The following is a 230,686-nucleotide window of genomic DNA, read 5'->3' as shown; positions in this document are numbered from 1 at the left end:
GAACGGCGAAAGCGTCGCTTGATGGACGCACTGAGTCTTGACCCCCTCGAGGAAGCGTCTGAAGAAAAGGCGCCGAAACCCGAGGAGAAGGGCGGACTCGATCGCTGGCTGGTGTATGTGAACCCGATTGACCGTGAAATTCTGGTGCTTCGATTTGTCGCAGAGCTGGAATTTCAGGAGATCGCAGACATCATGCACATGGGTTTGAGTGCTACAAAAATGCGGTACAAACGTGCTCTAGATAAATTGCGTGAGAAATTTGCAGGCATTGCTGAAACTTAGTTCAGCGCAAATATCTCTTACGTGTAGGCAAGTTCTGATAGACTTGCCGCCGAGTTGTCCCCCGGTTTGCGGGACTGCTTCACAATCACCAGATGGGGATTTAACGGATGAAACTGAAAAACACCTTGGGCTTGGCCATTGGTTCTTTGATTGCCGCTACTTCGTTCGGCGCACTGGCACAAGGCCAAGGCGCAGTTGAAGGCGAACTGTTCTACAAGAAGCAGTACAACGACAGCGTTAGCCATGTCGAAGACGGCTTCAACCCAGGCGCCTCTATCGGTTACTTCTTGACCGACGACGTATCGTTGAACTTGACCTACGACAAGAACAACCACACCCGTTCGAACGACGGCACCGGCAGCCAGAAGCTGGGTGGCGACAACTTCGGTCTGAACGCTCAGTACCACTTCAACAACGCTGGTGACGCTCTGCGTCCTTACGTTGCTGGCGGTGTGAAGCACGGCAGCCTGACCAACGTAGCTGCTGACGGCCACACCGGTCGCGATCAGTCGACCTACCTGACTGCTGGCGCTGGCGTTAAGTACTACTTCGCTGAAAACTTCTACGCCCGTGCTGGTGTAGACGCTGACTACAAACTGGACAACGGTCGCTGGAACTACGCTCCAGTAATCGGTCTGGGTGTGAACTTCGGTGGCGGCAACAAGCCTGCTGCTGCTCCAGTTCCAGCACCAGCTGAAGTCTGCTCCGACAGCGACAACGATGGCGTTTGCGACAACGTTGACAAGTGCCCAGACACCCCAGCCAACGTAACTGTTGACGCTGATGGCTGCCCGGCAGTTGCTGAAGTTGTTCGTGTTGAGCTGGACGTGAAATTCGACTTCGACAAGTCGGTCGTCAAGCCAAACAGCTACGGCGATATCAAAAACCTGGCTGACTTCATGAAGCAGTACCCATCGACTCGCACCACTGTTGAAGGTCACACTGACAACGTCGGTCCTGACGCTTACAACCAGAAACTGTCCGAGCGTCGTGCAAACGCCGTTAAACAAGTTCTGGTTAACCAGTACGGTGTTGAATCGTCCCGCGTTGGTTCGGTTGGCTACGGCGAATCCCGCCCAGTTGCTGACAACAAAACCGAAGCTGGTCGTGCTGTTAACCGTCGCGTAGAAGCGCAGGTTGAAGCTCAAGCTAAGTAATTAGCTCGCCGCTTTGAGAAAAGCCCGGCTTATGCCGGGCTTTTCTTTGTCTGCGATTTGGTGAAAACCAGATGATCAGGCCGACTGGTCGGCTGGCCACGCCAGTGAAGCGGATTGCTCTGCAGAAGCAGCGACCGCACCAATCACCAGAATGGCAGGGCTCTTGAGCTCAAACCTGCAGGCCGCTTCCTCCATCCCCGTCAGATCGCTCCGGCATTCCCGTTGCTGTGGCAGGGATGCGTTCTCGATCATCGCGACCGGCGTCTCCATCGCCATCCCGCCTGCCAGCAATTGCTCACGAATCTCGCTGAGCTTGGCCACCCCCATGTAGATCACCAACGTCGTGCCGCTTTGCGCCAGCGCCTGCCAGTTCAATTGGCTGTCGTCCTGAGTGTGCGCAGTGACCAGCGTTACGCCCCGCGCTACGCCGCGCAAAGTCAGCGGAATGTCACACTGCGTCGCCCCGGCCAGTCCGGCGGTGATGCCATTGACCAGCTCCACTTCAACCCTGCGCTCACGCAACCACTGCGCTTCCTCGCCACCACGGCCGAAGATGCAGGGATCGCCGCCCTTGAGACGAACGACGCATTTGCCCTGGCGCGCATAACGCAGCATCAGCCGATGGATGAATGCCTGTGGTGTCGAACGACAGCCGCCGCGCTTGCCGACCGGAATGATCCGCGCAGCCGGGCAGTGCTCCAGCACCGCGTCGTTGACCAGATCGTCGATCAGCACCACATCCGCTTCGCGCAAGGCCCGCACGGCTTTGAGCGTCAGCAATTCAGGATCGCCGGGACCCGCGCCCACCAGCCAGACTTTTGCATTCATGGTGTTTTCCTCTTCAGATGACGGCGACCGGCCGCGCTTCGGCGGCCAGCAAACGCTTGATTTCCGGGACGCAGGAACCGCATTGCGTGCCGCAGCCCAGTGTGTTTTTCAAACCCTGCAAATCCAGACCTTCTCGAATGCCGGCGCAGACCGCGCTGTGGCTGACGTTTTTGCAATTGCACAGGGTCTTGTCAGCAACGCTCTGCACACCGGCATTACCCGGCGGCGCACTCATCGGCGCCAGCAGCCAGCGCCGCAGTTGTTCGTCTGCGCGGCCCTCCAGCCACAAGCCTTGCAGCCAATGCTGGGCGAGGGTTTCGCCAGCGAGGCGGATGGCCGTGATTCGCCCGTTCTCGATGCGTACCCGTTTGCCGATGGCCCGGCGTGGATCGTCATAGGCCAGTACCGGACCGTCGATCAGGGCCAGGCACTGGTCGATTTCGCGCAGCAACTGCGGCTCGGGTGCGGCGGCGCTGGCAGCGCGTATCAGCAGCGCCGGACGCTCGCGACCGACGAGGCTGAGGCTGGCGTAGGAAAACGCCTCACACAGCGGTCGAAGCGCCTCAAAGTGCCGTTGAACATCGCCCTCGATCAGTGCGAAAAGCTGCCAGGGCAGATTCACCGGTTCCAGACGTACCCCGCTGTGCTTGAGTTCCGGTTGCTTCGACAAGGGATCGAAGGCGGGCAGGGTCAGGCAGTTCACGCCGCCCTTGAGAAAGCGATCGCCCCAGTGCATCGGCAAAAAGGCCTGGCCCGGACGCACACTGTCATCGCTGCCGACCGCCACGATCACCGCGCCCCGGCGGCTCTTCAGACTCACCAGATCCCCCGGCTGCAAACGGTGCCGACGCAATTCGTCCGGGTGCAGGCTCAGCACAGCTTCGCTGACATGCCCGAACAACTGCGCCGCCGTGCCAGTGCGGCTCATACCGTGCCATTGATCACGCAGGCGACCGGTGATCAGGGTCAGTGGAAAACGCGCGTCCCGTTGCTCTTTTGCAGCGCGATAGGGATCGGCAACAAACTGCGCGCGACCGCTGGCCGTAGGAAATATGCCGTCGCAGTACAGTCGCGGAGTGCCTTGTCGGGCGCCCTCAGGAAACGGCCATTGCTGCGGGCCAATTTCATCGATCAACTCGTGGCTGATGCCGGACACGTCCAGATCGCGGCCACGGGTCAGCGCTTTGAATTCATCGAACAACTGCGCGGGGCGGTCAAACGCAAACAGGCTCGGCTGTTGTGGGCGCAGGCGTTTCTCCAGGCGTTGTGCGAAATCCACCGTGATCACCCAGTCCGATCGTGCTTCACCGGGTGCGACTATGGCTTTGCGCACGTGGGAAATCCGCCGTTCGGAGTTGGTCACCGAACCTTCCTTCTCGCCCCAACTGGCCGCCGGCAGCAGCAGATCGGCAAACGCTGCGGTTTCGGTGGTGCGAAACGCCTCTTGCAACACCACGAACGGACAAGCCTCCAGCGCAGCCCGCACAGCATTCTGGTCCGGCATCGATTGCGCCGGGTTGGTGCAGGCAATCCACAGCGCCTTGATCTTGCCGCTGCGCACGTGTTCAAACAGTTCGATGGCACTGAGCCCGGTGTTTTCCGGCAGCGAATCTACGCCCCAATACGCCGCCACTTCTGCGCGGTGCTCCGGATTGGCAGCCTCACGATGACCGGGCAACAGGTTGGAGAGGCTGCCGGTTTCCCGCCCGCCCATGGCATTCGGCTGACCGGTCAGAGAGAAAGGTCCTGCACCCGGCCGACCAATTTGCCCGGTGGCCAGGTGCAGATTGATCAGCGCGCTGTTCTTCGCGCTGCCAGCGGTGGACTGGTTCAGGCCCATGCACCACAGCGACAGAAAACTCGGTGCGGTGCCGACCCATTCGGCGCATTGCTGCAACTGCTCGACACTGATCCCGCACAACTGCGAAACCATCGCCGGGGTGTAATCGCGCACCAGACTTTTCAGCTCCGCGAGGCCTTCGGTGTGGGCCTTGATGAAGTCACGGTCGATCCAGTCTTCCCACAGCAACAGATGCAAAATCCCATGGAACAAAGCGACATCGGTGCCCGGCAGAATTGCCAGATGCAAGTCGGCGAGGTCGCAAGTGTCGGTGCGCCGAGGGTCGATGACGATGACTTTCATCTGCGGGCGACGGGATTTGGCTTCTTCGAGGCGACGAAACAGTACCGGATGGGCGTAGGCCATGTTGCTGCCGACGATCATCACGCAATCGCTCAGTTCCAGGTCTTCATAGCTGCACGGTGGTGCGTCGGCGCCGAGGCTGCGCTTGTAGCCGACCACTGCCGAAGACATGCAAAGCCGCGAGTTGCTGTCGATGTTATTGGTGCCGACCAGCGCCCGCGCCAGTTTGTTGAAGGCGTAGTAGTCCTCGGTCAGCAACTGCCCGGAGATGTAGAACGCCACGCTGTCCGGGCCATGTTCGGCGATGGTTTCGGCGAATACGTTGGCGGCGTGCTCCAGCGCGGTGTCCCAGTCGCAACGACTGCGCGCCAAACCTTTGCCCAAGCGCAGTTCCGGATACAGCGCGCGCGCTGCCAGATCACCGGTCAGGTGCAGGGTCGAGCCTTTGCTGCACAGTTTGCCGAAGTTGGCCGGGTGCGCCGGATCACCGCTGACGCCGAGAATGCGCTCGCCGTCATGCTCGATCAGCACGCCGCAGCCGACCCCGCAATAGCAGCAGGTCGAGGCGGTCGTCTGGCGGTTCATCAGACGGCGTCCCGCAAGGCCAGTTGCACGCGGCCGTTTTCGACCCGGGCCGGGTGATGGTGCGCGCAGCCGACGTCCGGCGCCTGGGCTTCACCGGATTGCAGGTCGATCTGCCAGTTGTGCAGCGGGCAGGCCACGCGCTTGCCGTAGATCAGACCTTGGGACAACGGGCCACCCTTGTGCGGGCAGCGGTCATCGAGTGCGAAAACCTCATCGTCACTTGTGCGAAAGATCGCGATGTCACCTTTGGGCCCGGCAATGATCCGCGAACCGAGGGCATTGATCTCTTCCAGGGCACAGATATCGAGCCAGTTCATGCCGGCACCTCCAGGTTTTTCACGGGGATCACGTCAAATTCTTTCTTCAGTTGCGGCTGGGCGAGGCGCTCTTTCCACGGGTCCTGTTCGAATGACAGGGAAAATTGCAGGCGTTCGTTCAGGGCCTTGCGGCGCTCGGGGTCTTCCAGCACGGCTTTCTTGATGTGCTCCATGCCGACCCGTTGCAGGTAGTGCACGGTGCGTTCGAGGTAGAAGGCTTCTTCGCGGTACAGCTGCAGGAACGCTCCGTTGTATTCGCGCACTTCCTCGGCGGTCTTGAGCTTGACGAAGAACTCGGCGACTTCGGTCTTGATCCCGCCGTTGCCACCGATGTACATCTCCCAGCCGGAGTCGACACCGATGATTCCTACGTCCTTGATCCCTGCTTCCGAGCAGTTGCGCGGGCATCCGGAGACCGCCAGCTTCACTTTGTGCGGCGACCACATGTTGAACAGGTCATGTTCGAGGTCGATGCCCAACTGGGTCGAATTCTGCGTGCCGAAGCGGCAGAACTCGCTGCCGACGCAGGTTTTCACGGTGCGGATGGATTTGCCGTAGGCGTGGCCGGACGGCATGTCGAGGTCTTTCCAGACCCCCGGCAAGTCCTGCTTCTTGATCCCCAGCAAGTCGATGCGCTGGCCGCCGGTGACCTTGACCATTGGCACCTGATATTTGTCCGCCACGTCGGCGATTCGCCGCAGTTCCGACGGGTTGGTCACGCCGCCCCACATCCGTGGCACCACCGAGTAGGTTCCGTCCTTCTGAATGTTGGCGTGGGCCCGCTCGTTGATCAGGCGCGACTGCGGATCGTCCTTGGCTTCGCCGGGCCAGGTGGAAATCAGGTAGTAGTTGAGGGCGGGGCGGCAAGTGGCGCAGCCATTCGGGGTGCGCCAATTGAGGTAGCTCATGGTGCCGGCGATGGTCAGCAGGTGCTGCTCGCGAATGGCTTGACGGATCTGGCCGTGATTGAGGTCGCTGCAGCCGCAGATGGCTTTTTCGCTTTTCGGTTTGACATCCGCCGCGCCGCCGACGGTGTTGATCAGGATCTGCTCGACCAGACCGGCGCAGGAGCCGCAGGAACTGGCCGCCTTGGTGTGTTTCTTCACTTCGTCGACGCTGAACAGGCCGTGTTCCTGAATCGCCTTGACGATGGTGCCCTTGCACACGCCGTTGCAGCCGCAGACTTCGGCGTTGTCGGCCATGCTCATGGCTTTGTCCTGGCCCTGATGTCCTACGTCGCCGAGGGCGTTTTCACCAAACATCAGATGATCGCGGATCTCGCCGATGGCGTGATTCTCACGAATTTGTCGGAAATACCAACCGCCATCTGCCGTATCGCCGTACAGACAGGCGCCGACCAGCACGTCATCCTTGATCACCAGTTTTTTGTACACCCCGCCGATCGGGTCGGAGAGGGTGATGGTCTCGGTGCCTTCGCCGCCCATGAAATCGCCAGCGGAAAACAGGTCGATGCCGGTGACTTTCAATTTGGTCGAAGTCACCGAGCCCTGATAACGGGCGAAACCCAGTTGCGCCAGGTGGTTGGCGCAGACCTTGGCCTGTTCGAACAGCGGCGCCACCAGACCGTAGGCAATGCCACGGTGGCTGGCGCATTCGCCGATGGCATAGATGCGCGGGTCGTAGGTTTGCAGGGTGTCGTTGACCAGAATCCCGCGATTGCACGGGATGCCGGCCTTTTCTGCCAGTTCGGTATTGGGGCGGATGCCGGCGGCCATCACCACCAGATCGGCGGGGATGATGTCGCCGTTCTTGAATTGCACCGAGCCGACGCGACCGTTGCCGGCGTCGTGCAGGGCCTGGGTCTGTTCGCACAGGCGAAAGTACAGGCCACGGGATTCGAGGGCGGTTTGCAGGAGCTGGCCGCTGGTCTTGTCCAGTTGCCGCTCCAGCAGCCATTCACCGAGGTGCACCACGGTGACGTGCATGCCGCGCAGCATCAGGCCGTTGGCCGCTTCGAGGCCGAGCAGGCCGCCGCCGATCACCACGGCGTGCTTGTGGGTCTTGGCGGTGTCGATCATGGCCTGGGTGTCGGCGATGTCGCGGTAACCGATCACGCCCTGCAAGGTATTGCCGGGGATTGGCAGGATGAACGGGGTCGAGCCGGTGGCGATCAGCAGGCGATCGTATTCGGCCTCGGTGCCGTCTTCGGCGATCACCCGGCGCTTGACCCGGTCGATCTCCACCACTTTGCGGTTGAGCAGCAGTTTGATGTTGTTTTGCAGATACCAGTCGAGATCGTTGAGCACGATCTCTTCGAACGTCTGTTCGCCGGCCAGCACCGGCGACAGCAGGATGCGGTTGTAGTTGGTGTGCGGTTCGGCGCCGAAGACCGTGATGTCGTACAGCTCGTTGCTCAGCTTGAGCAATTCTTCCAGGGTACGGACCCCGGCCATGCCATTGCCGATCATCACCAGTTTGAGTTTTTTCATCAGGTTCTCCGCAAGCTTCGGGTTTGCCTCTTGTGGGCAGTCAGGCCTTGCTCGACAAAAATGGCGCAAACAAAAAAGGCGTCCCGCCAGTTACCTAGCGAGGACGCCTTTGTCCTTGTCCCGTTCTCTCGGGAAGCCTGGCCTTCGTCGTTGAAGGTCGGGCTTTATGTCAGTTGAAAACGTTAATGCAGTGGTTGTGCCAAGTCGCGGTGAGCCGCGAATTCACTGGGGTAGTGCTGGAATTGGCCAGATGTTCATTGTGGTTTTTGCACTGAATGGAAGCGGCACGCCCGTTAATGGAGCGCTGGATTAGCCATGAAACAACAGAAACATCAGCACCAGATTGCCCAGCAGCGCCAGCAGCGCCAAGGTTCGCCAGACCTTCAGCGGTTCCCGTTCGAGCAAGGGGCGAGGGCGTACATTCAGGCTGCGGCGTTCACCCTGTTCCAGCGTCAGCAGCCATTCTTCGGCGGTTTCATAACGTTGCAGAGGATCGGCCGAGACGCCACGTTCCAGACACTGCGCCAGCCATTCCGGCAGATCCGGTCGATAACGCGCTGCACTTACCGGCACCCCGAAACGCGGACGCTGGAAGGCTTCGATCTCCCCGTAGGGAAAATGCCCGGTAAGCAGGAAATACAACGTCACGCCCACCGCATACAGATCCTGACGAGCCTCGGGCGCATCACCCCGAAAGGACTCCGGAGCGATGAAGCTCGGGGTTCCCGGTAGCGTCGACGGTGTGTCCTGCGAAAGACCGGGGCAATACGCCAGACCGAAATCCAGCAAGCGCAATTCGCCGTCATCCCCCAACAGCAGGTTCTCCGGCTTGATGTCGCGGTGCAGAATCTGCCGCCGATGCAGCAAACCGACGGCCCGCAAAAGACGTTCGGCCACATCCTGCCACTGAGCCAGTGGCAGCGGACCGCTTTGCTCGAACAGACGCGCCAGTGTGATCCCCGAATATTCACGCATCACGTAGTACAAATGCTGACGCTGACTGGCGCTATGGACTTCAGGGAAATGTCGCCCGGCCACGCGTTTGAGAAACCATTCTTCCGCCAGTAAGGCCTGACCTGCGTGGGCATCGTCCGCCAGCCGTGTGGGCAAGGTTTTCAACAGCCACGCCTGGCCTTGGCTATCGAGGACGCGATACAGCAACGATTGCTGGCTCTGGCCGACGATGCCTTGCACCTGCCAGCCTTCGAAGGTCTGGCCCGGTTTGAGCACCGGGGGCAGCGGCCATTGCTGCAACTGGATCAGCGCATCGCCGATGCTCGCTTCCCCCACGGCATCCACCCGCACCAGCAAGGCACTGGCGTTGTCCTGGCTGCCGGCCAGATGCGCGGCGTTGACCAGTGTTTGTGCCGCACTGTGCAGATCCGGTTGATCACGCAGGATCCCGGCGATGGTCGTGTCGCCGAGCGCGGCCCAGACACCGTCGCTGAGCAGCACGAAGCTTTCGCCTTCACGCAGTTCGCCGTCGAGAAAATCCAGCACCAGATGCTGGTCCAGGCCTAGTGCGCGTTTGAGCACGTGCTGCATGCCCGGTTGCTCCCAGACGTGATCCTCGGTGATCCGCTGCAGGGTGTCGGCGTGCCAGCGATAGGCCCGGCAATCCCCCACATGCGCCAGCGTGAAGCGTCTGCCGCGCAGGACCAGTGCACTGACGGTGGTGAGCAACGGCTGGCCGCCGCCATTGGCCTGCAACCAGCGGTTTTGCGCGAGCAACAGGCGATCCAGCGCCTGAGCCACGCTCCAGGTCTGCGGGGTGGCGTAGTAGTCCAGCGCCAGCGCCTGCAAGGTCGAGCGCGCAGCCAGACCGCCATCGGCGCACTGGCTGACGCCGTCGGCGATGGCGAACAGAAACCCTTTGCTGGCGGCCAGCGCCGGGGCCGGCGTGACCAGTCGCAGGGCGTCCTGATTCTCCGCGCGTGGTCCGGTGGCGCTGGCTTCAGCGAAGCTCAGTTGCAGGGCCATGCAGGCCTCAGACCCGGGCAGCGGTCACGGCCGCCGAGCCCCAGGTGGTTCTCCAGCGACGCTTGACCCCGTGCAGGCCGAACCACGCCAACACGCCAAGACTGGCGAACAACCACAGCGCCAGTTGATAGCTGCCAGTGCTCTGCTTGATCGCGCCCATACCGGCCGCCAAGGCAAAACCGCCGATGCCGCCGGCCATGCCGATCAGCCCGGTCATCACGCCGATCTCCCGGCGAAAGCGTTGTGGCACCAGTTGGAACACCGCCCCGTTACCGGCGCCGAGACCGAGCATGGTGCAGACGAACAGTGCCAGTGCCGCGTAGGAACTCGGCAGGTTGAAGCCGACCGCTGCGATACAAACTGCGGCCACCGTGTACATCGCCAACAGCGTGCGAATTCCACCGAAACGGTCAGCCAGCGCGCCACCCAGCGGCCGCATCAGGCTGCCGCCGAACACGCAGGCGGCGGTGTAGTAACCGGCGGTGACCGGGCTCAAACCGTATTGATCGTTGAAGTAGCCGGGCAGGGCGCTGGCCAGGCCGATGAAGCCGCCGAAGGTGACGCTGTAGAAAAACATGAACCACCAACTGTCGCGGTCGCCCAAGGCCTTGAAATAGTCGGCCATGGACTTGGCTTTTGGTCGCTCCGGCGCGTTTTTCGCCAGCCACGCAAACAGCACCAGCGTCAGGATCAGCGGAATCAGGGCGAAACCGAACACGTTGCTCCAGCCGAACGACGCGGCCAGTACCGGGGCGATCAACGCAGCGAACACGGTGCCGGAGTTACCGGCGCCGGCGATGCCCATCGCCTTGCCCTGATGCTGCGGCGGATACCACTGCGAGGCCAGCGGCAGCGCCACGGCGAACGAAGCGCCGGCCATGCCGAGGAACAGGCCAAGCAGCAGGGCCTGTTCGTAACTGTGAATGCCGAGTTTCCAGGCGCCGAACAGCGCGCAGATCACGATCACTTGACCGATCAGACCGGCGGTTTTCGGCGACAGGCGATCGGCAAGCATGCCCATCGCAAAGCGCAGTACCGCACCAGCGAGAATCGGCGTGGCCACCACGAGGCCGCGTTGTTGGGTGGTCAGGTGCAGGTCGGCGGCGATCTGCACCGCCAGTGGGCCGAGCAGGTACCAGACCATGAAGCTCAGGTCGAAATACAGGAAGGCCGCGAACAGGGTCGGGGTGTGGCCGGATTTCCAGAAGCTTTTATTCATCGCGCACCTCAGCGGTAGAGAATCTCGAGAAGGAGTCAGAACCAGCACAGTGGAGCGCCGCCACGGCCGCACCACCGGCCCCGGTCAATGGGGCCAAAACGCAAAAACGCCGCTACCCGGATCGCCGAAAGGGGCGAGGAAGGTGAGCGACGTCTTTGTCGTGGGTGGGGCAACCGCCGTTGGTTACCTGTAGGGATTGCTTAGCGAGATCTGTGCCAGCTCAGCCGAGCAGCTCGCTCATGGCGATGATCTGCTCCGCGACCTGGATCAGTTTCTGCTGGCGGCTCATGGCCTGGCGGCGCATCAGGGTGTAGGCCTCTTCTTCATTGCAGTCCTTCATTTTCATCAACAGACCCTTGGCCAGTTCGATGCGTTTGCGCTCGGCCAGTTGCTGGTCGCGAGCCTGAAGCTGGGCGCGCAAGGCCTGATCGCTTTCGAAGCGGGCCATGGCCACGTCGAGTATCGGCTGCAGGCGTTGTGCGTGAATGCCTTCGACGATGTAGGCACTGACCCCGGACTTGATCGCCTGACGCATCACACCGGGGTCATGCTCGTCGGTGAACATCACGATCGGCCGTGGCTGGTCGCGACTGACCAGCACCACTTGCTCCATCACATCGCGGCTCGGTGACTCGGTATCGATCAGGATCACGTCCGGGCGCACCGTTTCGACGCGTGCGGGCAGGTCGATGGTCAGGCCGGACTCGTCGATCACCTCGAAACCAGCCTCGGTCAGCGCAGCTTTCAGGCGCCCGACTTTTTTCGCGGTGTCGTTGATCAGCAGAATGCGCAACATGTTCGCGGTCTCCTGTCAGCGACGGGCGAGAAGAGGGGCGTTGTTGCTCAACGCATGCAGCTTGAAACTCTGCGCGTAAGCGGCCGGGTCGCTGCCGTCCCAGACCTTGCCGTCGATCAACTGGCTGCTGCGCATGTCCTCGGTGCCGACCGGCACATCGACAGCGCTGGCCGCGTCGCGGTACAGCGCCAGTTGCTGCACCTGACGGGCGACAGCGAGGTAGTCCGGGTCGTCGCGCAGCAACCCCCAGCGGCGGAACTGGGTCATGAACCACATGCCGTCCGACAGGTACGGCAGGTTCACCGCGCCATCGCCGTGAAAGCGCAGGGCGTGCGGGTCCTGCCAGCGATTGCCCAGACCGTCGTCGTAATCGCCGAGAAAACGCGGTTCGATGCAGGAAACCGGGGCGTCCAGATACTCGGCGGCGCTGAGCAGCTGCGCGGTGCTGCGGCGGTTTTCCGGGCTCTCTTCGATGAAACGGCTGGCTTCGAGGATCGCCATCACCAGTGCGCGGGCGGTGTTGGGGTATTGCTCGACGAAGGCGCGGGTGCAGCCGAGGACTTTTTCCGGGTGGTCGGGCCAGATGGTCTGGCTGGTCACCAGTGTGAAGCCGAGATTCTGCTGCACCGCGCTGGCCGCCCAAGGCTCGCCCACGCAGAAACCGTCGATGCGACCGGCTTGCAGGTGCGCGACCATTTGCGGCGGCGGTACGACCACGCTGTCGACATCCTGCAACGGATGGATGCCCTGACTGGCGAGCCAGTAATAAAGCCACATGGCGTGGGTGCCGGTGGGGAAGGTCTGGGCAAAGGTCAGCCTTGCGCGGGTTTGGTGCACGTGGCGGTCCAGCGCCTCAGGACCGGTCACGCCCAGGCTCTGCAAACCGTGGGACAGGTTGAGGCTCTGGCCGTTCTGGTTCAGACCCATCAGCACCGCCATGTCGGTCGGCGCAACGCCGCCGATGCCCAAGTGCACCGCGTAGATCAGACCGTACAGACTGTGGGCGGCATCGAGCTCGCCGCTGACCAGATTGTCGCGCAGGTTGGCCCAGGAACTCTGGCGCTTGAGGTTCAGGGTCAGGCCGTAAGGCTGCGCAAAGCCCTGCGTAGCGGCGACCACCACCGAAGCGCAGTCGCTCAGGGCCATGAAGCCGAGGTTGATCGCGCTTTTTTCCGGGGCATCGCTGCCGTTGACCCAGGCCAGTGGCCCGACGGAGGTTTGAGTCATGAAAAGCCATCCTCAAAAAAAACGTCGTCACGGACTTTGTCGAGGCAAAACCCGGTGACGACGCCATTGTCCTTGCCTGCCTGCCTGCCGTCATTGGCCTGCGGGCTGATGCAGGGGAAGGTGCAAGGCATATGCCAGTGCAGGGGATTTGCGTGTGCGCCTCGCGCGGCGGGGTGATGCCCGGCTATAATCGCCGCCTCTTTTCGCCGCCTCGAGTCATAGCCGCCCATGTACACCCTGGCCCGTCAGCTGTTGTTCAAACTTTCCCCGGAAACCTCCCACGATCTGTCGCTGGATCTGATCGGCGCGGGCGGGCGTTTGGGCCTCAACGGCTTGCTGTGCAAGGCGCCGGCGTCGCTGCCGGTGAACGTCATGGGCCTGGACTTCCCGAACCCTGTGGGTCTCGCGGCCGGTCTGGACAAGAACGGCGCGGCCATCGACGGCTTCGCGCAGCTGGGTTTCGGTTTTGTCGAAATTGGCACCGTGACTCCGCGCCCACAGCCGGGCAACCCGAAACCACGGATTTTCCGCCTGCCGGAAGCCGAGGCGATCATCAACCGCATGGGTTTCAACAACCTCGGTGTGGATAACCTGCTGGCGCGGGTCGCGGCGGCCAAATACAAAGGCGTGCTGGGGATCAATATCGGCAAGAACTTCGACACCCCGGTCGAGCGTGCGGTCGATGACTACCTGATCTGCCTGGACAAGGTTTACGCCCACGCCAGCTACATCACGGTCAACGTCAGTTCGCCGAACACCCCGGGCCTGCGCAGCCTGCAATTCGGCGATTCGCTCAAGCAATTGCTGGCGGACCTGGCCACGCGCCGCGCCGAACTGGCCCTGCGCCACGGTAAACATGTACCGCTGGCGATCAAGATCGCGCCGGACATGACCGACGAAGAAACCGCACAAGTCGCGCAAGCACTGATCGAAACCGGGATGGACGCGGTGATCGCCACCAACACCACCCTCAGCCGCGTGGGCGTCGAAGGCATGGAACACGGTGACGAGGCGGGCGGTCTGTCCGGCGCGCCGGTTCGCGAGAAGAGCACCCACACGGTCAAAGTGCTGGCGTCCGAGCTGGGTGGCAAACTGCCGATCATCGCGGCGGGCGGTATCACCGAAGGCAAGCATGCGGCCGAGAAGATCGCTGCCGGCGCGAGCCTGGTGCAGATCTACTCCGGCTTCATCTATAAGGGCCCGGCGCTGATCCGCGAATCCGTGGACGCCATCGCCGCCAAGCGCTGATTGGCAGATATAAAAAGGCAGGCATAAAAAAGGGCTCCTCGAAGGAGCCCCTGGGCCGTAGCCCGCCGTCCGGGAAGGACGTGCATGGTGATCAGGGTGTTGCGAAATCAGATTGTCGTGTCGGAATAAGTGCCCTGTGTCAGCCGACGGCGTGAAGTTCGTTGAGTCTGTGGATTCCCGCAGTGCCGGTCATACCGTCCCAGTTGTCGCCGCGTCCTTCTCGCCAGCCGTTGATCCAGGCTTGACGTACCGACGGTAGAGTAAATGGGCAAAGCTCACGGGATTTGCCACCAACGCCATATTGATATCCGCGCAAAAATGCTCTTTCCAACGGATCACGCTTAAGTCTTCTCATAGGGTGTTTCCCTCACTTGTTGACTGTTTTTGTCGCGTCGACCTCAATTGAGGTCTGGCAGAAAAACTCTGCCGTTGGCGGCTCGCTGCCAGCGTGGCGAGCCAAGGTGTTGACGCCGTTGCGACGTCAACCTGTGTCCAGTTCTAACCAATGAGTCACATCGAGGGAATGACCGTTTTGTCATAAGGACGTAACGAAAAGGATGCTATGGCGATAAGTAACGCCAGGTTTCATGAATGTTTATTCACCAAACCCCGGTATGATCGGCCCTGCACTGTATGACAGGTTTAATTCCTTAGTGAGAATGACCCACGTTTACCGTCGGGTACTTTTCGACGAAGGGTTGCTTTGAGTCATTTTGTTGCATCAACTTTTTTATCTGTCCCGGCATCTAAGCTCTTTTAACCCGAGCAGCGGGGATGGAACGGCACACCTTCGTGCCACGCGGGCGCTCTTGTAGAAAAGCGCCTGATTGAAAACCGGATCGGCAATGCGTTGCCGGTTCATTAGCCAAAGGCTCTGGAAAAACCATGTCCGACCGTTTCGAACTCTTCCTCACTTGCCCCAAAGGCCTTGAAGGCCTGCTCATCGAGGAAGCCGTCGGGCTTGGCCTTGAAGAAGCCCGCGAGCACACCTCCGCCGTGCGTGGCATGGCGACCATGGAAACCGCCTATCGCCTGTGCCTCTGGTCGCGTCTGGCCAACCGCGTGTTGCTGGTGCTCAAGCGCTTCCCGATGAAAGACGCCGAAGACCTGTACCACGGCGTGCTCGACGTCGAGTGGCAGGACCACATGCTGGCCGACGGCACCCTGGCCGTTGAGTTCAGCGGCCACGGCTCGGGCATCGACAACACCCACTTCGGCGCCTTGAAGGTCAAGGACGCCATCGTCGACAAACTGCGCACCCCGCAGGGCGACCGTCCAAGCATCGACAAGCTCAACCCGGATCTGCGCATTCACCTGCGTCTGGATCGCGGCGAAGCGATCCTGTCCCTCGACCTCTCCGGCCACAGCCTGCACCAGCGCGGCTACCGTTTGCAGCAGGGCGCTGCGCCGCTGAAGGAAAACCTCGCGGCGGCGATCCTGATCCGTTCCGGCTGGCCGCGCATTGCCGCCGAAGGTGGCGCGCTGGCTGACCCGATGTGCGGTGTCGGCACGTTCCTGGTCGAAGCCGGCATGATCGCCGCCGACATGGCGCCGAACCTGCGTCGCGAGCAGTGGGGCTTTACCGCCTGGCTCGGTCACGTACCGGCGCTGTGGAAGAAACTGCATGAAGAAGCCGTCGAGCGTGCTGCTGCCGGTCTGGCCAAGCCACCGCTGTGGATTCGTGGTTATGAAGCCGACCCACGGCTGATCCAGCCGGGCCGCAACAACGTCGAGCGCGCCGGTCTGAGCGAATGGATCAAGATCTATCAGGGCGAAGTCGCGACGTTCGAACCGCGCCCGGACCAGAACCAGAAAGGTCTGGTGATCTGCAACCCGCCGTACGGCGAGCGTCTGGGTGACGAAGCCAGCCTGTTGTACCTCTACCAGAACCTCGGCGAGCGTCTGCGTCAGGCCTGCCTGAACTGGGAAGCGGCGGTGTTCACCGGCGCGCCGGACCTGGGCAAGCGCATGGGCATCCGCAGCCACAAACAGTATTCGTTCTGGAACGGCGCGCTGCCGTGCAAGCTGCTGTTGATCAAAGTGCTGCCGGATCAGTTCGTCACCGGCGAGCGTCGCACCCCGGAGCAGCGCCAGGCCGAGCGCGAGCAAGCCGCTTACGATCAGACGCCGGACGAGCCGCAAGAACGCAAGTACAACAAGAACGGTAACCCGATCAAACCGACGCCGGCCCCGGCTCCGGTGATCGAGCAGCCGCGCCTGAGCGAAGGCGGGCAGATGTTTGCCAACCGCCTGCAGAAGAACCTCAAGGCGATGGGCAAGTGGGTCAAGCGCGAAGGCATCGACTGCTACCGCGTCTACGATGCGGACATGCCGGAATACGCCATGGCCATCGACCTGTACCACGACTGGGTGCACGTTCAGGAATATGCCGCGCCTAAATCGATCGACCCGGAAAAGGCCTCGATCCGCATGTTCGACGCCCTGGCTGCCATCCCGCAGGCGCTGAACATCGACAAGAGCCGCGTGGTGGTCAAGCGCCGCGAGCGTCAGAGCGGCACCAAGCAGTACGAACGTCAGGCGGCTCAGGGCAAATTCAACGAAGTCACCGAAGGCGGCGTGAAGCTGCTGGTGAACCTCACCGACTACCTCGACACCGGGTTGTTCCTCGATCACCGGCCAATGCGCATGCGGATCCAGAAAGAGGCGGCCGGCAAGCGCTTCCTCAACCTGTTCTGCTACACCGCGACCGCCAGTGTGCACGCCGCCAAGGGCGGCGCGCGCAGCACCACCAGCGTCGACCTGTCGAAAACCTACCTCGACTGGGCACGCCGCAACCTGTCGCTCAACGGCTTCTCCGACAAGAACCGTCTGGAGCAGGGCGATGTGATGGCGTGGCTGGAAAGCAGCCGGGAAGAGTACGACCTGATCTTCATCGACCCGCCGACTTTCTCCAACTCCAAGCGCATGGAAGGGATCTTCGACGTGCAGCGTGACCAGGTGCAGTTGATCGACCTGGCCATGGCCCGACTGGCAGCGGGCGGGGTGTTGTACTTCTCCAACAACTTCCGCAAGTTCCAGCTGGAAGACAACCTGGCCGAGCGTTATGCGGTCGAGGAAATCACCGCCAGCACCATCGATCCGGATTTCGCCCGCAACGGCAAGATCCACCGCGCCTGGAAAATCACGGCCCGTTGACACTCTGATCAGTTGGATCCACAGAGCCTTGATTTTTAAGGCTCTTGGATCCGATCAGAGCTAGCCAAATTAGTGGCTAATAGCTATAACTCACTCACGGCCAATGGGGTTATCCCGCAAGTACTGGCGTAGTGAGTGGCCCTTATGTCGTTGCACCCCGTGCGCCCAAAGATCCTGGGTTTTATCAGCGAAGAAGTCTCGGCCTGGCTGGTCGCGCTGCTGGTATTGCTCGCCGGCGGGATTCTCACGGGGCTGCTCGCCTGGGCCACCCTCAATCAGTTTCACAGCCAGTTGCGCCAGCGTTTTCAACTGCTGGCCAATGAGCGCTACAGCCGCATCGAAGAACGTTTTCAGGATCAGGAGCAACGCCTCGATGGCCTGCGCCGGTTCTTCGCCAACTCCGAATCGGTGTCCCGCGCCGAATTCGACGGCTACACCCAACCTTTATTGCTGCGCACCCAGGCCTATTCGTTCGCCTTGCGGGTGAGCGGTTCCGAGCGCGCCGCGTTCGAGCAGCGGGTGCGTGACGAAGGCCTGCCCACCTTCAGCGTGCGTGAACTCAATGCCCGCGGCGAGCTGCAACTGGCCGCAGCTCGGGATGAATACGTCGTCGTGGTGTACAGCCAGACCCAGAGCCGGCTCGGTTCACCGCTGGGTTATGACTTGCTGGCCCAGCCGTTGCGTCGCTCGACGCTGGAACGTGCCGATCAGCTCGGCGGCCTGGCGGTGTCGCAGCCGATGCATCTGGTCAGCATCGAGCCGGCCTATGCGCGGGGTGTGCTGCTGGTGGCGCCGGTACTGCGCGAGGGCGAGCCCAAGTCGTTCGGCTATGTGATGGCGGTGATCAGCATGCGCCAGTTGCTCGCCGATGGCCTGCCGGACGCGCTGCATGATTACCTGTCGGTACGGATCCTCGATCTGTCGACCAACGATCAGCATGAGGTGCTTTTCGAGTCGACCAATGAACCGGCGCCGAGTGATCTGTCAGCCACGCGGCTGGTGCGCATGGCCGACCACGACTATCAGGTCGATATCTCGCCCAGCGAGTCCTTCCTGCAGGCCAACCATTCGTCGGTTGGCAGCGTGGTGGTCCTCGGCGGTTTGCTCAGCCTGCTGCTCAGCGCGCTGCTGTACGTGCTGGTCAGTCAGCGCCAGCGGGCCTTGCGCATGGTCGAACTGCGCACCCAGGAACTGCATGAGCGTGAACAGGAACTGCGGGGCACCCACGGCCAGTTGCGCGGGGTGCTCAACGCGGCGACTCAAGTGGCGATCATCGCCACCGACCTGCGCGGCGTGATCAACACCTTCAACCCCGGCGCGGAGCAGATGCTCGGTTACCGCAGCGCCGAGGTGGTCGGCCACATGACCCTGGAAAACCTGCATTTCCCCCGGGAGCTGATCACCCGTGCGGCGGAACTGAGCGCCCGCTATGGCAAGAGCATTCCGACCTGCCAGGCGATGCTGGTGGAGGGCGGCGAAGTCGGCGGGCATGAGGCACGCGAGTGGACGCTGGTGCGCAAGGACGGCAGTCATCTGCCGGTAAACATGCTCGCCACCCCGGTGCTCGATGAGCAGGGGCTGTGGGTCGGGCACCTGGCGATCTGCATCGATATCACCGAACGCAAGCGCGTCCACGAAGCGTTGGCGGCGCGGGATGTGCTGTTGAAGAAACTCAGCGCCCACGTTCCGGGCGGGATCTATCAGTTCAAGATGGAATTCGACGGGCGCTTCAGCGTGATCTACGCCAGCGACGGCATCCGCGAGATCTACGAGCTGGAACCCGATGTGTTGCTGCTCAATGCCGAATCAATCTTTACCCGCATTCATCCGCAGGACGTCAGCCGCGTACGCAAATCGATCCGCGCCTCGGCGGACAACCTCAGCCCGTGGCGCGAGGAATACCGCGTGCAATTGCCCGAGCGCGGCCTGCGCTGGGTGCGCGGCGAAGCGACGCCCGAGGAACTGCCGGGTGGCGGCGTGCTGTGGCATGGCTACATCTCGGACATTTCCGACCTGAAACGGGTGGAAGAAGAGTTGCGCGCACTGTCGGTGACCGATGCGCTGACCGGCATCCACAACCGGCGTTATTTTCAGGAGCGCCTGACCACTGAAATGGCCCGGGTCGAGCGCGGAGGCGGCGAACTGTCGGTGATCATGCTCGATATCGATCACTTTAAACGGATCAACGATCAGTACGGCCATGCGGTCGGCGACCGGGTGTTGCAGGCGGTGTGCGAGCGCATCGGCCATCGCCTGCGGCGTACCGACGTGTTCTGTCGCCTGGGCGGCGAGGAGTTCATGGTGCTGTGCCCGGACATCGACGGTGATCACGCGTACATGCTGGCCGTGGAGTTATGGCAAGGCCTGCGCGGTGCGCCGGTGGATGTGGTGGGCGTGGTGACGGCCAGTTTCGGGATTGCCAGTTGGCGGCCGGGAGAGGGCGCGGATGCGCTGTTGCTGCGGGCGGATTCGGGGGTTTATGCGGCGAAGCAGGGCGGGCGAGATCGGGTCGAGCGGCAGATGAACTGATCCGGTTTGCCATGTGATCGTTCCCACGCACTGCGTGGGAACGATCTTGCCGGGGCGGCTTACAGAACGGAAGCCGTCTGCGGCGCTCGCGGCTGTTTGTAGAGATCCAGCAGCACCTGATCCAGCACCGACGATGCACCGAACGGCGCCTTGTCGTTGAGGATCGCCACCACCGCCCAGGTGTTGCCGTTGACGTCGCGGCTGAAGCCGGCGATGGCGCGCACGGTGTTCAGGGTGCCGGTCTTGACGTGGGCTTCACCGCGCATCGCGGTGGTCTTCAGGCGTTTGCGCATGGTGCCGTCGGTGCCGGCAATCGGCAGCGAGCTGATGTACTCGGCGGCGTACGGGCTATGCCAAGCGGCTTGCAGCATGGCGGCCATTTCCCGGGCGCTGACGCGCTCGGCACGGGACAGGCCGGAGCCGTTCTCCATCACCAGGTGCGGCGCGGTGATGCCTTTTTTCGCCAGCCACTGACGTACCACGCGCTGCGCCGCCTTGGCGTCATCGCCGTCGGCGTCGTTGCGGAATTTCTGGCCCAGGCTCAGGAACAGCTGCTGAGCCATGGTGTTGTTACTGTATTTGTTGATGTCGCGGATGATTTCCGCCAGGTCCGGCGAGAACGCACGGGCCAGCACTTTGGCGTTGCTCGGCGTCGGGGCCAGGCGATCCTTGCCCTGGATGCTGCCGCCCAGTTCCTTCCAGATCGCCCGCACGGCGCCGGCGGTGTAGGTCGCGTGGTCGAGCAGCGACAGATAAGTCTGTGAGCTGCAGCCTTCGCCCAACTGGCCGGCAACGGTCACGGTGACGCTGCCATCGGCCTGCGGCACCGGGTTGTAGCGCACGCCGCCGGTGCACTGTTTGGAGTTGAGCGCTTTGACGGTGTTTTCGATGTTGATGCTGGCAATCGGCGGTTCGACCGAAATCAATACCCGGCCATTGTCATTGCGGGCCACGAAACGCAGGGCCTTGAGGTTGACCAGCAGCGAGTCCGGCTTGACCAGGAACGGCTTGTTCTCATCGTTGCCGTCATCGTTGAATTCCGGCAGTTGCGGCTGCACGAAGAAGCTGCGGTCCAGTACCAGGTCGCCGGTGATCTGGGTCACGCCGTTGGCGCGCAGGTCGCGCATCAGCAGCCAGAGTTTTTCCATGTTCAGCTTCGGATCGCCGCCACCCTTGAGGTAGAGGTTGCCGTTGAGGATGCCGCTGTTCAGGTCGCCGTCGGTGTAGAACTCGGTTTTCCACTGATGGTTGGGGCCGAGCATTTCCAGCGCCGCGTAGGTGGTGACCAGTTTCATGGTCGAGGCCGGGTTGACCGACACGTCGGCGTTGTACACGGTCGGCGTGCCCGGGCCGTCCAGCGGCACCATCACCAGCGACAGGGCGCTGGGTTGCAGCTTGCTGGCCTTGAGGGCTTTTTCGACGTTGGGTGTCAGGGCGGTGTTGATGGTGGCAGCGGAAACAGGCAAGGCCAGGGGCAGAAGAAGGCCGGCCAGGAGCAGAGGACGCAACGATTTGATCATATGAAATAAAACCCTACAGCCGAGGGGAAAAAGACGAGGACATGGATGAAAAGGTCCTCAGTGGTCATGAAAGTGTCGGCATTATGCCCCAAGGTGTAACAGCTTGTGCCTTTCGCAAGGGTGCCAATTCGTTATTTTTTTACGGGCGGTCGCACGCTCGTCCCGGATAGGCGGGCAATCGCCGCCTTAAACTGGTAAAGTGCCGGCCGTTATTACTTAAGAGGATTGTTCCAATGGCGACTAACCGTTCCCAGCGTCTGCGCAAAAAACTGTGCGTCGATGAATTTCAAGAGCTGGGTTTCGAACTGAACCTGGGCTTCAAAGAAGACCTGTCCGAAGAAGCCATTGACGCTTTCCTCGAAGCATTCATCAAAGAAGCCATGGAAGCCAACGGTCTGGGCTATGTCGGCGGCGACGACTTCGGTCTGGTTTGCCTGCAGAAGCGTGGCTCGGTCTCCGAAGAGCAGCGCGCTGCTGTCGAAGCCTGGCTGAAAACCCGCTCCGAGCTGACCACCACTGAAATCAGCCCGCTGCTGGACGTTTGGTATCCGGAAAAGCCGATCAACGCGGCCAAGTGATACTGAAAAAAACGGCGACCCGAGGGTCGCCGTTTTTTTATGCCTGCTTTTTAACGAATCATGCCTTGCGCCAGTTGAGGATCAGCAAGGTCAACACCCCCGCGACAATCCCCCAGAAGGCCGAACCGATGGAAAACAGCGTCAGCCCCGACGCCGTGACCATGAAGGTGATCAGCGCCGCTTCCCGTTCCTTCACCTCGGTCATGGCAATGCTCAAACCGTTGATGATCGAACCGAACAGCGCCAGCGCGGCAATCGACAGCACCAGTTCCTTGGGCAGCGCGGCAAAAAGCGCCGCCAGCGTGGCGCCGAACACCCCGGCAATCCCGTAGAAAATCCCGCACCACACCGCTGCGGTGTAGCGTTTGTTGCGATCTTCGTGGGCATGGGGCCCGGTGCAGATCGCCGCGCTGATCGCTGCCAGGTTGATGCCGTGGGAACCGAACGGCGCCAGCAGCAACGACGCGATGCCGGTGGTGGTGATCAACGGCGAGGCCGGTACGTTGTAGCCGTCGGCCCGAAGGACAGCGACACCGGGCATGTTCTGCGAGGTCATCGCCACCACGAACAGCGGAATGCCGATGCTGATGGTCGCCGCGAGGGAAAAGTGCGGCGTGGTCCAGACCGGTGTCGCCACTTCCAGGTGAAAACCGCTGAAATCCAGCAGCCCCATGAAGCCCGACAGCGCGGTGCCGATCAGCAACGCGGCAAGCACCGCATAACGCGGCGTCAGGCGTTTGACCAGCAGATAAGTGAAGAACATCCCCAGCACCAGCCCGGTGCGGTGCTGCGCGGCGACGAAGATTTCACTGCCGATCTTGAACAGGATCCCCGCCAGCAACGCGGCGGCGAGGGAGGCCGGGATCTTTTTCACCAGCCGTTCGAAGCTGCCGGTCAGGCCGCAGATCGTCACCAGCACCGCACAGGTAATGTAGGCGCCAATGGCTTCGCCGTAGGTGACGCCGCCGAGGCTAGCGATCAGCAAGGCTGCGCCGGGCGTCGACCAGGCAATCGTGATTGGCGTGCGGTAACGCAGCGAAAGGCCGATCGAACACACCGCCATGCCGATGGAAATCGCCCAGATCCACGAGGAAATCTGCCCGCTGCTCAGGCCCGCCGCCTGCCCGGCCTGGAACATCAGCACCAGCGAACTGGTGTAACCGGTCATCATCGCGATGAATCCGGCGACGATGGCGGAGGGCGATGTGTCCGCAAAGGGGCGCAGTCGGGTGTGGGTGATTTCGTTCATGACAGCGGTGTTCCTTGTTCAAGCCACGGATTTCGGGTTTAAGCCTAAACTCAAACGTAACGATGCGTTGCAATACAGCCGAAGTCACAAACAGCCGTACAGTCGTGTTGCCACCTTCCATTGTGTACAATCGCGCTGTTTTTTACGCGATACTTGCCAGCGACCCACTGTGCCGTATTACAGTCACGGTCAATTCGCCGCCGTTCTTCCCGACTCGAGTGCCCATGAACGAACAGTTGCAACCCCTCAAGAAACAACCGCGAGCAGGCAAAGCCGGCCGCAGCGGAACCCAGGACGATATTGTCTATGCGCATATCTTCGAGGCCATCCTCGAACAGCGCCTGGCGCCCGGTACAAAGTTGAGCGAAGAAGCGCTGGGGGAAATTTTCGGGGTAAGCCGCACCATCATTCGCCGCGCACTCTCGCGTCTGGCTCATGAAGGCGTGGTGCTGTTGCGGCCGAACCGTGGCGCGGTGGTGGCGAGCCCGAGCGTCGAAGAGGCGCGTCAGGTGTTCCTCGCCCGGCGTCTGGTGGAGCGCGCGATCACTGAACTGGCGGTGCAGCACGCCACGGCCGAGCAGATCGCCGAATTGCGTCAGATGGTCAACGACGAACGTGACAGCTTCTCCCGTGGTGATCGCGGCGCCGGCATCCGCCTCTCGGGCGAATTCCACCTGAAACTGGCCGAAGCGGCGAAGAACGCTCCGCTGATCAGCTTCCAGCGCAGCCTGGTTTCGCAGACTTCGCTGATCATTGCCCAATATGAAAGCGGCAACCGTTCGCACTGTTCCTACGACGAGCACACCCAGTTGATTGACGCCATCGAAGCGCGTAACGGCGAGCTGGCGGTGGACCTGATGATGCATCACATGGATCACATCGACAGCAAGCTCAACCTCGACGAGGAAAGCGCTTCGGACGATCTGCATGCGGTGTTCTCGCACCTGTTGCAGACCAAGAAGCCGGGGCGTCCGGCGGCCAAGCTCTAAAGCGAATCGACAGGCAATAAAAATCCCCCGGACTGCAAAGTACCGGGGGATTTTTTTTGCCTTCCCGATCATTCCCACGCAGAGCGAGGGAACGATCAAGCGATCAGTTAGCGTTGGTGCACCAGCGCACCCGCCGCATAGGTCTGGGCCACGGTGCGGTCATCGCCCAGCGTCATCAGTACAAACAACGTCTCGGCAATGTTGTTGGCCTGCTTCAGGCGGTAGCTCAGCAGCGGCGTGGCGTTGTAGTCCAGCACCAGGAAGTCGGCGTCGGAGCCCGGTTGCAGGTTGCCGATCTTGTCTTCCAGACGCAGCGCCCGCGCACCGCCGAGGGTGGCGAGGTACAGCGACTTGAACGGGCTCAGGCGCGCACCTTGCAGCTGCATCACCTTGTAGGCTTCGTTCAGGGTTTGCAGCAGCGAGAAACTGGTGCCGCCGCCGACGTCAGTGCCGAGGCCGACATTCAATTTGTGCTTCTCGGCCATCGGCAGGTTGAACAGGCCGCTGCCGAGGAAGAAGTTCGACGTCGGGCAGAACGCGACCGCCGAACCGGTTTCCGCCAGGCGCGCGCATTCGTCGTCGCACAGGTGAACGCCGTGGGCAAACACCGAACGCTCGCCGAGCAATTGATAGTGGTCGTAAACGTCCAGATAGCCCTTGCGCTCCGGGAACAGCGCCTTGACCCACTCGATTTCCTTGAGGTTTTCGCTGATGTGGGTCTGCATGTACAGATCCGGGTATTCACCGAGCAACTGGCCGGCGAGGGTCAGTTGTTCCGGGGTGCTGGTCGGGGCGAAACGCGGGGTCACGGCGTAGTGCAGGCGGCCCTTGCCGTGCCAGCGCTCGATCAGCGCCTTGCTGTCGACGTAGCTCGATTCCGGGGTGTCGGTCAGGTAGTCCGGCGCGTTGCGGTCCATCATCACCTTGCCGGCGATCATCCGCAGATCCAGCTTCTCGGCCGCTTCGAAGAACGAGTTCACCGATTGCGGGTGCACGCTGCCGAACACCAGCGCGGTGGTGGTGCCATTGCGCAGCAGTTCCTTGATGAAGATGTCCGCTACTTCATCGGCGTGGGCCTTGTCGGCGAACTGGCTTTCGCACGGGAAGGTGTAGGTGTTCAGCCAGTCCAGCAGTTGCTCGCCGTAGGCACCGACCATGCCGGTCTGCGGCAGGTGGATGTGGGTGTCGATGAAGCCCGGGGTAATCAGCGCATCCTTGTGATGCGTGATCTCGATGTCCGCCGGCAGGGTCGGCAGCAGTTCGCTGGCGTGGCCGAGGGCGCTGATCTTGCCGTCATCGACCACCAGCAGGCCGTCCTCGAAATACTCGTAGGAGGCTTCGATGCCGACCTCGGCAGGGTCGGCGATGCTGTGCAGGATGGCGGCGCGGTAGGCTTTGCGAGTCAGAGGCATGAGGGTTCTCTAATCAGTTTGAGGCTTTGAGTGTGGCGGCCTGACTGCGGCGGGAAACCGGCAGCAGTTTGGCAATCGGTTCGGCGCTGGCGGTGTGCTGGCCGAAATTGGCGTTATAGGTGGCGATGATTTCGCCGGCGATGGAGATGGCGATTTCCACAGGCAACTTGCCTTTGACTTCGCCGATGCCCATCGGGCAGCGCATGCGTTGCACGACGCCGCTGTCGAAGCCTCGGTCACGCAGGCGGTGTTCGAACTTGGCCCGTTTGGTTTTCGAGCCGATCAGGCCGAAGTAGGCGAAGTCGTTGCGCTTGAGGATCGCGGCAGTGAGTTCCAGGTCCAGCTGATGATTGTGGGTCATGACGATGCAGTAGCTGCCGGCGGGCAGGTCGTCGATTTCATCCACAGGCTCCTCGGCGACGATTTTGCGCACGCCGTGGGGAATCTGTTCAGGAAATTCCTCTTCCCGGGAGTCGATCCAGCGCACCCGGCAGGGCAGGCTGGCGAGCAAGGGTACCAGTGCGCGGCCCACATGACCGGCGCCGAACACGGCAATCTGCGCCTGCACCTGGCCCATCGGTTCGAACAACAGCACCGTGGCGCCGCCGCAGCACTGGCCGAGGCTGGCGCCGAGGCTGAAGCGCTCCAGATGGGTGTCCTGCTTGCCGCTGGCGAGCATCTCGCGGGCGATCTGCATGGCTTTGTATTCCAGGTGCCCGCCACCGATGGTGTCGAACGTCTGGCGGGCGCTGACGACCATCTTCGAGCCGGCATTGCGCGGCGTCGAGCCGAGCTCTTCGATGATCGTCACCAGAACGCAGGGTTCGCCCTGGTTCTGCAGGTCGGCGAGGGCGTCGATCCAGTTGTACATGTTCACCTCGACATTTGTCGTTGTCTGTTCGGGCCTCATCGCTGGCAAGCCAGCGATGGCCGCGCCTCGGTCCTTACAGCGGAGCCAACTCGGTTTCAGCCTCGACGGCCTTCACCGCTTTGAGCTGACGCATCTGCTCGCAACCCCACAACACCCGCTCCGGGGTCGCCGGCGCGTCGATCTTCGGCTGATGCTTGTAGTCGCCGAAGCTGGCCACCGCATCCTTGATCGCACACCACGCGGCGATGCCGAGCATGAACGGCGGCTCACCCACAGCCTTGGAATGGAACACCGTGTCTTCCGGGTTCTTGCGGTTTTCCACCAGCTTCACCCGCAGGTCCAGCGGCATGTCCGCCACGGCCGGGATCTTGTAGCTGGCCGGGCCGTTGGTCATCAGCTTGCCCTTGTTGTTCCACACCAGTTCTTCCATGGTCAGCCAGCCCATGCCCTGGACGAAACCGCCCTCGACCTGGCCGATGTCGATCGCCGGGTTCAGCGAGGCGCCGACGTCGTGGAGGATGTCGGTACGCAGCATCTTGTACTCGCCGGTCAGGGTGTCGACGATCACCTCGCAACACGCCGCGCCGAAGGCGAAGTAGTAGAACGGACGACCACGGGCCTGGCTGCGGTCGTAGTAGATTTTCGGGGTCTTGTAGAACCCGGTGCTCGACAGCGACACCTGATTGAAATACGCCAGCTGGATCAGCGCTTCGAAGGTCAGGATGTGGTCGCGCACACGGACATGGCCGTTGTGGAATTCCACGTCTTCTTCGCTGACCTTGTAGTGCCGCGCGGCGAATTCGACCAGGCGCTGCTTGATGATCTCGGCAGCGTTCTGCGCGGCTTTACCGTTGAGGTCGGCACCGCTGGAGGCCGCCGTCGGCGAAGTGTTCGGCACCTTGTCGGTGTTGGTCGCGGTGATCTGCACGCGGTCCATTTCCACCTGGAACACTTCGGCCACGACCTGCGCGACTTTGGTGTTCAGACCCTGGCCCATTTCCGTGCCGCCGTGGTTCAGGTGGATGCTGCCGTCGGTGTAGACGTGCACCAGGGCACCTGCCTGGTTGAGGAAACTGGCGGTGAAGGAAATGCCGAATTTCACCGGGGTCAGCGCCAGGCCTTTCTTCAGGATCGGGCTGTTGGCGTTGTAGCGACGGATCGCTTCGCGGCGCTCGGCGTACTGGCTGCTTTCTTCCAGCTCGGCGGTCATTTCCTCGAGCATGTTGTGCTCGACGGTCTGGTAGTAATGGGTGACGTTGCGTTCGGTCTTGCCGTAGTAGTTGGCCTTGCGCACGGCCAGCGGATCGAGGTTCAGGTGACGGGCGATGGCGTCCATCACTTCTTCGATCGCGACCATCCCTTGCGGGCCGCCGAAACCACGGTACGCGGTGTTCGACGCGGTGTTGGTCTTGCAGCGGTGACCGTTGATGGTCGCATCACCGAGGTAGTACGAGTTGTCCGAGTGGAACATCGCCCGGTCGACGATCGAGGCCGACAGGTCAGGGGAGCAGCCGCAGTTACCGGCCAGGTCCATCGCAATCCCGTGCAGGCGTCCGGTGCTGTCGAAGCCGACGTCGTACTCGACGTAGAACGGGTGACGTTTGCCGGTCATCAGCATGTCTTCGACGCGCGGCAGGCGCATCTTGGTCGGCTGGCCGGTGAGGTGCGCGATCACCGCACACAGGCAGGCCGGGCTGGCGGCCTGGGTTTCCTTGCCGCCGAAACCACCGCCCATGCGGCGCATGTCGACGACGATTTTGTTCATCGATACGTCGAGGACTTCGGCCACCAGTTTCTGCACTTCGGTGGGGTTCTGCGTCGAGCAGTAGACGATCATGCCGCCATCTTCGGTCGGCATCACCGAGGAGATCTGGGTCTCCAGATAGAAGTGTTCCTGGCCGCCAATGTGCAGCGTGCCTTGAATGCGATGTTCAGCCGTGGCCAGTGCGGTGGTCGAATCGCCGCGCTGATGGGTGTGGCTGTCGAGCACGAAGTGGCGTTTGCGAAGGGCTTCGACCACGTCCAGCACCGGCTCCAGATCTTCGTATTCGATGATCGCGGCCATGGCTGCTTTGCGTGCGGTTTCCAGATCCTTGGCGGCCACGGCTAGCACCGGTTGACCGACGAACTGCACGTCATCGATGGCCAGCAGCGGATCGCCCGGCAGCAGCGGGCCGATATCTTTCAGGCCCGGCACGTCTTCGTGGGTGATGGCGATGCGCACGCCTTCGAAGGCGTAGCAGGGTTTGGTGTCGATGCTGATGATTTTCGCGTGGGCGCGATCCGACAGCCGCGCGTAAACGTGCAACTGGTTCGGGAATTCGAGCCGGTCATCGATGTACTGCGCTTCACCGGACACATGCTTGGCGGCGCTGTCGTGCTTGACGCTGCGGCCAACACCGGTGGTCAGGTCTTTGGCGAACAGTTCAGCCAGTTCAGCTTGAGTTTTCTCTACGCCGTGATGGTTAGACATAAGCGGTCACCCGAGTCTCGATGTGCGGTGTTTGCAGTTCGATGAAGTATTTGCGCAGCAGGTTCTGCGCGCTGAGCAGGCGGTATTCCTTGCTGGCGCGGAAGTCCGAGAGCGGGGTGAAATCCTCGCCCAGCGCGGTGCAGGCACGTTCGACCACAGCGTTGTTGAACGGCTGGCCGATCAGCACGGCTTCGCAGTGAGCGGCGCGTTTCGGGATCGCGGCCATGCCGCCGAAGGCGACGCGGGCGTCGGTGATCACACCGTTTTCGACACGCAGGTTGAATGCAGCGCAGACGGCAGAGATGTCGTCGTCCAGGCGCTTGGAGACTTTGTAGGCGCGGAAACGCTGCTCGGCCGTGGCGCGAGGGACGATGATTTTTTCGATGAACTCGCTTTCCTGACGCGCGGTGACCCGGTAATCGATGAAGTAATCTTCCAGGTTCAGCGTGCGCCGAGTCTCGCCCTTGCACAGCACGATCTGCGCGCCGAGGGCGATCAGCAGCGGTGGCGAATCACCAATCGGCGAAGCGTTGCCGATGTTGCCGCCGAGGGTGCCCTGGTTGCGGATCTGCAGAGAGGCGAAACGGTGCAGCAGTTCGCCGAAGTCCGGGTATTCGGCGTTCAACGCTTCGTAGCAGTCGGAGAGGGCAGTGGCGGCGCCGATTTCGATGCGGTCTTCGAAGGTCTCGATGCGCTTCATTTCAGCGACGTTGCCGACGTAGATCATCACCGGCAGGGTGCGGTGGAACTGCGTGACTTCCAGCGCCAGATCGGTGCCGCCGGCCAGCAGCCGGGCTTGTGGATAAGCGTCATAGAGGTCGGCCAGGTCGGCTACGGTCAGCGGCACCAGGCAGCGTTTATCGCCGCTGTTGAGTTCGCCGATCGATGTCGGGGCAATGGCTTTGAGGCGAGCGATGGTTTCCGCTTCCCGGGCGTCGAACTGATCCGGTTGCTTGCCGCAGCAGGATTGTTCGGCAGCGGCCAGGATCGGCCGGTAGCCGGTGCAGCGGCAGAGATTGCCGGCCAGCGCTTCGTGGGCCTTGGCATGGTCCGGTGCATCGCTGTTCTTTTGCAGGGCGAACAGCGACATCACGAAGCCGGGGGTACAGAAACCGCACTGCGAACCGTGGCACTCGACCATGGCTTTCTGCACGCTGTGCAGTTCGCCCTTGTGCTTGAGGTCTTCGACGCTGATCAATTGCTTGCCGTGCAGCGACGAAACGAACGTCAGGCACGAGTTGAGGCTGCGATAGCGAATGTGTTCGCGGCCATCGTCATCCGTCTGCAACTCGCCGACCACCACCGTACAGGCGCCGCAGTCACCGCTGGCGCAGCCTTCTTTGGTGCCGGATTTGCCCACGTGTTCACGCAGGTAGTTGAGCACAGTCAGGTTCGGGTCCAGGGCGTGCTCGCTACGGAGTTCCTGGTTGAGTAAAAACTGGATCACGGAAGGCCTCGCAGACTCATTATTGTTGTTAAGCGACTTGAGCCGAATTTAGCAGGTCTGACTTTTCGGTCAATGGTTTTCTGACTTAAAGGTCAGGAAAAGCCATTTTGTCGCTCGACAACGTGCCTATTCAGTATTGACCCTCATTGGATCAAGCGCTTTTTTGCGGGATTCGTGCCAAAAACCGCTGTGCGGGCACTCCGCCATGAACGCGCATTGCGCTACACTGCGCCGCTTGTGCAGATCGAAGAGTTTGAAGGACAACCATGACGTTCAAGGCGCCGGACAGCCTCGCCGAGCAAATCGCTCACCACCTCGCCGAACGGATCATTCGCGGCGAAATGAAGCCGGGAGAGCGTATCCAGGAACAGAAGGTCACGCTGGCGCTGAACGTCAGCCGCGGCTCGGTCCGCGAAGCCTTGCTGATCCTCGAGCGCCGTCACCTGATCGCGATCCTGCCGCGTCGCGGCGCCCACGTCACTGAGCTTACGGCGCACAAGGTGCAGAGCCTGTGCACGTTGATGAGCGAGCTGTACATCCTGCTCGGCAACGCAGTGGCCAACGGCTGGCAAGTCCAGGCCGACATGGCGCCGTTCGTGCAGATCCAGCAGCGCTTGAGCGCCAGCTACGAGCGTCAGGACATCCGTACCTTCGTCGACGACAGCTTCAACGTGATGCGTGCCGCGTATCCGTTTGCCAACAACCCGTACCTGCAGGAAACCGTCGAGAACCTGCAACCGGCCATGAGCCGTGCGTACTTCCTCGCGCTGGAACAGCGCAAGGCCGAGATGAGCGAGTTCCTCGAACTGTTCGAACGCTTGCTGGCCGCCGTCCTCGCCCGTGACCTGCCGCAGATCCGCATCGTGCTGACGGCTTACGCCCAGCGCAGCTGCGATCTGGTGGTGTCCGCCCTGACGGTTGCCTGACCTTGCGGCTCAAGTGCATCAAACTGGCGGGGTTCAAATCCTTCGTCGACCCGACCACGGTGAACTTCCCCAGCAACATGGCGGCGGTCGTCGGGCCGAACGGTTGCGGCAAGTCGAACATCATCGATGCCGTGCGCTGGGTGATGGGCGAAAGCTCGGCGAAAAACCTGCGTGGCGAGTCGATGACCGACGTCATCTTCAACGGCTCGACCAGCCGCAAACCGGTGAGTCAGGCGAGCATCGAACTGGTGTTCGACAACTCCGACGGCACGCTGCTGGGCGAGTGGGCTGCTTATGCGGAAATTTCGATCCGTCGCAAAGTGACCCGCGACAGCCAGACGACTTATTACCTCAACGGCGCCAAATGCCGTCGTCGCGACATCACCGACATCTTCCTCGGCACCGGCCTCGGCCCGCGCAGCTACTCGATCATCGAGCAGGGGATGATCTCCAAGCTGATCGAGTCCAAGCCCGAAGACCTGCGCAACTTCATCGAAGAAGCCGCCGGCATCTCCAAGTACAAAGAGCGCCGGCGTGAGACCGAAAACCGCATCCGTCGCACCCACGAAAACCTTGCCCGTCTGACCGACCTGCGCGAAGAACTCGAGCGTCAACTCGAACGCCTGCACCGCCAGGCCGAGGCCGCCAAGAAGTATCAGGAATTCAAGGCTGAAGAGCGCCAGCTCAAGGCGCAACTGTCGGCCCTGCGCTGGCAAGATCTGAACGATCAGGTCGGCCAGCGCGAGTCGATCATCGGCAACCAGGAAATCAGCTTTGAAGCGCTGGTCGCCGAGCAACGCAACGCCGACGCCGCCATTGAACGCCTGCGCGACGGTCACCACGATCTGTCCGAGCGCTTCAATCTGGTGCAGGGGCGCTTCTATTCGGTCGGCGGCGACATCGCCCGGGTCGAGCAGAGCATCCAGCACGGCCAACAGCGCTTGCGCCAATTGCAGGACGACCTGAAAGAAGCCGAGCGCGCGCGCCTCGAAACCGAATCGCACCTGGGTCACGACCGCACCTTGCTGCTGACCCTCGGCGAAGAGCTCGATCAACTGACCCCTGAGCAGGAAATCACTAACGCCGCCGCTGAAGAAGCCGCCGCTGCGCTGGAAGATTCCGAAACCGTGATGCACGGCTGGCAGGAGCAGTGGGACACCTTCAACCTGACCGCCGCCGAACCGCGCCGTCAGGCCGAAGTGCAGCAGTCGCGGATCCAGCAGCTGGAAACCAGCATGGAGCGCCTGGCCGATCGGCAAAAGCGTCTGGGCGAAGAGCGGGCGTTGCTCTCGGCAGACCCTGAGGACGCGGCGATCATGGAACTCAGCGAACAGCTCGCCGAGTCCGAAGCCACCCTTGAAGATTTGCAGACCAGCGAAGAAGCCCAGGTCGAAAAACTCGAACAACTGCGCCAGGAATTGCAGCAAGCGCTGACCGCACAGCAACAGGCGCAGGGCGATTTGCAGCGCCTCAACGGTCGCCTCGCCTCCCTCGAAGCCTTGCAGCAGGCCGCGCTCGATCCGGGCACCGGCACCGCCGAATGGCTGAAGGAACACAACCTCGCCGAGCGTCCGCGTCTGGCCGAAGGCCTGAAGGTAGAGGCCGGTTGGGAACTGGCGGTGGAAACCGTGCTCGGTGCCGACCTGCAAGCGGTGCTGGTGGATGATTTCGACGGTTTCGATCTGTCCGGTTTCGCTCAGGGCGATCTGCGTTTGCTCAGCCCCGGCAGTGACGGCGTGCGCGTGCCCGGCAGTCTGCTGGACAAGGTTGAGGCACAGGTTGATTTGTCGCCCTGGCTGGCTCAGGTCAAACCGGTCGACAGCCTTGAACAGGCGCTGGCCTTGCGCGGCCAACTGGCTGCCGGGCAGAGCCTGATCAGCCGCGACGGTTACTGGGTCGGCCGGCATTTTCTGCGGGTACGCCGCGCCAGCGAAGCCGAAAGCGGCATGCTCGCACGCGGGCAGGAAATCGAATCGTTGCATGCGGAACGCGAAGAGCGTGAAGCCACGGTCGAGGCCATGGAAACCCGTTTACAGACCCTGCGCGCGCAACAGCGTCAGCAGGAAAACGGTCGCGAACATCTGCGTCGTTTGCTGCAGGACGAAGCCCGTCAGCAAGGTGAATTGAAAGCTCAACTGTCCGCCGGCAAAGCCAAGGCCGAACAGTTGACCCTGCGTCGTACCCGTCTCGATGACGAGTTGGTCGAGCTCGCCGAGCAGCGCGAGCTGGAACACGAAAATATCGGCGAAGCGCGGATCCAGTTGCAGGACGCCCTCGACGCCATGGCCCTCGACACCGAGCAGCGCGAGTTGCTGCTGGCCCAGCGCGACAGCCTGCGCGAACGCCTCGACCGGGTGCGTCAGGAAGCGCGTCAGCACAAGGATCACGCCCATCAATTGGCCGTGCGCCTTGGCTCGCTGCGCGCACAACACGATTCGACCCGCCAGGCCCTCGAGCGTCTGGAAATGCAGGCCGAGCGCCTCACTGAAAAACGTGAACAGCTCAGTCTGAATCTGGAGGAGGGCGAGGCACCGCTGGAAGAGCTGCGCCTCAAGCTTGAAGAATTGCTCGACAAGCGCATGAGCGTCGACGATGAACTCAAGACCGCGCAGATCGCCCTGGAAGACGCCGACCGCGAACTGCGCGACGCGGAAAAACGCCGGACCCAGGCCGAGCAGCAATCGCAATTGATCCGTGGCCAGCTCGAACAGCAACGCATGGAATGGCAAGCCCTGACCGTGCGCCGCAAGGCCCTGCAGGATCAACTGCTGGAAGACGGCTACGATTTGCACGGCGTGCTCAATACCCTGACCGCCGAGGCCAGCGAGAAGGAGGCCGAAGAAGAACTTGAGCGCATCGCCGCGCGAATTCAGCGCCTGGGCGCGATCAACCTCGCGGCGATCGACGAATACACGCAACAATCCGAGCGTAAACGTTATCTGGATGCACAGGACGCCGATCTGGTCGAAGCCCTCGAGACGCTGGAAAACGTCATCCGCAAGATCGACAAGGAAACCCGTAACCGTTTCAAAGATACCTTTGATCAGATCAATGGCGGTTTACAGGCGCTTTTCCCGAAAGTTTTCGGTGGCGGGCGCGCGTATTTGGAACTGACGGGCGAAGATCTACTCGATACAGGGGTGACGATCATGGCGCAGCCGCCCGGGAAGAAGAACAGCACCATCCATTTGCTGTCCGGCGGCGAAAAAGCCCTGACCGCACTGGCACTGGTTTTTGCGATCTTCAAGTTGAACCCGGCGCCGTTCTGCATGCTCGATGAGGTTGACGCGCCACTGGATGACGCTAACGTTGGACGCTACGCACGATTGGTCAAAGAGATGTCGCAGACCGTGCAGTTCATCTATATCACCCACAACAAGATCGCCATGGAAATGGCCGAGCAGTTGATGGGTGTAACGATGCACGAGCCGGGGTGTTCGCGACTGGTAGCCGTGGATGTCGAGGAGGCGATGGCGATGGTGGATGCCTGAGCCGGCGCAGTGTCGGAAAGGTATTTGAAGGTTGTAGGACTTTTTTACCAGCTCCGACTTGCTGGCCAATCGACATATTCGCGCAAGCCAATGAGACAGACGGTGTAAAGTTGTCTTTGGTCGTGCTAGTTTAATGTCAATTTTTCGTATACGTGGGCAAAACGCCTGTCAGAACATAGAGTTGGCGCCACGTTTTAAAGCGGTTTGCACAGTGTAAACCCCTTATTTTTCAGCATTTTTTATAGAGGCACGGGATTACATGGAAATCGGTCTGCGCGAGTGGCTGATCGTCATCGGCATCATTGTGATAGCCGGTATTCTTTTCGATGGCTGGCGCCGTATGCGCGGCGGCAAGGGAAAACTGAAATTCCGTCTTGACCGAAGTCTGTCCAACCTGCCGGACGAGGACACCAGCGCTGAGCTGTTGGGCCCGGCCCGCGTACTGGACAACCATAAAGAGCCGCAACTGGACGAACACGACCTGCCATCGGTGAGCATGCCGGCCCGCGAAGCACGCGAGCCTCGCGAATCCGGTTCCAAGCGCGGCAAGCGCGGCAGCAACGGTCCGGCCCAGGGCGACCTGAACCTCGATCTGGATCTGGACGGCGGCCCGAGCTTCAGCAGCCGTGACGATGATTTCATCGAGCCGGTCGCCAAGGCGTCGCCGGCAGTTGCCGATAAAGATCAGCCGCAAGCTGAAGAAGTATTGGTCATCAGCGTGATCTGCCGCGACCCGGCCGGCTTCAAAGGCCCGGCACTGCTGCAGAACATTCTGGAAAGCGGTCTGCGTTTCGGCGAGATGGATATCTTCCACCGTCACGAAAGCATGGCCGGTAACGGCGAAGTGCTGTTCTCCATGGCCAACGCGGTCAAGCCGGGCATCTTCGATCTGGACGACATCGACCATTTCAGCACCCCGGCGGTGAGCTTCTTCCTCGGCCTGCCAGGCCCGCGTCATCCGAAGCAGGCCTTCGACGTGATGGTCGCGGCAGCACGCAAGCTGTCCCAAGAACTGAACGGCGAATTGAAAGATGACCAGCGCAGCGTCCTGACCGCGCAGACCATCGAGCACTACCGTCAGCGCATCGTCGAATTCGAACGTCGCGCCCTGACCCAGAAGCGTTGATTGAAAAGGTTGCCTCGCGATAAAGAGGCAATCGGCAAATAGATTGAGCAGCCTCGGCTGCTCTTTTGCTTTATGAGAGAACACCCATGACTGCCGCCGAAACCCGCATTCTAGAGCTGCGTGCTGAGCTCGATCAGCACAACTACCGTTACCACGTTCTCGATGAACCGAGCATTCCGGATGCCGAGTACGACCGGTTGTTCCACGAGCTCAAGGCGCTGGAAGCGGCCAACCCGGAACTGATCACCAGCGACTCGCCGACCCAGCGCGTCGGCAGCGTGGCGCTGACCGCGTTCACCCAGGTGCGTCACGAAGTGCCGATGCTCAGCCTCGGCAACGCCTTCGAAGAAACCGACATGCGCGAGTTCGACCGCCGGGTGACCGAAGGTCTGGACCTGCCGGCCGGTGACCTGTTCGGCGGTGGTGCGGCGGTGGAATACAGCTGCGAGCCGAAACTCGATGGCCTGGCGGTCAGCCTGCTGTATCAGGACGGCGTGCTGGTGCGCGGCGCCACGCGCGGCGACGGCACCACCGGCGAAGACATCAGCGTCAACGTGCGCACCGTGCGCAACATCCCGCTGAAGCTTCACGGCGAAGGCTGGCCGGCGACGTTGGAAGTGCGCGGTGAAGTGTTCATGTCCAAGGCCGGTTTCGAACGCCTGAACGCCTCGCAACTGGAAGTCGGCGGCAAGACCTTCGCCAACCCGCGCAACGCCGCCGCCGGTAGCTTGCGTCAGCTGGATTCAAAGATCACCGCCAACCGTCCGCTGGAATTCTGCTGCTACGGCATCGGTCAGGTGTCCAACGACATCGCCGACACCCACATTGGCAACCTCAAGCAACTGCAAGCCTGGGGCATGCCGATCAGCCACGAATTGAAACTGGCCAAGGGTATCGGCGAATGCCTGGATTACTACCGCGATATCGGTGAGCGTCGTAACTCGCTGGCTTATGAAATCGACGGCGTGGTGTTCAAGGTCAACAGCATTGCCGACCAGCGCGAACTGGGCTTCCGCGCGCGCGAGCCGCGCTGGGCCATCGCCCACAAATTCCCGGCGATGGAAGAACTCACCGAGCTGCTCGATGTGGAATTCCAGGTCGGTCGCACCGGTGCGGTCACGCCTGTGGCGCGGTTGAAACCGGTCAAGGTTGCCGGCGTCACCGTGGCCAACGCCACGCTGCACAACATGGACGAAGTCGCCCGGCTGGGCCTGATGATCGGCGATACGGTGATCATTCGCCGCGCCGGTGATGTGATTCCGCAAGTGGTGCAAGTGGTCATCGAGCGCCGCCCGGAAGATGCGCGCCCCGTGCAAATCCCTGAGAGCTGCCCGGTCTGCGGCTCCCACGTCGAGCGCACGCAACTGGTCAAACGCAGCAAAGGCAAGGAAACCATCAGCGAAGGTGCGGTGTATCGCTGCGTCGGCCGACTGGCCTGCGGTGCGCAACTGAAGCAGGCGATCATTCACTTCGTTTCGCGACGCGCCATGGATATCGAAGGCCTCGGCGACAAGAGCGTCGAGCAGTTGGTGGACGAAGGTCTGGTCAGTTCGCCGGCCGATCTCTACGCGCTGAAGTTCGACGACATCGTCGATCTGGAAGGCTTTGCCGAGGTGTCGAGCAACAAGTTGCTGGCCGCCATCGAAGACAGCAAGAAGCCGGGTCTGGCGCGGTTCATTTATGCGCTGGGTATCCCGGATGTCGGCGAGGAGACGGCCAAGGTGCTGGCGCGCTCGCTGGGGTCGCTGGAGCGCGTCCAGCAAGCCTTGCCGCAAGTGCTGACGTACTTGCCGGACATCGGCCTGGAAGTGGCGCACGAGATTCACAGCTTCTTTGAAGATGCGCACAACCAGCAAGTAATCACCGAGCTGCTGGGCCACGGCTTGCAGATTCAGGATCAGGGCGAGTTGGGCGCCGAGTTTGCCGCGAGTACAACGCTGGGTGGCTTCCTCGACAAGTTGCACATTCCTTCGGTCGGGCCGGGCGGGGCGCAGAAGCTGGCGGACAAGTTCGAATCGCTGGAAGGGGTGATGAACGCTGACTGGCTGGACATGCGCCAGGCATTGCCGGAGAAACAGGCCAATTCGGTGCGTGAGTTTTTTGAATCGCCTGAACATCGGCAACTGGCTGAAAGCGCCGAGAAGCAACTGCGCGATTTCGGCATGCACTGGCAGAGCGAGAAGAAAGTCGTCGAAGGCCTGCCGCTGGCCGGGGAGACCTGGGTGCTGACCGGCAAGGTCGAGCTGATGAGCCGCGACGTCGCCAAGGAACACCTGGAAAGCCTCGGCGCCAAGGTCGCCGGCTCCGTGTCGGCCAAGACCCACTGCGTGGTCGCGGGGCCGGGTGCCGGGTCGAAACTGACCAAGGCCAACGAGCTGGGCGTGAAGGTGATGGATGAAGAGGCGTTTATCGCGTTCCTGAAAGGGCACGGTATTTCCGCCTGACGAAACGCGCGGGAACGATCAACTCGCGGGAATGATCTAGTCTTGGCAAGCCCCAGGGAGAGATCGCCATGTACCGCTTTTTCGAGCAGCTCAGTTCCCGCATCGTCGCGCCGTTCATGGGCGAATCCTCGCGCAACAGCAAAGTCTGGCCGTGCCGTTGCGGCCAGTCGCTGTTCTTTCGCAACAGTCAGTGCCTGGCCTGTAACGCGGCGCTGGGTTATCAACCGGAACACAGTCGGCTGACGTCGCTGCAACCGGGGCCGTTTGAAGGCACCTGGACGCTGGATGCCGATCCCGAGGCCGGCCTGTTCCGGCGCTGCGCCAACCTCGATACCCCGGCGGCCTGCAACTGGCTGCTGCCCGCCAGCGATCACGACACCCTGTGCGCGGCTTGCGATCTGAATCGCACCATCCCCGATCTGTCCGTCCCGGAAAACCCCGAACGCTGGCGCAAGGTGGAAATCGCCAAGCGGCGACTGGTCGCACAACTGATCAGCCTCGGCCTGCCGGTCGTCCCGAAAGCCGTCGACGAAGACACCGGCCTGGCGTTCGATTTCATCGGTGTCGATCTGGAAGGCAACGCGCCGATGACCGGCCACGCCAACGGCCTGATCACCCTCGATATCGCAGAGGCCGACGACGCCCACCGCGAGCAGGTTCGGGCGCAGATGCACGAACCCTATCGCACGCTGCTCGGGCATTTTCGCCATGAGGTCGGGCATTACTACTGGGATCGGCTGATCGACAACGGCCCTTGGCTGGGTTCGTTCCGCAACCTGTTCGGCGACGAGCGCGCCAGTTATGCCGAGGCGCTGGAGCGGCATTATCAACAGGGCGCGCCGGCGGACTGGTCGCAGCATTACGTCAGTGCCTACGCCACCATGCACCCGTGGGAAGACTGGGCGGAAACGTGGGCGCATTACCTGCACATGATGGACGCGGTGGACACGGCGCTGGGCTTCGGCATGAGCGCCCGGGAGATGGACCTCGATTACCAGCCGTTTCCGTCGAGCACGCTGTACGACCCTGAGCATCCCGGCGGCGCGGCGTTCCTGTCGTTCGTCAACGCGTGGATCGAACTGGCCGGCATGCTCAACGAACTGTCGCGCAGCATGGGCCAGCCGGATTTCTATCCCTTTGTGCTGCCGCCTGCGGCGATCGCCAAGCTGCACTTCATTCATCTGGTGATCCAGCAAGAGGGCGGCCGGGCCGACGAGGTGCTTCAGGCGCAATAGCAAGTGCTTGAAGCCCTTCATATTTTTTATCTACAACCAGCGGTTGTAACTTCGTCTCAGATAGGTACAATGGCGCGGCTCGCCGACAGGTGAGCGTCGTTATGGTGACCCTATCGGTCCCCCCGCAACGATTACCCGTGAACCTGGTCAGAGCCGGAAGGCAGCAGCCACAGCGGGAACATTGTGTGCCGGGGTGTGGCTGGTAGGGTTACCACCTTAACGAGCATCGAACGATTCAACACCGAACTGCATGGGTTTCGCCCACTGCGGTTTTTTTATGCCTGCGATTTGGCGGTTCGTACCCAAACCCCCTGCTCGCGAGGGCGCCGACACGGGGTAATCATTTGCTCTTCAATCCCGCATACTCGCAGCCACCGAAATAAATGAAGAGTCTGGCCGGGATCGACCTTGTAAGGTCTGCACCCTGGCCGCGAGGTTTTATGCTCCCGGAACATTCCGATTTATCCAGCCCCGTGTTTTTGCCCGTCACGGATGAAACCTGCGCGAACCTGCTGCAGGCGAGTGGCGCCAAAGCCCTCGAAGCCCTGAGCGATCCCGAATTGGCGGCCGTGCTGGTCATCCAGAATCTGGTGCAAACGACAGAGCAGGATCTCGGCGCCGTGGCGGCAGAGAAGATTCTGGCCAAGCTCTTGTCTTGGGCTGCCGAAAAGCGGCAGTCAACAACGGCGGGCCTGCTGTCGGAAGCACAGCGACTGTTCGATCCGCGCAAACTGTATTTCGGCCTGAAAGTTCTCAAACCACTGAACCTGCGTTTTCTGCTGGCCGAAGAAGTGTCCGCACGCGACTATTTGTTGCCCGATGGTCAGTGGGATTTCGAATACAAAGTCCGGCGCCACCGTAGCCATGACCCGTTCAGTCAACAGATCGTGACGCCCCGGCAGCGCGAGCGCTGGTTGAGCCCGGCGCAGGACAAACTGGTCAGGACCTTCCGCGCCAACCTGGATGAAGACCTCCACGTTCAAGGTTACGCAGGGATCGGCAAGAGCCATCTGCTGGTGGCCTTGCTGGAGCATCTACGCCCGGAAAAAAACCTGTTGCTGGCGCGCACCCCGGCCAAGCTCGAAGTCCTTCGCCAGCGCATGGTGGGGCCGAGCGAGAAGAAGGCCGGCAAGACCTTCCTGGCGTTTGCCCAGTCGCTGATGCTCGGTCGCAGGCCTGCGGCGGAGGGGGCTCGAATCCCGAGTCGACAGGCGCTGGCGCAGGAACTGAACATCTTCGGTTTCCGCCACCACGACGGGCAGGCGACCCTTGAGCTCTGCCTCAAAGTGATCGAGCGCTACTGCCGTTTCCGTGATCACACTTTTTCGGCGAAGCATCTACCGCATTTCAACCAGCCGCTCTCCAGCGTGGACGCGCAGGTTTTACTGGAGTATTCGAGCCGGGTGTGGGGCTACCTTGAGCTCAACCCGGCGTGGGGCAGTCAGACCGGGTTTGAAGCGCTACTGATGATCAAGCGGGCCTGCATTGCCGGTTGCGTGGTGCCGGCGCGCTACACGCACGTGCTGATCGACGAGAGTCAGGACATTCCCGGCTCGCTGTTGCAGATCATCGAACGTGGCCGCCAGGTGTTGATCACCCTCGGCGACGAGTACCAGCAGGCCAGCGGCGTGCCGGTCAAGCGCCACCGCGAGGTCCGCCAGAGCGATATCAGCTATTCCGTGCGCTCGGGCCGCAACGTCGAAAAGCTGGTCAACCCGCTGATCGCCCGGCACTCGCAGAAGGGCAAGATTCCGTTCGAAGGCGCCAGTGATGCTGATGTCGTCATCAAGGAGTACCCGGAAGGTTTCGTACCGTCCGAAGGTTGCGTGGTGCTGACGGCATCGCCGTGGGACACCATGATCTGGGCCATCCACCTGCACGATTCCAACTGCAAGTTCAGATTCCCGGACAAGCGAACCCAGGATGATCTGAAGCATTTCATGGCTACGGCCATCGAATTGTTCAAACCGGATTTCTATCGCTCCGAATACAGCGAAAACGGCGTGCATCCGTACTTCAGTGACCTGTCTGACTGGCAAACGGTGTGCGACGCCAATCAGTTCGACGAGTCGTTTCTGCGGGTCAAGGCCAAGCTGGAAAACGGCTTCATGATTGCCGACCTGACACGCCTGAACCGAATGATCGACAACGCTGACAACCATTGCATGTTGATGCTGGCGGAAGAGGCGGGGGGCATGGAGTTCGACAAGGTGCTGCTGACCCCCGGCCTGCTGACCAACGAGAAATTCAAGGATGCCTATGCGTTCGATCAGCGGATCTGCGCCGTGTACATCGCCATTTCCCGCGCCAGGCTGAAGCTTTACGTGCCGTACGATGTGGTTGCCTGGGTCGAGTATCACGAGTACCAGAAATTCCGCGATACGGCGGGGCATTGAATATTCGGCTCACTGCGCAGGGTTATGGGGCGCCTTCCGAACCACCGGTATACAACCGGATAATGTCATCAATCTCCCCCGACATTTTCATCTGCAGCAACGTCCTCAATATCCGCTGCACCGGCACTTTCGGGTCGTTGCGAACGTAGCAGCCGACTTGCTGCTCCTGCAACACCGCCACCCCTCGCAGTTGCTGTCCCGGCAGCAGGCGCTGGTTGAACCAGTCCAGTGTCCATTGATTGCTCACGGCGTAGCGGTAGCGACCGGCCAGGAGTTTGTCCAGCACCTGTTCCTGATTGCGCGTGTCTTCGCGCCATAACCGGTCGGCGTCGAACAGCGGTTGCAGCGTGGGGTAGCTGTAGCCGAGCACGGTGCCGATCGATTGGCGGGGCAGGTGGACCGGATCGACGCTGGAGGGTTGATCCTGGCGGCCGATCAGCAGGTCGCGCTGGAAGAATAGCGGGATACTCCAGATGTAATTCCCGGACAGGTTCGGCAGCCACGATTGCGAGGCATAACAGCGCACGTCGACTTCGCCGTGTTCCATGGCGTTTTGCACGCGGGTGCGGGGCAGGACGTGAAACTCCGCCGGCACGCCGACCTGGGTCGCCAGGCTGAGCATCATGTCGTAAAGGATGCCCTGGGTCGGGCGGCCGCGTTCGTATTGCGCCAGCGGCATCGCCCAGCTGTCGGCCATGGCGAAGCGCAGCGGCGGCTGCGCGGCCATCGCGTTCAGGCTGATTCCCAGTATTGCCCCCACGGCCCACCGCATAAATGCTCCGGTAATTCCCGTTCCCGTGCCGACAAAAGCCTCCGCCCATGCAGCTTAGCCAGAATAGAAGAGCGCACCGGATGCAATTTTGCCCTTGCTCCGCTAGCATTAGCCGCTTCTGCTTCCTTTGCCGCGACGGTTTTCGATGAGTTATCAGGTTCTTGCACGTAAATGGCGTCCGCGCTCGTTCCGCGAAATGGTCGGCCAGACCCATGTGCTCAAGGCTCTGATCAATGCCTTGGACAGCCAACGCCTGCACCACGCCTACCTGTTCACCGGGACGCGGGGCGTCGGCAAGACGACGATTGCGCGGATCATCGCCAAATGTCTGAACTGTGAAACAGGTATCACTTCAAGCCCGTGCGGCGAGTGTTCGGTGTGCCGCGAGATCGATGAAGGGCGCTTCGTCGACCTGATCGAGATCGACGCCGCGAGCCGGACCAAGGTCGAGGACACCCGCGAGCTGCTCGACAACGTGCAGTACGCCCCGAGCCGCGGGCGCTTCAAGGTCTACCTGATCGACGAAGTGCACATGCTCTCCAGCCATTCCTTCAATGCGCTGCTGAAAACCCTCGAAGAGCCGCCGCCCTACGTCAAGTTCATCCTGGCGACCACCGACCCGCAGAAACTTCCGGCAACGATTTTGTCGCGATGCCTGCAATTCTCGCTGAAGAACATGACCCCCGAGCGGGTGGTCGAGCATCTGACCCACGTTCTCGGCGCGGAAAACGTGCCGTTTGAAGACGACGCCCTGTGGCTGCTCGGCCGCGCGGCCGACGGTTCGATGCGCGACGCCATGAGCCTGACCGATCAGGCCATTGCCTTCGGTGAAGGCAAGGTGTTGGCCGCCGATGTGCGGGCAATGCTCGGTACGCTGGATCACGGCCAGGTCTATGACGTGTTGCATGCGCTGATCGAAGGTGACGCCAAGGCGTTGCTCGAAGCCGTGCGTCACCTGGCCGAACAAGGGCCGGACTGGAACGGCGTGCTCTCGGAAATTCTCAACGTGCTGCACCGCGTCGCCATCGCCCAGGCCTTGCCGGAAGGCGTCGACAACGGCCACGGCGACCGTGACCGGGTGCTGGCACTGGCCCAGGCCTTGCCGGCCGAAGACGTGCAGTTCTATTACCAGATGGGCCTGATCGGCCGCCGCGACTTGCCACTGGCGCCAGACCCGCGTGGCGGATTCGAAATGGTCCTGCTGCGGATGCTGGCCTTCCGGCCGGCGGATACGGCGGACGCCCCGAGGCAACCGCTAAAGCCAGTGGGGATCAGCCAGGCCACAGTTGATTCCGCAAACTCAGTGGCTGCCGCGCCGAAACCTGCGCCGGTAGTTGCTGCGGCTGTTGCGCCGGCTCCGGTGGTCGCACCTGTACCAGCGCCTGTTCCCGAGCCCGCACCGGTTGCCCCGGTGATTGCGCCTGAACCCGTGCCTGAGCCGGAACCAGAGCCGGTCGCCGTCGAGGAAGTCGTCGATCTGCCGTGGAATGACCCGGTAGAACCGGCGCCTGTGCAACAGCCAGCGGTAGAACCGGTTCTGGAAACCACCGCCGAGCAGCCTGACCTGCCGCCGATGCCGCTGCCGACCCCGGACAGCGTCGTGCCGGATGCGCCGGAGTGGGCCGCCGCGCCGATCCCCGAGCCGTCGGTGGCCGAGGTCGATGCCGCCACGCCGGGCATGGACATGGACGACGAGCCGCCGCTCGACGAAGACTACATCGAGCCGGACATGGATTCGGCCTACAGTTACCTCGACGATCTGGCCAGCGAACACGCGGCCGATCCGGTCCCGGAGCCCGAGCCGGAACCCGCCGCCGCGCCGGCCACCGGTCTGGCCCTGCAATGGCTGGAGCTGTTCCCGAAACTGCCGATCTCCGGCATGACCGGCAGCATCGCCGCCAACTGCACGCTGATCGCGGTCGATGGCGACAACTGGCTGATGCACCTGGACCCGGCTCATAGCGCCTTGTTCAACGCCACCCAGCAGCGTCGGCTGAACGATGCATTGAACCAGTACCACGGCCGCACGCTGAACCTGAGCATGGAGCTGATCAAGCCCGAGCAGGAAACCCCGGCCCAGGCTGCGTCCCGGCGCCGTGCCAACCGTCAGCGCGAGGCGGAGGAGTCGATCCACGGCGATCCGTTCATCCAGCAGATGGTCCAGCAGTTCGGCGCGGTCGTGCGACACGATACTATTGAACCTGTCGACGCCCTGGTCAGTCAGGGCTAATAACTGAAGGCGTTCGGCGCAAATCGCCGGACGCTGTATTGATCCAAGTACTTTTGAGGTGATTACCATGATGAAAGGTGGCATGGCCGGCCTGATGAAGCAGGCGCAGCAGATGCAGGAAAAAATGGCCAAGATGCAGGAAGAGCTGGCCAACGCAGAAGTCACCGGTAAGGCCGGCGGCGATCTGGTCACCGTGGTGATGACCGGTCGTCACGACGTGAAAAAAGTCAGCATCGACCCAAGCGTTCTGCCGGGCCTGGACGAAGACGACCGTGAAGTGGTCGAAGATCTGGTTGCCGCTGCCGTCAACGCTGCCGTGCGTCAGATCGAAGCCAACAGCCAGGCCAAGATGGGCAGCATGACCGCTGGCATGAACCTGCCGGCCGGTATGAAACTGCCGTTCTGATTCGCCTTTGCGGATTGGATGAGCTACAAAAAATGCCAGGCATCGCGCCTGGCATTTTTGTTTCTGGCTGAAGAAGCATCGAACGCGCAAAAGCCACCAAGGTCTGCTCCCTATACCCCGAATTCATTATTCAAAGGAGACGCTGACATGTCCGACCCCCTGACCCTCAATCAACGCATCGTGCTGGCCTCGCGTCCGGTGGGCGCGCCAACACCCGAGAATTTCCGTCTGGAGCGCGAAGCGCTGCCGGCGCTTGAAGACGGCCAGTTGCTGCTCAAGACCCTTTACCTGTCACTCGATCCCTACATGCGCGGGCGCATGAGTGACGCACCGTCCTACGCTGCGCCGGTACAAATCGGCGAGGTGATGACCGGTGGGGCTGTCAGCCGGGTCGAGCAGTCGCGTCATCCAAAATTCCAGGTCGGCGATCTGGTGGTCGGCGCTACGGGTTGGCAAAGCCACAGCATCAGCGACGGGCGCAACATCATCCCGATCCCGTCGGGGCTGCCGAGCCCGTCGATGGCCCTCGGCGTGCTGGGCATGCCGGGCATGACCGCTTACATGGGGCTGATGGACATCGGCCAGCCGAAGGCAGGGGAGACCCTGGTGGTCGCCGCCGCTTCTGGCGCAGTAGGTTCGGTGGTCGGGCAGGTGGCTAAGATCAAAGGCCTGCGCGTCGTCGGCGTGGCCGGCGGTGCAGAGAAGTGCAAATACGTGGTCGAGGAGCTGGGTTTCGACGCCTGTATCGATCACAAGGCGCCGGACTTCGCCGAGCAACTGGCCAAGGCCTGCCCGAAAGGCATCGACGTCTATTACGAAAACGTCGGCGGCCATGTCTTCGATGCGGTCGTCCCGCTGCTCAATCCCAAGGCGCGGATCCCGCTGTGCGGCCTGATTGCCGGCTACAACGCCACTGAAGTACCGAAAGGTCCGGATCGCCTGCCCGCACTGCAACGGACCTTGCTGACCAAGCGCGTACGCATTCAGGGCTTCATCGTGTTCGACGACTATGGCGACCGTCAGCCGGAATTCATCAGCGCCATGGTGCCGTGGGTGCGCGAGGGCAAGGTGAAATTCCGCGAAGATGTGGTCGATGGCCTGGAGCAGGCGCCGCAAGCGTTTATCGGGCTGTTGGAGGGACGTAATTTCGGCAAACTGGTGGTGCGGGTCGCCCAGGACTGAGGATTTGACGCTGGCCGGAGGCGCGGGTATAAACCGCGTCTCGTTGTTTTGTCGGACTTTTTCCCCATGAGCTTCAGCCCTTTGATTCGCCAACTGATCGACGCCCTGCGAATTCTGCCGGGCGTGGGTCAGAAAACTGCCCAGCGTATGGCGTTGCAGTTGCTCGAACGTGACCGTAGCGGCGGTACGCGCCTGGCTCAGGCCTTGAGCCAGGCAATGGAAGGGGTCGGACACTGCCGCCAGTGCCGCACGCTGACCGAAGACGATCTGTGCCCGCAATGCGCCGACACACGCCGTGACGACACGCTGCTGTGCGTGGTGGAAGGTCCGATGGACGTGTACGCGGTCGAGCAGACCGGGTTCCGTGGGCGCTATTTCGTGCTCAAGGGGCATCTGTCGCCGCTGGACGGGCTCGGCCCGGAGGCCATCGGCATTCCGCAGTTGATGACGCGAATCGAAGAGGCGGGCACCTTCACCGAGGTCATCCTTGCCACCAACCCGACCGTGGAAGGTGAAGCGACGGCTCACTACATCGCGCAATTGCTCAACAACAAAGGCCTGATCGCCTCGCGCATCGCTCACGGTGTGCCGTTGGGTGGCGAGCTGGAACTGGTGGACGGCGGCACGCTGGCTCACTCGTTTGCCGGGCGCAAGCCGATTTCCCTCTGAACCACACAATCCTGTTGAAAACCAAGCAAGCGCTCGGTTAAGTTCGGCGAACCCTTCCATGGAGTTCGCCGATGCCCGCCTTCCAGGAATACTTCGACCCCAGCCACCAAATGGTCCGCGACAGCGTCAGACGTTTCGTCGAACGCGAGATCCTGCCGGACATCGATGCGTGGGAAGAAGCCGAAAGCTTTCCCCGTGAGCTGTACCTCAAGGCCGGTGCGGCTGGCGTCCTCGGCATCGGTTACCCCGAAGCACTGGGCGGCAGTCACGAAGGTGATCTGTTCGCCAAGATCGCCGCCAGTGAAGAACTGATGCGCTGTGGCTCCGGCGGGTTGGTGGCCGGGCTCGGTTCGCTCGATATCGGTCTACCGCCAGTCGTCAAATGGGCCCGGCCCGAAGTGCGTGATCGCGTCGTGCCTCAAGTGCTCAGTGGCGAGAAAATCAGCGCATTGGCCGTCACCGAGCCGGGCGGCGGTTCTGACGTCGCCAACCTGCAGACCCGCGCCATCCGCGACGGCGATCATTACCGGGTCAGCGGCAGTAAAACCTTTATCACCAGTGGCGTACGCGCGGATTACTACACCGTCGCGGTGCGTACCGGTGCGCCCGGGTTTGGCGGCATCAGCCTGCTGTTGATCGAGAAGGGTACGCCCGGTTTTACCGTCGGTCGGCAGCTGAAGAAAATGGGCTGGTGGGCGTCGGACACGGCTGAATTGTTCTTCGACGATTGCCGGGTGCCTGTGGGAAACCTGATCGGCGCGGAGAACATGGGGTTCGCCTGCATCATGGGCAACTTTCAGAGCGAGCGTCTGGCCCTGGCGTTGATGGCCAACATGACCGCGCAACTGGCGCTGGAAGAAAGCCTGAAGTGGGCACGGGAGCGGCAGGCGTTCGGTAAGCCCATCGGCAAGTTCCAGGTGATCAAGCATCGCCTCGCCGAAATGGCCACGGCGCTGGAAGTCTCGCGGGAGTTCACCTACCGGCAGGCGGCGAAAATGGCGGCTGGGCAGAGCGTGATCAAGGAAATCTCCATGGCCAAGAACTTCGCCACGGACACCTCGGACCGGATCACCACGGAAGCGGTGCAGATACTCGGCGGGCTGGGTTATATGCGCGAAAGCCTGGTGGAGCGGCTGTATCGGGATAACCGCATCTTGTCGATTGGCGGCGGGACGCGGGAAGTGATGAACGAGATCATCAGCAAACAGATGGGGCTTTAGATTTTGTGACTGATCGTTCCCACGCTCTGCGTGGGAATGCAGCCCGGGACGCTCCGCGTCCCTTCCAAAGCCGAACGCGGAGCGTCCGTTGAGGCATTCCCACGCGGAGCGTGGGAACGATCGGGAGTCGCGGAGCGGGGTTGCTTACTTGTCGGTCAGCGCAAACTGCGTCAGGCAGAACGTAGGAATACCCATGTCCTCAAGACGCTGCGAGCCACCCAGTTCCGGCAGGTCGATGATTGCCGCCGCTTCGTGAACGCGGGCGCCCATGCGGCGGATCAGGTTGGCCGCTGCGATCAGCGTACCGCCGGTGGCGATCAGGTCATCGAACATCACCACCGAATCACCTTCACACAGGCTGTCGGCGTGCACTTCGAGGAACGCTTCGCCGTATTCGGTCGCGTAGCCTTCAGCCAGCACGTCCGCCGGCAGTTTGCCTTGCTTGCGGAACAGCACCAGCGGCTTGTTCAACTGATACGCCAGCACCGAACCGATCAGAAAGCCCCGCGCATCCATCGCGCCGATGTGGGTGAAGTCGGCTTCCACATAGCGGTGGGCGAAGCTGTCCATCACCAGGCGCAGGGCCTTGGGCGACTGGAACAGCGGGGTGATGTCGCGAAAAATCACGCCCGGTTTCGGGAAATCGATCACAGGGCGGATCAGGGATTTGATGTCGAAGGAGTCGAAGACCATCGTCGAGGTGTCCTGGCAGGGCTGCAAACGGCGCAGTATACCCGCGGCTGAAACGATACGCTCGGCCGCGGGTCGAGATCAGACTTCGAGCGAGCCACCGGCCAGGGCGCAGAGCTGGATCGGGTCGAGGATATGGATTTCCTTGCCCTCGGCGGCGATCAGTTCGTTTTGCTGGAAGCGGGTGAAGACCCGGGACACGGTTTCCACCGCCAGCCCCAGGTAGTTGCCGATTTCATTGCGCGACATGCTCAAACGGAACTGGTTGGCCGAGAACCCGCGAGCGCGGAAGCGGGCCGACAGGTTGACCAGGAACGTGGCGATGCGCTCGTCGGCGGTTTTCTTCGACAGCAGCAACATCATTTGCTGGTCGTCGCGGATTTCGCGGCTCATCACGCGCATCAACTGACGACGCAACTGCGGCAGTTGCAGGGCCAGTTCGTCGAGACGCTCGAACGGAATCTCGCAGACCGAGGTGGTTTCCAGAGCCTGGGCGGAGACCGGGTGTTTCTCGGTATCCATGCCGGACAGCCCGACCAGTTCGCTCGGCAGGTGGAAACCCGTGAGTTGTTCTTCGCCGGTATCGCTCAGGCTGAAAGTCTTCAGGGCGCCGGAGCGTACTGCATAAACGGAATCGAAGGTGTCGCCCTGGCGGAACAGGAACTCACCCTTTTTCAGCGGGCGGCCACGTTTAACGATTTCGTCCAGCGCATCCATGTCTTCCAGATTCAGCGAAAGTGGCAGGCAGAGAGGGGCCAGGCTGCAATCCTTGCAATTAGCCTGGTTGTGAGCGCGCAGTTTAACTGGCTCGGACATTTCTTAAATCCTTGTGGGAAAACACACATAAGGCGTAAGGGTAACCCAGGGGAGGACATTCAGGCCAGCCTGTGGCGAGATTGCTCCCACGGCATAAAGCCGCAGGGATGACGGCCGATAAACAGGTATCTGACGGCATGCAAGGAACCGCTTCGATGACTGCTATTGGTACGCTGACCCCCGGTAACAGTGGCGTTGCGTCGTTGCTGGAAAGTGCTGAAACCTCCGTTGACGATGAGTCCGGCACAGACGCGGCATTGTTGGGAACCCCGACCTTGGTCGAGGGCGTCAAAGTGTCGCTGTCCGGTGCCGCCATTGCAAAATCCGCCGGTGTCGGCGGGAAAAACAGCGATATCGATGAAAGCGGCTTGCCGGAAAACGTCCAGCAATTGCTGAAGATGATTCGCAAGTTGCGCCAGCAGATCGCCGAAAAGAACGCCCAGATCAACGCGCTGATGGCCAACAAGACCCTCTCCAACGAAGAGCGATTCGCCAAGATCGCTGCCCTCAAAGGCGCCATTTCTGCCCTCAACAACGGTCTCATTACCGCCAATCTGTCCCTGGCCAAGGTCATCGATCAATCGGGCCTGACCGCGGACCAGAACCTGAAAACCAATACCTTGCTGATGAAAAGCTAGATCACCCGCGAAAACCGCTGGCGATTCTGCTGCTCCAGATACGCGTCGAACACCATGCACACCGAACGCACCAGCAGGCGCCCGGCCGGCAGCACATTGATCCGTTCGCGATCCAGTTCGATCAGCCCATCCTTTGCCATGCCCTGCAACTGTGGCCAGAGCGCGCCGAAGTAACCCTGAAAATCGATGTTGAAGCTGCGCTCGATCTCGGCGAAATCCAGGCTGAAGTTGCAGATCAGTTGCTGAATCACTGCGCGACGCAGGCGATCGTCAGCGTTGCACACCAGGCCACGGCTGGTGGCCAGTTGCGCGCCAGCCAGGGTGTTCTGGTATTGATTGAGGTCGCTGCTGTTCTGGCAGTACAGGTCGCCGATCTGGCTGATGGCCGATACGCCCAGACCGATCAGGTCGCAATGACCGTGGGTGGTGTAGCCCTGGAAGTTGCGTTGCAGGGTCGATTCTTCCTGGGCAATCGCCAGTTCATCGTCGGGCAGGGCGAAGTGGTCCATGCCGATGTAGCGATAGCCGGCGGCAGTCAGTTGTTCGATGGTGCGTTGCAGCATTTCCAGTTTCTGCGTCGGGCTCGGCAGTTCGTTGCCGTTGATCCGTCGCTGCGGCATGAAGCGTTCCGGCAGGTGCGCGTAGTTGAATACTGACAGCCGATCCGGTTGCAGGCTGATGACTTCCTCGACGGTACGGGCGAAGTTGTCCGGGGTCTGCTTGGGCAAACCGTAGATCAGGTCGATGTTGATCGAGCGAAATTGCAGGGTGCGTGCCGCGTCGATCACGGCGCGGGTTTCTTCCAGGCTTTGCAGGCGATTGACCGCGCGTTGCACCGCCGGGTCGAGATCCTGCAGGCCGATGCTGACCCGGTTGAAGCCCAGCTCACGCAGCAGGCCCATGGTCGACCAGTCGGCTTCGCGCGGGTCGATCTCAATGCCGTAATCGCCAGAATCGTCATCCAGCAGATTGAAATGTTTGCGCAGGTGCGCCATCAACTGCCGCAACTCGTCGTGGCTGAGAAAGGTCGGTGTGCCGCCGCCGAAGTGCAGTTGTTCGACTTTCTGCGCCGGGTCGAGGTGGCAGGCGATCAGCTGGATTTCCTGTTCGAGCCGTTGCAGGTACGGCAGGGCGCGGCCGCGATCCTTGGTGATGACCTTGTTGCAGGCGCAGTAGTAGCAAATGTTCGCGCAGAACGGCACGTGCACGTACAGCGACAGCGGGCGCAGGGCCTTGCGGCTGTCGCGCAGGGCGTGGAACAGGTCGAAGGTGCCGACCTGACTGTTGAATTGCACGGCCGTCGGGTACGAGGTGTAGCGCGGCCCCGCCAGGTCGTAGCGGCGGATCAAATCGGTGTCCCAACGAATGGCGTCGAGCATGCGGGCATTCCCCCGGATAGGCTGGCAGTGTGAGCGAGTCTAGGGGAGGGCGCGGCGGGGCATCTTGATTTGCATCAAGCCTGGATCAGTGGCCCATCAGCCAGTGCTGGTGCGGCCCCGGCAGGGTCCAGATGCCGAACAGGATCACCAGCAATCCACCAGCCATGCGCACGCTGCGTTTGCGCAACAGCGCTGTGACCCGCTCGGCCGCGAGGCCGGTCGCCAGCAATACCGGCCAGGTGCCGAGCCCGAAGGCGAGCATCAGCAAGGCACTGTCCAGTGCATTGCCCTGGCTGGCCGACCACAGCAACGTGCTGTAAACCAGCCCGCACGGCAGCCAGCCCCACAGCGCGCCGAGCAGCAGCGCCCGGGGCAGACTCGACACCGGCAGCAGACGATTGGCGACAGGTTGAATGTAACGCCACAGTCCGCGACCCAGGCTTTCGATGCGGGTCAGGCCGCTCCACCAGCCCGCCAGGTACAAGCCCATGGCGACCAGCAGCAACCCGGCGAGCACGCGCATGAACAACGCCGCAGGACTGTTGGCGACGGCCCATCCGGCCAGCCCGATCAGCAATCCAGCCGTGGCATAACTGAGGATTCGCCCGAGGTTGTAGGCCAGCAGCAATCGAAAGCGTCGGCTGCGTTGTTCCTTGGGAATCGCCAGGGTCAGCGCGCCCATCAAGCCGCCGCACATGCCCAGGCAATGCCCGCCGCCGAGCAGGCCGAGAATCAACGCAGACACCAACAGCGGCGCCAGTTCAAGCATGGGGCGGCGCCTTGTCGTCCGGTTTGGCCGGGTTGGCTTCGTCCACCGCAGCGGTGTGGTTCGGGTCCTGGTCGTCGAACAGGATGCTGTGGGCGGGGCCGTCGAGGTCGTCGTACTGGCCGCTGTCCACCGCCCAGAAGAAGATGTACACGGCGATGGCCACGATCAGCAGCGCGGCCGGGATCATCACGTAGAGAGCTGGCATCTGTACTCCATGCCCGCGCGGCTCAGGCCGGCAGCGGGCGGGTTTCTGACGAGGTGCTGACGGCCGGCGCACTCGGCAGGCGAGTCAGGCGCAGGGCGTTGAGCACCACGGTCAGCGAACTGATCGACATGCCGACGGCGGCCCACACCGGAGTGATCCAGCCGAGGGCGGCGAACGGCAACATGAGGCCATTGTACAGCGCGGCCCACAACAGGTTCTCGATGATCACCCGCCGTGTGCGACGGGCGAGCGAGAAGGCTTGTACGAGGGCGTCGAGACGGTTGGACAGCAACACCGCATCGGCACTGGTTTTCGCAAGATCAGTGGCCGAGCCCATCGCCACGCTGATGTCGGCGGCAGCCAATACCGGCACGTCGTTGACCCCGTCGCCAAGCATCAACACCTTGCGGCCGTCCTTGTGCAGTTGTTGCAGCACTTGCAGCTTGTCGTCCGGACGCAGACCGCCCCGGGCCTCGTCGATGCCCAGTTCGGCGGCGACACTGGCGACCATCGGCGAACTGTCGCCCGACAGCAACAGCGTGTGCCAGCCGCGCGCCTTGCACGCGGCGAGCAGGGCCGGGGCGTCGGCGCGCAGGCGATCATCAAGGACGAACCAGGCCAGCGGCCCCTGATCGTCACCGAGCAACAACCATTGGCCCGGTTCATCGGGCATCGACGGCACAGGCGCGCCGCTCAGATCGCAGACAAAATCGGCCTGACCGATACGCAAGCGCTGTGCTCCGACCAATCCTTCAAGCCCCAGCCCCGGCGTGCTGTGAACTTCTTCGGCGGCCAGCGGCGCCCGACCAAAGGCCCGGGCAATCGGGTGTTCGGAGCGGTTTTCCAGCGCGGCAGCCAGGCTCAGGCACTGATCGCTGTCGAGAGCGCCGAGCGGGCGTATCGAACGCAGCACCAGACGCCCCTCGGTGAGGGTGCCGGTCTTGTCGAAGATCACGGTGTCGATCTGGTTCAGGCCTTCCAGCACATGACCGCGCGTGAGCAGCAGGCCGAGTTTGTGCAGGGTGCCGGTGGCGGCGGTGAGGGCGGTCGGCGTCGCCAGCGACAGCGCGCACGGGCAGGTCGCTACCAGCATCGCGAGGACGATCCAGAACGCCCGCGACGAATCCAGCTCCCACCACAGCAGGCCGATGGCGGCTGCTGCGATCAACGACAGCAACAGGAACCACTGCGCGGCACGGTCGGCGATTTCCGCCAGCCGAGGTTTTTCCGCCTGGGCGCGATCCAGCAGGCGGACGATGGCCGACAGCCGCGTGTCCTGACCCAACGCCTGCACTTCGACGGTCAGCGCACCTTCCACATTCAGCGTGCCGGCGGTGACTACATCGCCCAATGTGCGCGGCTGTGGCAGGTATTCGCCGGTCAGCAGCGACTCATCAATACTCGACTGGCCGTCGAGGATCTTGCCGTCCGCCGGCAGCACAGAACCCGGTTGAACCAGCACCCGGTCACCGAGGCGCAGTTCGCTGAGCAGGATGCGTTCGCTCTGGCCGGCGTCGTCGAGGCGCAGGCACGAAGCCGGCAATAGATTGACCAGTTGCGCGGTGGCAGCGGCGGTGCGTTCCCGGGCGCGGCGTTCCAGGTAGCGCCCGGCCAACAGGAACAGCGCGAACATGCCCACCGCGTCGAAATACAGCTCGCCGACCCCGGTGATCGAGGTCCAGATCCCGGCGACATAAGCCGCACCGATCGCCAGCGATACCGAGACGTCCATGGTCAGATGACGGGTGCGCAAGTCGCGCATGGCACCTTTGAAAAACGGCGCGCAGCTGTAGAACACAATCGGCGTGGTGAGGAACAGCGCGACCCAGCGCAGGATGGTGTGCAATTCCGGGCTGAGGTCGATGTTGAATTCCGGCCATGTCGCCATGGTCGCCATCATCGCCTGAAACCACAGCAACCCGGCAACACCGAGCTGACGCAGGGCCAGGCGGTTTTCGCTGGCCAGTTGTTCGCTGGCGCGGTCGGCCTGATACGGGTGCGCGGCGTAACCGATGTGGCGCAGTTCGCCGAGGATCTGGCTCAGCGGCAATTGCCCGTCAGCCCAGCGTACGTGCAAGCGATGGTTGGACAGGTTCAACCGCGCCTCGGCCACGGCGGGCAGGGTGCGCAGGTGTTTCTCGATCAGCCAGCCGCACGCGGCGCAACTGATGCCTTCCATCAACAGCGTGGTTTCGGCCAGTTCGCCTTCGTGGCGGACGAAGGGTTGCTGCACGTCGGCGCGGTCGTACAGCGCCAACTCGTCGACCAGTTGCACCGGCAGTGCTTCAGGGTTGGCCGAGGCTTCGCTGCGGTGCTGGTAATAACTTTCCAGCCCGCCAGCGACGATGGCTTCGGCCACGGCCTGACAGCCGGGGCAGCAGAACTCGCGGGACTCCCCGAGCACGACGGCGGTGAAGCGGCTGCCCGAAGGGACGGGGAGTGCGCAGTGGTAGCAGGGGATGGGGGCGGTCATCAGGAACAGGCTTATTTCTTCAGGTCTTCAGCACCTTGCAGCGGTTCATCACCCAGCAACAGATCCTTGTCATGGCTGACTACTTCTTCTTCAAACATCCGCCACACGTGATCGTCCTGCGAACCCAGCAGTTCCACAAAGCGCCGGCCTTCGATCTTGTCGCTCAACTGGCCAATGTAGCGGCCGGTTTCGGTTTCACTGCGGGTCAGGACAATCTTGCGATCCTTGTCCGGCTGGGTCGGCGAGATCAGGTTCAGCTCAAGGGTTTTCGGCTGGCTGTTGCCGCTCAACCGCAGATCGACTTCACCGGTGACGTCATCCAGATGCACGGCAGCGCGCATCTTCAGGTTCTGCGCCAGCAGTTCGCGATCCAGCGAACGGTTGATGCCTTTGCCGGCCTCGTAGTAGTTGTCGTTGACCAGGTTGTCCGGGTTGTTTACCGCAATGGTCACCATGGACAGCGTCAGGGTCACCGAGCAGGCCAGAATCCCGATGATGATCCATGGCCAGAGATGCTTGTACCAAGGGCTTGCGGCGTTTGCTGCGGGCATGTTCAGTTCTCTCAACGATTTTGTGGGCCGATGAACCGGCTCTTGGCTTCTACGTGGACGCTGTCGTCATCGGCATCCTTGAGGATGAATTTCACCTCGTTGGTGCTCGACGGCAGTTGTTCGGGCGCGCTCGACAGCTCGACCGGCATGCTGAAGATTTCCCCGGCCGGCACCTTGATCTCGCGTTTGCCTTGCAGGCGCAGATCCGGCAATCCGGCGGCTTCCAGCACGTAAGTGTGGTCGCGCTGATCCTTGTTCATGATCTTCAGGCTGTAGACGTTTTCGATCCGGCCTTCTGCGTTTTCACGGTACAGCACGCGGTCCTTGCTGACGTCGAAGCCTACCAGCGAACGCATGAAGAAGGCTGTCACCAGCAGACTGATCATCGCCAGCAGCACCACGGCATAACCGATCAGGCGTGGACGCAGTTTATGGGTCTTCTGGCCGGACAGGTTGTGTTCGGTGGTGTAGCTGATCAGCCCGCGCGGGTAATCCATCTTGTCCATGATGCTGTCACAGGCGTCGATGCACGCGGCGCAGCCGATGCACTCGATCTGCAGGCCGTCGCGGATGTCGATGCCGGTCGGGCAGACCTGGACGCACATGGTGCAGTCGATGCAGTCGCCCAGGCCCTGAGCCTTGTAGTCAACGCCTTTCTTGCGCGGGCCACGGCTTTCGCCGCGACGCGGGTCGTAGGAGACGATCAGGGTGTCCTTGTCGAACATCACGCTCTGGAAGCGCGCATACGGACACATGTAGATGCACACCTGCTCACGCAGCCAGCCGGCGTTGCCGTAGGTGGCGAGGGTGAAGAAACCGACCCAGAAATACGACCAGCCATCGGCTTGCCCGGTGAAGAATTCGAACACCAGTTCGCGGATCGGCGAGAAGTAGCCGACAAAGGTCATGCCGGTGACGAAACCGATCAGCAGCCACAGTGCGTGCTTGGAGAATTTGCGCAGGAACTTGTTGGCGCTCATCGGCGCCTTGTCGAGCTTGATGCGCTGGTTGCGGTCGCCTTCGGTGACCTTCTCGCACCACATGAAAATCCACGTCCACACGCTTTGCGGGCAGGTGTAGCCACACCAGACCCGGCCGGCATACACCGTGATGAAGAACAGGCCGAACGCGGCAATGATCAGCAGGCCCGAGAGCAGAATGAAGTCCTGCGGCCAGAAGGTCGCACCGAAGATGAAGAACTTGCGTTCCGGCAGGTTCCACCACACCGCCTGATGGCCGCCCCAGTTCAGCCAGACCGTTCCGAAATACAGCAGGAACAGCGCCGCGCCGCCCATCATCCGCAGATTGCGGAACAGGCCGGTGAAAGCACGGGTGTAGATTTTTTCTCGAGAGGCGTAAAGGTCGACGCTGTTGTTCGCGTTCTTGTTGGGGGGCGTGACGTCGTGTACCGGAATCTGATTACTCATCATTGCATCCCACGGCAGTGGAAAAATGCCTCGGTCGATACGTGCCGGCCGGGGTCAAAAAGGGGTGTTGCGGTGGCGCAATGATACGCCTGTCATGCCGACGAACGGGTGCGACCTTTGGTCGCGTTGGGGAAAAATCTTGAATGGTGTAGCGAATGTAACAAAGCATGATGCAGATCAATTGACTTGCTAAGTATGGACGGGTTTTCGGAGTGTGTTGTTCGCGAGCCATACGCCTTTGGCTGGCGTAGTGACGAAATCAAAAGGTATCGGCATTTCTGCTATCCCACGGATTGATCAACGCAACACCACTGGATTCAAAGTCGGCGACATTGCGGGTGACCACCGTCAGCCCATGTACCAATGCCGTCGCGGCGATCAAGGCATCGCTTTCATTGGCCTGATCCGGCACATGAAGGCGGGCGCAGCGCAGGGCGACGGCGGCATCGACCGGCAGGATTCGCGCATCGAAGGCCGGCATCACATGACGCTTGAGCCAGGTGCGCAAAACCTTTCCCTGAGCCGGATCGCGACGCTCCATGCGGAGCACCCCGGTCTCCAGTTCCTTCAAGGTAATGGCCGAAATAAACATGCGAGGGGCAATGACAGATCTGGCCCAGGCGACAACGTTCTTGTCGGCCTGGGGTTTGCGCAGTTCAGAAATCACATTGGTGTCGAGCAAATACATTCAGGACAGATCCACGGGGCGGTGAGTGATCACGGCACGCTCGGTTTCGAACTCGATGTCTGCTGCTTCAGGCATGACCAGCAGATCGACGATGCTCGCGTTGAGGCCGGTGAGTTTTTCGTACTCCTCAATGCTTAGCAGTACGTGGGCGGGCTTGCCACGATCAGTGATGATTACCGGCCCGTTGCGCGTGGCTTTTTTGGCACTGCTTGTGTCCTGATTGAATTCGCGGCTGGAAATGGTGGTGATGGCCATCATTGCGACCTCTCCTGAAGAAGATTTGTAGCAACGTTACTACCGCGTGCGATCCCCCACAACCTGGAGAGCCTGTCGAGCGCAACCACTGGTCGGCCCATCAAAGGCCAGAAACAAAAAGGCCCCGCCAATTCTCATTGGCGGGGCCTTTTTTTGCTTCAAGCGTTGGCCTTACTGCGCCTCGGCTTCCGCTGGCTTTTCACCATGAGACAGGCTGTAAACATACGCCGCCAGCAGGTGAACCTTGTCGTTGCCTTGCAGTTGTTCCTGAGCAGGCATCTGGCCCTGACGGCCGTAACGGATGGTCTGCTGCAGTTGCGCGAAGCTCGAACCGTAGATGAACGCGGCCGGGTGGGTCAGGTTGGGTGCGCCCATTGCTGGCGTGCCTTTGCCTTCCGGACCGTGGCAGGCCACGCAGTTGGTCGCGAACAGTTTCTGGCCGGCAACCGGGTCAGCCTTGGTGCCTTCCGGCAGCTTGCGGCCATCGAGGTTGGTCAGCACGAATGCCGCCACGTCGGCTACGCCTTGCTCGCCAATCACTTCAGCCCAGGCCGGCATCACGGCGTGACGACCGCCCATGATGGTGGTCTTGATGGTTTCCGGCTCGCCGCCCCAGCGCCAGTCGGCGTCGGTCAGGTTAGGGAAACCATAAGCGCCCTTGGCGTCGGAACCGTGGCAGACCGAGCAGTTGGAGGCGAACAGACGGCCGCCCATCTTCAGGGCTTGCGGATCCTTCGCTACTTCTTCGATCGGCATGGCGGCGAACTTGGCGAAGATCGGACCGAACTTGGCGTCCGAACGAGCCATTTCCTTTTCCCACTCGTGAACGCCGGTCCAGCCGGTCTGGCCGTTGGCGAACGCGGTCTGCTTGTCGTTATCGAGGTAGTTGTAGCCCGGCAGCAGACCTTTCCAGTTGCCCAGACCCGGGTACAGCACCAGATAACCCAGAGCGAACACGATGGTGCCCACGAACAGCATGAACCACCATTTCGGCAGCGGGTTGTCGTACTCCTCGATCCCGTCGAAGGAGTGGCCGACCGTCTCGTCGGTCTGCTCGGCGCGCTGTCCCTTGCGGGTCGACAGCAACAGCCAGGTCAGGGAAAAGATCGTACCGAGACTGAGGACTGTGACGTACAGACTCCAGAATGTAGTCATTCTTTGTTACTCCTAGAAGCTTGCTCGACGTGCTTGATGGCTTCGGGATCATCCGCGAAGGGCAGCAAGGTCGCGTCTTCAAACTCCGACTTGCGCTTGGGGCTGAACACCCACAACGCCAGACCGATGAAGGCAACCATCACGACAACGGTGCCCAGGCCTCGAATCATCCCGATATCCATCTAGATCACCGTTTGCTTTTGATGATGGTGCCCAGGCCTTGCAGATAGGCCACCAGCGCGTCCATTTCGGTTTTACCCTTCACAGCGTCTTTTGCACCGGCAATGTCTTCGTCGGTGTAAGGGACGCCGAGCGTGCGCAACACTTCCATTTTCTTGGCCGTGTCTTTGCCGTCGAGCTTGTTTTCCACGAGGAACGGGTAAGCCGGCATTTTCGATTCAGGCACAACGTTGCGCGGGTTGTACAAGTGCGCACGCTGCCAGTCGTCGGAGTAACGACCGCCGACACGGGCCAGGTCCGGGCCGGTACGTTTGGAACCCCACAGGAACGGGTGATCCCAGACGCTTTCACCGGCGACCGAGTAGTGGCCGTAGCGTTCGGTTTCGGCACGGAACGGACGGATCATCTGCGAGTGGCAGCCGACACAGCCGTTGGCGATGTAAACGTCGCGGCCTTCCAGTTCAAGGGCGGTGCGCGGCTTCATGCCTTCGACCGGCTTGTTGGTGACGTCCTGGAAAAACAGCGGAACGATTTGGGTCAGGCCACCGACGCTGACGGCGATGACCATGAAGAAGGCCAGCAGGCCAATATTCTTCTCGACAGCTTCATGCTTCATCAGTGAGCTCCAACTACGGCGATCTTGGCGGCGGCTTCAGCTTCAGCCGGGTCCGAGGCGCGAACGGTGCGCCACACGTTGTAGGCCATCAGGAACATGCCGCTGGCGAAGAACGCACCGCCCAGGGCGCGAACGATGTAGCCAGGGTGGCTGGCCTGCAGCGCTTCAACGAACGAGTAGGTGAGGGTGCCGTCGTCGTTGATTGCACGCCACATCAGGCCTTGAGTGATGCCGTTGACCCACATCGAAGCGATGTACAGCACGGTACCGATGGTCGCGAGCCAGAAGTGCGCGTTGATCAGACCGACGCTGTGCATCTGCGCGCGGCCGAACAGTTTCGGGATCATGTGGTAGATCGCGCCGATCGAGATCATCGCCACCCAGCCGAGTGCGCCGGCGTGTACGTGGCCGATGGTCCAGTCGGTGTAGTGCGAGAGCGAGTTGACGGTCTTGATCGCCATCATCGGACCTTCGAAGGTCGACATGCCGTAGAACGCCAGCGATACCACGAGGAAACGCAGGATCGGGTCGGTGCGCAGCTTATGCCAGGCGCCCGACAGGGTCATCATGCCGTTGATCATGCCGCCCCAGCTTGGTGCCAGCAGGATGATCGACATCGCCATGCCCAGCGATTGGGCCCAGTCCGGCAGCGCGGTGTAGTGCAGGTGGTGCGGGCCGGCCCAGATGTACAGGGTGATCAGTGCCCAGAAGTGCACGATCGACAGGCGATAGGAGTAGATCGGACGTTCGGCCTGTTTCGGCACGAAGTAGTACATCATCCCCAGGAAGCCGGTGGTCAGGAAGAAACCCACGGCGTTGTGGCCGTACCACCACTGGATCATCGCGTCGGTCGCACCGGCGTAGGCCGAGTAGGACTTGAAGAAGCTGACCGGCAGCGAGGCGTGGTTGACGATGTGCAGCATCGCGGTCACGACGATGAACGCGCCGTAGAACCAGTTACCCACGTAGATGTGCTTGGTCTTGCGCTTGGTGATGGTGCCGAAGAACACCAGACCGTAGGTGACCCAGACAATGGCCAGCAGAATGGCGAGGGGCCATTCCAGTTCCGCGTATTCCTTGGTGGTGGTGTAACCCAGCGGCAAGGTAATGATCGCGCCGACGATAACCGCTTGCCATCCCCAGAAGGTGAAGGCCGCGAGGCTGTCGGAAATCAGTCGCGTCTGGCAGGTTCGCTGCACGACATAGTAGGAAGTGGCAAACAGTGCACAACCACCGAAGGCGAAAATCACCAGGTTTGTGTGCAACGGGCGCAGGCGTCCAAAGCTCGTCCACGGCAGACCGAAGTTCAACTCCGGCCAGACCAGTTGCGAGGCAATGAAGACACCGAGCCCCATGCCAAGGATCCCCCAGACCACCGTCATGATGGCGAACTGGCGGACTACCTTATAGTTATAAGCAGTCGGACTGATTGCTGTGCTCATTCTAAGGTTCCACGGTTTGGGTGTTTTATTAGGATTAAAATCGGCCGCAAGTATGTAGAAAGCAGGGGGTCAATGCAACGCGCCATGACCTGGGTCAATGCTTTCCAACGCTGATTCTGCGGCCTTTCCATGCGCCGCGTAAGGACAAAATTGCCCTCGGGCAAAATGTCGCAGCGAACGAAAAAAGCGAGGGGTCCCGGTCGGATGTAACGGGGTGTGTTCGAACGCTCGGTTCGGGTGACGGACGGTAATCGGCACGACAGCCGGTATCTACCGGCCTTTGCGGCCATGTCAGTCAGCCGATTCGTTCAACGCCTCGCTCAGGGTCGACCTGGAACCGGCACGGGCCAGTCCGCATCGAGCAAGCGTAGACCCGAATCCGGGTAACCGAAAGGAGAGTGGGTGAAGGGGTGCGACAATGCGTCGCAAAGGGACTGGAAACTGCCGCACTGGAAACGTGCGGCAGTGTTGTACGCAATGATTACTTTTTATTGTCCTCAGTAATCAGTTTTTCTGTATTCAATCCATGGCTCAAGCTGTACACATAAGCCGCCAGCAATTGCACTTTATCGTTACCCAGCAGCTCGTTCTGAGCTGGCATGTGGCCCTGACGACCATGGCGAATGGTCTGTTCAAGTTGGGTCAGGCTGGTGCCATAGATGAATCCGGCCGGGTGCGTCAGATTCGGCGCACCCATGGCTTCAGTGCCCTGGCCGGTTGCCCCATGACAGGCTACGCACATGGTGCTGAACGTTTGCTGTCCCGCTTGCAGGTCGGCCTTGTTGTCCGCCGGCAGTGGCAGCCCGGCCAGCCCGTGACGCACGTACGCTGCGACGTTTTTCACACCCGCCTCACCGAGCGACTCGCCCCAGGCCGGCATCGCCGCGATCCGGCCACCCATGATGGTGGTCTTGATCGTCTCGGCACTGCCGCCCCAGCGCCAGTCCTGGTCGGCGAGGTTAGGGAAGCCGAAGGCGCCCTTGGCATCCGAACCGTGGCACACCGAGCAGTTCGACGCGAACAGACGGCCGCCCATTTTCAGCGCCTGCGGATCCTTCGCCACTTCTTCCACCGGCATCGCGGCGAATTTGGCGAAGATCGGCCCGAACTTGGCGTCAGCCTTGCTCATTTCCTTTTCCCACTCGTGGACGCCGGTCCAGCCGTCCTCGTAGCCGGGCAGGATGCCTTTCCAGTTGCCCAGGCCTGGGTAAAGGATCAGATAGCCCACGGAAAACACCAGCGTGCCGGCGAACAGCATGAACCACCACTGCGGCAGCGGGTTGTCGTACTCCTCGATGCCGTCGAAGCTGTGGCCCATGGTCTGGTCGACGCTGCCCTTGGTCTCGCCCCGACGGGTGCCGACCAGCAGCCAGGTCAGGCCGATCAGGCTGCCGATGGTCAGTACGCAGATCCACGTACTCCAGAAGGTGGTCATGGCCGGGTACTCCTTGTTTCATTAGCTTGGGTAGTGTCGGGTTGCGGCTCGTCGGCAAACGGCAGCAGGCGCGCTTCGGCGAATTCCGGCGTGCGCTTGCGGTTGAACACCCACAGGGTCAGGCCGACGAAGGCCACGAACACCACGACCGTGCCGAGGCCGCGAATCAGCCCCGCGCTCATTTCAAAGACCATGGCTCACCTCTTGCTCTTGATCGCAGTGCCAAGCACTTGCAGGTAGGAGACGAGGGCGTCCATTTCGGTCTTGCCCTTGAGGCTGGCCACCGCGCCGCTGATGTCGTCGTCGGTGTACGGTACGCCGAGGGTGCGCATGACCTTGAGCTTGGTTTCGGTGTGGCTGCTGTCGACCGGTTGCGTAACCAGCCATGGGTAGGCCGGCATCTTCGATTCCGGTACGACGTTGCGCGGGTTGTACAAGTGCGCACGGTGCCAGTCATCCGAGTAACGCGCGCCAACCCGGGCCAGGTCCGGACCGGTACGTTTCGAGCCCCACAGGAACGGGTGATCCCACACGCTTTCGCCGGCCACCGAGTAGTGGCCGTAGCGCTCGGTTTCGGCGCGGAACGGACGGATCATCTGCGAGTGGCAACCGACGCAGCCTTCGCGGATGTAGATGTCGCGGCCTTCCAGTTGCAGCGCGGTGTAGGGCTTCATGCCTTCCACCGGTTTGTTGGTCACGTCCTGGAAGAACAGCGGGACGATCTGGGTCAGGCCGCCGATGCTCACGGCGAACACCATCAGCAGCATCAGCAGGCCGACGTTCTTTTCAATCGTTTCGTGTTTCATGGCGGACTCCTCAGGCCATCTGCGCGGCAGCAACGACGTCAGCAGGCTGCGAGGCCCGCACGGTGCGCCAGGTGTTGTAAGCCATCAGGAACATGCCGCTGAGGAAGATCGCCCCGCCAATCAGCCGCACGACGAAGCCAGGGTGGCTGGCCACCAGGGTTTCGACGAAGGAGTAGGTCAGCGTGCCGTCCTCGTTCACCGCACGCCACATCAGGCCCTGGGCGATGCCGTTGACCCACATCGAAGCGATGTACAAAACGGTGCCGATGGTCGCGAGCCAGAAGTGCGCATTGATCAGGCCGATGCTGTGCATCTGCTCTTTGCCGAAGATTTTCGGGATCATGTGGTACAGCGCGCCGATGGAAATCATCGCCACCCAGCCGAGCGCGCCGGCGTGAACGTGGCCGATGGTCCAGTCGGTGTAGTGGGAGAGGGCGTTGACGGTCTTGATCGCCATCATCGGACCTTCGAAGGTCGACATGCCGTAGAACGCCAGCGACACCACGAGGAAGCGCAGGATCGGGTCGCTGCGCAACTTATGCCAGGCGCCCGAGAGGGTCATCATGCCGTTGATCATGCCGCCCCAGCTCGGGGCCAGCAGTACGAGCGACATCACCATGCCCAGCGACTGCGCCCAGTCCGGCAGCGCGGTGTAGTGCAAGTGGTGCGGACCGGCCCAGATGTACAGGGTGATCAGCGCCCAGAAGTGCACGATCGACAGGCGATACGAATACACCGGACGTTCGGCCTGTTTCGGCACGAAGTAGTACATCATCCCGAGGAAACCGGCGGTGAGGAAAAAGCCTACGGCGTTGTGGCCGTACCACCATTGCACCATCGCGTCGGTTGCACCGGCGTACACCGAGTAGGACTTGGTGAAGCTCACCGGCAACTCAAGGTTGTTGACGATGTGCAGGATCGCCACGGTGATGATGAACGCGCCGAAGAACCAGTTGCCCACATAAATGTGCTTGGTCTTGCGCTGCATGATCGTGCCGAAGAACACGATGGCGTAGGCGACCCAGACGATGGTGATCAGGATGTCGATCGGCCATTCCAGCTCGGCGTACTCCTTGGAACTGGTGTAACCCAGTGGCAGGCTGATGGCCGCCAGCAGAATCACCAGTTGCCAGCCCCAGAAGCAGAAGGCGGCGATTTTCGGCGCAAACAATTGCGTCTGGCAGGTGCGCTGCACCGAGTAGAACGAACTGGCGAACAAGGCACAGCCGCCGAACGCGAAGATCACCGCGTTGGTGTGCAGCGGGCGCAGGCGTCCGAAGCTGGTCCACGGCAGGTTGAAGTTGAGTTCGGGCCAGACCAATTGAGCCGCGAGAAAAACCCCGAGCCCCATGCCGACGATGCCCCACACCACCGTCATAATGGCGAATTGGCGGACCACCTTGTAGTTGTAGGCGGTACTGATAGAAGTGTTCATGGTTCCCCATCCACGGTTCAGCCGAAGTGAGCGCGCGCAGAAAACGCCGCGAATCCTTCGCCTGGAGTTATAGGCAGACTAAAAGCGAGGCAAGCATGGACAAACAGCACAAGGCCAGTATTGACGGGGATCAATGGGCGCAGTGCCTGCGGGATCACGGGTGGCTTTGGGATGCCGCTGTTGGCGAGGCTTCGGCGACTTTGATCCTGGCGCATGGGGCGGGGGCGCCGATGGATAGCGACTGGATGAACGATATGGCTGGGCGCCTTGCTGGGCTGGGGGTGAACGTGTTGCGGTTTGAGTTTCCTTATATGGCGCAGCGGCGGGTTGATGGGGTCAAGCGGCCGCCGAATCCTGCGGGGAAATTGCAGGAGTGCTGGCGTGAGGTTTATGGCTTGGTGCGACTTCATGTCGCTGGGGTTTTGGCGGTTGGCGGGAAGTCGATGGGGGGGCGGATGGCCAGTCTGCTTGCCGATGAGCTTGGCGCGGATGCTTTGGTTTGTCTTGGTTATCCGTTTTATGCGGTGGGGAAACTGGAGAAGCCTCGGGTTGAGCATTTGGCTGCTTTGCGGACTCGGACGTTGATTGTTCAGGGGGAGCGGGATGCGCTTGGCAATAGGGACGCTGTCGGGGCTTACGATCTATCGCCGAGTATTGAGGTGTTCTGGTTGGCTTCTGGGGATCATGATTTGAAGCCGCTCAAGGTTTCCGGGTTTACGCATGAGCAGCATTTGGCTTTGGCGGCGGAGAGGGTTGCCGGGTTTCTTCGTTGAGGTTTGGTTTTGGGGTGTATATCCGTTGCTGCGGTTATGGCTGCTTAGGGTTCCGCCCTTACGGCGGGTCACTTTTGGCAAACGCCCCAAAAGTAACCAAAAGGTCTTGCTCCTACGTCCGGCCCGCTCGCTGAGGCTCGGGGTTCCTTCGCTCCGGGATTCATCCGGGGGGCATCGCCTACGGTTTGCTTCGCTGCACCTCCTCTCGATGTGTTTGGCTTCGCCAAACGGTCGCTGCGCTCCCACCCCCGGATAAATCCCTCCACTCAGCCTTCCGACGTCGCCCGAAGATCAAAAGCGGTACTCGAGCTAACGCTCATCGTGTTGAGTGGTGAGGAGCCATGCGGATTGCAGCAGGGAAAGATCTGCTTGTTTTCTGTGCGTAAACGTAATTCCGAGACGGCGTTTAAAGTACACGAACCGTTACGCCATAAGGGCTACAACACCTTGCGTCGTTGCCTACGCGTACGCCAGAATCCGCCGGCTTACGCGGCTATGGGGCGGGCTATATCGTTTCCCTGTCACTGAAAAACAGTGATCGGGTTTGGTAGCCCGCTTCGAAACCGTCGTATGGCGTCACCATATGCAGTCCCTTGTTTGGGGCTCAGTTTTTTATGGTGGGCATGCGCGGGGCTCCTTTGTGAGCGCCGGGTTTCCCGTTTCGACCGGTCTACCAACCCGCGTATGGCCACCACCCTTCGTTTGGTAGCGAGGGTGATGGCTCCTCAATATTCGAAACTGGAGTTAAATCTATGTTCAAAGCCACACCAAACCCACCAGAAACTGATCCAACCCCTCACGACCCCGAGCTTGAGTCCCAGAAGACAAAAGAAGCCGCCGACCGCGCACTCGACTTTTACCTCGGCCCCGAAATCCCGAAATACTTCCCGCCCAAGGCCCGTCCCATCTACATGGTCGATCCCACACTCGATGACGAAACTCTGCTCGTCGAAGCCTGCGAATCGCTGTCGTCAGCCAACGCCATGGCCGGCAATATCGCCAATTCAGTGAAAGGTCCTGAGCGCAAACCGCTGCTGGCGCTGCAACAGCTGATCATGTTGAACGAGTTGCTGGTGAATCGACTGCTGGACAGGCTGCGTTTGCCTCAGTAACCGCGAATAACGCCAAATAAGTAACAAAAAACCCCGGAAGCTTTCGCTGTCCGGGGTTTTTTATTGCCAGAGCAATCAGCGGTTAAACCGCTCCACCAACGAATACTGCGTATTAGCCGTCTTCGTCAGCTCTTCACTCAGCAACGCCGAGTTATGCGCCTGTTCCGAGGTCTGGTCTGCCAGTTCCGAGATGTTGCTGATGTTGCGGCTGATTTCTTCAGCCACGGCACTTTGCTCTTCGGTCGCGGCGGCGATCTGGGTGGTCATGTCGGTGATGTTGGCCACCGCTTCGCTGATGCCCACCAGTGCCTGATCTGCTTCCAGAACCCGCGCCACACCTTCCTCCGCCTGGCGATGGCCGGCTTCCATGGTTTGTACGGCGCTGGATGCAGTCTGTTGCAACTTGGCGATCAGGGCGTGGATCTGGCCGGTGGATTCGCTGGTGCGTTGCGCCAGTTGGCGAACTTCGTCGGCGACCACGGCAAAACCACGGCCCATCTCGCCGGCACGCGCTGCTTCAATCGCAGCGTTGAGCGCGAGCAGGTTGGTCTGGTCGGCGATGCCTTTGATCACGTCGACCACGCCGCCGATTTCGTCGCTGTCCTTGGCCAGTTGCGTGACGGTCAGGCCGGTTTCACCGACGACGACCGACAGGCGCTGGATGGCTTCGCGGGTTTCACCGGCGATGTCGCGGCCGCGACCGGTCAGGCGATTGGCTTCCTGGGTGGCGTCGGCGGTGCGCTGGACGTGGCTCGCCACTTCCTGGGTGGTGGCGGCCATCTGGTTGACGGCGGTGGCGACCTGTTCGGTTTCCACGCGTTGGCGTTCCAGGCCGATGGAGCTGTTGTGCGCCAGACTGTCGGACTGCTTGGCCTGATCGGTCAGGTGCTCGGCGGTGTCCTGCAGACGGGTCAGGCAGGTTTTCAGGCGCGCTTCCTGGCTGAGGATCGACATTTCCAGACGCGCCTGGGCGCCACGGCTGTCGGTGTACATCTGCGCGATCAGCGGGTCGGACGTGGTCTGCTCGGCCAGACGCAGCAGGCGCTTGAGCCCACGTTGCTGCCATTGCAAGCCCAACAGGCCCAGCGGCACCGACAGGCCGGCGGCGAGGGCGAAGCCCCACTGCGAGTTCAGGGTGGCGCCGATCATGAAGCTCAACTGGCTGACCAGAATGAACGGCAGCCAGTCCTGCACAATCGGCAGCCATTTGTCGCTCGAAGGAATCGCCGACTTGCCCTGGTTGATGCGTTGGTAGAGCGCTTCGGCACGGCGGATCTGTTCGGCGGACGGCTTGACCCGCACCGACTCGTAACCGACCACCTGACTGCCATCGAACACCGGCGTTACGTAGGCGTTCACCCAGTAATGATCACCGGTCTTGCAGCGATTCTTGACAATGCCCATCCATGGCAAGCCTTGTTTCAGTGTGCCCCACATGTGCGAAAACACCGCAGCCGGGACGTCGGGGTGACGAACCAGGTTGTGCGGCGCACGGATCAGCTCCTCACGCGAAAACCCGCTGATTTCGACGAAAGCGTCGTTGCAGTAGGTGATCACGCCCTTGGCGTCGGTTGTGGAGATCAACCGTTGCTGAGCCGGGAAAGTCCGTTCGCGTTGTGTAATGGGCTGGTTATTACGCATGGTTTTTCAATCCGCAAGGCTTTGAAAGGTTGTCGGCGGGGTCGGCGATTTGTTGAAGTTTTTTTTCATTTATAAGTACGGCGTCGCAAAACGGGGCTTGCTTCAACCCGCGAGCATCGGATAGGTGAACAGGCCGAAGTGCAGCAGGTTCAGACCAAAGTGCGTCATGATCGCCGCGCCGAGCCCGCCAAAACGGTAGGCCAGACCATAGCCGACACCTGCCAGGCTCGCCAGCAACACCCATTGCCAGCCGGCGCCCACATGCACCAGGCCGAACAGCAGGGACGCGAGCAGCAGCGCGAGGTTTTCGCCGTAGGGCAAGTGTTTGAAATGCCGGCTGAGGCCGCCCTGTATATAGCCGCGAAACAGCGCTTCTTCGACCAGTGTCACCAGCAGCAGGTTGTTCAGCACCCACAGCCACGCCTGATCCGGCCATTTCGGCGCCCAGGTGATCATGCCCAGCAACACGGCGCCGCCCAGCGCCAGGATCACGCTCAACGTCAGTGCCAGTGCGGTGGCGTAAACGGTCAGGCGCAACGACCGCCGCGCGACAATCCACGGGCAGGCCAGCAGCAACCAGAAACCAATCAGCGGTTTGTCGAGATTCACGAACATCGAGAACGGCACGGCGTTGTCGGTGAAGCGCTGCGCCGGGATGGCCCGGCCATTGTAGAAGCCCGGCAGCCAGTGCATGGCCAGCGCCACGGCCAGCACGATAAACAGGCCATGACCGAGAAAACGCCCGACCGGCACGGTTTGCTGGCGCACGGCATAACCGGCGAAAACCAACAGTGCAATGGAGATCAGCGCCAGCCAGCCGAGCTGGCCAAAGCTCAGCGCCAATCCGTAACCAAGGCTGAGAAGCCCGAGATAGAGCCATGGCAGAGCTGTCATGGAAAGTCCTTGTGCACGATTTGTGGACAGGCTTTCTACACGGGTGAGGGCGAGGGGACAAGTGAAGGTGTAGGGGAAAACCGGGACGCAGGCCCTGTGGGTTGGTCCCCACAGGGCCTGTGCTGCGCACGAATCAGCGCAGATTGAGCTTCGCCGCCGCGCGCTCAGTGATTTCAGTGCGCAGTTTCAGCGAAGGCGCCGCACGTTTGCGCGCCTCATCGACAACAGCACTCGGCGCCGTCTCCGGGCTGCCCGAATCAAACGGCGGCGCCGGCGCATATTCCAGCTGCAACTGCACCAGTTGCGCCGTGTCGACGCCGACCAGTTCTTGCGCCAGTGTCAACGCAAAATCGATCCCGGCCGTGATGCCGCCCCCGGTAAACAGATTGCCGTCACGCACCACCCGATCCTTCACCGCAATTGCGCCCAGTGTCGGCAGTAGATCGTGATAAGCCCAGTGCGTGGTTGCCCGTTTGCCCTGCAACAGACCCGCCGCCCCAAGCACCAGCGAACCGGTGCAGACCGACGTCACGTAGCGCGCCTGCGCCGCTTGCGTCTTGATGAACGACAGCGTCTGCTCATCTTCCATCAACGGCCCGACGCCTGCGCCGCCGGGAACGCAGATCACATCCAGATCCGGGCAATCCTCGAATGTGGTGGTCGGTTTCAGCACCAGCCCGGTGCTGGCGGTGACCGGTACCAGATCCTTCCAGATCAGGTGCACTTGCACGTCCGGCAACGAGGCCAGCACGTCATACGGGCCGGTCAGGTCGAGTTGCTGCACCTGGGGAAACAACAGAAAACCGATCTGCAACGCCATGATTCATCTCCGTGAAAAGGGGTGGACGGCTTCACTGTAGGCGCGTAGGTTTTGGCGCATACGCCAATCAGCCCACGAATTACGCCAAATGCCGAAAACCATCCACGTCCTCGCGTTCGCCAATGTGCAACTGCTCGATGTCACCGGGCCGTTGCAGGTCTTCGCCTCGGCCAACGACATTGCCCGCCAGCAGGGTCTGCCTGCGCCGTACGCACCAACGGTCATCGCCAGCGGCGGTGGGGCGGTGAACTCTTCTGCCGGGTTGGCGATGCTGGCCGAATCGCTGCCGAAACAGCCCAGCGATACGCTGATCATTGCCGGCGGCTGGGGCGTCTACGCCGCTGCGGAAGATGCCGCGTTGGTGAGTTGGGTGCGTGAGCATGCGAACGGCTGCCGGCGCGTGGCCTCGGTCTGCACCGGCGCATTTCTGCTGGCGGCCAGCGGCTGGCTCGACGGTCGCCGAGTCGTCACCCACTGGACCCGCTGCGAACAACTGGCGCAGCAGCACCCACGCTTGCAGGTCGAGCCCAATCCGATCTTCATCAACGACGGCCCGGTCTGGACTTCGGCGGGCGTCACCGCCGGCATCGACCTGGCGCTGGCCATGGTCGAAGACGACCTAGGGCGCGACATGGCCCTGGACGTCGCCCGGCAACTGGTGGTGTTCCTCAAGCGACCGGGCGGGCAGTCGCAATTCAGCGTGACGCTGTCGCTGCAAAAACAGGGCAACCGCTTCGATGATTTGCACGCGTGGATTGCCGAACACCTGACTTGCGATCTGGGCATCCCGACCCTCGCCGAACAGGCCGGCATGAGCGAACGCAGCTTCGTGCGCCACTACCGCGCCGATACCGGCCAGACCCCGGCCCGCGCCATCGAACTGATCCGCGTCGAAACCGCCCGCCGGTTGCTGAGCGATACCGGTCTGCCGGTCAAACGGGTCGCGGCCAATTGTGGATTTGGCAGTGAAGAGACGTTACGCCGCAGTTTTCTGCGGGCCATGGGTGTGACGCCGCAGGCGTATCGGGAGCGGTTTTCGGTCAGCGCTGGAGCAGATCCAGTAATGCCTTGAGCGTTTCACCCGGCGCTTCCTCGGGAATGTTGTGCCCGACGCCCGCCAGAACTCGCCGCTCATAAGGCCCGGTGAAGTGATGGGCATCTTCATCCTCCGCTGGCGCAGGGCCAACGCCATCATCGGCACCGCACAGCGAGATCGTCGGAACGCCGATCGCCGGTTGTTTCTCCAGCGCCTGCTCCATCCATTCCAACGCCGGATCGCCCGGTGCATACATGAACCGATGGCGATAAGAGTGAATCACCACCTCAACGAAATCAGGGTTGTCGAACGCCGGTGCACTCAACGGATAACGCTCGGCGTTCCGCGCCCAGGTCGGTGACCACAACTGCCACAGCAACTCGCACAGCGCCCGACGATTCTGCGTCAGCCCTTCAACGCCACGGGGCGTGTGGAAGTAGTACTGATACCAGTAGCGATGCTCGCTCTGCGGATCCAGCGGCTGGACCGAATTCGGAATGTCCTGCAGGTTGTAACCGTCGCCCGTCACCAAACCGCACACTCGATCAGGAAACAGCGCCGCAACGATACACGCCGCCCGACCACCCCAGTCGTAACCGCACAGCGTCGCTTGCTCGATACCCAGCGCATCCATCAGATCCAGCAGATCCTGAGCCAGCGCCGCTTGCTGGCCCGAACGCAGCGTGTCCGGGCTGTTGAAACGGGTCGGTCCGTAACCGCGAAGGTACGGCACGATCACCCGGTAGCCCTTGGCGGCGAGGGGCGGGGCTATTTCGTCGTAGGCGCGGGGGGAGTAGGGGAAGCCGTGGAGGAGGATGACCGGCGTACCGTTTTCCGGGCCGTGATGCTCATAGGCGATGGTCAGACTTTTGGTCTTGCAAAGTTGCATCACGGCTTGGGTCATACGGGATTCCTCAAGTTTCAGCTTCCGCCACCTGATTGAAATACTTGCTGCGATCCGGCGTAAACGTCACCACCATTTTCGTCCGCGAACAGGTCATGACTCGCTCGGCACCCAGATCAATATCCAGATCCTCCCCACGCAACCCTTGCCACTGGGCGAGGTATTTCAGCGATCCGTACTTTTCATTCTTCTTCAGGCTGCGACTGACTCCGCCTTTCCAGCCCAGCACCGGAAGTTCATCGGCAGTGCAACGTTGGGCGAGGTCGGGGAAGCGGGCGGCGCGCTGGCGGCCGATTTCCCAGCATTTGATCAGGCCCTTGTCGGCGGCTTCCCACAGTTCGTCGCGGGTCAGGCCCGTGCGCAGAGGGGCGTCGATCTGGCGGTGGATGCGTTGGCTCATTCTGGTTCCTTGAATCGGGTTTTTATTGGACAGCTCCGCTGTGCCCGTTGCGGTGGATGGTAGGGGGGGGATGTAACAGCTGGCAACAAGGTATTTCGGGGTGTAAGTGCGAGTTACGGGGGAAGGAATGTTTGGGATTTGTTTAGTGGATGTAGGTGTCAGGTTTTGCGAGTTGTGGCGAGGGAGCTTGCTCCCGCTCGGCTGCGCAGCAGTCGCAAAGCCGGGCTATGCAGTCTCTCAGGAGAAATGTGGGGGCAGGGCCTGGGGCCGTTGCACGACCCGGCGGGAGCAAGCTCCCTCGCCACGGGCGCTGTGATTCTGTTTATTTACGTGTAGGGATTAGCCCCGATCAGAGCGAGTGCGGGGCATATTTCCTACAAACTCTGATGGCTTTACGGCTGCCATTCACTCTTCTCCCCACTCAACTTGCGATCGAGAAAACTCGCCGCACTGATCAGTGCCAGATGGGTCAATGCCTGGGGCGTGTTGCCCAGATGCCGGCCACGGTTGTCGAATTCCTCCGCGTATAGTCCCAACGGATTGGCGTAACGCAACAGTTGTTCAAATTCCAGATGGGCCTTCTCCAGTTGTCCAGCGCGGGCCAGGCATTCGACGTACCAGAACGAGCAGGCGGCGAAGGCGCCCTCGGTGCCGGACAATCCGTCGATGCCGGTATCGTCATTGCGATAGCGGTAAACCATGCCGTCACGCACCAAGTGTTTTTCGATGGCTTCAAGCGTCGCGAGCCAGCGCGGATCCTTTGCGCTGACGAAGCGCACCAGCGGCATCAGCAACATCGAGCCGTCCAGCGCGGTGCCGCCCTGGTACTGCACAAAATGCCCGTGTTCTTCATTCCAGAAGTTGTCCCAGATGTCGGCATGAATCGCCTGGCGGGTCTGGTCCCAGCGGGCGAAAGGCGCCGGCAGCGAACGTTTCGAAGCGAGCCGGATTGCCCGGTCCAGCGCCACCCAGCACATCAGCCGCGAGTGCAGGAAGTGATGTTGCTCACCGCGCATTTCCCAGATGCCTACATCCTTGGTCTGCCAGGTCTCACAGACCTGATCGACCACTTCCATCACATGTTTCCAGCCTTCGTGGGAAATCGCGTCGCCGTACTTGTTGAGCAGATAAACGGCGTCCATCAGTTCGCCGAAGATATCCAGTTGAATCTGATCGTACGCGCCATTGCCGATGCGCACCGGTTTCGCGCCGCCATGTCCGGACAAATGCGTGAGTTCGGTTTCCGGCAGTTCCTGGCGGCCGTCGATGGCGTAGAGGATGTTGAGTTTCATCGGCTGGCCGCTGCAATCGCTGACCCGCCCGCGCAGCCAGCGCATGTAGCCGTTGGCTTCGTCGACAAAGCCCAGGCGCATGAAGGCGTAAACGGTGAAGGAGGCATCGCGGATCCAGGTGTAGCGATAGTCCCAGTTGCGTTCGCCGCCGGGGGTTTCCGGCAGGCCGAACGTGGCGGCGGCGAGGATTGCGCCGTGCTGGCGCGAGGTGAGTAGCTTGAGGGCGAGGGCAGAGCGGTTGACCATTTCCCGCCAGCGACCGCGATAGTTGGACTGGCCGATCCAGTCGCGCCAGAACTTCAGCGTGCGCTCGATGCACAGCTTGGCGGCCCCTTCGGCGAAGCGCGGATCGTCGCTGGCGCCGAGCATGACCGCGGCGGTCTGATCTTGTTTGAGGGTGAATTGCGCGACTGCTGCTTCCTGATCGACGCTCAAGGTTTGATCCGAGGCCAGCCGCAGTGTCGGCTGCCCGGTGGCGCTGAACAGCACATCCTTTTTATCAATGACGGCGTGCGTTTCCGCGCGGGCGTAGTCATGCCGAACGGCGCAGCGCAGGTGAAACGTTGCCTGCCCGCTGACCACCCGAACCCGGCGGATCAAAACCGGTAACGCCTCATCGTTGTCGCCAATGGGCAGCAGATCGGTGATTTCCACCACGGCGTGATCGCTGAGCCAGCGGGTTTGCAGGACGTTGGTGTCCGGCAGGTAAATCTGCTCGCGCCGGGCATCGGGCAGGTCCGGGGCCAACTGGAAAATCCCCGCGTCGGGCGTATCCAGCAGCGAACAGAAGATCGACGGGCTGTCGAATTCCGGCCAGCAGAAGAAATCCACGCTGCCCTTGTCATTGACCAGCGCTGCGCTGCGCAGGTCGCCAATGATGCCGTGGGCGTCGATGGGGCTTTGTCGTTCAGGGTGATGCTCGGCCATGGTCGTCTGGCTCCGAGGCGAAGGCTTACCTAGCTGACTGATGGCCGGCGGCGAGAGTTCATCCGCGGACATGAAATGATCGACAGCTTTGCGCGGCAGCGATTGGCCTTGCACGCCACAGGGACTTCACATTCCACCAACAATTCCTCGCTTTCCCGCCCGTCAGGCTTTGTGGCAAGTTGGCCGCCCCTGATGAGGCTGTATCCGATGGCAAACCCTTACCGAGAACTGTTCAACGCCCCCGGCGCCCGGGCTTTTGTGATGGCCGGGATGATCGCGCGCATGCCGATTTCCATGACCGGCATCGGCGTGATCACCATGCTCTCGCAATTGACCGGCGGCTATGCGCTGGCGGGTGGGGTGGCGGCGACGTTTGCCTTGGCCACGGCGTTCTGCGCACCGCAGGTGTCGCGGCTGGTGGACCGTTACGGTCAGGGGCGGATTCTGCCGGTGTCGGCGCTGATCGGTGGCGGGGCGTTGCTGATGTTGCTGCTGTGCACCCGTTTGCAGGCACCGACCTGGACGCTGTTCATCTGCGCTGCGCTGGCCGGTTGCATGCCGAGCATGTCGGCGATGGTGCGGGCGCGCTGGACGGAAATCTATCGCGGCCAGCCGCAATTGCAGACGGCGTATGCGCTGGAATCGGTGCTCGACGAAGTCTGCTTTATCGTTGGGCCGCCGCTGTCGGTGGGGCTGTGCGTCGGCGTGTTTCCCGAGGCCGGGCCGCTGGCGGCGCTGTTGATGTTGGCGATCGGCGTGACGGCGTTTGTCGCCCAGCGCAGCACCGAGCCGCCGGTGCATCCCCACGAATCAGAGCATCAAGGTTCGATCATTCGTTCGACCGACGTGCAATGGCTGCTGCTGTTGATGGTCGCCATGGGCATGATCGTCGGCGTGGTCGATGTGGTCAGCGTTGCGTTCGCCCAGCAACAAGGGCAGCCGGCGGCGGCGAGCATCGTGTTGTCGGTGTACGCCATCGGTTCCTGTCTGGCGGGCATCGCGTTTGGTGCGATGCGCTCGAAACTGTCGTTGCCGCGCCTGTTTCTGTATGGCGGCCTGGCGACGGCGGTGACCACGCTGCCGCTGTTACTCGCGACCAACATTTTCGGGTTGTCCGTGGCGGTGTTCATCGCCGGGCTGTTCTTCTCGCCAACCCTGATCGTGGCGATGGCGTTGATCGAACGCATCGTGCCGCCGGCCAAACTCACCGAAGGCCTGACCTGGTTGGTGACCGGCCTGAGCATCGGCGTGGCCATCGGTGCCGCTGGTTCCGGTGCATTGGTGGATGCATTCGGTGCTCGCAGCGGCTTCTGGCTGGCGATTGCAGCGGGTGCGGTGGTGTTGTGTTCGGCGGTGCAGAGCTTCCGCCACCTGAAATGAAATGTGCCCGTGGGCGTGAGCCGGGGGGGGAAATTTAACGCCACCGACTAATTTGCCCGGCCGGTGATCCGTACCCTTTGAAGAGACATTTTTCCGAGGGAAGCGTGGTGACCAAGTTGACCCTGCTGTGCCTGCCGTATTCCGGCGCCAGTGCCATGGTCTACAGCCGCTGGCGGCCGAAGCTGCCGCAGTGGCTGCAATTGCAACCGGTGGAATTGCCGGGGCGCGGCGCCCGGTTCGGCGAACCGCTGCACACCGACATGCGCGCGTTGGCCATGCAACTGGCCAGGGAACTGCGCCCGACACTCAAGGCCCCTTACGCACTGTTCGGCCATAGTCTGGGCGCCTTGCTGGCCTGCGAAATCGCTCACGCCTTGCGCGCATTGGGTTGCCCGGAGCCGGTGGCGCTGTTCGCCTCGGGCACCGCGGCGCCGACGTTGCGCGCCGACTACGACCGCGGCTTTGCCGAGCCGAAGACCGACGCCGAGCTGATCGATCAACTGCGCACGCTCAACGGCACCAGCGAGGAAGTGCTGGCCAATCAGGAGCTGATGAGCCTGACGCTGCCGATCCTGCGCGCCGATTTCCTGCTCTGCGGCAAATTCCAGCCGTTGCAGCGGCCGCTGCTCAACTGCCCGGTGCATGTGCTGGGCGGCAAGGCCGACAAGGCGACTACGGAGCAGTTGATCGGCTGGAGCAAGGAAACCCGTGGCAGCTTCTCGGTGGACATGCTGGCCGGCGGGCACTTCTTCATTCATGAACACGAAGCCAAGGTGCTGCGGGTGATCAAGGATCAACTCGACGTGCATCATCGTCGGCACGGCTTGATGGCCGCCGTTTAACCCGAATTCATTGCTGTCCGGAACCCTGAGAGGAGCGAGCCGGCTTGCTCCCGCAGGGTTTTTTATCGCCCGCAAATCCCCGCTGCACCTCCCTTCTGATAGTTCTTCTCAATCGCTAATTTTTCCGCTTTGCATTCGTTTTATAGGGACGACGTGCCTTTGTGCTGCCAGCCTACTGATTCGGATACCAAGAAATGAATGCTGAAGACTCCTTGAAACTTGCTCGCCGGTTTATCGGGTTGCCCCTGGAAAAGCGCCAGATGTTCCTCGCGGCCCTGCACAAGGAGGGCGTGGATTTCGCCCGTTTTCCGATTCCCCAAGGGGTCGAGGCCGATGATCGGCAGGCGCTGTCCTACGCGCAGCAGCGCATGTGGTTCCTCTGGCAACTGGACCCGCACGGCGGCGCCTACAACTTGCCGGGCGCGGTGCGCCTGACGGGGCGCTTGAGCCTGACTGCGCTCGAGGCGGCGTTTGCCAGCCTGGTGGCGCGTCACGAAACCCTGCGCACGGTGTTCCAGCGACAGGCGGACGACAGTCTGCTGCAAGTGCCGGCCGAAGCGCCGCTGGTGATCGAACACGTAGATTTCAGCGGTCTCGCCGCGCCCGAGCGGGAAGCCGCGGTAGCCGACGCCGCTCAGCAACAATCCTTGCAGCCATTCGATCTGGCCGTCGGCCCGCTGCTGCGGGTCAAGTTGCTCAAGCTCGACGAACAGGAGCACGTGCTGCTGCTGACCTTGCACCACATCGTTTCCGATGGCTGGTCGATGAACGTGCTGATCGACGAATTCATCCGTTGCTATGACGCCCATGAAGCCGGGCAGTCGCCGCAACTGGCGCCGTTGCCGATCCAGTACAGCGACTACGCACTGTGGCAGCGCCGCTGGCTGGAAGCGGGCGAACAGGCGCGGCAACTGGAATACTGGCAGGCGCAACTGGGCGATGAGCACCCGGTGCTGGAGCTGCCAACCGATCACCCGCGCCCGGCAATGCCGAGCTATCGCGGTACGCGTTACGAATTCGCCATCGACGGCGCGCTGGCGGAACAACTGCGCAGCAGTGCCCAACAGCACAACATCACCTTGTTCATGTTGCTGCTCGGCGCTTTCAACGTGCTGCTGCATCGCTACACCGGGCAGTCGGACATTCGCGTCGGCGTGCCGATCGCCAACCGCAACCGGGGTGAAATCGAAGGCCTGATCGGCTTCTTCGTCAACACCCAGGTATTGCGTACCGAACTGGACGGGCAGACGCGCGTCGGCGATCTGCTGCGCGCCGTCAAAGAGACCGCACTCGGTGCTCAGGCTCATCAGGACTTGCCGTTCGAGCGGCTGGTCGAAGCGCTGAAACTGGAACGCAGCCTCAGCCACACGCCGCTGTTTCAGGTGATGTACAACCATCAGCCGCAAGTCGCCGACATCAGCACGGTGAGCACCGCGTCCGGGCTGGAACTGGGCGTCATCGAATGGCAGGGGCGCACCACGCAATTCGATCTGACCCTGGACACCTACGAGAAGGGCGGCAGGCTGCACGCCGCGCTGACCTACGCCAACGATCTGTTCGACCCGCAGACCATCGCGCGCATGGCGCAGCACTGGCTGAACCTGCTGCGTGGCATGGTGCAGAACAGCAATCAGCGCATCAGCGATCTGCCGCTGCTGGAAGCGGCCGAATACCAACGCATGGTGTTCGACTGGAACAGCGCGCAGGCCAGCACTGCCGAGGCGTCGAGCATCCATCGCTTGATCGAGCAACAAGTTACCGCCCAGCCGGACGCGCTGGCCGTGACCTTTGGCGAGCAAACCTTCACCTACGCCGAGATCGATGCGCGGGCCAATGCGCTGGCGCACAAACTGATCGAATGCGGCGTCGGCCCGGAAGTCCGGGTCGGCGTTGCCATGCAGCGTTCCGACAGCTTGCTGGTGGCATTGCTGGCCGTGCTCAAGGCCGGCGGCGCCTACGTGCCGCTGGACCCGGATTACCCGGCCGACCGCGTCGCCTACATGCTTGAAGACAGTCGCGCGCTGGTGCTGCTGACCGAGCACGCCGTGGCCGAGACGCTCTCCGTCAGCGCCGACACCCAGGTGCTGTTGCTGGACCGGATCGGCGCAGAACTGGCGGCGTATCCATCCAGTGCGCCCGTCACGGCGGTGACGCCGGACAACCTCGCCTACGTGATCTACACCTCGGGATCCACCGGCAAGCCGAAAGGCGTGGCCATCGCGCACCGCAACGTGCAGGCCTTGATCGACTGGTCGCGCACGGTCTACAGCCGCGATGACATTCAAGGTGTGCTGGCGTCGACGTCGGTGTGTTTCGACCTGTCCGTGTGGGAGCTGTTTGTCACCCTCGCCAACGGCGGCTCGGTGATCATCGCGCGCAATGCCCTGGAGCTGCCGCAACTGCCGGCACGCGATCAGGTGCGGTTGATCAACACCGTGCCTTCGGCGATCAATGCCTTGCAGCGCGACGGTGCGATCCCGTCGAGCGTGCGCATCATCAACCTCGCGGGTGAACCGCTGAAGCAAAGCCTGGTCGAGGCGCTGTATCAACAGGCCAGCGTCGAACATGTCTACGACCTGTACGGGCCGTCGGAAGACACCACGTATTCCACCTGGACCCGTCGTGCAGCGGGCGGTACGCCGAGCATCGGTCGTCCACTGACCGGCACCGCCAGTTACCTGCTGGACGCCGATCTGCAACCAGTGCCGCAAGGCGCAGCTGCCGAACTGTATCTGGCGGGTGCCGGTATTACCCGTGGCTATCTGGGCCGCGCGGCGATGACCGCCGAGAAGTACGTGCCCAATCCATTCGCCAACAACGGCGAGCGGCTGTACCGCACCGGCGACTTGACCCGTTATCAGGCCGATGGCGCGCTGCAATACGTCGGCCGGATCGACCACCAGGTGAAGGTGCGCGGTTTCCGCATCGAGCTCGGCGAAATCGAAGCGCGGTTGTTGCAACAGGACGCGGTGCGTGAGCTGGCGGTGCTGGCTCAGGAGGGCGCCAGCGGCCAACAATTGGTGGCCTACATCGTGCCGACCGACACGGCCGTGCTGGCGGCGGATGCCGATGCCCAGGCGAGCCTGCGCGAAACCCTGAAAGCAGCGTTGCGCCAACATTTGCCGGACTACATGGTGCCGGCGTATCTGCTGTTCCTCGAACAACTGCCGCTGACGCCCAACGGCAAACTCGATCGCAAAGCGCTGCCGGCCGTCGATGGCAGCCAGCAACAACGCGAACACGTGGCGCCACGCAGCGCACTGGAAAAAGCCCTGGCGGCGATCTGGCAGGACGTGTTGTCGATTGAAAACGTCGGCCTCGAAGACAACTTCTTCGAACTGGGCGGCGACTCCATCGTATCGATGCAAGTGGTCAGCCGCGCCCGTCAGGCCGGGATCGTGCTGAGCCCCAAAGAACTGTTCCAGCACCAGACCATCCGCAGCCTCGCGCAAGTCGCCCGTCAGGGTCAGCAGACCTTGATCGAACAAGGCCCGGCCGTGGGCGCCGTGGCGCTGGCGCCAGTGCAGCAGTGGTTCTTCGAGCAAGACATTCCTCAGCGTCAGCACTGGAACCAATCGCTGTTGCTGACGGCGCAACAGCCTGTGGACGCTGGCGCGCTGGATCGCGCGCTGAGCCAGTTGCTCAACCATCACGATGCGCTGCGCTTGCGCTACGAATCGACTGCCGAGGGTTGGCAGCAGGCGTATGCCGCGGCAACCGGCGAGTCGGTGTTGTGGCAGCGCAACGCGCAATCGCTGGAAGACCTCAAGGCCTTGTGCGACGAAGCCCAGCGCAGCCTGGACCTGAGCAACGGCCCTTTGCTGCGCGCAATGCTGGTGAATTTGGCCGATGGCAGCCAGCGTTTGCTGCTGGTCGCGCATCACCTGGTGATCGACGGTGTGTCGTGGCGCGTTTTGCTGGAAGACTTGCAAGCCGCTTACACCCAGTCCCTGAGCGGCGCGGCGAGCGCCTTGCCAGGCAAGACCAGTTCGTATCAGCAGTGGGTTGCACGCCTGCAAGGGCACCTGCCGACTTTCGCCGAAAGCCTCGATTACTGGCAGGCGCAACTGCGTGACGCACCGCATGTCGAACTGCCTTGCGAGCGTCCTGACGGCACACTGGAAAACCGTTTCGAAGACAAGGTCGAGCTCAAGCTCAGCGCCGAGCAAACCCGCAAGTTGCTGCAACAGGCGCCGGCGGCCTATCGCACCCAGGTCAACGACCTGCTGCTGACCGTGCTGGCCCGCGTGGTCTGCCGCTGGAGCGGCCAGGCCAGCACCCTGATTCAACTGGAAGGTCACGGTCGCGAAGACCTGTTCGATGACGTCGACCTGACCCGCACCCTTGGCTGGTTCACCAGCCTGTTCCCGGTCAATCTGCGCCCGGCGGACAACCTGGGCGCTTCGATCAAAGCCATCAAGGAACAACTGCGTGCCGTGCCGGACAAAGGCCTGAGCTACGGCGCACTGCGTTATCTGGCGGACGCGCAAACGGCGGCGTCGCTGAACAGCGACGTCAAACCGCGCATCACCTTCAACTACCTCGGCCAGTTCGACCGTCAGTTCGATGAGGCGGCACTGTTTGTGCCGTCCGGTGAGGGTGGCGGTGCGGCGCAGGATCCATCGGCGCCGCTGGCCAACTGGCTGACCGTTGAAGGCCAGGTTTACGGTGGCGAGCTGGCGCTGAACTGGGGCTTCAGCCGTGAGATGTTCGACGCGGCGACCGTGCAGCAACTGGCGGATCAATACGCCCTTGAACTCAACGCTTTGATCGACCATTGCTGTGCGCTCGAAGCGCCGCAAGCGACACCGTCGGACTTCCCGCTGGCGCGCGTGACGCAGGCGCAACTCGATGCGCTGCCGGTGCCGGCCGGTGAGCTGGACGATCTCTATCCGCTGTCGCCGATGCAACAGGGTCTGCTGTTCCATACCCTGTACGAGCAAGCAGCGGGCGAGTACATCAACCAGATGCGCGTCGACGTTCAAGGCATCGATCCACAGCGTTTCCGCGATGCGTGGCAGGCCACCGTCGATGCCCAGGACATCCTGCGCAGCGGGTTTGTCTGGCAGGGCGAGCTGGCCGAGCCGGTGCAAATCGTCCACAAGCAGGTACAGTTGCCGTTCACTGCGCTGGACTGGCGCTCCCGTGACGATCAGCCACAAGCCCTCGCGGCGCTGGCCGATGCCGAGCGCCAACAAGGCTTCGACCTGACCTGCGCGCCGCTGCTGCGTCTGGTGCTGGTGCAGACCGGCGCCGAGCAGTGGCACCTGATCTACACCCATCACCACATCCTGATGGATGGCTGGAGCAACTCGCAGTTGCTCGGCGAAGTGTTGCAGCGTTACAGCGGGCAGATTCCGGCGAATACCGGCGGACGCTATCGCGACTACATCGCCTGGCTGCAACGTCAGGACGCTCAAGTCAGCGAAAACTTCTGGGGCGAGCAACTGGCCGCCCTGCAAGAGCCGACCCGTCTGGCCCGCGTGGCCTCGACCAGCGACAGCCAGAGCGGTCACGGCGATCACTTCCAGACCCTCGACGTGGCGCAAACCCGTGTGCTGGAAACCTTCGCCCGCCAGCAGAAAGTCACCGTCAACACCTTGATCCAGGCCGCGTGGCTGCTGTTGCTGCAACGCTACACCGGTCACGAAGCCGTGGCGTTCGGAGCCACGGTTGCCGGGCGTCCGGCGGACCTGCCGGGCATCGAGCAGCAAGTTGGATTGTTCATCAATACCTTGCCGGTGATTGGTGCGCCGCGTCCCGATCAGAGCGTGGGCCACTGGCTGCAAGCCGTGCAGGCGCAAAACCTCGGCCTGCGCGATTTCGAGCACACGCCGCTGGCGGACATTCAGCGTTGGGCCGGGCAGGGCGGTGAAGCGCTGTTCGACAACATTCTGGTGTTCGAAAACTACCCGATTGCCCAGGCCCTGAAGCAAGGCGCCGATCAGGGCGTGGTGTTCGGCGAAGTCGCCAACCTGGAACAGACCCACTATGCGTTGAGCGTCGCCGTCACCCTCGGTGAGCAACTGGCGCTGCACTACAGCTTCGACCGTGGCCATTTCGCCCACGCTGCCATCGAAGGCATCAGCGCGCACCTGCTGCAATTGCTTGAGCAGTTTGCTGTGTCCGCCGAGCGCAGCCTCGGTGAAATCGCCCTGGCCGACGCCGGCGAACACGCCCGCCAACACGCCGATAACCACCCGCAGCCGTACCCGGTGGACATCGCTGTACACCAGCGGATCAGCGCCCTGGCCGCCGAGCGTCCGCAGCGCACCGCGGTGATTTTCAACGGTCAGCACTTCAGCTATGGCGAGATCGATCAGCGCGCCAATCAACTGGCCCACGCGCTGATTGCCCGCGGTGTCGGTGCCGAAACCCGGGTCGGCGTGGCCTTGCCGCGCAGCGAAGCGGTGATTGTTGCCTTGCTGGCCGTGCTCAAGGCAGGCGGTGCTTATGTGCCGCTGGACACCAGTTATCCGCGCGAGCGTCTGGCGTACCTGATCGAGGATTCGGGGCTGGCGTTGCTGATCAGCGATTCGTCGGTGTCGGCGCAATTGCCGGTCGCCGAATCGGTGCCGGTGCTGGAACTGGACCGCCTCGACTTGCGCGAGTGGCCGATCAAGGCACCGCAGGTGCAGCTCGATCCGGACAACCTCGCCTACGTGATCTACACCTCCGGTTCCACCGGCAATCCGAAGGGCGTCAGCGTTGCCCACGGCCCGTTGGCGATGCACTGCCAGGCCATCGGTCAGCGTTATGAAATGCGTGACAGCGACTGCGAATTCCACTTCATGTCGTTCGCCTTCGACGGTGCCCACGAGCGCTGGCTGACCAGCCTGACCCACGGTGCCTCGCTGCTGATCCGCGACGACACGCTGTGGACCCCGGAACAGACTTACAACGCGATGCGCGAACACGGTGTGACCGTGGTTGCGTTCCCGCCGGTGTACTTGCAACAACTGGCCGAACACGCCGAGCGCGAGGGCAACCCACCCAAGGTGCGTATCTACTGCTTCGGCGGTGACGCGGTGCCGAGCGCCAGTTTCGAACGGGTCAAACGCGCCCTCGATCCGGACTACATCATCAACGGTTACGGGCCGACCGAAACCGTGGTCACGCCGCTGATCTGGAAGGCCGGTCGCGAAGTGCCGTGCGGTGCGGCCTACGCGCCGATCGGCAGCCGTATCGGCGACCGCAGCGCCTATGTGCTCGACGCCGATCTGAACCTGTTGCCGCAAGGCATGGCCGGTGAGTTGTACCTCGGCGGCACGGGTCTGGCGCGCGGTTACCTCAATCGTCCGGGGCTGACCGCCGAGCGTTTTGTCGCGGATCCGTTCAGCCACACCGGTGGTTTGCTGTACCGCACCGGCGACCTGGTGCGCCAGCGTGCCGACGGCACCTTCGACTACCTGGATCGCATCGACAATCAGGTGAAGATCCGTGGTTTCCGGATCGAACTGGGGGAAATCGAAGCCTGCCTGCAAGCCCTCGACGGCGTGCGTGAAGCGGTGGTCGTGGCGCAGGAAGGCAGCGCCGGCAGCGGCAAGCGTCTGGTGGCCTACGTGGTCGGTGATTCGGCGCGCGAAGATTTCGCCGAAGACCTGCGTGAGCAACTCAAAGCCACACTGCCGGCGCATATGGTGCCGGCCTACGTGCTGCGTCTGGAACGCATGCCACTGACGCCGAACGGCAAACTCGACCGCAAGAACCTGCCGAAACCGGATGTCAGCCAACTGCAACAAGCCTACGTCGCGCCGCAAACCGTGCTGGAGCAACAACTGGCGACGATCTGGCAGGACGTGCTGAAACTTCAGCAGGTGGGTGTCAGCGACAACTTCTTCGAACTGGGTGGCGATTCGATCATCTCGATCCAGGTGGTCAGCCGTGCGCGGCAGGCCGGGATCCGCTTCACGCCGAAAGACTTGTTCCAGCACCAGACCATCGCTGCACTGGCGGCGGTGGCCAAGGTGGGCGAGCAGGCGCAAGCCATCGATCAGGGCCCGGTGACTGGTGCGCTGCCGTTGCTGGCGGTGCAACAGGCCTTCTTCGAACAGGACATCCCTGAGCGTCAGCACTGGAACCAGGCGGTGATGCTCAAGCCGACTCAGCCGTTGCAAGCAGCGGCACTGGAGCAGGCGCTGGAATCGCTGGTCGCGCATCACGATGGTTTGCGCCTGAGTTTCGTCGAGCAGGCCGATGGCTGGCACGCCGAGTACCGTGGCGTCGACAGCCGCAACGATGCTCTTCTGTGGACGGTCGATGTGGCCGATGCCGCCGCGCTGGAAGCGGTGGCCAACGAGGCGCAACGCAGCCTCGATCTGCAAGCCGGGCCGCTGCTGCGTGCGGTGCTGGCAAACCTCGACGACGGCAGCCAGCGGTTGTTGCTGGCGATCCATCACCTGGTGGTGGACGGCGTGTCGTGGCGGATTCTGTTCGATGATCTGCAAAGCGCTTACCGGCAGATCGCAGCGGGCGAACCCCTGCAATTGCCGGCGAAAACCAGCGCCGCCAAGGCTTGGGCCGAACACCTGCAAACCTACGCCCGCAGCAGCGAGCTGCGCTCCGAGCTGGCGTACTGGCAGGACCAGCTTCAAGGTGCCGATGTCGCGCTGCCGCTGGACAACGCCGACGGTGGTCTGCAAAACCGTCATGCGCTGACCGTGCGCACCCGTCTGGACAAGGCCCTGACCCGTCAGTTGCTGCAGGACGCTCCGGCGGCCTATCGCACCCAGGTCAATGACTTGCTGTTGACCGCACTGGCCCGCGTGATGGTGCGCTGGACCGGCGCCGACAGTGCGTTGATTCAACTCGAAGGCCATGGCCGTGAAGAGCTGTTCGACAGCATCGACCTGACCCGCACCGTGGGCTGGTTCACCACGGTGTACCCGGCCAAACTGACGCCGGTTGCAGAGCTGGGTGCGTCGCTGAAACAGATCAAGGAACAACTGCGCGCGATCCCCAACAAGGGCATCGGTTTCGGTGCGCTGGCGTATCTGGGCGAGGACGCTGATCGCGCCTCTCTCGCGCAGCTGCCGGTTCCGCGCCTGACCTTCAACTACCTGGGTCAGTTCGACGGCAGCTTCGACGCAGCCGACGGCGCGCTGTTCGTGCCATCCAGCGAAGCGGCGGGCGATGAGCTGGATGCCAATGCGCCGCTGGCCAACCAGTTGGCGCTCAACGGCCAGGTGTATGGCGGCGAGCTGAACCTGGGCTGGACGTTCAGCCATGAGATGTTCGATGAGGCAACGATTCAGCGTCTGGCCGATGATTACGCCCAGGAGCTGCAAGCGCTGATCGCGCATTGCTGCCAGGCCGATCATCACGGTGTCACGCCGTCGGACTTCCCGCTGGTACGTTTGAGCCAGGCTCAACTGGACGGCTTGCCGCTGGCGCCACAGCTGATCGAAGACGTTTATCCGCTGTCGCCGATGCAGCAGGGCATGCTGTTCCACGCGGTGTATGAAGAATCCACCGGCAACTACATCAACCAGATGCGCCTGGACGTCGAAGGCCTCGACCCCGAGCGTTTCCATCAGGCCTGGCAGGCCGCCGTCGATGCGCACGACATTCTGCGTACGCGGTTCGTCTGGCAGGGCGAGCTGGATGCGCCGGTGCAAGTGGTCAGCAAGCACGCGCAAATGCCTTACAGCCTGCACGACTGGCGCGCGCAGCCGCAGCGAGAAGACGCGTTGCAGACCCTGGCCGACGCCGAGCGTCAGAGCCTGGACCTGAATGCGTCGACCCTGCTGCGTCTGGTGATCGTGCGTATCGATGACCAGCGTCATCACCTGATCTACACCAACCACCACATCCTGATGGACGGCTGGAGCAACTCGCAGTTGCTCGGTGAAGTGCTGCAGCGCTACAGCGGCAAGTTCAGTGCCGCACACGCGGGTCGCTACGGCGATTACATCGGCTGGCTGCAGCGTCAGGACGCGGCGGCGAGCGAAGCGTTCTGGCTGCCGGCGTTGCGCACGCTGGACGAGCCGACGCGACTGGCTCACGCCATCGCCCGGCCGAAAGATGCGCCGGTGGTGCAAGGTTACGGCGACCATTATCGCGTGCTCGACAGCGAGCAGACCGCTCGCCTGGGTGAGTTCGCCCGTGCTTCCAAAGTCACCGTCAACACCCTCGTCCAGGCGGCATGGCTGCTGGTGCTGCAACGCTACACCGGCAAGGCCAGCATCGCGTTCGGCGCCACCGTGGCGGGGCGTCCGGCAGACTTGCCGGGGATCGAGCAACAGATCGGTCTGTTCATCAACACCTTGCCGGTGATCGCCAGCCCACGGCCCGAGCAATCGCTCGGCAGCTGGCTGCAAGCGGTGCAGGCGGAAAACCTCGCGCTGCGCGAGTTCGAACACACCGCGCTGTTCGATATCCAGCGTTGGGCCGGGCAGGGCGGTGAAGCGCTGTTCGACAACATTCTGGTGTTCGAGAACTATCCGATTGCCCAGGCGCTGGAGCAGGGCGCACCGCAAGGCCTGCGCTTCGGCCCGGTGGCCAACCACGAACAGACCAACTACCCGCTGACTCTGGGCGTAAGCCTGGAAGGCACGCTGGAAGTGCATTACAGCTTTGACCGCGAACACTTTGCCGACGCCACCGTCGAGCAACTGGGCGCTCAGTTGAACCACGTGCTGATGCAGATGGCCGGCGGTTCCGATCAACGTTGCCTGGGCGACCTGCAACTGCTCGACGCGGCTGCACGGGAGCTGGCGCTCAATGATTGGGGTTATTGCGCAGGGCACTACCCAACTGCGCTGCACGTGCATCAATTGTTCGAACAGCAAGTGCAACGGGCGCCGGATCAGGTCGCGCTGTACTTTGCCGATCAGCGTCTGACGTACGCCGAACTCAATCAGCAGGCCAACCGTCTGGCGCACACCTTGCGTCAGCGCGGCGTCGGTCCTGACGTACTGGTGGGGATCGCGGTCGAGCGTTCGCTGGAGATGATTGTCAGCCTGCTGGCGGTGCTCAAGGCTGGCGGTGCTTACGTGCCGCTGGACCCGCAATACCCGAGTGATCGCCTGACCTGCATGATCGAAGACAGCGGCCTGCTGCTGTTGCTGAGCCAGAGCCATTTGCTGGAGCGTCTGCCGCAGGTCGCAGGCGTCGAGGTGCTGTGTGTTGATCGTCAACCAGAGCAGCTCGAAAGCGCTGATCTGCCGAACCTGACCCTGGCCGATAACCTCGCGTACGTGATGTTCACCTCGGGCTCGACCGGACGTCCGAAAGGCGTGGGGATCAATCAGGCGTCGCTGACCAAGCACGCCTATGTGACCGTGGACCTGATGGCATTGACCGCGCAGGACTGCGTGCTGCAATTCTCGACGTTCAACTTCGACGGTTTCGTCGAGCAGCTGTACCCGGCGCTGATCACCGGTGCTTCGGTCGTGCTGCGCGGCACCGCGATCTGGGACAGCGAAACCCTTTACACCGAGATGCTCGACAAGCGCATCAGCGTGATCGACCTGACCACCGCCTACTGGGGCATGCTGGCCAAGGACTTCGCCGAAGTCGGCCCGCGTGACTACGGCGTGTTGCGTCAGGTGCATGCCGGCGGTGAAGCGATGCCGCCCGAAGGCATGGCGGCCTGGAACAAGGCCGGTCTGGCCCACGTTCGTTTGCTCAATACCTACGGTCCGACCGAAGCCACCGTGACCGCCACGTCGCTGGATTGCGGTGACTACGTGACCGGTGCCGAGCCGACGCCATCGACCTTGCCGATCGGTTCGGCGTTGCCGGGCCGTTCCATCTACCTGCTGGACATCGCCGGCCAACCAGTGCCGGTGGGCGCGGTGGGCGAGCTGATGATCGGCGGCGAATTGCTCGCTCGCGGTTATTTCAACCGTCCGGACCTGAGCGCCGAGCGCTTCATGCCGGATCCGTTCTCGGTGCAGCCGGGCGCACGTCTGTATCGCACCGGTGACCTGGCGCGGTTCCGTGCCGACGGGGTGATCGAGTACATCGGGCGTGTCGACCATCAGGTGAAGATTCGTGGTTTCCGTATCGAACTCGGTGAAATCGAAGCGCGTCTGCTGGATGCCCAGACCGTCCGCGAAACACTGGTGATGGCAGTGGCCGGGCCAAGCGGTCAGCAACTGGTGGCCTACGTGGTGCCGACCGACGCCGAACCGGTCATGGCCGACAACGATCTGCAAAGCGAACTGCGCCGAGCATTGCGCGAGCAGCTTCAGCAAACCTTGCCGGACTACATGGTGCCGACGCACCTGTTGTTCCTGGCGAAAATGCCGCTGTCACCCAACGGCAAGCTTGATCGCCACGCGTTGCCGAAACCCGATGCAGCGCAGGCGCAGCAGGATTACCTGGCCGCCACCAATGCCGCCGAGCAAACGCTGGTGGACATCTGGCAAGCGGTGCTGGGCCTGGCGCAAATCGGTGTGACCGACAACTTCTTCGAACTGGGCGGTGATTCGATCGTCTCGATTCAAGTGGTCAGCCGCGCCCGTCAGGCGGGTATTCATTTCAGTCCGAAAGACCTGTTCCAGCACCAGACCATTCAAGGTCTGGCCAGTGTCGCGCGGGTCGGCGAGGGCGGATTTGTCATCGACCAGTCGCCGGTCACCGGTGCATCGCTGTTGCTGCCGGCGCAGTTGCAGTTCTTCGAAGAAGACGTGGCCGAGCCGCATCACTGGAACCAGTCGGTGCTGCTCAACACCTCGCAGACCCTGGACGCCGGGCATCTGAAGGCCGCCCTCGACGCGTTGATCGAACACCACGATGCACTGCGCTTGTCGTTTGCGTCTGTCGATGGCCAATGGGTCGCGCAACACTTGGCGGTCGGCGAGCAGCCGGAGGATCTGCTGTGGCAAACCCAGGTCGCAGACGCCGCAGAACTCGAAGCGCTGGGCCTTGAAGCGCAACGCAGTCTCGCCCTCGGCGGGCCGTTGTTGCGCGCCGTACTGGCGACGCTGGCGGACGGCACTCAGCGGCTGTTGCTGGTGATTCATCACCTGGTGGTCGACGGTGTTTCGTGGCGTGTTCTGCTGGAAGACCTGCAAGGGCTTTACCAGCAAATCAGCAGCGCTCAGCCGGTGAAACTGCCGGCCCGGACCAGCGCGTTCAAAACCTGGGCTGAGCGCCTGCATGCTTATGCGAGCAGTGAAGCGCTGCTGGCCGAGCAACCTTACTGGCTCGAACAGCTGCAAAATGTATCCAGCCAGTTGCCGGTGGATCACGCCGACGGCAGCTTGCAGAGCCGTCATGAACACACGGTGCAGACCCGACTCGGTGCGGACCTGACCCGGAAACTGCTGCAAGACGCGCCAGCGGCCTATCGCACCCAGGTCAACGACCTGTTGCTGACCGCACTGGCACGGGTGATCAGCCGTTGGACCGGTGAGGATTCGACGCTGATTCAGCTCGAAGGCCATGGCCGCGAAGACCTGTTCGCCGACATCGACCTGAGCCGCAGTGTCGGCTGGTTCACCAGCCTGTTCCCGGTCAAGCTGACTGCCAGCGCCGAGCTCGGCGCTTCGCTCAAAGCGGTCAAGGAACAACTGCGCGCCATCCCGAACAAAGGCATCGGCTTCGGTGTACTGCGTTATCTGGGCAGCGACGCGGTCCGTGAAACCCTGCGTGCCTTGCCGCAACCGGCGATCACCTTCAACTACCTCGGGCAGTTCGACAGCAGCTTCGATGCTGGGCAGGCAGCCCTGTTTACGCCGTCCAGTGAAGCACGCGGTGCGGAGCAGAGCCTGGACGCCTTGCTCAGCAGCCCGTTGACCCTCAACGGCGGCATTTACGGTGGCGAATTCAGCCTCGGCTGGACCTTCAGTGAGCGCATGTTCGAGCGCGGTACCGTTCAAGCCCTGGCCGACGATTACGCGCAGGAACTGGCGGCACTGATCGAACATTGCTGCCGCGACGGCGTGCACGGTGTGACACCGTCGGACTTCCCGCTGGCACCGCTGAGCCAGACACAACTCGATGGGTTGCCGCTGCCGGCGTCGTTGATCGAAGACATCTACCCGCTGTCGCCGATGCAGCAAGGCATGCTGTTCCACACGCTGTACGAGGAAGAGGCGGGCGATTACATCAATCAGACCCGCGCCGATGTGCAGGGCCTGGATGTCGAGCGCTTCCGTGCCGCCTGGCAGGCAGCGTTGCAGGCGCATGACGTGCTGCGCAGCGGTTTCCTGTGGCAGGGCGAACGCCCGGTGCAGGTGGTGCACAAACAGGTCGAACTGCCGTTCAGCGTGCAGGACTGGCGTGGTCGCCGCGACTATCAGACCGACCTCGACGCACTGGCTGCGCAGGAGCGCAAACAGGGCTTCGAGCTGACTGCCGCGCCGTTGCTGCGCCTGTGTCTGGTGCGCATCGACGATGACACCTATCACCTGATCTACACCAACCATCACATTCTGATGGATGGCTGGGGCAACTCGCAGTTGATGGGCGAAGTGCTGCACCGCTACAGCGGTCAGCCGCTGGCGCAATCGGTGGGGCGTTATCGCGACTACATCGCCTGGCTGCAACGTCAGGACGGCGGCGTCAGCGAGTCCTTCTGGAAAACCCAGTTGGCCGACCTGCAAGAGCCGACCCGCCTGACCCAGGCCATCGCCCGTCGTGATGACCTGATGGCTGTCGCGGGGTATGCCGATCATCAGCGCGTCATGAATGCCGCTGCGACCCGGCAACTGGCCGAGTTCGCCCGCGAGCAGAAAGTCACCCTCAACACCCTGGTGCAAGCGGCGTGGCTGCTGTTGCTGCAACGCTACAGCGGTCAGGACACGGTCGCGTTCGGCGCGACGGTGGCCGGGCGTCCGGCGGATCTCAAAGGCATCGAGCAGCAGATCGGGCTGTTCATCAACACCCTGCCGGTGATCGGCACCCCGCGTGCCGAGCAGAGTGTCGGCCAGTGGCTGCACACCGTGCAGACGCAAAACCTGAGCCTGCGCGAGCACGAACACACGCCGCTGTTCGAGATCCAGCGCTGGGCCGGCAAGGGCGGCGACGCCTTGTTCGACAGCATTCTGGTGTTCGAGAACTACCCGGTGTCCGAGGCCATGCAACAGGGTGCGCCGGCCGGATTGCGCTTCACCGACGTCACCAACCACGAGCAGACCAACTACCCGTTGACCCTCGCCGTGAGCATGGGCGACACCCTGTCGCTGCACTTCAGCTACGGCCGTGCGCATTTTGCCGAAGTCGACATTGCGCGACTGGGCGAACACTTGCACAACCTGCTGACGCAGATGATGCAGGGCGGCGCTCTGGCGTTGGGCCAACTGGAGTTGCTCTCCAGCGACGAGCAACAGCAGCAGGTCGAACAATGGAACGCGACGGTCACCGAGTACCCGCTGTCGCGCAGTGTGCATTCGCTGATTGAGGAACAGGTGCGCGCCACCCCGGACGCCTTGGCGCTGGTGTTTGGTGAACAACGTCTGACTTACGCCCAGCTCAACGCTCGCGCTAATCAGCTGGCAGCGGTGCTGATCGAAAACGGTGTCGGCCCGGAAGTGCTGGTCGGGATCTCGGTCGAGCGCTCGCTGGAAATGGTTGTCGGCCTGCTGGCGATTCTCAAGGCGGGCGGTGCGTATCTGCCGCTGGATCCTGAGTATCCGCAGGATCGTCTGGCCTACATGTTCGAGGACAGCGGGATTGCGCTGTTGCTGACCCAAAGCCATCTGCTGGCGCAACTGCCGGTTCCGGCGGGGCTGCGCAGTCTGGTGCTGGATCAGGAAGGTGACTGGCTGGAAGGCCGCAGCGAGGCCAACCCGGAGCTGAACATCGATCCGGAAAACCTCGCTTACGTGATCTACACCTCCGGCTCGACCGGCAAACCGAAAGGCGCGGGCAATCGTCACTCGGCACTGGTCAACCGCTTGTGCTGGATGCAACAGGCCTATCAGCTGACGGCTGACGACAGCGTGCTGCAAAAGACTCCGTTCAGCTTCGACGTGTCGGTGTGGGAGTTCTTCTGGCCGTTGATGACCGGCTCTTCGTTGGTGGTCGCGGCTCCGGGCGCGCACCGTGATCCGGCGCAACTGATTCAGGTGATCACCGAACAGCGCATCACCACGCTGCACTTCGTGCCATCAATGTTGCAGGCGTTCCTGCAGGATCCGGCGGTGGCCGAATGCACCAGCCTGACGCGGATTGTGTGCAGCGGTGAAGCCCTGCAAGTCGATGCGCAGCAGCAGGTGTTCGCCAAGTTGCCGAACGCCGGGTTGTTCAACCTCTACGGTCCGACTGAAGCAGCGATCGACGTCACCCACTGGACGTGCCGCGACGAAGGTCGCGACAGCGTGCCGATCGGTCAGCCAATCGCGAATCTGAGCACCTACATCCTCGACAACAGCCTGGCGCCGTTGCCGGTCGGTGTGATCGGCGAGTTGTACCTGGGTGGCGAAGGCCTGGCCCGTGGTTATCACCGTCGTCCGTCGCTGACTGCCGAGCGCTTTGTCACCAGTCCGTTCGGTGACGGCCAGCGCCTGTACCGCACCGGTGACCTGGCGCGCTATCGCGCCGACGGTGTGATCGAGTACGCCGGGCGTATGGACCATCAGGTGAAGATCCGTGGTCTGCGCATCGAACTGGGCGAAATCGAAGCGCGTCTGGCCGAACACGATGACGTACGCGAGACCGTGGTCATCGCTCAGGGCGGCTCGTTGCTGGTGGGTTACGTGGTGCCAAACGACGCCCGTCTGGTGGAGGCCGACGAGGCCAGCCGCAGCGAACTGTTCCAGCGGATTAAAGAACACCTCGCCCGGAACGTTCCTGACTATATGGTTCCGCTGCACTGGGTGCTGCTGGCGAAAATGCCGGTCAGCCCGAACGGCAAACTCGAACGCAAGGCACTGCCCAAGTTCGATGCCAGCCAGGCGCAGCAGGCCTTTGTCGCGCCGTCCACTGAACTGCAACAACAAGTGGCGGCCATCTGGCAGGACGTGCTGCAACTGGAGCGCATCGGCCTCAACGACAACTTCTTCGAACTGGGCGGCCACTCCTTGCTGGCCGTCACCGTGGTTTCGCGCCTGCAACTGGAACTGGGCCTGAAGCTGACACCGCAATTGATTTTCCAGCACCCCGCGCTTGGCGATTTCGTCAGCCAGCTGGACGCCGCCGATGAGCAAGTCGATATGTTGAAACTGAGCAAGCTGGAATCCCTGCTTGATGAAATGGAGGAGGCTTGATGGATAGGAATGTCGCACTGAAGATTGCCAGGCGGTTCATTTGTCTGCCCCTGGAAAAGCGCACGCTCTATCTTGAAAAGATGCTCCAGGAAGGGGTTTCTCCCGCGAACCTGCCGATCCCGCAGACCCGCGAGGAGTTCACCGCGATCCCGTTGTCGTTCGCTCAGGACCGGCAATGGTTTGTCTGGCAGATGGACCCGCACAGTGCGGCCTACAACATCCCGACCGCGCTGCAGTTGCGCGGCGCCCTCGACGTGCCGGCGCTGGAGCGTGCGTTCAATGCCGTGATCGCCCGTCACGACAGCCTGCGCACGACCTTCGGTCAGGACGACGAGGGCGCTGTGCAGGTGATCCACGCGCAGCTGCCGCTGACCATCGCGGTGGATGCGCTGGATAGCGCGGCGGATCCGGCGCAACGCGAGCAGCAGATTCAGGCCTACATCAACGAACAGTTGCACCTTCCGTTCGATCTGCAGACCGGCCCGCTGATGCGCGCCAGCCTGCTGCGTCTGGCGGATGACGAGCATGTGCTGGCCGTCACCGTGCACCACATTGCGGCCGATGGCTGGTCGATGCGGGTCATGGTCGAAGAGCTGGTGCAGTTGTATTCCGGTTATGCACAGGGGCGCGACGTCAGCCTCGACGAATTGCCGATCCAGTACGCCGACTACGCCATCTGGCAGCGGCACTGGATGGAGGCGGGCGAGCGCGCGCGGCAACTGGCTTACTGGCAGGAACAACTGGGTACCGACCATTCGGTGCTGCAACTGCCGACCGATTTTCCTCGGCCGTCGGTGCAGAGCTTCCGTGGCCAGCGGCTCGACGTAACCCTCGACAATCAATTGGCTGCCGGTCTGAAAACTCTCGCCCAGCGCGAAGGCATGACCGTGTTCATGGTCTTGCTGGCCTCGTTCCAGGCCTTGTTGCACCGCTACAGCGGCCAGAACGAAATCAGCGTCGGCGTACCCAACGCCAACCGCAACCGGGTCGAGACCGAGCGCCTGATCGGCTTCTTCGTCAACACCCAGGTGCTCAAGGCACGCATTGACCCGCAGGCGAGTTTTCGCAGCCTGTTGCAACAGGTCAAGCAATCGGCGATGGGCGCCCAGGCGCATCAGGAACTGCCGTTCGAACAGTTGGTGGAAGCTCTGCAACCGGAACGCAGCCTGAGCCACAGTCCGCTGTTCCAGGTGATGTTCAACCACCAGAACCTGGCGACCGGCGAGTCGCAGCAAGGCGCGCGTCTGCCGGGGCTGCAAATCGATCCGCTGAGCATGGCCAGCCAGACCGCCCAGTTTGACCTGAGCCTGGACACCTTCGAGACCCCGGAAGGTCTCGGCGCACAGCTGACCTTCGCCACCGATCTGTTCAGCGCCGCGACCATCGAACGGATGGCCGCGCATTGGCAGAACCTGCTGGCAGCGGTTGTGGCCGACGCGAGTTGCTCGCTGGCTGAACTGGTGTTGCTCGACGCCGCAGAACGCGACGTGATTGTCGAAGGCTGGAACGCCACCGCCACTGAATATCCGCTTTCACGCAGCGTACATTCGTTGATCGAGGATCAGGTACGCACCACCCCGGACGCCTTGGCGCTGGTGTTTGGTGAACAACGCCTGACCTACGCTCAGCTCAACGCCCGCGCCAACCAGTTGGCAGCGGTGCTGATCGAAAACGGTGTCGGCCCGGAAGTATTGGTCGGCATCTCGGTCGAGCGTTCGTTGGAAATGGTCGTCGGCCTGCTGGCGATTCTCAAGGCCGGCGGTGCGTATCTGCCGCTGGATCCTGAGTACCCGCAGGATCGTCTGGCCTACATGTTCGAGGACAGCGGTATTGCCTTGTTGCTGACCCAAAGCCATCTGCTGGCGCAACTGCCGGTTCCGGCCGGGTTGCGCAGTCTGGTGCTGGATCAGGACGGTGACTGGCTGGAAGGTTGCAGCGAAGCCAACCCGGAGCTGAATATCGATCCGGAAAACCTCGCCTATGTGATCTACACCTCGGGCTCCACCGGCAAACCGAAAGGCGCGGGCAACCGCCATTCGGCGCTGGTCAACCGCTTGTGCTGGATGCAGCAGGCCTATCAGCTGACGGCTGAAGACAGCGTTCTGCAAAAGACCCCGTTCAGTTTCGACGTCTCGGTGTGGGAGTTCTTCTGGCCGTTGATGACCGGCTCCTCCTTGGTGGTCGCGGCTCCGGGCGCGCACCGTGATCCGGCGCAACTGATTCAGGTGATTACCGAGCAACGCATCACCACGCTGCACTTCGTGCCGTCGATGTTGCAGGCGTTCCTGCAAGACCCAGCGGTGGTCGAATGCACCAGCCTGACGCGGATCGTGTGCAGCGGTGAAGCGTTGCAGGTCGATGCGCAGCAGCAGGTGTTCGCCAAACTGCCGAACGCCGGGTTGTTCAACCTCTACGGCCCGACCGAAGCGGCCATCGACGTGACCCACTGGACCTGCCGCGACGAAGGTCGCGACAGCGTGCCGATCGGTCAGCCGATTGCCAACCTCAGCACCTACATCCTCGACAACAGCCTGGCGCCGTTGCCGGTCGGTGTGATCGGCGAGTTGTACCTGGGCGGCGAAGGCCTGGCCCGGGGTTACCACCGTCGCCCAGCACTGACCGCCGAGCGCTTTGTCACCAGCCCGTTCGGTGACGGCCAGCGCCTGTACCGTACCGGTGACCTGGCGCGTTACCGCGCCGACGGTGTGATCGAGTACGCCGGGCGCATGGACCATCAGGTGAAGATCCGGGGTCTGCGTATCGAACTGGGCGAAATCGAAGCGCGCCTGGCCGAGCACGATGACGTGCGCGAAACCGTGGTCATCGCTCAGGACGGCTCGTTGCTGGTGGCCTACGTGGTGCCCGACGACGAAGCCCTGTTGAGTGCCGATGACGCCAAGCGCAGCGCGAAAAACCTCGAACTCAAGGCGCATCTGGGGCAGAGCCTGCCGGAGTTCATGGTGCCGCAGCACTGGGTCTGGCTGGAAAAAATGCCGGTCAGCCCCAACGGCAAACTCGAACGCAAGGCGTTGCCGAAGTTTGATGCCAGCACCCTGCAAAACACCTTTGTCGCGCCGCAGAGCGAACTGCAAAAACACGTCGCGGCGATCTGGCAGGACGTGCTCAAGCTTGAGCGCGTCGGCCTGAGCGACAACTTCTTCGAACTGGGCGGGCATTCGCTGCTGGTGACCCAGGTGGTGTCGCGCATCCGCCGCACGCTGGATATTCAGGTGCCGCTGCGCACGCTGTTCGAACACAGCAGCCTGGAAGCGTTTGTCCGCGTCCTTGATGCCGATCAACAGACCACGCAAACCCCGATTCCACAGGTCGGCCGCGAGCAACCGCTGGCGCTGTCCTACGCACAGGAACGTCAATGGTTCCTGTGGCAGATGGACCCGCAAAGCGCCGCCTACAACATTCCCACCGCGCTGCGCCTGCGCGGCGAACTCGATCGTGCGGCACTGGAGCAAAGCTTCCAGGCGCTGATCCGGCGCCACGAAAGCCTGCGCACGGCGTTTGTCGATACAGACGGGCGCGTGCAGCAAGTGATCCGGCCGAGCGGGCAGGTCGCGTTGCACGAGCAGGCGCTGGCCAACGCCACGGATGAGCAGATCAAAGCCTTCGTCGAACAGCAGACCCAGCAGGCGTTCGACCTGTTGGCGGGCGAGTTGCTGCGGGTGGCCTTGCTGCGCATCAGTGACACCGACCATGTGTTGGTCCTGACCCTGCACCACATCGTCTCCGATGGCTGGTCGATGCAGGTGATGATCGAAGACCTGATCGCCTGCTACGCGGCGTTCAGTCAGGGCCGCGCGGCCGAGTTGCCGGCGCTGGCGGTGCAGTACGCCGATTACGCGGTGTGGCAGCGCGAGTGGATGGACAACGGCGAGCGCGAACGCCAACTGGCGTACTGGAAAACTCAACTGGGCAGCGAGCAACCGCTGCTGGAAATGCCGGCCGACCACCCGCGTCCCGCCGTGCAGAGCTTTCGCGGTGCACGCCTGAACGTGACCATCGAACCGGCGCTGGGTGACGGACTCAAGGCGCTGGCGCGGCGTGAAGGCGTGACCGTGTTCATGTTGCTGCTGGCTTCGTTCCAGACCCTGTTGCACCGTTACAGCGGTCAGTCGGATATCCGCGTCGGGGTGCCGATTGCCAACCGCAATCGTCTGGAAATCGAGCGACTGATCGGCTTCTTCGTCAACACCCAGGTGCTGCGGGCCGAGTTCGATCCGGCGCTGGATTTCGCCCGGTTGCTGCAACAGGTGAAGCACACCTCGATTGCCGCGCAGATGCATCAGGACCTGCCGTTCGAGCAACTGGTCGATGCCTTGCAGCCTGAACGCAATCTGAGCCACAGCCCGTTGTTCCAGGCGATGTTCAACCATCGCACCGAAGCCGAGTCCGATCTCGTCGCGCAATTGCCGGGGCTGAACCTGCAAAGCCTGAGCTGGGAACACCGGACCGCGCAGTTCGATCTGGCGCTGGACACCGGCGACAGCCCGGAAGGCCTGGATGCGTCCTTTACCTATGCCACTGATCTGTTCGAGGCGAGCAGCATCCAGCGCCTCGTCGGGCATTGGCTGAACCTGCTCAAAGCCGTCGTGGCTGACGCGGCGCGTCCGCTGGCCGAACTGGTGTTGCTCGACGGCGCAGAGCGCGAACTGATTGTCGAAGGCTGGAACGCCACGGCCACCGAATACCCATTGTCGCGCAGCGTGCATTCGCTGATCGAGGATCAGGTGCGCGCCACCCCGGACGCCTTGGCGCTGGTGTTTGGTGAACAACGTCTGACTTACGCCCAGCTCAACGCTCGCGCTAATCAGCTGGCAGCGGTGCTGATCGAAAACGGTGTCGGCCCGGAAGTGCTGGTCGGGATCTCGGTCGAGCGCTCGCTGGAAATGGTTGTCGGCCTGCTGGCGATTCTCAAGGCGGGCGGTGCGTATCTGCCGCTGGATCCTGAGTATCCGCAGGATCGTCTGGCCTACATGTTCGAGGACAGCGGGATTGCGCTGTTGCTGACCCAAAGCCATCTGCTGGCGCAACTGCCGGTTCCGGCGGGGCTGCGCAGTCTGGTGCTGGATCAGGAAGGTGACTGGCTGGAAGGCCGCAGCGAGGCCAACCCGGAGCTGAACATCGATCCGGAAAACCTCGCTTACGTGATCTACACCTCCGGCTCGACCGGCAAACCGAAAGGCGCGGGCAATCGTCACTCGGCACTGGTCAACCGCTTGTGCTGGATGCAACAGGCCTATCAGCTGACGGCTGACGACAGCGTGCTGCAAAAGACTCCGTTCAGCTTCGACGTGTCGGTGTGGGAGTTCTTCTGGCCGTTGATGACCGGCTCTTCGTTGGTGGTCGCGGCTCCGGGCGCGCACCGTGATCCGGCGCAACTGATTCAGGTGATCACCGAACAGCGCATCACCACGCTGCACTTCGTGCCATCAATGTTGCAGGCGTTCCTGCAGGATCCGGCGGTGGCCGAATGCACCAGCCTGACGCGGATTGTGTGCAGCGGTGAAGCCCTGCAAGTCGATGCGCAGCAGCAGGTGTTCGCCAAGTTGCCGAACGCCGGGTTGTTCAACCTCTACGGTCCGACTGAAGCAGCGATCGACGTCACCCACTGGACGTGCCGCGACGAAGGTCGCGACAGCGTGCCGATCGGTCAGCCAATCGCGAATCTGAGCACCTACATCCTCGACAACAGCCTGGCGCCGTTGCCGGTCGGTGTGATCGGCGAGTTGTACCTGGGTGGCGAAGGCCTGGCCCGTGGTTATCACCGTCGTCCGTCGCTGACTGCCGAGCGCTTTGTCACCAGTCCGTTCGGTGACGGCCAGCGCCTGTACCGCACCGGTGACCTGGCGCGCTATCGCGCCGACGGTGTGATCGAGTACGCCGGGCGTATGGACCATCAGGTGAAGATCCGTGGTCTGCGCATCGAACTGGGCGAAATCGAAGCGCGTCTGGCCGAACACGATGACGTGCGCGAGACCGTGGTCATCGCTCAGGACGGTTCGTTGCTGGTGGGTTATGTGGTGCCGAACGACGAATCGCTGCTTGAGGCGGACGATGATCGTCGCCAGGCCTTCCAGCGCCGCCTCAAGGAACACCTGAGCCAGAACCTGCCGGAGTACATGATCCCGCAACACTGGCTGTTGCTGGCGAAGATGCCGGTCAGCCCCAACGGCAAACTCGAGCGCAAAGCCCTGCCGAAAGCCGATCTGAGCGTCAGCCAAAAAGCCTACAGCGCGCCGACCAGCGAGATCGAGCAAGCGCTGGTGGCGATCTGGCAGAACGTGCTGGGCCTGGAGCAGGTGGGCATTCACGACAACTTCTTCGAGCTGGGCGGGGATTCGATCATCTCGATTCAGGTGGTCAGCCGCGCGCGTCAGGCCGGGATTCATTTCAGTCCCAAGGATCTGTTCCTGCACCAGAACGTGCAGAGTCTGGCGGCGGTGGCCAAGGTCGGTGTGGCCGGTCCGAGCATCGATCAGGGCCCGGTGACGGGCGACAGTCCGTTGCTGCCGTTCCAGCAATTGTTCTTCGACAGCGCCATGGCCGAGCCACATCACTGGAACCAGTCGGTGTTGCTCAAACCGCGCGAAACGCTGGAGGCCGCCCACGTCGAACAAGCGTTGCAGGCGCTGCTGGTGCAGCACGATGCCTTGCGACTGGCGTTCAGCCAGCGTGACGGCCAGTGGTCTGCAACTCACCGTGCCCCGGGCGTCGAACCGCTGCTCTGGCAACACGCGGTGGCGGATGATGCCGCGCTGGAACAACTGGGCGAACAGGCGCAACGCAGCCTCGACCTGGCAAACGGCCCGTTGCTGCGGGCACTGTTGGCGACCTTGGCCGATGGCAGCCAGCGCTTGTTGTTGGTGATCCATCACCTGGCGGTCGACGGGGTGTCGTGGCGGATTCTGCTGGAAGACCTGCAACAGGCGTATCAGCAGTTGCAGGCCGGTCAGACACTCAAACTGCCGGCCAAGACCAGCGCTGCGAAAACCTGGGCGCAACGTCTGCAAACCTACGCCGCCAGCCCGGCACTGCAAACGGAATTGGGTTTCTGGCAGGCGCAGTTGCAAGGCGCGAAGGTTGAACTGCCGCTGGATCACGCGGATGGCGCGCTGCAAAACCGCTACGCCGCGAGCGTCGAAACCCGCCTCGACAAAGAGCAGACCCGCCAACTGCTGCAACAGGCACCGGCGGCGTATCGCACGCAGGTCAACGACCTGTTGCTGACCGCGCTGGCGCGGGTCATTTCCCGCTGGACCGCCAGCGAATCGACCCTGATTCAGCTCGAAGGCCACGGCCGTGAAGACCTGTTCGATGAACTGGATCTGAGCCGCACCGTGGGCTGGTTCACCAGCCTGTTCCCGGTCCGGTTGACCCCGACTGGTGATCTCGCCGGTTCGATCAAGGCAATCAAGGAGCAACTGCGCGCGATTCCGGCCAAAGGCCTCGGTTTCGGTGCGCTGCGTTATCTGGGCGACGACGCGGCGCGTCAGACCCTGCAAGCGTTGCCGATGCCGCGCATCACCTTCAACTACCTGGGTCAGTTCGATGCCGGTTTCGCTGACGATGGCGGCGCGCTGTTCAGCCCGACCAACGAACCGGCCGGCGCCGAACAGAGCCCGTTGGCGGCGCTGGGTAACTGGCTGACGCTCAACGGTCAGGTGTATGGCGGTGAGTTGAGTGTCGGCTGGACGTTCAGTTCGCAGATGTTCGACACCGCGACCATTCAGGCGCTGGCCGATGCCTATGCGCAGGAACTGAAGGCACTGCTGGAGCATTGCTGCCAAAGCGACAGCCACGGCGTAACGCCGTCGGACTTCCCGCTGGCGCAGCTGACTCAGGCGCAGCTCGATTCGCTGGCACTGGCGCCGCAACAGATCGAGGACATTTATCCACTGTCGCCGATGCAGCAGGGCATGTTGTTCCACACCCTGTACGAGCAACAGGCCGGCGATTACATCAATCAGATGTGCGTCGATGTTCAAGGCCTGGACATCGAACGCTTCCGTGCGGCGTGGCAAGACGCGCTGGATGCCCACGATGTGCTGCGCAGCAGTTTTGTCTGGGACGGTGAATTCCAGCGTCCGGCGCAAATCATCCACAAGCACCTGACGGTGCCGTTCAGTGTGCTCGACTGGCGTGACCACGCGGACCTGCCGCAAGCCATCGCCGCCCTGGCGCTGGCCGAACAGCAGCAAGGTTTCGAACTGGGCGCCGCGCCGTTGTTGCGTCTGGTGGTGGTGCGTACCGCTGCCGATGCCTGCCGCCTGATCTACACCAGCCATCACATCCTGATGGATGGCTGGAGCAATTCGCAGTTGCTCGGCGAAGTGCTGCAACGCTACAGCGGTCAGCCACCGGCCGGCGGTGCGGGTCGTTATCGCGATTACATTCAGTGGCTGTCGCGACAGGACGCGCACGTCAGCGAAGCGTTCTGGAACGCGCAACTGGCCGACCTGCAAGAGCCGACCCGACTGGCGCGCGCGTTTGCCGCAGTGCAACCGGTCAAGGGCCATGGCGAGCGTTTCCATGTGCTGGACGAGGTGCGCACGCGCCAGCTCAACGAGTTTGCCCGTGGCCACAAAGTCACCCTCAACACGCTGGTGCAAAGTGCCTGGCTGCTGCTGTTGCAACGCTTCACCGGGCTCGACACCGTCAGCTTCGGTGCGACCGTGTCCGGGCGTCCGGCGCAACTGGCCGGCGTCGAGCAACAGATCGGCCTGTTCATCAACACCTTGCCGGTGATCGCCAGTCCGCGTGCCGAGCAAACGCTGAGTGCCTGGTTGCAACAGGTACAGGCGCAAAACCTCGCACTGCGCGAGCAGGAACACACGCCGCTGTTCGAGATTCAGCGCTGGGCCGGGCAGGGCGGTGAAGCGCTGTTCGACAACATCCTGGTGTTCGAAAACTACCCGGTGTCCGAAGCGCTGCAACAAGGTGCGCCGCAGGATCTGCGCTTTGGCGAAGTGGCCAATCACGAACAGACCAACTACCCGCTGACCCTGGCGGTCAGCCTGGATGCACAGCTGTCGCTGCACCTGAGTTTCGACCGTGAGCAGTTCGACGGGCGTTCGGTCGAGCAACTGGCGAGCCAGCTCGATCACCTGTTGCAACAGATGGTGCAGGCACCGGCGTCGACCCGTCTCGGCGAACTGGCACTGGCGGCCGGGCCGATGCTCCCCGCCATCGACGCGCCGGCCAGCGAACATTGCGTGCATCAGTGGTTTGAACAGCAAGTGGCGCAAACCCCGGACGCCATTGCGCTGATATTTGAAGATCGGCAACTGACTTACGCCGAGCTCAATGCGGCCGCCAACCGCGTGGCCCACGGCTTGTTGCAACACAACGTCGGCAGCGATGTGCTGGTGGGGATTGCGGTTGATCGTTCGATGGACATGATCATCAGCCTGTTGGCCGTGCTCAAGGCGGGCGGCGCCTATGTGCCGCTGGACCCTGGCTACCCGGCCGACCGACTGCTGGCGATGATCGAAGACAGCGGCCTGCGCCTGATGCTCAGCCAGCAACACCTGCTGCAGCGACTGCCATCGGTGGCTGGCGTGCGCACGCTGACAGTGGACGGCGATGCATGGCCGTTGCTCGACAGCAACCCGTCACCCGTCGTGCACGGGCAGAGCCTGGCGTACGTGATGTTTACCTCCGGCTCGACCGGGCGCCCGAAAGGCGTGGGCATCAGCCACGCCACGCTGGCGCGGCACACCCGTGTGTCCGAGGCCTACAAAGGCCTGTCGGCCAGTGATCGGGTGCTGCAATTTGCCACGTTCAACTTCGACAGTTTTGTCGAACAGGTCTACCCGGCGCTGGTCTGCGGTGCTGCGGTGGTGTTGCGCGGCAACGAGGTGTGGGACAGCGAAACCCTGTATCAGCAAATTATCGACCGGGACATCAGCATCGCCGACCTGACCACGGCCTACTGGAACGTGGTGGTGCAGGACTTCGCCGACCACGGCCCGCGCGACTATGGCCGTCTGCGCCAGATGGTGGTGGGCGGTGAAGCCATGCCGCCGCAAGGCCTCGCGGCGTATCAGCGTGCAGGGCTTGAACAGGTGCAACTGATCAACGCTTATGGCCCGACCGAAGCGACGGTCACCAGCACCGTGCTCGATTGCGTCGAGTACGTGCAGGGCGGCCAGCCGCTGCCGGCGGCATTGCCGATTGGTCACGGTCTGGCAGGGCGCACGATTCATATCCTCGACAGCGCCGGGCAGCCGGTGCCGCAAGGTGTGGTGGGCGAGTTGCTGATCGGTGGCGAGCTGTTGGCGCGGGGTTACTTCCAGCGTCCTGACCTGACGGCTGATCGATTCCTGCCGGATCCGTTCAGCGCGGTGGGTGGGCGGCTGTATCGCACCGGCGATCTGGCGCGGGTCAACGCCGATGGATTGATCGAATACGTCGGGCGTCTCGATCATCAGGTCAAGGTGCGCGGTTTCCGCATTGAACTGGGCGAGATCGAGACTTGCCTGTTGCGCCAGGACGGTGTGCGTCAGGCGTTGGTGCTGGCGCAGCCGGGGGCAGGAGGTCAGCAACTGGTGGCTTACGTCGTGCCACACGACGAATCACTGGCCAGCAACGCTGATGCAGCGCTGCTTCAAACACTGCGCGACGGACTGAAAAACAGCCTGCCGGACTACATGCAGCCAAGCCATGTCCTGCTGCTGACGCAATTGCCGATCGGCCCGAGCGGCAAGCTGGATCGCAAGGCCTTGCCACTGCCGGACAGCCAGGTGTCGAGCGAAGATTTCGTCGCACCACAGGGCCAACTGGAGCAACAGATCGCTCAGGTCTGGCAGGACGTGCTGGAGCGCGAGCAGATCGGGCGCAACGAGCACTTCTTCGAGGCCGGCGGGCATTCGTTGCTGGCAACCCAGGCCGTCTCGCGCTTGCGCAAAGTCACCGGTCTGACGCTGAGCCTGCGCGATCTGTTCGGCGCGCCGGTGCTCAAGGATCTGGCGGCGGTCATGCAGGCCAACGTCGGGACCGAGCTGGCGGCGTTCGATTCGCGTCAGGTCGAGCTCAAGGCTCATGGCGCCAAGAGCAGCGCGCCGTTGTCGCTGGTGCAGCGCCGTCTGTGGATCGCCGAGCAATTGTCCGGTGGCACGTCCGCCTATGGCATGCCGATGGCGTTGCGTTTGCGCGGTGACTTGTCGGTGCAGCGCCTGCTGGCGAGTTTTGCCGAGGTGGTGCGGCGCCATGAGGTGTTGCGCACGGCCTATGTGCAGGACGACGAAGGCGATCCGATTGCCGTGATCGTCGATGAGGTCGAGCTGGATTTCCCGCTGATCGATCTGTCCGGCCTGTCGCGCAGCGATCAGGAAGAACAGGTGGCGCAAGCCGTCCTCGACAACGCCAACACGCCGATCGACATGGAGCAGGCGCCGCTGTTGCGCGGACGCATCCTGCACCTGAGCCCGAGCGAACATGTGTTGCTGTATTCGATGCACCACATTATTTCCGACGGTTGGTCGATGGGTGTGTTGATCAACGAGCTGGTGGAAATCTACGACCGCGCCAGCGCCGGCGAACCGCATGCCTTGCCGGCCCTCGCCGTGCAGTATTCGGACTTTGCCCTGTGGCAACAGGCGCTGGAACAACAGGGCGTGCTCGGGCAGCAGGCGACGTTCTGGAAAGAACAACTGGCGGGCTACAACGGCCAGCTCAATCTACCGCTGGACAACCCGCGCGGTGCGACGCCGTCCTACGCTGGCGACGCGGTGCAGTTTGCCCTCGGTGCGCAGTTGAGTCGCGACGTCCGGGCGCTGGCCTCTCGGGCCGGTGTCACGCTGTACAGCACATTGCTGGCGTCGTTCCAGGTATTGCTGCACCGGGTCAGCGAAGGCGCCGACGTGTTGGTCGGTGCCGACGTGGCCGGGCGTGAGCGGGCAGAGCTGGAGCGCTTGATCGGCTTCTTCGTCAACGTGCTGCCGCTGCGTTCGCGGTTTGCGAGTGAAGCCTCGTTCAGCGGCTTCCTGACGCAGACCCAGGACACGCTGCTGCAAGCGCTGGAGCATCAGGACCTGCCGTTCGACATGATCGTCGATGCGTCGGGCGTGCCCCGTCACAAAGGCATGAACCCGCTGGTGCAGGTGCTGTTCGTGATGAACAACCTGCCGGGCCGCACCCAGGCCATGGGCGGTTTGAACGTCGAAGCGCTGCCGTCGCTGGAGACCCATTCTAAATTCGACATGGCATTGTTCGTTGACGAAGAAGAAGGGCAATTGCTGGGTAATTGGCAATTCGCCACAAGCTTGTTCGGACATGAGCGCATTCAGTACCTGGTCAAGGCCTGGATAGCCCTGTTGGAACAGATCGTCGCTGATCAGGACATTCAATTGGGAGCTATCAGCATGCCAGTCGACAATTTAGCAGCGGCCACCCGGCCGTCTGCCCCCGGACCCAAGGCCGACAAACTGGGCAAATTCCTCAAGCGCGGCGCCGCCCCGGTGGCCAAGGCACGCCCGGCGCCAGTGCGTGAATCGTTGATGGCGGCGCCACAACCGTTTCCGCTGCTGGTGGAACCGAACGAGCCGCAACTGGACCTGATCGAGTGGATCAAGAACAACCGGCCGCTGATCGAGGCGAAGCTCGCCACCCACGCCGGCATCCTGTTCCGCGGTTTTGAGCTCGATGGCATTCAGGGCTTTGAAGCCTTCGCCGAAGCGATCCAGCCCGGCTTGTACGGCCAGTACGGCGATCTGCCGAAGAAAGAGGGCGGCAAGAACACCTACCGCTCCACGCCGTACCCGGAACGCAAGATGATTCTGTTCCACAACGAGAGCTCCCATCAGGACCGCTGGCCGCGCAAGCAGATGTTCTATTGCGAAGTGGCGGCCCCGGTTGGCGGCGCGACGCCGGTGGTGGATTGCCGCTTGATGTACGAAAAACTGCCGGCGGATCTGCGCGACAAGTTCGAGGAAAAAGGCCTGCTGTATGTGCGCACCTTCACCGACAAACTGGACGTGTCGTGGCAGCACTTCTTCAAGACCGAAGACCGTGCCGAAGTCGAGGCCCGTTGCCGGGCCGGCGGTATCGAATGGCGCTGGCTGGACAACGACGAACTGCAAACCCGCACCCCGGGCCCGGCGATCATTCGCCACCCGGTGACCGGTGCGAAATCGTTCTTCAACCAGGTGCAACTGCACCACATCTACTGGCTGGAGCCGGATGTGCGTGAAGACCTGTTGTCGATGTTCGGCCTGGAGCGCATGCCGCGCCACGTTTACTACGGGGACGGCACGCCGATCGAAGACGAAGTGATGCAGCGCATCGGTGAGCTCTACGAAGCGTGCGCCGTGCGGTTCGACTGGCAGAAGGGCGACGCCATTCTGCTCGACAACATGCTGGTGGCGCATGCCCGCGATCCGTTCGAAGGTCCGCGCAAGATTGTCGTGGCCATGGGTGACATGTTCGACCACAGCGACTTGCAAGGCGCCCGTGGCGAGCCGGTCCGCGCAACCGAAGGAACAGAGGCATGAACGAGGTGGTGATGGAACAACAGGACGTGGGGCAGGCGTTGACCCCCGAGCAACAGATGCTCTGCGATCAACTGCCCGGCGCTGCATGCTGGGCCGATGCCGCACGTTTCCTGCGCATCGATATTTCCGGCGAGCTCGACGTGGCGCGCCTGCAAGCGGCCTTCGACCAGGTGCTGGCACAGCAACCGATGCTGCTGGCCCGGCTGGCCAAGGCCCCGGGTTTTCATGGTCTGCGCCAGTTCACCGACGTCGCCGAGCGCTTTCCGCTGACGGTGCAAAACGCACCGGCCAGCGAAGCGGAGATTCAGGCGCAATTGACCGAATGGGCGCAGCGCGCCTTTGTGCCCGGCGAGTCAGCCGGTGTGCAAGCGGTGTTGTACGCGCTGCCCGAACAGCGTTGGACGCTGCTGCTGGGCGCGGCCCGTCACAGTCTGGATGACAATGCGCTGACGCTGGTCTATCAGCAGTTGCTGCGCGCGTATGAACAGCGTGAATGGCCTGAAGACGAAGAGTCGGGTGAGTTCGGTCAGTACCTGGAATGGCGCAGCGAAGTGATCCTCGACGAGGATGCCGCAACCGCCCGGGCGTATTGGCAGGCACAACTCAATGGCGTCGATGCGACCCTGTCGACGCCTTGGCTGGCGGCGCGCGAATCCACGGTGTCGGGCGCTGATTCGGCGAGCCTCAGCAAGCCACTCGACGCTCCATTGATCGCGGGGCTTGAACGTCTGGCGCAGACCGTTGCACAACCCGTTGCAGTGCTGATGCAAAGTGCCTGGTGGTTGCTGCTGGCGCGTTTGACTGGTCGAGACGAAGTGCTGATGGGCTGGCGCCACGATGGCCGCGAAGACTATGAGTATTTCTCCGGCGCGATTGGCGTGTTCGAGAAAACCCTGCCGCTGAATCTGCCTGTGGATGCCGAACAGTCATTCGCGCAATGGCTGCCGACAGTCGCCGCGCGCCTGGAAGAACATCGTCTCTGGCAGGAATACTGGGCCCCTGAACTGCAACCGGCGGCTGCGCGCCCGGCCTATGGTTTTGCGTTGCATCGTCAGGCACAGCCGGTGGCGATCGGCGCGACCCGCTGCACAGCGCAACGGGTGGAAACCGGGCGTGGTGGCGTATTCGAGTTGCTGCTGCAAGTGCAGTTGAACGCGGAAAACGTGGCCAGCGCGGTGGCGCTTGAATATGCCGCGCAGCGCTACAGCAAGGCGTCGATGCAAGTGCTGCTGGATCAATACGTCACGCTGCTGGGCCAGATCGTGGCCGACGCACACGCGCCGCTGAATACGACCAGCCTGCTGACCGAGGCCGAGCGTCAGCGCTTGCTGTCGATCAATCCGTCGGCGCGATCCTGGGCTGACATCTCTTTGCTGCCACAACGCATCGCCGAATGGGCGCAGTCCACGCCAGAAGCGCTGGCACTGACCGATGAGACCGGCCGCCTGAATTACGCGCAGTTGCAGGCGCAGATCGAGCGACTGGCGGCGGGGTTGCATGCCGAGGGTGTGGGCCGTGATTCGATCGTCGCGCTGGCCTTGCCGCGTTCGGCGGCGCTGGTGGTGGCGATGCTCGCGATCTGGCGAGTGGGCGCGGCGTATCTGCCGCTGGATCGCCAATGGCCGCTGGCCCGTCAGCAACTGATGCTCGAACAAGCGCGTGCCGGTCTGTTGTTGACCGATGCCGCGCAGATCGCTGAGTGGCACGACAGCGTGCTGCCGGTGCGTTCTATCGATCAATTGCTGGCAGCTGATGCAGCCCCGGCCCCGGCCCATGAAACACAAGGCAGCGATCTCGCTTACGTGCTGTTCACTTCGGGTTCTACCGGTACTCCGAAAGGCGTGTTGATCGAACACCGTCATCTGCTCAACTACACCGCCAGTGTCAGCACGGCACTGGGGCTGGACGGTCACCGGCACTTCGGTCTGACCTCCACGGTGGCGGCGGATCTGGGCAACACCACGTTGTTCGGCGCGCTGTTCAACGGGGCGGCGCTGCACGTGGCCAGCGATGAACAGATGCAAGACGCACAGGCATTCGCCGGCTACCTGCAAGAGCATGCCGTCGACTGCCTGAAAATCGTCCCGTCGCATCTGGCCGCGCTGCTCGACAGCGACACGCCGCGTTTGCCGCGAACTCTGGTGCTGGGCGGGGAGGCGATTGCCGCACCGCTGATCCAGCGCATCGCGCAGGTGCGTGGCGATTGCCAGGTGTTCAACCACTACGGCCCGACCGAAACCACGGTCGGCGTGATGGTGCACAAGGTTGCGCCGGGGCAGGGCGCCGGTCTGCTGAGCCAGGTGCTCGACAACAATCAGGTGTACGTGCTCGACGCGCAGCTGCGATTGGCGCCGGTCGGTGTCGTCGGCGAGTTGTATGTCGGCGGTGCGCAGCTGTTTCGCGGTTACGTCAATGTCGAAGCCGAGGCAGGACTGTTGATCGACAACCCGTTCATCAGCGGCGAACGCCTGTATCGCACCGGCGATCTTGCGCGCTACTCGCCTGAAGGCGCGATTGTCCTGCACGGGCGGCGCGATCATCAGATCAAGGTGCGCGGTTTCCGCATCGAGCTGACGGAAGTCGAGGCGCAATTGCTGCGCCTGCCATCCGTGCAGGAAGCGGTGGTGATTGCCGGGGACAGCCCTGAGCAAGGCTTGCAGGCGTTTGTCGTGGCGCGTGAATCGCTGGCGGCGGACAGTCTGCGTGAGCAACTGGCGCAGCAACTGCCGGCGGTGATGGTGCCGCAGCAGATTCGCTTCATCGAGCGCCTGCCACGGTTGGCCAACGGCAAGATCGACCGCAAGGCCTTGCAGCAACTGGCCGATCAAGGTGTCGACGACGATTACGTCGCGCCACGTGACGCCCTCGAAACCTTGCTGGCCGGGCGCATGGCGCAGTTGCTTGGGCAGGATCGCCTGAGCATCGAACGCGATTTTTTTGCCGCCGGTGGTCATTCGTTGCTGGTGATCAAACTGGTTGCGGGTATTCGCAAGCTGTTGCAGTGCGAAATCCACCCGGGTGTGGTCTTCGACCATCCGACCGTGGCCGGGCTTGCGCAAGCGTTGCGTGGCCAGGAAGCGAGTCCCGGGCAACTGGACAAACTGGCTCAGGCGCGGGTGCGTCTCGAGTCCATGAGCCCCGAGGAAAAAGCCCTGCTGACCGAAAAGGCCCGGCAGCTGCAAGCCGCCAAGGTGGCCCAGGACGTTTAACCGTCCAGCCAGGAAAAACCGTCGCCCCAGTGCGACGGTTTTTTTTAATTTATTTCACAAATGATAAACAAACGCATTCCGGTTTTTCCGGTCTGCTCCGTCTTACTAACGTAAGCGCGTGAAATGACTCGAAAAAGGGCCTTTTCAGTCAGGTTTTCACGCGGCAACAAACGGATTTCTTACGCAACCCATGACCGGCTCGCGCCACTGCGCGGGCGACTGCTGCCCGGGGAGGGGCCAGTCGATCGATTCACATGATTGAACGATCCCGGAGCGCGGGTATGCATTTCGAGGGGCGCTCGGCGGCCCGCAGGCTTTTCCACTTCGACCAATAATAGAGAGCACAATGTCCGTAATTCACGAATTGAAACCCCTGTTCAAGGCCCTGGTGATTTCCCGAACGTTGCGCTCGCGCTCTGTACTGGCGGGGATGGGCATGGCGTGCCTGCTGCCGCTCAGTGCTCAGGTCCAGGCCGAAGACAAAGCCTTCAATATCGCGGCACAGTCCCTGCCACAGGCGCTGCAAGCGTTTGGCGAGCAGAGCAACATGCAGGTCATCTACAGCGCCGATGATCTGGCGGGCCTCAAGAGCTTTGCAGTCAAAGGCAACATGACCCCGGAGTCGGCCATCGGCCAGCTCCTGCGCGGCACCGATGTGCGTTTCACCGTGGAAGGCAACACCCTGATGCTGGTGCGCAGTGGCAGCGCCAAAGGTCTGGAACTGGGTGCCACCACGATCAACGCCACCGCGCTGGGCACCACCACCGAAGGCACCAATTCCTATACCACCGGTGCCGTGACCATCGGCAAGGGCCAGCAGAAACTCAAGGACATCCCGCAGTCGGTCAGCGTCCTGACCCGCAAGCGCATGGATGACCAGAACATCAGCAACCTGACCCAGGCCGTCGAAGCCACCACCGGCCTGACCGCGCTGAAGTCGCCAGGCCCGGGCATCTTCATTTACTCTCGTGGTTTCGACATCGAAGCGATCCAGTACGACGGCGTGCCGATCCCGCGCAACGTGTATGCGCTGGGCAGCTACATCACCGAAAACATGGCGATCTACGACCGCATGGAAGTGATCCGTGGCGCGGCCGGCCTGCTGCAAGGCGCGAACAGCCCGGGCGGCGCGATCAACATGGTGCGCAAACGCGGCCAGGCCGAACCGACCGTGACCCTCACTGCCAAGGCGGGCAGTTGGGATCGTTATGGCTCCCAGGCTGACGTCGGTGGCCCGTTGAACGATGCCGGCACCATCCGTGGTCGTGCAGTGGTCAACTATGAAAAAGACCACTCGTTCACCGACTACGCCTGGAACTGGGAACAGACCGTGTACGGCGCCCTGGATTTTGATCTGGACGAAGACACCGTGCTCGGCATCGGTTTCAGCAACAAGAAGAGCCACGGCCGTCCATACCTGCTGGGCCTGCCGCGCTACGCCGACGCGAGCAACATCAACCTGCCGCGCTCGACCTACACCGGTGCAACCTGGAACCGTTCGATGAACGACCAGACCGCGGTGTACGCCGACCTTGAACACCACTTCAACGACAGCTGGAAAATCAAGGCCTCGGCCATCGCCATGAACGAGTCCAACGAGGCTACTTATCAGTTCGTTGCCGGCGTGGTTCCGGTGGGCGGCAGCACCGGCCCGCGTTTCTCCGATTACTCGACTGACTTCGCCAACAAGAACCGTGCGTTCGACATCTACCTCGACGGTCAGTTTGAAGGCTTCGGCTTCAAGCAAGGCCTGACCGTGGGTGCCAACTACTCCAAGTTCACCAGCGATGACAAATACGCGCGTCAGTTCACGCCGGGCGTAGACATTTTCGACATCGATCACAACCGTCCGCAGCAGTCGTTCGACATGATCGCCGACAACGCCAACCTGGCCGTGAGCACCTACGATGTTCGCCAGAAAGGCCTCTACGGCAGTTACAGAATCAACCTGACCGATCCGCTGACCCTGATCCTCGGCGCGCGTACCAGCTGGTATGACTTCTCCTTCGACCAGGACAACTACTTCGCCCGCGAACTGCAGGAAGGCGGCGAGAAGAACTCGATCAAGAGCACCGGCCGTGTGACGCCTTACGTCGGCATGGTGTATGCGCTCAACGAACAGTGGTCGGCCTACGGCAGCGTTGCCGAAGTGTTCATTCCGCAAACCCAGCTGACCAAAGAGAAGACCGCGCTCAAGCCGATCGAAGGCACCAACTACGAGCTGGGTATCAAGGGCGAGCTGATGGATGGCCGCTTCAACACGTCCCTGGCGTTGTTCCGCTACATCCAGAAAAACCGCGCCGTGTCTGACCTGACCACTGACATCGAAGGGCCGGAGGCCTGTAACGGCTGGTACTGCTCGACGGCGTCGGGCAAGGTTCGCAGCCAGGGTCTGGAAGCGGAAATCGCCGGCGAACTGTTCGATGGCATGCAGATTTCCAGCGGCTATACCTACAACACCACCAAGTTCCTCGAAGACTCCGACCTCAAGGGCAAGCGCTTCGCCACCGGTACGCCGATGCACATGTTCCGCCTGTGGGGCGACTACACCCTGCCGGGTGATTTCCACAAGGTCAGCGTCGGTGCCGGCGTGAATGCCCAGAGCAGCACGGTCAGCTTCGACCGCAGCTTCGATCTGCCGGGGTTTGCCATCTGGGGTTCGCGCGTTGCCTACCAGGCTACCGACGAGGTCAACCTGGCCGTCAACCTGAACAACATGTTCGACAAGCGCTACATCATTCCGGCCTTCGCCCAGATCAACAGCAACAGCTACTACGGCGATCCGCGTAACGTGATGTTCAGCGTGACGTACAAACCGCAGTTCTGATCCACCGGTAATACCCGAACCCGGTCTGTCATTGCAGGCCGGGTTTTTTATTGCCCGGAAGAAATCGACGGCGCCTGGCTTCAGCGACGGATGCCTGAAAAAGCGCCCAAAGAAAAACCCCGTCAATCAAGGATTGACGGGGTTTTTGGGTCTTGCGCAGAGGGCTCAGCGCACTCGACTGTTACTCAGGAACGTATCGATCAGGGGTTCGAGCAATTCATCCTGGAAGATCATGCTGCGGTGTTCCAGTGGTGACAGCAGCGAGCAGTTCAGTTCGCCCGACAGGCTGTAGCGCTGGATCAACGCCTGGCTGAAGGACAGTTCTTCAGCCGTCTTTTCAGGCACCGCCCACCAGCAACTCGGTTTGACCCGCAGTGGCTTGAAGGTGAAGGCGTCGAAGGCTTCCACCAGACGCTCATGCACCGAGAACGCCTGGGCGTTCATGACTTCATTCTTGATGTTCTGCACGGTGGCCAGCAAGTCACCTTGCCCCGGCTCGACCTGACCGGCCGCCCAGTCATAGAAGTCTTTGACGCTGCCATGCGGCGACGTTTGCAGGTAGGCGGTGGTGCGCAGTGCCAGGGTCGGGAACAGCAGGTTGAAGTAGTGCACGGCGTCGAGCACTTCTTCCGAGGTGACGCCGAGCGCTTCGTCGTCCGCTCGCAGGAAGCGTGGCAGGTCGGTAGGGAAGGCCGAAGCCGGCACGGTACCGTCGACCAGCCCCAGAAACGCCACTTCATGACCCTGAGACTCCAGTGTCGCGGCCACGTCCATGGCCAGTGGACCACCCAGCGACCAGCCCATCAGGTGATAAGGCCCCTGCGGCTGGGTGTCGACGATTTCACGGCTGTAGTCGGCGATCATCTCCGACCAGGTTTGCGCGTCGTTGTGTTGCTGCGAGAAGCCGCGATGCATCACGCCGTAGACTTTCGCCCGGTTGTTCAAGCGTTTGGCCAGTGGCTGATAGCAGAACACGATACCGCCGCTGGGGTGCAGGCAGAACAGTGCCGGTGCGTCGGCCGGTGCGTTGTTGAGTTCGACCACGCATTGCGCGGTTGCGAAATGCTGGCGGGCGACGAAAGCGGACAGTTCGGCGATGGTCGGGTGGGCCAGCAGCTCTTGCAGGCGCACTTCGATGTCGAGCTGCGCCTTGAGCTGGGCGATCAACTGGATCGCGAGAATCGAATGGCCGCCCAACTCGAAGAAGTTGTCGGTGATCCCCACGCGCTCGATGTTCAACGACTGCTGCCAAAGACTGGCCAGCGCTTCTTCCAGCGGATTGCCCGGCGCCACGTAGGTTCGTTGCCAGAGGCTGGCATCCGGCTCCGGCAGGGCCTTGCGGTCGAGTTTGCCGTTGGCGTTCAGCGGGAAACGCTCAAGGAACAACAGGTGCGCAGGCACCATGTAATCGGGCAATTGCGCACGCAGTGCGGTGATCAGGGTGTCGCGCAACTCCGACGAGTCCGCAGCGATGACGTAGGCCACCAATTGCAGGCCGCTCGGGCCGTCGTGGGTGAGCACCGCGCAATCCTGCACCTGCGGCTGATCGAGCAGACGCGCCTCGATCTCGCCCAGTTCAATACGGAAACCACGGATTTTTACCTGATGGTCAATCCGCCCGACGTATTCGATGCTGCCGTCGTTGCAGTACTTCGCGAGGTCGCCGGTACGGTACAGGCGCCCACCCGGAACGCTGTCGAACGGGTCGGGGATGAAGCGCGTGGCGGTCAGGTCGGTGCGGTTCAGGTAACCCCGGGCCAGCCCGGCACGACCGATGTACAGCTCGCCGGTGCAGCCTTTGGCGACCGGGTTGAGGCCTTCATCCAGCAGGTACCAGGACAGGTCGGCAATCGGCACGCCGATGGGGCTGGCGGACTCGATATTCAGGTCGCCCAGCGACAGCGGCCGGTAGGTGACGTGAACCGTGGTTTCGGTGATGCCGTACATGTTGATCAGTTGCGGGGCCTGATCGCCGAAGCGTTCGAACCAGGGGCGCAGGCTTTTCACCTCGATCGCCTCACCGCCGAAAATCACGTAGCGCAGTTGCTGGGTCAACGGCTGGTCGGCTTCGCAGGCGACTTTCATCAGCTGTTTGAACGCCGACGGCGTCTGGTTCAGCACGCTGACATTTTCCTCGCAGAGCAGCGTGTAGACGTCTTGCGGCGAACGGCTGACGGCGTGCGGCACGATCACCAGGCGACCGCCGTACAGCAGCGCACCAAAGATCTCCCAGACCGAGAAGTCGAAGGCATAGGAATGGAACAGGCTCCAGACATCGTTCTGATCGAAGCCGAACCAACCAGTGGTGGCTTCGAACAGACGTACGACGTTGTGATGCGCGAGCAGGGCGCCCTTGGGTTTGCCGGTCGAACCGGAGGTATAGATCACGTACGCCAGATTGTCCGGCTGCACGGCCACGTCGGGGTTGTGCTCGGCGGCGTCGCTCAGGTTCGTGGCGTCGTCGAGCAGCACGCAACGCACGTGGGCCGGCAATGGCAATTGTTCACGCAGATGGGACTGGGTCAGGACCCAGTCGATGCGGCTGTCCTCGATCATGTAAGCCAGGCGATCAGCCGGGTAGGCCGGGTCCAGTGGCACATAGGCGCCGCCGGCCTTGAGAATCGCCAGCAGGCCGATCAGCATCTGCGGCGAGCGCTCGGCGGCGATGCCCACCAACACGTCCGGGCCGACACCGTTGGCGATCAATCGGTGGGCCAGACGGTTGGCCTGGCGGTTGAGCTCGGCGTAACTGACCTGTTGTTCGCCGAAGGTCAGGGCGATGGCGGCGCCATTGCGGGCGACTTGCGCTTCGATCAACTGGTGCAGGCACAGCGACGGGGCGATTCGGGTCTGCTGCGGGTTCCATTCGGCGAGGGTCTGCCGATGCTCTTCGGCATCAAGCAACTGCAACTCGTCCAGGCGCAAATCGGGGCGGGCGATCAGTTGCAGCAGCAATTGCTGCCAGTGCCGGGCCAAGCGCTCGATGGTGGCGGGGGTGTAGAGGTCGCGGCTGTATTCGAACGTGGCTTGCAGGTTCTGCGGGCTGAAGTCGACGTCCAGCGACAGGTCGAACTTGGCCTGGCTTTCGCCGGCATCGAGAAATTGCAGGTTCAGCCCGCCCCATTCCACGGCCGCCGGCTCGCCGCCGCCCGTGCGCCAGTTGAACAACACCTGGAACAGCGGATTGAGCGAGGTCGCACTGCCGCGTTGCAGTTGATCGAACAACAACTCCAGCGGGTAATCGGCGTGTTCCAGCGTCGCCAGCGAGTGCGCGCGCAAGGCTTGGAGAAAATCCCGCGCTGGTTGCTGACCGTCGAGCGTCGCCTTGTACACCTGGCTGCTGACAAAAAAGCCCACCAGTTCCTGGCTGTCACTGCGGTTGCGGCTGGCGTTGGGCACGCCGACGGTGAATTCGCGCTGCTGGCTGTAGCGGCCGAGCAGCAGTTGCCAGGCGCCCATCGCCAATACGAACGGGGTCAGGCTCTCGTGCTGGCAGAAACGGTTGAGGGCTTGCAGCGCTGTGGGCTCAAGGCTCAGAGAATGACGCCCGGCCAGGTGTTGCTGGCCTTCGGCGCGGGCATGATCGACCGGCAGCTCAAGCACCGGCAGTTCGCGACCCAGGTACTGACGCCAGTAATGGTCGGCGCGCTTGCAGGCCACGCCGTCGAGGTACTCGCTGCGTTGCCACTGCGCGTAGTCGCTGTACTGGATCGGCAACTCGCTCAGTACCGGGCTGAGGCCGGCGCTGGCCTGCGCGTAGGCGCGCGCCAGATCCTGCATGAGGATTGCGTTGGACCAGGCGTCGGACACGATGTGGTGCATGTTCAGCAGCAACACATGTTCACGCTCGGCGGTCTTGACCAGGGTGGTGCGGATCAGCGGTGCGTGGCTCAGGTCGAACGGTTGCAGGGCCTGGGTTTGCAGGCGTTGTTCCAGGTGCAGGCGACGGGTGTCCTCATCCAGCGAGGAAAGGTCCTGGCGCTTGAGGTTCAGGCGTGTCTGGCGCTCGACCACCTGGGTCGGCACGCCGTCGATTTCGCGAAAGGCAGTGCGCAGGATGTCGTGGCGATCGATCACCGCGTTGAGCGCGGTTTCCAGCGCCTGCGGATCGAGGTCACCGTCCAGGCGCAGGGCGCGCGGCAAGTTGTAGGCGGCATTCGCCGGTGCCTGTTGCTGCACCAGCCACAGGCGCTGCTGGGCGTACGACAGCGGCGCCCGATCGAGGCGTGCGCGGCGGGTGGCGACCGGGTCTGGCTCGACGGCGTCGGCATCGGCCAACAGCAGCGCCAGCAGGTCATCATCAAGAAGTTCGTTCATGGCTTTCTCTTAACACTCGACAGGGGCGGGCCGGTTCAGCAGACGGCTGCCGGGGCTTTTTCGCTGATGACCTGGCCGCCTTGCATGCGCACCAGTTGGTCGGCGACGTCGAAATAACGGTCGTCGTGGGAGATCACGATGATGGTCTTGCCCAGGTATTTGAGTTCCGGCAGCAGCTCGGTGTAGAAAATCCGCCGGAACACCGGGTCCTGATCGGCCGCCCACTCGTCGAACACCAGCACCGGACGTTCCTCCAGCCACGCGTTGAGCAGGGCCAGGCGCTTGCGCTGGCCGGTGGACAGGTCGGTGGTGCTGAACGCGCCATCGCGAATGCTGACCTTGTGCGAAATCTCCAGGCGTTCGAGGTAGCGATTGGCGTCCTCGGGTACTTGTTGATCGCCTTGCACCAGTTCGTCGAACAGGTAGTAGTCGGCAAAAATCGTGGTGAACAACTGACGGTAATCGTCACGGTTCTCGGCCACCACGGGTGCACCGTTGAGCAGGATTTCCCCGCCCTTTGGCGCGTACAGCCCCAACAGCAATTTGATCAGGGTGGTTTTGCCGCCGCCGTTCTCGCCGACGATGAACACGATTTCACCCTGACGGATCGACAGGTTGACCGGGCCGAGGGTGAACGGTTTGTTGTTGTCCACGGCGGCAAAGGCGTAGTGAACGTCACGCAGTTCCAGATGCTCGACCACCGGTTTGGCGCTGGCGGTGTCGCTCAGCAGCAGGTGGGGTTCCGGGGAGGAAAACTGTTCCGCCAGATCGGCAATGCGTTTGAAGGCGATGTTGGCGCGACTGACCACCGGCAGGGTGGTCACCAGGTATTCCAGCGGGCCTTTCATGTACAGCAGCACCAGCACGAAACCGCTGAGCACCGCTTTGTCGGTGCCCAGCCAGAAGGATTGCAGGGCGAGTGCCAGCCCGATTACGACGAAGAACAGCATCGAGCCAAACGTCTTGGCGACCACGAAGGTGTTGATCGAACGGATGTGGGTGTTGCAGATGTAATCGGCGGTGCCTTCGATGCGCTGGCTGAACATGCGCTGACGGCGTGGGCGATGGATGCGCAGTTCCTTGGCACCGGCCGCGATGGCGCTGTAGTGCTTTTGCAGTTCGTCTTCGGCTTCACGGGCGGCTTCGAAACCCTTGATGCCTTTGGCCCGGGCGACGTACTGCACGACGGTGCCGATGATGATCGCCACCAGCAGCAGCGCGAACATCGGCACCGAGAGGTAGGCCAGGTAACCCAGGCAACCGAGGGTGACGGTGAAGGCGATGGCCAGCGGCGCGAAGGAAAACGCGAAGTCGCTGACGGTGTCGACGTCGTGGGTCAGCACCGGGATCAGGCGATGGCTACGGAAGCGTTCGATCTGTTCGATCGGCGCCAGCAGGACTTTTTCGCCAAGGGATTTTCGCAGTCCGGCAATGATGTGCTGGCCGACATGGTTGGTGCCGATGTCGGACAGGATCGAGCTCAACAGTGCCAGTGCACAGAGCCCGGCGAAACTGGCGAGCACGCCCAGCGACGGGCTGCCGTTGGCGTTCAGGGCGTCATTAATGGTCGCCAGCAACGCCGTGACGCTGAGGCCACCGACCATGCCGAGCATGATCGAGATCATGACCACCAGCCAATAGGGCTTGAGCAGACTGAGAACTTCGCTGATGGCGCCACGGGATTTAGTGGTCATGGGGGGATTCCGCTTTTGGAGGCCGCTGGGGGCGATGATTCGAGAAAAACCGGGAGGGCGTCGACCCGATGGTCGACGCCGGGGGGGATCAGAGGTCGCGGGCTACACGAAAGCCCAGCCAGTCGCCCCGCACTTTGGGGTAGACCGCGTTGCGGTTGCCGGAACGCGAGAACACCGGCGCTTCGCCCCAGTCATTGCCGCGGATGCGCTGGATGGTGCAGTCGCCGCTCCGCCACGCGCTGCCGTCACTCGGGGCACCGACGTAGTTTTCGTTGTAGCAGTCGGCCGTCCATTCGTAGACGTTGCCGTGCATGTCATAGACGCCGAAGGCGTTGGCCGGAAAGCTGCCGGCCGGTGCGGTGAAGTTGTAGCCATCGGCCGCGCCGTAGGTGTTGGCGTGTTTGGCGATGCTGTATTCCTTGCCCTCATCGAACGGGAACGGGAAGGGTCCGGTGCTGCCGGCACGCGCGGCGTATTCGCGCAGAGACTCACTGACCAGACGGTATTGTTTGCCGGTCTTTTTCGAGAGCCACGCCACGTACGCGTTGACCTCGGCGAAGTCCATGCACACGGCCGGATGCCTGTCGGTGTACTGCTTGCGCGGGTCGCTGCCCGCGTAATCCGGAATCCCGGCCTTGCACGCGCGGCCCTCGCGATCATCACCGTCGGGCATCTGATAACCGGTGTCCTTGAGGTAGGCGTCCCACTGGCCCCGAAGGACCTGGAAGCGGCTGATGGCCAGCGGTTTGGCGAACGTCACCGGGTGCATCGGGCCTTCGTCCGGTTCGCGGCCGACTTCGTCTTCCGGGGTGCCCATGGTGAACGTGCCGGTGGGCAGCACGACCATTTCCGGGCAGTCCTTGCAGTCTTTGAACACCTTGCCCGGCTGCAGTGGTTCAGCCGCCTGCGCCAGCCCCGGCAACAGGCTGGCGAGCAGGGCGGCCAGGGTCAGCGCGGGGAGCGACTTGATGGAAAAACTACGTAGCTCACTGTTCATCATTTCTCTCGATAACAGGTTTAAAGGAGTTCGCGGTGCTCAGATCTGGCTGACGAGCACGGTCATGAAGCGGTCGATTTCTTGTTCGTTGTTCAGCAGGCCCGGCGCGCTGCGAATGACCGGGCCGACGTCGCGGTCGACGGCATCGGCGATCACCTTGTTCTGCATCAGGTAGGCGGCGATCTTGTCGCAGTCCTTGCCCTTGATCCGGAAGAAGGTGAAGCCGGCGGACAGTTCGGGGCTCAGCGGCGTGACCAGTTCGATCTGCGGGTGTTCCTGCAGGCGTTTTTTCAGGTAGCTGTTCAAGGCGTGAATGCGTGCCTGGACGTCGGCCTTGCCCAGTTGCAGGTGCAATTTGAACGCTTCGTTCAAGGCCCAGCGGTGCTCGAAGGCGTGGTAGCCGCCGGGGGTCATGGTGGTGGAAAACGCGGTGGCTTCGGAGAAGGTCGGAATGATCGGCGTGACGTACCTGACCTGATCGAAACGGCTGCAGACGATGCCGGTCCCGCGCGGGCCGAACATCCACTTGTGGGTGCCGGCGATAAAGAAGTCGCAGTTCATCGCCGGGAAGCTCAGATCGTCGACGCCGAAGCCGTGCACGCCGTCCACCAGATAGATGATCCGGTTATCGTCCGAACGGCCCTTGTTGTGCTTGTCGACCAATGCGCCGATTTCGGCGATCGGCAGTTTCACGCCGCTGCCCGAATGCACCCAGCACATGCCCAGCACGCGGGTTTCGGGGCGGATGTTGCTGTCGATGGCCGCGAGGATTTCGGCCTTGGTCGCCGTGTGCGGATCCTTGAACAGACGGATCTTGCGCACCTTGGTGCCTTCACGCTGCGTGCGCAGCGCGAGGATGGTGTGGGTGGCGTAGTGTTCGTGTTGAGTGGTGAGGATTTCCTGATCGGCACGCACATGGGCGCCGCCGTAAATCATCGCCAGGCCCTCGGTGGTGCTGCCGGTCAGGGCGATCTGTCTGGCGTCGGCTTGCAGATAGCGCCCGGCCCAGACCCGCACTTCTTCCTCGCGCTGCTCGATCACGCCCAGGTCCCAGTCCATCGCCAGTCCCGGATTCTTGTCGAGGGCGGCGCGGTGCTGGGCGATGGCGTCACGCACCGGTTTGGGGTGCGAGGTGATCAGGAAGTTGGAGAAGTGCAGGCAGTCCGGATCCTGCTCGAACAGCGTGCGCAATTGCGCCCACTTGTCCTGTGCCGGCGCTGCTGGCGCGACGTTCGCGGTACTGGCGGGGCTGGCGCCCTGGACGATGCCCGAGGCCAGCGGCAGGCCGGCGGCGAGAATTCCCGCCTGCTTGAGAAACGTACGACGATCACTCATGGCTTGATCTTGTCCTGCTGTGAAATCAGCGCAGGTCGGGCGGCTTTCTGCACCTGATCCCAGACCCGCAGGAAGTTGCCGCCCCAGAGCTTGGCGATGTCGGCTTCGGAGTAGCCGCGCGAAATCAGTTCGGCGGTGACGTTGGGGATGTCGCCGACGTTCTCCCAGCCTTTGACGCCGCCGCCTTCGTTGAAGTCGGAGCTGATGCCGACATGGTCGATGCCGATCTTGCGCACGGTGTAATCGATGGCGTCGCCGTAGTCCTTGAGCGTGGCTTTGGGTTCTTCATCGAGGATCGCGTAGAGGCGGCTGGCGTACTGGCCGAACTTGGCCTCGGGCCACGCGGCGATGATCGGGTCGCCCGGCATCAGCGCCATCGCGAGGTTGGGCAGTGGCGGCAGGTCAAAGCTCTTGCGCAGTTCGTTGAGCTTGTCCTGAGTGGTCTGGGTCAGCGGGCGCAGGTACTGCGAGAAACCCACCACCTGCACCACGCCGCCGCTGTTCTTGATCAGTTGCAGTTCTTTGTCGCTGAGGTTGCGGGGGATGTCGACCATCGCCCGAGGCGCCGAGTGCGAGGCCACCATTGGTGTACGGCTCAGTTGTGCGACTTGTTCCAGGGCTTTGGTCGACATCTGCGACACGTCGATGATCACGCCCAAATCATTGAGGCGCTTGACCGCTTGCTTGCCGATGTCGGAGAGACCGTCGAGCGCATCCGGCGAATCATTGAAGAACGGCAGTGGCCGGGACGAGTCGGCCCAGTCGTTGTTGCCGATGTAGCTGAAGCCGAACATGCGCATGCCGCGCGCCGTCCACAGGTCCAGCAGGTTCAGGTCGTGGCCCAGCGGGTAGGCGTTGAGCATGCTGATGAAAATCGCGAACTTGCCTTCGCCGTGCAGGCGACGGAAATCATCGGGCGTGTAGGCAATCCCGACCTGATTGGGGAAGTCGCGGACCATGCCGGAGATGATCTTGTAGCGGATCTCCTGCTGGTTGCGCGCCTCTTCAACGAAACCCGCCGTGGGCTTGTGCGGCGCATTGGCGCCGTTCCACAGCTCTGGCCAGCCGAAAATCGTCAGCGCCGCACCGGACAGTTGCCCGCGATTGGCCTTGATCAGGTCGAATTGCCCGGGGCCGTCCTTGTCGGCCTCATTGCCGTGGGTGCCGAAGTCCTGGAGGACGGTGATGTGGCTGTCGAACGACAGCAGGTGCTGGTGCATCTCGCGGGCCTGGTCCATCACCTTGGCCGGATAGCCGGGGTTGTCGTTGAGCCAGTAATCCCAGGCTGCGAAGCCTGCTGCGGCACTGATCGCCAGGGCCAGTGGCAGGCCAATGAAAAGAGCCTTTTTCGAACGTGGTTTTGTCATTGCCATCTCAGTCAGGTTCGCCGTCGAGGTACTGGCGCAGGGGCCATTGCTATCTGGAAAGAACGAGTGATTGGCAACGAAATTTAGTCGCATCGCCCTGTGGCGGGGGCGCCCTTAAATTTGTCGGGGCAGCGTACGTTCTAGCTTGGATAAAGCCTGCTTCATGGCTGACACAGGTAGGGCAATGAAGATTTCTCGACGATGGTTCATGGCAGGCCTGGCGCTGACTGGCGCTGCGGTGCCTGCGGCTTATTTTGGTCATCGTGAATGGACCAGACCGGACCCCACGATCACCCCCGGCGAGGCGTCGTTCGACGTGGCCGACATGGCCGGTCAGCGTTTGGCGAACAAGTTGCGCGGGGTCTGGGACATCCGTTTCGAGGGCCGCGACGCCGGCGTCGAAGGGCTGCCGGCAAGCGGTCTGCAAGTGTTCCTCGACATCGGCCAGAAGGGGCGCGGTGTCTGCGGTTTTCTGGATACGCCCGAGCGTCTGCGCTCTGGCGAAACACCGCGTTACCGAATAATCGGTGATCTGGCCGAGGGCGACGCGGCGAAGTTGAGCTGGCGGCTGATCAGTGCCAACGGTCATATCGACTACGAACTGCAAATGATCCTCGACGAAGTCTGGGCCGATTTCGGCAACGCCGGCAGCGGCAGCCTCAGCGGTCGGGTGTCACGCCTGGATCGGCCGTTGGCGCTGCCGATGCAGGACAACCGTTTCATTGCCGTCAAACATCTGTTCCCCGAAGCCCGGCAGCGCACGCCGCTGAATCCGACGCTGCTGGCGTGGCTGATCTCTCCCGAGCATCGGTTGTTTCACCAGGTCTGGCATGCGACGCGGGATAAGTGGCACACCCTGGCCGAAGACAAGCGCAACGCGTTGCGCGGTCTCGGCTGGCAGCCCGGCCCGCGCGACAACGAGCGCGATGCCCGTGGCGACCGTAAGGATCGCAACGGTTCGGGCGTCGACTTTTTCTTCATGCACCGGCACATGCTGGGCACAGCGCGTTCGATGCAGGATCTGCCGTCGTGGGAGTATTTCCCGCTGCCGCAGCCCGAACTGATCCGCGATCGGGTCGGTTTCGCCCGCTACTTCGACAACCACGACGGCACGGCACTGCCGCCGACGTGGCTGGCCGATGGCGACAATGAGTACAGCCAATGGGTCAGCGACCTGAAAACCGCCGAGACCTATGAAAGCAACTTTCAGGTCTGGGAGTCGCAGTACCGCGATCCGGGCTATCTGGCCAAGCTCACGTTGGGCCAGTTCGGTTCAGAAGTGGAACTGGGGCTGCACGACTGGCTGCACATGCGCTGGGCCTCGGTGCCGCGCGATCCGTCCAACGGCCAACCGGTGCCGTTTGCCCGGGATCCGGCGGATTTCGCCGCACGCTGGTTCGCGGCGGAAAACGACTTCCTCGGCGATCCGTTTTCATCCCATGTCAATCCGGTGTTCTGGCATTTCCACGGCTGGATCGATGACCGCATCGAGGACTGGTTCCGCGCTCACGAACGTTTCCATCCGGGCGAAGTCACCCGGCAAGTGGTCAACGGTGTGCAGTGGTTTGCGCCGGGGCGCTGGAACGAGGTCGCGGATCCGTGGCTGGGGCCGACCACTCATGGTTGCAGCACCACGCCGGGTTTGCAGGTGGGCAAGTCAGTGGAGATGGATCCCGAGACCATGAAGCTGGCGCTGCGCATCACCTTCATCGGCGACGAGAAGAAACTCGCCGCACTGTTCCGCCGCGTGCCGCAGCGGCCGTGGTATGCGCGTCATTTGAAAGCCAAGGTTTGAAGCAAAAGATCGCAGCTTGCGATCTTTTGTTTTTCAGCGCGTCTCCCAACCCCCACCCAACGCTTTGTACAACGCAATGCTCGCCTGCATCCGCGCCAGTCGCAGTTGCACGTTGAGATCCTGCGCGGCGTACAGCGTGCGCTGGGTTTCCAGCACGGTCAGCAAGTCTTCGGCGCCGGCCTGGTAGCGGTTTTGGGAAAGGTTGAAGGCGGTCTGCGCCTGATTCAGCTCTTCGGTCTGCCATTGCCGCTGTTGATCCAGACCCTGAATGCTGTTCAGGGCTTTTTCCACGTCGGCGAAGCCATTGATGATCGCGCCGCGATAGGTTTCCAGCAGTTCTTCCTGGCGAGCGGTTGCCTTGTCGCGTTCTGCGGACAGACGACCGTTATTGAAGATCGGCGCGATCAGCCCGGCGGTGAAGTTGTAGAACGGGCTGCGCATTACATCGTCGAAGCGGTTGGCGCCGGAACCCAGCTGCGCGCTCAGGGTGACCTTGGGCAGCATGGCGGCGCGGGCGACTTTGACGTCCGCCTGGGCGGCTGCCAGTTGCGCTTCGGCGCGGGCGATGTCCGGGCGACGGATCAGCAGATCGCTGGGCAATCCGGCAGCGATTTGTGGCCATTGCAGTTGGTCGAACGATTCGAGGCTCGGTGGCAATTCCTGCACCGGTCGCCCGAGCAGTGCCGCGAGACCGATTCGCGCGTCCTCGGCCTGTTGCTGCACCGTGGGCAGTTGCCGCTGTTGCGCGGCCACCAGACTTTTCTGCTGGGCCAGTTCCAGCGCGGTGGCAGAGCCGGCATTGAAACGGGTCTGCACCAGTTGCAGAACACTCTGCGCGTTGGCCAGGTTCAGTGCGGCAATGCGACTTTGTTCCAGTAATGACAGCGCCTGGGTGTAACGGTTGGCGACGTCGCTGAGCAGGGTCAGTTCCACGGTGGCCTGATCGAACTCACTGGCGCGCAGGCCCTGGCGGGCGCTTTCGCGGGTGGCGGCCTGACCGCCCCAGAAGTCGATTTCATAACTGGCGCTGAGGTTGGCGTCGAAGTAGTCCACAGCCTTGTTGCTGCTGTCGGCATCCAGTTGGCTGTAGCCGTTGCCGCGCAGCAGTTTTTGGCGGTTGGCATTCAGGCCTGCGGTTATTTCCGGCAATTGCGAACCGCCCGCAATCACCGTGCTGGCGCGGGCCTGACGTACGCGGGCAATGGCGGCGGCCAGGTCGTGGCTGCCGCTTTGCGCCTGTCCGATCAACTGGTTCAGGTGCGGGCTGGCGAAATGCGTCCACCATTGCTGGTTGGTCTGCGCCACCGATTGCCCGGTCGGCGACTGCCATGCGGCGGGGGCGGTCACGCCGCTCTCCGGGCGTGGGGCGGGGCTGCCGCAGGCACTCAGCATCAGGCAAAGGGTCAACAGGCTCAGTTGCGGTTTCATAGATCGATCATTCACTGGTGAGGGCCGTGACCGGGTCGAGCCGGGCAGCTTTGCGGGCGGGCATGAAGCCGAAAACGACCCCGGTGATCAGTGCGCAGGCGAAGGCGCCGGCGATTGCCACCAGGGAAAATGCGACGGCGACTTCGCTGAGTATCAACACGCCGCCAACCAGCAGCGCCAGGCCGATGCCGGCAATGCCGCCGACCACCGAGAGCATCACTGCCTCGGTCAGGAACTGACGCAGGATGTCGCGCTGACGGGCACCGGTGGCCATGCGGATACCGATTTCGCGAGTACGTTCGCGCACGGTCATGAGCATGATGTTCATCACGCCGATGCCGCCGACCAGCAGCGAAATCGCGGCAATCGAACCGAGCATCAGCGACAGGGTGTTTTGCGTGCGGGCTTCGGCCTGAATCATCGCGGCATTGTTGGTCAGCTCGAAATCCTTCTTGCCGTTGTGCAACTGCAGCATCAATTGTTCGATGGCCATTTCGGTTTCATGGACCTTGCGCGCATCGGCGGCAGCGATCACCACGTACTCGGGGTTGTGCGTTCCGAACAGTCGCACGCTCGCCGCGGAGTAGGGGATGGCGATGCGATTGTCGCTGTCCTGATCGCCGGAGCTGGCGCCTTTACCGGCGAGTACGCCGACCACCTGGAATGGCACGTTCTCGATCAGGATGTATTGGCCGATGGGGTTGCTCACGTTCTTGAGCAACTTGTCGCGGACCTTTTTGCCGATCACCGCCACGGCCGCGCCGTTGCGCTCATCGGCCTCGGTGAAGTAGCTGCCTTCGACCACCGGCCAGTTGAAGATGTCCGGGAAATTGGTGTCGTTGCCGCCGATGTAACTCATGTGATCGAGGTTGCCGAAGCGCACCCCGGCTTCGGCACCGTTGACCGGCATGATGCGGGTGATCTGCGGCAGGCTGGCCAGTGCGGCGACTTCATCCAGGGTGACGATGCCCGGCGGCGTACGCGGGTTCGGCGCGGCGCCGCTGAGGTAAATGATGTTGGAACCGAAGGCGCCCATCTGCGCCATGACCTGGCGTTTGCTGCCTTCGCCGACCGCGAGCATGACCACCACCGACGCCACGCCGATGATGATCCCCAACAGCGTCAGGGCGGTACGGAAGCGGTTGATCCACATGACGCGCCAGGCCGCCTGCACTGCGTCGACCAGTTCGCCTTTCCAGGCGCCGCTTGCTTCGCTGCCCTCGCTCAGGCGCTTGCGCAGATCCACCGCCTGCAAGGCGCCGGGGTTGGCGCTGGTCTGCACGGTGGGATCTTCCTTGGCGCTGTCGCGGATGATCAGGCCGTCGCTGATTTCAATGATGCGCTTGGCCCGGGCCGCCACTTCACGGTCGTGGGTGATGAGAATGACCACGTGGCCCTGGCTCGCCAGCTCGTCGAGCAGCGCCATGACTTCCTTGCCGCTGTGGCTGTCGAGGGCGCCGGTCGGTTCGTCCGCGAGGATGATATGACCGCCGTTCATCAAGGCGCGGGCAATCGACACCCGTTGTTGCTGACCACCGGACAGTTGATGGGGACGGTTGCCGGTGCGCGAGGCCAGACCGAGGCGTTCGAGCAGGGCGGCGGCCCGTGCATGGCGCTCGGCGGCGGGAATGCCGGCATAGATGGCCGGCATCTCGACGTTTTCCTGGGCGGAGCCGGACGGAATCAGGTGGTATCCCTGAAACACAAAACCGAAGGCTTCGCGACGCAGCCAGGCCAGTTCATCGGTGTCCAGGCCGGCGACGTTTTCCCCGGCAAAGCGGTATTCGCCGGACGTGGGCCGGTCGAGGCAGCCGAGGATGTTCATCAGCGTCGATTTGCCGGAGCCGGACGCGCCGACGATCGCCACGAACTCGCCGGCATGGATCGACAGGTCGATGCCGCGCAGCACGTGAACTTCGGGTGCGTCACCGCCGCCGTAGGATTTGCGGATGTCCTGCAGGTCGATCAGGGGCGTTTGCATTCAGCCTCCGTTGCCGTCGGCCGGGCCGATCAACAGATGATCGCCTTCGCTGAGGCCGTCGAGGATCTGCACTTTCAAGCGATCGCTGATGCCGGTGCGCACGGTGCGTTGCTCGATGTCGCCGTTCTGTGCCACGACCCGGGCAATCTGGCTGTCGGGTTTGGTGCTGCCATGCAGGGCCGCAATCGGTGCGGTGAGGACGTCTTTCGCCTGATTCGAGACAAAGAACACTTGCGTGGTCATCTCTGCCATCAGCGCGTTGTCGGCGTTGTCGACATCCAGCAACACGGTGTACAGCACCACGCGACCGGCACCGCTTTTACTGGTGCTGGTCGGGCTGCCGCCGCCCTGGCTGGTCTGGTCCAGCGGTTTGGGCGGCACTGGCAGGATCTGCCGCACGGTGCTGCTCCAGCGCCGGTTGCCGCCGCTGAGGGTGGTGAAATAAGCGCTCATGCCCGGTTTGACGTGGCCGATGTCGGCCTCGGAAACTTCCGCCCAGACCGTCATTGGCGACAGCTTGGCGATCCGCAGGATCAGTGGCGTCTGTTGCTGGGCGTTGAGTGTCTGGCCTTCGCGAGCGTCCAGCGCAACCACGGTGCCGGCCATCGGCGCGAAGATCCGGGTGTAGCCGAGTTCGGCCTGATCGCTGCGCAGACTTGCCTGTGCCTGACGGATCTGCGCCTGGAACATGTCGATCCGCGCCTGTGTGGCTTTGAGTTCGGCGCGGGCGGTCTGCACGTCCTCTTCTCGGGTGGCGCCGCCGGCGGCCAGGTTCTGCTGGCGCTGGTACTTCTGGCGCGCCAGTTCGTGTTGAGCCTGTTGTTCCTGCAACTGCGCCTTGAGGTTTTCGATGGAAAACTGGCTAGCGTCGAGTTTGGCCTTTTGCGTGGCCGGGTCGATTTCCACCAGCAGTTGGCCTTCCTTGACCACGTCGCCGACTTCCACGTGGATCTTGCGAATCTGCCCCGACGCCTGGGCGCCGACATCTACGTAACGGCGAGGCTGGAGGGTGCCGAGTGCGGTCACGCTGCTTTCTATATCGCCACGGGAGACTTGCACGGTGGCGAATTTGTCCCGACCGGGCGGCAAGACTTGCCAGGCGGCAACAGCAATAACGGGAATCAGACAAAGGGCGATGAGCAGGGCGCGTCGGGCGGGGCGGGGACGTTTCATGCAGGGTTCCGGCCAGTGGAAATCGGCCCGTCGTTCAGCAGGCACCGCGAACGGGCCACGGTCGAACGCTGTCGCAGGGCGCGACAGATACGGGGGGCTGTCCTTTAAACGAGAGACGGGGTGGGGAATTTAAGCGCTGAAAAACGCGGTAACAGGTATAGCTGGCAACAATTTGTCGGGCAAATGGAAACAGCGCTTTAAATCTATATGAGAATTACTATAAATTACGCGTCTGAATTTGCCACCATCGTGCCACTGCCTGTTTTGGCAGATCGCCGGTCTGGCTCAAGGATCGAAACCGCACCCTGCGGCCGGGAGTCATGTTGGAAAACTACTATCGCGAGCTGGTGTGTTTCCTGAACGCCAAGCTAGGCAACCGCCAGGTGGCCGAAGATGTGGTGCATGACGCTTATCTGCGGGTACTGGAACGTTCCAGCGACACGCCAATCGAGCAGCCCCGCGCATTTCTCTACCGCACGGCGCTCAATCTGGTGATCGATGACCACCGGCGCAATGCTTCGCGCCAGGTTGAATCCCTTGATGTGCTCGACAGCGAAGAGCGCTATTTCAGTCCTTCTCCTCATCACAGTCTCGATCATGGCCAGCGCCTGGCGCTGTTGCAGCGTGCACTGGCCGAGTTGCCGGCGTTGTGCCGCGAGAGCTTTTTGCTGCGCAAGATCGAAGGGCTGTCGCACCCGGAGATCGCCGAGTGCCTGGGTATTTCCAAGGCCTTGGTCGAAAAACACATCGTCAACGCCATGAAACATTGCCGAGTGCGCATCAAGCAATGGGATGGACATTGATCGTTCCCGGTTAAATTTTTTTTCACCGTCCTCGTTCCTACTCAACAGACGATCTGCTGTCCTGCACAAGGCCGGTCAGGTCACCCAGGCTTCATCCCCGCTGTTGAGGGGTACATCCAGAGGACACTGGAAATGACACAGGCAATTGCATCGCCCATCGTTCACGACCTGATCGGCGTCGGTTTCGGCCCTTCGAACCTGGCGCTGGCCATCGCTCTGCAAGAGCGCGGCCCGACCCAGGGTGAACTGGATGTGCTGTTTCTCGACAAGCAACCGACCTACAGCTGGCACGGCAACACGCTCTCGACCCAGAGCGAGTTGCAGATTTCCTTCCTGAAGGATCTGGTGACCCTGCGCAATCCGACGAGCCCGTACTCGTTCGTCAATTACCTCAAGCAGCACGGTCGTCTGGTGGACTTCATCAACCTCGGCACCTTCTATCCGTGCCGCATGGAGTACAACGACTACCTGCGCTGGGTGGCCGCGCAGTTCACCGAACAGAGCCGCTACGGCGAAGAAGTGCTGACCATCGAACCGGTGCTGCACAACCATCAGGTTGAAGCGCTGCGGGTGATTTCCCGTGGTGTGGACGGCCAGCAATTCGTTCGCACCGCACGTTCGGTAGTGGTCAGTGCCGGCGGCACACCGCGCATTCCCGAAGCCTTCAAGGCACTGAAGGGCGATGCGCGAGTATTCCACCACTCGCAGTACCTGGCGGAGATGGCCAAGCAGCCGTGCGTCAATAATCAGCCAATGAGCATCGCGATCATCGGTGGCGGCCAGAGCGCGGCGGAAGCGTTCATCGATCTGAACGATTCGTTCCCGTCGGTGCAGGTCGACATGATCCTGCGCGGCTCGGCGCTGAAACCGGCGGACGACAGCCCGTTCGTCAACGAAGTGTTCTCGCCGGAATTCACCGACCTGATCTTCCAGCAGAAGAGCAGCGAGCGTGAGCGTCTGGTCAACGAGTACCACAACACCAACTACTCGGTGGTCGACATTGACCTGATCGAGCGCATCTACGGCATTTTCTATCGGCAGAAAGTCTCGGGCGTGGCGCGCCATGCGTTCCGCACCCTGACCACTGTCGAGAAAGCCACCGCCACCGAGCACGGTATCGAACTGACCGTGCGCAACAACGCTACCGGCGAAGTCACCGTGCGTGCCTACGACGCGGTGGTGCTGGCCACCGGTTACGAGCGTCAGATGCATCGCAAACTGCTGGCGCCGCTGGAAGAGTACCTGGGCGACTTCGAGGTCGATCGCAACTACAAACTGATCACCGACGAGCGCTGCAAGGCCGGTCTGTACATGCAGGGCTTCTGCCAGGCCAGCCACGGTCTGAGCGATACGTTGCTGTCGATCCTGCCGATCCGTGCAGACGAGATCGCCGGCTCGCTGTATGAGCATGGCAAGCACCGTGGGCACAGCCGTTCGGTGATGGACTTGTTGTTGGCCACGGCCAGCTGATGACGTCCTGACGACTCCCACGCCGAGCGCGGGAGTCGTTTCGAGGTCAATCCTGAACCCTTCCTGAATGACCTCCACATCTCCCGACCTCATTCCTTTTACGGGTTTACTCTCCAGGCATCGGGGCGTAAGCTTCGCGCGTTTTCATCAATAGCGGAGACCCACAGTGGGTACTTGTTCGAGTGACAGTTGTCGGCCGGTCCTTGTAACCGGCAGATTCTCGGCAAGATAACGCGCATTCCTTTGTGCCGTTGTCTCGCCGAACAGCGAGCAGCGGCATCCCGATCATGGTCAGTTGAGACCATGTCCCGACGTCCTTCTCATCGACGCTGAAAAGAGCGTGGTTTCGACTTTTTCGTCGCAATCGCAGCCCTATCGACACGCCTGTCTTTTTTGACCGGCGCGCCAACCCTTGCCGTGCCGAATTTTTCGGTGCAAGAGGGCTGGACGTACCTGCTTGACGGTTTCCCGGCTGACCATAGGGGCAACAGCCATGAAACTTACGCTCAAGGAATTTTTCGCAGGCTTCCTGCGGACCCGTCACATCGCCCGGCACTTCCGTCGTCTGGCCGTGCTGGAAAGTCTTCGCGACACCACGGTCAGCCGTGAAGTGCCGCCCACCCTGGCCAACACATTGGTGGACGCCGCCCATTGCGACAGCGGCGTGCTGCTGTCGAACCTCGGTACCCACACCGACGGCCTCACCGATTTCGAAGTCGATGTGCTGCGTGCGCAGCATGGCCTCAACGAAGTCGAGCATGAGCAACCGCTGCCGTGGTGGACCCACCTGTGGCACTGCTACAAAAACCCGTTCAACCTGCTGCTGACCCTGTTGGCGGTGATCTCGTGGCTGACGGACGACCTCAAGGCCGCCACCGTGATTTTCTCGATGGTGGTGCTCTCGACCCTGCTGCGCTTCTGGCAGGAAAGCAAATCCAACCGGGCGGCCGACGCGCTCAAGGCGATGGTCAGCAACACCGCCACCGTGCTGCGCCGGGATGCGCCGCGCACTGAACTGCCGATCAAGCAACTGGTGCCCGGCGATCTGATCGTGCTCTCGGCCGGTGACATGATTCCTGCCGATTGCCGGGTGCTCAGCGCCAAGGATCTGTTCGTCAGCCAGGCCGCGATGACCGGCGAATCGATGCCGGTGGAGAAATTCCCCCGTCAGGCGGATCGCGATACGCGTAACCCGCTGGAGCTCGACAACATCCTGTTCATGGGCACCAACGTGGTGTCCGGGACAGCGGTCGCGGTGATTCTCACTACCGGCAACAGCACCTATTTCGGTGCGCTGGCGCTGCGGGTCGGGGCAACCGATCGCGGGGTGACGTCGTTCCAGCAAGGCGTGAACAAAGTCAGCTGGCTGTTGATCCGCTTCATGTTCGTCATGGCGCCGCTGGTGCTGTTCATCAACGGTTTCACCAAGGGTGACTGGACCGAAGCCCTGCTGTTCGCGCTGTCGATCGCCGTGGGCCTGACCCCGGAAATGCTGCCGATGATCGTCACCTCGACCCTGGCCAAGGGCGCGGTGTTCCTGTCGCGCAAGAAGGTCATCGTCAAACGCCTGGATGCGATCCAGAACTTCGGCGCCATGGACGTGCTGTGCACCGACAAGACCGGCACATTGACCCAGGACAAGATCTTCCTGGCGCGCAATGTCGACGTCTGGGGTGAAGACTCCGACGATGTGCTGGAAATGGCTTATCTGAACAGCTACTACCAGACCGGCCTGAAAAACCTGCTCGACGTGGCGGTGCTGGAACACGTGGAAGTCCACCGTGAACTGAAGGTCGGCACGGCGTTTCGCAAGGTCGACGAGATCCCGTTCGACTTCAATCGCCGGCGCATGTCGGTGGTGGTCGAAGGGCACGGCCAACCGCATCAGTTGATCTGCAAAGGCGCGGTGGAAGAAGTGTTGTCGGTGTGCACCCGGGTTCGTCACGGTGAAGTCGACGAAGCCTTGAGCGATGAATTGCTGGCGAGAATTCGTCAGGTAACAGCAGCATTCAACGCTGAAGGCTTGCGCGTGGTAGCGGTGGCAGCACGGTCGATGCCTGAAGGTCGCGACACTTACAGCCTGGGCGACGAGCAGGAACTGACGCTGATCGGTTACGTGGCATTCCTCGATCCGCCGAAGGAAAGCACCGCACCGGCACTCAAGGCTCTGGCCGAACACGGCGTGGCCGTGAAAGTGCTGACCGGCGACAACGAGCTGGTGACTGCCAAGATCTGCCGCGAAGTGGGCCTCGCGCAACAAGGCCTGTTGATGGGCAACGACATCGAACGCATGAGCGACGCGGAACTGGCGGTGGCGGTAGAGACCACCAACGTGTTCGCCAAGCTGACGCCATCGCACAAGGAGCGCATCGTGCGCATCCTCAAGGGCAACGGCCACGTGGTCGGGTTCATGGGCGACGGCATCAACGATGCGCCGGCCCTGCGTACGGCGGACATCGGTATTTCCGTGGACAGCGCAGTCGATATCGCCAAGGAAGCGGCCGACATCATCCTGCTGGAAAAGAGCCTGATGGTGCTGGAGGAGGGCGTGCTGGAAGGGCGTCGGACCTTCGCCAACATGCTCAAGTACATCAAGATGACCGCCAGCTCGAACTTCGGCAACGTGTTCTCGGTGTTGGTGGCCAGTGCGTTCATTCCGTTCCTGCCGATGCTGCCGATGCACCTGCTGGTGCAGAACCTGCTGTATGACATTTCGCAGATCGCGATCCCGTTCGATAACGTCGACGACGAAATGCTGAAACAGCCGCAACGCTGGCAGCCCGGGGATGTCGGACGCTTCATGCTGTTCTTCGGCCCGATCAGTTCGATCTTCGACATCACAACGTTCGCCTTGATGTGGTACGTGTTTGATGCCAACACCCCGGATCACCAGACGTTGTTCCAGTCCGGCTGGTTTGTGGTGGGATTGCTGACCCAGACGCTGATCGTGCACATGATCCGCACGCCGAAGATTCCGTTCCTGCAAAGCCGCGCGGCCATGCCGCTGCTGGTGATGACCGGAATCATCATGGCCGTGGGCATCTTCCTGCCGATGGGACCGCTGGCGCACTACTTCAAACTGCAAGCGCTGCCGTCGATGTACTTCGTGTTCCTGCCGGTGATCCTGCTGGCGTACATGGCACTGACCCAGGCCGTAAAAGGCTTCTACATCCGCCGGTTCGGCTGGCAGTAACAGGAAAGATTCCCCCCTTGTGGGAGCAAGGGGGGCGGTTTCAAGGAGTTCAACATGCAAGCCATCAACAACATCAACCTCGATTCGCTGCTCGACACCTTGGTCAGCCTCAGCGCGGCCTTCATTCTCGGTGGGCTGATCGGCTTCGAACGCCAGTACCGGCAACGCACGGCGGGCTTGCGCACCAACGTGCTGGTGGCGGTCGGCGCGGCAATTTTCGTCGACATGGCCAACCGGCTCGGCGGGGCCGAAGGCGCGGTCCGGGTGGTCGCCTACGTGGTGTCCGGGATCGGTTTTCTCGGCGCCGGTGTGATCATGCGCGAAGAGGGCAATGTGCGCGGTCTCAATACCGCCGCCACACTCTGGACTTCGGCAGCGGTGGGCGCCTGTGCCGGTGCCGACCTGCTGGCCGAGGCGGTGCTCGGCACCTTGTTCGTGCTCGCCGCGAATACGTTGCTGCGACCGATCGTCAACAACATCAACCGCCAGCCACTGGATGTGGTCTCGGCGGAAGTCACCAACATCGTCTACGTCATCGCCCGGCGCTCGCAGCAGACGGCTGTGTTCGCCTTGCTTGAAGCCGAGCTCGAACGCAGCAACTACCCGGCCAGTGACGTCGATGTGCACGCCTTCGGTGCCGACGAAATCGAGATCGAAGCCACGCTCGCAACCACGTCGGTGGACGGCGATGAGCTGGACGCCCTGGTGAAGCGGATTTCAACGTCGAACCTGGTGGTGCAGGCGTTCTGGAGCCCGAGCACTACGGAGTAAAGCGTTCAATCCGGATGAGTGACGGTGTTTTTCGGAAAAGTCCTACAGAGCTCGTCCCGATGCTTGGGTAGTCTTTGCCGCCACTTGAAGCGACTACCGGGACTCCCACATTGACCGACAAAACCCTGCGCATCCTGATCGCCGACTTGCAGCATTTTCACCGGATGAAAATCGAGCGGATGTTCAATGGCCTCGATTACTACCGCATCGCACCGGTGCAGAACCTCGCCGAACTGCTGACGCTGGTCGATTACGGCTGCCAGCCGTTCGATGTCCTGGTGATCAATGCCGAACTGGTGGCCGGGATGCCGGATCTGCGTGGCTTCCTGTTCGACCATCCGCAAGTCCGGCATGCGCTGGTCTATGGTGAGCCGGCGAACTCATTGGCTGTTTCCGGGCTTTTTCAGGCGAAAATCACTTCCAGCCACGCCGCGTTACCGTCAATGAATGCAATCACGCAGTTGATGGCGTCGGTCGAGGCTTCCCTGGAGCGCTCGTCGCGCAGTGGCCAGACAAAATCGCTGGCGCCAATGCGCGCCTGATCACAGATCGGTCGAGGGCGCAACTGTCAGGTCTGACAGGTGCTTCGCCACGCGTCCCGTGTAACAGTCGTAGCGCAGCTACCAATAGTCCCGTTCATGCAAGATCGGTGGCGCCATCGTGATGTATTCGCCCCGGGAGTGGTCATGGATTCAGCATTGATCGTCGACGATCACCCGGTGGTCGTCGGTGCCGTCAGAATGGTTCTGGAATCACTGGGCTATAAACCGATTCATGTCGCGTCGAGCGGCGTCGACGTGGTGCCGATGATCCGTGCACACGCGCCGAAACTGATCGTGCTCGACTTGAAGCTCACGGGCTTCGGCGGCCTGGAAGTGTTGGAGCGCATCAGGACCATCGGGCTGGACTGCAAGGTGGTGATTTTCACTTCGGCCGACCCAGAGCACTATCTGATGCGTTGCCGGCGTGCGGGTGCGATGGCATTTGTCACCAAATCCGCCGCAATGCAGCAGTTGCAGAGTGCAATCAAGGCTGTCCGTTCGGGTTATAGCTTCTTCCCCGAATTGCCTGTGAACAATGCAGGTCAATCCGACGCGAGCCGTGATGAGCGAGAGTCGATAGCAAGCCTGTCCACTCGCGAAATGGAGATCATGATAAAGCTCGCCCAAGGCGACTCCAACAAGCGAATTGCGCAAGCGATGAGCCTCAGTCATAAAACCATCAGCACCTACAAGACCCGCTTGATGCTGAAACTCGGGGTAAGCTCACTGGTAGTGTTGCGAGAGTTTGCCAAACGCAACGGCCTGTTCTGAGCGGCTGCGCATGATGAGGCCGCTACGTTTCGTCTTCCTCTTTCTGGTGATGCTCGCCAGCGGAGTGCAGGCAGGCGAGGCCGCACAAAGACTGGAAATTGTCTCTCGCACCCGGTTGGAGGGCGTACAGGTTCGCCTCGATGAGCAGGATCGACAGTGGCTCAGTGCACATCCGGTGCTGCGTATCGGTGCCTCCTGGCCGGATTACCCACCCTTTGAATTGACTCGCAAACGATACGAACTGGAAGGCCTCACAGCCGATTACGCCGACGCGATCGCCCAGTTGCTGAGCATCGGCGTCGAGGTCTGGTGCTACCCCGATCGCGAAGCCGCCATGACGGCACTCAAGGCCGGGGAGGTGGACCTGCTGGGCACGTCGAACAACTTCGAAATCGCTGACCCCGAGCTGATGCTGTCTCGCGCCTACGCCGAGGATCAGCCGATGTGGGTGACCCGGCTTGACGAGCCATTGCCGGAAGATCTGGCGGGCAAGCGCATCGCCATGGTGGACGACTACCTGCCAGCCGCGATGATCGAGAAGACTTACCCGCAAGCCTCCCTGCAGCGTTACCGCTCGATTCTCGATGCCCTAGGCGCCGTGGCGTTCGGTCGGGATGCTCTGTACCTCGGTGACTTCATCAGCGCCAGTTATCTGATCAACACCAATTTTCACAACGACCTGCAACTGGCCGGGCCTTCCGGCCTTGATGCCAACCCGTTCGGCTTCGCCCTGACTCGCAGCAACATGCGTTTGAAACGTCTGGTCGACAAGGCGTTGCTGGCCATTCCCATGGAGCAGCGTCTGGCCATTGAACTGCGCTGGAGCGCCGGTCGCGCCGACATGGCGGCTCAATCGCGAGTGAGCCTGAGCGCCAGCGAGCAGCAATGGCTGGATCAACATCCGGTGGTGCGGGTCGGCGCTATCGACGACTTTGCGCCGTTGACGTTCTTTAACGCTGACGGCCGTTTCAGTGGGCTGGTTGCTCAACTGCTCAACCTGATCAGTCAGCGCAGCGGCCTGAGGTTCGAGGTGGTGCGCGGGCAGTCTCTGGATCGCCAGGTCGAGCAATTGAAGACCGGGGAACTCGACCTGTTGCCGGTGCTGACCCCGAGCCGCGAGCGCGAACTTGAAATGCTGTTCACCCGGGCGTACGCCAACAGCCCCTTTGTGCTGATCGCCGATTCAAAGGCGCCCGGGCCTCGCAGCCTGGACGAGATGGCGGGCAAGCGTCTGGCGCTGTATCGCGGCAATCCATTGCGCACTTATCTGTTGGAGCATGTGCCGCAGATCCGCCTGGTCGAATTGCCAAGCCCTGCGGCGGGCACGCAGGCACTGCTGGACGGTCAGGCCGATGCGACATTGAGTTCATTGCTGGTGGCGCGTTATCAGATCGATCATCAGTACCGCGATCGCCTGCGTATTGTCTCGACGCTGGGTGATCAGCCGGCCCGGATCGCGATGGCCACGGCGCTTGAGGCTCCGCAGCTGCAATCAATTCTGAACAAGGCACTGCTGAGCATCGCTCCGCAGGAAATGGACGATCTGGTCGCGCGCTGGAGTCGCAACGTGGTGCTGCAGGACAGTTACTGGCAGCGTCATCGGGAGCAAATCCTGCGCGGGTTTGCCGTTGCGGCGGGGTTGTTGTTGCTGGCATTGGGCTGGATCGGTTTTCAACGCCGGCAGATTCGCCAGCGTCAGCAATGGCTGCGTCAATTGCAGGAAGCCAAGGAGGCGGCCGATGACGCCAACCGTGCCAAAAGCACATTTCTCGCGGTCATGAGCCATGAAATCCGCACGCCCATGAGCGCGTTGCTGGGCATGCTCGAGCTGGCACTCAAGCGTGCCGACGAAGGCGTGACCGATCGCCCGGCAATTGAAGTGGCGTCCAATGCAGGCCAGCAGTTATTGGCATTGATCGGCGATATTCTCGACATCGCGCGGATCGAGTCCGGGCATCTGTCGCTGGCCCCTGAGCGTGCCAATCTGCGCGAGGTGGTGGCGTCGGTGTGTCGGGTGTTCGAAGGCCTGGCACGACAGAAGTCATTGTCCTGGCGGGTGGAGCTGGATGAGCGTAGCGACGTCGACGTGATGCTCGACCCCGTTCGCTTCAAACAGGTGCTGTCGAACCTGTTGAGCAACGCGATCAAGTTCACCGACGAAGGTGAGGTCAGCCTGCGCTTGCAAGTGTTCACCGAACAGGACGGGCAGCTGGAAACCGGTGTGATCATCGAAGACAGTGGCCGGGGGATCAGCGCCGAGGATCAGCAACGATTGTTCAGCCCGTTTGTGCAGGTTGGCAGCCATCAGCCGTCGGCGCGCAGCGGTTCCGGTCTGGGGCTGGTGATCAGCCGCAATCTGTGTCGACTCATGGGCGGCGACTTGTGGATCAGCAGCGAGCCGGGACGTGGCACGCAGGTCATGCTGCGGCTGGAGTTGCCTGTGCTGGAGCCGCTCGTGCAGGAGGCCGCAACGACGTCAGCGGTGACGGCGGTAAAGTCGCTGAAGGTGCTGGTGGTGGATGATCATCCGGTCAATCGCTTGTTGCTGTGCCGGCAGTTGAGCGAACTCGGGCATCGCGCCGTCGACACCGGGGACGGTGAGCAGGGGCTGGCGGTTTGGCGCGAGCAACCTTTCGATGCGCTGATCACCGATATCAACATGCCCGGGATCGACGGTCATGAACTGGCGCGGGCTATTCGTGAAGAAGAGGCGGCGACGGGTAGGGCGCGTTGCCTGATTCTCGGGGTTACCGCCAATGCGCGGATCGAAGAACAACAGCGATGCCTGGCGGCCGGCATGGACGATTGCCTGTTCAAGCCGATTCTGCTGCGCGAACTGAGCCAGGCCTTGCTGGCCGCAGAGACCGGCGAAACGCAGGTAGAGAGTGTGGATGATCAGGGGGCGACTGAATTCGACTTGAGTGCGCTGTTGCAGGTGGCGGGTGCGGACAACCCGCTCATCGGCCAATTGCGTGAAGAGGTACTGAGCAGCCTGCGCGCCGACCTCGAACGACTGGACGTGTCAGGCCGCAAAGGGGACCGCGCAGGCTTGCGTGACCTGGCGCATCACGTCACGGGCGGGGCGCACATGATCGGTGCCGAGCGCGTGGTCTCGGCCTGTCGGATACTCGAACAGGCCTGTCGCGACGACGCGCCCGAGGCGGCACTGACGGCCGCCATCGATTCGCTGCGCAAGGCCATGCACGACCTCGCGCAGCATCTTCAGGCCTGATCGATCAGTCCCACTGCGGCGCGATGCCTTTGGGGCTGGTCAGGCGATGGCCGCGATCCAGTGTGGCGATCAGTGCCATGTCAGCATCGCTCAGGGTCAGCACGGTGGAGCCAAGATTGCTTTGCAGGTTGGCGCGTTTGGTCGACGACGGAATCACCGCGTAACCCGATTGCATCGCCCACGCCAGGGTGACCTGCGCCGGGGTGGCTTGCAGGCGCTCGGCGATCTGCACGATCAGCGGATCCTTCAGCACTTCGCCATAGGCCAGGGTCATGTACGACGTGACCTGGATGCCCTGGCTCTGTGCGAACTCGACGACCTGGCGGTTCTGCAGGTACGGGTGCAGCTCGATCTGGTTGGTGGCGATGTTTTCCGCGCCGACCGCTGCGATGGCCTGTTTCATCAAACCGATGGTGAAGTTGGACACACCGATCTGCCGGGTCAGGCCCAGGCGCTTGGCCTCCAGCAGGGCGCCCATGAATTCCTCCACCGGCACCTGATCTTCCGGCGACGGCCAGTGGATCAGCGTCAGGTCGAGGTAGTCGGTCTGCAGCTTTTGCAGGCTCTCCTTGAGGCTCTCGATCAGCCGGTCGCCGGCGAAGTTGGCGATCCAGATCTTGCTGGTGATGAACAGTTCGTCGCGAGGGATGCCGCTGGCGGCGATGGCCTGGCCGACCTCGGCTTCGTTTTCATAGATTTGTGCGGTGTCGATGACCCGGTAACCGAGTTCAAGGGCGGTGCTCACCGAATCGATGACCACCTGACCTTGCAGGCGAAACGTACCAAGACCGAAAGCGGGAACAGACATGCAGGACTCCAGGGTTGCAGTGGGAATGGGCGGGAGTATCCGCGTCTGATTCCTCTGGAAAAACCGCTGTCAGGGCAAAGTACTGTTGACCAGAAGTCACGAATCAATCGCAGGTCTCAAGCGATGTCGCTGTGAGCAAATTCCTCACCCAGAAAATCGATCAACGTGCGCACCGACGGCAGCAGTCCCCGGCGCGACGGAAAGATCGCGTGCACGATCCCGCATTTCGGCGCCCAGCCCGGAATCAACTCCACCACGCGTCCTGCGGCGATGTCTTCGCGCACGACCACGCTCGGCAGATGCGCGACGCCGACTCCGGCAATCACCGCCTGACGCAGGGCGATCAGGTCATCGGTGACCAGCCTTGGCGTGTGCCGGACCTGCGCCGAAGCGCCGTTCGGCCCGAGCAGCTCCCATTGATACTCACGTTGCGCCGCGCCCCAGTGCAGGCTCGGCAAACCATTGAGATCGGCCGGCGAGGGCGGTGATGACAGGCGTTCGGCAAACATCGGGCTGCCGACCACCGATTGGGTGCTGTTGCCCAGCACCTTCATCACCATGTCGGTGTTTTCCAGTGGCGGGAAGCGCACGCGCAGCGCAATGTCGAAACCTTCGTGCAGCAGGTCGACCCGGCGGTTGGTGCTCTCGATGAACACTTCCACCAGCGGGTACTTGAGCATGTAGCGGGTGAGCATCGGCCCGACCCAGGAATTGAGCAGCGCCGTCGGGCAGCTCAGGCGTACCAGCCCCTGAGGCTCGGAGCGATTGCGCTCGATCAGCTCGGCGGCACTCTCGGCCTCGACCCGCATCGCCAGGCAGCGCTGGTAGTAGGCCTGGCCGATCTCGGTCAGTGAACAATGCCGGCTGGTGCGGTGCAGCAGGCGTACGCCAAGGCGTTCTTCGAGCTGCGAGATGCGTCGGCTGAGTTTCGACTTGGGGATGTCCAGCGCACGACCAGCGGCGGCAAAGCCGTGATGCTCCACCACTTGAGTGAAGTAATAGAGGGTGTTGAGGTCTTCCACCATCGTTCTCCATATAGAACGCTAAAGCTGATTTTTGCAGTCTAGTCCATCAATGGTCATGGATTTAAGCTTAATCCATCGCGTCATTCACCCGATTGGAGGCAACCATGAAAAACATCATCGGTATCTACACCAGCCCTCGCGGCCATTGGGTCGGCGATGGTTTCCCGGTTCGCACGCTGTTTTCCTACGACAACCTGGGCAAGCACATCAGCCCGTTCCTGTTGCTGGATCACGCCGGGCCTGCGCAATTCACCCCGACCACCGAACGACGTGGCGTTGGTCAGCATCCGCACCGTGGGTTCGAAACCGTGACTATCGTTTACGAGGGCGAAGTGCAGCACCGCGACTCCACCGGCGCCGGCGGCACCATCGGCCCGGGCGATGTGCAATGGATGACCGCTGCGTCCGGGATCCTGCATGAGGAGTTTCACTCGGACAACTTCGCCAGAACCGGCGGCAATCTGGAAATGGTGCAACTGTGGGTCAACCTGCCGGCCAAGGACAAAATGGCGGCGCCCGGTTACCAGACCATTCTGGACGGCGACATCCCGAGCATCCCGCTCAAGGACGGCGCGGGCAGCCTGCGTCTGATCGCCGGTGAGTTCGACGGCCACAAAGGCCCGTCCCGCACCTTCACGCCTATCGACGTGTGGGATCTGCGCCTGAACGCCGGCAAGTTGCTGACGCTGGATCTGCACGAGGGCCGCAACACTGCATTGGTGCTGTTGCGCGGTTCGGTGCAGGTCAACGGTCTGGAATCGGTGCGCCAGGGCCAGTTGGCGCTGTTCGAGCGTGACGGCCGGCAACTGACGCTTGAGGCCAGCGAGGATGCGGTGGTGTTGCTGCTCAGCGGCGAGCCGATCGACGAACCCATCGTCGGCCACGGTCCGTTCGTGATGAACACCGAGCAGGAAATCCACCAGGCATTCGCCGACTTCCAGTCCGGCCGCTTCGGCCGCATGCACGGCTGACACGCCGCGCTTCCACACCCCGCTCTACACAGGACGCGTAGGCCGGTTCGAAGGCCAGGGATGGCTGCTGCCCAAAAGAAAGAGGAAACGCACATGAACACTGTCAATGCGGCCAACTTCAATGGCCAAAAGCCGACTATCGACCCCAACGACTGCGCAATGCTGTTGATCGATCATCAAAGCGGCCTGTTCCAGATCGTCAAGGATATGGATGTACCGCAACTGCGCGCCAATGCCATCGCGCTGGCCAAGGCGGCGACCCTGTTGAAGATGCCGGTCATTACCACGGCCTCTGTGCCGCAGGGGCCGAACGGGCCGTTGATTCCCGAGATTCACGAAGCCGCGCCCCATGCGCAGTACGTGGCGCGCAAAGGTGAAATCAATGCCTGGGACAACCCGCAGTTTCACGCGGCCGTCAAAGCCACCGGCAAGAAAACCCTGGTGATCGCCGGGACCCTGACCAGCGTGTGCCTGGCATTCCCGTCCATCGCCGCAGTGCACGAAGGCTACAAGGTCTTCGCGGTGGTCGATGCCTCCGGCAATCACTCGAAACTGGCCACTGATCTGACCATCGCTCGCCTGGCCCAGGCCGGGGTGGTGCCGATCGACATCATGGCCACGCTTTCCGAGCTGCAGGGTTCGTGGAACCGTCCCGATGCCGAGCAGTGGGCAGCCGTCTACGCCCAGGCCATGCCGCATTATCAACTGCTGATCGAGAGTTACCTCAAGGCCCAGCAAGTCGCGAACGAACACGAAACGCTGGATTCCCAGCGCTGACCCGAGACCTCGACATTCCGTCGAGGTCGACAACACGCGAGGATTACTGCAATGAGCACTCAATACAAACGCCTGGACAAGAACAACGCCGCCGTTCTGCTGGTCGACCATCAGGCCGGGCTGCTGTCGCTGGTGCGCGACATCGAGCCTGACCGGTTCAAGAATAACGTGCTGGCGCTGGCCGATCTGGCCAAGTACTTCAAGCTGCCGACGATCCTGACCACCAGTTTCGAAACCGGCCCCAACGGCCCGCTGGTGCCCGAGCTCAAGGCGTTGTTCCCCGAGGCTCCATACATTGCCCGTCCCGGCCAGATCAATGCCTGGGACAACGAGGACTTCGTCAAGGCGATCAAGGCTACCGGCAAGAAACAGCTGATCATTGCCGGCGTGGTGACGGAGGTGTGTGTGGCATTTCCGGCGCTGTCGGCCCTGGAAGAAGGGTTTGAGGTATTCGTGGTGACCGACGCCTCCGGCACGTTCAATGAACTGACCCGTGAATCGGCATGGAACCGCATGTCCAGCGCTGGCGCGCAATTGATGACCTGGTTCGGTCTGGCCTGCGAGTTGCACCGTGACTGGCGCAACGATATCGAAGGGTTGGGCACGTTGTTCTCCAACCACATCCCGGACTACCGCAACCTGATGACCAGTTACAGCACGCTGACCAGCGGCAAGTAACCAGCCCCATGAAAACCTGTGGGAACAAGGTGTCTCCCACAGGTTTTTTCGGCGCCTGCCAAATAGCACGCATCCCGCCAAATCAATTGCTCCTACACTAAGCCCAATCTGTGCGATCTTCTCGCGATTGACCTCTGTCGGAGTTGTTTGATGCTGTCTCTGCTGACTGAACATCCGTTGTTCTGCGCGTTGATCCTGATCCTGCTCGACCTGGGCCTGTGGCGCCTGATCAGCTCCCGGGGCAGCGAATGGAAGCTGCTGGTGCGGGTGCTGATTTTCAGCCTGTTCAGCGTGCTGCTGTTCAACGAAGGCCTCAATCCGATGGAGCCGGCGCCGTGGGCCGACAACGTGCCGCTGCACCTGGCGGCGACCGGGTTGCAGATCGGCTGGTGGCTGTTCGGGGCGCGCACGCTGACGGTGCTGATCGGCGCGGTGATGATGCAACGGGTCGGTCATACCGGACGGCTGTTGCAGGATCTGCTCGGCGCAGTGATTTTCCTGATCGCCATTATTGCGGCACTGGCCTATGTGCTGGATCTGCCGGTCAAAGGTGTGCTGGCCACGTCTGGAGCCTTGGCGATCATCGTCGGTCTGGCGCTGCAAAGCACCCTGAGCGATGTGTTCTCCGGCATCGTCTTGAACACCACCAAACCCTATCAACTCGATGACTGGATCTCCATCGACGGCACGGAAGGGCGGGTCACCGACATCGACTGGCGCGCCACGCGCCTGCAAACGTCCCAAGGCAGCATGGCGGTGATTCCCAACTCGCTGGCAGCCAAGGCCAAGATCATCAACTTCAGCCGGCCGAGCAATATGTTCGGGGTTGCCGTCAGCGTGCAGGTCAGCCCCCATGCGCGACCGAACTCGGTGATCGACGCCCTGGAGCGGGCGATGCAAGGTTGTCGCCCGCTGCTGGACACCCCGGCGCCGAGCGTGGCGCTGAAGAGTTCCAGCAGTGCCGGTGCGGAATACGAAATCAGCGGATTCGTGGCCTCGATGAACGAGAAGCGCGCAGTGCGCAATCAACTGTTCGATCTGGCTTACCGGCATCTGCAAGCGTCCGGGTTCAATCTGCTGTCGAGCGATGAGCCCGCGGCCCCGGCCCATCTCTCACGGCCACGGGCGCTGCTCGACAGCTCGCCGATTTTCTCCACCCTGCGTCAGGAAGAGAAAGAAACCTTCAGCCAGAACATGACCCTGCAAACCTTCCGCGCCGGCGAGATCATTCTGGCGGGCGGGGAGGTCAGCGATCATCTGTTCATCATTGAATCCGGTGTGGTTTCGGTGACCTTGAAGCGTCACGGCACACCGTTCGAGTCCGGGCGCATGGGGCCGGGCGAAGTGATCGGCGAGGCAGGAATTCTTTCCGATACCTCGCTGCCGGCGGACTTTTCCGCCAAGACCTTCTGTGCGCTGTATCGCATCGAAAAGTCGTATCTCAAGCCTTGCCTGGACGCCCGCCACGACATCAACGACGCGATGAAGGCATTGCTCGATTTCCGTCTGCTCAAGGCCCAATCCCTGACCCAGGAAGCGCCGGTGGTTGCACCGAAAAAAGGCTTCCTGCAGTGGCTGCGCAATCGCGCCTGATGACCGTCAGCGTTGCTCGTACCCGGCGAGTTTGCGCTCAAGGTTCAGGCGCACCTGCGGCCATTCGTCATCGATGATGCTGAAGCGCACCGAGTTGCGCTTGCGGCCGTCCGGCATGATCCGCTCGTGACGCACGATGCCTTCCTGCTGTGCACCCAGGCGCAGGATCGCGTTGCGTGATTTCTGGTTGTTTTCGTCGGTGGTGAACTGCACGCGCACGCAATCGAGCACTTCGAAGGCGTGCCGCAGCATCAGGTACTTGGCCTCGGTGTTGACGAAAGTTTTCTGAAAGCGTGCCGAAATCCAGCTGCTGCCGATTTCCAGCTTGCGATTGAGCGGGTCGATCTTCCAGAACCGGGTCGAGCCGATCACCTCCCCGGTCTCCTTCAACACGATCGCAAAGGGCATGACCGTGCCGGCCTCGCGGCCGTCGAGGGCCTTTTTCAGATAGCTGTCGACGGTGGTTGCCGAGGGCACCACGGTGACCGTGAGGTTCCACAACTCGCCGTCGGCAGCGGCATGGAGCAACGCATCGGTGTCGGTGTATTGGAGAGGGCGCAGGAGAATGCCCTGGCCTTGCAGCGTCGTTTGCATGAGGGGCGGCTCTTGTCGGTTCGGGCGAGCGTCCATTACGCCGCAACGGGCGTCGTCGTTGCAACTGCTCATGGAGCCTGATTCAAATCAGTCGACAGAGCCGATTGGTGAAATCTATTGTCGATCCAATAGCCGGATCCCGTATACATGGCGACCATCGGCGGAGTGATCCGCGTCTCCCTGCAAAAGGACTGAGCAATGAGCGAGCCACGCCTGGCGAATCTGAAACAGTATCTGCAACGGCTGGGGTTCGACACGCCCCCGGCACCGACCCTTGAAACCCTGCGACTGTTGCAGTTGCGTCATACCGGTGCCTTTCCTTTCGAGAATCTGTCGACCCTCTCCGGCGAGCCCGTGCTGATCGATCTGCCATCGATCCAGCGCAAGGTCCTGGACGATGCCCGTGGCGGTTACTGCTACGAACTCAACAATCTGTTTCTGGCCTTGTTGCTGGAACTGGGGTTCGATGCGCGGGGCATCAGCGGGCGAGTGGTCATGAATCAGCCCGAAGGCAGCTGGACGGCACGGACTCATCGCTTGAGTCTGGTGACCCTCGACGGTGTGCGCTACATCACCGATGTCGGCTTCGGTGGCATGGTGCCGACCGCGCCGCTGATTCTGGATACCGAAGCCGAGCAGTCCACCCCCCACGAACCCTATCGCATCGAAGTGCAAGCCGATGGCTACATGCTGCGGGCCAGGGTCGCTGGCGAATGGCGGCCGATGTACCTGTTCGACCTGCAACGCCAGGAAGACATCGATTACACCCTCGGCAACTGGTACGTCTCGACCCATCCGGATTCACCGTTCGCCCAGCGCCTGATGGTCGCGCGTACGGGCGACGGCTGGCGGCGCACATTGAACAACGGCAGTTTCGCGATCCATCGCATCGGTGCCGAGAGCGAGCGACGCGAGGTGACGGATGTCGATGAGCTCATCGAGTTGCTGGAGCGGGAATTCGGCCTGCGCTTGCCGCACCAGCCTGGTGCGCGTCTGGCGCTGGCGCGCTTGATCCAGCCGGCCTGAAACCTACGGTTTTACATCCGGCTCCAGTACCCGCCGGATTTCGTTCACGGCCGCCGACAGTTTTTTCTCAAGGCTCTTGAGGTCGGTGGCGGTGATGCCTTTCTTGAATTGCCCGCTGGCATGCTCGGGTTCATCGGCTGCACCCCGGCTGTCGAGCAGTGCATGGCGCAGGGTGTTGTTGATTACCGTCTGATAGCCATAGCCCTCGCTTTCAGCGACCCCGCGCGCGGCCTCGATGACCGCGTCGTCGAGCATGATGGTGATGCGGGTCTTGCCCTTGTTGGAGGCGACGGCGCCCCGTGTTCCGTGGGTGAAATCGTATTCATCCTTCATTGATCAAGTCTCCGGAAAATAATGGCGTCGCTCGCTGGGCGTTGCGCTGCGCGCGGAAATGATTCGAACCAGATTCGGCTCCCGATAGCTGTACACGACAACCAGCAAACGTCCCTTGCCGTCGTTGCCGAGAGTGATCCAGCGTTGTTCGTCATGGTCGTTATCCTCAATCGTCAATGCTCGCTCATCGTGGAAGACCGGTTCGGCCTCGGCGAGGCTGATCCCTCTGTGCTTGAGTTTGTTGGCAGCATTCTTGCTTTTGTCGAACTGAATCTGGAATGACTTCATTATGCATACTTTATATGTATAAAAAAGAGAGCGACCGCGCCGTCGGTCGCCATGAACACTTCAGCCTAGGTGGATAGAGCGCAGGGGCAGTTAACGATGTGTTGCCGGATTTGTGAGGGATGGAAGCGGCGGGATAGAAGGTTGGGTGGCTACCTATCCATAATGTGACCGATAAGTTGTATACAACTCTATGGACATTTGTCACGAGTATTGAATACAGTGTGCGCATAACAAAAACCAGGGAACCCCCCACCATGAAAACGCCCCATGTTTCACACCAACGGCCCGAGGACGAAAACCTCGGGGTCGGCGCGAATATGGCTTACGGCCTGCAACATGTTCTGACCATGTATGGCGGTATCGTCGCGGTGCCGCTGATCATCGGTCAGGCCGCCGGGTTATCGCCGGCGGACATTGGTCTGTTGATTGCTGCTTCATTGTTTGCGGGGGGGCTGGCCACGTTGCTGCAAACCCTGGGTCTACCGTTTTTCGGATGTCAGTTGCCGCTGGTGCAGGGCGTGTCGTTCTCCGGTGTTGCGACCATGGTGGCGATTGTCAGCAGTGGCGGGGAGGGCGGCTTTCAGTCGGTACTCGGGGCGGTGATTGCCGCGTCGTTGATCGGTTTGCTGATCACGCCGGTGTTCTCGCGAATCACCAAGTTCTTTCCACCGCTGGTTACCGGCATCGTGATCACCACCATCGGCTTGACGCTGATGCCGGTGGCCGCGCGCTGGGCCATGGGCGGCAACAGTCATGCTCCGGACTTCGGCAGCATGCAGAACATCGGTCTGGCGGCGGTCACGCTGGTGCTGGTGCTGCTCCTGAGCAAGGTCGGCAGCTCGACCATCTCGCGTCTGTCGATCCTGTTGGCGATGGTGATCGGCACGGTGCTGGCGGTGTTCCTGGGCATGGCGGACTTCTCCAGCGTCACCCAAGGGCCGATGTTCGGCTTCCCGACACCGTTCCATTTCGGCATGCCGACCTTCCACTTCGCTGCGATCCTGTCGATGTGCATCGTGGTCATGGTGACCCTGGTGGAAACCTCGGCGGACATTCTGGCGGTCGGTGAAATCATCGGCACCAAGGTCGACTCCAAGCGTCTGGGCAACGGTCTGCGCGCGGACATGCTGTCGAGCATGTTTGCGCCGATCTTCGGTTCGTTCACCCAGAGCGCCTTCGCCCAGAACGTTGGCCTGGTGGCGGTGACCGGAATCAAGAGCCGTTATGTGGTGGCGACCGGCGGCATCTTCCTGGTGATCCTCGGCCTGCTGCCGTTCATGGGCCGGGTGATCGCAGCAGTGCCGACGTCGGTACTCGGTGGTGCCGGCATCGTGTTGTTCGGCACCGTGGCGGCGAGCGGCATCCGCACACTGTCCAAGGTCGATTACCGCAACAACGTCAACTTGATCATCGTCGCGACCTCGATCGGCTTCGGCATGATCCCGATTGCCGCGCCGAACTTCTACGATCACTTCCCGAGCTGGTTCGCGACCATTTTCCACTCGGGCATCAGTTCGTCGGCGATCATGGCGATCCTGCTGAACCTGGCGTTCAACCACTTCACGGCGGGTAACTCGGATCAGCAGTCGGTGTTTGCGGCGGCAGAAGAGCGAACCCTGCGTTATCGGGATCTGGCAGCGCTGCGCGAGGGCGATTACTTCAGCGACGGCAAACTGCATGACTGCGACGGCAATGAAGTGCCGGTGATCGAGGCGGATTCGGATCACGGACACGGCGCGCCGAAGGCGCATGCCAAGAGCGGTGAACACGTCTGACCGCTGTTTCTGAATGAGAAGGGCCGATCAGTTGCGAAACTGATCGGCCCTTTTTATTGCACTGCATTCATTGCACTGTATTTTCCAGCGTCCACAAAAAAGCCCCTGAATCTTTCGATTCAGGGGCTCTGTATTTGGCTCCACAACCTGGACTCGAACCAGGGACCCAGTGATTAACAGTCACTTGCTCTACCAACTGAGCTATTGCGGAATTGGTGCGTATGTTACTGATTTAAAAAGACTAGTCAAGCGCCAGTTGTAAATTTGTTGGAAAGATCAGGACGGACGGCGGTTTATCGGCGATTGGCGGTTACCAGAACCGCAGCAGAGGTCTACCATGGCCGCCCGGAAGTGGTCACACGCGCTGCCGGCCATTCGCCGAAAAGGTACGCGCCATGAATAACCCCATCCTGACCCATCGTCCTGCCGAGGTGTTCGCATGAGCACCGTGCAAATCAGCCTGCCCAAAGGCGTCGGCCCGCACGCCGAAAAGCTTTTCGATGCGATCACCCAGGCCGCCACGGCTGAAGAACTGAACCGCGCAGGCGGCAAGGCCGAAGGTTTTGTCCTCGGCCTGGAAAGCACCAAGGCCATCAAGAGCCAGGTCGCCGAATCGCTCTACGTCGTTTATGACGATGCGGCGACTCAGCGCGCAACGGAACTGGCTTAACCGCCGAACGTGAAGGTGCCGAGCATCAGTTTGGCGTACAGCATCGTTGCGCCCAGTTGCACCAGCCACAGCGCCAGCCCGCCGAGAAACACCCCGGCCGCGACTTGCAGCACCAGGTTGTTGCCGCGTTTGGCCGGGGCGCGGGGGATGAAGTCATCCAGATCGTCGCGGTCGGCGCGCAGGTCATCGTTTTTCATGTTGTCTCTCTGAAATATCGTCTGTGTGCAGTCTAGAGGGTGTAGCGGCTTTTCTTCAGACAAATAAAAAACGGGAAGCCCGAAAGCTTCCCGTTTTCAGTGCTACGTCAGGTCAGATGACCTGAACGATGGCGTCCGTCACGACTTCGATGTTGCTCTGGTTCAGCGCAGCGACGCAGATGCGGCCGGTGTCCAGGGCGTAGATGCCGAACTCGTTGCGCAGGCGGTGAACCTGCTCGGTGGTCAGGCCGGAGTAGGAGAACATGCCGCGCTGGCGACCGACGAAGCTGAAGTCACGCTGCGGGGCTTTCTTCGCCAGCAGAGCGACCATCTGCTCGCGCATGCCGCGAATGCGCAGGCGCATTTCAGCCAGTTCCGCTTCCCACTGGGCGCGCAGTTCCGGGCTGTTCAACACCGCAGCAACGATGCTTGCACCGTGGGTCGGCGGGTTGGAGTAGTTGGTGCGGATCACGCGTTTGACTTGCGACAGCACGCGCGCGCTTTCTTCTTTCGATTCGCTGATGATCGACAGGGCACCGACGCGCTCGCCGTACAGCGAGAACGACTTGGAGAACGAGCTCGACACGAAGAAGGTCAGGCCGGAGTCGGCGAACAGACGCACGGCAGCGGCGTCTTCGGCGATGCCGTCACCAAAGCCCTGGTAAGCCATGTCGAGGAACGGCACGTGACCTTTGGCCTTGACCGCTTCCAGCACGTTGTTCCAGTCAGCCGGGCTCAGGTCGACACCGGTCGGGTTGTGGCAGCAGGCGTGCAGCACGATGATCGAGCCGTTCGGCAGGGCGTTGAGGTCTTCGAGCAGGCCGGCACGGTTCACGTCGTGGGTGGCGGCGTCGTAGTAGCGATAGTTCTGCACCGGGAAACCGGCGGTTTCGAACAGCGCGCGGTGGTTTTCCCAGCTCGGATCGCTGATCGCCACGACGGCATTCGGCAGCAGTTGCTTGAGGAAGTCGGCACCGATTTTCAGTGCGCCGGTACCGCCGACCGCCTGAGTGGTGACAACTCGGCCAGCCGCCAGCAGTGGCGAATCATTGCCGAACAGCAGCTTTTGCACGGCCTGGTCGTAGGCAGCGATGCCGTCGATTGGCAGATAGCCACGGGAGGCATGCTGAGCAGCGCGAATGGTTTCGGCTTCGATGACGGCGCGCAGGAGTGGAATTCGCCCCTCTTCGTTGCAGTACACACCCACCCCGAGGTTGACCTTATTGGTCCGGGTATCGGCGTTGAATGCTTCGTTGAGGCCCAGGATTGGATCGCGGGGTGCCATTTCGACAGCGGAGAACAGGCTCATTTTTACGGCAGCTCTAATGGAGAGTGGAGGGACGTGTGGCGCTCCAGCCGAATGCACTAGAGCGGTGCACAAACGGGGAGCTAGTATAGAGGCCATCATCGATCAATGGCGACAGGCGATTCGGCTTTTAAGGTAAGTTTTTCCGATTATTTCTCGACCGTTAGTCGAATGGACTTGTCGGAGACTTTACCGGATGTAGGACGTTTGCCTTGAAAGGCGAGGCAATCGGCTCCACATTCAGCACAATCTTCGTTTTTCCTTGCGCGACATCGGTCGTTTGCGGTCTTTCTCGTGGGGCTCCGGTTTGTCCGCAGCGTCGCGAATCCAGAGGTGTTTATGTCTGAATTCCAGCTCGTCACCCGATTCGACCCAGCCGGCGATCAGCCTGAAGCCATTCGCCAGATGGTCGAGGGCATCGAAGCCGGGCTGGCGCACCAGACCCTGCTCGGTGTGACCGGCTCGGGCAAGACCTTCAGCATCGCCAACGTGATTGCCCAGGTACAGCGTCCGACCCTGGTGCTGGCGCCGAACAAGACCCTGGCCGCACAGTTGTATGGCGAGTTCAAGTCGTTCTTCCCGAACAACGCCGTCGAATACTTCGTTTCCTACTACGACTACTACCAGCCTGAAGCCTATGTGCCATCGTCCGACACCTTCATCGAGAAGGATGCGTCGATCAACGACCACATCGAGCAGATGCGTCTGTCGGCAACTAAGGCATTGCTGGAGCGCAAGGACGCGATCATCGTCACCACGGTGTCGTGCATCTACGGTCTGGGCAGCCCGGAAACCTATTTGAAAATGGTCTTGCACGTCGATCGCGGCGACAAGCTCGATCAGCGTGCGCTGGTGCGGCGTCTGGCCGACCTGCAATACACCCGCAATGACATGGATTTCGCCCGGGCCACGTTCCGTGTGCGCGGCGATGTAATCGACATCTACCCGGCGGAATCCGATCTCGAAGCGATCCGTATCGAGTTGTTCGATGACGAGGTGGAAAGCATTTCCGCGTTCGACCCGCTCACCGGTGAGGTCATCCGCAAGCTGCCGCGCTTCACCTTCTATCCGAAGAGCCACTACGTGACGCCCCGGGAAACCCTGCTCGACGCCATCGAGGGGATCAAGGTCGAGTTGCAGGAACGCCTTGAATACCTGCGCAACAACAACAAGCTGGTGGAAGCCCAGCGTCTGGAGCAACGCACCCGGTTCGACCTGGAGATGATCCTCGAACTCGGCTACTGCAACGGCATCGAAAACTACTCGCGTTACCTGTCCGGACGCCCGGCCGGTGCGGCGCCGCCGACGCTCTACGATTACCTGCCAGCCGACGCCTTGCTGGTGATCGACGAATCCCACGTCAGCGTGCCGCAAGTCGGCGCGATGTATAAGGGTGACCGTTCGCGCAAGGAAACCCTGGTGGAATACGGCTTCCGCCTGCCATCGGCGCTGGACAACCGGCCGATGCGGTTCGACGAGTGGGAAGGGGTGAGCCCGCAGACGATTTTCGTCTCGGCCACGCCCGGCAACTACGAAGCCGAGCACGCCGGGCGGGTGATCGAGCAAGTGGTGCGCCCGACCGGTCTGGTCGACCCGCAGGTTGAGGTGCGTCCGGCGCTGACCCAGGTCGACGATCTGCTTTCGGAAATCACCAAGCGTGTGGCGGTGGAGGAGCGGGTGCTGGTCACCACGCTGACCAAGCGCATGGCCGAAGACCTGACCGATTACCTGGCCGATCACGGCGTGCGCGTGCGTTATCTGCATTCGGACATCGACACCGTCGAGCGGGTCGAAATCATTCGCGACCTGCGCCTGGGCACCTTCGATGTGCTGGTGGGGATCAACCTGCTGCGTGAAGGCCTGGACATGCCGGAAGTCTCGCTGGTGGCGATCCTCGATGCGGACAAGGAAGGCTTCCTGCGTTCCGAGCGTTCACTGATCCAGACCATCGGTCGCGCGGCACGTAACCTCAATGGCCGGGCGATTCTATACGCGGATCGCATGACCGGTTCGATGGAGCGTGCAATCGGCGAAACCGAGCGCCGTCGCGACAAGCAGATCGCCTTCAACCTGGCCAACGGCATCACACCGAAGGGCGTGTTCAAGGACGTCGCCGACATCATGGAAGGCGCCACCGTGCCCGGTTCGCGCAGCAAGAAGCGCAAAGGCATGGCCAAGGCCGCCGAAGAGAACGCCAAGTACGAAGCCGAACTGCGCTCGCCGAGCGAGATCACCAAGCGCATCCGCCAACTGGAAGAGAAGATGTACCAGCTGGCCCGCGACCTGGAATTCGAAGCGGCGGCGCAGATGCGCGACGAGATTGCCAAAATGCGCGAGCGATTGTTGGCGGTCTGACTGATCGTTCCCACGCTCTGCGTGGGAATGCAGACCTGGACGCTCTGCGTCCACTCAAGGTTAGTGCGCCTCGCCGGCCTTCAGGCCGGCGGGCAGTTTCTTGGTCAGCAAGATCGCCAGCATGCTGATCCCCAGTGCAATCCCGACAAAACGAAACGCATCGTTGTAGGCCATGATCAGCGCCTGCTGATGAACGATCTCGCTCAATTTCCCCAGCGCCGCCGTGTCACTGCCGAAGCGATCGGCCATCGACGCCAGCCGTTCGGCCACCTGCGGATTGGTGGGTACCACGGCTTCACGCAGGTAATCGAAGTAGGTCTTGGTGCGCGCATCCAGCAACGTCGCGAGCAGGGCAATGCCGATGGCGCCGCCGAGGTTGCGCAGGATGTTGAACAGACTCGATGCCGAGCCCGCGTCCTGCGGCAGGATGTACGCCGTGGCGATCAGCGAAATGGTCACCATGATCAGCGGCTGGCCGAGGGCGCGGATGATCTGGATCTGATTGAACTGCGGTCCGGCAAAGTCCGGGTTGAGCACGCCGGATGAAAAACTCGCCAGCCCGAACAGGCCGAAGCCGATCGTGCACAGCCATTTCGGCGACACGAACTTCATCAGTTTCGGCACCAGTGGAATCAGAAATAGCTGGGGAACGCCCATCCACATGATCACTTCGCCAATCTGCAAGGCGTTGTAATTCTGGATCTGCGCCAGGTACAGCGGCAGCAGATAGATCGAGCCGTACAGCCCGACCCCCATGCCAAGGCTGGAAATGCTCGACAGCCCGAAGTTGCGATTGCGCAGGATGCCGAGGTTGATCAGCGGATTGGGTTTGGAAACCTGCACGATCACAAAGGTGATCAGGCTCAGCAGGGCGATGCTGCCCAGTGTCACGATCAGGCTCGATTCCAGCCAGTCCTTGCGATGGCCTTCCTCAAGAAAGACCTGCAAACATCCCAGTCCGATACCCAGCGTGAGAATGCCGGTGTAATCGGTGCTTTTCAGCAGTTCCCAGTGCGCTTCTTTTTTCTCCAGACCGTACATCAGCCCGGCGATCATGATCAGCCCCGGCGGAATGTTGATGTAGAAGATGTATTCCCAGCCCCAGTTCTCCGTGAGCCAGCCGCCGAGGGTCGGGCCGATGGAGGGGGCGAAGGTGGCGGTCATGGCAAACATCGCCATGCCTTTGGCGCGGTGGTGTTCGGGGAGTTTGATCAGGGTCAGGGTGAAGGCCAGCGGGATCAGCGCGCCGCCGGTGAAGCCCTGCATGGCGCGGAACACGATCATGCTGTCGAGGCTCCAGGCCATCGAACACAGCAACGACGAAATCAGAAACCCCAGCGATACCCACACTGCCAGCCGCCGCGCCGAAAGCAACTGCACCAGCCACGCGGTCAGCGGGATCATGATGATTTCCGCCACCAGATAGGAGGTGGAAATCCACGAGCCTTCTTCCAGCGTCGCCGACAGGGCGCCCTGAATATCCTTGAGCGACGAGTTGGTGATCTGGATGTCGAGCACCGCCATGAACGCGCCGAGCATGACGCTCATCACCGCGATCCAGTCCCGCCGGGTCGGTTCGCCGACCGGGCGGATCAGTTGATCACCGGCCATTGTCTGGGGCGTCTTTGATATTCACGGTGGCGGTGACCGACATGCCCGGACGGATCTTGCCGTGCAACGGGTTATCGGCCTTGAAGGTCAGCTTGACCGGAATCCGCTGCACGACCTTGGTGAAGTTGCCGGTGGCGTTGTCCGGCGGCAACAGGCTGAACTGTGCGCCGGAGGCGGCGAACAGGCTGTCGACCCGCGCTTCGATCGGCGTATCGCCATAAGCGTCGAAGACCAGTTCGGCTTTCTGGCCCGGCAGCATGTGGCCGATCTGGGTTTCCTTGAAGTTGGCCTGCACCCAGATGTCTTCGTCCGGAACGATCGACAACAAGTAAGCGCCGGCCTGCACGATTTGACCATTGCGTGCGGCGCGCTGGCCGATCAGGCCGCTGATCGGTGCGTGGATTTCGCTGCGGGTCAGGTTCAGCTCGGCCTGGGCGAGGTCGGCGCGGGCGTTGGAGATCTGTGCGTCGAGGCGTTTGATTTCGGCGCTCAGCGCGTTGACTTGCTGGCGCTGACTCTGCGCATCGGCCTGGGCCTTGGCCACTTGCGAGCGGGCGATGTGGGCGTCGGCGGAGAGGGTGGTGACCCGCTCCTCGGAGACGTAGCCGGGTTTGCGCAGGGTTTCTGCCCGTGACAAATCGACCTGCGAGCGGCCGAGGGTGGCTTGCGTGGTTGCTACCTGTGCGTCGCTGGCAGCGATCAGGCTGGCTTGCTGGGTCAGTTTGCTCTGGGCTTGCAGGCGCTCGGCCTCGCGGGTGGCGAGGGCGGCGTTGGCGCGATCGACCGCGAGACGGAAATCATCGCCTTCGAGACGCACCAGCAACTGGCCTTTTTCCACATGCTGGTTGTCCTGCACCAGGACTTCGTCGATGCGTGCGCTCAACTGGCTCGACACGCGGGTGATTTCACCCTGGACATAGGCGTTGTCGGTGCTTTCATAAAAGCGTCCCTTGAAAAACCAATGAGCAAAAAAGCCCCCGGCAATCAGCAGGACGAGCAGCAGGAAAATGAACAGGCGACGCTTGAGTTGGGCAGGCATGGGCAAACTGTAGTCGAGGAATTGTAAGGAAAGTTATCAGCAGGCGAATCTGGCATACAGCCGATGAGCGGTAAATGCCGTCTGCTGATATTCAGCCATTCACCACGGCCAACGGGCGTTACAGACGCAAAGTTGGCTTAAATGCCCTGTCCGCTGGAGCGGGGCGGGTGTCGCCTGTTACCATTCGCCGCTTGATCGTTCTTTGCTTTTCATTCTTTTCGAGACATGCCATGACCACCGTCCGCACTCGCATCGCGCCATCGCCTACCGGGGATCCCCACGTAGGTACCGCTTACATCGCATTGTTCAACTACTGCTTTGCCAAGCAGCACGGCGGTGAGTTCATCCTGCGCATCGAAGACACCGATCAGTTGCGCTCGACCCGCGAGTCCGAACAGCAGATCTTCGACGCTCTGCGCTGGCTCGGTATCGACTGGAGCGAAGGCCCGGACGTCGGCGGCCCGCACGGTCCTTATCGTCAGAGCGAACGTGGCGACATCTATCAGAAGTACTGCCAGCAACTGGTCGACCTGGGCCACGCCTTCCCGTGCTTCTGCACCGCCGAAGAGCTGGACCAGATGCGCGCCGAACAAATGGCGCGCGGCGAAACCCCGCGTTACGACGGCCGTGCGCTGTTGCTGTCCAAGGAAGAAGTCGCCCGTCGCCTGGCTGCGGGCGAGCCGCACGTGATCCGTATGAAAGTGCCGAGCGAAGGCGTGTGCGTTGTTCCGGACATGCTGCGTGGCGACGTCGAGATCCCGTGGGATCGCATGGACATGCAGGTACTGATGAAGACCGACGGTCTGCCGACGTACTTCCTGGCCAACGTGGTCGACGATCACCTGATGGGCATCACCCACGTGCTGCGCGGTGAAGAATGGCTGCCTTCGGCGCCGAAACTGATCCTGCTCTATGAATACTTCGGCTGGGAACAACCGGAGCTGTGCTACATGCCGCTGCTGCGTAACCCGGACAAGAGCAAGCTGTCCAAGCGCAAGAACCCGACCTCGGTGACGTTCTACGAGCGCATGGGTTTCATGCCGGAAGCCATGCTCAACTACCTGGGCCGCATGGGCTGGTCGATGCCGGACGAGCGCGAGAAGTTCTCGCTGCAGGAAATGGTCGACAACTTCGACCTCAAGCGCGTCTCGCTGGGCGGGCCGATTTTCGACATCGAGAAGCTGTCGTGGCTCAACGGCCAGTGGCTGCGTGATCTGCCGGTGGAAGAGTTCGCCGCTCGCGTACAGAAGTGGGCGTTCAACTCCGAATACATGATGAAGATCGCACCGCTGGTTCAGGGCCGCGTCGAGACGTTCAGCCAGGTTGCACCGCTGGGCGGTTTCTTCTTTGCCGGTGGCGTGAATCCGGATGCCAAGCTGTTCGAATCGAAAAAGCTCTCGGGCGATCAGGTTCGTCAACTGATGCAGTTGATCCTGTGGAAGCTCGAAAGCCTGCGTCAGTGGGAGAAGGACAGCATCACGGCTACGATTCAGGCGGTAGTCGAATCCCTCGAACTGAAACTGCGTGATGCGATGCCGTTGATGTTTGCCGCGATCACCGGTCAGGCGAGCTCGGTATCGGTGCTTGATGCGATGGAAATTCTCGGGCCGGACCTGACCCGTTTCCGTCTGCGCCAGGCGATTGACCTGCTGGGCGGCGTGTCGAAGAAAGAAAACAAAGAGTGGGAAAAGCTGTTGGGCGCTATCGCCTGATTGCGTTTGACTCTGCAGGACGCGCCGGAGGTCAGGATCTTTTGATCCCGTCCTTCGGCGTTTTCCCCCGAATTTACGGGGGGAGGGTGGTAAGTGATTGTTATGCCGACAAAAAATTTTGAAATTTTTCAAAAATAAGTTTGACAGCCTTTCGATACGCCCTTAAGATTCGCCCCGTCCTCAGCGATGACATCAACGATGAGGGGCTAATAGCTCAGCTGGGAGAGCGCTTGCATGGCATGCAAGAGGTCGACGGTTCGATCCCGTCTAGCTCCACCAATTTACACTTCGAAGCCTGGCCACACCGGCTTCGAAGCGATCAACACTCAGCGTTGATCAGTTGTATAGAAGGGTTTGCGTCCCCTTCGTCTAGTGGCCTAGGACACCGCCCTTTCACGGCGGTAACAGGGGTTCGAGTCCCCTAGGGGACGCCAGTTTTACAGAAGCGATGTTGCAAGATGTCGCTCCGCCGCGAGGCGAAAAATCCGGGGCTATAGCTCAGCTGGGAGAGCGCTTGCATGGCATGCAAGAGGTCGACGGTTCGATCCCGTCTAGCTCCACCAATTTACAGTTCAAGGTCTGGCCACACCGACCTTGAATCGATCAGATCTCAGCACTGATCAGTTGTATAGAAGGTTTGTGTCCCCTTCGTCTAGTGGCCTAGGACACCGCCCTTTCACGGCGGTAACAGGGGTTCGAGTCCCCTAGGGGACGCCACGATTACCCGCTCTGCGGGATTTATAAGGGTCATTCAATTATTGAATGGCCCTTTTGTTTGTCTGGCGTTTGGCCAAATCTCCTTTTTCCTTAAACTGTGCTTCAGACCAGCGGTCATATTTTCGACTTGCAGAATATTATTATGAGAATAATATTCTAATCGTAATATTCGGAGGCAACGATGAACGACAAAAAAGCTCAAACCCGCGAACGCATCCTCAAGGCTGCCAGCGCCGCACTGATCCAGCGTGGCCCGGCCGAGCCGAGTGTGGGTGAAGTGATGGGCGCCGCCGGCCTGACTGTCGGTGGCTTCTATGCGCACTTCGAAAGCAAGGACGCCATGATGCTTGAGGCGTTCAAGCAGTTGCTGGGGCGTCGCCGAGACCTGATCGCCGACATGGACTCTGAATTGACCGGCGAAGAACGTCGCGCCCTGGTGGCAGCGTTCTACCTGTCGCGCAAACACCGTGATTCCAGCGATTCGGCCTGCCCGATCCCGGCATCCATCGGTGAGCTGGGACGGCTGCCGGAAGAGTTCCGCATCGCACTGAACGAGCACCTGGAGTTGATGATCGCGCAGTTGGCTTCAAGCCCTGAAGACATCGATAAAACGTTGGCCGACGTGGCCTTGATGGTAGGTGGTCTGGCGCTCTCAAGGGCGTTGGGGCCTGGTGATTTATCCGATCGATTGCTGCGCGCTGCCAAGTCGGCGGTGCGTTGACCTGAAGGCAACGAGCCTGAGGAGAGAGCGATGAGCACGTTGAAGTGGGTTCGCGGCGTTAATGGCACCTTGGGCTGGTTTGCACCGAAACTGGTGGCAAGCAAAATGCGGCTGGCATTCATGACCCCACGCGCCAATGCGCCACGGGATTGGGAATTGCCGCTGCTGGCGAAATCCGAGCGGATCACTTTGCGTTTCGGCCTCTCCGCGCTGCGCTGGGGGCAAGGTCCGACGGTTCTGCTGATGCACGGTTGGGAAGGGCGTCCGACCCAGTTTGCCGCGCTGATCACGGCGCTGGTCGAATCCGGTTACACCGTTGTCGCTCTCGACGGTCCGGCCCACGGTCGTTCGCCGGGGCGCGAAGCCAACGTCGTACTGTTTGCCCGCGCCATGCTCGAAGCCGCCGCTGAATTGCCACCGCTGCAAGCCGTCATCGGCCACTCCATGGGCGGCGCCAGCGCCATGCTCGCGGTGCAATTGGGGTTGCGCACTGAAACCCTGGTCAGCATTGCCGCACCGGCCCGAATTCTGGGCGTGTTGCGCGGGTTTGCCCGTTACGTCGGGATGCCGCCAAGAGCTCGTTCTGCCTTCATCCGGCAGGTCGAACAAGACGTCGGAATGCGCGCCGCGACCCTTGATGTCGCCCACTATCAGCTGGATATGCCAGGCCTGATCGTGCACGCCGAAGACGACACCTTCGTCTCGGTCAAGGAATCTCAACTGATCCACGAATCCTGGTTCGATAGCCGACTGCTGCGGCTGGAAGACGGCGGTCACCAGCGCGTGCTGGCCGACCCTCGGGTGATTGATGGCGTGTTATCACTGCTGGCCGGTCGCAGCCTTCAGGCGCGGCAATCGGCGTAGTCATCCGTTACACTGCCTCGGTTGAATCATTTGACCGGGAGTAGGGCATGGGCTGGGATCGGGCAACGCCGTTTACCATTGATCTGCAAGTGGGCGCCGAGGACATCGACGGGCTGGGGCACGCGAACAACGCGGTGTACGTCTCCTGGCTCGAACGTTGCGCCTGGCGCCACTCGCAGCGGCTGGGTCTGGATCTGGTCGAGTACCGTCGTCTGGATCGGGCGATGGCGGTGGTGCGGCACGAAATCGACTACCTGGCGGCCGCCTACGAAGGTGATGAACTGCAATTGGCGACCTGGATCGTCGATTGGGATCAGCGCCTGAAAATGACCCGTCACTTCCAGCTGATTCGCCCCAGCGACAACACCACGCTGCTGCGCGCCCAGACCACCTTCGTCTGCATCGAGCTGTCCACCGGCAGGCCCAAGCGCATGCCCGCCGAGTTCATCGAAGGCTACGGCCCAGCCATCCAGACAGCGGACATGGGTTTAACCCGCGAAACCCAGTAAACTGCCGCACGTTTTTCCTTGAGTGTGTGTTTCCCATGCAAATTGCTTTGGCGCCGATGGAAGGGTTGGTCGATGACATCCTGCGCGATGTCCTGACCCGTGTCGGCGGTATCGACTGGTGCGTGACCGAGTTCATCCGGGTCAACGACCAGTTGCTGACTCCGGCCTATTTCCACAAGTTCGGCCCTGAATTGCTCAACGGTGCCCGCACAGCTTCCGGCGTACCGTTGCGCGTGCAGTTGCTGGGTTCCGATCCGGTATGCCTGGCGGAAAACGCTGCGCTGGCCTGCGAACTGGGCTCTGAAGTGATCGATCTGAACTTCGGCTGCCCGGCCAAGACCGTCAACAAGTCTCGTGGCGGTGCGGTGCTGCTCAAGGAGCCGGAGCTGCTCAACCAGATCGTCGAACACGTGCGGCGTGCCGTACCGGCGCATATTCCGGTCACCGCCAAGATGCGCCTCGGTTTCGATAGCCCGGACGGCTCGTTGGTGTGTGCCACCGCGCTTGCCGAGGGCGGCGCCGAGCACATTGTGGTTCACGCCCGGACCAAGATGGACGGCTACAAGCCACCGGCTCATTGGGAGTGGATTCCGCGCGTGCAGGACGTGGTCAAGGTGCCGGTGTTCGCCAACGGTGACATCTGGAGCGTCGAAGACTGGCGCCGCTGCCGGGAAATCAGCGGCGTCGAGGACATCATGCTCGGTCGCGGCCTGGTGTCGCGTCCGGATCTGGCCCGTCAGATCGCTGCCGCCCGTGCCGGCGAGGAAGTCGTCGAGATGACCTGGGCCGAGCTGCTGCCGCTGATCCAGGACTTCTGGCTGCAAGCCAAGGTGCAGATGACAGCACGCCAATCCCCGGGCCGCTTGAAGCAATGGCTGGCGATGCTGACCCGCAATTATGTTGAGGCTACCGAGCTGTTCACCGTGTTGCGCCGAGAAACCGAGCCGGATCACGTCTCGCGTTTGCTGGGCTTGCCGGTCGCCGAAGCCGCCTGAAAAAATCTCCGAACAATCTCTTGAAAACAAAACGCAGGTCCCTATCTAAGGGTTACGCGATGCCGAATTCGGGTCGCGGAGACAAAAAAACTTGCTGATTGTTTTCAGGAGATTTGAACCATGAGTACTGCATTTTCCCTCGCACCACTGTTCCGTTCCTCGGTAGGCTTCGACCGTTTCAACGACCTGTTCGAAACCGCCCTGCGCAACGAGCCAGGCAGCAGCTATCCGCCTTACAACGTCGAAAAACACGGTGACGATCAATACCGCATCGTCGTGGCGGCGGCCGGTTTCCAGGAAGAAGACCTGGAACTGCAAGTCGAGAAAGGCGTGCTGACCATCAGTGGCGGCAAGCGTGACGCGAACGAAGGCGTCACTTTCCTGCACCAGGGCATTGCCCAGCGTGCATTCAAGCTGTCCTTCCGCCTGGCCGATCACATCGAGATCAAGGCCGCCGGCCTGAGCAACGGCCTGCTGAGCATCGATCTGCTGCGTGTGATCCCGGAAGAGGCGAAAGCCAAACGCATCCCGATCAACGGGACGCAGAAGCCGGCGCTGCAACACTGATTCACTTGCAGAAACAAGTCGTCTGAACGGGCGATAAGCCGCTGAATGAAGGCCCCGATACGTCGGGGCCTTTTTTGTGGGCGCAGGAAAACTGCAGTTCGGCTTTGCCGCCAGCGACGGTTTCTCTACAATCCGCCGCAGTTTTGCCGGCCCCATTCCTTTCCGGTCGGCCTGGAGCATTTTTCATGGACGAGATTCAGCAGCGTTGGCTGTGGGCCCTCTCTGCGCCGATGGCGGCGCTCAATCCTGGCACGTGGTACGACGCTCCCGCGTTCTGCAAAGACAAATACATCAATCTGCGCGAAAGCTGGGGCATTGATGACCGCGAGCAGTTGTTCGAAATGCTCGAAAGAATGACCGACAACGGCCATGCCACTCATCTCGAAGACGCCTTTCGTGCCTGGGAGCATTGTCTGCCGAGTGAATGGCAGGCGTTGCTCGAAAAACTTGAACCTCGAGAGCGCATCCTGCACCAGTTCGCCAGTCGCACCTTCGGCAATTGCGGGCCCGGCGGGATTCTGTCCTGGGATTACGGGCGCATGGGATTTCTCCTGCGTTGCGGCGTGCGCAACCAGTGGATCGATGTGGCCGAGAGCATCTGGTTGCACAGTCGGCTGGCAGTCAGGGCGCAATTCCATTACAGCAATTGGCTGGCCTATTTCAATGGCTTCCTGGTGGGTCGTGCGTTCTGGAGTCTCATGAGTAAAAGCGATGACGAGCTGGCCTTCGAGCTGGATCGGCAGGGGATATTTTCGAACAATCTGCTGATTGTTCACGGACTCAATCAGAACATTCCGGTGTTTCTTGCAGACCTGCCATGGCAGATGGAACTGGACGTGCCGCAACGGCCGGAGTCACTTGAGGAGTTGGACTGGTCATGAGTTGCTGGATACGTCTGGGCATTGAACCCACCACGGATGAAACCCTGATCCGCAATGCCTACCGCGCACGATTGCCGGAGCATCACCCGGAGACCGATCCCGACGGTTTTCAAGCGCTTCGCCAGGCCTACGAACATGCAATCCGCGAGGCGCGTGACAATGAAGAGGAGCCGGATGCGCCTGAAGAGCCAGTGTCGCGCAAGACGTTTGTCGAATTTGATTCGCTGCTGAGCGATCCGACGCGGCGCTTCAACAGCGGCGCCTGGCAGGACTTTGTCAAAGCCCTCGATCAACTGCCACTCGGGGAGCTTGATGAGCTGCGCTGGGAATTGTTCTGGCGCACGGCCAACGCCGGTCCGCTGTCCTACCGCTGTGCAAGCGTTCTGGCCCGGCGCATGGGGTGGGAGCATCAGTTGCTGGATCTGGGCTTCGATCAGGCCCGACACGTTGAAGCGTTCCTCGACCGGATCAGCACCTCCGACCCGTTTGATACGTCGCTGATGGGGGAGTGGTCGGAGGCGGCGCAAATGGAAACCCTGTGGTATGCGCGAAGTCTGGATTTCGTTTTCGCCGAGCGGCCACTCCAAGAGTTCGAAGATTTCGCTCGCCAGCACACATGCCTGCCGTTACCCGACGACGCGGTTTACCTCAAGCGCCTGACGGTGCTGTTCACGCAGGCCGGCATCGGCGGCGAAAGCTTTTTGCAGCTGTGCATCGAGCAGCACCGCGCGTCGCCGGATGATGTCGATTGGCTGTATTTGCTGGCGTGCCAGAGCAGTCTGTTGGGTCTGGACGATCAGGCGCTGCCGTACTGGATTCGCTTGTGGCAGGAGCACCGCCATCCCAAGGCCGAGAGCCAGTTGCTTGCATTGTGCGCCAAGCGCCTGCCGGACTTTTTGCCACTGCTGATACAGGCGTTCGATCGCCTGGAGTCGTTCAGTGACTGGCCCGTCGATCTGGCCCACGCCACTCAGGTTTTTGGCAGCCCCGCACAGCGCCCGGAAACGATGATGCGTTGGCTGGGCATCGGCCAGCTCGAACTGCGAGGCCTGGCGCAAGCCTTTGTCGATTGGCGGCTGACCGGCGACGAGTTGCCCCTGCTGGCGCAACTGCTTGGCGAGCATGACGATTCACGGTTGCAGCGTCTCTATCGACATGCCTGGGCGCTGCATCGTGGGGATACACAATTGTTGCAACAGTTACTGGATGAGCCGCTGCCGTTTGACGCACTCGAAGCGCTGGTGCTGGGTGGCTTCAAGTACCAGGCTGAGCAACACGTTCGCTGGCTGAGCCGGGCGCCGATTGCGCTGGCCATGCAAGCCTTCGTTGCCGACGACGCAGCCTCGGCGCAGTTGCCCGAAGCGTTGATGAAAAGCACGCCACACGATGTTTGCCGGGTGTGGTTGCGCCGATTGCGCCCCTACAGTCACGTTGCCCTGGAACGTATCGCCGAGGCGTTCAAGCTCGATGACCCGAAAGCTGACAGCGATGTGTCCGATCTCAAGCTGCTGCTCGAACTGGCTCAGCGTGGCGCGGTGTTGCCGTCGATCGGGGAGGGCGAGGCGGTCTGGGCGTGGTACGCCCAAACACTGTTCCTGCGGGCATTGCTCGATCAGCCGGAACGCTGGATGCAAATGGTTGATGTGCAGTGTCTCGAGCGCCTGACCTTCAACCCGGCCCATCCGCTCAGCCGGTTGCAGCCGCTGTTGACCCGGTTGATGCGTGAACAGGGTGACCTGGGGACCATACTCGGCTGGCTACAAGGCGCGGACCCGGTGCATGCCATGCTTGCCCGGCAATTGCTTGGTGTTCAGGAGGCGCTCGACAGCGTTCGGTTGCTGGGCAATGACCGCTTGCTCGAGTGCATGCGCAGCGAAATGTCCGCGTTCGACGATGATCTGCTAGGGCGTATGCTGCTGAGTGCTGTGCTTTATCACGACACCTTGTTCGATGCGAAGCAGCGCCGCTTCCTGATAGACCGCATCACCGAGGTGGTCAATCCTGCCGAATGGTTCGATGGTTTTCGTCATGGCTTGATCAAGGGCGAGCCGCCGCGACCTCCGCAGCAGGAACTCGAAGATGAGGGGATCAACAGCGAAGATTTTTACCTGGCCCTCGATACCCTCAAGGAACTGGTGCTTTTCGGTCGTAACGGCGTACCTCGGCAAAAACGCCTGCAACGTCTGCAGCAAGCCAAGGATGACCCTGGTAACGGGCTCGGCCTGCGGTTTGCGTTCAGTGCGTTGTTGTCCCGCTGTGAAGTGCTGTTGCTGGCCAAGGGCGATACTCAGCCAGTGCCTGCCGCGGCGTTCTGGCGTTGGGGCTCGCGCTTGGGGCGCGGGGCATTCTTCTGGCAGGTATTGGCCGTCGTGTTGATCACCCCGGTCGCCGCGCTGATGAGTGGCACACCGACGTCCGGGACTGTTGTGATGGGGCTAGGCTTCGCGTGTTTGCTCGGCGTCGTTCTCCGACGGTTGCATGATCTGGGCCGCGGAGTTGCGACGTTGCTGGCGTTCGGCCTGGTGTCCGTGATCCTGCCCTTTTTGCCGCTGACGCTGTTCTTCCTGCCTGGCGACCAGTTGCTCAATCGCTACGGTGTGCCACCGGACAGTGCAGGAAGGGATGCGTTGCCCGGTGGTTTGCAGGCCGCTTTGCGGCAGCTGGAAACCTAAAGGCGCAACTCGTCGAGCGCCTTGTTCAACTGGGTGCGATGGCGAGTGATGTCCGCCGATTGCTGGGCGCCGAGCACGGTGGTGAAAGCGTCCAGCCATTCGGCGATCTGCTCGCGCTCATCGCCCAGGCTCTGCATCCAGGCCCGTTCCAGGCGTGCCAGCAGGGTTCGGTTGGGCAGCGCATCGCGAGGATGGATTTTCAGGGCGATCAGTCGGTCGTGGCTGGTTTGCCTGGATTCTTCGTCAAGCCCGGTCGGGCTGCGGTCGATGCTGTGGCTGTGGCGTTTGCCGCTGTCGTGCAAGGTCACATCGACCTCCAGCAGGCCGTTGATATCGTAGCTGAAGCGTACGTCCAGGCCCTGGATATGCTCGCTCGGGGTCAGCTCCACGTCGAAGGAGTCGATGAAAATGTTGTCGCGCACCCACGGGCGCTCGCCCTGATACACCTCGATACGGATCAGTGACTGATTCGCATGCGTGGTATGGAATTTTTGCACGCGGGAAGTCGGAATAACGGTATTGCGCTCGATGATCGGTGAAAAAGCACCGCTGATGCCTTCTCCGCGGCTGGTCGAAATTCCCAGGGTGTAGGGGCAGACGTCGGTCAGGATCAGTTCCTCAACCGCACCATCGCGCGCCTTGCACGCCGCTTGCGTTGCCGCACCCAGTGCGACAATCGTGTCCGGGTCGAGGTGTCGATAAGGCAGGCGTCCGAACAGTGTGGCCACCATTTGCTGCACCGCCGGCATCCGTGTGGCACCACCCACCAACACCAGGCTGTCGAGGTCGCGGGGTTTGAGCCGGGCGTCGCGCAAGGCCTGTTCGATGGGGGCGCGCAAGCGAGTCAGCAGCGGTTCCCAGGCTTTCAGCGCTGTCGCTTCGTCCAGCGTCCATTCATACGAGATGTCGCCATTGCGCCAGTTCAGGCTTTGAGTGCCTTCGGCGAGCTTGCACTTGAGCTGTTCAAGGGCGTCGCAAAGGCTGGCCAGGTTCTGGGCTTCAATGTGCGCCGGGGTGAGCTGCCATGCCTTGAGGCACGCCTGCAGCAAGGCCTCGGTAAAGTCTTCGCCACCCAGAAAGTTGTCACCGGTAGACGCATGCACCTCGATCAGCGGCAACGCATATTCCAGCACCGTGACATCGAAGGTCCCGCCACCCAGATCGAAGATCAGCGTGCGTTCGAATTTCTGTTCGTGCAGCCCGTACGCCATGGCCGCGGCGGTCGGCTCGTTGATCAGTCGGGAGACTTTCAGCCCTGCCAGTTCGGCAGCGAACAGCGTGCGTTTGCGCTGCTCGTCACTGAAATACGCCGGCACGGAAATCACCGCTTCAGACACCGGATGACCGAGAAAGGCCTCGGCATCCTGTTTGAGCGAACCGATCACCAGCGCCGAGAGTTCTTCCGGGCTGAATGAGCGCCCACCCAGTTCCAGACGTTTTTCACTGCCCATGAATCGCTTGAACGCCGCCGCTGTGCGTTCCGGGTGGGTGGTCAGGCGTGCGCGGGCGGCTTTGCCGACCAGAATGCTGTCGTCTTCATCGAGGCTGACGACGGAAGGCGTGAGTACCTCGCCGAGGGCGTTGGGGATCAACCGGGCCTGACCGTCCTGCCAGACGGCGATCAAACTGTTGGTGGTACCAAGGTCAATGCCCAGCAGGGCCGGGCGGGGGAGGGTTGCATCCTGCATGATCGATCTCGAAACGGCGCGAAAAAACGCGACCCTACAGGTTGCCGCCAACCCTGGCAATTACCGGCCTGACGTCGATGCCTGCGGTCAGCAACCGCACGCGTCCCGGTCAATCCAGCAAGCCTTTCAATACCTCCAGCGCCACCGGCCGACTGTGCAGATACCCCTGATACAAATGGCAACCCAGCCCTTGCAGGAACTCCAGTTGCTCCGGGGTCTCCACGCCTTCGGCGATCACTTCCAGTTCCAGGCTGCGGGCCATGGCGACGATGGCGCGAATGATCTCGGCGTCGTTGGGGTCGCTGGTGGCGTCGCGGATGAAGGATTGATCGATCTTCAGCGTGTCCACCGGCAGGCGTTTCAGGTAGGTCAGTGATGAATAGCCAGTGCCGAAGTCGTCCATGGCGAAGCTCACGCCGAGTTTTTTCAGGCGGCGCATCTTGCTGATGGTGTCTTCCAGGTTCTGGATGACGATGCCTTCGGTGATTTCCAGTTTCAGCAGCGAGCAGGGCAGGCCGTGGCTGGTCATGCTGTGTTCGATGCGTTCGACGAAATCGTTCTGGCGGAACTGCCGGGGGCTGATGTTCACGCACAGGCTGAATGCCAGAGGATCGATCAGGCCTTCGGCGATCAGTTGTTTGAAGGCATCGCAGGCTTCATCGAGGATCCAGGTGCCGACCTCAAGGATCAGCCCGCTGTCCTCCAGGACCTTGATGAACTCGGTGGGTGATTGCGCACCGAGCTCCGGGTGATTCCAGCGCACCAGCGCTTCGGCGCCGATGATGCGATTGTCCCGGGCGTCCACTTGCGGCTGGAAATGCACGTTGAATTCGCCACGGGACAGCGCCAGGCGCAGATCGGTCTCCATGCGCAGCCGCTCGCTGGCCGCTTTCTGCATGGTGTTGTGGTACATCTGCGTGGTGTTGCGCCCGGAATCCTTGGCTCGATACAGCGCAATGTCCGCGCGCTTGAGCAGGTCGGTCGGGGTCGAGCCGTGATCGGGAATCAGTGCGACGCCAATGCTCGGCGTCACTTGCAGGCGCTGGCCGTCGAGGAACATCGGTTCGGACAGCAATTCACGAATGGTGTCGGCCAGTTCACGCACCTGGCCGCTGACTTCGTTGCGGGTGCCTTCCAGGCCGCTGAGCAACACCACGAATTCATCGCCACCGAGCCTCGCCACGGTGTCTTCCATGCGCACGCTGGCCTCAAGGCGCGCGGTGATGATTTTCAGCACCGTATCGCCGACCGGATGGCCGAGCGAGTCGTTGATGTGCTTGAAGTGATCCAGATCGAGAAACAGCAGCGCGCCGCGTAGGTTGTGGCGTTTGAGCAGGGCGATCTGCTGGCTCAGGCGATCCATCAGCAGCGCGCGGTTGGGCAGGTTGGTCAGCGGGTCGTGATAGGCCAGATGACGGATCTGCGCTTCGGCGTTCTTCAGCAGGCTGACGTCCCGGGCGGTCATCAGCAGGCAGGCGGTTTCGTTGAGCGTGATCGGTTCGACCGACACTTCCACCGTCAGCAATTCCCCGCGCTTGTTGCGCCCGAGCATTTCCTGATGGTGCACGCGGCCCTTGATCTGTAGCTCTGCGAGCAGCCCCGAGCGCTGTTTTTCCTCGGCCCAGATGCCGACCTGATACACGGTTTTGCCCACCACTTCGTCGGCGCGATAACCGGTCAGGCGACAGAAGCCGTCGTTGACTTCCAGATAACGCCCGGTGTCGCGTTCGGTAATGGTGATGGCGTCGGGGCTGGAGTGAAACGCTTTGGCGAACTTCTCTTCACTGGCCTTGAGCGCCGCTTCCGAGCGCTGTTGCTGGGTGATGTCGCGCAGCGTGGTGACGATGCACGGCTGGTTGCCGACGCTGATCTGGCGGCTGGAAATCACACAGGTCAGCGACTGGCCGTCCTTGTGCTGGACGATGATCGCGACATTGCTCAGGCCCTGTTCGCGGATCACCCGTTCGATGCGTTGCAGGCTTTTCGCCGAGGCGTCCCACAGGCCGATTTCTTCGGCGGTATGGCCGATGACGTCAGTGGCGCTCCAGCCGAAAGTCTGGGTGAAACTGGAGTTGATCTCGATGAACTCCCCGGTTTCCTGGCGGGTCACGCAGATCGGGTCGGGGCTGACCTGGAACAGCGTGGCGAACTTCTCTTCCGAAGCCACCAGCCGTTGCTCGCGTTCGACCTGATCGGTGATGTCCAGCAGGGTGCCCGCCATGCGCAGCGGCGCGCCGTTTTCATCGCGATAGAGGCGGGCGCGGCTTTCCAGATAACGTGAGCTGCCGTCCGGCAGTTGCACGCGATACGTAAGTTGATAGTTGCCCGCCGGGCCTTCGCGCAGGCTGCGGTAGGCATCGCGCATGCTGTCGCGTTCCTCGCCGGGCACGCCTTCGAAGAATTCGTCAAAAGATTCGTGAAACGGAATCGGCTCCAGCCCGTGCAATTGCGCGGCGCGGGCCGAGCCGTAGAGCATGCCGCTGGGAATGTGCCAGTCCCAGGTGCCGAGCTGGGCAGAGTCCAGTGCCAGATCGAGGCGTTCCTGGCTGTCCTTGAGCGCGTGTTCGGCGGCTTTGCGCTCAGTGGTGTCGAGAAAGGTGCTCAATAGATAAGGCTGGCCTTCAAGTTCGACCTTTTGTGCACTGAGGATGCCGTCATGGACTTGACCATTGCTGGCGCGGAACTGCACTTCCATGCTGATCAGCTCGCCCTTGGCCTTGGTCTTCTTGACCAGCTCCGCCCGTTGCTCGGGATGCACCCACAGGCCCAATTCCAGGGTGGTGCGCCCGATCGCACTTTGCACCGGCCAGCCGAACAGACTTTCGAAATACTGGTTGGCCTCGCTGATCAGGCCGTCTTCCTGGCGGGTCAGCAGCACCATGTTCGGGCACAGATGAAACAGTGTGGCGAAACGTTTCTCCGAACTGCTGAGGGCCTGTTCCCGTTGCCGCTGGTGGGTGATTTCACGGATCACCCCGATCATTCGGGGCCGGCCATGCTTGTCCGGCAGCAGGCTGCCATTGATCTCCAGCCAGTGCAGGCTGCCATCGGGCCAGCGGATGCGGTGGTGCATCGCCTGTTCCAGCGGCGCGCCGGCGATGACCGCGTGGAAGGCGCGAACGGTTTTCGCCCGGTCTTCCGGCGGCAGCAGGTCGAGGTATTCCAGATCTTCGGGCAACGGCTGCCGTGGATCGAAGCCGAACAAGGCCTGAGTGCCCCGCGACCAACTGATCTGCCCGCGTTCGATGTCCCAATACCAGGCGCCGAGTCGGGCGCCATTGAGCGCCGCGAGCAATTGCGGCGCGCTCTCCCAGCTCTGCTCGGAACGCCGTGGATCAATGGCCTGAATACGCGGCATCGGCGGAATACGGTCAACAGATTTCGGCATTGTTAAGGGGCCTTGAGCTGATTTGGGCATTAGGCACAGGGACGGCAGCTCTATAGGAGTAGCACAAGTCAGCCGTGATTCCCTGGCAGATCGATTTGAGCGTCCAGCAGGGCCATAAACGCCCGTGCAGCATTCGACAGCGTCCGTTCGGTGTGCAGGATATAGCCTAGCTGGCGACTGAGCTGTATGCCCGGCAAAGGTATGCGCGCCACCTGTTCATCGAGCATGGTGCGCGGCAAAACGCTCCACGCCAGGCCAATCGACACCATCATCTTGATGGTTTCCAGGTAGTTAGTGCTCATGGCGATGTTCGGCGTCAGCCCCTGTGCCTCGAACAGACGTTGGACAATATGGTGGGTAAAGGTGTTGCCGCCGGGGAAAACCGCCGGATGGCCGGCAATGTCCGCCAATGTGACAGCGCCGTTGCTGATCAATGTGTGTTCCGGGGCGACCACGAAATCCAGTGGGTCATCCCAGACCGGCGTGGCCTTGACCAGTGTGTGTGGCTCCGGCGCCAGGGTGATGACTGCCAGTTCTGCGCGGCCATGGAGAATTTCCTCGTAGGCCACTTCCGAATCGAGGAACTGAATATCCAGCGCCACCTGCGGGTAACGGCGGGTGTACTCCCTTAATAAGGGGGGCAAACGGTGCAGGCCGATGTGGTGACTGGTGGCCAGGGTCAGACGACCGGTCACTTCGCCGGTCAGGTTGGTCAGGGCGCGGCGCGTGTCATCGAGCACGTTGAGAATCTGATAAGCCCGTGGCAGCAAGGCCCGCCCGGCCTCGGTCAGGCCCACTTCGCGGCCCAGTCGGTCGAACAGCCGCACATTCAGTTGCTGCTCCAGTCCGGCGATGCGTTTGCTGATCGCCGGTTGCGTCAGGTGCAGGCGTTCACCGGCGCCGGAGAAGCTTCCGGACTCGGCGATGGCGATAAAAGCATTGAGGTTGGCCAGATCCATGTTCGTATTCCAGTTGGTTATCCAAAGCATAAAAAATATGAATTTGAGTTATTCAATCTAACCCCATAGGATCGGCCTCACAAGCCAAAGGGTTATTGATAAGCCCAGGGCATAGAAACAAGCTGATGAGGAAACGTCTGATGGCCGGCAAAACGCTCTACGACAAGCTCTGGGATTCGCATTTGGTCAAGCAGCGCGACGATGGTTCGGCGCTGATCTACATCGATCGTCACATCATCCATGAAGTGACTTCGCCGCAAGCCTTCGAAGGCCTGCGTCTGGCCGGGCGCAAGCCATGGCGCATCGATGCCAATATCGCGACCCCGGACCACAACGTACCGACCACCCCGGAGCGCAAGGGCGGCATCGCGGCCATTGCCGACCAGGTCTCGCGTTTGCAGGTTCAGACCCTCGACGACAACTGCGATGAATACGGCATCGTCGAATTCAAGATGAACGACGTCCGTCAGGGCATCGTCCACGTGATCAGCCCGGAGCAGGGCGCGACCTTGCCGGGCATGACCGTCGTTTGCGGCGACTCGCACACCTCGACCCACGGCGCGTTCGGTGCCTTGGCGCACGGTATCGGCACCTCCGAAGTCGAGCACGTGCTCGCCACTCAGTGCCTGGTCGCCAAGAAAATGAAGAACATGCTGGTGCGCGTCGAAGGCCAATTGCCGTTCGGCGTGACCGCCAAAGACATCGTCCTCGCCGTCATCGGCAAGATCGGCACCGCCGGCGGTAACGGCCACGCCATCGAATTTGCCGGCAGCGCCATCCGTGACTTGTCCGTCGAAGGCCGCATGACCATTTGCAACATGTCCATTGAAGCCGGTGCCCGCGTAGGTCTGGTGGCGGCGGACCAAAAGACTGTGGATTACGTCAAGGGCCGTCCGTTCGCACCGAAAGGCGCCGAGTGGGATCTGGCCGTCGAATCCTGGAAAGACCTGGTGTCCGACGCCGACGCGCATTTCGACACCGTGGTCGAACTCGACGCTGCGCAGATCAAGCCGCAAGTCAGCTGGGGCACATCGCCGGAAATGGTGTTGGCCGTTGATCAGAACGTGCCGGACCCGGCTAAAGAGATGGATCTGGTCAAGCGCGACTCGATCGTCCGCGCCTTGAAATACATGGGTTTGACCGCCAATCAGGCGATCACCGACATTCAGCTCGACCGCGTATTCATCGGTTCCTGCACCAACTCGCGCATCGAAGATTTACGCGCTGCTGCGGTGATCGCCAAGGGCCGCAAGGTTGCTTCGACCATCAAGCAGGCCATCGTGGTGCCGGGTTCGGGTCTGGTGAAGGCGCAGGCTGAGGCCGAAGGTCTGGACAAGATCTTCCTCGAAGCCGGTTTCGAATGGCGTGAGCCGGGTTGCTCGATGTGCTTGGCGATGAACCCGGACCGTTTGGAGTCCGGCGAGCATTGCGCCTCGACGTCCAACCGTAACTTCGAAGGCCGTCAGGGCGCCGGTGGCCGTACCCACCTCGTCAGCCCGGCCATGGCCGCTGCGGCGGCGGTGAACGGTCGTTTCATCGACGTTCGTGAATTGATCTGAGGAGCGCAGCATGAAAGCTTTTACCCAGCACACTGGCCTTGTCGCACCTCTGGATCGTGCCAACGTCGACACCGACCAGATCATCCCGAAGCAGTTTCTGAAGTCGATCAAGCGCACCGGTTTCGGCCCGAACCTGTTCGACGAGTGGCGTTACCTGGATGTCGGTCAACCGTATCAGGACAACTCCAAGCGTCCGCTGAACAAGGAATTCGTGCTCAACGCCGAGCGTTATCAAGGCGCCAGCGTGTTGCTGGCCCGCGAAAACTTCGGTTGCGGCTCCAGCCGTGAACACGCGCCATGGGCGCTGGAAGAATACGGTTTCCGCAGCATCATCGCGCCGAGCTACGCCGACATCTTCTTCAACAACAGCTTCAAGAACGGCTTGCTGCCGATCATCTTGAGCGATGCCGAAGTCGACGAACTGTTCAAACAGGTCGAGGCCGCGCCGGGCTATCAGTTGCAGATCGATCTGCACGAACAGACCGTGACCAGCCCGAACGGCAAGGTGTACCGCTTCGAGATCGACGCGTTCCGCAAGCACTGCCTGCTCAACGGTCTGGACGACATCGGCCTGACCTTGCAGGACGGCGATGCGATCGCGGCGTTTGAAGGCAAGCATCGCGCCAGTCAGCCGTGGTTGTTCCGCGACGCGTGAATTAGAAAGGTTGAAACCCCAACAAAGGAAGTACTCATGACCAGCACCGCCCAGCACAGTCAGGTTGTACAAAAGCAATTCGGTGAACAGGCCGCCGCCTACCTGAGCAGCGCCGTTCACGCTCAAGGCACTGAATTTGCGCTGCTACAGGCTGAGCTGGCGGGGCAGGGTGAGGCTCGGGTGCTGGACCTGGGTTGCGGTGCCGGGCACGTGAGTTTTCACGTCGCTTCGCTGGTGAAAGAAGTGGTGGCCTACGACCTGTCGCAGCAGATGCTCGACGTGGTGGCCGCCGCTGCCGTTGATCGCGGCTTGAGCAATGTGTCCACGGTCAACGGCGCCGCCGAGCGTCTGCCGTTCGCCGATGGCGAGTTCGATTTCGTGTTCAGCCGTTACTCGGCGCACCACTGGAGTGATCTCGGCGTTGCGCTGCGCGAAGTGCGTCGGGTGCTGAAACCGGGTGGCGTGGCGGCGTTCATCGATGTGCTGTCGCCGGGCAGCCCGTTGTTCGACACCTATCTGCAGAGCGTCGAAGTGCTGCGCGACACCAGTCATGTACGCGATTATTCTGCCGGTGAGTGGCTGCGCCAGGTCAGCGAGGCCGGTCTGCACACCCGCAGCACCACGCGTCAGCGCCTGCGTCTGGAGTACAACAGCTGGGTCGAGCGCATGCGCACACCTGAAGTGATGCGCGCCGCGATCCGCCAGTTGCAGCAGTCGATGGGCAACGAAGTGCGCGAATATTTTGAGATTGAGGCCGATGGTTCGTTCAGTACAGATGTACTGGTGCTCTGGGCTGAAAAGTAATCTTGGAACGATAAGTATTTTTCCGGGCGCGCCTGTCGATGGCGCACCGACTGAAGACACGAGGAAAGCATGAGCAAGCAGATTCTGATTCTCCCAGGCGACGGTATTGGTCCGGAAATCATGGCCGAAGCGGTCAAGGTGCTGGAGCTGGCCAACGACAAGTACAGCCTGGGCTTCGAGCTGAGCCATGACGTGATCGGTGGCGCGGCCATCGACAAGCACGGCGTACCGCTGGCCGACGAAACCCTCGACCGCGCTCGCGCTGCCGACGCCGTGCTGCTGGGCGCCGTGGGCGGTCCGAAATGGGACACCATCGAGCGTGACATCCGCCCTGAGCGCGGCCTGCTGAAAATCCGTGCGCAACTGGGCCTGTTCGGCAACCTGCGCCCGGCGATCCTGTACCCGCAACTGGCTGACGCTTCGAGCCTGAAACCGGAAATCGTTGCCGGCCTGGACATCCTGATCGTCCGTGAGCTGACCGGCGGTATCTACTTCGGCGCGCCGCGTGGCACCCGTACCCTGGAAAACGGCGAGCGTCAGTCCTACGACACACTGCCGTACAGCGAAAGCGAAATCCGCCGCATCGCCCGCGTCGGTTTTGACATGGCCATGGTTCGTGGCAAAAAGCTGTGCTCGGTGGACAAGGCCAACGTGCTGGCTTCCAGCCAACTGTGGCGTGAAGTGGTCGAGCAGGTGGCCAAGGATTACCCTGAAGTCGAACTGAGCCACATGTACGTCGACAACGCCGCCATGCAACTGGTGCGTGCACCGAAGCAGTTCGACGTGATCGTCACCGACAACATGTTCGGCGACATCCTGTCCGACGAAGCGTCGATGCTCACCGGCTCCATCGGCATGCTGCCGTCGGCTTCGCTGGACGCCAACAACAAGGGCATGTACGAGCCTTGCCACGGTTCGGCGCCGGACATCGCGGGCAAAGGCATTGCCAACCCGCTGGCGACCATCCTGTCGGTGTCGATGATGCTGCGTTACAGCTTCAATCTGCACGAAGCGGCCGATGCCATCGAGAAAGCGGTCAGCGTGGTGCTGGATCAAGGGCTGCGTACCGGCGACATCTTTTCGACCGGTTGCACTAAAGTCGGTACGCAGGAAATGGGTGACGCAGTAGTCGCCGCGCTGCGGAATCTGTAATCTCTCGGGCCCGCTGCGAAATTCAAGACAAAGCAGCGGCCCACTTTTCAAGAAGGTGTAGTTGCGATGAAACGTGTAGGTCTGATCGGTTGGCGCGGCATGGTCGGTTCCGTGCTCATGCAGCGGATGCTGGAAGAGCAGGATTTCGATCTTATCGAGCCGGTGTTTTTCACCACTTCCAACGTCGGTGGCCAAGGCCCGTCCGTGGGCAAGGACATTGCTCCGCTCAAGGACGCTTACAGCATTGATGAGCTGAAGACCCTCGACGTGATCCTGACCTGCCAGGGCGGCGACTACACCAGCGAAGTGTTCCCGAAGCTGCGCGAAGCCGGCTGGCAGGGTTACTGGATCGACGCGGCCTCGAGCCTGCGGATGAACGACGACGCCGTCATCATCCTCGACCCGGTCAACCGCAAGGTCATCGACCAGCAGCTCGACGCGGGCACCAAGAACTACATCGGCGGCAACTGCACCGTCAGCCTGATGCTGATGGGCCTGGGCGGTCTGTTCGAGGCCGGTCTGGTCGAGTGGATGAGCGCCATGACCTATCAGGCGGCCTCCGGTGCCGGCGCGCAGAACATGCGTGAACTGATCAAGCAGATGGGCGCGACCCACGCCGCTGTCGCCGATCAACTGGCTGATCCGGCCAGCGCGATCCTCGACATCGACCGCCGTGTGGCCGAAGCCATGCGCAGCGACGCGTACCCGACCGAAAACTTCGGCGTACCGCTGGCCGGCAGCCTGATCCCGTGGATCGACAAGGAACTGCCGAACGGCCAGAGCCGCGAAGAGTGGAAGGCCCAGGCCGAGACCAACAAGATCCTCGGTCGCTTCAAGAGCCCGATCCCGGTCGACGGTATCTGCGTGCGCATCGGCGCCATGCGTTGCCACAGCCAGGCGCTGACCATCAAGCTGAACAAAGACGTGCCGATCGCCGACATCGAAGGGCTGATCAGCCAGCACAACCCTTGGGTCAAACTGGTGCCAAACCAGCGCGAAATCAGCATGCAGGAGCTGAGCCCGACGAAAGTCACCGGCACCCTGAACGTACCGGTCGGTCGTCTGCGCAAGCTGAACATGGGTTCGCAGTTCGTCGGTGCCTTCACCGTCGGCGACCAACTGCTGTGGGGTGCGGCCGAACCGCTGCGTCGCATGCTGCGGATCCTGCTTGAGCGTTGATCGCGTGACGCGATGAAAGAACCCGCGCCTTGCAAGAGGCGCGGGTTTTTTTTTGCCTGCATGGCGGCCACCCGGTAAAGTGCCGCTCCCCCCGTTTCGCCAGAGGCAGCACCATGACCCAGACCCTTGATATTGCCGTGATCGGCGCCACCGGTACTGTCGGCGAAACCCTTGTGCAGATTCTCGAAGAGCGCGACTTTCCGGTCGGCACCTTGCACCTGTTGGCCAGCAGCGAATCCGCCGGCAGCTCGGTGCTGTTTCGCAACAAGAACGTAAGAGTGCGCGAAGTCGACGAGTTCGATTTCAGCAAGGTCAAGCTGGCGTTCTTCGCCGCCGGCCCGGCCATCACCCTGAGTTACGCCGCTCGCGCTCACGCGGCGGGTTGCTCGCTGGTCGATCTGTCCGGCGCGTTGCCGGCGGATCAGGCGCCGCAAGTGGTGCCGGAAGCCAATGCCGAGGTGCTGGCTGGTTTGAAAATGCCGTTCCAGGTCAGCAGCCCAAGCCCGTCGGCCACGACGCTGGCTGTGGTGTTGGCACCGCTGCTCGATTTGATCGAGCTGCAATATGTGCATGTCACCGCCAATCTGGCTGTCTCCGCCCAAGGCCGCGAAGCGGTGACCGAGCTGGCTCGCCAGACCGCCGAGTTGCTGAACATGCGTCCGCTGGAGCCGACATTCTTCGACCGGCAGATGGCTTTCAACTTGCTGGCTCAGGTCGGTACGCCTGACGCTCAAGGCCACACGCTGCTGGAAAAACGTCTGGTGCGCGAACTGCGTCAGGTGCTGGCCAAGCCTTTATTAAAGATTTCCGCAACTTGCGTTCAAGCCCCGGTGTTTTTTGGCGATAGCTTTAGCGTGACCTTGCAGTCAGCGAGCACGGTCGACCTGGAAAAGGTCAATGCCGCCCTTGAAGCCGCTGACGGCATCGAACTGGTTGAAGCCGGTGATTATCCGACCGCCGTCGGTGACGCGGTGGGCCAGGACGTGGTCTATGTCGGACGGGTGCGTAGCGGTGTCGACGAGCCGTCGGAACTAAATCTGTGGCTGACGTCAGATAACGTACGCAAAGGTGCGGCCCTCAACGCGGTGCAAGTGGCCGAGTTGTTGATAAAAGGCCTGCTGTAAAAGATACTTGGCAACAATTTGTCGACTGATTCTAGCCGGGCGCTATGCTTGGCCAGATCACTTGATGACGTAACACCCTCCGGGACTTTCCGGGGCATCAAAGAAATGATCGCGCGCGGCATGCTGTCGTCGTCGCGCGCAATGCCTTACGGCAGCGACAATCAACATCTTCTCGCTGGCCGAGGAACGTTCAAACAAAGGAAGAGGCTATGGTTCAAGTTCGCAAACTGGTGTTAGCAATAGCGGCCGCCTCGGCGCTGTCCTCCGGTATGGCGCATGCCCTCGGGCTCGGGGAGCTGACCCTGAAGTCGACCCTGAACCAGCCGCTGGTGGCGGAAATCGAGCTGCTCGATGTCAAGGATCTGACCGCTGCCGAAGTGGTACCGAGCCTGGCCTCGCCGGAAGATTTCGCCAAGGCCGGTGTCGATCGCCAGGCCTTCCTCAATGATCTGACTTTCACCCCGGTGCTCAACGCCAGCGGCAAAAGCGTGCTGCGTATTACCTCGAGCAAACCGCTGTCGGAACCGATGGTGAAATTCCTCGTGCAGGTGATGTGGCCTAACGGTCGACTGCTGCGCGATTACAGCGTGCTGCTGGATCCGTCGAAGTTCTCGCCGCAGACAGCCGATGCCGCCGCTCAACCGGCGCCGACGCAAACCATCACCGCGCCGACCACGGGTGCAACACATTCGACCCATACCACCACGCCACGCGACACCCTGTGGGAAATCGCAGCGAAGGCGCGTACTGGCGGTTCGGTCCAGCAGACCATGCTGGCGATTCAGGCCCTGAACCCGGATGCGTTCATCGGCGGCAACATCAACCGCTTGAAAACCGGTCAGGTGCTGCGTCTGCCGGATGAGGTGCAAAGCACCGCGCTGCCGCAATCCAAAGCCATTGCCGAAGTGGCCGCGCAGAACGAGGCCTGGCGTCAGGGTCGTCGTTATGTGGCCAAGCCAGGCACCGGTCAGCAACAGCTTGATGCAACCAACCGTGGCCGCGCCAACACCGGTCCTGCCAAGAATGCCAAGGACAACCTGAGCCTGGTCTCGGCTGAAGGTGCCAAGGGTCGCGGCAAGGGCCCGGCCGGCGACGCCAAGGCCTTGAGCAACAAACTGGCGGTGACCCAGGAAAGCCTCGACACGACCCGTCGTGACAATGCGGAACTGAAAAGCCGCATGACCGATCTGCAAAGTCAGCTGGACAAGCTGCAACGCCTGATCGAACTGAAGAACAATCAACTGGCGAAGTTGCAGGCCGAAGGTTCCGCCACTGCGCCGGCTCCCGCAGCCGCCGCACCTGCGGTTGCCCCGGTTCCGGCGATCACCGCCGAACTGGCCGCCACGCCACCCGCCACCCCGGCAGAAGCTGCACCTGTCGCGCCTGCGCCGGAAGCCGTTGCGCCAGCACCGGTTGAGCCGGTAGTCGAGCCGAAGCCTGCCGCCGATGACGAGAAAACCTTCAACGAACTGCTGACCAACCCGATCCTGCTGGGTCTGGTGGGCGGTGGTGCGGTGGTGCTGTTGCTTCTGTTGTTGCTGCTGGCTCGCCGCCGCAAGGCTCAGCAGGAAGCTGAAAAGCACCTGCGCATGGCTCGGGCACTGGAGGAGCAATCGTTCGCGCCTGAACTCGATCTGCCGGAAAGCAGCTTCGAAGGCCTGGAAGTGCCGGCAGCGAGCGTCAAACTCACGCCTGCACCAGCAGCGGCGCCTGTTGCCGCTGCGGTGGTGGCTCCGGTCGTGATGGCCGAGCCGATCGCCGCGCCGCTGGTGGCCCCGGCGGCCGAGCGTTCCGACGACGTGCTGGACAAGGCGCAGTCGCACATCGACGGCGGTCGTCTGAATCAGGCCGCCGCATTGCTGGAAGAGGGCGTCAGCCTGGAGCCGCAGCGCAGTGACCTGCGTCTGAAGCTGATGGAAGTCTACGGTCGCCAGGGTGATCGCGATGCCTTCGTCGGTCAGGAGCGTCAACTGGTCGCCAACGGCGATAACTTTGCCAAGGTCGAAGAGCTGAAAAGCCGCTTCCCTGCCATGGCGGTTGTTGCGGCGAGCGGTCTGGCCGCTGCTGCCATTGCTGCTGAGCTGGACGCGGAATACGTCAAGGACCTGCTGCTCGACGAGCCTGAAGTGCCTGAAGCGCCTGCTGCCGCGGAAGACGATCTGGACAGCGCTTTCGACCTGAGCCTGGATGATCTCGACAACATCACACCGGTGGAGCCTGTTGCACCGGTGGCGGCTGTCGAGCCTGAAGCGCCGGTTGAGCTGGACGAGTTCCCGGCGGATGACGATCTGAGCTTCGAGTCGGTTCTGCAGCAGCAGACCGAGATCAAGGAAAACCTCGACGATCTGTCTGACTTCGACCTGGATCTGGATCTGGGTGCCGATCCTGCGCCTGTGCCGGTTGAACTGGCTGACGACGACTTCCTGCTGGATCTGGACGAAGGCGTGAAGGATCTTGCGCCGGTCGAGCCGCCGGTTGTGGTCGAGCCTCCACTGGATGATCTGGAACTGCCAGCCGATTTCGACCTGTCTCTGGCTGACGAAATGGATGCCGCGCCGGCCGAGCCGGATGCATTCGCGGCCGAGCTGGATGACGTCAACGCTGAACTGGATCGTCTGTCGGGCAGCATCAACGAGCCAAGCTTCACTGAGGCCGATGCTGCGTTGGGTGGCGATCTGGGTGAGGATGACTTTGACTTCCTCGCTGGCACCGACGAAGCTGCCACCAAACTCGATCTGGCGCAGGCCTACATCGACATGGGCGACAACGACGGCGCGCGCGACATCCTCAAGGAAGTGCTCAGCGAAGGTGACGACAAGCAGAAGAACGAAGCGAAGGAAATGCTTTCGCATCTGGCCTGAGTCAGCGTTCAGCGGTAAATAAAACGGCAGCCCTTCGAGGCTGCCGTTTTTGTTTGGGTCTGGTATCCCCGGTTCGCCGCCTTATAATGCCCGCCTTTGTAGATCAGCAGGCTGTCCCGACTTGGCAAACATAGATAACCCGGCCGCCGAAATGGCCCCCGAAGGCTTTTTCCGCGTCGCACTGGGCGTTGAATACAAGGGTTCGCGCTACAGCGGCTGGCAGCGCCAGTCCACAGGCGTGCTCACCGTGCAGGAAACCCTGGAAAAAGCCTTGTCGAAGGTCGCCAATTCGCCGATCTCGCTGCAATGCGCCGGGCGCACGGACGCCGGCGTGCATGCCTGCGGGCAAGTCGTGCATTTCGACACCCAGGTCGATCGTTCGCTGAAAGCCTGGGTCATGGGCGCCAACATCAATTTGCCCCATGACATCAGTGTCAGCTGGGCGAAGGTCATGCCGGCGCACTTTCATGCGCGATTCAAGGCCATTGCCCGGCGTTACCGCTACGTGATCTACAACGATCAGATCCGCCCGGCGCATCTCAATGAAGAAATCACCTGGAATCACCGTCCGCTGGACGTGGAGCGCATGGCCGAGGCTGCGCAGTACCTGATCGGTACCCATGATTTCAGCGCGTTCCGTGCCGGCCAGTGCCAGGCGAAATCGCCGATCAAGAAGATGCATCACTTGCGCGTGACCCGTCACGGCAAAATGATCGTGCTGGACATCCGCGCCAACGCTTTCCTGCACCACATGGTGCGCAACATCGCCGGGGTGTTGATGACGATCGGTGCCGGCGAGCGCTCGCCGGAGTGGATGAAGGAAGTGCTGGAGAGTCGCGAGCGGCGCTCCGGCGGTGTCACGGCGCATCCGTTCGGGCTGTATCTGGTGCAGGTCGAGTACCACGACGAGTTCCCGATGCCCGAGCGTTTCATCGGGCCACATTTCCTTACGGGTTTCTCGGAACTTGACGGCTGACGCCCTCGAATGCATTTGTTACCATCCGGGACTTTCCCGGATTTGCCCTGAGGTTTTTATCGACATGTCGGCCGTTCGCAGCAAGATTTGCGGGATTACCCGCATAGAAGATGCGTTGGCAGCCGTCGAGGCCGGGGCCGATGCCATCGGGTTTGTGTTCTACGCTAAGAGTCCACGGGCGGTAACCGTTCAGCAGGCGCGCGCGATCATCGCTGCATTGCCGCCGTTCGTGACCACGGTCGGGCTGTTCGTCAATGCCAGTCGCTGCGAGCTCGGGGAAATCCTCGATGCCGTGCCGCTGGATCTACTGCAATTTCACGGTGATGAATCCGTCGCCGACTGCGAAGGCTGGCACCGGCCTTATATCAAGGCCCTGCGGGTCAAGGCGGGCGATGACATCGCCGCCGCCTGCGATGCCTACCCGAGCGCCAGTGGCGTGCTGCTCGATACGTATGTTGAGGGCGTGCCCGGTGGAACCGGCGAGGCGTTCGACTGGTCATTGATTCCGCAGGGTTTGAGCAAACCGTTGATTCTGGCCGGCGGGCTGACACCGGAGAACGTCGCCGATGCCGTTGCCCGGGTGCGGCCATACGCGGTGGATGTCAGCGGTGGGGTAGAGGCGAGCAAGGGCATCAAGGATCACGCAAAGATTCGGGCGTTCATCAACGCCGTACGTTGATGTGACGGCTGGCAGACTGCCGCCGTCCACAGCTCTGTAGAAAAGAGGCTGAGGGTCTTTTCGGGTTGTACGCAGGTCAGTTCCGCTGACCCGGCAGCCCAGACGATCATCGCCACACATGAATTTAGCTGAAGGGCATACGCGGGGCCGCGAACCAGAGCGTTCGGGCCGCCGGTACTGGAGAAAGAAAGCATGAGCAACTGGTTGGTAGACAAGCTGATCCCTTCGATCATGCGTTCGGAGGTCAAGAAGAGCTCGGTGCCTGAAGGTCTGTGGCACAAATGCCCGTCCTGCGAGGCTGTGCTGTATCGTCCGGAGCTGGAAAAGACCCTGGACGTTTGCCCTAAATGCAACCACCACATGCGCATCGGCGCACGTGCGCGCATCGACATTTTCCTGGATGCCGAAGGCCGTGCCGAACTGGGCGCTGACCTGGAGCCGGTTGACCGTCTGAAGTTCCGCGACGGCAAGAAGTACAAGGATCGTCTGACCGCTGCCCAGAAGCAGACCGGCGAGAAAGACGCACTGATTTCCATGAGCGGCACCCTGCTGGGCATGCCGGTGGTGGTTTCGGCGTTCGAATTCAGCTTCATGGGCGGTTCCATGGGCGCCATCGTCGGTGAGCGCTTCGTGCGCGCCGCCAACTACGCCCTGGAAAACCGTTGCCCGATGATCTGCTTCTCCGCCTCCGGTGGCGCGCGGATGCAGGAAGCCCTGATCTCGCTGATGCAGATGGCCAAGACGTCGGCCGTACTGGCGCGTCTGCGTGAAGAAGGCATTCCGTTCATCTCCGTGCTGACCGATCCGGTCTACGGCGGCGTTTCCGCCAGTCTGGCAATGCTCGGCGACGTCATCGTCGGTGAGCCGAAAGCCCTGATAGGCTTCGCCGGTCCGCGCGTGATCGAGCAGACCGTTCGCGAAAAACTGCCGGAAGGTTTCCAGCGCAGCGAGTTCCTGCTGGAGCACGGTGCAATCGACCTGATCATCGACCGTCGTGAACTGCGTCCACGTCTGGGTAATCTGCTGGCGCAACTGACCGGCAAGCCGACCCCGACCTTCGTTGCTGCGCCGATCGAGCCGATCGTCGTTCCGCCGGTGCCTGCCAACGTATGACCGAGCGCACCCTTGGCGAGTGGCTCGCCTACCTCGAGCAGTTGCATCCATCGGCCATCGACATGGGGCTGGAACGTTCGCAACAGGTAGCGTCCCGCATGGGGCTGGGCCAGCCGGCGCCTCGGGTGATTACGGTCACCGGCACCAACGGCAAGGGTTCGACCTGCGCTTTCGTGGCTTCGTTGCTGCGGGCGCAGGGTCTGAGCGTTGGTGTCTACAATTCTCCGCATCTGCTGCGTTACAACGAGCGGGTGCAGCTCAATGGCGTCGAAGCCACTGATGCACAGCTGTGCGAAGCCTTCGCGGCGGTCGAGGCCGGGCGGGGCGAGACTTCCCTGACTTACTTCGAAATGGGCACCCTGGCGGCGTTCTGGCTGTTTCAACAGGCCGGGCTCGATGCGGTGGTGCTTGAAGTCGGTCTGGGCGGGCGTCTGGACACGGTCAACGTGGTCGATGCCGACATCGCGCTGGTCACCAGCATCGGTGTTGATCATGCCGATTACCTGGGCAATACCCGCGAATCCGTGGCCTTCGAGAAGGCCGGCATTTTCCGTCAGGGCAAACCTGCACTGTGCGGCGATCTGAATCCTCCACAACCTTTGCTGGACAAGGCGCGCGAGCTTGCTTGCCCGTTCTTCCTGCGTGGGCGCGATTTCGATCTCGGCATCACTGATCAATTCTGGCAGTGGCGTGGCACTGATGCTGACGGTCAGGTCGTAGAGCTGCGTGATTTGCCGCTGCTTGACCTGCCGATGGAAAATGCCGCGCTGGCCTTGCAGGCTTATCTGCTGCTCGGGTTGCCTTGGGATGCTCAACAGATTGTTGCGGCTTTGCGGGCGACTCGCGTGGTCGGTCGTCTTGATCGCCGTTCGTTCGAATGGAATGGCAAGCGCCTGAACCTGTTGCTGGATGTCGGTCATAACCCGCATGCGGCGGAGTACCTGGCCCGGCGTCTGGCTGCTCGTCCACCGGTCGGCAAGCGCCTGGCCGTGTTCGGCCTGTTGGCGGACAAGGATCTGGACGGTGTGGTCGGTGAATTGAATGCCAGCGTCCAGCATTGGGCGGTGGCGCCGCTGGATTCGCCGCGTGCGCGTCCGGTGGCTGAATTGAATCAGGCATTGCAGAACCTTGGCGCCTCGGTCACGTCTTATGACAGCGTGGCGGCCGCTCTGGAAGGGCAGTGCGCAGTGGCCACCAGCGACGACGAGATCTTGCTGTTCGGATCATTTTATTGTGTCGCCGAGGCCCTTGAATGGCTGTCTCGGCGCTCCACGGAGGAAGCAGCAAATGGCTTTGCTGGATAAGGCGTACAAGCAACGCATGGTCGGTGCCCTGGTGCTGGTGGCGCTGGCGGTGATTTTCCTGCCGATGCTGTTTTCCCGTCAGGACGAACAACGTCAGGTGACCGTCGAGGCGCCGGCTGCACCGCAGACACCCGCCGTGGCGCAGATCCAGATGGAGACAGTGGCAGTGCCTGAGCCGCAGGTTCTGCCGCAAGAGCCTGTACCGAGCGATGACGAAGTTGCCGAGCAGGCGGCGCCAGCGGCACCGATTGCGCCTGCGCCTGCAGCTCCGGTTCCTGCGCCCGTAGCCAAGCCGGTTGCGGTTGCTCCGGCGCCTGCTCCGGTGGCCAAGCCTGCCGCAGCCCCGGCCCAGCCGATCGCTGCGCTGTCCGCCAAACCGGATACCACCCAGAGTCGCGTCGACGCCAATGGCCTGTCAGTGAGCTGGTCGGTGCAGTTGGCCAGTCTGTCGAGCCGCGCCAGCGCCGAAAGCCTGCAGAAGACCCTGCGCAGTCAGGGCTACAACGCTTACATCCGTTCCGCCGATGGCAAGAACCGGGTGTTCGTCGGTCCGCTGATCGAGCGCGCCGAAGCCGATCGTTTGCGCGATTTGTTGAGTCGCCAGCAGAACCTCAAGGGGTTTGTGGTGCGCTTCCAGCCCGAGCGTGGCTGAAAACTATCACCTCGATTGAAATGCACTGACATTCGCAGCTTACCGACAGCCCTGCGCTCTGCTAAAATGCGCCGCCTTATCCGTCTGTAGGCTGCACTGTGCCATTTACCTGGGTTGACTGGGCGATCGTTGCAATCATCGCCATCTCCGCATTGATCAGTTTGAGCCGCGGCTTCGTCAAAGAAGCATTGTCGCTGGTGACCTGGATCATCGCAGGAGCTGTTGCCTGGATGTTCGGTGGCTCATTGTCCGAGTACCTCGCCGGATACATTCAAACGCCATCGGCTCGTGTGATCACGGGCTGTGCCATCATGTTTGTCGCCACACTGATCGTGGGCGCAATGATCAATTATCTTATCGGCGAGTTGGTTCGCGTCACCGGGTTGTCCGGGACCGATCGATTCCTCGGCATGGCCTTCGGCGCTGCGCGTGGCGTGTTGCTGGTGGTCGTGGCGGTCGGGCTGTTGAGCCTGGGGCCGGTACAGCAGGACGGGTGGTGGAAAGAATCACAGCTCGTGCCAAAGTTTCTATTGGTCGCAGACTGGTCCAAGAACCTGATTCTCGGGTGGAGCAGTCAGTGGCTTGCCAGCGGAATCAGCGTACCCGCTGATATTCCGTTCAAGGAGCAACTCTTGCCGTCGGCCAAAACGCCTCAGTGAGTGTTGTTCAGTTCAGATCCATTAAGTAGGGGTTGCGTCGCATGTGTGGCATCGTCGGTATCGTCGGTAAGTCGAACGTCAATCAGGCGCTGTATGACGCGCTAACCGTGCTCCAGCACCGCGGCCAGGACGCTGCCGGTATCGTGACCAGCCATGATGGCCGGTTGTTCTTGCGCAAGGACAATGGCCTGGTGCGTGACGTGTTTCAGCAGCGTCACATGCAGCGCCTGGTCGGCCACATGGGTATCGGTCACGTCCGTTACCCGACTGCCGGCAGCTCGACGTCGGCCGAGGCCCAGCCGTTCTACGTCAACTCGCCGTACGGCATCACCCTGGCGCACAACGGTAACCTGACCAACGTTGAGCAGTTGGCCAAAGAGATCTACGAATCCGATCTGCGTCACGTCAACACCAGCTCCGACTCGGAAGTGCTGCTCAACGTGTTCGCCCACGAACTGGCCCAGCGCGGCAAGTTGCAGCCGACTGAAGAAGACGTGTTTGCTGCGGTGACCGACGTGCACAACCGTTGTGTCGGTGGTTACGCGGTCGTGGCGATGGTGACCGGTTACGGCATCGTCGGCTTCCGTGATCCTCACGGCATCCGCCCGATCGTGTTCGGCCAGCGTCACACCGACGAAGGCGTCGAGTACATGATCGCTTCCGAAAGCGTTTCGCTCGACGTGCTCGGCTTCACCCTGATTCGCGACCTGGCACCGGGCGAAGCGGTCTACATCACTGAAGACGGCAAGCTGCACACCCGTCAGTGCGCGACCAACCCGTCCCTGACGCCGTGCATCTTCGAACACGTCTACCTGGCGCGTCCGGATTCGATCATCGACGGCGTGTCGGTCTACAAGGCCCGTCTGCGCATGGGTGAGAAGCTGGCCGAGAAGATTCTGCGCGAACGTCCTGAGCACGACATCGACGTGGTTATCCCGATTCCGGACACCAGTCGTACTGCCGCACTCGAGCTGGCGAACCATCTGGGCGTGAAATTCCGCGAAGGCTTCGTCAAGAACCGTTACATCGGCCGTACCTTCATCATGCCTGGCCAGGCTGCGCGCAAGAAATCGGTACGCCAGAAGCTCAATGCCATCGAGCTGGAATTCCGCGGCAAGAACGTGATGCTGGTGGATGACTCGATCGTTCGCGGCACCACCTGTAAGCAGATCATCCAGATGGCCCGCGAAGCCGGCGCGAAAAACGTCTACTTCTGCTCGGCCGCTCCGGCTGTGCGCTTCCCGAACGTGTACGGCATCGACATGCCGAGCGCTCACGAGCTGATCGCGCACAATCGTTCGACTCAGGATGTCGCTGACCTGATCGGCGCTGACTGGCTGATCTATCAGGACCTGCCTGACTTGATCGAAGCGGTCGGCGGCGGCAAGATCAAGATCGAAAACTTCGATTGCGCAGTGTTCGACGGCAAGTACGTCACCGGCGACGTCGATGAGGCTTACCTGAACAAGATCGAACAGGCACGCAACGATGCCTCGAAGGTCAAGACCCAGGCGGTCAGTGCGATCATCGATCTGTACAACAACTGAGTTTCAACCGGCCCTTAGGGGCCGGTTTTGTATCTGGCAAAAGACTTTTATTTATCGAGAACAGGGCAAGGAGTGACAGCATGAGTCAGGAATGGGATGCCGGTCGGCTGGACAGCGACCTTGAAGGCGTAGCGTTCGATACCCTGGCCGTACGTGCCGGTCAGCACCGTACGCCGGAAGGCGAGCACGGTGATCCGATGTTCTTCACTTCCAGCTACGTGTTCCGTACCGCCGCCGACGCCGCTGCGCGGTTTGCCGGGGAAGTGCCGGGTAACGTTTACTCGCGTTATACCAATCCGACCGTTCGCTCGTTCGAAGAGCGCATTGCTGCGCTGGAAGGCGCCGAACAAGCCGTAGCCACGGCGACTGGCATGGCCGCGATCATGGCGGTGGTGATGAGTCTGTGCAGTGCCGGCGATCATGTGCTGGTGTCGCGTAGCGTGTTCGGTTCGACCATCAGCCTGTTCGAGAAGTACTTCAAGCGTTTCGGCGTGGAAGTCGATTACGTTCCGCTGGCCGATCTGTCGGCCTGGGATGCGGCGATCAAGTCCAACACCAAACTGCTGTTCGTCGAGTCGCCGTCCAACCCGCTGGCTGAGCTGGTGGATATCACCGCGCTGTCGGAAATCGCTCACGCCAAGGGCGCGATGCTGGTGGTCGACAACTGCTTCTGCACGCCGGCGTTGCAGCAGCCGCTGAAGTTGGGCGCAGACATCGTTGTGCATTCGGCCACCAAGTTCATCGATGGCCAGGGTCGTTGCATGGGCGGCGTGGTTGCCGGTCGCAGCGAGCAGATGAAAGAAATCGTCGGCTTCCTGCGTACCGCCGGGCCAACCCTGAGCCCGTTCAACGCCTGGATCTTCCTCAAGGGTCTGGAAACCCTGAATCTGCGGATGAAGGCGCACTGTGCCAACGCCCAGCAACTGGCCGAGTGGCTGGAGCAGCAGGACGGCATCGAAAAAGTGCATTACGCCGGTCTCAAGAGCCATCCGCAGCACGAACTGGCCCAGCGTCAGCAGAAGGGCTTCGGTGCGGTGGTCAGCTTCGAGGTGAGGGGTGGCAAAGAGGGCGCTTGGCGCTTTATCGATGCGACCCGGTTGATTTCGATCACCGCCAACCTGGGTGACAGCAAGACCACCATCACTCACCCGAGCACCACGTCCCACGGCCGTCTGGCGCCGCAGGAGCGTGAAGCGGCGGGGATTCGTGACAGCCTGATCCGCATCGCGGTCGGTCTGGAAGACGTCGCTGACCTGCAAGCCGATCTGGCGCGCGGTCTGGCGGCGTTGTGATCGAGTTGTCCACTCCGAAGACGGGCACCCATGGCCGCGTTGCGCTGGTCACGGGTGCCGCTCGCGGAATCGGGCTGGGGATCGCGGCGTGGCTGATCAGCGAAGGCTGGCAGGTGGTGCTGTCGGATCTGGATCGGGTGCGTGGTTCCAAAGTGGCGAAAGTGCTGGGTGAGAATGCCTGGTTCATCGCCATGGACGTGGCGGATGAAAGCCAGGTGGCGCTCGGCGTCGCTGAAGTGTTGGGGCAATTCGGTCGTCTGGATGCGTTGGTGTGCAACGCGGCGGTGGCCGATCCGCACAACATCACGCTGGAAAGCCTGGATCTGGCCTACTGGAATCGGGTGCTGGCAGTGAATCTCAGTGGTCCGATGTTGCTGGCCAAGCATTGTGCGCCGTATCTGCGGGCGCACAACGGGGCGATCGTCAATCTGGCCTCGACCCGTGCGGCGCAATCGGAACCTGATACCGAAGCCTATGCGGCGAGCAAGGGCGGCTTGCTGGCGTTGACTCACGCACTGGCGATCAGCCTCGGGCCGGAGATTCGCGTCAATGCGGTCAGTCCGGGCTGGATCGATGCGCGGGATCCCTCTGCGCGCCGCGCCGAGCCTCTGACCGATATCGATCATGCCCAGCATCCGGCGGGCAGGGTAGGGACGGTCGAGGACGTGGCGGCGATGGTGGCCTGGCTGCTGTCGAAGAATGCCGGGTTTGTGACGGGGCAGGAATTCGTGGTCGACGGCGGCATGACCAAGAAGATGATCTACTCGGAATGACATGTTTTTGTCTTTTTGAGAAAAACTTCAATCCTGCTATTGACTTAGGTTCGCTACCTGCGTAAATTTCGCGGCCTCGGAGATGCAAACGGGTGATTAGCTCAGCTGGGAGAGCGTCTGCCTTACAAGCAGAATGTCGGCGGTTCGATCCCGTCATCACCCACCACTCCCCGAGAAACTTGCGAAAGCAAGAGGTAGGCTGAAAGTGCCTCCACCGACGCGCAGCGGTAGTTCAGTCGGTTAGAATACCGGCCTGTCACGCCGGGGGTCGCGGGTTCGAGTCCCGTCCGCTGCGCCATATTTAACGAGTCAGACACTGTCTGGTTCGCGATTGAAAAGCACCGAAGCTTTCAGTCAAACGAGTTACTTGAGCGTCAGCTCAAAGCGATACGCAGCGGTAGTTCAGTCGGTTAGAATACCGGCCTGTCACGCCGGGGGTCGCGGGTTCGAGTCCCGTCCGCTGCGCCATATCTGTTTCAAGGACCACTGAACGCCTTGAAACACCGAAAGCAACCTTTGGTTGATTCGGAATCGATAGCAAAGACCCTGGTCGAAAGACCGGGGTTTTTTGTGTCTGAAATTTGACCTCTCCAAAACTCCTCTTTTTGTTGTCCTGCAACGAACGCAGCTGTGGCTCGTTCGATGCCGCCGGACAGTCTCCCCTGCGTCCATGGGTCGCTGCGATGCGATGTCGCATTGATTTTTGATTCTTTAGTCAGATTTTTGTAACTGGTTGTTTGCTGCGAGCGCAGAAACCTTTAAAGTTAACCTTTCGGTCAGCTTTGCACTGTCATCACGTCCTTTGTTTAGCCAAAAAGGGCTTCTGCAAGACTCGAGATTCCCAGTAGATAACCAGAAGGGCGGATCCATAACCGCCCAGAGGATGATCCATGTCCAACCGTGAAATATCCCGGCGCTCGTTCCTTCAGGGCGGGCTGGTGGCGGGTGTGAGCGTTACGCTCACGCCGCTCAGCAGTCAGGCGCTGGCTGCCTTGATGGAAAACAGCGTGACCGTGCCGTCCGAGCAGTGGCTCGGCAACAACGGCAAGGCGCGCCAGCGTAACGATGCCTTGTCCAAGGTCTGCGGCAGCAAGGTGTTTGCCCGCGACATCCGCTCCAAGGACATGCCGGGCTGGCCCCAGCAGCAAGGCCACGCCATGTTGCTGAAAACCATCAAGGCCGACCGAATCTACGATGGCTATGACCTGTCGTGGCTCGGCGCCGATTTGCAGCCTGATCGCATCGTCACCGCTGCCGACCTGGACAAGGACGGCATCGTATTCCCGGAAGAGCACGCTCCGGATCCGTTGCTGCCTGAGGGCAAGGTGCCGATGTTCATCGGTCACCCGGTGGCCATCCTGATCTGGAACGATTTCGAGCGTTTCCGTCAGGCCAAGAACAAACTCAAATTCAATGACAAAGCGATTCGTTACGGTGCGCAAGTGCCGTTCTACGAAGGCGATCCCTATGGCAGTTTCCGCTACGTGCGCGTCGGTGGCCCGACGTCGGCGGACGAAGACGAGTTCGCCAGCCTCAAGGATTCGATCCTGTTTCCGATGCTGAAAAACCGTCGCCCGGTATGGAATTCCCAGCCGAACCTGCACGGCAACCTGACCGAGCGCGGCCTGTTCTACGCCGACCGCATGAAGAAAGAGATCGACACCCCGCCGGACAACTGGCTGGTGTTCGACGAGCGTTACAAGACCCCGTCTATCGAGCCTGCTGCGATGGAGCCGGACAACGGCAACGGCTGGTACGACCCTGCGACCAAGACCCTGCATTTCGTCGTCGCCACCCAGTGCCCGCTGGAGGCTGCAACCGAGACCGCGAAGATGATCTCGCCGTCGCGCTTCGGCCTGGCCAGCCTGAACATGCACCCGGGCTACACCGTCGGTTACGGTTCCAAGGACCACAACATTTTCGTCTACTACGCGGCCCTGGCGGCGTTGTATGGCGCGGGTGTGCCGATTCGCCTGGCCAACGACCGCTACGAGCAGTTCCAGAGCGGCATCAAGCGTCACCCGTTCGACATTCGTTACCAGTTGGCGGTGGACAAGACCGACCACAGCTTCAAGATTTTCCGCGCCGAAATGAGCGTCGATGGTGGCGGTCGGATCAACTACAGCCCGTCGGTGGCTGCGGTTGGCGCAACGGCGGCTCAGTCGATCTACTACATGCCGCAGAACGATCTGCAAGTTACCGCTTACCACTCCCGCGGGGTTGAAGCGGGTTCGATGCGCGGCTACGGCACGCTACAGAGCATGGCTTCCACCGAAATGATGGTCGACGAAATCGCCGACCGCCTCGGTGTCGATGCGATCGATCTGCGTCGCAAGAACGCGCTGCGTTCGGGGATGAAAAACACCCAGGGCGCGATCCCGGCCGGTGCGCTGCGCCTGCACGAGATTCTCGACAAGGCTTCACTGCACGAAGTCTGGAAGAACCGCGACGCGATCAAGAAACAGCGTGAAGCGGCGGATCCGGACAACTGGTATGGCGTGGGTTTCGCCATTTGCCAGAAAGACTTCGGCACCGGTTCCGAAGCGCCGATGGCCAGCATCGAATTCACCGCTGAAGGGCGCATTTCCCTGCGTCACATCGGTATCGAGATCGGTACCGGCATGTCCACTTCGCAAGCCCTGGTGGTCGCTGATTTCCTCGGCAGCCCGGCGCACGACGTGAAGACCGGCGAGACCGAATGGAAGGAAATGCAGCTGGTCACCGCCGGCAACCCTTACATCATGAGCCAGGCTGAGCAGGACAACTTCCTGCGCAACCCGCGCTGGGTCGGCAAACTGGCTTCAGCCTCGTCCGCGACCAACTCCGCCTACTACTTCAGCCACGCCACCCGTGAAGCGGCGCGCGTGCTGTTTAACCACGGTTTGTGGCCGGCGGCGCTGGAGATCTGGCGTCAGGGCCCGTACGGCGGCCAGGCCAACCCCTACGTGGTGCGTCGCGAAGATGCGCATTGGGTCGACGGCAAACTGACTGCCAACGGTATGCAGCCACTGACTTTCGAAGAACTGGCCAAACATGCTCACGAGCGCGGTCTGGTCACCGCCGCCACGGTCCACGGTTTCAACCGCTGGAGCTGGGCAGAAGCCGAATACAGCATCGACGGCGTACGCGAGCGTCTGCCGCTGGACGGTCTGGCGGTGAAGTACGGCGACGGCGCCCCGAAAGCCAAGAAAGCGCAGATGACCAGCGACGGTTTCCATCTGCTGGATCGGCAGAACATCGCCTATCCGGTGGTTCAGCTGAACAACGCCGCCGTGACCTACTACAGCCCGGTGGCGACGCTGGTCGAGTTGAAGGTCAATAAAGGTTCGGCAGAAGTCGAAGTGCTCAACCATCACTCGTGGCTGGAGTGCGGTCGGGTGCTGGTCGAAGAATTGGTCCGTGGCCAGCTCGAAGGCGGGATCGCCATGGGTATCGGCCACGCCTTGATGGAAGAGATGCCGCTGTACGAAGGCGGGCCGGGGGAGGGTGACTGGAACTTCAACCGTTATCGCCTGCCGATGGCGCGCCACGTGGCGGTGTGGAAGCAGACCGCGGAGATCCTGCCGCCGCTCTCGCCAAGCGACCCGTCCAAAGGCATCGCCGAAGTGGTGATGATCCCGGTGGTTGGCGCCATCGGGAACGCCGTGGCGCACGCCATCGGCAAACGTGTCCGCGATCTTCCAATCACTGCTGCGCGCATCAAGGAGGCCCTCAATGGCTAACCGTCCGCTTCAACTGACCCTCAACGGTCAAACCGTCGGCCCGGTGGACATCCCTGATGACCTGCCGATGATCGACTACCTGCACGAATACAAGAATCTCACCGGTTCGCGCCTGGGCTGTGGCCAGGGCATTTGCCATGCCTGCGTGGTGATCGTCGACAACCCGGACGGCACCAGCGAAGAAGTGCGCACCTGTATCACCGGCGCGCATTACTTCGAAGGCAAGAAAGTCCGCACCATCGAAGGTCATGCCAAGCGTGACGAGCAAGGCCAGGTCACCGAGCTGAACCCGATCCAGCAACGTTTCGTCGATGAATTCGCCTTCCAGTGCAGCTACTGCGCGCCGGGCTTCGTCAACGCCGCGACCGTGCTGGTGGAAAAGCTGCAGCGCCAGCCGATCGTCAAAAGCAAGCTGGAACAAGTTATCGAGGACAGCCTCGGCCATCACGTCTGCCGTTGCACCGGGTACGTGCGTTACTACAACGCCACCCGCAACGTGCTGACCGATCTCGGCCTGGTCAAGGAGGGTTGAGCATGAAGCAATTACTGACCCGCCTGGCCCTGGCGGTCGGGCTGGCTGCGCCTGTGTTGGCGGCGCACGCGGATGATCAGGCCAAGCGCGGCGAATACCTCGCCCGCGCGGCCGACTGCATGGCTTGCCACACGGCACCAGGCGGCGCGCCGTTTGCCGGCGGCCTGCCGATCGTCTCGCCGTTCGGCACGATCTACGGCACCAACATCACGCCGAGCAAAGAACACGGCATCGGTTTGTACAACGATGACGAATTTTTCGCTGCGCTGACTGAAGGCAAGCGTCGTGATGGCGCCAACCTGTACCCGGCGATGCCGTACACGTCGTATCACTTGATGCCGCGTGCGGATTCGGATGCGATCCATGCGTACCTGAAAACTGTCGAGCCGATCGAGCGTGCTGCGCCGGTGACGAGCCTGAGCTTCCCGTTCAACGTGCGCCCGGGCCTGATGGGCTGGAACATGATGTACGGCAAGGCTTTGAAGCTTGAGTCTGCCGAAGGCAAAAGCGACGCCTGGAAGCGCGGCCAGTACATGGTCGAAGTGCTTGGTCATTGCGGCGAATGCCATACACCGCGCGGCTTGCCTGGCGCGATGCAACTGGACAAGCGCCTGACCGGCGGCATCCTCAACGGCTATCTGGCACCTAGCCTGTTGGCGACGGATCTGGCGGCGCGCGGCTGGAACCATCAGGACCTGAGCACGTTCCTCAAGCACGGCATGAGCGCTCAGGGCACGATGTTCAACGAAATGTTCCCGGTGTTCCACAACAGCACCCAGGGCCTGAATGATCCGGATCTGGCGGCGATGGCAACATTCCTGCTCGGCGACAAGCCGCCAGCAGCGAAAGAGCTGGCCGAAGTGCCGGTGGAAAAACTCAGTGCCAGCGCTCAACGCGGTCGTCAGGAATACTTGAACGTCTGCGCCGGCTGTCACGCGGCTGGTGGCGAAGGCAAACCGCACATCGCGGTGGCTATGCGCGGCAACACCACGCTGCGTCTGGAAGACCCACGCAACCTGTTGCGAGTGATCGAGGATGGTATCGGCGAACAGAAATTCGCCGGGTTCGAACACATGCAGCCGATGCCCGGTTTTGCCGACAAGCTCAGTACCGAACAACTGACCGATCTGCTGAACTACCTGCGTCAGGGTTGGGGTGGTCAGTCTGCTGAATTGGCGGTGGGCGATGTGCAGAAGCTCAAGGCTGACGCTCCGTCCATCGAGCACAAGGCGCACTGATCATGCAGCATCTCGATCTGCAGGTTGTGCGGCGGGCGCTGGAGTGGTCGACAGCGGGGCAGCGCATCTGGCTCTGCACCGTGCTGACCACCTACGGCTCGGCGCCTCGCGCGCCGGGTTCGCTGCTGGCGGTGAACGACGACGGACAGTGGATCGGGTCGCTGTCCGGTGGCTGCGTCGAGGAAGATTTTCTCGAGCGTGTCGCCGAAGGTGCATTTCTCGATGCGATCAACGTGGTGCGTTATGGCGAAGGGGACGATCCGCGTTCGCGGGTCAGCCTGCCCTGTGGCGGCATTCTCGATGTGCTGGTAGAGAAATTTGACGCTGACTGCGAAGTGCAGGCGCATCTGCGTGAGCTTGAATCGGCGTTGCTGGGTCAGCGCCGGTTGATTCGCGAGGTCGATCTGGCCACGGGCGCGCGTAGCCTTTTTGCGGATCGCGAGCAGGGTGCGCGGATCGAGCGTGAAATCGACCGGGTACGGATCCGCATCGGTGCTGCTCAGCGTTTGTTGCTGGCCGGCTATTCCAGCGTGGCGCAGGCGTGTGCGGAATTCGCAGTGGGTCTCGGTTTCGAGGTGATTCTCTGCGACCCGCGTGAAGAGGTGCTGGAAGGTGTGGTGCTCAATGGCGTGGAGATTCGCCGGCAATTGCCGTCGGTGTTCATCGCCGATGGTGGTTGCCACCGTGATACGGCGGTGGTGGCGTTGACCCATGATCCGCGTATCGACGATCTGGCGATGATGGAAGCGGTGCGCACAGAAGCGTTCTACATCGGCGTAATGGGCTCGCAGCAGACGTCGCAGAAGCGCTTCGAGCGATTGCGTCGGATTGGCGGATTGGGAGAGGGCGAGCTGGCGCGGATTCATGCGCCGATCGGTCTTAACCTTGGTAGCAAGACCCCGTCGGAAATTGCCTTGGCGGTGCTGGCGGATATCCTGCGGATTCGTAGCGGGATTGCGCGAGATCAGCTGTAATCCGTGCTGGATGTAAAAGGGGCCGCTTTTCAGCGGCCCCTTTTTTTGCGCGTCAGAAACCGAGCTTGTCGCGCAGTCCGTAGTACCACGCGCCCAGTGCGGCAAACGGCGTGCGCAGCAATTGCCCGCCAGGGAACGGATAGTGCGGCAGGTCGGCAAACGCATCGAAGCGCTCGGCCTGGCCTCGCAGCGCTTCGGCCAATACCTTGCCGGCCAGGTGTGTGTAGGTCACGCCGTGGCCGCTGCAGCCTTGGGAGTAATAGATGTTGTCGCCCAGGCGCCCGACCTGAGGCAGGCGCGACAGGGTCAGCAGGAAATTGCCGGTCCAGGCGTAGTCGATTTTCACGTCCTTGAGTTGCGGGAACGCCTTGAGCATTTTCGGGCGGATAATCGCTTCGATGTTCGCCGGATCCCGGGCGCCATACACCACGCCACCGCCGAAGATCAGGCGCTTGTCGCCAGTAAGACGGTAGTAATCGAGCAAGTAGTTGCAGTCTTCGACGCAGTAATCCTGCGGTAACAGGGTTTTGGCCAGTTCATCACCGAGCGGTTCGGTGGTGATGACTTGAGTGCCGCACGGCATCGATTTGGCTGCCAGTTCCGGCACCAGATTGCCGAGATAGGCGTTGCCGGCCACGATGATGAATTTGGCCCTGACCTTGCCCTGTGGCGTATGCACGACCGGGTTGGCGCCGCGTTCGATACGCACCGCAGGCGACTGCTCATAAATGGTGCCGCCGAGGGACTCCACGGCGGCGGCTTCGCCCAGCGCCAAGTTGAGCGGGTGGATGTGGCCGCCGCTCATGTCGAGCATGCCGCCGACGTATTGATCGCAGGCCACCACTTCGCGGATGCGGCGCTGATCGAGCAGTTCAAGCTGGGTGTGCCCGAAGCGTTCCCACAAGCGTTTCTGCGCTTCCAGGTGGCCCATCTGCTTGGCTGTGATTGCCGCGAATACACCGCCGTCCTTCAGGTCGCACTGGATGTTGTACTTGCTGACGCGATCACGAATGATCCGGCCGCCCTCGAATGCCATTTGCCCGAGCAATTGAGCCTGCTTTGGGCCAACGCTGCGCTCGATCACGTCAATGTCACGACTGTAGCTGTTGACGATTTGCCCGCCATTGCGCCCCGACGCGCCGAAACCGACCTTGGCGGCTTCCAGCACGGTCACGCGAAAACCGTTCTCCAGCAGGAACAGGGCCGAGGAAAGTCCCGTATAACCAGCGCCGATCACACAGACATCCGTCTCCACGTCATCCTGCAGGGCAGGGCGTGGTGGTACGGCGTTGGCCGACGCCGCGTAATAAGACTCTGGGTAAGGGGTGTTCGCCATCCTGCAGCCTCTGTTTAATATATTTTACGAGTGCGACGATCCTACCCGAGTTGAAAAACCTCCGCCAGCCACCGGGAAATCTTCTTGCGGCGGGGCGAAATTAAATATTTTGCATATTCATAGGGTTAGGTGAAAAAAAGGTGTTGACACCCCTCCGGAATTCCGTAGAATGCCGCCTCACAGCAGGCACGTAGCTCAGTTGGTTAGAGCACCACCTTGACATGGTGGGGGTCGTTGGTTCGAGTCCAATCGCGCCTACCAAACAAAATCCGCTCTGCTGGGCGGTCTAGAAGGGCTCACCGAAAGGTGGGCCTTTTTTGTTGTCTGTCGTTTCTTCAGAACGTTCACAAAAGATCGGGTTCGTTCACACTGGGCAATGTGAACGCCTAAAGCGGATGATTTTGTGGCGGTTATACTTGATAACTGAATGTGCGATGTCATATCCGATATAAGCACATTGCCTCCACTCAGCATGCCTAGCTTGAGCCGGTATCCTCCGCATCTAGGTGAATGACACGGAACGCGGGAACATTCAGTAGGGCTTTTGGGATTTGTCCTACAGCCATTGCTCGAGCTTCCCGCTAGCGTCGACGCTGCCAAGCTACTGGCTGAGACTTTTCACAACGACTCAAGGATGATCAATGATTTCCTCTGCACGATTGGGTGACAAGCATGTCTGCCCAATGCCAGGTCATGGCACCACCCCGATTGCCTCAGCTAGTGGCGACGTGAATATCAACTTCATGGGTTCTGCACGTGTTGGCGATACCTGTGGGTGTGGCGCTGTTATCACTACCGGGTTCCCTCGATTCAAGTGAACGGGCGGCCTATGGCCCATTTGGGCAGTCCCACAAGCCATGGCGGAACAATCATCACCGGATCAGGTGATGTCGGTGGTGGATTTGTAATGGGGGACGCTGGGGGGCAACAATCATCAACTTCATGGCGCTGGGACCTTTCCGGCCAGATGGCTCAGTGGACGATGAGAAGATGGCGACCTTATTATCTGACCCTAAGCTCAAGGAGAAAGCCTTAGCGGCGAACGCCTTGGTAGGCTCTAAAGCAGCCTCGGCGGAACCGAAAGCAAAGACGCAGCCAGAGACTAAGCCCGCCGCTTGTAATGATCCAGACAGGATGGAAGAACCGGCGAGCTACATTGCTGGCGAGATGAATCGCAACATTCACGATCCGGCAGTCCTCAAGATGAAACAGCTGCTGAGCTACGACGTTGCAGCAGAGACCCGCAAACAAATGGACTTGCCTTGGTATGCACAGATTGGAACTACAAGCCCTCAAGCGATAGGGGCTGCAAATGGTGCGGCTGCTATGGCCATTTGGACGGAGCGAGTTGGACAGAATCGCCCTTGGGATCACAAACCTATCCTGCTCAAACTCTTTGGTGGGGTTTGGTACAAGCAAGGAGCCCACGACTACTTTTACGACATCTGGTCGAACGTCCACTACGGATATGTCGGTATGGCTGGCGGTCTGTCTGAAAGCGCTCTTTCAGACGGTGCGGGCGTTGAGCAATTTGCCTCGGACTCCATACGGAAGGCGAAAGAGAAGTTTGTAGAAGTGCTGACGCAACAGACGCCTGAAAAACCACTTCCCGGCCCACACCGCTCAGGGAATGTTGAGGGGCTACGCGCCTTAGATGATGCTCCTGACCGAATATCGATTCAGATAGGTGTGCAGATTTTCAAGGAGCACCCAAATGGAGGCATCACAGCCAAAATGGTGATGGAAAAAGTTTTGGCAGTGGCACCAACGGAATGGGGAGACGGTATACGTGAGCATAAATGTGAAACCAACTAGATACCGGCGAATCTCTGTTGTCCTCTTCCTGATGCTCTCACCGTTTGCATTTTGGTATGTCGCAACGCCCACTGTAACAGTTCACTATTCAAAGGAAGCCACAGAGAGTCTTGGAGTCGTTTGGAATACAGAGAACAGGATCTACAGAAGTGGTCGTGGAGGCCTGTACCCCGGCGAAACCTCAATGGACTTCGGCCACATATTTCCAGACGAAGGCTTTTTTATGGAGTTCTACTGGTGGGGGAAAAAGACTCGCAACCATTGCGTCAACATCACCCAAAAATGGCCGACGACGCATATCTACCTTGATGCGAACGGCGACATTGATAGAGGCGAAGACAGCGGCACGAATACTGATCGCTTGAAGCAGTGCATTACGGACAAGGCGAAACCATAAGCTGATATTTCCAGAACCTAACCCCGCCGTTTCGGGATGTTGCACAGTGTGGAAGCGGTCTGCGTGCCAATCTAAAAATCATTTGGTGGTCCGCCCACACCAAAGGACTGTCATCCTGCTCGGCGGTTAAACTGAAGGTGTGAGCGAGCGAAGTGAGTCTGCCGTAATCGCTCCAGCCAGTTCCTGGCCCCCGCCAAACACAGGACTTGATGCAGGCGAAAAAGATGGTGAGAGAGTCGGTCTCGATCTACAACCACGAGCGTCCGCACCTGTCTTTGAAATACAAAACGCCCGATGCAACGCATCGGGCGTTGGGGTGAAGCAGGTGTAAACCTATTTCAGGACTAGACACTGCGATTTGCAAAGCGCCGCCTCGAGCGTCAGCTCGGAGCACATCTTTATGTGCTCCACCGCCTTATTCGTTTTCATCATTTTGGTTGTCGGCCGCGGTAGGCGAGGCCGACGATTAGCGCATGGCTAGTATTTTTCTGGGCATGTGAAGCCCCAGCCATTTATGACCAAGTCCTTTATTTCTTCGCCGGTCGTCGAGATGACCAGGCACTTATTGTTTTTTTTGTAATTGAATTCGCAGTACTGCACCCCTTGTGTGCATCGCTCTACCTCTACCACGCCTCTTCTATTGAGCAGGATCTCAGTGCCAATTAGCTCTGTCTCGTTTGTGATATATGGTTTCCAGCCATGATTGATCAGCTCTTTTCGAGCACTTAAAAAAGACATTCCCTTTGTGATGGGTACATCCGTTGCGTTTGCAAATGAGCTTACGCAGCAAAGGATCATGCAGGAAATACGATGTGGCTTCATTTCGTGACACCGCAAAACTTTCTATAGAAGGTTGACGCCTCATCATATGGCATATGCCGCTGGCTTGGTCGAGGGTAAGTGGAAATGCTTCCCTGCGCTCGACTGTCTTGTGTGTCGTGGTTTCGAGATCACCTTCGACGATTGGATCAATTGCATGGACAACTCGAAGTATTTCAGTAGCGGTCAAATCCTGAGTATGGCGTATAAAGCCAGCTAACCCCATTGCTTCAATACCCTACGTCTTCCATGCAGGCAGCGCCATCTTCACTGCTTTGGCTCTTTGGTGGTTTCTTTCGAGCCGCTTGAGCTGGCTGAATCCTTGTCGGTTTCATGCGACTCGGCTCCGGAGTTTGACCCGGATGCTTCTTCACCTTTTTTGTCAGCCTTGTCTTCTTTGGAATCGGATCCACCTTGGTTCACTCCGGGAATGGCGGCAGGTGGTACGGCAGATCCGGCAATGGAGACGATAGGGCTCGCCGACAAAAGACCAGCAAAGGCTAGTGCTGCGATTTTTCTGTTCATCGACCAATCCTCAGTTCAGGGTATCTGCTTGTTGGAGGGGGGGGACGAGATGAGCGTGCGGCTTGGGTGACGGGCGGCTAAAAGGGTTTGCTTGCTGGCGATGGTTTTTCCACAAAGCCATACGGTGAGCCAGATCCTGGCAGACCATAAAAATAATGTGGATATTGAATGGCTTACGATTTTATTGAACCAACCGGTTATCAAAAATACGTTGTTACATAATGAAAATATCAGTAATATCCGCCCCGCGTTCACCACCACGGTTTATGCATTTTTAAATCCCAAGCTTCCATCAGCTGCTTGGGATTTTTTTTGCCTGCGATTTACCTCTCCCCAGGCTTTCGTCCTGCCGACTCCCTCAACCCGAGTGCCTTTCTGGCGCGGCATCGGGCAAGTCCACACTTTTTCGACTACTACTGTCTGGCCGATTTTTCATCTCAGTCTGACGGGGGTTCATCGATGCTGTTTCATTGGTTTCTTGCTGCGGTTCATCTGCTGGCATTTGCCTTGGGGTTCTGGGCCGTCCTGACACGCGGAACGGCCTTCAGCCGACTGGCTGCCGGGGCTGGTGAAGTTCGGCGGGTTCTGCTCGCTGACAATCTATGGGGGATATCTGCGCTGGTGCTGCTGATCACGGGTGGCATGCGAGCTTTTGGCGGTTATGAAAAGGGCGCCGATTACTATCTGCATCAGCCTTTGTTCCATTTGAAGATGACGCTGTTTGTGCTGATTCTGCTTCTGGAGCTCGCACCGATGATTACGTTGATCAAATGGCGCGTCGGTCAGGCGCGCGGAACGCCCCTCGACACTGGGCGGGCCAAGGTGTTTGCACGAATCAGTCATGCCGAAGCGCTGTTGCTGGTTCTGATGGTGATAGCGGCCACCGGGATGGCGCGTGGGGTGACGTTCGGCTAGGCGGGCGCGATTCCCTGCTTTTATTCGGAAACGTCCGACAGCCAGCCATTGAAATGATGGTTAGTATCGGTTGCGAAGAAGGGGGGGAGGGAGTTGCAGCAGGAGGGGAAATAGCCTGCGCCGTCACCAATGAGGTGGGGGGATGGCAATACGGCGCTCGGATCTTTAGCCAGTCATTACGCGAAGGTGAACGGACTGGCTACTGACTGCGGCAGGGCTCAGGGGGTTTGTGGCTTGTCCGGTGCGGTCAGGCCAGCCTGAATGCGCTGGTAGATCTCTTCGCGGTGTACGGCAACGTTCTTTGGCGCGTTGATGCCGATGCGAACCTGTTGGCCGCTTACGCCGAGGATGGTGATCGTAATGTCATCACCAATGTTTATGCTTTCACCGACTTTGCGGGTGAGTATCAGCATGGTCTTCTCCTTGATTGCTTTGTAGGGCACCTGATTCAGACAGTGCAGAGGTCGGTGGTACGTATAGATTAGTGCGAAGTCTCACGGTTTGGGTGCCTCTTTCTGACGCGCAGATGCGGCATTAATTCCCAGCGCGTAACTATACAGGTGCTGCATTCATCAATCTCGTTGTTTTGTGCCCATTTTGCGGGGCTCTGAAAGTATTCGCGAATGTTAAGATCTCCCTTTCGAGAATTCAGAGGGAAGCGTTGTGCGCAAATTGGTCTGGGTAGTCGCAGCACTGGCATTGGCGGGATGTGGTGAAGGCAAGAGCGTGGATGCGCAAAAGCCAAAATCGGTAGCGGTGGCAGCGCCGGCAGCCGTGTCCGGGCCGCAGTGGGATCTGGAGGTGCGCGGTGAAACGCCTCAGGCTGTCAGTGACCTCAGCGGCTGGTTGATCGAGCATGCGTTTATCGCCAATGTCATCAAGGATGTCAGCGGAAAAACCCGGATCCTGCTGGGGCCATTCAATTCCCAAGCCGAAGCCGAATCGAAACAGGCTGACGTGAATGCGGCGCTGATCAAGGCGAAAAAGCAGAACATCGAGACGCTGGTGATCGAACGTACCGCAGCGCAGTAAGCATTCCTTTCAGCGGAGCTGACTAAAGGGAGTCCGGTGTGATTCGTTTTTACAGGAGTCACCGAAGATTCTCAGAAGGAGCTCCGCATGGCCTCCGCCAACCCCTACAAGTTGTTCGACGTCGTTTTGCGTCACAAGCGTCAGCTGAGCCCGCATCTCATGCGGATTACGCTCGCCAGCCCGGCTGTTGCCGAGATGGCAACCTGGGCGCCTGATCAGCGCGTCAAACTGTTTTTTCCGGCTGCGGACGGTTCGCCAGCCCGGCTCTCTCAGGGTGAGGGTTGGTACGCTCGTTTCCGCTCAATGCTGGCGGATCGGCGCCCGGCGATGCGCACCTATACCATTCGTCATTTGCGTGCCGATCAGGGCGAAGTCGACATCGACTTTGTACTGCATGGCGAAACCGGGCCGGCTTCGCGCTGGGCTCTTCGGGCGCAGCCGGGCGAGTCGATGCAGATTCTTGCGCCCGATTGCCGGTTCTCGGCCGAAGAGGCGGGTGGCTTTGAATGGAAGCCTCCGCAAACCCTCCAGCAGCTTTTGCTGGTCGCCGACTCAACGGCATTGCCCGCCGCGATGGGGATTCTCGAGGAGCTGGCAGCGCTTGCACAGCCACCCCAGACTCAAGTGTTCTTCGAGGTCGACAGTGCCCAGGACATGCTTGCAGTCCCGGACTGGCCTGGCCTTTCGGTGCAGTGGTTGATCCGAGAGCAGGCGGGAGCGACGGTTGCCGGGACGCTGATGGTGGAGGCGGTGCGAAAGGCTGTGCTACCTGTCGACGCATCGACGGTCAATCAGGCTGTAGAGCTGGCCGACGTCGATATCGATCAGGAGATTCTCTGGGAAATCGCTGAAACCGCCACTGACGGTTTCTATGGCTGGGTCGCCGGTGAGTCCGCTGCGGTCATGAATTTGCGCAGATACCTGATCAAGAAGCGCGGTATTCCTCGCGAATCACTCAATCTGATGGGCTACTGGCGTTACAACAAGCCCGGCAGCTAACCACAAAAAAGGCCTCGAGCTTGCAGCGCGAGGCCTTTTCTTTTGCGCGAACGATCAGCCGCAGGCTTTCATGTTCACCGGCCCGACAAACTCGTTGCCGCGACCCATCACACACGCCACGCTCTGATTGCGCTGGCGCTCCCAGTCTTGCACCGGGTACGTCTTGTCCCACGCTTCATACAATTGGCGATCCTGCTTCGACAGGCGCAAGCCGTATTGCTTGCTCATGTAGAAATAGGTGCGGGCGATCATGCCGCGAATCGAAGGGCGGGGCATGACCTTCTTCGCCTTGAAGTCGACCTGGGTCAGGCAGGAGCCATACTGACCCTTTTCGACCGGTAGCCAACCGTAACTGAAGTTGCTGCGATCACCATTGACCTCGCCGATGCTGGGTACCAGGTTGTGCAGGTCGGCTTCGGCTTTCTGGTAGCTCGGGTCATAGCGTGTGCAATTCTTGCGTCCGCCGTCCTGCCAGCACTGGCGCTGATGGCCGAATTCCCAGGCCGGGACAATGTGTTCCCACTCAATGCGGGAGGCGCGCTTGGCATTTTTACGCGGTACATAACCGCAAGCGGCCAGGTCGACCTTGTTGCCCGTGTATTTGCACCCGCAATAAAACTCGGTGGATTGTGGGGCGTACAGCTTCCAGGCGATCTTCTTGGCCTCGTTGAATGTGCGGGGCGCGCCAGCGTGGGCGCCTAGAGAAATGAACAGTAAAAGCAAAGCAAAAAAACGGACAATCATTGAGTCAATCTTCCTTCGGTACAACCCAGAAAATCTGCACGCCACCATCGTCTCGATAGGCGAGGGTGACGTTGTCGTTCTCGTCGATCTCTTCCAGCAGGCGCTCCCACTCATCCATCGGTTCATCCGGGAGACGGAAGATCAGAGCGGCTTTGGCTTTTTGTGCGGTGGGGGAGTTGATGATCTTTTGAACACGCATGCCCATGCGTTCGTAAGCATCGGGAGCATCAGAGGAAGTGGCCACGAGGTTATCCTTATTAAGCTGTACGTGCATACAGTATTTAACTGTAAGCATTTTCGCAACTGCTTAAAAATCAAGAAAATCCTCTGACAGCGGTTTTCCGGTTTTGATGTGGCTCATCCGAAATATTTGTGCAGGAAAGGTGCGAAGGCGGTGTAGGCAATTGCACCACCCGCCAGAGCGGCGAGTGGTGAGAGAAGTGCCCGGTCAGGATGAGACCGGGCGAGGGTGAATCAGTACTCCCAGAACATCCGTTGCAGCTCTTTGCTGTCGTTGGTTTTGGTCAGGGCGACCATCGCCAGGATGCGGGCCTTCTGCGGGTTCAGGTCGTGAGCCACGACCCAGTCGTACTTGTCGTCAGGCTGTTCGGCGTTACGCAGAATGAAGCCGCCGGCATTGACGTGGGAAGAACGAATGATCTGAACGCCATCCTTGCGCAGGGCCTGCAGGGCCGGGACGACGCGAGAAGACACCGAGCCGTTGCCGGTGCCGGCGTGGATGATGGCTTTGGCGCCGGATTGAGCCAGGGCTTTGTAGGCGGTGTCGCCGACATTGCCGTAGGAATAGGCGATTTCTACGTCGGGAAGGCTCTTGATGTTCTTGATGTCAAATTCCGAATCCATGGTGTGGCGCTTGGCTGGCAAGCGGAACCAGTAGGACTTGCCTTCGACCACCATGCCCAGCGGGCCCCATGCGCTCTTGAACGCTTCGGTCTTGATGTTGATCATCTTGCTGACGTCGCGGCCGGACTGGATTTCATCGTTCATGGTTACCAGCACGCCCTTGCCGTGGGCTTCTTTGCTGCTGGCGACGGCGACTGCGTTGTACAGGTTGAGCATGCCGTCCGCCGACATGGCGGTGCCTGGGCGCATCGAGCCGACAACGATGATCGGCTTGTCGGTTTTCTCCACCAGGTTCAGGAAGTAGGCGGTTTCCTCCAGGGTGTCGGTGCCGTGGGTGATGACGATGCCATCGACGTCTTTGCTGTCGGCCAGTTCGGATACGCGGCGACCCAGTTGCAGCAGGTTTTCATTGGTGATGCTTTCCGACGCGATCTGCATGACTTGCTCGCCACGCACATTCGCCAGTTTGCTCAGCTCAGGGATGCCGGCGATCAATTGTTCGATACCAACCTTGGCGGCCTGATAGGTAGCGCTGTTGGCCGCACTGGCGCCAGCGCCGGCAATGGTGCCGCCTGTGGCAAGGACCACCACGTTGGCCAGTTTGGTCTGGGTTTCGACTTCTTTTGCCTGAAGGGCGGAGGGCAGGAGCAGCAACAGGGCCAAAGCGCCCGGGACCAATGTGTTGAAAGCAGATTTCATTATTTTTCTCTCTAGTAGTGAGACGGTGCTGGTGCAGGTTCATCTAGATGCGCCCCGGGCCGATCTGAATGCCAGGGGTGCAGGGAGGGAGCAGGATCTGTACCAGCCGTACTTTGCTTTAGAGAAATGTTTAACTTGATGATTTATATCAATATTTTATGAGTTGACGAGTTTCTGGCTGAATCGTTTATCCGGTATTCCGAACAAGGAAGGTTTTCGTGTTCGGCTCTCCGAAAAGGACTACGTCTTTTGCAGGACAAGTGAGGTTGCCGGATTTGGATTCTCTGCTAAAGAAAGCTTCCCACAGGCCGATGGGTGGTAAAGGAAACTGGAATTGAGGGAGTTCACATGTCACTGACGATCGGTTTTTCAAACCCCGGTGCCGTCACCATCGGCGGCAAAACCGCAGCAACGATCAATGCGATGAGTGAAGCGCAAGCGGATGCTTCAACCGAAGCGCTGGGCACAGAAAAACCAGAGAGCAATCAGGTCAAGACCGGCGGTCCCGCACAAGAAGGCAGCAAGGCTGAAGGGGAAGGCGATAACCTGAGCCTCACCGTCAAGATGTTGCTGAAGCGGATGCAGGAATTACAGAAGCAATTGCAAGAGCAGCAACAGCGACTGGCCGCGGCACAAGCCGCGAGCTATCCGACTCCGGAAGCGAAGTCGCAGGCGGTCATGGCCGTTCAGGGGGAGATCGCTCAAACAAGCGGTGCGCTGTTGGAAGTCTCGGCTGCTCTGGTCAAGGAAATGTCCAAGGGTTCGTCTGGCGGCAACCTGGTCAACACCACGGCTTGAGCATTCAAGGGGCGAATATGCAGATTCGCCCTACAATCAAAACCGATTTCTGATTGTTGACAAATAGGGGCAGGGTTCGCATAGTTCGGTCTACGCAAACGTTTGCGCGGCCTTCGCGATGAGTTGAACTCGTCGTGGAACGCAGCGAAGCTTACGCCAGCGCAAGCGTTGCTCACAATAATCATAAGATCGGAGTGAACTCATGAAGCTGCCATTCGCTGGACGTCTTCTCGCTGTCGCCATGTTGGCTGCCGCATCCGCCGCACTGCCCGTCTCTTCGGCTTTCGCCGAGTCCCCGGAAAAACCAAAAGTCGCACTGGTCATGAAGTCCCTGGCCAACGAATTCTTCCTCACCATGGAAGACGGCGCCAAGGCTTACCAGAAAGAACACTCCGCCGATTTCGACCTGATCTCCAACGGCATCAAGGACGAAACTGACACAGCAGGCCAGACCCGCATCGTCGAGCAGATGATTCTGGCGAAGGTCAATGCACTGGTCATCGCGCCTTCTGACTCCAAGGCCATGGTGCCGGTGATCAAGAAAGCCGTCGATGCCGGTATCACCGTGATCAACATCGACAACCAACTCGATCCGGCTGTCATCAAAAGCAAAAATATCTCCGTACCGTTCGTAGGCCCGGATAACCGCAAGGGTGCACGTCTGGTGGGCGAGTACCTGGCCAAGCAGCTGAAGGCCGGTGACGAAGTCGGCATCATCGAGGGCGTTTCCACAACGACCAACGCCCAGCAGCGTACCGCTGGTTTCAAGGATGCGATGGAAGCCGCGCAGATCAAGATTGTTTCCCTGCAGTCCGGCGATTGGGAAATCGACAAGGGCAACAAGGTAGCTGCGTCGATTCTCAGTGAGTACCCGGACGTCAAGGCACTGCTGGCCGGTAACGACAGCATGGCCGTCGGCGCTGTTTCCGCTGTGCGTGCTGCCGGCAAGGCCGGGCAGGTACAAGTGGTCGGTTACGACAACATCAACGCCATCAAGCCGATGCTGCAGGATGGTCGTGTCTTGGCAACCGCCGATCAGTTCGCCGCCAAACAGGCCGTCTTCGGCATCGAGACCGCGCTGAAAATCATCAAGGGCGAGAAAGTCGACAGTGGCGCCAACGGCGTCATCGAAACCCCGGTCGAGCTGGTCACCAAGAAGTAGTCCTTCGGCGACACAATGGCGCTCGTCCGTCCGGGCGAGCGCATGGAGAGTTTTTATGTCAGTTTCCGCCCCGAACGCTGTCCTCTCGGTCAGCGGTATCGGTAAGACCTATGCGCAGCCGGTGCTCACCGGCATCGACTTGACGCTGATGCGCGGTGAAGTGCTGGCGCTGACCGGCGAGAACGGTGCCGGTAAAAGTACCCTGTCGAAGATCATTGGTGGCCTGGTAACCCCGACCACCGGGCAGATGCAGTTCCAGGGCAAGGAGTATCGCCCCGGTAGCCGTACCCAGGCCGAAGAGCTTGGCGTGCGCATGGTCATGCAAGAACTCAATCTGCTGCCGACCCTTTCGGTGGCGGAAAACCTGTTTCTCGACAACCTGCCGAGCAACGGCGGCTGGATCAGTCGCAAACAACTGCGCAAAGCTGCAATCGAGGCAATGGCTCAGGTCGGCCTGGATGCCATCGACCCGGACACGCTGGTCGGTGAGCTGGGCATCGGTCACCAGCAAATGGTCGAGATTGCGCGCAACCTGATCGGTGATTGCCATGTGCTGATCCTCGACGAGCCGACCGCGATGCTCACCGCTCGCGAAGTCGAAATGCTCTTCGAGCAGATCACCCGGCTGCAGGCGCGCGGCGTTGCGATCATCTACATCTCCCACCGCCTTGAAGAGCTGGCTCGCGTTGCGCAGCGTATCGCCGTGTTGCGTGACGGCAACCTTGTTTGCGTCGAACCGATGGCCAACTACAACAGCGAGCAACTGGTCACCCTGATGGTCGGTCGCGAACTGGGCGAACACATGGACATGGGCCCGCGCAATATCGGTGCCCCAGCGCTGACGGTCAAAGGCCTCACTCGCTCCGACAAGGTGCGCGATGTGTCCTTTGAAGTGCGCGCCGGTGAGATTTTTGGCATTTCCGGATTGATCGGGGCGGGGCGCACGGAGCTGTTGCGCCTGATCTTCGGCGCCGATCTCGCCGACAGTGGAAGCGTTGCTCTCGGTTCGCCGGCGCAGGTAGTGAGTATCCGCTCGCCGGTCGACGCGGTGCGTAACGGCATTGCCCTGATCACTGAAGACCGAAAGGGTGAAGGCCTGCTGCTGAGCCAGTCGATCAGCGCCAACATTGCTCTGGGCAATATGCCGGAAATTTCCAGCGGTGGTTTCGTCAACAACGGTGACGAAATCTCTCTGGCCAAACGGCAGATCGACGCCATGCGCATCCGCAGTTCGAGCCCGACTCAACTCGTATCCGAATTGTCCGGCGGCAACCAGCAAAAAGTCGTGATCGGCCGCTGGCTGGAGCGAGACTGTTCGGTGTTGTTGTTCGATGAGCCGACTCGCGGTATCGACGTCGGCGCCAAGTTCGACATTTATAACCTGCTCGGCGAACTGACCCGGCAGGGCAAGGCGCTGGTGGTGGTCTCCAGCGACCTGCGCGAGTTGATGCTGATCTGCGACCGCATCGGGGTGCTGTCGGCGGGGCGTCTGATCGACACGTTCGAGCGTGACAGCTGGACCCAGGATGACTTGCTTGCCGCCGCGTTCGCCGGCTACCAAAAACGTGATGCGTTGCTCAACGAAGCAGCGCCTAGGGATCTCCCATGAAAACTGCATCTTCTGCCGGTAAACGTAGTGGCAACTTCTACGGCCTGGGTACTTACCTGGGCCTGGCCGGTGCCTTGCTGGCGATGGTTGCGCTGTTCTCGGTCATGAGCAGCCACTTCCTGTCGTACAACACCTTCAGCACCCTGGCCAACCAGATCCCCGACCTGATGGTGTTGGCGGTGGGCATGACCTTCGTGCTGATCATCGGCGGGATCGACCTGTCGGTGGGTTCGGTGCTGGCGCTTGCGGCATCGACCGTCAGCGTGGCGATTCTGGGCTGGGGCTGGAGTGTCTTGCCGGCTGCGCTGCTTGGCATGGCAGTGGCGGCACTGGCCGGCACGGTGACTGGCTCGATCACGGTCGCCTGGCGAATTCCGTCGTTTATCGTTTCGCTCGGTGTACTGGAGATGGCCCGGGGTCTGGCGTATCAGATGACCGGTTCGCGTACCGCCTACATCGGTGATTCATTCGCCTGGCTGTCGAACCCGATCGCTTTCGGCATTTCGCCGTCGTTCATCATTGCCTTGCTGGTGATCTTCATTGCTCAAGCGGTGTTGACCCGGACCGTGTTCGGTCGCTACCTGATCGGTATCGGTACCAATGAGGAAGCGGTGCGGCTGGCGGGCATCAACCCAAAACCGTACAAGATTCTGGTGTTCAGCCTGATGGGGCTGCTGGCGGGGATCGCGGCGCTGTTCCAGATTTCCCGTCTGGAAGCTGCCGACCCGAACGCCGGTTCAGGCCTTGAGCTGCAAGTCATCGCTGCTGTGGTGATTGGCGGTACCAGTCTGATGGGCGGCCGTGGTTCGGTGATCAGTACGTTCTTCGGCGTATTGATCATTTCCGTGCTGGCGGCCGGTCTGGCGCAGATCGGCGCAACCGAGCCGACCAAGCGCATCATCACCGGTGCAGTGATCGTCATCGCGGTAGTGCTCGATACGTATCGTAGCCAGCGCGCAAGCCGGCGGGGCTGAGACATGGCGACGATCAAGGATGTGGCGGCGCTTGCGGGAATTTCCTACACGACCGTCTCCCATGTTGTGAACAACACCCGGCCGGTGAGTCAGGAGGTGCGGCTGAAAGTCGAGGCGGCGATCAAGAGCCTCGACTATGTACCGAGCGCCGTCGCCCGATCGCTGAAGGCCAAGACGACTGCGACCATTGGCTTGCTCGTGCCCAACAGCCTCAACCCGTACTTTGCCGAACTGGCGCGCGGGATCGAGGATTACTGTGAGCGTAATGGCTACTGCGTGATTCTCTGCAACTCCGACGACAACCCGGAAAAACAGCGCAGCTATCTGCGGGTGTTGCTGGAGAAGCGTATCGATGGCTTGATCGTCGCCTCCGCTGGCGGTGACAGTGGCCTGGTGCAGGGGCTGGCCGGGGTCAAGACGCCGATGGTGATCGTTGATCGGGGCCTGGAAGGGGTGGACGCCGATCTCGTGCGCATCGACCATGAATATGGCGCCTATCTGGCAACGAGGCACCTGATCGAGCTTGGACATCGTGATATCGCCACCATTGGCGGCCCGGCGAGCACCAGTGTTGCGCAAATGCGTCAGGCCGGATTTTGCCGCGCCTTGAAAGAGGCGGGTATTGAAGTGCCGCCATCGCGGATGCTGGAAAGCGATTTCACCAGCACGGGCGGCTATAACGCAGCTGCGGCTCTGCTTGAGCGCAATCCTCCGAGCGCAATCTTTGCCGGCAACGACATGATTGGCATCGGTGTATTGCGAGCTGCCGCCGAGCGCAATGTGCGCGTACCCGCCGAACTGTCGGTAATCGGCTTCGACGATATCCAGATGAGCCGTTACGTGTATCCGGCGCTGACCACTGTTGGTCAGTCGATCCTGCAACTGGGAGAGATGGCGGCAGAAGTGTTGCTGCGAAGAATTACTACCCCGGATCTGGCCACTGATCAGCGGATCGTGACCCCGAGTATTGTCTTGCGAGAGTCGACTGCGCCGCTGGCTGGCGTGTTTACCGAATATCGCTGAAACCGAATTGATGAGTAGTGATGTATGCCCGCAAATGTAGTGGTAATAGGCAGCCTGAACATGGACCTGGTCACCCGGGCGCCTCGTTTGCCCCGGGGTGGTGAGACACTGATCGGTCATTCGTTCGCCACGGTGTCGGGTGGCAAGGGTGCCAACCAGGCGGTGGCCGCTGCCCGGTTGGGCGCGCAGGTGTCGATGATCGGTTGTGTCGGCAATGACGACTATGGCGTGCAATTGCGCGAGGCATTGCTGGCCGAGCAGATCGATTGCCAAGCGGTCAGCGTCGTCGAGGACTCCAGTGGCGTGGCGCTGATTGTGGTCGATGACAACAGTCAGAATGCGATCGTCATCGTCGCCGGGGCTAACGGCTCGATGACGCCAGCGGTGATCGACCGGTTCGACGCGGTGCTGCAGGCGGCGGATGTCATCATCTGTCAGCTGGAAATTCCCGATGCTACCGTCGGTCATGCGCTCAAGCGCGGTCGCGAACTGGGCAAGACAGTGATCCTGAACCCGGCCCCGGCCAGCCGTCCGCTACCGGCAGACTGGTTTGCCTCCATCGACTACCTGATTCCCAATGAAAGCGAGGCTGCCGCCCTCAGCGGTTTGCCGGTGGACTCGCTGCAAAGCGCTGAAAAAGCGGCTGCTCGGCTGATTTCCATGGGCGCCGGCAACGTGATCGTCACGTTGGGTGCTCAGGGGGCATTGTTCGCCAATGCTGCGGGTTACCAGCATTTTCCTGCACCCAAAGTGAAGGCGGTCGATACCACGGCTGCCGGGGATACCTTCGTCGGCGGTTTCGCGGCAGCGCTGGCCGCTGGCAAAGCCGAAGCCGAGGCCATTCGTTTTGGTCAGATAGCTGCGGCGCTGTCGGTCACTCGAGCGGGTGCCCAGCCGTCCATTCCTACTTCATCTGACGTACAGGCGTTCAAACCCGCATGAAAAAGACTCCTTTGCTCAATATCGCGCTGTCCCGGCTTGTCGCCTCCCTTGGTCATGGCGACATGGTCGTGATCGGTGACGCCGGCTTGCCCGTGCCGCCGGGCGTCGAGTTGATCGACCTCGCGCTGACCCACGGTGTTCCGGATTTCGTCAGCACCTTGAAGGTCGTGCTCAGCGAAATGCAGGTGGAGAGTCATGTGCTCGCCCAGGAAATCTTCGACAAACAACCTACTGCGCTGGCTTCGCTGGACGCATTGAATGAAGAAGGTGCAATCGGGCGACGCGATCTGCTCAGTCACGAGCAATTCAAGGTTCTCAGCCGACAGGCGCGAGCGATTGTTCGTACAGGCGAATGTCAGCCGTACTGCAACATCGTGTTGGTGGCCGGGGTAACATTTTAATCGGGTTCAGACCCTTTCGATTTCATATGCACAAGGAATGCGCCATGCACCGCTATGCTCAAAAAATGCACCAACTGATCCGGAGTCTTCTGCTTTTGTCCGTGATAACCGCGACCGGCGCCCAGGCGGCGGAAAAGATCGATCTGATCATCGACACCGATCCGGGTGCCGATGATGTGGTGGCCCTGTTGTTTGCTCTGGCATCGCCAGAGGAACTGAATATTCGCGCGCTGACCACCGTGGCTGGCAACGTGCGTCTCGACAAGACCTCTCGCAATGCGCGACTGGCTCGTGAGTGGGCAGGGCGCGAAGAGGTGCCGGTCTACGCCGGCGCACCGAAACCGTTGATGCGCACGCCGATCTACGCCGAGAACATCCATGGCAAGGAAGGCCTGTCGGGTGTCACCGTGCACGAACCGAAAAAAGGCCTGGCTGAAGGCAATGCGGTCAACTACCTGATCGACACCCTGAAAAAAGCCAAGCCGCACAGCATCACCATTGCCATGCTTGGGCCACAAACCAACCTGGCACTGGCGCTGATCCAGGAGCCGGAAATCGTTCAGGGCATCAAGGAAGTGGTCATCATGGGCGGCGCCCATTTCAACGGCGGTAACATCACGCCAGTGGCCGAGTTCAACCTGTATGCCGATCCGCAAGCGGCTGAAGTCGTGCTCAAAAGCGGCGTGAAACTGACTTACCTGCCGCTGGATGTGACCCACAAGATCCTCACCAGCGATGCGCGCCTGAAGCAGATCGCGGCGCTGAACAACAATGCGAGCAAGATTGTTGGCGACATCCTCAACGAGTACATCAAGGGCGATATGGAACACTACGGTATTCCGGGTGGCCCGGTGCACGACGCTACGGTCGTGGCTTACCTGCTCAAACCAGAGCTGTTCACCGGCCGTTCGGTGAACGTGGTGGTCGACAGCCGTGAAGGTCCGACCTTCGGGCAGACCATCGTCGACTGGTATGACGGCCTGAAAGCCCCGAAAAATGCCTTCTGGGTGGAAAATGGTGATGCTCAGGGCTTCTTCGATCTGTTGACCGAACGCCTGAAACGTCTGAAGTAAGCGACAGGCCCGCAGGTGCCAGCCTGCGGGCCTTTATTCTTTCTCGATGTCCGATGTGCCTTTGAAGTCATCCGGATACTTCTCGAACAGCTGGGCGATAAATGATTGCGCGGCTTGCGTTCCCAGTGTCTTGACCAGCAGGTCGATGCTGATCAGTGCCAATTCCTCCGGGCTGCCCGGACTGTAAGAGCTATGGCCTTGTGGCCAGTGGGCCTTGATGTCGGCTGAGATGCTTACGGTCGTCATGATGGGGCTCGGAAGGTCACGGGATTGGAGTTTTGAGTTAACCACTTTGTCCGGCGTTTGGCACTGCGACTTAGGCATGAGCGCAGGGCTATGCGACACTTGGTCGTCTCCGAAAAACCAAGGACTGAGCTGTGCAGATCGATTTGAATTCCCCCGGCGGCCTGACGCTGGATGCTGTGCGTCTGATGCTGGCCTCTGCCAGTGATGATGAGCACACCCAATTGCGTGTGACCAAAGGCGGCATTGCGTATATCTCTTCGGGCGTCACGGGTGGTCAGGATATCGATGGCTTGTCGTTTCGTCTGGAAACCTGGGCCAAGGGTTCGGGCTATGTGGGCAACGTTGCAGCGAGCGATGAGGTCTGGGTGATGCAGATATTCAACGCGCTCAAGGACAACTGGCCGAACCCGCCCTATGACTACATTGACGTCTACTGAGCGCTGTTCATATTCAGTGACGATTGTGTGATGAAGTATCAGGCGTAGCTCAGGCAAACTCGCCGTTTTTCTGATCGTGGGGCAGGGGAGTGGCGCAAGTCATGAAACCAAACGCTGTATCGGCGGTCGCACGATGTTCGCTCAACTATTGAAAAAGGAGGCTTCATGCCTTGGAAGCTCGCGTCACTGGGTACTCTGATGGCGGTTGCCATGCTGGCTGGCTGCAACACAACCTCCAGTGAGTCGCAGAAGGATCCCGTGGCGGCCGAAACCGGTCACAGTCGTTGCGAGGCAACAGCTGCGGAGTTCACCGTCGGCAAAAAGGCTTCGCCGGAATTGCTGGAGCAGGCGCGCAAAAAAGCCGGCGCGCAGAATGCCCGGTTCCTCAAGCCTGACGACATGATCACCCTGGAATACCGTTCTGATCGGCTGAACCTCAATACCGACAGCAATCTGGTGGTTACCCGGGCCAGCTGCGGCTGAGTCGCACAGGATTTTGTAGCGCCCATAAAAAACCCCGTCACATGGACGGGGTTTTTTTAGTGCGCCGAGAAATTACTCTGGGCGAACTTGTGCAGCTTGCATACCCTTTTGGCCTTTCTCAGCCACGAAGGAAACGGTCTGGCCTTCTTTCAGGCTTTTGAAACCGTCGGATTCGATAGCTTTGAAGTGTACGAACAGGTCGTCACCGCCACCTTGAGGAGTGATGAAGCCGAAGCCTTTTTCATCGTTGAACCATTTAACGGTGCCGGTTTGGCGATTAGACATGGTGTATCTCCAAGAAACATATATTTTCAGTAGTACTGTGCTGCTCAGGCCAACTGGGCACACCGGAGTATCATAGTCGAAATGTTCGCTTTGGTAGCCCCCCGGACGTGCTGTTTGCTTTCATATTGCGGATGTTTCGACATTCTGAATGGCTACAACCCCCGGTTTCAGCGGCTTTCAGCCGAAACGAAGGGGTGTAAAAAAACCTATAAAACCTGCGTAAAATATCGGATTCAGGGTCATTTTGACCGGTTCCGGCCTGCAGAGCGCCCGCAAATCCCTTCGCCACAGATTATTTCTGCACTCGGCAAACCGAGATTTCTTTCAGTGCGCGCTGGCCCAGCTCGCCGCTTGGCGGAGTGTTCTTGTCCATCAGTTGAGCGATTTCCTGGGAGGTGAATTTCTTCTCCAGGACGTCGGCACCGCAGGTGCAGTGCTGCTTGGCCACGGTCGGGTTGACGCTTTGGCTGGCGGCTTTGGTGCAGTCATTCATGTATTGCTCTTTCACGCCCGCAGGCCAGGCAGCCTGAGCGCTCAGTGGCAGCAGCATTGCCAGGGGAGCCGCGAAGGCGAAAAGTCGGATAAGGCGCATGTCTGAAACTCCTTGGTTTGAGTAATTCGGGGTAATTCTCAGCCCATTTGAGGTTAGCCGTACATCTCAAGTTCACTGCGCACCGTTAAAATGAGCAATCAGGGGCTGGCTCAATTCGTTCGCCGCTGTGACCGTTCATCTGTGCTAGGATGCCCGACTCGGGCGTTCGCAGGCTCCGGATGACCTTCAGTCCCGGAAGCGGCGGCGTACGAATACTCTGATTTGAATCCCAGTCACTCTGGTTCGGTTTTCCGGTTGGCCGCAAGGCTCCTGCCGCTGTAAGGCAGGCGTTCGTCATTGAATGGCCTGGATCGGATCTTGTACTGGCTCATCCCAACCCACGTGACCTTTGGTAGGGGTCACCACTAGGAGAGGAGGCGCCATGCCAACTATTACTCTTCCCGACGGCAGTCAACGTTCATTCGATCACCCGGTTTCCGTAGCCGAGGTCGCCGCCTCTATCGGTGCAGGCCTGGCCAAGGCCACCCTGGCCGGCAAGGTCAACGGCAAGCTGGTCGACGCCTGCGACATCATCGACAGCGACGCAACGCTGCAAATCATCACGCCAAAGGATGAAGAGGGGCTGGAGATCATTCGCCACTCTTGCGCCCACCTGGTTGGCCATGCGGTCAAGCAGTTGTACCCGACGGCCAAAATGGTCATCGGTCCGGTCATTGACGAAGGCTTCTATTACGACATCGCCTTCGAGCGTCCTTTTACGCCGGACGACATGGCGGCCATCGAACAGCGCATGCAACAGCTGATCGATACCGATTACGACGTTATCAAGAAAGTCACTCCGCGTGCCGAAGTGATCGAAGTGTTCAAGGCTCGCGGCGAAGACTACAAGCTGCGCCTGGTCGAGGACATGCCGAATGAGCAGGCCATGGGCCTGTACTATCACGAAGAATACGTCGACATGTGCCGCGGTCCGCACGTGCCGAACACCCGCTTCCTGAAATCCTTCAAGTTGACCAAGCTGTCCGGCGCTTACTGGCGCGGTGATGCCAAGAACGAGCAATTGCAGCGCGTTTACGGCACCGCTTGGGCTGACAAGAAGCAGCTGGCTGCCTACATCCAGCGAATCGAAGAAGCTGAAAAGCGCGATCACCGCAAGATCGGCAAACGCCTGGGCCTGTTCCACACCCAGGAAGAAGCGCCGGGCATGGTGTTCTGGCACCCGAATGGCTGGACTCTGTACCAGGTACTCGAGCAGTACATGCGCAAGGTGCAGCGCGACAATGGCTATCTCGAGATCAAGACGCCGCAAGTCGTTGACCGTAGCCTGTGGGAAAAGTCCGGGCACTGGGCCAACTACGCCGACAACATGTTCACCACTGAGTCGGAAAGCCGCGACTACGCGATCAAGCCGATGAACTGCCCTTGCCACGTGCAAGTGTTCAATCAGGGGCTGAAGAGCTACCGCGAACTGCCGATGCGTCTGGCCGAGTTCGGTGCCTGCCACCGTAACGAACCGTCGGGTGCGCTGCACGGCATCATGCGTGTGCGTGCGTTCACCCAGGACGACGCCCACATTTTCTGCACCGAAGAGCAGATGCAGGCCGAATCCGCCGCGTTCATCAAGCTGACCATGGATGTTTACCGCGACTTCGGCTTCACCGACGTCGAGATGAAACTGTCCACTCGTCCGGAAAAACGCGTTGGTTCCGACGAGCTGTGGGATCGCGCCGAAGCTGCTTTGGCCGCGGCCCTTGATAGCGCGGGCCTTCCGTACGATCTGCAGCCGGGCGAGGGCGCATTCTATGGTCCGAAGATCGAATTCTCGCTGAAAGATTGCCTCGGTCGCGTGTGGCAATGTGGTACTTTGCAGCTCGATTTCAACCTGCCAGTGCGTCTTGGTGCCGAATACGTCTCCGAAGACAACAGCCGCAAGCATCCGGTCATGTTGCACCGTGCGATCCTCGGTTCGTTCGAGCGTTTCGTCGGGATTCTGATCGAGCACTACGAAGGTGCATTCCCTGCGTGGCTGGCGCCAACCCAGGCAGTGATCATGAATATCACTGATAAACAGGCAGATTTTGTTGCTCAGGTCGAAAAAACTCTCAACGAAAGCGGGTTTCGTGCCAAGTCTGACTTGAGAAATGAAAAGATCGGCTTTAAAATCCGCGAGCATACTTTGCTCAAGGTTCCATATCTCTTGGTTATTGGGGATAAGGAAGTCGAGATGCAGACTGTCGCTGTGCGTACTCGTGAAGGTGCTGACCTGGGCTCGATGCCCGTCGCCCAGTTCGCTGAGTTTCTCGCGCAAGCGGTTTCCCGGCGTGGTCGCCCAGATTCGGAGTAATTATTATTAAGCGTGAAATGAGACAAGATAAACGAGCTGCACCGAAAGCCCCGATCAACGAGAATATCTCGGCACGCGAGGTTCGGTTAATTGGCGCTGATGGCGAGCAGATTGGCATCGTCTCGATTGATGAAGCGCTTCGTATTGCTGAAGAAGCAAAGCTTGATCTGGTAGAAATCTCTGCAGACGCAGTCCCACCGGTTTGCCGTGTGATGGACTACGGCAAATCGATCTTCGAAAAGAAGAAGCAGATTGCTGCGGCGAAGAAGAACCAGAAGCAGATTCAGGTAAAAGAAATCAAGTTTCGTCCAGGGACGGAGGAAGGGGATTACCAGGTAAAACTGCGCAACCTGGTACGTTTCCTGAGTGACGGGGACAGGGCCAAGGTATCCTTGCGATTCCGCGGCCGTGAGATGGCCCACCAGGAGCTGGGGATGGAACTCCTCAAGCGGGTTGAAGCTGACCTGCTCGAGTACGGTTCGGTCGAACAGCATCCTAAGATGGAAGGACGCCAGCTGATCATGGTCATCGCCCCGAAAAAGAAGAAGTAATCAACAGGGCACGGCAGGCCTTCTGATTATGTTTATCAACTGAATGCGGAGTATCCGAACATGCCAAAGATGAAAACGAAAAGTGGTGCTGCTAAGCGGTTTCTGAAAACTGCTAACGGTATCAAGCACAAGCACGCTTTCAAGAGCCACATCCTGACTAAAATGTCGACCAAGCGTAAGCGTCAACTGCGCGGTAGCAGCTTGCTGCATCCGTCTGACGTGGCAAAAGTCGAGCGCATGCTGCGCCTTCGTTAATTTTAGTCAAGAATAGAGGAAGTAACTCATGGCTCGTGTAAAGCGTGGCGTCATTGCCCGTAAGCGTCACAAAAAAATTCTGAAACTTGCTAAAGGCTACTACGGTGCACGTTCGCGCGTATTCCGTGTTGCCAAGCAAGCGGTAATCAAGGCAGGCCAATACGCCTACCGTGACCGTCGTCAGAAAAAACGTCAGTTCCGCGCTCTGTGGATCGCTCGTATCAACGCTGGTGCTCGTGTTAACGGTCTGTCCTACAGCCGTTTCATCGCTGGCCTGAAAAAAGCGTCCATCGAGATCGACCGTAAGGTTCTGGCTGATCTGGCAGTGAACGAAAAAGCGGTGTTTGCCGCGATTGTCGAGAAAGCTAAAGCCACCTTGGCTTAAGTACCCCCGACAGTCACCCGGCCTCACCTCTGTGGGGTCAGGTGGTAAACGTCATAAATAGGGGAAGAGCCTTCAAGCTCTTCCCCTATTTTGTATCTGGAGTCTGTACATGGAAAACCTGGATGCGCTGGTCTCTCAAGCACTAGAGGCTGTGCAAAGCGCTGAAGATATCAATGCCCTGGAGCAAATCCGGGTTCAATACCTTGGCAAAAAGGGTGAATTGACTCAGGTGATGAAGACCCTGGGGAATTTGCCGGCAGAGGAGCGTCCGCAAGTCGGCGCCCTGATCAACGTTGCCAAGGAACGTGTCACAGGCGTTCTCAATGCGCGCATGGCTCTGTTTGAGGAAGCCGAACTGGCTGCCAAACTGTCCGCCGAGTCCATTGACGTAACCCTGCCGGGCCGTGGCCAGACCTCCGGTGGTCTGCATCCAGTAACCCGGACTCTGGAACGTATCGAACAGTTCTTCACCCGTATCGGCTACGGCATTGCCGAAGGTCCTGAGGTCGAAGACGATTATCACAACTTCGAGGCGCTCAACATCCCAGGCCATCACCCGGCCCGGTCGATGCACGACACCTTCTATTTCAATGCGAACATGCTGTTGCGCACCCATACCTCGCCGGTACAGGTCCGCACCATGGAATCGCAACAGCCGCCGATCCGCATCGTCTGCCCAGGCCGTGTGTATCGCAGCGACTCCGATATCACCCACTCGCCTATGTTCCACCAGGTCGAAGGCCTGCTGGTCGATCGCGACATCAATTTCGCCGACCTGAAAGGGACTATCGAAGAGTTCCTGCGGGTGTTCTTCGAAAAAGAACTGGCGGTGCGTTTCCGTCCTTCCTACTTCCCGTTCACCGAGCCATCCGCTGAAGTCGACATGGAATGCGTGATGTGCAGCGGTAAAGGTTGCCGCGTCTGCAAACAGACCGGCTGGCTGGAAGTGATGGGCTGCGGCATGGTTCACCCGAACGTGCTGCGCATGTCCGGGATTGATCCGGAAGAGTTCTCGGGCTTTGCCTTCGGCATGGGCGTCGAGCGTCTGGCCATGCTGCGTTACGGCGTGAACGACTTGCGTCTGTTCTTCGACAACGACTTGCGGTTCCTCGCGCAATTTCGCTAGTCGTAACGAATTCTTAGGAGAGCAGGATGAAATTCAGTGAACAATGGCTGCGTGGCTGGGTTAGCCCGCAGGTAAGTCGCGACGAGCTGGTTGCTCGTCTGTCGATGGCCGGTCTTGAGGTCGATAGCGTTACGCCGGCCGCCGGTGCATTCAGTGGTGTAGTGGTGGGCGAGGTACTGAGTACCGAGCAGCACCCTGACGCCGACAAGCTGCGTGTTTGCCAGGTCAGCAATGGCACGGAAACTTTCCAGGTCGTGTGCGGTGCGCCAAACGTGCGTCCGGGCCTGAAGATTCCGTTCGCAATGATCGGCGCCGAGCTGCCGGGCGATTTCAAGATCAAGAAAGCCAAGCTGCGTGGCGTCGAGTCCAACGGCATGCTGTGCTCGCAAACCGAGCTGCAGGTCGGTGAAGGCAATGACGGTCTGATGGAGCTGCCGGCCGATGCGCCGGTGGGCGAAGATTTCCGTGTTTATCTGGATCTGGAAGACGCCAGCATCGAGGTCGACCTGACTCCGAACCGCGGCGACTGCCTGTCCCTGGCCGGTCTGGCTCGTGAAGTCGGCGCGTTGTACGACGCTCCGGTCACTCGCCCAGTGGTTCTCACGGTTCCTGCCGTGCACGACGAAGTGCGCTCGGTCGAAGTGCTGGCGCCTGCCGCGTGCCCGCGTTACCTGGGTCGTGTCATCCGCAACGTTGACCTGTCCAAGCCTACGCCGCTGTGGATGGTTGAGCGTCTGCGTCGCGCCGAAGTGCGTAGCATTGACGCTGCGGTCGACATCACCAACTACGTGATGCTTGAGCTGGGTCAACCGCTGCACGCATTCGACCTCGCTGAAATCAACGGCGGCATTCGTGTGCGCATGGCTGAGGAAGGCGAGAAGCTGGTATTGCTCGACGGTCAGGAAGTCAGCCTGCGTAGCGATACGCTGGTAATCGCCGACCACACTCGCGCTCTGGCGATTGCCGGCGTGATGGGTGGCGAGCACAGCGGCGTGTCCGCGACCACTCGTGACGTGTTCCTCGAAAGTGCATTCTTCGATCAGATCGCTGTGGCGGGCAAGGCTCGCTCTTACGGTCTGCACACTGATGCTTCGCACCGCTACGAGCGTGGCGTGGACTGGCAACTGGCCCGTGAAGCCATGGAGCGCGCCACTGGCCTGCTGCTGGAAATCACCGGTGGCGAAGCGGGTCCGATCATCGAGACCGTCAGCGAGCAGCACTTGCCGTCGATCGCGCCGATCACTCTGCGCGCTCAGCGCATCACCCAGATGCTGGGCATGGAAATGGATTCGGCCGAAGTCGAGCGTCTGCTCAACGCTTTGGGTCTGAAAGTTTCCGCCGAGGGAGCAGGGCAGTGGCGCGTAGAAGTGCCAAGCCATCGCTTCGATATCAGCCTGGAAGTCGATCTGATCGAAGAGCTGGCGCGTCTGTACGGTTACAACCGTCTGCCGGTTCGTTACCCGCAAGCTCGTTTGGCGCCGCAGGCCAAGGCCGAAGCGCGTAGCGATCTGCCGGAGCTGCGCCGTCTGCTGGTCGCTCGTGGCTATCAGGAAGCGATCACTTACAGCTTCATCGATCCAAAACAGTTTGAGCTGTTCAGCCCAGGTGTTGAACCACTGCTGTTGGCGAACCCGATCTCCAATGACATGGCTGCGATGCGTTCGTCGCTGTGGCCGGGTCTGGTTAAATCGCTGCAGCACAACCTGAATCGTCAGCAGGATCGCGTCCGTCTGTTCGAGAGCGGTCTGCGCTTCGTCGGTCAGCTGGAAGGCCTGAAGCAAGAGCCGATGCTGGCTGGTGTTGTCTGCGGTAGCCGTTTGCCGGAAGGCTGGGCGCAAGGTCGCGATACCGTGGACTTCTTCGACGTCAAGGCCGACGTGGAAGCGGTGCTGGGTTTTGCCGGTGCGCTGGATTCGTTCACTTTCACTCCGGGCAAGCACCCGGCACTGCACCCGGGTCAAACCGCGCGCATTGAACGTGAAGGGCGTGAAGTCGGCTTTATCGGCGCGATTCACCCTGAGCTGTCGAAATCTCTCGGTCTCGACCGTCCGGTCTTCGTTTTCGAGCTGGTTCTGGCTGAAGTGGCACTCGGCAAAATGCCTAAATTCCACGAGTTGTCGCGCTTTCCTGAAGTGCGTCGTGACCTTGCACTGATTGCGCACAAAGACGTTGCAGCCTCGGCTGTACTGGACGTAATCCGTGAAAATGCAGGCGAATGGCTGACAGACCTCAGGCTATTTGACGTGTATCAGGGTAAAGGTATTGATCCTGATAGAAAAAGCCTTGCAGTCGGCTTGACCTGGCAGCATCCATCGCGCACTCTTAATGACGATGAGGTGAATTCGACGACGCAAAATATCCTCACCTCGCTCGAACAAAGGTTGAACGCCACGTTAAGGAAGTGACGTATGGGGGCTTTGACGAAAGCTGAGATGGCGGAACGTCTGTATGAAGAGCTGGGCCTGAACAAGCGGGAAGCCAAGGAATTGGTAGAACTGTTTTTCGAGGAAATCAGGCACGCTCTTGAAGACAACGAGCAGGTCAAATTGTCGGGTTTCGGCAATTTCGACCTTCGGGACAAACGCCAGCGGCCTGGCCGCAACCCGAAAACGGGGGAAGAAATCCCGATCACGGCTCGCCGTGTGGTCACCTTTCGTCCAGGGCAGAAGTTGAAAGCCCGAGTTGAGGCTTATGCTGGAACCAAGTCATAACGACGAACTACCCGTCATCCCGGGCAAACGCTACTTCACCATCGGTGAAGTCAGCGAGTTGTGTGCGGTAAAGCCACACGTGCTGCGCTACTGGGAGCAGGAGTTTCCTCAGCTCAACCCCGTCAAACGCCGCGGAAACCGCCGGTATTATCAGCGCCAGGACGTGCTGATGATCCGGCAGATCCGCGCGCTCCTTTACGATCAAGGGTTCACCATCGGCGGCGCGCGCCTGCGGCTGTCCGGTGATGAGGCCAAAGACGACACAACCCAATACAAGCAAATGATCCGCCAGATGATCGCCGAGCTCGAAGATGTTCTGGTGGTTCTCAAGAAATAATTTCCTGCTTTTAAATACTTCCAGTTTTCAAAAGCTTGCGATATATTCTTGAGCGTTCTTCGAGATGGGGAGCGAGTTTCACGCCTAGTCGGGGCGTAGCGCAGTCCGGTAGCGCACTAGCATGGGGTGCTAGGGGTCGAGTGTTCGAATCACTCCGTCCCGACCATATAATTCAATGACTTAGCCCAACTTTAGCGAGTTGGGCTTTTTCATGTGCGTGACTTTTGCGGGGCTCCTCGATTCTTCAGATCAGTGACGGGATCGGCCATCGAGCCAGGCCAGTCGCGGCACCTTTCTGAATGTTTAAAATCGGTTCAAGTTCAGGCCTGACCTGATCAGTTTGCCCTGTTATTCGAAACGAGCCTTCTTGATATCGCCGTGCTTGTTTTGCAAATAAATGGTGTATGGCAATACGAGAGTATCTGCGACCACTGACGCTCCCATATCCAGGACAATTAATGCTGGAGCAGGGTGTCCATCGAAACCATTGCTGCGGCGTGGCTCCGCATCAAGGGTGCAGTAGTCAAAAATGGTGCCGCCGTAGACGCGGGATACCGAGTCGCAGTGGGAATGCCAGCGAGCCAGTTTATTACTCGCTACGGCATCATCCCGGAAGGTTGTGTTGATCGTTCCGCATCCCGACGCTGAAACGGCTGCGAGCATCAACAGAAAGAATCTAAAGTTCATTTGGTCGACTCCATTCGAAAGATCTGAATGGTAGCTGAATGGATGGGGTGGTAGCTTCCAATTTCAAAGTCGTGACACGTTTTTGCGAATTGGTAAATTATGTCGCGATACAAGGAGTGTGCATGGTTGAGAAGCCTGTTGAGTTCAAGCGTGAGGGAGGGATGGAGCACAAGAACAGCACCCTGATTTTCCTCAAGCGTTTTCGCTACTGGATACTGGCCTTGATGGTTGCAGGAGCTGTGGTAAATGCCTTTGTGCGCTACACAGGAGAATGGAGCCTGTTCTGGCTCTCCCTGGCGATGCAAGCTTGGTTTATGCAAGCCGTCTTCAATTACCTGCGGGGCGGTTGGGTGGCCATTGGGCCGGGTGGTTTAGCTAAAGATGCCAGCCCGATTGGCAGGGCGATATTGGCGGCAACAGCGTTTGGATTGTATTTGCTGATGTTCGGCTACGACGGCCATAAGCACGAAGACTCTATTTATGAACGGCGCGCTTCGGACTGGACTATGCCGACTCGCGAGGAGATCGGTCAGTCTTCCGAGCGCAAGTGATTCATGCTGTTGTAGATTGTCCCTGGTTCGGTTGTCTGTCCTGGCGTTCATCTTAATGGAGCGTCGCAGCCCTGCGACTTTCTCCAATCCTGATTCTGTCGAGTGCCCGATTCAACGCATCCAGCGCATCAAGGAGTGCCTTGGCCTCGGCCTCGCGTCCGTCACCCCAGAGGCGTTCCGCCATTTTGTTTAGGGTCTGGATCGAGCGTTCTATTTCAGCAGCGGTCGCTGCTGTTTTACTTTGCGGCTGATTCTTTGGCATCGGTCACCTGGCTCCATTCAATCCCAAGCCGTCCCAGATACTTTCTCAATCGGTCGGCATCATTGGGCTGCGCCTTCGCCTGTCGGGACACGCCGAACAAGCGCCTGCCAGCATCCGACAAGCTATCTGACTCTCTACACACTGCCAGTACGGCCTTCAATTGCAACCGATCAAACAGGTCCATGCCTTCGGCATCTCCCGGTAAATCGTCCGTCACTCCTGCCGGTTGCTTCAGCCCCCAGGCATAACGAAGTCGATCAATTTCTTCCTGCACTTGCGTTTCATCAATTCGCCCGCTGTCGGCCAGTGTCGCCATGCGCGTGATCGAGGCCGAAAGTTCGCGAAAGTTGCCCAGCCATGCAGCTTCGCGTGAGCTGGCAAAGGTCAGATAGCGCTTGCGGGCCTCAAGGTTGAAACGTACCAGTTGACCGTGCTCGCGTGCGTGGCGCTCGAGCTCGAAATCGATGTTGGGTTCGATGTCTTCTCGACGGCCGGCCAGGCCGGGCAGATCAAATGTCCAAAGATTGATTCGTGCGTACAGGTCTTCCCGGAACAGGCCTTCGGCGACACGACTGCGCAGGTCGCGGTGAGTGCCGGCAATGATCAGGAAGTCACTGTCGACTTCCTTGTCCGAGCCGAGCGGGAAGAAGCGCTTCTCTTCAATGGCCTTGAGCAGCATGGCTTGTTCGTCTGCGCCCAGTTCGCCGATTTCATCGAGAAACAGCATGCCGCCGTCGGCGGCGCGCAACAGGCCGTCGCGGGCATTCTGCGCGCCGGTGAAGGCGCCTTTGACGTGGCCGAACAGCGCGGACATCGCGCCGTCGCCGCGCAGGGTGGCGCAGTTCACTTCAACGAAGCGTCCTTGCATTTGATGGCGGCCGCGCTTGAGTTCGTAGATCCGTCGAGCGAGGAAGGATTTGCCGGCCCCGGTCGGGCCGATCAGCAACATCGGCGCTTTCGAGCGCACGGCGACGCGTTCGATCTGTTCGATGGAGCGGTTGAACGCGGCGTTGCGTGTGGCGATGCCGGATTTAAGAAACTCCAGGCCTTCGAGGCGCTTGTTGGTAAAGCGAGTGGCAATGCGATCGTAGCGCGACAGGTCGAGATCGATCAGCGCGTGAGTGCCGGTGGCCGGCTCATCTTCGCTCTTGCGGCGGGCGGGGGAGGTCTGGATCAGTCGTGCCGGCAGGTAGCGCGCCTCGGTCAGCAGGAACCAGCAGATCTGCGCCACATGGGTGCCGGTGGTGATGTGGACCAGATAGTCCTCGCGTTCGGTATCGAAGGTGTATTCGGTGGTGAAGTCATGCAGCGCGCCATAAACCTCTTCGAAATCCCACGGGTTACGCAGCGCCATCGGGTGCAGGCGGACCTCGGTTTCGGGCGATACCTGGCGAATGTCTTCGCGAACTCGCTCGGCCAGGCTGGCGTCTCGGGCGTCTGTGCCGTGAATCAGTTCCAGTCGATGAATCAACACATCCGGCTGCTGGCACAGGCCCACGCTCGGGCGCCAGTGGTTCCAGCGATTGGCACCTTTACCCACGCGATCGAGGGTTGCTCCGATAAAACCGATGGCAACAGTGCGCTTGTTTTGCATAGCTATCTCAAAAGATAAAAGACGATATTCAATGATAGTGTTCGGCGAATCGGTTTGTCGTGCTTAACGTTATGAGATCATCGCAATAATAATAAATATCTATATAAATCAAATAGTTAAATTATTTTCTGGTGATTTTTTTAAAACTGGCACGGCGGCTGCAATAGCTCTTGCAACGAACAGGACAACACAGCGAGACGCCACGATGGCCAATTTCAACCTCTTCAACACACAATCGAACAACCTGCCGGCGTGCGACACCTTGAATGCTTCTGGAGCGGCCGCCTATGCCTATACGCCCAAGCATCAATTGGCCCAGTTGGCAGTGACCGGTTGTCTGAACCAGACCTTTTACGCAACGGCTGAAAACCAGCTGGATCAGGTGTTGAAGCTGGTGGCTGAACTGGACAGCCGTTTTGTGGCCAACGCCGCAATATACGCCCGCCAAAAGGGCCATATGAAAGACATGCCGGCCTTGTTGTTGGCGGCGCTGACCGCCCAGCGTTCGGTGCTGGTACCGGAGGTGTTCGGAGGGATCGTCGACAGTGGCAAGATGCTGCGCAACTTCGTACAGATCCTGCGCAGTGGTGCCACCGGGCGCAAATCCCTCGGCTCGCAGCCCAAGCGGCTGGTGCAGAACTGGCTGAACAGCGCGACCGAGCGGCAACTGCTGCAAGCGTCGATCGGTAATCAGCCCTCGTTGGCGGACGTGGTGAAAATGGTTCATCCCAAACCGTCCGAAGCCTGGCGCGAAGCATTCTTCGCCTGGCTGATCGGCAAACCGGTGGATGTGCAGGCATTGCCGGAACTGACCCGCGATCTGCTGGCGTTCCGCAGTGGTGCAAGTGATCAGGTGCCAGAGGTGCCTTTTCAATTGCTCGGCAATGAAACCCTGAGCAAAGAGCAGTGGGCTGCTCAAGCGCGAAACATGGGCTGGCAGGGGCTTCGAATCAACCTCAACACCCTGGCGCGCCATGGTGCTTTTGAAGTGCCGGGTTGCACCGAATACGTGGCCGCGCGGTTGGCGGATCCCGAAGCAGTCGCCAGGACGCGGGTGTATCCGTACCAGTTGCTGACGGCGTATCGAATGATCGGTGATGACGTCCCGGCGCCGATACGCGAGGCGCTGCAAGAT

At 61.1% G+C, this 230,686-nt stretch carries 168 protein-coding genes, 10 tRNA genes, 1 other RNA gene and 2 pseudogenes (2 of these 181 only partly in view); 108 read left to right on the top strand and 73 right to left on the bottom strand.

Annotation, left to right across the window (positions count from 1 at the left end; translation table 11 throughout):
• Together sigX and AC1RMX_RS20775 are read left to right on the top strand one after the other, a co-directional pair.
• Positions 1-282, top strand: the final stretch of a protein-coding gene (sigX, locus tag AC1RMX_RS20780; RefSeq protein WP_011333251.1) for an RNA polymerase sigma factor SigX. Its footprint begins 309 nt before the window's first position; only the last 282 of its 591 coding nucleotides appear in the window; the start codon falls outside the window, past its left edge; the stop codon is at positions 280-282.
• 107 nt (positions 283-389) lie between these two features.
• A complete protein-coding gene (locus tag AC1RMX_RS20775) occupies positions 390-1,439 on the top strand; it encodes an OmpA family protein (protein WP_493072901.1) in 1,050 nt (349 codons plus the stop codon).
• A gap of 75 nt (positions 1,440-1,514) precedes the next feature.
• Here AC1RMX_RS20775 and cobA read toward each other — a convergent pair whose 3' ends face one another.
• From cobA to AC1RMX_RS20735, 8 genes are all read right to left on the bottom strand, one after another.
• Positions 1,515-2,267 (bottom strand): uroporphyrinogen-III C-methyltransferase, encoded by a 753-nt coding sequence (cobA, locus tag AC1RMX_RS20770; protein WP_493072899.1) that lies wholly within the window; start codon positions 2,265-2,267, stop codon positions 1,515-1,517.
• Between the two features lie 13 nt (positions 2,268-2,280).
• A complete protein-coding gene (locus AC1RMX_RS20765) occupies positions 2,281-4,995 on the bottom strand; it encodes a nitrate reductase (RefSeq protein ID WP_493072897.1) in 2,715 nt (904 codons plus the stop codon).
• Positions 4,995-5,312, bottom strand: coding sequence for a nitrite reductase small subunit NirD (nirD, locus tag AC1RMX_RS20760; RefSeq protein ID WP_007951992.1), 318 nt, complete (start codon positions 5,310-5,312; stop codon positions 4,995-4,997). The genes AC1RMX_RS20765 and nirD overlap by 1 nt, the downstream gene beginning before the upstream one ends.
• Positions 5,309-7,762, bottom strand: a complete 2,454-nt coding sequence (gene nirB / locus AC1RMX_RS20755; RefSeq protein ID WP_493072895.1) for a nitrite reductase large subunit NirB — start codon at positions 7,760-7,762, stop codon at positions 5,309-5,311. The genes nirD and nirB overlap by 4 nt, the downstream gene beginning before the upstream one ends.
• A gap of 309 nt (positions 7,763-8,071) precedes the next feature.
• Positions 8,072-9,742, bottom strand: a complete 1,671-nt coding sequence (locus AC1RMX_RS20750) for a bifunctional protein-serine/threonine kinase/phosphatase (protein WP_493072893.1) — start codon at positions 9,740-9,742, stop codon at positions 8,072-8,074.
• A gap of 7 nt (positions 9,743-9,749) precedes the next feature.
• Complete coding sequence (locus AC1RMX_RS20745) at positions 9,750-10,961, bottom strand: nitrate/nitrite transporter (RefSeq protein ID WP_096822513.1); 1,212 nt, start codon at positions 10,959-10,961, stop codon at positions 9,750-9,752.
• Positions 10,962-11,181: 220 nt separating this feature from the next.
• Positions 11,182-11,757, bottom strand: coding sequence for an ANTAR domain-containing response regulator (locus AC1RMX_RS20740; protein WP_007916390.1), 576 nt, complete (start codon positions 11,755-11,757; stop codon positions 11,182-11,184).
• 15 nt (positions 11,758-11,772) lie between these two features.
• Positions 11,773-12,984 (bottom strand): CmpA/NrtA family ABC transporter substrate-binding protein, encoded by a 1,212-nt coding sequence (locus tag AC1RMX_RS20735; protein ID WP_493072891.1) that lies wholly within the window; start codon positions 12,982-12,984, stop codon positions 11,773-11,775.
• 228 nt (positions 12,985-13,212) lie between these two features.
• Here AC1RMX_RS20735 and AC1RMX_RS20730 point away from each other — a divergent pair, with 228 nt between their 5' ends.
• Entirely contained in the window at positions 13,213-14,232 is a 1,020-nt protein-coding gene (locus tag AC1RMX_RS20730) for a quinone-dependent dihydroorotate dehydrogenase (protein ID WP_192560172.1), read from the top strand.
• A 139-nt stretch (positions 14,233-14,371) separates the two neighbouring features.
• Here the strand turns inward: AC1RMX_RS20730 and rmf are convergent, their stop codons facing one another.
• The gene (gene rmf / locus AC1RMX_RS20725; RefSeq protein ID WP_003223300.1) at positions 14,372-14,587 is read right to left on the bottom strand and encodes a ribosome modulation factor; all 216 of its coding nucleotides are present in this window, start codon (positions 14,585-14,587) and stop codon (positions 14,372-14,374) included.
• A gap of 530 nt (positions 14,588-15,117) precedes the next feature.
• On the opposite strand from rmf, the gene rlmKL reads away from it, so the two are divergent.
• On the top strand, positions 15,118-17,388 hold the full coding sequence (gene rlmKL / locus AC1RMX_RS20720) for a bifunctional 23S rRNA (guanine(2069)-N(7))-methyltransferase RlmK/23S rRNA (guanine(2445)-N(2))-methyltransferase RlmL (protein WP_493072890.1): 2,271 nt from the start codon (positions 15,118-15,120) through the stop codon (positions 17,386-17,388).
• A 144-nt stretch (positions 17,389-17,532) separates the two neighbouring features.
• On the top strand, positions 17,533-19,917 hold the full coding sequence (locus tag AC1RMX_RS20715) for a sensor domain-containing diguanylate cyclase (protein WP_096822509.1): 2,385 nt from the start codon (positions 17,533-17,535) through the stop codon (positions 19,915-19,917).
• A gap of 59 nt (positions 19,918-19,976) precedes the next feature.
• Here the strand turns inward: AC1RMX_RS20715 and dacB are convergent, their stop codons facing one another.
• Entirely contained in the window at positions 19,977-21,437 is a 1,461-nt protein-coding gene (gene dacB / locus AC1RMX_RS20710; RefSeq protein ID WP_102622575.1) for a D-alanyl-D-alanine carboxypeptidase/D-alanyl-D-alanine endopeptidase, read from the bottom strand.
• Between the two features lie 233 nt (positions 21,438-21,670).
• On the opposite strand from dacB, the gene AC1RMX_RS20705 reads away from it, so the two are divergent.
• The gene (locus AC1RMX_RS20705) at positions 21,671-22,015 is read left to right on the top strand and encodes a YggL family protein (RefSeq protein ID WP_011333263.1); all 345 of its coding nucleotides are present in this window, start codon (positions 21,671-21,673) and stop codon (positions 22,013-22,015) included.
• A 58-nt stretch (positions 22,016-22,073) separates the two neighbouring features.
• Here the strand turns inward: AC1RMX_RS20705 and AC1RMX_RS20700 are convergent, their stop codons facing one another.
• Positions 22,074-23,264, bottom strand: a complete 1,191-nt coding sequence (locus AC1RMX_RS20700) for a benzoate/H(+) symporter BenE family transporter (protein WP_493072889.1) — start codon at positions 23,262-23,264, stop codon at positions 22,074-22,076.
• A 224-nt stretch (positions 23,265-23,488) separates the two neighbouring features.
• Between AC1RMX_RS20700 and AC1RMX_RS20695 the strand changes: the two genes are divergently transcribed.
• Entirely contained in the window at positions 23,489-24,253 is a 765-nt protein-coding gene (locus AC1RMX_RS20695; protein ID WP_064378756.1) for a GntR family transcriptional regulator, read from the top strand.
• Between the two features lie 107 nt (positions 24,254-24,360).
• On the opposite strand, the gene guaD is transcribed toward AC1RMX_RS20695, so the two are convergent.
• The 4 genes from guaD to xdhA form a co-directional block, all read right to left on the bottom strand.
• The gene (guaD, locus tag AC1RMX_RS20690; protein WP_096822506.1) at positions 24,361-25,665 is read right to left on the bottom strand and encodes a guanine deaminase; all 1,305 of its coding nucleotides are present in this window, start codon (positions 25,663-25,665) and stop codon (positions 24,361-24,363) included.
• A gap of 13 nt (positions 25,666-25,678) precedes the next feature.
• A complete protein-coding gene (gene xdhC / locus AC1RMX_RS20685) occupies positions 25,679-26,536 on the bottom strand; it encodes a xanthine dehydrogenase accessory protein XdhC (protein ID WP_493066302.1) in 858 nt (285 codons plus the stop codon).
• Between the two features lie 73 nt (positions 26,537-26,609).
• The gene (gene xdhB / locus AC1RMX_RS20680; RefSeq protein ID WP_493072887.1) at positions 26,610-29,009 is read right to left on the bottom strand and encodes a xanthine dehydrogenase molybdopterin binding subunit; all 2,400 of its coding nucleotides are present in this window, start codon (positions 29,007-29,009) and stop codon (positions 26,610-26,612) included.
• Entirely contained in the window at positions 29,002-30,456 is a 1,455-nt protein-coding gene (xdhA, locus tag AC1RMX_RS20675; RefSeq protein WP_493072886.1) for a xanthine dehydrogenase small subunit, read from the bottom strand. Before xdhA ends, xdhB begins: the two co-directional genes overlap by 8 nt.
• Before the next feature lie 266 nt (positions 30,457-30,722).
• Here xdhA and AC1RMX_RS20670 point away from each other — a divergent pair, with 266 nt between their 5' ends.
• From AC1RMX_RS20670 to AC1RMX_RS20640, 7 genes are all read left to right on the top strand, one after another.
• The gene (locus AC1RMX_RS20670) at positions 30,723-31,382 is read left to right on the top strand and encodes a GntR family transcriptional regulator (RefSeq protein WP_096822502.1); all 660 of its coding nucleotides are present in this window, start codon (positions 30,723-30,725) and stop codon (positions 31,380-31,382) included.
• Between the two features lie 2 nt (positions 31,383-31,384).
• Positions 31,385-34,873, top strand: a complete 3,489-nt coding sequence (gene smc / locus AC1RMX_RS20665) for a chromosome segregation protein SMC (RefSeq protein WP_493072884.1) — start codon at positions 31,385-31,387, stop codon at positions 34,871-34,873.
• A gap of 259 nt (positions 34,874-35,132) precedes the next feature.
• A complete protein-coding gene (zipA, locus tag AC1RMX_RS20660; protein WP_102622571.1) occupies positions 35,133-35,999 on the top strand; it encodes a cell division protein ZipA in 867 nt (288 codons plus the stop codon).
• A gap of 86 nt (positions 36,000-36,085) precedes the next feature.
• Entirely contained in the window at positions 36,086-38,443 is a 2,358-nt protein-coding gene (gene ligA, locus AC1RMX_RS20655; protein ID WP_493072883.1) for an NAD-dependent DNA ligase LigA, read from the top strand.
• 68 nt (positions 38,444-38,511) lie between these two features.
• The gene (locus AC1RMX_RS20650) at positions 38,512-39,678 is read left to right on the top strand and encodes a zinc-binding metallopeptidase family protein (protein WP_096822498.1); all 1,167 of its coding nucleotides are present in this window, start codon (positions 38,512-38,514) and stop codon (positions 39,676-39,678) included.
• A 111-nt stretch (positions 39,679-39,789) separates the two neighbouring features.
• An RNA gene (ffs, locus tag AC1RMX_RS20645) (signal recognition particle sRNA small type) lies at positions 39,790-39,886 on the top strand.
• Positions 39,887-40,118: 232 nt separating this feature from the next.
• Positions 40,119-42,074 (top strand): hypothetical protein, encoded by a 1,956-nt coding sequence (locus tag AC1RMX_RS20640; RefSeq protein ID WP_493072881.1) that lies wholly within the window; start codon positions 40,119-40,121, stop codon positions 42,072-42,074.
• 22 nt (positions 42,075-42,096) lie between these two features.
• Here AC1RMX_RS20640 and AC1RMX_RS20635 read toward each other — a convergent pair whose 3' ends face one another.
• On the bottom strand, positions 42,097-42,846 hold the full coding sequence (locus AC1RMX_RS20635) for a substrate-binding periplasmic protein (protein ID WP_493072879.1): 750 nt from the start codon (positions 42,844-42,846) through the stop codon (positions 42,097-42,099).
• Between the two features lie 145 nt (positions 42,847-42,991).
• Here AC1RMX_RS20635 and dnaX point away from each other — a divergent pair, with 145 nt between their 5' ends.
• The 5 genes from dnaX (at position 42,992) to AC1RMX_RS20610 (ending at position 48,553) form a co-directional block, all read left to right on the top strand.
• Positions 42,992-45,076 carry a DNA polymerase III subunit gamma/tau gene (gene dnaX / locus AC1RMX_RS20630; RefSeq protein WP_493072878.1) on the top strand — a complete coding sequence of 695 codons (2,085 nt, stop codon included), beginning with the start codon at positions 42,992-42,994 and terminating at the stop codon, positions 45,074-45,076.
• A gap of 67 nt (positions 45,077-45,143) precedes the next feature.
• Positions 45,144-45,482 (top strand): YbaB/EbfC family nucleoid-associated protein, encoded by a 339-nt coding sequence (locus AC1RMX_RS20625; protein WP_007951650.1) that lies wholly within the window; start codon positions 45,144-45,146, stop codon positions 45,480-45,482.
• 147 nt (positions 45,483-45,629) lie between these two features.
• Complete coding sequence (gene curA, locus AC1RMX_RS20620; RefSeq protein ID WP_493072876.1) at positions 45,630-46,664, top strand: NADPH-dependent curcumin/dihydrocurcumin reductase; 1,035 nt, start codon at positions 45,630-45,632, stop codon at positions 46,662-46,664.
• Between the two features lie 66 nt (positions 46,665-46,730).
• Positions 46,731-47,333: a recombination mediator RecR gene (gene recR, locus AC1RMX_RS20615; RefSeq protein ID WP_096822493.1), complete on the top strand. Its 603-nt coding sequence runs from the start codon at positions 46,731-46,733 to the stop codon at positions 47,331-47,333.
• Between the two features lie 71 nt (positions 47,334-47,404).
• Positions 47,405-48,553 carry an acyl-CoA dehydrogenase family protein gene (locus tag AC1RMX_RS20610; protein ID WP_493072874.1) on the top strand — a complete coding sequence of 383 codons (1,149 nt, stop codon included), beginning with the start codon at positions 47,405-47,407 and terminating at the stop codon, positions 48,551-48,553.
• A gap of 144 nt (positions 48,554-48,697) precedes the next feature.
• Here the strand turns inward: AC1RMX_RS20610 and AC1RMX_RS20605 are convergent, their stop codons facing one another.
• Both AC1RMX_RS20605 and fnr read right to left on the bottom strand, forming a co-directional pair.
• Entirely contained in the window at positions 48,698-49,246 is a 549-nt protein-coding gene (locus tag AC1RMX_RS20605; protein ID WP_003223345.1) for an adenine phosphoribosyltransferase, read from the bottom strand.
• A gap of 78 nt (positions 49,247-49,324) precedes the next feature.
• Positions 49,325-50,059, bottom strand: coding sequence for a fumarate/nitrate reduction transcriptional regulator Fnr (gene fnr, locus AC1RMX_RS20600; RefSeq protein WP_007951654.1), 735 nt, complete (start codon positions 50,057-50,059; stop codon positions 49,325-49,327).
• A 155-nt stretch (positions 50,060-50,214) separates the two neighbouring features.
• Here fnr and AC1RMX_RS20595 point away from each other — a divergent pair, with 155 nt between their 5' ends.
• Entirely contained in the window at positions 50,215-50,697 is a 483-nt protein-coding gene (locus tag AC1RMX_RS20595) for a hypothetical protein (RefSeq protein WP_096822491.1), read from the top strand.
• Here the strand turns inward: AC1RMX_RS20595 and hemN are convergent.
• The 16 genes from hemN to ccoN (AC1RMX_RS20515) form a co-directional block, all read right to left on the bottom strand.
• Positions 50,694-52,076, bottom strand: coding sequence for an oxygen-independent coproporphyrinogen III oxidase (gene hemN / locus AC1RMX_RS20590; RefSeq protein WP_102622558.1), 1,383 nt, complete (start codon positions 52,074-52,076; stop codon positions 50,694-50,696). The genes AC1RMX_RS20595 and hemN overlap by 4 nt on opposite strands.
• 85 nt (positions 52,077-52,161) lie before the next feature.
• Positions 52,162-52,845, bottom strand: a complete 684-nt coding sequence (locus AC1RMX_RS20585) for a sulfite exporter TauE/SafE family protein (RefSeq protein ID WP_493072872.1) — start codon at positions 52,843-52,845, stop codon at positions 52,162-52,164.
• Complete coding sequence (gene ccoS / locus AC1RMX_RS20580; RefSeq protein WP_007951659.1) at positions 52,838-53,050, bottom strand: cbb3-type cytochrome oxidase assembly protein CcoS; 213 nt, start codon at positions 53,048-53,050, stop codon at positions 52,838-52,840. The genes AC1RMX_RS20585 and ccoS overlap by 8 nt, the downstream gene beginning before the upstream one ends.
• A gap of 22 nt (positions 53,051-53,072) precedes the next feature.
• Positions 53,073-55,523 (bottom strand): heavy metal translocating P-type ATPase, encoded by a 2,451-nt coding sequence (locus tag AC1RMX_RS20575; protein WP_493072870.1) that lies wholly within the window; start codon positions 55,521-55,523, stop codon positions 53,073-53,075.
• A gap of 11 nt (positions 55,524-55,534) precedes the next feature.
• Positions 55,535-56,074 carry a FixH family protein gene (locus tag AC1RMX_RS20570; RefSeq protein WP_102622556.1) on the bottom strand — a complete coding sequence of 180 codons (540 nt, stop codon included), beginning with the start codon at positions 56,072-56,074 and terminating at the stop codon, positions 55,535-55,537.
• A gap of 11 nt (positions 56,075-56,085) precedes the next feature.
• Positions 56,086-57,501 carry a cytochrome c oxidase accessory protein CcoG gene (gene ccoG / locus AC1RMX_RS20565; protein WP_192560188.1) on the bottom strand — a complete coding sequence of 472 codons (1,416 nt, stop codon included), beginning with the start codon at positions 57,499-57,501 and terminating at the stop codon, positions 56,086-56,088.
• Positions 57,502-57,760: 259 nt separating this feature from the next.
• Positions 57,761-58,189, bottom strand: a complete 429-nt coding sequence (locus AC1RMX_RS20560) for a type II toxin-antitoxin system VapC family toxin (protein WP_493072868.1) — start codon at positions 58,187-58,189, stop codon at positions 57,761-57,763.
• Positions 58,190-58,444 carry a type II toxin-antitoxin system Phd/YefM family antitoxin gene (locus AC1RMX_RS20555; protein WP_065259746.1) on the bottom strand — a complete coding sequence of 85 codons (255 nt, stop codon included), beginning with the start codon at positions 58,442-58,444 and terminating at the stop codon, positions 58,190-58,192. It lies immediately after the preceding gene.
• A gap of 171 nt (positions 58,445-58,615) precedes the next feature.
• Complete coding sequence (ccoP, locus tag AC1RMX_RS20550; RefSeq protein ID WP_096822486.1) at positions 58,616-59,599, bottom strand: cytochrome-c oxidase, cbb3-type subunit III; 984 nt, start codon at positions 59,597-59,599, stop codon at positions 58,616-58,618.
• A complete protein-coding gene (locus tag AC1RMX_RS20545; protein ID WP_003175465.1) occupies positions 59,596-59,781 on the bottom strand; it encodes a CcoQ/FixQ family Cbb3-type cytochrome c oxidase assembly chaperone in 186 nt (61 codons plus the stop codon). Before AC1RMX_RS20545 ends, ccoP (AC1RMX_RS20550) begins: the two co-directional genes overlap by 4 nt.
• 5 nt (positions 59,782-59,786) lie before the next feature.
• Positions 59,787-60,395 carry a cytochrome-c oxidase, cbb3-type subunit II gene (ccoO, locus tag AC1RMX_RS20540; protein ID WP_007905434.1) on the bottom strand — a complete coding sequence of 203 codons (609 nt, stop codon included), beginning with the start codon at positions 60,393-60,395 and terminating at the stop codon, positions 59,787-59,789.
• Positions 60,395-61,837: a cytochrome-c oxidase, cbb3-type subunit I gene (ccoN, locus tag AC1RMX_RS20535; RefSeq protein ID WP_085711942.1), complete on the bottom strand. Its 1,443-nt coding sequence runs from the start codon at positions 61,835-61,837 to the stop codon at positions 60,395-60,397. The genes ccoO (AC1RMX_RS20540) and ccoN (AC1RMX_RS20535) overlap by 1 nt, the downstream gene beginning before the upstream one ends.
• Before the next feature lie 481 nt (positions 61,838-62,318).
• Entirely contained in the window at positions 62,319-63,272 is a 954-nt protein-coding gene (ccoP, locus tag AC1RMX_RS20530) for a cytochrome-c oxidase, cbb3-type subunit III (protein ID WP_096822485.1), read from the bottom strand.
• Positions 63,269-63,466: a cbb3-type cytochrome oxidase subunit 3 gene (locus AC1RMX_RS20525; RefSeq protein WP_007960354.1), complete on the bottom strand. Its 198-nt coding sequence runs from the start codon at positions 63,464-63,466 to the stop codon at positions 63,269-63,271. Before AC1RMX_RS20525 ends, ccoP (AC1RMX_RS20530) begins: the two co-directional genes overlap by 4 nt.
• A gap of 3 nt (positions 63,467-63,469) precedes the next feature.
• On the bottom strand, positions 63,470-64,078 hold the full coding sequence (gene ccoO / locus AC1RMX_RS20520) for a cytochrome-c oxidase, cbb3-type subunit II (protein ID WP_007960355.1): 609 nt from the start codon (positions 64,076-64,078) through the stop codon (positions 63,470-63,472).
• 10 nt (positions 64,079-64,088) lie between these two features.
• On the bottom strand, positions 64,089-65,513 hold the full coding sequence (ccoN, locus tag AC1RMX_RS20515) for a cytochrome-c oxidase, cbb3-type subunit I (RefSeq protein WP_007960356.1): 1,425 nt from the start codon (positions 65,511-65,513) through the stop codon (positions 64,089-64,091).
• 95 nt (positions 65,514-65,608) lie between these two features.
• Here ccoN (AC1RMX_RS20515) and AC1RMX_RS20510 point away from each other — a divergent pair, with 95 nt between their 5' ends.
• Both AC1RMX_RS20510 and AC1RMX_RS20505 read left to right on the top strand, forming a co-directional pair.
• Positions 65,609-66,286, top strand: coding sequence for an alpha/beta family hydrolase (locus tag AC1RMX_RS20510; RefSeq protein ID WP_493072866.1), 678 nt, complete (start codon positions 65,609-65,611; stop codon positions 66,284-66,286).
• A 752-nt stretch (positions 66,287-67,038) separates the two neighbouring features.
• The gene (locus tag AC1RMX_RS20505) at positions 67,039-67,398 is read left to right on the top strand and encodes a DUF6124 family protein (protein ID WP_493072864.1); all 360 of its coding nucleotides are present in this window, start codon (positions 67,039-67,041) and stop codon (positions 67,396-67,398) included.
• A gap of 75 nt (positions 67,399-67,473) precedes the next feature.
• On the opposite strand, the gene AC1RMX_RS20500 is transcribed toward AC1RMX_RS20505, so the two are convergent.
• From AC1RMX_RS20500 to inhA, 3 genes are all read right to left on the bottom strand, one after another.
• Positions 67,474-69,039 (bottom strand): methyl-accepting chemotaxis protein, encoded by a 1,566-nt coding sequence (locus tag AC1RMX_RS20500; protein ID WP_096822476.1) that lies wholly within the window; start codon positions 69,037-69,039, stop codon positions 67,474-67,476.
• Between the two features lie 102 nt (positions 69,040-69,141).
• On the bottom strand, positions 69,142-69,933 hold the full coding sequence (locus AC1RMX_RS20495) for a CPBP family glutamic-type intramembrane protease (RefSeq protein ID WP_493072863.1): 792 nt from the start codon (positions 69,931-69,933) through the stop codon (positions 69,142-69,144).
• A gap of 133 nt (positions 69,934-70,066) precedes the next feature.
• Positions 70,067-70,753, bottom strand: a complete 687-nt coding sequence (gene inhA, locus AC1RMX_RS20490; RefSeq protein WP_273540412.1) for an isonitrile hydratase — start codon at positions 70,751-70,753, stop codon at positions 70,067-70,069.
• Between the two features lie 88 nt (positions 70,754-70,841).
• Between inhA and AC1RMX_RS20485 the strand changes: the two genes are divergently transcribed.
• Complete coding sequence (locus AC1RMX_RS20485; protein ID WP_096822473.1) at positions 70,842-71,825, top strand: GlxA family transcriptional regulator; 984 nt, start codon at positions 70,842-70,844, stop codon at positions 71,823-71,825.
• Here AC1RMX_RS20485 and AC1RMX_RS20480 read toward each other — a convergent pair.
• From AC1RMX_RS20480 to AC1RMX_RS20470, 3 genes are all read right to left on the bottom strand, one after another.
• On the bottom strand, positions 71,794-72,693 hold the full coding sequence (locus AC1RMX_RS20480) for an alpha/beta fold hydrolase (protein ID WP_493072861.1): 900 nt from the start codon (positions 72,691-72,693) through the stop codon (positions 71,794-71,796). The two genes, AC1RMX_RS20485 and AC1RMX_RS20480, sit on opposite strands and share 32 nt — an antisense overlap.
• Before the next feature lie 10 nt (positions 72,694-72,703).
• On the bottom strand, positions 72,704-73,093 hold the full coding sequence (locus AC1RMX_RS20475) for a hypothetical protein (protein WP_096822471.1): 390 nt from the start codon (positions 73,091-73,093) through the stop codon (positions 72,704-72,706).
• Positions 73,094-73,485: 392 nt separating this feature from the next.
• Positions 73,486-75,312, bottom strand: coding sequence for a glycoside hydrolase family 15 protein (locus AC1RMX_RS20470; protein WP_493072916.1), 1,827 nt, complete (start codon positions 75,310-75,312; stop codon positions 73,486-73,488).
• Between the two features lie 207 nt (positions 75,313-75,519).
• On the opposite strand from AC1RMX_RS20470, the gene AC1RMX_RS20465 reads away from it, so the two are divergent.
• From AC1RMX_RS20465 to AC1RMX_RS20440, 6 genes are all read left to right on the top strand, one after another.
• The gene (locus tag AC1RMX_RS20465; protein WP_493072860.1) at positions 75,520-76,692 is read left to right on the top strand and encodes an MFS transporter; all 1,173 of its coding nucleotides are present in this window, start codon (positions 75,520-75,522) and stop codon (positions 76,690-76,692) included.
• Positions 76,693-76,796: 104 nt separating this feature from the next.
• The gene (locus AC1RMX_RS20460) at positions 76,797-77,534 is read left to right on the top strand and encodes a thioesterase II family protein (RefSeq protein ID WP_096822467.1); all 738 of its coding nucleotides are present in this window, start codon (positions 76,797-76,799) and stop codon (positions 77,532-77,534) included.
• 194 nt (positions 77,535-77,728) lie between these two features.
• A complete protein-coding gene (locus AC1RMX_RS20455; protein ID WP_493072859.1) occupies positions 77,729-94,693 on the top strand; it encodes a non-ribosomal peptide synthase/polyketide synthase in 16,965 nt (5,654 codons plus the stop codon).
• Positions 94,693-108,198 carry a non-ribosomal peptide synthase/polyketide synthase gene (locus AC1RMX_RS20450; protein ID WP_493072857.1) on the top strand — a complete coding sequence of 4,502 codons (13,506 nt, stop codon included), beginning with the start codon at positions 94,693-94,695 and terminating at the stop codon, positions 108,196-108,198. The genes AC1RMX_RS20455 and AC1RMX_RS20450 overlap by 1 nt, the downstream gene beginning before the upstream one ends.
• The gene (locus tag AC1RMX_RS20445) at positions 108,195-111,407 is read left to right on the top strand and encodes a non-ribosomal peptide synthetase (protein WP_493072856.1); all 3,213 of its coding nucleotides are present in this window, start codon (positions 108,195-108,197) and stop codon (positions 111,405-111,407) included. Before AC1RMX_RS20450 ends, AC1RMX_RS20445 begins: the two co-directional genes overlap by 4 nt.
• A 346-nt stretch (positions 111,408-111,753) precedes the next feature.
• Positions 111,754-114,234, top strand: a complete 2,481-nt coding sequence (locus tag AC1RMX_RS20440; RefSeq protein WP_493072855.1) for a TonB-dependent siderophore receptor — start codon at positions 111,754-111,756, stop codon at positions 114,232-114,234.
• Positions 114,235-114,399: 165 nt separating this feature from the next.
• Here AC1RMX_RS20440 and AC1RMX_RS20435 read toward each other — a convergent pair whose 3' ends face one another.
• The 5 genes from AC1RMX_RS20435 to pvdM form a co-directional block, all read right to left on the bottom strand.
• A complete protein-coding gene (locus AC1RMX_RS20435; RefSeq protein WP_493072854.1) occupies positions 114,400-118,551 on the bottom strand; it encodes an amino acid adenylation domain-containing protein in 4,152 nt (1,383 codons plus the stop codon).
• Positions 118,552-118,586: 35 nt separating this feature from the next.
• Complete coding sequence (locus AC1RMX_RS20430) at positions 118,587-120,245, bottom strand: cyclic peptide export ABC transporter (RefSeq protein WP_085732444.1); 1,659 nt, start codon at positions 120,243-120,245, stop codon at positions 118,587-118,589.
• Between the two features lie 88 nt (positions 120,246-120,333).
• Entirely contained in the window at positions 120,334-121,242 is a 909-nt protein-coding gene (gene pvdO, locus AC1RMX_RS20425; protein WP_096821156.1) for a dihydropyoverdine dehydrogenase, read from the bottom strand.
• 39 nt (positions 121,243-121,281) lie between these two features.
• Entirely contained in the window at positions 121,282-122,577 is a 1,296-nt protein-coding gene (gene pvdN / locus AC1RMX_RS20420; RefSeq protein ID WP_096821157.1) for a pyoverdine-tailoring periplasmic protein PvdN, read from the bottom strand.
• On the bottom strand, positions 122,574-123,944 hold the full coding sequence (gene pvdM, locus AC1RMX_RS20415; RefSeq protein ID WP_102621958.1) for a pyoverdine-tailoring dipeptidase-like protein PvdM: 1,371 nt from the start codon (positions 123,942-123,944) through the stop codon (positions 122,574-122,576). The genes pvdN and pvdM overlap by 4 nt, the downstream gene beginning before the upstream one ends.
• Before the next feature lie 184 nt (positions 123,945-124,128).
• On the opposite strand from pvdM, the gene pvdP reads away from it, so the two are divergent.
• Positions 124,129-125,739 carry a pyoverdine maturation tyrosinase PvdP gene (pvdP, locus tag AC1RMX_RS20410; RefSeq protein WP_096821159.1) on the top strand — a complete coding sequence of 537 codons (1,611 nt, stop codon included), beginning with the start codon at positions 124,129-124,131 and terminating at the stop codon, positions 125,737-125,739.
• Positions 125,740-125,772: 33 nt separating this feature from the next.
• On the opposite strand, the gene AC1RMX_RS20405 is transcribed toward pvdP, so the two are convergent.
• From AC1RMX_RS20405 to AC1RMX_RS20395, 3 genes are read right to left on the bottom strand one after another with little or no spacing between them, the layout of a single operon-like run.
• A complete protein-coding gene (locus AC1RMX_RS20405; RefSeq protein ID WP_493072852.1) occupies positions 125,773-127,167 on the bottom strand; it encodes an efflux transporter outer membrane subunit in 1,395 nt (464 codons plus the stop codon).
• A gap of 7 nt (positions 127,168-127,174) precedes the next feature.
• The gene (locus tag AC1RMX_RS20400; protein WP_493072851.1) at positions 127,175-129,148 is read right to left on the bottom strand and encodes a MacB family efflux pump subunit; all 1,974 of its coding nucleotides are present in this window, start codon (positions 129,146-129,148) and stop codon (positions 127,175-127,177) included.
• Positions 129,149-130,321 carry an efflux RND transporter periplasmic adaptor subunit gene (locus tag AC1RMX_RS20395; RefSeq protein WP_096821162.1) on the bottom strand — a complete coding sequence of 391 codons (1,173 nt, stop codon included), beginning with the start codon at positions 130,319-130,321 and terminating at the stop codon, positions 129,149-129,151.
• Between the two features lie 320 nt (positions 130,322-130,641).
• On the opposite strand from AC1RMX_RS20395, the gene AC1RMX_RS20390 reads away from it, so the two are divergent.
• The 7 genes from AC1RMX_RS20390 to AC1RMX_RS20360 all read left to right on the top strand — a co-directional run bounded on the left by AC1RMX_RS20390 (position 130,642) and on the right by AC1RMX_RS20360 (position 141,103).
• Positions 130,642-131,124 carry a sigma-70 family RNA polymerase sigma factor gene (locus tag AC1RMX_RS20390; protein WP_096821163.1) on the top strand — a complete coding sequence of 161 codons (483 nt, stop codon included), beginning with the start codon at positions 130,642-130,644 and terminating at the stop codon, positions 131,122-131,124.
• A 132-nt stretch (positions 131,125-131,256) separates the two neighbouring features.
• On the top strand, positions 131,257-132,594 hold the full coding sequence (locus AC1RMX_RS20385; RefSeq protein ID WP_096821164.1) for a lysine N(6)-hydroxylase/L-ornithine N(5)-oxygenase family protein: 1,338 nt from the start codon (positions 131,257-131,259) through the stop codon (positions 132,592-132,594).
• Between the two features lie 493 nt (positions 132,595-133,087).
• The gene (gene mgtA, locus AC1RMX_RS20380; RefSeq protein ID WP_096821165.1) at positions 133,088-135,787 is read left to right on the top strand and encodes a magnesium-translocating P-type ATPase; all 2,700 of its coding nucleotides are present in this window, start codon (positions 133,088-133,090) and stop codon (positions 135,785-135,787) included.
• A gap of 54 nt (positions 135,788-135,841) precedes the next feature.
• Complete coding sequence (locus tag AC1RMX_RS20375; RefSeq protein WP_085711975.1) at positions 135,842-136,558, top strand: MgtC/SapB family protein; 717 nt, start codon at positions 135,842-135,844, stop codon at positions 136,556-136,558.
• Positions 136,559-136,668: 110 nt separating this feature from the next.
• The gene (locus AC1RMX_RS20370; RefSeq protein ID WP_493072850.1) at positions 136,669-137,100 is read left to right on the top strand and encodes a chemotaxis protein CheY; all 432 of its coding nucleotides are present in this window, start codon (positions 136,669-136,671) and stop codon (positions 137,098-137,100) included.
• A 144-nt stretch (positions 137,101-137,244) separates the two neighbouring features.
• Positions 137,245-137,871: a response regulator gene (locus AC1RMX_RS20365; protein ID WP_493072849.1), complete on the top strand. Its 627-nt coding sequence runs from the start codon at positions 137,245-137,247 to the stop codon at positions 137,869-137,871.
• Between the two features lie 10 nt (positions 137,872-137,881).
• The gene (locus AC1RMX_RS20360; protein WP_493072848.1) at positions 137,882-141,103 is read left to right on the top strand and encodes an ATP-binding protein; all 3,222 of its coding nucleotides are present in this window, start codon (positions 137,882-137,884) and stop codon (positions 141,101-141,103) included.
• A gap of 4 nt (positions 141,104-141,107) precedes the next feature.
• Here AC1RMX_RS20360 and dkgB read toward each other — a convergent pair whose 3' ends face one another.
• Both dkgB and AC1RMX_RS20350 read right to left on the bottom strand, forming a co-directional pair.
• Positions 141,108-141,911, bottom strand: coding sequence for a 2,5-didehydrogluconate reductase DkgB (gene dkgB, locus AC1RMX_RS20355; protein WP_493072846.1), 804 nt, complete (start codon positions 141,909-141,911; stop codon positions 141,108-141,110).
• A 116-nt stretch (positions 141,912-142,027) separates the two neighbouring features.
• Entirely contained in the window at positions 142,028-142,936 is a 909-nt protein-coding gene (locus AC1RMX_RS20350) for a LysR substrate-binding domain-containing protein (protein ID WP_102621968.1), read from the bottom strand.
• 104 nt (positions 142,937-143,040) lie between these two features.
• Between AC1RMX_RS20350 and AC1RMX_RS20345 the strand changes: the two genes are divergently transcribed.
• The 4 genes from AC1RMX_RS20345 to AC1RMX_RS20330 all read left to right on the top strand — a co-directional run bounded on the left by AC1RMX_RS20345 (position 143,041) and on the right by AC1RMX_RS20330 (position 146,955).
• Positions 143,041-143,907, top strand: coding sequence for a pirin family protein (locus AC1RMX_RS20345; protein WP_102621969.1), 867 nt, complete (start codon positions 143,041-143,043; stop codon positions 143,905-143,907).
• A gap of 93 nt (positions 143,908-144,000) precedes the next feature.
• Positions 144,001-144,684 (top strand): isochorismatase family protein, encoded by a 684-nt coding sequence (locus AC1RMX_RS20340; protein WP_493072845.1) that lies wholly within the window; start codon positions 144,001-144,003, stop codon positions 144,682-144,684.
• A 51-nt stretch (positions 144,685-144,735) separates the two neighbouring features.
• On the top strand, positions 144,736-145,362 hold the full coding sequence (gene ycaC / locus AC1RMX_RS20335) for an isochorismate family cysteine hydrolase YcaC (RefSeq protein ID WP_493072844.1): 627 nt from the start codon (positions 144,736-144,738) through the stop codon (positions 145,360-145,362).
• Between the two features lie 150 nt (positions 145,363-145,512).
• Positions 145,513-146,955 carry a mechanosensitive ion channel family protein gene (locus AC1RMX_RS20330; RefSeq protein WP_192560214.1) on the top strand — a complete coding sequence of 481 codons (1,443 nt, stop codon included), beginning with the start codon at positions 145,513-145,515 and terminating at the stop codon, positions 146,953-146,955.
• Between the two features lie 6 nt (positions 146,956-146,961).
• Here the strand turns inward: AC1RMX_RS20330 and AC1RMX_RS20325 are convergent, their stop codons facing one another.
• Positions 146,962-147,549 (bottom strand): GNAT family N-acetyltransferase, encoded by a 588-nt coding sequence (locus AC1RMX_RS20325; RefSeq protein ID WP_493072843.1) that lies wholly within the window; start codon positions 147,547-147,549, stop codon positions 146,962-146,964.
• 198 nt (positions 147,550-147,747) lie between these two features.
• On the opposite strand from AC1RMX_RS20325, the gene AC1RMX_RS20320 reads away from it, so the two are divergent.
• The gene (locus AC1RMX_RS20320) at positions 147,748-148,575 is read left to right on the top strand and encodes an arylamine N-acetyltransferase family protein (protein ID WP_096821176.1); all 828 of its coding nucleotides are present in this window, start codon (positions 147,748-147,750) and stop codon (positions 148,573-148,575) included.
• 3 nt (positions 148,576-148,578) lie between these two features.
• On the opposite strand, the gene AC1RMX_RS20315 is transcribed toward AC1RMX_RS20320, so the two are convergent.
• Both AC1RMX_RS20315 and AC1RMX_RS20310 read right to left on the bottom strand, forming a co-directional pair.
• Positions 148,579-148,908 carry a BrnA antitoxin family protein gene (locus AC1RMX_RS20315; RefSeq protein WP_096821177.1) on the bottom strand — a complete coding sequence of 110 codons (330 nt, stop codon included), beginning with the start codon at positions 148,906-148,908 and terminating at the stop codon, positions 148,579-148,581.
• Between the two features lie 3 nt (positions 148,909-148,911).
• Positions 148,912-149,196 (bottom strand): BrnT family toxin, encoded by a 285-nt coding sequence (locus AC1RMX_RS20310; protein WP_096821178.1) that lies wholly within the window; start codon positions 149,194-149,196, stop codon positions 148,912-148,914.
• A 254-nt stretch (positions 149,197-149,450) separates the two neighbouring features.
• Between AC1RMX_RS20310 and AC1RMX_RS20305 the strand changes: the two genes are divergently transcribed.
• Positions 149,451-150,971, top strand: coding sequence for a nucleobase:cation symporter-2 family protein (locus AC1RMX_RS20305; protein ID WP_096821179.1), 1,521 nt, complete (start codon positions 149,451-149,453; stop codon positions 150,969-150,971).
• A 135-nt stretch (positions 150,972-151,106) separates the two neighbouring features.
• On the opposite strand, the gene AC1RMX_RS20300 is transcribed toward AC1RMX_RS20305, so the two are convergent.
• Positions 151,107-151,182, bottom strand: a tRNA-Asn gene (locus tag AC1RMX_RS20300).
• Between the two features lie 228 nt (positions 151,183-151,410).
• On the opposite strand from AC1RMX_RS20300, the gene AC1RMX_RS20295 reads away from it, so the two are divergent.
• A complete protein-coding gene (locus AC1RMX_RS20295) occupies positions 151,411-151,641 on the top strand; it encodes a hypothetical protein (RefSeq protein WP_192560216.1) in 231 nt (76 codons plus the stop codon).
• On the opposite strand, the gene AC1RMX_RS20290 is transcribed toward AC1RMX_RS20295, so the two are convergent.
• Positions 151,638-151,838, bottom strand: coding sequence for a hypothetical protein (locus AC1RMX_RS20290; RefSeq protein WP_007956421.1), 201 nt, complete (start codon positions 151,836-151,838; stop codon positions 151,638-151,640). The genes AC1RMX_RS20295 and AC1RMX_RS20290 overlap by 4 nt on opposite strands.
• 112 nt (positions 151,839-151,950) lie before the next feature.
• Positions 151,951-153,147: an amino acid aminotransferase gene (locus AC1RMX_RS20285; RefSeq protein ID WP_096821181.1), complete on the bottom strand. Its 1,197-nt coding sequence runs from the start codon at positions 153,145-153,147 to the stop codon at positions 151,951-151,953.
• Between the two features lie 336 nt (positions 153,148-153,483).
• Here AC1RMX_RS20285 and uvrB point away from each other — a divergent pair, with 336 nt between their 5' ends.
• Entirely contained in the window at positions 153,484-155,499 is a 2,016-nt protein-coding gene (uvrB, locus tag AC1RMX_RS20280; protein ID WP_096821182.1) for an excinuclease ABC subunit UvrB, read from the top strand.
• Between the two features lie 60 nt (positions 155,500-155,559).
• Here the strand turns inward: uvrB and AC1RMX_RS20275 are convergent, their stop codons facing one another.
• Positions 155,560-157,110, bottom strand: coding sequence for an MDR family MFS transporter (locus AC1RMX_RS20275; RefSeq protein WP_096821183.1), 1,551 nt, complete (start codon positions 157,108-157,110; stop codon positions 155,560-155,562).
• On the bottom strand, positions 157,100-158,149 hold the full coding sequence (locus AC1RMX_RS20270) for an HlyD family secretion protein (protein WP_096821184.1): 1,050 nt from the start codon (positions 158,147-158,149) through the stop codon (positions 157,100-157,102). The genes AC1RMX_RS20275 and AC1RMX_RS20270 overlap by 11 nt, the downstream gene beginning before the upstream one ends.
• A gap of 230 nt (positions 158,150-158,379) precedes the next feature.
• Between AC1RMX_RS20270 and gltX the strand changes: the two genes are divergently transcribed.
• The 12 genes from gltX (at position 158,380) to AC1RMX_RS20210 (ending at position 167,787) form a co-directional block, all read left to right on the top strand.
• Positions 158,380-159,861, top strand: coding sequence for a glutamate--tRNA ligase (gene gltX, locus AC1RMX_RS20265; protein WP_096821185.1), 1,482 nt, complete (start codon positions 158,380-158,382; stop codon positions 159,859-159,861).
• Positions 159,862-160,063: 202 nt separating this feature from the next.
• Positions 160,064-160,140, top strand: a tRNA-Ala gene (locus tag AC1RMX_RS20260).
• Positions 160,141-160,219: 79 nt separating this feature from the next.
• Positions 160,220-160,295: transfer RNA gene (locus AC1RMX_RS20255), tRNA-Glu, on the top strand.
• A gap of 53 nt (positions 160,296-160,348) precedes the next feature.
• A tRNA-Ala gene (locus tag AC1RMX_RS20250) sits at positions 160,349-160,424 on the top strand.
• A 78-nt stretch (positions 160,425-160,502) separates the two neighbouring features.
• Positions 160,503-160,578, top strand: a tRNA-Glu gene (locus AC1RMX_RS20245).
• A gap of 181 nt (positions 160,579-160,759) precedes the next feature.
• Entirely contained in the window at positions 160,760-161,299 is a 540-nt protein-coding gene (locus AC1RMX_RS20240; RefSeq protein ID WP_102621522.1) for a TetR/AcrR family transcriptional regulator, read from the top strand.
• 30 nt (positions 161,300-161,329) lie between these two features.
• Positions 161,330-162,163, top strand: coding sequence for an alpha/beta fold hydrolase (locus AC1RMX_RS20235; protein WP_493072841.1), 834 nt, complete (start codon positions 161,330-161,332; stop codon positions 162,161-162,163).
• A 47-nt stretch (positions 162,164-162,210) separates the two neighbouring features.
• Positions 162,211-162,672, top strand: coding sequence for an acyl-CoA thioesterase (locus tag AC1RMX_RS20230; protein ID WP_085732471.1), 462 nt, complete (start codon positions 162,211-162,213; stop codon positions 162,670-162,672).
• Between the two features lie 35 nt (positions 162,673-162,707).
• Positions 162,708-163,667: a tRNA dihydrouridine synthase gene (locus AC1RMX_RS20225; protein ID WP_493072839.1), complete on the top strand. Its 960-nt coding sequence runs from the start codon at positions 162,708-162,710 to the stop codon at positions 163,665-163,667.
• 120 nt (positions 163,668-163,787) lie between these two features.
• On the top strand, positions 163,788-164,234 hold the full coding sequence (locus AC1RMX_RS20220) for an Hsp20 family protein (RefSeq protein WP_102621524.1): 447 nt from the start codon (positions 163,788-163,790) through the stop codon (positions 164,232-164,234).
• 185 nt (positions 164,235-164,419) lie between these two features.
• Positions 164,420-165,115 (top strand): DUF1266 domain-containing protein, encoded by a 696-nt coding sequence (locus AC1RMX_RS20215; protein ID WP_096821189.1) that lies wholly within the window; start codon positions 164,420-164,422, stop codon positions 165,113-165,115.
• Complete coding sequence (locus AC1RMX_RS20210) at positions 165,112-167,787, top strand: DUF805 domain-containing protein (RefSeq protein ID WP_493072838.1); 2,676 nt, start codon at positions 165,112-165,114, stop codon at positions 167,785-167,787. Before AC1RMX_RS20215 ends, AC1RMX_RS20210 begins: the two co-directional genes overlap by 4 nt.
• Here AC1RMX_RS20210 and AC1RMX_RS20205 read toward each other — a convergent pair.
• The 3 genes from AC1RMX_RS20205 to AC1RMX_RS20195 form a co-directional block, all read right to left on the bottom strand.
• Positions 167,784-169,475: a molecular chaperone HscC gene (locus AC1RMX_RS20205; RefSeq protein WP_096821191.1), complete on the bottom strand. Its 1,692-nt coding sequence runs from the start codon at positions 169,473-169,475 to the stop codon at positions 167,784-167,786. The two genes, AC1RMX_RS20210 and AC1RMX_RS20205, sit on opposite strands and share 4 nt — an antisense overlap.
• 109 nt (positions 169,476-169,584) lie before the next feature.
• Positions 169,585-172,863, bottom strand: coding sequence for a PAS domain S-box protein (locus AC1RMX_RS20200; RefSeq protein WP_493072837.1), 3,279 nt, complete (start codon positions 172,861-172,863; stop codon positions 169,585-169,587).
• Positions 172,864-172,931: 68 nt separating this feature from the next.
• Complete coding sequence (locus tag AC1RMX_RS20195) at positions 172,932-173,822, bottom strand: LysR family transcriptional regulator (protein ID WP_096821193.1); 891 nt, start codon at positions 173,820-173,822, stop codon at positions 172,932-172,934.
• Positions 173,823-173,962: 140 nt separating this feature from the next.
• Here AC1RMX_RS20195 and leuC point away from each other — a divergent pair, with 140 nt between their 5' ends.
• The 23 genes from leuC to AC1RMX_RS20080 all read left to right on the top strand — a co-directional run bounded on the left by leuC (position 173,963) and on the right by AC1RMX_RS20080 (position 198,617).
• Positions 173,963-175,381: a 3-isopropylmalate dehydratase large subunit gene (gene leuC / locus AC1RMX_RS20190; RefSeq protein ID WP_096821194.1), complete on the top strand. Its 1,419-nt coding sequence runs from the start codon at positions 173,963-173,965 to the stop codon at positions 175,379-175,381.
• 10 nt (positions 175,382-175,391) lie between these two features.
• Positions 175,392-176,036 (top strand): 3-isopropylmalate dehydratase small subunit, encoded by a 645-nt coding sequence (gene leuD, locus AC1RMX_RS20185; protein WP_096821195.1) that lies wholly within the window; start codon positions 175,392-175,394, stop codon positions 176,034-176,036.
• Between the two features lie 36 nt (positions 176,037-176,072).
• Positions 176,073-176,840: a class I SAM-dependent methyltransferase gene (locus tag AC1RMX_RS20180; protein WP_011333352.1), complete on the top strand. Its 768-nt coding sequence runs from the start codon at positions 176,073-176,075 to the stop codon at positions 176,838-176,840.
• A gap of 69 nt (positions 176,841-176,909) precedes the next feature.
• On the top strand, positions 176,910-177,992 hold the full coding sequence (gene leuB, locus AC1RMX_RS20175) for a 3-isopropylmalate dehydrogenase (protein WP_085732478.1): 1,083 nt from the start codon (positions 176,910-176,912) through the stop codon (positions 177,990-177,992).
• Between the two features lie 66 nt (positions 177,993-178,058).
• On the top strand, positions 178,059-179,171 hold the full coding sequence (gene asd / locus AC1RMX_RS20170) for an aspartate-semialdehyde dehydrogenase (RefSeq protein WP_064363920.1): 1,113 nt from the start codon (positions 178,059-178,061) through the stop codon (positions 179,169-179,171).
• Between the two features lie 113 nt (positions 179,172-179,284).
• On the top strand, positions 179,285-180,295 hold the full coding sequence (locus AC1RMX_RS20165; RefSeq protein ID WP_493072835.1) for an aspartate-semialdehyde dehydrogenase: 1,011 nt from the start codon (positions 179,285-179,287) through the stop codon (positions 180,293-180,295).
• A gap of 209 nt (positions 180,296-180,504) precedes the next feature.
• Complete coding sequence (locus AC1RMX_RS20160; protein WP_493072833.1) at positions 180,505-183,156, top strand: motility hub landmark protein FimV; 2,652 nt, start codon at positions 180,505-180,507, stop codon at positions 183,154-183,156.
• A 151-nt stretch (positions 183,157-183,307) separates the two neighbouring features.
• Entirely contained in the window at positions 183,308-184,132 is an 825-nt protein-coding gene (gene truA, locus AC1RMX_RS20155; protein ID WP_176504866.1) for a tRNA pseudouridine(38-40) synthase TruA, read from the top strand.
• Positions 184,133-184,196: 64 nt separating this feature from the next.
• Positions 184,197-184,811: a phosphoribosylanthranilate isomerase gene (locus tag AC1RMX_RS20150; RefSeq protein ID WP_096821201.1), complete on the top strand. Its 615-nt coding sequence runs from the start codon at positions 184,197-184,199 to the stop codon at positions 184,809-184,811.
• Positions 184,812-185,003: 192 nt separating this feature from the next.
• Positions 185,004-185,924, top strand: coding sequence for an acetyl-CoA carboxylase, carboxyltransferase subunit beta (gene accD / locus AC1RMX_RS20145; RefSeq protein WP_096821202.1), 921 nt, complete (start codon positions 185,004-185,006; stop codon positions 185,922-185,924).
• A complete protein-coding gene (folC, locus tag AC1RMX_RS20140; RefSeq protein ID WP_493072832.1) occupies positions 185,921-187,228 on the top strand; it encodes a bifunctional tetrahydrofolate synthase/dihydrofolate synthase in 1,308 nt (435 codons plus the stop codon). The genes accD and folC overlap by 4 nt, the downstream gene beginning before the upstream one ends.
• The gene (locus AC1RMX_RS20135) at positions 187,212-187,880 is read left to right on the top strand and encodes an SPOR domain-containing protein (protein WP_493066257.1); all 669 of its coding nucleotides are present in this window, start codon (positions 187,212-187,214) and stop codon (positions 187,878-187,880) included. Before folC ends, AC1RMX_RS20135 begins: the two co-directional genes overlap by 17 nt.
• 98 nt (positions 187,881-187,978) lie before the next feature.
• Positions 187,979-188,539, top strand: a complete 561-nt coding sequence (locus AC1RMX_RS20130) for a CvpA family protein (protein ID WP_007956464.1) — start codon at positions 187,979-187,981, stop codon at positions 188,537-188,539.
• Between the two features lie 41 nt (positions 188,540-188,580).
• Positions 188,581-190,086, top strand: coding sequence for an amidophosphoribosyltransferase (purF, locus tag AC1RMX_RS20125; RefSeq protein ID WP_007956466.1), 1,506 nt, complete (start codon positions 188,581-188,583; stop codon positions 190,084-190,086).
• Positions 190,087-190,166: 80 nt separating this feature from the next.
• Entirely contained in the window at positions 190,167-191,378 is a 1,212-nt protein-coding gene (locus AC1RMX_RS20120; protein WP_493072830.1) for an O-succinylhomoserine sulfhydrylase, read from the top strand.
• Positions 191,375-192,151 (top strand): SDR family oxidoreductase, encoded by a 777-nt coding sequence (locus AC1RMX_RS20115; protein WP_096821206.1) that lies wholly within the window; start codon positions 191,375-191,377, stop codon positions 192,149-192,151. The genes AC1RMX_RS20120 and AC1RMX_RS20115 overlap by 4 nt, the downstream gene beginning before the upstream one ends.
• A gap of 90 nt (positions 192,152-192,241) precedes the next feature.
• A tRNA-Val gene (locus AC1RMX_RS20110) sits at positions 192,242-192,317 on the top strand.
• 55 nt (positions 192,318-192,372) lie between these two features.
• A tRNA-Asp gene (locus tag AC1RMX_RS20105) sits at positions 192,373-192,449 on the top strand.
• Between the two features lie 93 nt (positions 192,450-192,542).
• Positions 192,543-192,619 (top strand) — tRNA-Asp (locus tag AC1RMX_RS20100).
• Between the two features lie 422 nt (positions 192,620-193,041).
• The gene (locus AC1RMX_RS20095) at positions 193,042-195,873 is read left to right on the top strand and encodes a xanthine dehydrogenase family protein molybdopterin-binding subunit (protein ID WP_493072829.1); all 2,832 of its coding nucleotides are present in this window, start codon (positions 193,042-193,044) and stop codon (positions 195,871-195,873) included.
• Positions 195,866-196,405: a (2Fe-2S)-binding protein gene (locus AC1RMX_RS20090; protein ID WP_096821208.1), complete on the top strand. Its 540-nt coding sequence runs from the start codon at positions 195,866-195,868 to the stop codon at positions 196,403-196,405. Before AC1RMX_RS20095 ends, AC1RMX_RS20090 begins: the two co-directional genes overlap by 8 nt.
• Positions 196,406-196,407: 2 nt before the next feature.
• Positions 196,408-197,643, top strand: a complete 1,236-nt coding sequence (locus AC1RMX_RS20085; protein WP_493072828.1) for a c-type cytochrome — start codon at positions 196,408-196,410, stop codon at positions 197,641-197,643.
• A gap of 2 nt (positions 197,644-197,645) precedes the next feature.
• Positions 197,646-198,617, top strand: a complete 972-nt coding sequence (locus AC1RMX_RS20080) for an XdhC family protein (RefSeq protein ID WP_493072826.1) — start codon at positions 197,646-197,648, stop codon at positions 198,615-198,617.
• 52 nt (positions 198,618-198,669) lie between these two features.
• Here AC1RMX_RS20080 and AC1RMX_RS20075 read toward each other — a convergent pair whose 3' ends face one another.
• Positions 198,670-199,953: an NAD(P)/FAD-dependent oxidoreductase gene (locus AC1RMX_RS20075; protein ID WP_273539243.1), complete on the bottom strand. Its 1,284-nt coding sequence runs from the start codon at positions 199,951-199,953 to the stop codon at positions 198,670-198,672.
• A gap of 184 nt (positions 199,954-200,137) precedes the next feature.
• Here AC1RMX_RS20075 and AC1RMX_RS20070 point away from each other — a divergent pair.
• The 4 genes and pseudogenes from AC1RMX_RS20070 to AC1RMX_RS20055 form a co-directional block, all read left to right on the top strand.
• Positions 200,138-200,214 (top strand) — tRNA-Val (locus AC1RMX_RS20070).
• A 380-nt stretch (positions 200,215-200,594) separates the two neighbouring features.
• Positions 200,595-201,768: pseudogene (locus AC1RMX_RS20065) on the top strand (polymorphic toxin type 44 domain-containing protein).
• A gap of 184 nt (positions 201,769-201,952) precedes the next feature.
• Positions 201,953-202,165: a hypothetical protein gene (locus AC1RMX_RS20060; RefSeq protein ID WP_493072825.1), complete on the top strand. Its 213-nt coding sequence runs from the start codon at positions 201,953-201,955 to the stop codon at positions 202,163-202,165.
• Between the two features lie 203 nt (positions 202,166-202,368).
• Positions 202,369-202,513 (top strand): annotated as a pseudogene (locus AC1RMX_RS20055) (integrase core domain-containing protein); the annotation flags it as partial.
• 738 nt (positions 202,514-203,251) lie between these two features.
• Here AC1RMX_RS20055 and AC1RMX_RS20050 read toward each other — a convergent pair.
• Entirely contained in the window at positions 203,252-203,509 is a 258-nt protein-coding gene (locus AC1RMX_RS20050) for a hypothetical protein (RefSeq protein WP_096821263.1), read from the bottom strand.
• Between the two features lie 459 nt (positions 203,510-203,968).
• Here AC1RMX_RS20050 and AC1RMX_RS20045 point away from each other — a divergent pair, with 459 nt between their 5' ends.
• Positions 203,969-204,424, top strand: a complete 456-nt coding sequence (locus AC1RMX_RS20045; RefSeq protein WP_102621543.1) for a DUF2214 family protein — start codon at positions 203,969-203,971, stop codon at positions 204,422-204,424.
• 218 nt (positions 204,425-204,642) lie between these two features.
• Here AC1RMX_RS20045 and csrA read toward each other — a convergent pair whose 3' ends face one another.
• On the bottom strand, positions 204,643-204,837 hold the full coding sequence (gene csrA / locus AC1RMX_RS20040; RefSeq protein WP_003179932.1) for a carbon storage regulator CsrA: 195 nt from the start codon (positions 204,835-204,837) through the stop codon (positions 204,643-204,645).
• Positions 204,838-205,087: 250 nt separating this feature from the next.
• Between csrA and AC1RMX_RS20035 the strand changes: the two genes are divergently transcribed.
• Entirely contained in the window at positions 205,088-205,456 is a 369-nt protein-coding gene (locus AC1RMX_RS20035; protein ID WP_493072824.1) for an SPOR domain-containing protein, read from the top strand.
• Between the two features lie 87 nt (positions 205,457-205,543).
• Positions 205,544-206,455 (top strand): siderophore-interacting protein, encoded by a 912-nt coding sequence (locus AC1RMX_RS20030; protein WP_493072823.1) that lies wholly within the window; start codon positions 205,544-205,546, stop codon positions 206,453-206,455.
• 54 nt (positions 206,456-206,509) lie between these two features.
• On the opposite strand, the gene AC1RMX_RS20025 is transcribed toward AC1RMX_RS20030, so the two are convergent.
• The 3 genes from AC1RMX_RS20025 to AC1RMX_RS20015 all read right to left on the bottom strand — a co-directional run bounded on the left by AC1RMX_RS20025 (position 206,510) and on the right by AC1RMX_RS20015 (position 208,762).
• The gene (locus tag AC1RMX_RS20025) at positions 206,510-207,199 is read right to left on the bottom strand and encodes an endonuclease (protein ID WP_192560236.1); all 690 of its coding nucleotides are present in this window, start codon (positions 207,197-207,199) and stop codon (positions 206,510-206,512) included.
• Positions 207,200-207,203: 4 nt separating this feature from the next.
• A complete protein-coding gene (locus AC1RMX_RS20020) occupies positions 207,204-207,494 on the bottom strand; it encodes a DUF1654 domain-containing protein (protein ID WP_096821268.1) in 291 nt (96 codons plus the stop codon).
• Between the two features lie 179 nt (positions 207,495-207,673).
• Positions 207,674-208,762, bottom strand: coding sequence for an asparaginase (locus AC1RMX_RS20015; RefSeq protein ID WP_493072820.1), 1,089 nt, complete (start codon positions 208,760-208,762; stop codon positions 207,674-207,676).
• 348 nt (positions 208,763-209,110) lie between these two features.
• Here AC1RMX_RS20015 and AC1RMX_RS20010 point away from each other — a divergent pair, with 348 nt between their 5' ends.
• The 8 genes from AC1RMX_RS20010 (at position 209,111) to AC1RMX_RS19975 (ending at position 216,744) form a co-directional block, all read left to right on the top strand.
• Positions 209,111-209,560 carry a hypothetical protein gene (locus tag AC1RMX_RS20010; protein WP_102621546.1) on the top strand — a complete coding sequence of 150 codons (450 nt, stop codon included), beginning with the start codon at positions 209,111-209,113 and terminating at the stop codon, positions 209,558-209,560.
• Between the two features lie 202 nt (positions 209,561-209,762).
• The gene (locus AC1RMX_RS20005; protein WP_493072819.1) at positions 209,763-210,722 is read left to right on the top strand and encodes a sugar ABC transporter substrate-binding protein; all 960 of its coding nucleotides are present in this window, start codon (positions 209,763-209,765) and stop codon (positions 210,720-210,722) included.
• A gap of 55 nt (positions 210,723-210,777) precedes the next feature.
• Positions 210,778-212,331, top strand: coding sequence for a sugar ABC transporter ATP-binding protein (locus tag AC1RMX_RS20000; protein ID WP_085732496.1), 1,554 nt, complete (start codon positions 210,778-210,780; stop codon positions 212,329-212,331).
• Positions 212,328-213,305, top strand: coding sequence for an ABC transporter permease (locus AC1RMX_RS19995; protein ID WP_025111208.1), 978 nt, complete (start codon positions 212,328-212,330; stop codon positions 213,303-213,305). The genes AC1RMX_RS20000 and AC1RMX_RS19995 overlap by 4 nt, the downstream gene beginning before the upstream one ends.
• Positions 213,306-213,308: 3 nt before the next feature.
• Positions 213,309-214,328 (top strand): LacI family DNA-binding transcriptional regulator, encoded by a 1,020-nt coding sequence (locus AC1RMX_RS19990; protein ID WP_096821271.1) that lies wholly within the window; start codon positions 213,309-213,311, stop codon positions 214,326-214,328.
• A gap of 24 nt (positions 214,329-214,352) precedes the next feature.
• On the top strand, positions 214,353-215,270 hold the full coding sequence (rbsK, locus tag AC1RMX_RS19985; RefSeq protein ID WP_096821272.1) for a ribokinase: 918 nt from the start codon (positions 214,353-214,355) through the stop codon (positions 215,268-215,270).
• A complete protein-coding gene (gene rbsD, locus AC1RMX_RS19980; protein WP_096821273.1) occupies positions 215,267-215,671 on the top strand; it encodes a D-ribose pyranase in 405 nt (134 codons plus the stop codon). The genes rbsK and rbsD overlap by 4 nt, the downstream gene beginning before the upstream one ends.
• Positions 215,672-215,715: 44 nt before the next feature.
• Positions 215,716-216,744: a nucleoside hydrolase gene (locus tag AC1RMX_RS19975; RefSeq protein WP_096821274.1), complete on the top strand. Its 1,029-nt coding sequence runs from the start codon at positions 215,716-215,718 to the stop codon at positions 216,742-216,744.
• A 33-nt stretch (positions 216,745-216,777) separates the two neighbouring features.
• Here the strand turns inward: AC1RMX_RS19975 and AC1RMX_RS19970 are convergent, their stop codons facing one another.
• Positions 216,778-216,990: a hypothetical protein gene (locus AC1RMX_RS19970; RefSeq protein ID WP_085712027.1), complete on the bottom strand. Its 213-nt coding sequence runs from the start codon at positions 216,988-216,990 to the stop codon at positions 216,778-216,780.
• 131 nt (positions 216,991-217,121) lie between these two features.
• Here AC1RMX_RS19970 and AC1RMX_RS19965 point away from each other — a divergent pair, with 131 nt between their 5' ends.
• Complete coding sequence (locus AC1RMX_RS19965; RefSeq protein WP_192560243.1) at positions 217,122-217,427, top strand: hypothetical protein; 306 nt, start codon at positions 217,122-217,124, stop codon at positions 217,425-217,427.
• A gap of 165 nt (positions 217,428-217,592) precedes the next feature.
• A complete protein-coding gene (locus AC1RMX_RS19960) occupies positions 217,593-217,910 on the top strand; it encodes an I78 family peptidase inhibitor (RefSeq protein ID WP_096821276.1) in 318 nt (105 codons plus the stop codon).
• A 72-nt stretch (positions 217,911-217,982) separates the two neighbouring features.
• Here the strand turns inward: AC1RMX_RS19960 and AC1RMX_RS19955 are convergent, their stop codons facing one another.
• Together AC1RMX_RS19955 and AC1RMX_RS19950 are read right to left on the bottom strand one after the other, a co-directional pair.
• On the bottom strand, positions 217,983-218,195 hold the full coding sequence (locus tag AC1RMX_RS19955) for a cold-shock protein (RefSeq protein ID WP_003179963.1): 213 nt from the start codon (positions 218,193-218,195) through the stop codon (positions 217,983-217,985).
• A 292-nt stretch (positions 218,196-218,487) separates the two neighbouring features.
• Entirely contained in the window at positions 218,488-218,787 is a 300-nt protein-coding gene (locus tag AC1RMX_RS19950; protein WP_096821277.1) for a hypothetical protein, read from the bottom strand.
• Positions 218,788-219,169: 382 nt separating this feature from the next.
• Between AC1RMX_RS19950 and thrS the strand changes: the two genes are divergently transcribed.
• The 9 genes from thrS to AC1RMX_RS19905 all read left to right on the top strand — a co-directional run bounded on the left by thrS (position 219,170) and on the right by AC1RMX_RS19905 (position 226,623).
• On the top strand, positions 219,170-221,092 hold the full coding sequence (gene thrS / locus AC1RMX_RS19945) for a threonine--tRNA ligase (RefSeq protein WP_096821278.1): 1,923 nt from the start codon (positions 219,170-219,172) through the stop codon (positions 221,090-221,092).
• Positions 221,092-221,643, top strand: coding sequence for a translation initiation factor IF-3 (gene infC, locus AC1RMX_RS19940; protein WP_170929410.1), 552 nt, complete (start codon positions 221,092-221,094; stop codon positions 221,641-221,643). The genes thrS and infC overlap by 1 nt, the downstream gene beginning before the upstream one ends.
• A 60-nt stretch (positions 221,644-221,703) precedes the next feature.
• A complete protein-coding gene (gene rpmI, locus AC1RMX_RS19935; RefSeq protein WP_002553160.1) occupies positions 221,704-221,898 on the top strand; it encodes a 50S ribosomal protein L35 in 195 nt (64 codons plus the stop codon).
• 28 nt (positions 221,899-221,926) lie between these two features.
• Positions 221,927-222,283, top strand: coding sequence for a 50S ribosomal protein L20 (gene rplT / locus AC1RMX_RS19930; protein WP_007913489.1), 357 nt, complete (start codon positions 221,927-221,929; stop codon positions 222,281-222,283).
• A gap of 109 nt (positions 222,284-222,392) precedes the next feature.
• Positions 222,393-223,409, top strand: coding sequence for a phenylalanine--tRNA ligase subunit alpha (pheS, locus tag AC1RMX_RS19925; RefSeq protein WP_085712031.1), 1,017 nt, complete (start codon positions 222,393-222,395; stop codon positions 223,407-223,409).
• 26 nt (positions 223,410-223,435) lie between these two features.
• Positions 223,436-225,814, top strand: coding sequence for a phenylalanine--tRNA ligase subunit beta (gene pheT / locus AC1RMX_RS19920; RefSeq protein WP_493072816.1), 2,379 nt, complete (start codon positions 223,436-223,438; stop codon positions 225,812-225,814).
• A gap of 3 nt (positions 225,815-225,817) precedes the next feature.
• On the top strand, positions 225,818-226,120 hold the full coding sequence (gene ihfA, locus AC1RMX_RS19915; protein WP_002553164.1) for an integration host factor subunit alpha: 303 nt from the start codon (positions 225,818-225,820) through the stop codon (positions 226,118-226,120).
• Positions 226,101-226,457 (top strand): MerR family transcriptional regulator, encoded by a 357-nt coding sequence (locus AC1RMX_RS19910; protein ID WP_003179985.1) that lies wholly within the window; start codon positions 226,101-226,103, stop codon positions 226,455-226,457. Before ihfA ends, AC1RMX_RS19910 begins: the two co-directional genes overlap by 20 nt.
• Positions 226,458-226,546: 89 nt before the next feature.
• Positions 226,547-226,623 (top strand) — tRNA-Pro (locus AC1RMX_RS19905).
• Positions 226,624-226,805: 182 nt separating this feature from the next.
• Here the strand turns inward: AC1RMX_RS19905 and AC1RMX_RS19900 are convergent.
• Entirely contained in the window at positions 226,806-227,144 is a 339-nt protein-coding gene (locus AC1RMX_RS19900; protein WP_096821280.1) for a YceK/YidQ family lipoprotein, read from the bottom strand.
• A gap of 122 nt (positions 227,145-227,266) precedes the next feature.
• On the opposite strand from AC1RMX_RS19900, the gene AC1RMX_RS19895 reads away from it, so the two are divergent.
• Positions 227,267-227,695, top strand: coding sequence for a hypothetical protein (locus AC1RMX_RS19895; RefSeq protein WP_255261930.1), 429 nt, complete (start codon positions 227,267-227,269; stop codon positions 227,693-227,695).
• 52 nt (positions 227,696-227,747) lie between these two features.
• On the opposite strand, the gene AC1RMX_RS19890 is transcribed toward AC1RMX_RS19895, so the two are convergent.
• Both AC1RMX_RS19890 and rtcR read right to left on the bottom strand, forming a co-directional pair.
• The gene (locus AC1RMX_RS19890) at positions 227,748-227,957 is read right to left on the bottom strand and encodes a hypothetical protein (RefSeq protein ID WP_096821281.1); all 210 of its coding nucleotides are present in this window, start codon (positions 227,955-227,957) and stop codon (positions 227,748-227,750) included.
• Entirely contained in the window at positions 227,932-229,551 is a 1,620-nt protein-coding gene (gene rtcR, locus AC1RMX_RS19885) for an RNA repair transcriptional activator RtcR (protein WP_493072814.1), read from the bottom strand. Before rtcR ends, AC1RMX_RS19890 begins: the two co-directional genes overlap by 26 nt.
• A 205-nt stretch (positions 229,552-229,756) precedes the next feature.
• On the opposite strand from rtcR, the gene AC1RMX_RS19880 reads away from it, so the two are divergent.
• On the top strand, positions 229,757-230,686 hold the 5' portion of the coding sequence (locus tag AC1RMX_RS19880) for a vWA domain-containing protein (protein WP_493072813.1). Its footprint extends 618 nt past the window's final position; 930 of the gene's 1,548 nt are visible here — the first part of the coding sequence; it begins with the start codon at positions 229,757-229,759; the stop codon falls past the right edge of the window.

It is taken from the genome of Pseudomonas sp. GW822-FHT03F04, assembly GCF_058801405.1.
This window is presented reverse-complemented; position numbering and strand designations above follow the sequence as displayed.

Excerpts from the sequence above, each read along its gene's own strand:
- AC1RMX_RS20570 (WP_102622556.1), bottom strand. The coding sequence starts at position 56,074 with ATGCCCGCAGCAAACGCCGCAAGCCCTTGGTACAAGCATCTCTGGCCA.
- AC1RMX_RS20400 (WP_493072851.1), bottom strand. The coding sequence starts at position 129,148 with ATGCAAACGCCCCTGATCGACCTGCAGGACATCCGCAAATCCTACGGC.
- ccoN (WP_085711942.1), bottom strand. The coding sequence starts at position 61,837 with ATGAGCACAGCAATCAGTCCGACTGCTTATAACTATAAGGTAGTCCGC.
- AC1RMX_RS20005 (WP_493072819.1), top strand. The coding sequence starts at position 209,763 with ATGAAGCTGCCATTCGCTGGACGTCTTCTCGCTGTCGCCATGTTGGCT.
- AC1RMX_RS20135 (WP_493066257.1), top strand. The coding sequence starts at position 187,212 with ATGGCTTTGCTGGATAAGGCGTACAAGCAACGCATGGTCGGTGCCCTG.
- AC1RMX_RS20445 (WP_493072856.1), top strand. The coding sequence starts at position 108,195 with ATGAACGAGGTGGTGATGGAACAACAGGACGTGGGGCAGGCGTTGACC.
- leuD (WP_096821195.1), top strand. The coding sequence starts at position 175,392 with ATGAAAGCTTTTACCCAGCACACTGGCCTTGTCGCACCTCTGGATCGT.
- AC1RMX_RS20375 (WP_085711975.1), top strand. The coding sequence starts at position 135,842 with ATGCAAGCCATCAACAACATCAACCTCGATTCGCTGCTCGACACCTTG.
- xdhC (WP_493066302.1), bottom strand. The coding sequence starts at position 26,536 with ATGTACAACTGGATCGACGCCCTCGCCGACCTGCAGAACCAGGGCGAA.
- AC1RMX_RS20160 (WP_493072833.1), top strand. The coding sequence starts at position 180,505 with ATGGTTCAAGTTCGCAAACTGGTGTTAGCAATAGCGGCCGCCTCGGCG.
- AC1RMX_RS20000 (WP_085732496.1), top strand. The coding sequence starts at position 210,778 with ATGTCAGTTTCCGCCCCGAACGCTGTCCTCTCGGTCAGCGGTATCGGT.
- AC1RMX_RS20085 (WP_493072828.1), top strand. The coding sequence starts at position 196,408 with ATGAAGCAATTACTGACCCGCCTGGCCCTGGCGGTCGGGCTGGCTGCG.
- pheS (WP_085712031.1), top strand. The coding sequence starts at position 222,393 with ATGGAAAACCTGGATGCGCTGGTCTCTCAAGCACTAGAGGCTGTGCAA.
- rbsK (WP_096821272.1), top strand. The coding sequence starts at position 214,353 with ATGCCCGCAAATGTAGTGGTAATAGGCAGCCTGAACATGGACCTGGTC.
- rtcR (WP_493072814.1), bottom strand. The coding sequence starts at position 229,551 with ATGCAAAACAAGCGCACTGTTGCCATCGGTTTTATCGGAGCAACCCTC.
- AC1RMX_RS20180 (WP_011333352.1), top strand. The coding sequence starts at position 176,073 with ATGACCAGCACCGCCCAGCACAGTCAGGTTGTACAAAAGCAATTCGGT.
- accD (WP_096821202.1), top strand. The coding sequence starts at position 185,004 with ATGAGCAACTGGTTGGTAGACAAGCTGATCCCTTCGATCATGCGTTCG.
- ccoG (WP_192560188.1), bottom strand. The coding sequence starts at position 57,501 with ATGAGTAATCAGATTCCGGTACACGACGTCACGCCCCCCAACAAGAAC.
- ccoN (WP_007960356.1), bottom strand. The coding sequence starts at position 65,513 with ATGAACACTTCTATCAGTACCGCCTACAACTACAAGGTGGTCCGCCAA.
- AC1RMX_RS20470 (WP_493072916.1), bottom strand. The coding sequence starts at position 75,312 with ATGGCCGAGCATCACCCTGAACGACAAAGCCCCATCGACGCCCACGGC.
- rmf (WP_003223300.1), bottom strand. The coding sequence starts at position 14,587 with ATGAGAAGACTTAAGCGTGATCCGTTGGAAAGAGCATTTTTGCGCGGA.
- gltX (WP_096821185.1), top strand. The coding sequence starts at position 158,380 with ATGACCACCGTCCGCACTCGCATCGCGCCATCGCCTACCGGGGATCCC.
- AC1RMX_RS20505 (WP_493072864.1), top strand. The coding sequence starts at position 67,039 with ATGTTCAAAGCCACACCAAACCCACCAGAAACTGATCCAACCCCTCAC.
- leuC (WP_096821194.1), top strand. The coding sequence starts at position 173,963 with ATGGCCGGCAAAACGCTCTACGACAAGCTCTGGGATTCGCATTTGGTC.
- AC1RMX_RS20015 (WP_493072820.1), bottom strand. The coding sequence starts at position 208,762 with ATGAAATCTGCTTTCAACACATTGGTCCCGGGCGCTTTGGCCCTGTTG.
- guaD (WP_096822506.1), bottom strand. The coding sequence starts at position 25,665 with ATGCCTCTGACTCGCAAAGCCTACCGCGCCGCCATCCTGCACAGCATC.
- AC1RMX_RS20745 (WP_096822513.1), bottom strand. The coding sequence starts at position 10,961 with ATGAATAAAAGCTTCTGGAAATCCGGCCACACCCCGACCCTGTTCGCG.
- AC1RMX_RS20610 (WP_493072874.1), top strand. The coding sequence starts at position 47,405 with ATGCCCGCCTTCCAGGAATACTTCGACCCCAGCCACCAAATGGTCCGC.
- AC1RMX_RS20450 (WP_493072857.1), top strand. The coding sequence starts at position 94,693 with ATGGATAGGAATGTCGCACTGAAGATTGCCAGGCGGTTCATTTGTCTG.
- AC1RMX_RS19910 (WP_003179985.1), top strand. The coding sequence starts at position 226,101 with ATGCTGGAACCAAGTCATAACGACGAACTACCCGTCATCCCGGGCAAA.
- AC1RMX_RS20485 (WP_096822473.1), top strand. The coding sequence starts at position 70,842 with ATGCCGAAAACCATCCACGTCCTCGCGTTCGCCAATGTGCAACTGCTC.
- AC1RMX_RS20220 (WP_102621524.1), top strand. The coding sequence starts at position 163,788 with ATGAGTACTGCATTTTCCCTCGCACCACTGTTCCGTTCCTCGGTAGGC.
- AC1RMX_RS20640 (WP_493072881.1), top strand. The coding sequence starts at position 40,119 with ATGCTCCCGGAACATTCCGATTTATCCAGCCCCGTGTTTTTGCCCGTC.
- folC (WP_493072832.1), top strand. The coding sequence starts at position 185,921 with ATGACCGAGCGCACCCTTGGCGAGTGGCTCGCCTACCTCGAGCAGTTG.
- AC1RMX_RS19960 (WP_096821276.1), top strand. The coding sequence starts at position 217,593 with ATGCCTTGGAAGCTCGCGTCACTGGGTACTCTGATGGCGGTTGCCATG.
- ccoO (WP_007905434.1), bottom strand. The coding sequence starts at position 60,395 with ATGAAGCATGAAGCTGTCGAGAAGAATATTGGCCTGCTGGCCTTCTTC.
- AC1RMX_RS20270 (WP_096821184.1), bottom strand. The coding sequence starts at position 158,149 with ATGCCTGCCCAACTCAAGCGTCGCCTGTTCATTTTCCTGCTGCTCGTC.
- AC1RMX_RS20195 (WP_096821193.1), bottom strand. The coding sequence starts at position 173,822 with ATGGATCTGGCCAACCTCAATGCTTTTATCGCCATCGCCGAGTCCGGA.
- purF (WP_007956466.1), top strand. The coding sequence starts at position 188,581 with ATGTGTGGCATCGTCGGTATCGTCGGTAAGTCGAACGTCAATCAGGCG.
- AC1RMX_RS20090 (WP_096821208.1), top strand. The coding sequence starts at position 195,866 with ATGGCTAACCGTCCGCTTCAACTGACCCTCAACGGTCAAACCGTCGGC.
- AC1RMX_RS20080 (WP_493072826.1), top strand. The coding sequence starts at position 197,646 with ATGCAGCATCTCGATCTGCAGGTTGTGCGGCGGGCGCTGGAGTGGTCG.
- pheT (WP_493072816.1), top strand. The coding sequence starts at position 223,436 with ATGAAATTCAGTGAACAATGGCTGCGTGGCTGGGTTAGCCCGCAGGTA.
- ligA (WP_493072883.1), top strand. The coding sequence starts at position 36,086 with ATGACTGCCGCCGAAACCCGCATTCTAGAGCTGCGTGCTGAGCTCGAT.
- AC1RMX_RS20285 (WP_096821181.1), bottom strand. The coding sequence starts at position 153,147 with ATGAGCCTGTTCTCCGCTGTCGAAATGGCACCCCGCGATCCAATCCTG.
- AC1RMX_RS19895 (WP_255261930.1), top strand. The coding sequence starts at position 227,267 with ATGGTTGAGAAGCCTGTTGAGTTCAAGCGTGAGGGAGGGATGGAGCAC.
- ccoO (WP_007960355.1), bottom strand. The coding sequence starts at position 64,078 with ATGAAACACGAAACGATTGAAAAGAACGTCGGCCTGCTGATGCTGCTG.
- ccoP (WP_096822485.1), bottom strand. The coding sequence starts at position 63,272 with ATGACCACCTTCTGGAGTACGTGGATCTGCGTACTGACCATCGGCAGC.
- cobA (WP_493072899.1), bottom strand. The coding sequence starts at position 2,267 with ATGAATGCAAAAGTCTGGCTGGTGGGCGCGGGTCCCGGCGATCCTGAA.
- AC1RMX_RS19900 (WP_096821280.1), bottom strand. The coding sequence starts at position 227,144 with ATGAACTTTAGATTCTTTCTGTTGATGCTCGCAGCCGTTTCAGCGTCG.
- AC1RMX_RS20360 (WP_493072848.1), top strand. The coding sequence starts at position 137,882 with ATGATGAGGCCGCTACGTTTCGTCTTCCTCTTTCTGGTGATGCTCGCC.
- AC1RMX_RS20310 (WP_096821178.1), bottom strand. The coding sequence starts at position 149,196 with ATGAAGTCATTCCAGATTCAGTTCGACAAAAGCAAGAATGCTGCCAAC.
- AC1RMX_RS20295 (WP_192560216.1), top strand. The coding sequence starts at position 151,411 with ATGAGCACCGTGCAAATCAGCCTGCCCAAAGGCGTCGGCCCGCACGCC.
- recR (WP_096822493.1), top strand. The coding sequence starts at position 46,731 with ATGAGCTTCAGCCCTTTGATTCGCCAACTGATCGACGCCCTGCGAATT.
- pvdO (WP_096821156.1), bottom strand. The coding sequence starts at position 121,242 with ATGAACAGTGAGCTACGTAGTTTTTCCATCAAGTCGCTCCCCGCGCTG.
- AC1RMX_RS19955 (WP_003179963.1), bottom strand. The coding sequence starts at position 218,195 with ATGTCTAATCGCCAAACCGGCACCGTTAAATGGTTCAACGATGAAAAA.
- thrS (WP_096821278.1), top strand. The coding sequence starts at position 219,170 with ATGCCAACTATTACTCTTCCCGACGGCAGTCAACGTTCATTCGATCAC.
- AC1RMX_RS20020 (WP_096821268.1), bottom strand. The coding sequence starts at position 207,494 with ATGCTTACAGTTAAATACTGTATGCACGTACAGCTTAATAAGGATAAC.
- AC1RMX_RS20210 (WP_493072838.1), top strand. The coding sequence starts at position 165,112 with ATGAGTTGCTGGATACGTCTGGGCATTGAACCCACCACGGATGAAACC.
- dnaX (WP_493072878.1), top strand. The coding sequence starts at position 42,992 with ATGAGTTATCAGGTTCTTGCACGTAAATGGCGTCCGCGCTCGTTCCGC.
- ccoP (WP_096822486.1), bottom strand. The coding sequence starts at position 59,599 with ATGACTACATTCTGGAGTCTGTACGTCACAGTCCTCAGTCTCGGTACG.
- pvdN (WP_096821157.1), bottom strand. The coding sequence starts at position 122,577 with ATGAGTGATCGTCGTACGTTTCTCAAGCAGGCGGGAATTCTCGCCGCC.
- AC1RMX_RS20705 (WP_011333263.1), top strand. The coding sequence starts at position 21,671 with ATGGCGACTAACCGTTCCCAGCGTCTGCGCAAAAAACTGTGCGTCGAT.
- ccoS (WP_007951659.1), bottom strand. The coding sequence starts at position 53,050 with ATGCCAGCTCTCTACGTGATGATCCCGGCCGCGCTGCTGATCGTGGCC.
- AC1RMX_RS19950 (WP_096821277.1), bottom strand. The coding sequence starts at position 218,787 with ATGCGCCTTATCCGACTTTTCGCCTTCGCGGCTCCCCTGGCAATGCTG.
- AC1RMX_RS20405 (WP_493072852.1), bottom strand. The coding sequence starts at position 127,167 with ATGAAACCGCAACTGAGCCTGTTGACCCTTTGCCTGATGCTGAGTGCC.
- uvrB (WP_096821182.1), top strand. The coding sequence starts at position 153,484 with ATGTCTGAATTCCAGCTCGTCACCCGATTCGACCCAGCCGGCGATCAG.
- AC1RMX_RS20120 (WP_493072830.1), top strand. The coding sequence starts at position 190,167 with ATGAGTCAGGAATGGGATGCCGGTCGGCTGGACAGCGACCTTGAAGGC.
- AC1RMX_RS20215 (WP_096821189.1), top strand. The coding sequence starts at position 164,420 with ATGGACGAGATTCAGCAGCGTTGGCTGTGGGCCCTCTCTGCGCCGATG.
- AC1RMX_RS20650 (WP_096822498.1), top strand. The coding sequence starts at position 38,512 with ATGTACCGCTTTTTCGAGCAGCTCAGTTCCCGCATCGTCGCGCCGTTC.
- AC1RMX_RS19995 (WP_025111208.1), top strand. The coding sequence starts at position 212,328 with ATGAAAACTGCATCTTCTGCCGGTAAACGTAGTGGCAACTTCTACGGC.
- AC1RMX_RS20695 (WP_064378756.1), top strand. The coding sequence starts at position 23,489 with ATGAACGAACAGTTGCAACCCCTCAAGAAACAACCGCGAGCAGGCAAA.
- AC1RMX_RS20150 (WP_096821201.1), top strand. The coding sequence starts at position 184,197 with ATGTCGGCCGTTCGCAGCAAGATTTGCGGGATTACCCGCATAGAAGAT.
- hemN (WP_102622558.1), bottom strand. The coding sequence starts at position 52,076 with ATGCTCGACGCCATTCGTTGGGACACCGATTTGATCCGCCGCTACGAC.
- AC1RMX_RS20750 (WP_493072893.1), bottom strand. The coding sequence starts at position 9,742 with ATGGCCCTGCAACTGAGCTTCGCTGAAGCCAGCGCCACCGGACCACGC.
- ihfA (WP_002553164.1), top strand. The coding sequence starts at position 225,818 with ATGGGGGCTTTGACGAAAGCTGAGATGGCGGAACGTCTGTATGAAGAG.
- AC1RMX_RS20340 (WP_493072845.1), top strand. The coding sequence starts at position 144,001 with ATGAACACTGTCAATGCGGCCAACTTCAATGGCCAAAAGCCGACTATC.
- nirD (WP_007951992.1), bottom strand. The coding sequence starts at position 5,312 with ATGAACTGGCTCGATATCTGTGCCCTGGAAGAGATCAATGCCCTCGGT.
- AC1RMX_RS20525 (WP_007960354.1), bottom strand. The coding sequence starts at position 63,466 with ATGGTCTTTGAAATGAGCGCGGGGCTGATTCGCGGCCTCGGCACGGTC.
- AC1RMX_RS20025 (WP_192560236.1), bottom strand. The coding sequence starts at position 207,199 with ATGATTGTCCGTTTTTTTGCTTTGCTTTTACTGTTCATTTCTCTAGGC.
- AC1RMX_RS20365 (WP_493072849.1), top strand. The coding sequence starts at position 137,245 with ATGGATTCAGCATTGATCGTCGACGATCACCCGGTGGTCGTCGGTGCC.
- AC1RMX_RS20735 (WP_493072891.1), bottom strand. The coding sequence starts at position 12,984 with ATGACTCAAACCTCCGTCGGGCCACTGGCCTGGGTCAACGGCAGCGAT.
- AC1RMX_RS20495 (WP_493072863.1), bottom strand. The coding sequence starts at position 69,933 with ATGACAGCTCTGCCATGGCTCTATCTCGGGCTTCTCAGCCTTGGTTAC.
- AC1RMX_RS20545 (WP_003175465.1), bottom strand. The coding sequence starts at position 59,781 with ATGGATATCGGGATGATTCGAGGCCTGGGCACCGTTGTCGTGATGGTT.
- AC1RMX_RS20205 (WP_096821191.1), bottom strand. The coding sequence starts at position 169,475 with ATGCAGGATGCAACCCTCCCCCGCCCGGCCCTGCTGGGCATTGACCTT.
- pvdP (WP_096821159.1), top strand. The coding sequence starts at position 124,129 with ATGAAGATTTCTCGACGATGGTTCATGGCAGGCCTGGCGCTGACTGGC.
- AC1RMX_RS20010 (WP_102621546.1), top strand. The coding sequence starts at position 209,111 with ATGTCACTGACGATCGGTTTTTCAAACCCCGGTGCCGTCACCATCGGC.
- AC1RMX_RS20715 (WP_096822509.1), top strand. The coding sequence starts at position 17,533 with ATGTCGTTGCACCCCGTGCGCCCAAAGATCCTGGGTTTTATCAGCGAA.
- zipA (WP_102622571.1), top strand. The coding sequence starts at position 35,133 with ATGGAAATCGGTCTGCGCGAGTGGCTGATCGTCATCGGCATCATTGTG.
- AC1RMX_RS20575 (WP_493072870.1), bottom strand. The coding sequence starts at position 55,523 with ATGACCGCCCCCATCCCCTGCTACCACTGCGCACTCCCCGTCCCTTCG.
- AC1RMX_RS20030 (WP_493072823.1), top strand. The coding sequence starts at position 205,544 with ATGGCCTCCGCCAACCCCTACAAGTTGTTCGACGTCGTTTTGCGTCAC.
- AC1RMX_RS20320 (WP_096821176.1), top strand. The coding sequence starts at position 147,748 with ATGAGCGAGCCACGCCTGGCGAATCTGAAACAGTATCTGCAACGGCTG.
- AC1RMX_RS20765 (WP_493072897.1), bottom strand. The coding sequence starts at position 4,995 with ATGAACCGCCAGACGACCGCCTCGACCTGCTGCTATTGCGGGGTCGGC.
- inhA (WP_273540412.1), bottom strand. The coding sequence starts at position 70,753 with ATGGCGTTGCAGATCGGTTTTCTGTTGTTTCCCCAGGTGCAGCAACTC.
- leuB (WP_085732478.1), top strand. The coding sequence starts at position 176,910 with ATGAGCAAGCAGATTCTGATTCTCCCAGGCGACGGTATTGGTCCGGAA.
- xdhB (WP_493072887.1), bottom strand. The coding sequence starts at position 29,009 with ATGTCTAACCATCACGGCGTAGAGAAAACTCAAGCTGAACTGGCTGAA.
- rbsD (WP_096821273.1), top strand. The coding sequence starts at position 215,267 with ATGAAAAAGACTCCTTTGCTCAATATCGCGCTGTCCCGGCTTGTCGCC.
- AC1RMX_RS20605 (WP_003223345.1), bottom strand. The coding sequence starts at position 49,246 with ATGGTCTTCGACTCCTTCGACATCAAATCCCTGATCCGCCCTGTGATC.
- AC1RMX_RS20345 (WP_102621969.1), top strand. The coding sequence starts at position 143,041 with ATGAAAAACATCATCGGTATCTACACCAGCCCTCGCGGCCATTGGGTC.
- AC1RMX_RS20075 (WP_273539243.1), bottom strand. The coding sequence starts at position 199,953 with ATGGCGAACACCCCTTACCCAGAGTCTTATTACGCGGCGTCGGCCAAC.
- rpmI (WP_002553160.1), top strand. The coding sequence starts at position 221,704 with ATGCCAAAGATGAAAACGAAAAGTGGTGCTGCTAAGCGGTTTCTGAAA.
- AC1RMX_RS20230 (WP_085732471.1), top strand. The coding sequence starts at position 162,211 with ATGGGCTGGGATCGGGCAACGCCGTTTACCATTGATCTGCAAGTGGGC.
- AC1RMX_RS20275 (WP_096821183.1), bottom strand. The coding sequence starts at position 157,110 with ATGGCCGGTGATCAACTGATCCGCCCGGTCGGCGAACCGACCCGGCGG.
- AC1RMX_RS20465 (WP_493072860.1), top strand. The coding sequence starts at position 75,520 with ATGGCAAACCCTTACCGAGAACTGTTCAACGCCCCCGGCGCCCGGGCT.
- AC1RMX_RS20625 (WP_007951650.1), top strand. The coding sequence starts at position 45,144 with ATGATGAAAGGTGGCATGGCCGGCCTGATGAAGCAGGCGCAGCAGATG.
- AC1RMX_RS20165 (WP_493072835.1), top strand. The coding sequence starts at position 179,285 with ATGACCCAGACCCTTGATATTGCCGTGATCGGCGCCACCGGTACTGTC.
- fnr (WP_007951654.1), bottom strand. The coding sequence starts at position 50,059 with ATGTCCGAGCCAGTTAAACTGCGCGCTCACAACCAGGCTAATTGCAAG.
- AC1RMX_RS20435 (WP_493072854.1), bottom strand. The coding sequence starts at position 118,551 with ATGAACGAACTTCTTGATGATGACCTGCTGGCGCTGCTGTTGGCCGAT.
- AC1RMX_RS20555 (WP_065259746.1), bottom strand. The coding sequence starts at position 58,444 with ATGGCCATCACCACCATTTCCAGCCGCGAATTCAATCAGGACACAAGC.
- dkgB (WP_493072846.1), bottom strand. The coding sequence starts at position 141,911 with ATGTCTGTTCCCGCTTTCGGTCTTGGTACGTTTCGCCTGCAAGGTCAG.
- AC1RMX_RS20440 (WP_493072855.1), top strand. The coding sequence starts at position 111,754 with ATGTCCGTAATTCACGAATTGAAACCCCTGTTCAAGGCCCTGGTGATT.
- AC1RMX_RS20775 (WP_493072901.1), top strand. The coding sequence starts at position 390 with ATGAAACTGAAAAACACCTTGGGCTTGGCCATTGGTTCTTTGATTGCC.
- rplT (WP_007913489.1), top strand. The coding sequence starts at position 221,927 with ATGGCTCGTGTAAAGCGTGGCGTCATTGCCCGTAAGCGTCACAAAAAA.
- AC1RMX_RS20225 (WP_493072839.1), top strand. The coding sequence starts at position 162,708 with ATGCAAATTGCTTTGGCGCCGATGGAAGGGTTGGTCGATGACATCCTG.
- AC1RMX_RS19975 (WP_096821274.1), top strand. The coding sequence starts at position 215,716 with ATGCACCGCTATGCTCAAAAAATGCACCAACTGATCCGGAGTCTTCTG.
- AC1RMX_RS20475 (WP_096822471.1), bottom strand. The coding sequence starts at position 73,093 with ATGAGCCAACGCATCCACCGCCAGATCGACGCCCCTCTGCGCACGGGC.
- AC1RMX_RS20395 (WP_096821162.1), bottom strand. The coding sequence starts at position 130,321 with ATGAAACGTCCCCGCCCCGCCCGACGCGCCCTGCTCATCGCCCTTTGT.
- AC1RMX_RS20480 (WP_493072861.1), bottom strand. The coding sequence starts at position 72,693 with ATGACCCAAGCCGTGATGCAACTTTGCAAGACCAAAAGTCTGACCATC.
- AC1RMX_RS20290 (WP_007956421.1), bottom strand. The coding sequence starts at position 151,838 with ATGAAAAACGATGACCTGCGCGCCGACCGCGACGATCTGGATGACTTC.
- AC1RMX_RS19970 (WP_085712027.1), bottom strand. The coding sequence starts at position 216,990 with ATGACGACCGTAAGCATCTCAGCCGACATCAAGGCCCACTGGCCACAA.
- AC1RMX_RS20635 (WP_493072879.1), bottom strand. The coding sequence starts at position 42,846 with ATGCGGTGGGCCGTGGGGGCAATACTGGGAATCAGCCTGAACGCGATG.
- AC1RMX_RS20350 (WP_102621968.1), bottom strand. The coding sequence starts at position 142,936 with ATGGTGGAAGACCTCAACACCCTCTATTACTTCACTCAAGTGGTGGAG.
- AC1RMX_RS20455 (WP_493072859.1), top strand. The coding sequence starts at position 77,729 with ATGAATGCTGAAGACTCCTTGAAACTTGCTCGCCGGTTTATCGGGTTG.
- nirB (WP_493072895.1), bottom strand. The coding sequence starts at position 7,762 with ATGAAAAAACTCAAACTGGTGATGATCGGCAATGGCATGGCCGGGGTC.
- AC1RMX_RS20050 (WP_096821263.1), bottom strand. The coding sequence starts at position 203,509 with ATGAACAGAAAAATCGCAGCACTAGCCTTTGCTGGTCTTTTGTCGGCG.
- AC1RMX_RS20700 (WP_493072889.1), bottom strand. The coding sequence starts at position 23,264 with ATGAACGAAATCACCCACACCCGACTGCGCCCCTTTGCGGACACATCG.
- dacB (WP_102622575.1), bottom strand. The coding sequence starts at position 21,437 with ATGATCAAATCGTTGCGTCCTCTGCTCCTGGCCGGCCTTCTTCTGCCC.
- AC1RMX_RS20390 (WP_096821163.1), top strand. The coding sequence starts at position 130,642 with ATGTTGGAAAACTACTATCGCGAGCTGGTGTGTTTCCTGAACGCCAAG.
- AC1RMX_RS20200 (WP_493072837.1), bottom strand. The coding sequence starts at position 172,863 with ATGCCGAAATCTGTTGACCGTATTCCGCCGATGCCGCGTATTCAGGCC.
- AC1RMX_RS20325 (WP_493072843.1), bottom strand. The coding sequence starts at position 147,549 with ATGCAAACGACGCTGCAAGGCCAGGGCATTCTCCTGCGCCCTCTCCAA.
- AC1RMX_RS20730 (WP_192560172.1), top strand. The coding sequence starts at position 13,213 with ATGTACACCCTGGCCCGTCAGCTGTTGTTCAAACTTTCCCCGGAAACC.
- AC1RMX_RS20330 (WP_192560214.1), top strand. The coding sequence starts at position 145,513 with ATGCTGTCTCTGCTGACTGAACATCCGTTGTTCTGCGCGTTGATCCTG.
- csrA (WP_003179932.1), bottom strand. The coding sequence starts at position 204,837 with ATGCTGATACTCACCCGCAAAGTCGGTGAAAGCATAAACATTGGTGAT.
- ycaC (WP_493072844.1), top strand. The coding sequence starts at position 144,736 with ATGAGCACTCAATACAAACGCCTGGACAAGAACAACGCCGCCGTTCTG.
- AC1RMX_RS19890 (WP_096821281.1), bottom strand. The coding sequence starts at position 227,957 with ATGCCAAAGAATCAGCCGCAAAGTAAAACAGCAGCGACCGCTGCTGAA.
- AC1RMX_RS20095 (WP_493072829.1), top strand. The coding sequence starts at position 193,042 with ATGTCCAACCGTGAAATATCCCGGCGCTCGTTCCTTCAGGGCGGGCTG.
- AC1RMX_RS20385 (WP_096821164.1), top strand. The coding sequence starts at position 131,257 with ATGACACAGGCAATTGCATCGCCCATCGTTCACGACCTGATCGGCGTC.
- AC1RMX_RS20585 (WP_493072872.1), bottom strand. The coding sequence starts at position 52,845 with ATGCTTGAACTGGCGCCGCTGTTGGTGTCTGCGTTGATTCTCGGCCTG.
- AC1RMX_RS20045 (WP_102621543.1), top strand. The coding sequence starts at position 203,969 with ATGCTGTTTCATTGGTTTCTTGCTGCGGTTCATCTGCTGGCATTTGCC.
- AC1RMX_RS20430 (WP_085732444.1), bottom strand. The coding sequence starts at position 120,245 with ATGACCACTAAATCCCGTGGCGCCATCAGCGAAGTTCTCAGTCTGCTC.
- AC1RMX_RS20595 (WP_096822491.1), top strand. The coding sequence starts at position 50,215 with ATGACTGCTATTGGTACGCTGACCCCCGGTAACAGTGGCGTTGCGTCG.
- AC1RMX_RS20315 (WP_096821177.1), bottom strand. The coding sequence starts at position 148,908 with ATGAAGGATGAATACGATTTCACCCACGGAACACGGGGCGCCGTCGCC.
- curA (WP_493072876.1), top strand. The coding sequence starts at position 45,630 with ATGTCCGACCCCCTGACCCTCAATCAACGCATCGTGCTGGCCTCGCGT.
- mgtA (WP_096821165.1), top strand. The coding sequence starts at position 133,088 with ATGAAACTTACGCTCAAGGAATTTTTCGCAGGCTTCCTGCGGACCCGT.
- AC1RMX_RS20240 (WP_102621522.1), top strand. The coding sequence starts at position 160,760 with ATGAACGACAAAAAAGCTCAAACCCGCGAACGCATCCTCAAGGCTGCC.
- AC1RMX_RS20235 (WP_493072841.1), top strand. The coding sequence starts at position 161,330 with ATGAGCACGTTGAAGTGGGTTCGCGGCGTTAATGGCACCTTGGGCTGG.
- AC1RMX_RS20305 (WP_096821179.1), top strand. The coding sequence starts at position 149,451 with ATGAAAACGCCCCATGTTTCACACCAACGGCCCGAGGACGAAAACCTC.
- asd (WP_064363920.1), top strand. The coding sequence starts at position 178,059 with ATGAAACGTGTAGGTCTGATCGGTTGGCGCGGCATGGTCGGTTCCGTG.
- pvdM (WP_102621958.1), bottom strand. The coding sequence starts at position 123,944 with ATGACAAAACCACGTTCGAAAAAGGCTCTTTTCATTGGCCTGCCACTG.
- AC1RMX_RS20740 (WP_007916390.1), bottom strand. The coding sequence starts at position 11,757 with ATGTTGCGCATTCTGCTGATCAACGACACCGCGAAAAAAGTCGGGCGC.
- rlmKL (WP_493072890.1), top strand. The coding sequence starts at position 15,118 with ATGTCCGACCGTTTCGAACTCTTCCTCACTTGCCCCAAAGGCCTTGAA.
- AC1RMX_RS20670 (WP_096822502.1), top strand. The coding sequence starts at position 30,723 with ATGACGTTCAAGGCGCCGGACAGCCTCGCCGAGCAAATCGCTCACCAC.
- AC1RMX_RS20510 (WP_493072866.1), top strand. The coding sequence starts at position 65,609 with ATGGACAAACAGCACAAGGCCAGTATTGACGGGGATCAATGGGCGCAG.
- AC1RMX_RS19990 (WP_096821271.1), top strand. The coding sequence starts at position 213,309 with ATGGCGACGATCAAGGATGTGGCGGCGCTTGCGGGAATTTCCTACACG.
- AC1RMX_RS20500 (WP_096822476.1), bottom strand. The coding sequence starts at position 69,039 with ATGCGTAATAACCAGCCCATTACACAACGCGAACGGACTTTCCCGGCT.
- AC1RMX_RS20560 (WP_493072868.1), bottom strand. The coding sequence starts at position 58,189 with ATGTATTTGCTCGACACCAATGTGATTTCTGAACTGCGCAAACCCCAG.
- truA (WP_176504866.1), top strand. The coding sequence starts at position 183,308 with ATGGCCCCCGAAGGCTTTTTCCGCGTCGCACTGGGCGTTGAATACAAG.
- AC1RMX_RS20060 (WP_493072825.1), top strand. The coding sequence starts at position 201,953 with ATGGACTTCGGCCACATATTTCCAGACGAAGGCTTTTTTATGGAGTTC.